The 230686-nt window shown below is 63.1% G+C and carries 191 protein-coding genes and 8 pseudogenes (2 of these 199 running past the window's edge); 103 read left to right on the forward strand and 96 right to left on the reverse strand.

What is annotated here, in order from left to right; all coding sequences use genetic code 11:
* Positions 1–1120, reverse strand: partial view of an aldehyde dehydrogenase family protein gene (locus LOY51_RS12925; RefSeq protein ID WP_258646478.1) — the 5' portion only. The gene continues 368 nt to the left of window position 1, outside the view; 1120 of the gene's 1488 nt are visible here — the first part of the coding sequence; its start codon is at positions 1118–1120; its stop codon lies off the left edge, out of view.
* Between the two features lie 339 nt (positions 1121–1459).
* Here LOY51_RS12925 and LOY51_RS12930 point away from each other — a divergent pair, with 339 nt between their 5' ends.
* From LOY51_RS12930 to feaR, 7 genes and pseudogenes are all read left to right on the forward strand, one after another.
* Positions 1460–2629: a p-hydroxyphenylacetate 3-hydroxylase oxygenase component gene (locus tag LOY51_RS12930; RefSeq protein ID WP_125858554.1), complete on the forward strand. Its 1170-nt coding sequence runs from the start codon at positions 1460–1462 to the stop codon at positions 2627–2629.
* A gap of 118 nt (positions 2630–2747) precedes the next feature.
* On the forward strand, positions 2748–3674 hold the full coding sequence (locus tag LOY51_RS12935; RefSeq protein WP_125464010.1) for a p-hydroxyphenylacetate 3-hydroxylase reductase component: 927 nt from the start codon (positions 2748–2750) through the stop codon (positions 3672–3674).
* 555 nt (positions 3675–4229) lie between these two features.
* Positions 4230–4445: pseudogene (locus tag LOY51_RS12940) on the forward strand (PAS domain-containing protein); the annotation flags it as partial.
* 99 nt (positions 4446–4544) lie between these two features.
* A pseudogene (locus LOY51_RS12945) lies at positions 4545–4733 on the forward strand (methyl-accepting chemotaxis protein); the annotation flags it as partial.
* 267 nt (positions 4734–5000) lie between these two features.
* Positions 5001–6500: an APC family permease gene (locus LOY51_RS12950; RefSeq protein WP_110993868.1), complete on the forward strand. Its 1500-nt coding sequence runs from the start codon at positions 5001–5003 to the stop codon at positions 6498–6500.
* A complete protein-coding gene (locus LOY51_RS12955) occupies positions 6481–7062 on the forward strand; it encodes a DUF3156 family protein (protein WP_125858557.1) in 582 nt (193 codons plus the stop codon). Before LOY51_RS12950 ends, LOY51_RS12955 begins: the two co-directional genes overlap by 20 nt.
* A 162-nt stretch (positions 7063–7224) precedes the next feature.
* Positions 7225–8190: a transcriptional regulator FeaR gene (gene feaR / locus LOY51_RS12960; protein WP_125858558.1), complete on the forward strand. Its 966-nt coding sequence runs from the start codon at positions 7225–7227 to the stop codon at positions 8188–8190.
* A gap of 95 nt (positions 8191–8285) precedes the next feature.
* Here the strand turns inward: feaR and LOY51_RS12965 are convergent, their stop codons facing one another.
* The 9 genes from LOY51_RS12965 to LOY51_RS13005 form a co-directional block, all read right to left on the reverse strand.
* Complete coding sequence (locus LOY51_RS12965) at positions 8286–8651, reverse strand: cupin domain-containing protein (protein WP_011534256.1); 366 nt, start codon at positions 8649–8651, stop codon at positions 8286–8288.
* Positions 8652–8680: 29 nt separating this feature from the next.
* Positions 8681–9979 carry an NAD(P)/FAD-dependent oxidoreductase gene (locus tag LOY51_RS12970; protein WP_110993864.1) on the reverse strand — a complete coding sequence of 433 codons (1299 nt, stop codon included), beginning with the start codon at positions 9977–9979 and terminating at the stop codon, positions 8681–8683.
* A 285-nt stretch (positions 9980–10264) separates the two neighbouring features.
* On the reverse strand, positions 10265–11068 hold the full coding sequence (gene hpaI / locus LOY51_RS12975; protein ID WP_125858559.1) for a 4-hydroxy-2-oxoheptanedioate aldolase: 804 nt from the start codon (positions 11066–11068) through the stop codon (positions 10265–10267).
* Between the two features lie 9 nt (positions 11069–11077).
* Positions 11078–11881 (reverse strand): 2-oxo-hept-4-ene-1,7-dioate hydratase, encoded by an 804-nt coding sequence (hpaH, locus tag LOY51_RS12980; protein WP_125858560.1) that lies wholly within the window; start codon positions 11879–11881, stop codon positions 11078–11080.
* Positions 11882–11889: 8 nt separating this feature from the next.
* Positions 11890–12300, reverse strand: coding sequence for a 5-carboxymethyl-2-hydroxymuconate Delta-isomerase (locus LOY51_RS12985; RefSeq protein ID WP_125858561.1), 411 nt, complete (start codon positions 12298–12300; stop codon positions 11890–11892).
* Between the two features lie 10 nt (positions 12301–12310).
* Complete coding sequence (hpaD, locus tag LOY51_RS12990; protein ID WP_125858562.1) at positions 12311–13234, reverse strand: 3,4-dihydroxyphenylacetate 2,3-dioxygenase; 924 nt, start codon at positions 13232–13234, stop codon at positions 12311–12313.
* A 154-nt stretch (positions 13235–13388) separates the two neighbouring features.
* Positions 13389–14849: a 5-carboxymethyl-2-hydroxymuconate semialdehyde dehydrogenase gene (gene hpaE / locus LOY51_RS12995; RefSeq protein ID WP_258646480.1), complete on the reverse strand. Its 1461-nt coding sequence runs from the start codon at positions 14847–14849 to the stop codon at positions 13389–13391.
* A 2-nt stretch (positions 14850–14851) separates the two neighbouring features.
* Positions 14852–15622: a fumarylacetoacetate hydrolase family protein gene (locus tag LOY51_RS13000; protein ID WP_125858563.1), complete on the reverse strand. Its 771-nt coding sequence runs from the start codon at positions 15620–15622 to the stop codon at positions 14852–14854.
* Positions 15619–16293, reverse strand: coding sequence for a fumarylacetoacetate hydrolase family protein (locus LOY51_RS13005; protein WP_258646481.1), 675 nt, complete (start codon positions 16291–16293; stop codon positions 15619–15621). Before LOY51_RS13005 ends, LOY51_RS13000 begins: the two co-directional genes overlap by 4 nt.
* A gap of 163 nt (positions 16294–16456) precedes the next feature.
* Here LOY51_RS13005 and hpaA point away from each other — a divergent pair, with 163 nt between their 5' ends.
* On the forward strand, positions 16457–17359 hold the full coding sequence (gene hpaA / locus LOY51_RS13010; protein WP_125858565.1) for a 4-hydroxyphenylacetate catabolism regulatory protein HpaA: 903 nt from the start codon (positions 16457–16459) through the stop codon (positions 17357–17359).
* A 175-nt stretch (positions 17360–17534) separates the two neighbouring features.
* Complete coding sequence (gene hpaR / locus LOY51_RS13015) at positions 17535–17957, forward strand: homoprotocatechuate degradation operon regulator HpaR (RefSeq protein WP_125858566.1); 423 nt, start codon at positions 17535–17537, stop codon at positions 17955–17957.
* Between the two features lie 383 nt (positions 17958–18340).
* On the opposite strand, the gene LOY51_RS13020 is transcribed toward hpaR, so the two are convergent.
* A complete protein-coding gene (locus LOY51_RS13020) occupies positions 18341–18934 on the reverse strand; it encodes a TetR/AcrR family transcriptional regulator (RefSeq protein ID WP_190306061.1) in 594 nt (197 codons plus the stop codon).
* Positions 18935–18939: 5 nt separating this feature from the next.
* Positions 18940–20139: a multidrug effflux MFS transporter gene (locus LOY51_RS13025; RefSeq protein WP_258646482.1), complete on the reverse strand. Its 1200-nt coding sequence runs from the start codon at positions 20137–20139 to the stop codon at positions 18940–18942.
* A 319-nt stretch (positions 20140–20458) separates the two neighbouring features.
* On the opposite strand from LOY51_RS13025, the gene LOY51_RS13030 reads away from it, so the two are divergent.
* On the forward strand, positions 20459–20650 hold the full coding sequence (locus LOY51_RS13030) for a con-10 family general stress protein (RefSeq protein WP_125464026.1): 192 nt from the start codon (positions 20459–20461) through the stop codon (positions 20648–20650).
* A 104-nt stretch (positions 20651–20754) separates the two neighbouring features.
* Here LOY51_RS13030 and LOY51_RS13035 read toward each other — a convergent pair whose 3' ends face one another.
* The 3 genes from LOY51_RS13035 to LOY51_RS13045 form a co-directional block, all read right to left on the reverse strand.
* Positions 20755–23103: an RHS repeat domain-containing protein gene (locus LOY51_RS13035; protein ID WP_258646483.1), complete on the reverse strand. Its 2349-nt coding sequence runs from the start codon at positions 23101–23103 to the stop codon at positions 20755–20757.
* Positions 23100–25802, reverse strand: coding sequence for an RHS repeat domain-containing protein (locus LOY51_RS13040; protein WP_258646485.1), 2703 nt, complete (start codon positions 25800–25802; stop codon positions 23100–23102). Before LOY51_RS13040 ends, LOY51_RS13035 begins: the two co-directional genes overlap by 4 nt.
* A gap of 1346 nt (positions 25803–27148) precedes the next feature.
* Complete coding sequence (locus LOY51_RS13045) at positions 27149–30055, reverse strand: hypothetical protein (RefSeq protein ID WP_258646487.1); 2907 nt, start codon at positions 30053–30055, stop codon at positions 27149–27151.
* Positions 30056–30417: 362 nt separating this feature from the next.
* On the opposite strand from LOY51_RS13045, the gene LOY51_RS13050 reads away from it, so the two are divergent.
* Positions 30418–30969 (forward strand): ATP-dependent Clp protease proteolytic subunit, encoded by a 552-nt coding sequence (locus tag LOY51_RS13050; RefSeq protein ID WP_125858574.1) that lies wholly within the window; start codon positions 30418–30420, stop codon positions 30967–30969.
* A 133-nt stretch (positions 30970–31102) separates the two neighbouring features.
* On the opposite strand, the gene paaZ is transcribed toward LOY51_RS13050, so the two are convergent.
* The 15 genes and pseudogenes from paaZ to paaF form a co-directional block, all read right to left on the reverse strand.
* The gene (gene paaZ / locus LOY51_RS13055) at positions 31103–33166 is read right to left on the reverse strand and encodes a phenylacetic acid degradation bifunctional protein PaaZ (protein ID WP_258646489.1); all 2064 of its coding nucleotides are present in this window, start codon (positions 33164–33166) and stop codon (positions 31103–31105) included.
* A gap of 36 nt (positions 33167–33202) precedes the next feature.
* The gene (locus LOY51_RS13060; RefSeq protein WP_125858576.1) at positions 33203–34435 is read right to left on the reverse strand and encodes an OprD family porin; all 1233 of its coding nucleotides are present in this window, start codon (positions 34433–34435) and stop codon (positions 33203–33205) included.
* Positions 34436–34471: 36 nt separating this feature from the next.
* Positions 34472–36040 (reverse strand): annotated as a pseudogene (locus LOY51_RS13065) (cation acetate symporter); the annotation flags it as partial.
* The gene (locus tag LOY51_RS13070) at positions 36031–36339 is read right to left on the reverse strand and encodes a DUF485 domain-containing protein (protein ID WP_110993846.1); all 309 of its coding nucleotides are present in this window, start codon (positions 36337–36339) and stop codon (positions 36031–36033) included. The pseudogene LOY51_RS13065 and the gene LOY51_RS13070, both read right to left, overlap by 10 nt.
* Positions 36340–36539: 200 nt before the next feature.
* Complete coding sequence (gene paaE, locus LOY51_RS13075) at positions 36540–37616, reverse strand: 1,2-phenylacetyl-CoA epoxidase subunit PaaE (protein WP_125858578.1); 1077 nt, start codon at positions 37614–37616, stop codon at positions 36540–36542.
* A gap of 15 nt (positions 37617–37631) precedes the next feature.
* Positions 37632–38156 (reverse strand): 1,2-phenylacetyl-CoA epoxidase subunit PaaD, encoded by a 525-nt coding sequence (gene paaD, locus LOY51_RS13080; protein ID WP_125858579.1) that lies wholly within the window; start codon positions 38154–38156, stop codon positions 37632–37634.
* The gene (gene paaC, locus LOY51_RS13085; protein WP_258646494.1) at positions 38143–38901 is read right to left on the reverse strand and encodes a 1,2-phenylacetyl-CoA epoxidase subunit PaaC; all 759 of its coding nucleotides are present in this window, start codon (positions 38899–38901) and stop codon (positions 38143–38145) included. Before paaC ends, paaD begins: the two co-directional genes overlap by 14 nt.
* Before the next feature lie 8 nt (positions 38902–38909).
* Positions 38910–39191 carry a 1,2-phenylacetyl-CoA epoxidase subunit PaaB gene (gene paaB / locus LOY51_RS13090; RefSeq protein ID WP_023631078.1) on the reverse strand — a complete coding sequence of 94 codons (282 nt, stop codon included), beginning with the start codon at positions 39189–39191 and terminating at the stop codon, positions 38910–38912.
* Between the two features lie 26 nt (positions 39192–39217).
* Complete coding sequence (gene paaA, locus LOY51_RS13095; RefSeq protein WP_125464038.1) at positions 39218–40207, reverse strand: 1,2-phenylacetyl-CoA epoxidase subunit PaaA; 990 nt, start codon at positions 40205–40207, stop codon at positions 39218–39220.
* Between the two features lie 267 nt (positions 40208–40474).
* On the reverse strand, positions 40475–41794 hold the full coding sequence (gene paaK, locus LOY51_RS13100) for a phenylacetate--CoA ligase PaaK (protein WP_110993880.1): 1320 nt from the start codon (positions 41792–41794) through the stop codon (positions 40475–40477).
* A gap of 94 nt (positions 41795–41888) precedes the next feature.
* Positions 41889–43109, reverse strand: coding sequence for a 3-oxoadipyl-CoA thiolase (pcaF, locus tag LOY51_RS13105; protein WP_258646497.1), 1221 nt, complete (start codon positions 43107–43109; stop codon positions 41889–41891).
* Positions 43102–43551, reverse strand: coding sequence for a hydroxyphenylacetyl-CoA thioesterase PaaI (gene paaI, locus LOY51_RS13110; protein WP_374046937.1), 450 nt, complete (start codon positions 43549–43551; stop codon positions 43102–43104). The genes pcaF and paaI overlap by 8 nt, the downstream gene beginning before the upstream one ends.
* Positions 43544–45061, reverse strand: coding sequence for a 3-hydroxyacyl-CoA dehydrogenase PaaH (paaH, locus tag LOY51_RS13115; RefSeq protein ID WP_258646498.1), 1518 nt, complete (start codon positions 45059–45061; stop codon positions 43544–43546). Before paaH ends, paaI begins: the two co-directional genes overlap by 8 nt.
* Positions 45062–45063: 2 nt before the next feature.
* Positions 45064–45858, reverse strand: coding sequence for a 2-(1,2-epoxy-1,2-dihydrophenyl)acetyl-CoA isomerase PaaG (gene paaG, locus LOY51_RS13120; protein ID WP_110993838.1), 795 nt, complete (start codon positions 45856–45858; stop codon positions 45064–45066).
* A 32-nt stretch (positions 45859–45890) separates the two neighbouring features.
* Entirely contained in the window at positions 45891–46664 is a 774-nt protein-coding gene (gene paaF / locus LOY51_RS13125) for a 2,3-dehydroadipyl-CoA hydratase PaaF (protein WP_258646500.1), read from the reverse strand.
* A 344-nt stretch (positions 46665–47008) separates the two neighbouring features.
* On the opposite strand from paaF, the gene paaY reads away from it, so the two are divergent.
* Both paaY and paaX read left to right on the forward strand, forming a co-directional pair.
* Positions 47009–47608: a phenylacetic acid degradation protein PaaY gene (gene paaY / locus LOY51_RS13130; RefSeq protein ID WP_125858585.1), complete on the forward strand. Its 600-nt coding sequence runs from the start codon at positions 47009–47011 to the stop codon at positions 47606–47608.
* A gap of 59 nt (positions 47609–47667) precedes the next feature.
* Positions 47668–48591 (forward strand): phenylacetic acid degradation operon negative regulatory protein PaaX, encoded by a 924-nt coding sequence (gene paaX, locus LOY51_RS13135; RefSeq protein WP_125464045.1) that lies wholly within the window; start codon positions 47668–47670, stop codon positions 48589–48591.
* Here paaX and LOY51_RS13140 read toward each other — a convergent pair whose 3' ends face one another.
* Complete coding sequence (locus tag LOY51_RS13140; RefSeq protein WP_125858586.1) at positions 48592–49089, reverse strand: DUF4019 domain-containing protein; 498 nt, start codon at positions 49087–49089, stop codon at positions 48592–48594.
* A gap of 201 nt (positions 49090–49290) precedes the next feature.
* On the opposite strand from LOY51_RS13140, the gene LOY51_RS13145 reads away from it, so the two are divergent.
* The 4 genes from LOY51_RS13145 (at position 49291) to LOY51_RS13160 (ending at position 52697) form a co-directional block, all read left to right on the forward strand.
* Positions 49291–50301: an aldo/keto reductase gene (locus LOY51_RS13145; protein ID WP_258646502.1), complete on the forward strand. Its 1011-nt coding sequence runs from the start codon at positions 49291–49293 to the stop codon at positions 50299–50301.
* 72 nt (positions 50302–50373) lie between these two features.
* Positions 50374–50784: an SRPBCC family protein gene (locus LOY51_RS13150; RefSeq protein WP_258646504.1), complete on the forward strand. Its 411-nt coding sequence runs from the start codon at positions 50374–50376 to the stop codon at positions 50782–50784.
* Positions 50785–50872: 88 nt separating this feature from the next.
* Complete coding sequence (locus LOY51_RS13155; RefSeq protein ID WP_258646506.1) at positions 50873–51769, forward strand: LysR family transcriptional regulator; 897 nt, start codon at positions 50873–50875, stop codon at positions 51767–51769.
* Between the two features lie 7 nt (positions 51770–51776).
* Positions 51777–52697, forward strand: coding sequence for a LysR family transcriptional regulator (locus LOY51_RS13160; RefSeq protein ID WP_125858590.1), 921 nt, complete (start codon positions 51777–51779; stop codon positions 52695–52697).
* A gap of 34 nt (positions 52698–52731) precedes the next feature.
* On the opposite strand, the gene LOY51_RS13165 is transcribed toward LOY51_RS13160, so the two are convergent.
* Positions 52732–54033 carry an MFS transporter gene (locus LOY51_RS13165; protein ID WP_258646508.1) on the reverse strand — a complete coding sequence of 434 codons (1302 nt, stop codon included), beginning with the start codon at positions 54031–54033 and terminating at the stop codon, positions 52732–52734.
* Between the two features lie 280 nt (positions 54034–54313).
* Between LOY51_RS13165 and LOY51_RS13170 the strand changes: the two genes are divergently transcribed.
* The 4 genes from LOY51_RS13170 (at position 54314) to LOY51_RS13185 (ending at position 58300) form a co-directional block, all read left to right on the forward strand.
* Positions 54314–55477, forward strand: a complete 1164-nt coding sequence (locus LOY51_RS13170; protein ID WP_258646510.1) for an iron-containing alcohol dehydrogenase — start codon at positions 54314–54316, stop codon at positions 55475–55477.
* A gap of 37 nt (positions 55478–55514) precedes the next feature.
* Positions 55515–55829: an NIPSNAP family protein gene (locus LOY51_RS13175; protein ID WP_125858593.1), complete on the forward strand. Its 315-nt coding sequence runs from the start codon at positions 55515–55517 to the stop codon at positions 55827–55829.
* Positions 55830–55857: 28 nt separating this feature from the next.
* The gene (locus tag LOY51_RS13180) at positions 55858–57432 is read left to right on the forward strand and encodes an aldehyde dehydrogenase (NADP(+)) (protein ID WP_258646513.1); all 1575 of its coding nucleotides are present in this window, start codon (positions 55858–55860) and stop codon (positions 57430–57432) included.
* Between the two features lie 82 nt (positions 57433–57514).
* Entirely contained in the window at positions 57515–58300 is a 786-nt protein-coding gene (locus LOY51_RS13185; RefSeq protein WP_258646514.1) for an SDR family oxidoreductase, read from the forward strand.
* A gap of 29 nt (positions 58301–58329) precedes the next feature.
* On the opposite strand, the gene LOY51_RS13190 is transcribed toward LOY51_RS13185, so the two are convergent.
* The 6 genes from LOY51_RS13190 to LOY51_RS13215 form a co-directional block, all read right to left on the reverse strand.
* Entirely contained in the window at positions 58330–59316 is a 987-nt protein-coding gene (locus tag LOY51_RS13190; protein ID WP_258646515.1) for a zinc-binding dehydrogenase, read from the reverse strand.
* 87 nt (positions 59317–59403) lie between these two features.
* Positions 59404–60201, reverse strand: coding sequence for an SDR family NAD(P)-dependent oxidoreductase (locus tag LOY51_RS13195; RefSeq protein WP_258646516.1), 798 nt, complete (start codon positions 60199–60201; stop codon positions 59404–59406).
* Between the two features lie 85 nt (positions 60202–60286).
* The gene (locus tag LOY51_RS13200) at positions 60287–61198 is read right to left on the reverse strand and encodes a LysR family transcriptional regulator (RefSeq protein WP_258646517.1); all 912 of its coding nucleotides are present in this window, start codon (positions 61196–61198) and stop codon (positions 60287–60289) included.
* Between the two features lie 76 nt (positions 61199–61274).
* Positions 61275–62444, reverse strand: a complete 1170-nt coding sequence (locus tag LOY51_RS13205; protein ID WP_258646518.1) for an MFS transporter — start codon at positions 62442–62444, stop codon at positions 61275–61277.
* Positions 62441–62566 (reverse strand): hypothetical protein, encoded by a 126-nt coding sequence (locus LOY51_RS13210; protein ID WP_258646519.1) that lies wholly within the window; start codon positions 62564–62566, stop codon positions 62441–62443. Before LOY51_RS13210 ends, LOY51_RS13205 begins: the two co-directional genes overlap by 4 nt.
* A 177-nt stretch (positions 62567–62743) precedes the next feature.
* Positions 62744–63682: a cyclase family protein gene (locus LOY51_RS13215; RefSeq protein WP_258646636.1), complete on the reverse strand. Its 939-nt coding sequence runs from the start codon at positions 63680–63682 to the stop codon at positions 62744–62746.
* Between the two features lie 628 nt (positions 63683–64310).
* On the opposite strand from LOY51_RS13215, the gene LOY51_RS13220 reads away from it, so the two are divergent.
* The 7 genes from LOY51_RS13220 to LOY51_RS13250 all read left to right on the forward strand — a co-directional run bounded on the left by LOY51_RS13220 (position 64311) and on the right by LOY51_RS13250 (position 74763).
* Positions 64311–64631: a hypothetical protein gene (locus LOY51_RS13220; protein WP_258646520.1), complete on the forward strand. Its 321-nt coding sequence runs from the start codon at positions 64311–64313 to the stop codon at positions 64629–64631.
* A gap of 181 nt (positions 64632–64812) precedes the next feature.
* Positions 64813–65963, forward strand: a protein-coding gene (locus LOY51_RS13225) for an IS3 family transposase (protein WP_258646522.1) whose coding sequence is annotated in 2 segments (ribosomal slippage) — positions 64813–65047 and positions 65047–65963 — 1152 coding nt in all. Because the reading frame shifts where the segments join, the coding sequence is not laid out codon by codon here.
* Between the two features lie 22 nt (positions 65964–65985).
* Positions 65986–68439 (forward strand): UvrD-helicase domain-containing protein, encoded by a 2454-nt coding sequence (locus LOY51_RS13230; RefSeq protein WP_258646523.1) that lies wholly within the window; start codon positions 65986–65988, stop codon positions 68437–68439.
* 168 nt (positions 68440–68607) lie between these two features.
* Entirely contained in the window at positions 68608–72414 is a 3807-nt protein-coding gene (locus LOY51_RS13235) for a YobI family P-loop NTPase (protein ID WP_258646525.1), read from the forward strand.
* Positions 72415–72497: 83 nt separating this feature from the next.
* Positions 72498–72707 carry a hypothetical protein gene (locus tag LOY51_RS13240; protein WP_258646526.1) on the forward strand — a complete coding sequence of 70 codons (210 nt, stop codon included), beginning with the start codon at positions 72498–72500 and terminating at the stop codon, positions 72705–72707.
* Positions 72708–73236: 529 nt separating this feature from the next.
* Positions 73237–73653: a hypothetical protein gene (locus LOY51_RS13245; protein WP_258646528.1), complete on the forward strand. Its 417-nt coding sequence runs from the start codon at positions 73237–73239 to the stop codon at positions 73651–73653.
* Positions 73654–73881: 228 nt separating this feature from the next.
* Entirely contained in the window at positions 73882–74763 is an 882-nt protein-coding gene (locus LOY51_RS13250) for a hypothetical protein (RefSeq protein WP_258646530.1), read from the forward strand.
* A 337-nt stretch (positions 74764–75100) separates the two neighbouring features.
* Here LOY51_RS13250 and LOY51_RS13255 read toward each other — a convergent pair whose 3' ends face one another.
* On the reverse strand, positions 75101–75916 hold the full coding sequence (locus tag LOY51_RS13255; RefSeq protein WP_258646531.1) for a hypothetical protein: 816 nt from the start codon (positions 75914–75916) through the stop codon (positions 75101–75103).
* Positions 75917–76271: 355 nt separating this feature from the next.
* Here LOY51_RS13255 and LOY51_RS13260 point away from each other — a divergent pair, with 355 nt between their 5' ends.
* The gene (locus tag LOY51_RS13260; RefSeq protein WP_258646533.1) at positions 76272–76517 is read left to right on the forward strand and encodes a hypothetical protein; all 246 of its coding nucleotides are present in this window, start codon (positions 76272–76274) and stop codon (positions 76515–76517) included.
* Positions 76518–76958: 441 nt separating this feature from the next.
* Positions 76959–77282, forward strand: a pseudogene (locus LOY51_RS13265) (GntR family transcriptional regulator); the annotation flags it as partial.
* 89 nt (positions 77283–77371) lie between these two features.
* Here the strand turns inward: LOY51_RS13265 and LOY51_RS13270 are convergent.
* Positions 77372–78310 (reverse strand): tyrosine-type recombinase/integrase, encoded by a 939-nt coding sequence (locus LOY51_RS13270; protein WP_258646535.1) that lies wholly within the window; start codon positions 78308–78310, stop codon positions 77372–77374.
* 208 nt (positions 78311–78518) lie between these two features.
* Here LOY51_RS13270 and LOY51_RS13275 point away from each other — a divergent pair, with 208 nt between their 5' ends.
* Positions 78519–79511, forward strand: a complete 993-nt coding sequence (locus tag LOY51_RS13275) for a DNA-binding protein (RefSeq protein WP_258646537.1) — start codon at positions 78519–78521, stop codon at positions 79509–79511.
* Between the two features lie 622 nt (positions 79512–80133).
* On the opposite strand, the gene LOY51_RS13280 is transcribed toward LOY51_RS13275, so the two are convergent.
* Positions 80134–80304, reverse strand: coding sequence for a hypothetical protein (locus LOY51_RS13280; RefSeq protein ID WP_258646538.1), 171 nt, complete (start codon positions 80302–80304; stop codon positions 80134–80136).
* Positions 80305–80827: 523 nt separating this feature from the next.
* Here LOY51_RS13280 and LOY51_RS13285 point away from each other — a divergent pair.
* The 4 genes and pseudogenes from LOY51_RS13285 to LOY51_RS13300 form a co-directional block, all read left to right on the forward strand.
* Positions 80828–82012, forward strand: coding sequence for an ABC-three component system protein (locus LOY51_RS13285; RefSeq protein ID WP_258646539.1), 1185 nt, complete (start codon positions 80828–80830; stop codon positions 82010–82012).
* 96 nt (positions 82013–82108) lie between these two features.
* The gene (locus LOY51_RS13290; RefSeq protein WP_258646540.1) at positions 82109–82621 is read left to right on the forward strand and encodes a three component ABC system middle component; all 513 of its coding nucleotides are present in this window, start codon (positions 82109–82111) and stop codon (positions 82619–82621) included.
* On the forward strand, positions 82621–84597 hold the full coding sequence (locus LOY51_RS13295) for a DUF3732 domain-containing protein (RefSeq protein WP_258646541.1): 1977 nt from the start codon (positions 82621–82623) through the stop codon (positions 84595–84597). The genes LOY51_RS13290 and LOY51_RS13295 overlap by 1 nt, the downstream gene beginning before the upstream one ends.
* A gap of 313 nt (positions 84598–84910) precedes the next feature.
* Positions 84911–85563 (forward strand): annotated as a pseudogene (locus LOY51_RS13300) (IS66 family transposase); the annotation flags it as partial.
* A 278-nt stretch (positions 85564–85841) separates the two neighbouring features.
* Here the strand turns inward: LOY51_RS13300 and LOY51_RS13305 are convergent.
* Complete coding sequence (locus LOY51_RS13305; RefSeq protein WP_258646542.1) at positions 85842–87521, reverse strand: UvrD-helicase domain-containing protein; 1680 nt, start codon at positions 87519–87521, stop codon at positions 85842–85844.
* Entirely contained in the window at positions 87518–89449 is a 1932-nt protein-coding gene (locus LOY51_RS13310) for an ATP-dependent nuclease (protein ID WP_258646543.1), read from the reverse strand. The genes LOY51_RS13305 and LOY51_RS13310 overlap by 4 nt, the downstream gene beginning before the upstream one ends.
* Positions 89450–89745: 296 nt before the next feature.
* Here LOY51_RS13310 and LOY51_RS13315 point away from each other — a divergent pair, with 296 nt between their 5' ends.
* From LOY51_RS13315 to LOY51_RS13325, 3 genes are all read left to right on the forward strand, one after another.
* Positions 89746–90174, forward strand: coding sequence for a LexA family protein (locus tag LOY51_RS13315; RefSeq protein ID WP_258646544.1), 429 nt, complete (start codon positions 89746–89748; stop codon positions 90172–90174).
* Complete coding sequence (gene umuC, locus LOY51_RS13320) at positions 90161–91441, forward strand: translesion error-prone DNA polymerase V subunit UmuC (RefSeq protein WP_309475592.1); 1281 nt, start codon at positions 90161–90163, stop codon at positions 91439–91441. The genes LOY51_RS13315 and umuC overlap by 14 nt, the downstream gene beginning before the upstream one ends.
* Before the next feature lie 372 nt (positions 91442–91813).
* The gene (locus LOY51_RS13325) at positions 91814–92506 is read left to right on the forward strand and encodes an ImmA/IrrE family metallo-endopeptidase (protein WP_258646545.1); all 693 of its coding nucleotides are present in this window, start codon (positions 91814–91816) and stop codon (positions 92504–92506) included.
* Between the two features lie 126 nt (positions 92507–92632).
* On the opposite strand, the gene LOY51_RS13330 is transcribed toward LOY51_RS13325, so the two are convergent.
* Both LOY51_RS13330 and LOY51_RS13335 read right to left on the reverse strand, forming a co-directional pair.
* Positions 92633–93001 (reverse strand): histone-like nucleoid-structuring protein, MvaT/MvaU family, encoded by a 369-nt coding sequence (locus LOY51_RS13330; RefSeq protein ID WP_258646547.1) that lies wholly within the window; start codon positions 92999–93001, stop codon positions 92633–92635.
* A gap of 168 nt (positions 93002–93169) precedes the next feature.
* Positions 93170–94051, reverse strand: a complete 882-nt coding sequence (locus LOY51_RS13335; protein ID WP_258646548.1) for an RNase H1/viroplasmin domain-containing protein — start codon at positions 94049–94051, stop codon at positions 93170–93172.
* Positions 94052–94316: 265 nt separating this feature from the next.
* Here LOY51_RS13335 and LOY51_RS13340 point away from each other — a divergent pair, with 265 nt between their 5' ends.
* The 8 genes and pseudogenes from LOY51_RS13340 to LOY51_RS13370 all read left to right on the forward strand — a co-directional run bounded on the left by LOY51_RS13340 (position 94317) and on the right by LOY51_RS13370 (position 104245).
* Entirely contained in the window at positions 94317–96701 is a 2385-nt protein-coding gene (locus LOY51_RS13340) for a type I restriction endonuclease (protein WP_258646551.1), read from the forward strand.
* 250 nt (positions 96702–96951) lie between these two features.
* A pseudogene (locus tag LOY51_RS27150) lies at positions 96952–97089 on the forward strand (transposase); the annotation flags it as partial.
* A 147-nt stretch (positions 97090–97236) separates the two neighbouring features.
* Positions 97237–98775: a hypothetical protein gene (locus tag LOY51_RS13345; RefSeq protein WP_258646553.1), complete on the forward strand. Its 1539-nt coding sequence runs from the start codon at positions 97237–97239 to the stop codon at positions 98773–98775.
* A gap of 355 nt (positions 98776–99130) precedes the next feature.
* Positions 99131–99349, forward strand: coding sequence for an MbcA/ParS/Xre antitoxin family protein (locus LOY51_RS13350; protein ID WP_258646555.1), 219 nt, complete (start codon positions 99131–99133; stop codon positions 99347–99349).
* 441 nt (positions 99350–99790) lie between these two features.
* Positions 99791–100606, forward strand: a complete 816-nt coding sequence (nfsA, locus tag LOY51_RS13355; RefSeq protein ID WP_258646556.1) for an oxygen-insensitive NADPH nitroreductase — start codon at positions 99791–99793, stop codon at positions 100604–100606.
* 135 nt (positions 100607–100741) lie between these two features.
* Complete coding sequence (locus LOY51_RS13360) at positions 100742–102079, forward strand: hypothetical protein (protein ID WP_258646557.1); 1338 nt, start codon at positions 100742–100744, stop codon at positions 102077–102079.
* A gap of 57 nt (positions 102080–102136) precedes the next feature.
* Positions 102137–103279 (forward strand): hypothetical protein, encoded by a 1143-nt coding sequence (locus tag LOY51_RS13365; protein ID WP_258646558.1) that lies wholly within the window; start codon positions 102137–102139, stop codon positions 103277–103279.
* A 48-nt stretch (positions 103280–103327) separates the two neighbouring features.
* Positions 103328–104245 (forward strand): hypothetical protein, encoded by a 918-nt coding sequence (locus tag LOY51_RS13370; protein WP_258646559.1) that lies wholly within the window; start codon positions 103328–103330, stop codon positions 104243–104245.
* A gap of 369 nt (positions 104246–104614) precedes the next feature.
* Here the strand turns inward: LOY51_RS13370 and LOY51_RS13375 are convergent, their stop codons facing one another.
* Both LOY51_RS13375 and LOY51_RS13380 read right to left on the reverse strand, forming a co-directional pair.
* Positions 104615–106498, reverse strand: a complete 1884-nt coding sequence (locus LOY51_RS13375) for a site-specific integrase (RefSeq protein WP_258646560.1) — start codon at positions 106496–106498, stop codon at positions 104615–104617.
* 108 nt (positions 106499–106606) lie between these two features.
* Positions 106607–107757 (reverse strand): IS3 family transposase gene (locus LOY51_RS13380; protein WP_258645820.1). Its coding sequence is split into 2 segments (ribosomal slippage): positions 106607–107523 and positions 107523–107757, totalling 1152 coding nucleotides; the frame shifts between segments, so codons are not numbered across the junction.
* A 1272-nt stretch (positions 107758–109029) separates the two neighbouring features.
* Here LOY51_RS13380 and LOY51_RS13385 point away from each other — a divergent pair.
* From LOY51_RS13385 to LOY51_RS13420, 8 genes are read left to right on the forward strand one after another with little or no spacing between them, the layout of a single operon-like run.
* Entirely contained in the window at positions 109030–109542 is a 513-nt protein-coding gene (locus tag LOY51_RS13385) for a hypothetical protein (RefSeq protein ID WP_125858603.1), read from the forward strand.
* A 40-nt stretch (positions 109543–109582) separates the two neighbouring features.
* Entirely contained in the window at positions 109583–110602 is a 1020-nt protein-coding gene (locus LOY51_RS13390; protein WP_125858604.1) for a beta-ketoacyl-ACP synthase 3, read from the forward strand.
* Positions 110602–111609, forward strand: coding sequence for an NAD-dependent epimerase/dehydratase family protein (locus tag LOY51_RS13395; RefSeq protein WP_125858605.1), 1008 nt, complete (start codon positions 110602–110604; stop codon positions 111607–111609). Before LOY51_RS13390 ends, LOY51_RS13395 begins: the two co-directional genes overlap by 1 nt.
* A complete protein-coding gene (locus LOY51_RS13400; RefSeq protein WP_125858606.1) occupies positions 111606–112460 on the forward strand; it encodes an MBL fold metallo-hydrolase in 855 nt (284 codons plus the stop codon). The genes LOY51_RS13395 and LOY51_RS13400 overlap by 4 nt, the downstream gene beginning before the upstream one ends.
* A complete protein-coding gene (locus tag LOY51_RS13405) occupies positions 112450–113808 on the forward strand; it encodes a F390 synthetase-related protein (RefSeq protein WP_258646561.1) in 1359 nt (452 codons plus the stop codon). Before LOY51_RS13400 ends, LOY51_RS13405 begins: the two co-directional genes overlap by 11 nt.
* Positions 113796–114950 carry an ATP-grasp domain-containing protein gene (locus LOY51_RS13410; RefSeq protein WP_258646562.1) on the forward strand — a complete coding sequence of 385 codons (1155 nt, stop codon included), beginning with the start codon at positions 113796–113798 and terminating at the stop codon, positions 114948–114950. Before LOY51_RS13405 ends, LOY51_RS13410 begins: the two co-directional genes overlap by 13 nt.
* On the forward strand, positions 114947–116086 hold the full coding sequence (locus tag LOY51_RS13415) for a hypothetical protein (protein ID WP_258646563.1): 1140 nt from the start codon (positions 114947–114949) through the stop codon (positions 116084–116086). Before LOY51_RS13410 ends, LOY51_RS13415 begins: the two co-directional genes overlap by 4 nt.
* The gene (locus LOY51_RS13420; protein WP_258646565.1) at positions 116083–117090 is read left to right on the forward strand and encodes a Rieske 2Fe-2S domain-containing protein; all 1008 of its coding nucleotides are present in this window, start codon (positions 116083–116085) and stop codon (positions 117088–117090) included. Before LOY51_RS13415 ends, LOY51_RS13420 begins: the two co-directional genes overlap by 4 nt.
* Before the next feature lie 196 nt (positions 117091–117286).
* Here the strand turns inward: LOY51_RS13420 and LOY51_RS13425 are convergent, their stop codons facing one another.
* The 5 genes from LOY51_RS13425 to LOY51_RS13445 all read right to left on the reverse strand — a co-directional run bounded on the left by LOY51_RS13425 (position 117287) and on the right by LOY51_RS13445 (position 120992).
* Positions 117287–117853, reverse strand: a complete 567-nt coding sequence (locus tag LOY51_RS13425) for an isochorismatase family protein (protein ID WP_258646567.1) — start codon at positions 117851–117853, stop codon at positions 117287–117289.
* 86 nt (positions 117854–117939) lie between these two features.
* The gene (locus LOY51_RS13430; protein WP_125858612.1) at positions 117940–118362 is read right to left on the reverse strand and encodes a PA0061/PA0062 family lipoprotein; all 423 of its coding nucleotides are present in this window, start codon (positions 118360–118362) and stop codon (positions 117940–117942) included.
* A gap of 10 nt (positions 118363–118372) precedes the next feature.
* Positions 118373–119347: a copper homeostasis membrane protein CopD gene (gene copD / locus LOY51_RS13435; protein WP_258646569.1), complete on the reverse strand. Its 975-nt coding sequence runs from the start codon at positions 119345–119347 to the stop codon at positions 118373–118375.
* A 3-nt stretch (positions 119348–119350) separates the two neighbouring features.
* Positions 119351–119734 carry a copper homeostasis periplasmic binding protein CopC gene (gene copC / locus LOY51_RS13440; RefSeq protein ID WP_258646571.1) on the reverse strand — a complete coding sequence of 128 codons (384 nt, stop codon included), beginning with the start codon at positions 119732–119734 and terminating at the stop codon, positions 119351–119353.
* Positions 119735–120377: 643 nt separating this feature from the next.
* Positions 120378–120992 carry a dTMP kinase gene (locus LOY51_RS13445; RefSeq protein WP_258646573.1) on the reverse strand — a complete coding sequence of 205 codons (615 nt, stop codon included), beginning with the start codon at positions 120990–120992 and terminating at the stop codon, positions 120378–120380.
* 211 nt (positions 120993–121203) lie between these two features.
* On the opposite strand from LOY51_RS13445, the gene LOY51_RS13450 reads away from it, so the two are divergent.
* Together LOY51_RS13450 and LOY51_RS13455 are read left to right on the forward strand one after the other, a co-directional pair.
* On the forward strand, positions 121204–121374 hold the full coding sequence (locus LOY51_RS13450) for a hypothetical protein (RefSeq protein ID WP_189654471.1): 171 nt from the start codon (positions 121204–121206) through the stop codon (positions 121372–121374).
* 143 nt (positions 121375–121517) lie between these two features.
* Entirely contained in the window at positions 121518–122804 is a 1287-nt protein-coding gene (locus LOY51_RS13455) for an OmpP1/FadL family transporter (RefSeq protein WP_125858616.1), read from the forward strand.
* Here the strand turns inward: LOY51_RS13455 and LOY51_RS13460 are convergent, their stop codons facing one another.
* The 12 genes from LOY51_RS13460 to LOY51_RS13515 all read right to left on the reverse strand — a co-directional run bounded on the left by LOY51_RS13460 (position 122805) and on the right by LOY51_RS13515 (position 139492).
* The gene (locus LOY51_RS13460) at positions 122805–125336 is read right to left on the reverse strand and encodes a fused MFS/spermidine synthase (RefSeq protein ID WP_258646638.1); all 2532 of its coding nucleotides are present in this window, start codon (positions 125334–125336) and stop codon (positions 122805–122807) included.
* 41 nt (positions 125337–125377) lie between these two features.
* Complete coding sequence (locus LOY51_RS13465; RefSeq protein ID WP_125858617.1) at positions 125378–126934, reverse strand: arylsulfatase; 1557 nt, start codon at positions 126932–126934, stop codon at positions 125378–125380.
* 104 nt (positions 126935–127038) lie between these two features.
* Positions 127039–128040 carry an HAD family hydrolase gene (locus tag LOY51_RS13470; protein WP_258646575.1) on the reverse strand — a complete coding sequence of 334 codons (1002 nt, stop codon included), beginning with the start codon at positions 128038–128040 and terminating at the stop codon, positions 127039–127041.
* 42 nt (positions 128041–128082) lie between these two features.
* A complete protein-coding gene (locus LOY51_RS13475; protein ID WP_258646576.1) occupies positions 128083–129366 on the reverse strand; it encodes a hypothetical protein in 1284 nt (427 codons plus the stop codon).
* The gene (locus tag LOY51_RS13480) at positions 129363–130961 is read right to left on the reverse strand and encodes a vWA domain-containing protein (protein WP_258646577.1); all 1599 of its coding nucleotides are present in this window, start codon (positions 130959–130961) and stop codon (positions 129363–129365) included. Before LOY51_RS13480 ends, LOY51_RS13475 begins: the two co-directional genes overlap by 4 nt.
* A gap of 2 nt (positions 130962–130963) precedes the next feature.
* Positions 130964–131947 carry a vWA domain-containing protein gene (locus LOY51_RS13485; protein WP_258646578.1) on the reverse strand — a complete coding sequence of 328 codons (984 nt, stop codon included), beginning with the start codon at positions 131945–131947 and terminating at the stop codon, positions 130964–130966.
* Positions 131934–132425, reverse strand: a complete 492-nt coding sequence (locus LOY51_RS13490; protein ID WP_258646579.1) for a DUF4381 domain-containing protein — start codon at positions 132423–132425, stop codon at positions 131934–131936. The genes LOY51_RS13485 and LOY51_RS13490 overlap by 14 nt, the downstream gene beginning before the upstream one ends.
* Positions 132422–133372 (reverse strand): DUF58 domain-containing protein, encoded by a 951-nt coding sequence (locus LOY51_RS13495; protein ID WP_258646580.1) that lies wholly within the window; start codon positions 133370–133372, stop codon positions 132422–132424. Before LOY51_RS13495 ends, LOY51_RS13490 begins: the two co-directional genes overlap by 4 nt.
* A 10-nt stretch (positions 133373–133382) precedes the next feature.
* On the reverse strand, positions 133383–134348 hold the full coding sequence (locus LOY51_RS13500) for an AAA family ATPase (RefSeq protein ID WP_258646581.1): 966 nt from the start codon (positions 134346–134348) through the stop codon (positions 133383–133385).
* Between the two features lie 75 nt (positions 134349–134423).
* A complete protein-coding gene (locus LOY51_RS13505; RefSeq protein WP_258646583.1) occupies positions 134424–136709 on the reverse strand; it encodes a tetratricopeptide repeat protein in 2286 nt (761 codons plus the stop codon).
* A 58-nt stretch (positions 136710–136767) separates the two neighbouring features.
* Positions 136768–138393, reverse strand: coding sequence for a mechanosensitive ion channel family protein (locus LOY51_RS13510; protein WP_258646585.1), 1626 nt, complete (start codon positions 138391–138393; stop codon positions 136768–136770).
* Positions 138394–138409: 16 nt separating this feature from the next.
* On the reverse strand, positions 138410–139492 hold the full coding sequence (locus LOY51_RS13515) for an AI-2E family transporter (RefSeq protein WP_125858627.1): 1083 nt from the start codon (positions 139490–139492) through the stop codon (positions 138410–138412).
* Between the two features lie 194 nt (positions 139493–139686).
* Here LOY51_RS13515 and wecB point away from each other — a divergent pair, with 194 nt between their 5' ends.
* The 11 genes and pseudogenes from wecB (at position 139687) to LOY51_RS13570 (ending at position 155074) form a co-directional block, all read left to right on the forward strand.
* A complete protein-coding gene (wecB, locus tag LOY51_RS13520) occupies positions 139687–140823 on the forward strand; it encodes a non-hydrolyzing UDP-N-acetylglucosamine 2-epimerase (RefSeq protein WP_309475593.1) in 1137 nt (378 codons plus the stop codon).
* Between the two features lie 299 nt (positions 140824–141122).
* On the forward strand, positions 141123–143303 hold the full coding sequence (locus tag LOY51_RS13525; protein ID WP_258646589.1) for a hypothetical protein: 2181 nt from the start codon (positions 141123–141125) through the stop codon (positions 143301–143303).
* Between the two features lie 16 nt (positions 143304–143319).
* Positions 143320–144966: pseudogene (locus tag LOY51_RS13530) on the forward strand (glycosyl transferase family protein); the annotation flags it as partial.
* Positions 144967–145043: 77 nt separating this feature from the next.
* Positions 145044–147824 carry an NfrA family protein gene (locus tag LOY51_RS13535; RefSeq protein WP_125858630.1) on the forward strand — a complete coding sequence of 927 codons (2781 nt, stop codon included), beginning with the start codon at positions 145044–145046 and terminating at the stop codon, positions 147822–147824.
* A gap of 11 nt (positions 147825–147835) precedes the next feature.
* Positions 147836–148831 carry an alginate O-acetyltransferase AlgX-related protein gene (locus LOY51_RS13540; protein WP_258646590.1) on the forward strand — a complete coding sequence of 332 codons (996 nt, stop codon included), beginning with the start codon at positions 147836–147838 and terminating at the stop codon, positions 148829–148831.
* 3 nt (positions 148832–148834) lie between these two features.
* Positions 148835–149962 carry an alginate O-acetyltransferase AlgX-related protein gene (locus tag LOY51_RS13545; RefSeq protein WP_258646591.1) on the forward strand — a complete coding sequence of 376 codons (1128 nt, stop codon included), beginning with the start codon at positions 148835–148837 and terminating at the stop codon, positions 149960–149962.
* Entirely contained in the window at positions 149952–151526 is a 1575-nt protein-coding gene (locus LOY51_RS13550; RefSeq protein WP_258646592.1) for an MBOAT family O-acyltransferase, read from the forward strand. The genes LOY51_RS13545 and LOY51_RS13550 overlap by 11 nt, the downstream gene beginning before the upstream one ends.
* Before the next feature lie 18 nt (positions 151527–151544).
* Entirely contained in the window at positions 151545–151778 is a 234-nt protein-coding gene (locus LOY51_RS13555; RefSeq protein ID WP_125464092.1) for an acyl carrier protein, read from the forward strand.
* A 33-nt stretch (positions 151779–151811) separates the two neighbouring features.
* Complete coding sequence (locus LOY51_RS13560) at positions 151812–153284, forward strand: AMP-binding protein (RefSeq protein ID WP_258646593.1); 1473 nt, start codon at positions 151812–151814, stop codon at positions 153282–153284.
* Complete coding sequence (locus LOY51_RS13565; RefSeq protein WP_125858634.1) at positions 153281–153940, forward strand: alginate O-acetyltransferase AlgF; 660 nt, start codon at positions 153281–153283, stop codon at positions 153938–153940. Before LOY51_RS13560 ends, LOY51_RS13565 begins: the two co-directional genes overlap by 4 nt.
* Positions 153941–155074 (forward strand): acyl-CoA dehydrogenase family protein, encoded by a 1134-nt coding sequence (locus LOY51_RS13570; RefSeq protein ID WP_258646640.1) that lies wholly within the window; start codon positions 153941–153943, stop codon positions 155072–155074. It abuts the gene before it with no gap.
* A gap of 1 nt (position 155075) precedes the next feature.
* Here the strand turns inward: LOY51_RS13570 and LOY51_RS13575 are convergent, their stop codons facing one another.
* Positions 155076–156047, reverse strand: coding sequence for a DUF4434 domain-containing protein (locus LOY51_RS13575; protein ID WP_309475596.1), 972 nt, complete (start codon positions 156045–156047; stop codon positions 155076–155078).
* 597 nt (positions 156048–156644) lie between these two features.
* Here LOY51_RS13575 and cprA point away from each other — a divergent pair.
* Positions 156645–157802, forward strand: a complete 1158-nt coding sequence (gene cprA / locus LOY51_RS13580) for a cationic peptide resistance protein CprA (RefSeq protein WP_258641627.1) — start codon at positions 156645–156647, stop codon at positions 157800–157802.
* A gap of 508 nt (positions 157803–158310) precedes the next feature.
* On the opposite strand, the gene LOY51_RS13585 is transcribed toward cprA, so the two are convergent.
* The 4 genes from LOY51_RS13585 to hflK (LOY51_RS13600) are packed head-to-tail and all read right to left on the reverse strand — an operon-like array spanning position 158311 to position 164234.
* Positions 158311–160245, reverse strand: a complete 1935-nt coding sequence (locus LOY51_RS13585; RefSeq protein ID WP_258641629.1) for a heavy metal translocating P-type ATPase — start codon at positions 160243–160245, stop codon at positions 158311–158313.
* Positions 160242–161261: a protease modulator HflK gene (gene hflK / locus LOY51_RS13590; protein WP_223811920.1), complete on the reverse strand. Its 1020-nt coding sequence runs from the start codon at positions 161259–161261 to the stop codon at positions 160242–160244. The genes LOY51_RS13585 and hflK (LOY51_RS13590) overlap by 4 nt, the downstream gene beginning before the upstream one ends.
* Positions 161254–162258 carry a protease modulator HflC gene (gene hflC / locus LOY51_RS13595; RefSeq protein ID WP_374046844.1) on the reverse strand — a complete coding sequence of 335 codons (1005 nt, stop codon included), beginning with the start codon at positions 162256–162258 and terminating at the stop codon, positions 161254–161256. Before hflC ends, hflK (LOY51_RS13590) begins: the two co-directional genes overlap by 8 nt.
* Complete coding sequence (hflK, locus tag LOY51_RS13600; RefSeq protein ID WP_258641632.1) at positions 162255–164234, reverse strand: protease modulator HflK; 1980 nt, start codon at positions 164232–164234, stop codon at positions 162255–162257. Before hflK (LOY51_RS13600) ends, hflC begins: the two co-directional genes overlap by 4 nt.
* A gap of 280 nt (positions 164235–164514) precedes the next feature.
* On the opposite strand from hflK (LOY51_RS13600), the gene pmrG reads away from it, so the two are divergent.
* Positions 164515–165198: a lipopolysaccharide core heptose(II)-phosphate phosphatase PmrG gene (gene pmrG / locus LOY51_RS13605; protein ID WP_125464102.1), complete on the forward strand. Its 684-nt coding sequence runs from the start codon at positions 164515–164517 to the stop codon at positions 165196–165198.
* Between the two features lie 2 nt (positions 165199–165200).
* On the forward strand, positions 165201–166031 hold the full coding sequence (locus tag LOY51_RS13610; RefSeq protein WP_125464103.1) for a phosphatase PAP2 family protein: 831 nt from the start codon (positions 165201–165203) through the stop codon (positions 166029–166031).
* Here the strand turns inward: LOY51_RS13610 and LOY51_RS13615 are convergent.
* Complete coding sequence (locus LOY51_RS13615) at positions 165982–166995, reverse strand: transporter (protein ID WP_125858644.1); 1014 nt, start codon at positions 166993–166995, stop codon at positions 165982–165984. The genes LOY51_RS13610 and LOY51_RS13615 overlap by 50 nt on opposite strands.
* 238 nt (positions 166996–167233) lie before the next feature.
* On the opposite strand from LOY51_RS13615, the gene LOY51_RS13620 reads away from it, so the two are divergent.
* The 3 genes from LOY51_RS13620 (at position 167234) to LOY51_RS13630 (ending at position 171584) form a co-directional block, all read left to right on the forward strand.
* On the forward strand, positions 167234–169366 hold the full coding sequence (locus tag LOY51_RS13620) for a TonB-dependent siderophore receptor (protein ID WP_258641634.1): 2133 nt from the start codon (positions 167234–167236) through the stop codon (positions 169364–169366).
* Positions 169367–169956: 590 nt separating this feature from the next.
* The gene (locus tag LOY51_RS13625; protein WP_258641636.1) at positions 169957–170487 is read left to right on the forward strand and encodes a hypothetical protein; all 531 of its coding nucleotides are present in this window, start codon (positions 169957–169959) and stop codon (positions 170485–170487) included.
* A gap of 128 nt (positions 170488–170615) precedes the next feature.
* On the forward strand, positions 170616–171584 hold the full coding sequence (locus tag LOY51_RS13630) for a ribonuclease Z (RefSeq protein ID WP_125858647.1): 969 nt from the start codon (positions 170616–170618) through the stop codon (positions 171582–171584).
* Between the two features lie 20 nt (positions 171585–171604).
* Here the strand turns inward: LOY51_RS13630 and ppk2 are convergent, their stop codons facing one another.
* Positions 171605–172423: a polyphosphate kinase 2 gene (ppk2, locus tag LOY51_RS13635; RefSeq protein WP_258641637.1), complete on the reverse strand. Its 819-nt coding sequence runs from the start codon at positions 172421–172423 to the stop codon at positions 171605–171607.
* 211 nt (positions 172424–172634) lie between these two features.
* Between ppk2 and LOY51_RS13640 the strand changes: the two genes are divergently transcribed.
* Together LOY51_RS13640 and LOY51_RS13645 are read left to right on the forward strand one after the other, a co-directional pair.
* Entirely contained in the window at positions 172635–173252 is a 618-nt protein-coding gene (locus tag LOY51_RS13640) for an SEN1982 family lipoprotein (RefSeq protein WP_125858649.1), read from the forward strand.
* Between the two features lie 124 nt (positions 173253–173376).
* Complete coding sequence (locus LOY51_RS13645; protein ID WP_125858650.1) at positions 173377–173595, forward strand: hypothetical protein; 219 nt, start codon at positions 173377–173379, stop codon at positions 173593–173595.
* A gap of 29 nt (positions 173596–173624) precedes the next feature.
* On the opposite strand, the gene LOY51_RS13650 is transcribed toward LOY51_RS13645, so the two are convergent.
* Entirely contained in the window at positions 173625–174500 is an 876-nt protein-coding gene (locus tag LOY51_RS13650; protein ID WP_125858651.1) for an AEC family transporter, read from the reverse strand.
* Between the two features lie 735 nt (positions 174501–175235).
* On the opposite strand from LOY51_RS13650, the gene LOY51_RS13655 reads away from it, so the two are divergent.
* On the forward strand, positions 175236–176513 hold the full coding sequence (locus LOY51_RS13655; RefSeq protein ID WP_125858652.1) for an MFS transporter: 1278 nt from the start codon (positions 175236–175238) through the stop codon (positions 176511–176513).
* A 75-nt stretch (positions 176514–176588) separates the two neighbouring features.
* Here the strand turns inward: LOY51_RS13655 and LOY51_RS13660 are convergent, their stop codons facing one another.
* Positions 176589–177551, reverse strand: coding sequence for a hypothetical protein (locus LOY51_RS13660; protein ID WP_258641638.1), 963 nt, complete (start codon positions 177549–177551; stop codon positions 176589–176591).
* A gap of 243 nt (positions 177552–177794) precedes the next feature.
* Here LOY51_RS13660 and LOY51_RS13665 point away from each other — a divergent pair, with 243 nt between their 5' ends.
* Entirely contained in the window at positions 177795–178124 is a 330-nt protein-coding gene (locus tag LOY51_RS13665) for a hypothetical protein (RefSeq protein ID WP_258641639.1), read from the forward strand.
* Between the two features lie 49 nt (positions 178125–178173).
* Positions 178174–178728, forward strand: a complete 555-nt coding sequence (locus LOY51_RS13670) for a YbhB/YbcL family Raf kinase inhibitor-like protein (protein WP_258641641.1) — start codon at positions 178174–178176, stop codon at positions 178726–178728.
* A 77-nt stretch (positions 178729–178805) separates the two neighbouring features.
* On the opposite strand, the gene LOY51_RS13675 is transcribed toward LOY51_RS13670, so the two are convergent.
* Positions 178806–179738: a LysR family transcriptional regulator gene (locus tag LOY51_RS13675; protein ID WP_125464115.1), complete on the reverse strand. Its 933-nt coding sequence runs from the start codon at positions 179736–179738 to the stop codon at positions 178806–178808.
* A gap of 113 nt (positions 179739–179851) precedes the next feature.
* Between LOY51_RS13675 and LOY51_RS13680 the strand changes: the two genes are divergently transcribed.
* On the forward strand, positions 179852–180112 hold the full coding sequence (locus LOY51_RS13680) for a DUF2790 domain-containing protein (protein ID WP_258641643.1): 261 nt from the start codon (positions 179852–179854) through the stop codon (positions 180110–180112).
* 117 nt (positions 180113–180229) lie between these two features.
* Positions 180230–181528 (forward strand): MFS transporter, encoded by a 1299-nt coding sequence (locus LOY51_RS13685; RefSeq protein WP_258641644.1) that lies wholly within the window; start codon positions 180230–180232, stop codon positions 181526–181528.
* Here the strand turns inward: LOY51_RS13685 and LOY51_RS13690 are convergent.
* A complete protein-coding gene (locus LOY51_RS13690) occupies positions 181525–182226 on the reverse strand; it encodes a tRNA (adenine(22)-N(1))-methyltransferase (protein WP_258641646.1) in 702 nt (233 codons plus the stop codon). The two genes, LOY51_RS13685 and LOY51_RS13690, sit on opposite strands and share 4 nt — an antisense overlap.
* 170 nt (positions 182227–182396) lie before the next feature.
* Here LOY51_RS13690 and LOY51_RS13695 point away from each other — a divergent pair, with 170 nt between their 5' ends.
* From LOY51_RS13695 to LOY51_RS13705, 3 genes are all read left to right on the forward strand, one after another.
* Positions 182397–182777: a RidA family protein gene (locus LOY51_RS13695; protein ID WP_258641647.1), complete on the forward strand. Its 381-nt coding sequence runs from the start codon at positions 182397–182399 to the stop codon at positions 182775–182777.
* 268 nt (positions 182778–183045) lie between these two features.
* Positions 183046–185046, forward strand: coding sequence for a peptidase U32 family protein (locus LOY51_RS13700; RefSeq protein WP_258641648.1), 2001 nt, complete (start codon positions 183046–183048; stop codon positions 185044–185046).
* 143 nt (positions 185047–185189) lie between these two features.
* Entirely contained in the window at positions 185190–185747 is a 558-nt protein-coding gene (locus tag LOY51_RS13705; protein ID WP_125858662.1) for a TetR/AcrR family transcriptional regulator, read from the forward strand.
* Between the two features lie 170 nt (positions 185748–185917).
* Here LOY51_RS13705 and LOY51_RS13710 read toward each other — a convergent pair whose 3' ends face one another.
* From LOY51_RS13710 to LOY51_RS13720, 3 genes are read right to left on the reverse strand one after another with little or no spacing between them, the layout of a single operon-like run.
* Positions 185918–187321 (reverse strand): efflux transporter outer membrane subunit, encoded by a 1404-nt coding sequence (locus LOY51_RS13710; protein WP_258641649.1) that lies wholly within the window; start codon positions 187319–187321, stop codon positions 185918–185920.
* Positions 187321–190452, reverse strand: a complete 3132-nt coding sequence (locus LOY51_RS13715; protein ID WP_125858664.1) for a multidrug efflux RND transporter permease subunit — start codon at positions 190450–190452, stop codon at positions 187321–187323. The genes LOY51_RS13710 and LOY51_RS13715 overlap by 1 nt, the downstream gene beginning before the upstream one ends.
* 15 nt (positions 190453–190467) lie before the next feature.
* Positions 190468–191610 carry a MexC family multidrug efflux RND transporter periplasmic adaptor subunit gene (locus LOY51_RS13720; RefSeq protein WP_125858665.1) on the reverse strand — a complete coding sequence of 381 codons (1143 nt, stop codon included), beginning with the start codon at positions 191608–191610 and terminating at the stop codon, positions 190468–190470.
* Between the two features lie 181 nt (positions 191611–191791).
* Here LOY51_RS13720 and LOY51_RS13725 point away from each other — a divergent pair, with 181 nt between their 5' ends.
* On the forward strand, positions 191792–193324 hold the full coding sequence (locus LOY51_RS13725) for an FAD-dependent oxidoreductase (RefSeq protein WP_125858666.1): 1533 nt from the start codon (positions 191792–191794) through the stop codon (positions 193322–193324).
* Between the two features lies 1 nt (position 193325).
* On the opposite strand, the gene LOY51_RS13730 is transcribed toward LOY51_RS13725, so the two are convergent.
* Positions 193326–193769 (reverse strand): anti-virulence regulator CigR family protein, encoded by a 444-nt coding sequence (locus tag LOY51_RS13730; protein WP_125858667.1) that lies wholly within the window; start codon positions 193767–193769, stop codon positions 193326–193328.
* Positions 193770–193915: 146 nt separating this feature from the next.
* On the opposite strand from LOY51_RS13730, the gene LOY51_RS13735 reads away from it, so the two are divergent.
* Positions 193916–194926: an aldo/keto reductase gene (locus tag LOY51_RS13735; protein WP_125858668.1), complete on the forward strand. Its 1011-nt coding sequence runs from the start codon at positions 193916–193918 to the stop codon at positions 194924–194926.
* A 21-nt stretch (positions 194927–194947) separates the two neighbouring features.
* Here LOY51_RS13735 and LOY51_RS13740 read toward each other — a convergent pair whose 3' ends face one another.
* The 12 genes from LOY51_RS13740 to LOY51_RS13795 all read right to left on the reverse strand — a co-directional run bounded on the left by LOY51_RS13740 (position 194948) and on the right by LOY51_RS13795 (position 208964).
* Positions 194948–196084, reverse strand: a complete 1137-nt coding sequence (locus LOY51_RS13740; RefSeq protein ID WP_258641650.1) for a glycerate kinase — start codon at positions 196082–196084, stop codon at positions 194948–194950.
* 196 nt (positions 196085–196280) lie between these two features.
* Positions 196281–197531 carry an OprD family porin gene (locus LOY51_RS13745; RefSeq protein WP_125858670.1) on the reverse strand — a complete coding sequence of 417 codons (1251 nt, stop codon included), beginning with the start codon at positions 197529–197531 and terminating at the stop codon, positions 196281–196283.
* 62 nt (positions 197532–197593) lie between these two features.
* The gene (locus LOY51_RS13750; RefSeq protein ID WP_258641651.1) at positions 197594–198796 is read right to left on the reverse strand and encodes a benzoate/H(+) symporter BenE family transporter; all 1203 of its coding nucleotides are present in this window, start codon (positions 198794–198796) and stop codon (positions 197594–197596) included.
* Between the two features lie 113 nt (positions 198797–198909).
* Positions 198910–199836 carry a catechol 1,2-dioxygenase gene (catA, locus tag LOY51_RS13755; RefSeq protein ID WP_125858672.1) on the reverse strand — a complete coding sequence of 309 codons (927 nt, stop codon included), beginning with the start codon at positions 199834–199836 and terminating at the stop codon, positions 198910–198912.
* 37 nt (positions 199837–199873) lie between these two features.
* Positions 199874–200164: a muconolactone Delta-isomerase gene (gene catC, locus LOY51_RS13760; protein ID WP_110994971.1), complete on the reverse strand. Its 291-nt coding sequence runs from the start codon at positions 200162–200164 to the stop codon at positions 199874–199876.
* Positions 200165–200296: 132 nt separating this feature from the next.
* Positions 200297–201421, reverse strand: a complete 1125-nt coding sequence (locus LOY51_RS13765) for a muconate cycloisomerase family protein (protein ID WP_125858673.1) — start codon at positions 201419–201421, stop codon at positions 200297–200299.
* A 29-nt stretch (positions 201422–201450) separates the two neighbouring features.
* Complete coding sequence (locus LOY51_RS13770; protein ID WP_125858674.1) at positions 201451–202773, reverse strand: MFS transporter; 1323 nt, start codon at positions 202771–202773, stop codon at positions 201451–201453.
* A gap of 56 nt (positions 202774–202829) precedes the next feature.
* Positions 202830–203591 carry a 1,6-dihydroxycyclohexa-2,4-diene-1-carboxylate dehydrogenase gene (locus LOY51_RS13775; RefSeq protein WP_125464136.1) on the reverse strand — a complete coding sequence of 254 codons (762 nt, stop codon included), beginning with the start codon at positions 203589–203591 and terminating at the stop codon, positions 202830–202832.
* Between the two features lie 179 nt (positions 203592–203770).
* Positions 203771–204781: a benzoate 1,2-dioxygenase electron transfer component BenC gene (benC, locus tag LOY51_RS13780; RefSeq protein WP_125858675.1), complete on the reverse strand. Its 1011-nt coding sequence runs from the start codon at positions 204779–204781 to the stop codon at positions 203771–203773.
* Between the two features lie 68 nt (positions 204782–204849).
* Positions 204850–205335, reverse strand: coding sequence for a benzoate 1,2-dioxygenase small subunit (benB, locus tag LOY51_RS13785; RefSeq protein WP_125858676.1), 486 nt, complete (start codon positions 205333–205335; stop codon positions 204850–204852).
* Positions 205332–206690, reverse strand: coding sequence for a benzoate 1,2-dioxygenase large subunit (gene benA, locus LOY51_RS13790; RefSeq protein ID WP_125464139.1), 1359 nt, complete (start codon positions 206688–206690; stop codon positions 205332–205334). Before benA ends, benB begins: the two co-directional genes overlap by 4 nt.
* A gap of 255 nt (positions 206691–206945) precedes the next feature.
* Positions 206946–208964, reverse strand: a complete 2019-nt coding sequence (locus LOY51_RS13795) for a hypothetical protein (RefSeq protein ID WP_258641652.1) — start codon at positions 208962–208964, stop codon at positions 206946–206948.
* A 643-nt stretch (positions 208965–209607) separates the two neighbouring features.
* Between LOY51_RS13795 and LOY51_RS13800 the strand changes: the two genes are divergently transcribed.
* The 12 genes from LOY51_RS13800 (at position 209608) to LOY51_RS13855 (ending at position 224444) form a co-directional block, all read left to right on the forward strand.
* Positions 209608–210669 carry a 3-deoxy-7-phosphoheptulonate synthase gene (locus LOY51_RS13800; protein WP_258641653.1) on the forward strand — a complete coding sequence of 354 codons (1062 nt, stop codon included), beginning with the start codon at positions 209608–209610 and terminating at the stop codon, positions 210667–210669.
* 84 nt (positions 210670–210753) lie between these two features.
* Positions 210754–211035, forward strand: a complete 282-nt coding sequence (locus tag LOY51_RS13805) for a peptidylprolyl isomerase (RefSeq protein ID WP_009686645.1) — start codon at positions 210754–210756, stop codon at positions 211033–211035.
* Between the two features lie 148 nt (positions 211036–211183).
* Positions 211184–212983, forward strand: coding sequence for an extracellular solute-binding protein (locus LOY51_RS13810; protein ID WP_258646647.1), 1800 nt, complete (start codon positions 211184–211186; stop codon positions 212981–212983).
* Positions 212980–214038, forward strand: a complete 1059-nt coding sequence (locus LOY51_RS13815) for a microcin C ABC transporter permease YejB (RefSeq protein ID WP_125858680.1) — start codon at positions 212980–212982, stop codon at positions 214036–214038. The genes LOY51_RS13810 and LOY51_RS13815 overlap by 4 nt, the downstream gene beginning before the upstream one ends.
* Complete coding sequence (locus LOY51_RS13820; protein ID WP_125464143.1) at positions 214038–215054, forward strand: ABC transporter permease; 1017 nt, start codon at positions 214038–214040, stop codon at positions 215052–215054. Before LOY51_RS13815 ends, LOY51_RS13820 begins: the two co-directional genes overlap by 1 nt.
* Positions 215055–215186: 132 nt before the next feature.
* Positions 215187–216575: a sigma-54 interaction domain-containing protein gene (locus LOY51_RS13825; protein WP_125858681.1), complete on the forward strand. Its 1389-nt coding sequence runs from the start codon at positions 215187–215189 to the stop codon at positions 216573–216575.
* A 250-nt stretch (positions 216576–216825) separates the two neighbouring features.
* Positions 216826–218217 (forward strand): GntP family permease, encoded by a 1392-nt coding sequence (locus LOY51_RS13830; protein ID WP_125858682.1) that lies wholly within the window; start codon positions 216826–216828, stop codon positions 218215–218217.
* 10 nt (positions 218218–218227) lie between these two features.
* Positions 218228–218998, forward strand: a complete 771-nt coding sequence (hbdH, locus tag LOY51_RS13835; RefSeq protein WP_125858683.1) for a 3-hydroxybutyrate dehydrogenase — start codon at positions 218228–218230, stop codon at positions 218996–218998.
* A gap of 55 nt (positions 218999–219053) precedes the next feature.
* A complete protein-coding gene (gene eco, locus LOY51_RS13840) occupies positions 219054–219533 on the forward strand; it encodes a serine protease inhibitor ecotin (protein ID WP_125858684.1) in 480 nt (159 codons plus the stop codon).
* 76 nt (positions 219534–219609) lie between these two features.
* Positions 219610–221568, forward strand: a complete 1959-nt coding sequence (locus LOY51_RS13845) for an acetoacetate--CoA ligase (protein WP_258641655.1) — start codon at positions 219610–219612, stop codon at positions 221566–221568.
* Positions 221569–221604: 36 nt separating this feature from the next.
* Positions 221605–221880, forward strand: coding sequence for a peptidylprolyl isomerase (locus LOY51_RS13850; RefSeq protein ID WP_110994954.1), 276 nt, complete (start codon positions 221605–221607; stop codon positions 221878–221880).
* A 131-nt stretch (positions 221881–222011) separates the two neighbouring features.
* Positions 222012–224444: an autotransporter family protein gene (locus tag LOY51_RS13855; RefSeq protein ID WP_125858686.1), complete on the forward strand. Its 2433-nt coding sequence runs from the start codon at positions 222012–222014 to the stop codon at positions 224442–224444.
* Here LOY51_RS13855 and LOY51_RS13860 read toward each other — a convergent pair.
* Positions 224441–225064, reverse strand: coding sequence for a LysE family translocator (locus tag LOY51_RS13860; RefSeq protein ID WP_125464150.1), 624 nt, complete (start codon positions 225062–225064; stop codon positions 224441–224443). The two genes, LOY51_RS13855 and LOY51_RS13860, sit on opposite strands and share 4 nt — an antisense overlap.
* A gap of 193 nt (positions 225065–225257) precedes the next feature.
* Here LOY51_RS13860 and LOY51_RS13865 point away from each other — a divergent pair, with 193 nt between their 5' ends.
* Complete coding sequence (locus LOY51_RS13865; protein WP_258641658.1) at positions 225258–226073, forward strand: helix-turn-helix transcriptional regulator; 816 nt, start codon at positions 225258–225260, stop codon at positions 226071–226073.
* Positions 226074–226135: 62 nt separating this feature from the next.
* A complete protein-coding gene (locus LOY51_RS13870; RefSeq protein WP_258641659.1) occupies positions 226136–226756 on the forward strand; it encodes a LysE family translocator in 621 nt (206 codons plus the stop codon).
* Positions 226757–226862: 106 nt separating this feature from the next.
* Here LOY51_RS13870 and LOY51_RS13875 read toward each other — a convergent pair.
* Positions 226863–227429: pseudogene (locus LOY51_RS13875) on the reverse strand (metallophosphoesterase); the annotation flags it as partial.
* Positions 227430–227504: 75 nt separating this feature from the next.
* Here LOY51_RS13875 and LOY51_RS13880 point away from each other — a divergent pair.
* Positions 227505–228017, forward strand: coding sequence for a DUF3016 domain-containing protein (locus LOY51_RS13880; RefSeq protein ID WP_125858689.1), 513 nt, complete (start codon positions 227505–227507; stop codon positions 228015–228017).
* 3 nt (positions 228018–228020) lie between these two features.
* Here the strand turns inward: LOY51_RS13880 and LOY51_RS13885 are convergent, their stop codons facing one another.
* The gene (locus LOY51_RS13885; RefSeq protein ID WP_258641661.1) at positions 228021–228530 is read right to left on the reverse strand and encodes a DUF2867 domain-containing protein; all 510 of its coding nucleotides are present in this window, start codon (positions 228528–228530) and stop codon (positions 228021–228023) included.
* 136 nt (positions 228531–228666) lie between these two features.
* Here LOY51_RS13885 and LOY51_RS13890 point away from each other — a divergent pair, with 136 nt between their 5' ends.
* Complete coding sequence (locus tag LOY51_RS13890; protein ID WP_258641662.1) at positions 228667–228909, forward strand: hypothetical protein; 243 nt, start codon at positions 228667–228669, stop codon at positions 228907–228909.
* 6 nt (positions 228910–228915) lie between these two features.
* Here LOY51_RS13890 and LOY51_RS13895 read toward each other — a convergent pair whose 3' ends face one another.
* Together LOY51_RS13895 and LOY51_RS13900 are read right to left on the reverse strand one after the other, a co-directional pair.
* The gene (locus tag LOY51_RS13895; RefSeq protein ID WP_258641664.1) at positions 228916–229419 is read right to left on the reverse strand and encodes a methylated-DNA--[protein]-cysteine S-methyltransferase; all 504 of its coding nucleotides are present in this window, start codon (positions 229417–229419) and stop codon (positions 228916–228918) included.
* Between the two features lie 94 nt (positions 229420–229513).
* Positions 229514–229870: a hypothetical protein gene (locus tag LOY51_RS13900; protein WP_125464157.1), complete on the reverse strand. Its 357-nt coding sequence runs from the start codon at positions 229868–229870 to the stop codon at positions 229514–229516.
* Positions 229871–230136: 266 nt separating this feature from the next.
* Between LOY51_RS13900 and LOY51_RS13905 the strand changes: the two genes are divergently transcribed.
* Positions 230137–230343, forward strand: a complete 207-nt coding sequence (locus LOY51_RS13905; RefSeq protein ID WP_125858693.1) for a hypothetical protein — start codon at positions 230137–230139, stop codon at positions 230341–230343.
* Between the two features lie 74 nt (positions 230344–230417).
* A protein-coding gene (locus tag LOY51_RS13910; protein ID WP_258641665.1) for a hypothetical protein crosses the window boundary here: on the forward strand, positions 230418–230686 show its 5' portion. Its footprint extends 148 nt past the window's final position; the window shows 269 of its 417 coding nt (coding positions 1–269); the start codon lies at positions 230418–230420; the stop codon falls past the right edge of the window.

Consider the following 230686-nt stretch of genomic DNA (forward strand, 5'->3'; position numbering starts at 1 on the left):
CGATACGCCCGCCGTGGATGACCTGGCTGCCTTCGGCGCGGGCGGTGGCGAACAGCTCGGCCAGTTTGAGCTGGTGTGGCTTGTTGGCGACCGGGCCGAACTGGGTGCTCTCATCCAGCGGCGAGCCGGTTTTCAGCTGCCCCAAACGGTGCGACAGCGCTTCGAGCATTGGCTCGATCCGCGAGCGATGGACAAAGAAGCGCTCGCCGGCTGCGCAGATCTGCCCGGAATGCAGGAAGCCCGCCTCGATGATGCCGTCCACCGCCTTGTCGATGCCGACATCGGGCAGGAACGCCACCGAGTTCTTGCCGCCCAGCTCCAGGGTTGCGCGGGTCAGCTTGGCGCCCATGGCTGCCTGGCCGACGGCGATGCCGGTCGGCACGGAACCGGTGAACGACACCTTGTCGGTGCCCGGGTGCTCGACCAGCGCCTTGCCCACCAGGCCGCCGCCGGTCAGCACGTTGAGCGCGCCCGCTGGCAGGCCAGCATCTGTAGCCAGTTCAGCGATACGCAGCAAGGTCAGCGGGGTGAACTCGCTGGGCTTGAGCACGATGCTGCAGCCGGTGGTCAGGGCCGAGGCGAGCTTCCAGATGGCGATCATGGTGGCGAAGTTCCACGGCACGATCCCCACCACCACGCCGACCGGCTCGCGCAGGGTGAAGGCGCTGTAGCGCTCGCCAGCGAACGAAGGCAGCGACGGGGTGATGGTCTGGCCGGTGATCTTGGTCGCCCAGCCGGCGTAGTAGCGCAAGAAGTGCGCGGCCTGTTCCACCTCGAAGGCACGGGCGATGTTGATCAGCTTGCCCGATTGCAGGGTTTCCAACTGGGCCAGCTCTTCGCGGTTGGCTTCGAGCAGATCAGCCAGCTTGAACAGCACCGCGGCGCGGGCGGCGGGGCTGGTGCGCGACCAGGCGTTGAAGCCTTGGCGGGCGGAGTCGACTGCCAGCTCGACATCGGCCTGGCAGGCGTCGGCCACTCCGGCGATGGCCTCGCCATTGGCCGGGTTGACCACCTTGATCCTGGCGCTGGACTGGCTGGCGATGGCCTGGCCGTGGATGTACAGGCCGTGGTGGCGTGCGAGGAACGCAGTAACTCTGGGGAGGAGGGGGATTTCGCTCATGCTTTGGGCTCCGCAAGACAGTGTTCAATCGCGGGGCAAGCCCGCTCCCACACAGCTTGGATTGCAACCTGAGCAGATGGCGTGGGAGCGGGCTTGCCCCGCGATGGGGACGTATTCATATCCCGAGCCTAACGCCAGCGTTCTCAGTGTTCTTGCCTACCCCTGCCACCCCCATGACCCTGCCTGCCAGCCACAAAGCCGCCCCATGAAAAATACAATCCGAGGTGCGGAAGTTGCATTTTCCAGTCCACCCCAGGCTCCCATACTGACCCGGCATTCATCAGCGAGCTGCCATCACCAGGCAGCGCTCGCCAGGGTCCAATAACAATGAGCCAGACCATGAAAAAGCCAAACTCCCTGCTCGAAGACCTCAAGCCCCTGCTGCCGGCCATCGCCGCCCGCGCCGACCAGGCCGAGCGTGAGCGTACCGTGCCCGCCGAAAACATTGCCCTGCTCAAAGGCATCGGCCTGCACCAGGCCTTCCTGCCCAAGCCCTACGGCGGCCTGGAAATCAGCTTGCCGCAGTTCGCCGAATGCATCGCCGCCCTGGCCGGCGCCTGCGCCAGCACCGCCTGGGCCATGAGCCTGCTGTGCACCCACAGCCACCAACTGGCGATGTTCCCCAAGCAACTGCAGGACGAAGTCTGGGGCGACAACCCGCACGCCACCGCCAGCAGCAGCATCGCCCCGTTCGGCCGCACCGAAGAGGTCGAGGGCGGCGTGCTGTTCAGCGGCGAGATGGGCTGGAGCAGCGGCTGTGATCATGCCGAGTGGGCGATCATGGGCTTTCGCCGCGCCAACCCGCAGGGCGGCCAGGACTACTGCTTCGCCGTGCTGCCGCGCGGCGACTACCAGATCCGCGATGACTGGTTTGCCGCCGGCATGCGTGCCAGTGGCAGCCGCACGCTGGTGGTCGAGCGCGCCTTCGTGCCCGAGCACCGCATCCAGAAGGCCAAGGACATGATGGAGGGCACTTCGGCGGGCTTTGGCCTGTACCCGGATAGCGCGATCTACTTCAACCCGTACCGCCCGTACTTCGCCAGTGGCTTCTCCACCGTCAGCCTGGGCATCGCCGAGCGCATGCTCGAAGCGTTCAAGGACAAGACCCGCAACCGCGTGCGGGCCTACACCGGCGCGGCGGTTGGCGCGGCCACCCCGGCGCTGATGCGCCTGGCCGAGTCCACCCACCAGGTCGCCGCGGCCCGTGCGCTGCTGGAGAAGAGCTGGGAGCAGATCGCCGACTTCAGCGCACGCCACCAATACCCGACCCGGACCGAGCTGGCCTACTGGCGCACCAACCAGGGCTATGCGGTCAAGCTGTGCATCCAGGCTGTGGACAGGCTGATGGAAGCTGCCGGTGGCGGCGCCTGGTTCGACAGCAGCGAGATGCAGCGGCTGTTCCGCGATGCGCACATGACCGGTGCCCATGCCTACACCGACTACGACGTCTGCGCGCAGATCCTCGGCCGCGAGCTGATGGGGCTGGAGCCGGATCCGGCGATGACCTGATCGACCGCGTCGCCCCCATCGCCGGCAAGCCGGCTCCCACAGAGTTGCGCTGTAGCTTGTGGGAGCTGGCTTGCCAGCGATGAGGCCCTCAGCCGAATAACAAGAACTGGAGCCTTGCATGTCCACCCCCTTCGATACCCGTGCCTTCCGCCGCGCCCTGGGCAACTTCGCCACCGGCGTCACCGTGATCACCGCCGCCGACGCCTCCGGCAACAAGGTCGGCGTCACTGCCAACAGCTTCAACTCGGTGTCCCTCGACCCGCCGCTGATTCTCTGGAGCATCGACAAACGCTCCAGCAGCCACGCCGTGTTCGACGCCGCCGAGCACTTCGCCGTCAACGTGCTGGCCGCTGACCAGATCGACCTGTCCAATACCTTCGCCCGCCCCAGTGACGACCGCTTTGCCGGTATCGATTACCAGGCAGGCGAGGGCGGTGCGCCCTTGCTGCCCGACTGCGCGGCACGCTTTCGCTGCCAGAAGTTCCAGCAGCTGGATGGCGGCGACCACTGGATCCTGGTCGGCAAGGTGCTGGCCTTCGACGACCTCGGCCGCTCGCCGCTGCTGTACCACCAGGGCGCCTATTCCATGGTCCTGCCGCACACGCGGATGACCCGCCGCGCAGAAGGCGCGCCGGCCAGCAGCCACTTCCAGGGCCGTTTGCAGCACAACCTGTACTACCTGATGACCCAGGCCCTGCGCGCCTACCAGGCCAGCTACCAGCCGCGCCAGCTGGCCACCGGCCTGCGCACCAGCGAGGCACGCATGCTGATGGTGCTGGAACACGACGCCGGGCTGGCCCAGGCCGAACTGCTGGGCGAAGTGGCGATGCCCGAACGCGAGGTGAGCGAGGCCATCGCCAACCTGACCCGCAAGGGGCTGGTCACCGACGACAACGGCCGGGTGTGCCTGACCGAGGCCGGGCGCATCGAGACCGAAGGGCTGTGGAGCATTGCCAAGGCCCAGCAGGACCAGGTGTTCGGTCAGTTCAGCGAGGAACAGCTGCAGACCTTCAAGACCGTGCTCAAGGCAATCATCAGCCGCTGAGCCCTGGCAGCCAAGGTCAAGCCAGCGGCAGGCCGGCGCAAGACGGCGGCCGCCGACTTGGGTTGAACTCGCGCTTTTGTTCGATGGTTCAAGGGGGCGTGAATGCTGTTTCGCAATGAACGTTGGGTGGCCACGCTGGCCGAGGCGCTGACCCGCTTTGGCCGTGGCGAGATTGCCGAAAGCCTGGTGCAGGTGCGCCGCCACCCGCCCTTGTTGCAGGCCCTGCAAACGCTGGAGCAGCAGCGCCAAGGCCAGGCGCGGGAGCTGCAAGCGCAGGCACAAGAGCTGCAGTTGTTGGGCGAAACGCTGGCCAGCCAGCAACGGCTGCACGCGCAGCAGCAAGCGGCACAACAGCAGTTGCAGGGCGAATGCGCGCTGCTGCGTGAACAACTGGATCAACAGCTGCAGGCCAGCGAAGGGCACCAGCGCCAGGCGCATTTCTGGAGCCTGCTGCAAACCACCTTGACCGAGGGCACCTGGGATATCGAGGTCGCCCAGGGCGACGTGCACCATCCGCACAGCCGCATGCGCCTGTCCGATGCCTTTCGCGCGGTGATGGGTTACGGCCCGAAGGAGCTGGCCGATGGTTGGGATGCCCAGGTCGGCATTACCCACCCTGACGACCTGGCGCAGATCATGGCCATCTTCGAGCGCGAGATCCTGGGCGTGCATGCCAGCGGGGAATACGTGTTCGAGTACCGCATGCGCCACAAGCAGCGTGGCTACATCTGGTGCCGCGAGCGCGGCCGTGCGGTGCGTGACCCGCAAGGGGTGCTGGTACGCGTGCTGGGCGCTGTGCGCGATATCAGCGACGAGCGCAATGCCCAGGCCAGCCACCAGCAGTTGCAGGCGCACAACGAGGCCACCTATGCCCGGATCGCCACCGCCGTGGGGGTGATCCGCAGTATTGCCGAACAGACCAACCTGCTGGCCCTGAACGCGGCCATAGAGGCCGCCAGGGCCGGAGAGGTGGGGCGTGGTTTCTCGGTGGTGGCCGACGAGGTGAAGAAACTCGCCGAAAGTACTCGCCAGGCCACCCAGCAGATCCAGGCGATGTTGCAGGGCTGAACTGGCAGCCAGCAACAAGCAGGGCGGCAGGCAGTGGCAAGACCGCTGTGGCGGGGAAAGTCAAAGTGATCGCGCTAGAACAGCAACATGGTGTTGCCTGCATCGCTGGCAAGCCAGCTCCCACAGGTGTTTTGCATGACCTCTGTGGGAGCCGGCTTGCCGGCGATGTGGTCGCAAGCCTTGCACCGCCGGATCGCCAGCACTTGCGGCGCGCCCGGCAAGCCGTCATCTTTCCCTCGTCCAGCCAGGGCCCACCCCATGACAATCAACAATAAGCTCACCGAGCACCTCAACCGCGGCAGCGTCGGCTTCCCCACCGCGCTGGCCAGCACCGTCGGCCTGATCATGGCAAGCCCCGTGATCCTCACCGCCACCATGGGCTTCGGCATCGGCGGCAGCGCCTTCGCCGTGGCCATGGTGATTGCCGCAGTGATGATGCTCGCGCAGTCGACCACCTTCGCCGAAGCGGCGGCGATCCTGCCGACCACCGGCTCCGTTTACGACTACATCAACTGCGGCCTGGGCCGCTTCTTCGCCATCACCGGCACCTTGTCGGCCTACCTGATCGTGCATGTGTTCGCCGGCACCGCCGAGACCATCCTCTCGGGGGTGATGGCGCTGGTGAACTTCGAGCACCTCAACACCCTTGCCGAATCCGCCGGCGGCTCCTGGCTGCTGGGGGTGGGCTTCGTCCTGGCGTTCGGCGTGCTCAACGCCTTTGGCGTGAGCGCCTTCGGCCGCGCCGAGGTGGTGCTGACCTTCGGCATGTGGACCACGCTGATGGTGTTCGGCGTACTCGGCCTGCTGGCGGCGCCGGCGGTGCAGTTGGAAGGGCCGTTCGGCGTATCGATGGTCGGCACCGACCTGATGACCATCCTCTCGCTGGTGGGCATGGCCATGTTCATGTTCGTCGGCTGCGAGTTCGTCACGCCGTTGGCCCCGGAGCTGCGCCGTTCGGCCTGGGTGATGCCCAAGGCCATGGCCCTGGGCCTGTTCGGCGTGGCCAGTTGCATGTTCATCTACGGCGCAGCGATGAAGCGCCAGGTGGAGAACGTGCTGCTCGACGCCGCCAGCGGCGTGCACCTGCTGGACACCCCCATGGCCATCCCGCGCTTCGCCGAGCAGGTGATGGGCGATATCGGCCCGGTGTGGCTGGGCATCGGCTTCTTGTTCGCCGGCGCGGCCACCATCAACACACTGATGGCCGGGGTGCCGCGGATTCTCTACGGCATGGCCGTGGATGGGGCGCTGCCCAAGGTGTTCACCTACCTGCACCCGCGCTTCAAGACGCCGCTGCTGTGCATCCTGGTGGTGGCGCTGATCCCGTGCCTGCACGCCTGGTACCTGGGCGGCAACACCGACAACATCCTGCACCTGGTGCTGGCGGCGGTGTGCGCCTGGAGCACGGCCTACCTGCTGGTGACGCTGTCGGTGGTGATCCTGCGCATTCGCCGCCCGGACCTGCCGCGCGCCTATCGCTCGCCGCTGTTCCCGCTGCCGCAGATTGTCTCCAGCATCGGCATCTTGCTGGGCATGTGGTTCATCACCCCGCCGGGCATGAACCCCGCCGATGTGTATGTGCCGTTTGCCGTGATGCTGGGCGCTACGGCGGCCTACGCGTTGTTCTGGACCCTCTGCGTGCAGAAGGTCAACCCGTTCCAGCCGGCGCGGGTCGAGGATGTGCTGGAGAAAGAGTTCGGCGCCGAACCTGGCCACTTCCACAGCGAGCAAGTGCAGCATGTCGGCAAGCTGGCTTGAACGCCTGACTGGCCCCCGCGCCCCGGCCGGCTACCGGCCGGGGGCGACCCTGGCGCGGCTGCAGCGCAACCTCGGTTTGGCGGAGTTGCAATCCGGGGCAGCTCCGCTCACCTTTACCTACCGGCAGGATGGCCCGGTGGTCGAGGTGCGCGAACGCACCGAAAGCCACCTGCTGATGCACCTGGTGATGTGCGAGTTCCGCCTGCGCCTGCCTGCCTCGGGGCAGGGCACGGTGCAGCTGGACATGCATCACCGCGGGGCATTGCGCCGCACTGGCCTGGCCTGTCGGCAGCGGGGTGGTGACAAGGCGTTGTTCGACCTTATGCAGGCGCGTATCGGCGGCGATAGTGCCTTGCAGGCAGCACTGATGCCGCTGGACTTCAAGCGCCTTAGCATTGGCTGCGAGGGTGGCCAGTGGCAGGTCACCCTGGAGCATATGGGGGCCAGTGAAGTGGTCAACCGGGTGCCCGCGTTCCGCCGCTATATCCCGCTCAGCGCTGATCAGCGCGGGTATCTCTGGCAGGCCTTCGAGGCGCTGCAGCATATCCTTCGCGAGTTTTGAAAGTGGGGGCGCTACGCGCCCCTATCGCAACCCATGCGCAACCCCAGACCCCCTTGGCATAAAACCTGCTCTCTACACCGGCCAACAGATGACAGTTGTGCGTCAATGGATAACATGTTAACAATTGACCCATAACAACAATGCCCGCGTGTGGAGGTTGCCATGCCCCAGCCCGTTTCCCACTGCAGCACCCAGCCCGAAGCCGACGGCCTGGACCGTTGGACCGCCGCCATGCAGCAGGTGTGCGGCCGTTTCCAGACCGAACTTGCGTTCAACCGAGCGCTGTTCATCGGCGAAATCGCCACCTTCAATCGTGCAGGCCTGGCCCTGGCCAACCTGCGCACCAATGCCGGCAATATCCGCCGTTTCGGCGACAACCCCGACCGTGACGACGACCAGCACTGTTTCCTGGTCAGCCAGCGCATGGGCTATTCGCGGATCACCCAGGGCGGTGTGAGCTTGCAGTTGTCACCCGGCGATCTGCTGTTGATGGACTCGGTCGGCCCGTGCGAGATCACGCCGTTCGGGCTGATCGAGCATGTCTCGCTGTCGCTGTCCCGCGAGCAGGTGCGCAAGCACGTGACCGGGCAAGGCGCCGCCTTCGGCAAGATCTCCTCGACCAACGCCTGCGGGCGCATGCTGCATTTGCTGATGGACCAGCTGTGCCGCGAAGAGGAAGACGCAGGCGGTGCGCAAGGCGATGCCCTGCAGTCGGCATTCATTTCCCTGCTGGAGCCCGGTTTCGAGCGTGGCGAGCACAATGCCGCCGCGTTGGGCGGCGTGAGTGGCAGCAACCTGCGCGGTTATGTGCAGAAGGTCATCGACGAGTCGCTGGGCCAGCCCGGCCTGACGCCGGCCAACCTGGCCGAGCGCCTGAGCATCTCGGTGCGGCATCTGTACCGGGTGTTCGAGGAGGAGGGCGACAGTGTCTGCCGCTATATCCAGCGTTCACGGCTCAAGCGTAGTGCCGATGACCTGTCCAACCCGTTCCTCAAGCGCGAGTCGATCACCTCGATCGCGTTCAAGTGGGGGTTCACCGATTCGGCGCATTTCAGCCGGGCGTTCAAGAAGCAGTTCGAGCAGTCGCCGAAGGACTTTCGGGCGATGGCCCTGATGGCGGGGCGCTAAAAGCATCGCCGGCAAGCTGGCTCCCACAGGGTTATGCGATTCCTGTGGGAGCCGGCTTGCCGGCGATTGGGCCGCAGGGCGGCCCCAAGGGTGGATCAGGCGACAGCGAGGTAATGCTTGACGAAGGTCTCGCTCAACACTTCCCACAACACCGGCGTGCCCTTGGTCACGAACCAGGCATCGCCTGCCTTGTAACGGGTCACCTGCCCGGTGGATTCATCAGTCAGCTGGATCTCCCCGGTCACGATCACGGCCTGTTCGCTGAACGGGTAGACCATGCGGAACTTGCCCTGGGTGGTACCGAAGTAAGCGCTGCTGACCGGGTCGGTCGGCGCGCCGTGGGTCATCTTGCCGTAGCACTTGACCTCGCCTTCGAGGATGGTCGAGCCCAGGTCGGCAACGGTGCCCCAGGCATCGAGTTCGGACAATTGCACACCCTGGCGGACGGCGGTAAGGGTCATGGTGGTTCTCCTGGTCAGTTCAAAAAGGCTCAACGGCGGCCGTTGAAGAAGCCCGACAGCTGATGCACGGTCTTGCCGGCGGTCAGCAGCAGTGGGCGAATGTGGTCCTTGCCGAGGATGCGCGCATGCTTGACCGAGCTGATCAGGTCGTAGCGGCTGGAGCCTTCGCTCATGCCTTCGGCGAGGATCTTGCAAATGATGTGGCTGGGGGTGACGCCAAAGCCCGAATAGCCCTGCACGTAGAAGGCGTTGGGGCGGTTGCTCAGGGTGCCGAGCTGCGGGAACAGGTTGGCGCTGGTGGCCATCGGGCCGCCCCAGGCGAGGTCGATGCGCACGTCCTTGAGGTACGGGAAGATCTTCAGCATCAGGTTGCGGTTCCACGCCTTGAGGTCTTTCGGGATGTGCTCCACGAAAGGCGTGGCGGCGCCGAACAGCAGGCGGTTCTCGCGAGTGACGCGGTAGTAGTCGATCACCGGGCGGATATCGCTGTAGGCGCCGCGGATCGGGCTGATTCGCTGGATCAGTTCATCCGACAGCGGTTCGGTCATCAGCTGGAAGGCGTAGGTGTTGACGGTGCGGGCGTGCAGCTCGGGTTCGAGCTTGTTGAGGAAGCTGTCGCAGGCCCACAGCAGTTTGCTGGCCTTGACCGAGCCACGGCCGGTGCGCACGGTGATGCGCTCACCGTAGTGCACTTCCAGCGCCGGGCTGTGCTCGAAGATCCGTGCGCCATGGCCCACCAGGGCCTGGGCTTCGCCGAGCAGCAGGTTGAGCGAATGCACGTGGCCGCCGCCCATGTGCAGCAGGGCGCTGCTGTAGGCGTCGGAGCCGATGATCTGCTTGACCTCGGAGCCGCCCAGGAAGCGGATCTCGTCCTTGCCGTTGATCGCCTTGAAGTCTTTCTCCCAGGCGCGCAGGGTCTTTTCCTGGCGGGCGTTGAAGCCCATGTAGCCGTAACCGTGGCAGAAGTCGGCGTCGATGGCGTAGCGGGCGATGCGGTCCTTGATGATGCCGGCGCCCAGCTCGCTGATCTCGAAGATCTCGCGCAGGCCCTGTTCGCCGACGCTGCTCTTGATCTTTTCCAGGTCGTGGCCGATGCCGGCCATGATCTGCCCGCCGTTGCGCCCGGTGCCGCCGAAGCCCAGGTAGCGGGCTTCGAGCACGACGACATTGGTGATGCCTTTTTCGGCCAGTTCCAGGGCCGTGTTGATGCCCGAGAAGCCGCCGCCGATCACTACCACATCGGCTTCGATGTCGGCTTCGAGGGTGGGGAAGCTGAGGTTGTATTTTTTGGTCGCGGTGTAATAGGTGGGCGTTTCGATGTTGATCATGGCGCAGCCTGGACAGTTGGAATTGTTAGGAAGCAGGGCTTGCACAAGCGCTGGCTGTGGCAGCTATTGGGCACCTAACGCGCGGTAGGTGTCTTGCCTGAGTGTGCCAGGGATTTGATTCTGTGTGACGGGGGGATGTGGCGGGCTTGAGACCGTATGTCGCCCGCAATGTGTATGCCGAAAGGGTTGCAGCGCTCTCAAGATCGAGCGCCGCGCGGGCGGCGCTCGATCTGATAGGCGCAGAACATCTATCGGCGAACCCTTTTGGGCTACCCCTTGCGAACGTCAGTAAACCCCGCCCTGGGAGGTCGTATTCACCACACCTTCCTTGAATGCCCCTGCCAACCGCTGCAACCCGCGCATCAGCACGGTGGTATCCACCCCTACAGCGACAAACGCGGCCCCCAGCTCGATATAGCGCCGCGCCAGTGTCTCGTCGGCACTGAGAATCCCCGCCGCCTTGCCGGCCCGGCCAATCCGCACGATGGCGTCTTCGATGGCCGCCTGCACCTCGGGATGCCCCGGATTGCCCCGGTGGCCCATGGCCGAGCTCAGGTCCGCCGGCCCGATGAACACCCCATCCACACCATCAACGGCGCAGATTTGGTCCAGGTTTGCCAACCCCTCGCGGTTCTCGATCTGCACCAGCAGGCACACCTGCTCGTCGGCCAGGTCCAGGTAACCGGGGATGCTGTTCCAGCGCGAAGCCCGGGCCAGCGCACTGCCCACACCGCGCACACCGTACGGCGGGTAGCGCACCGCACGCACCAGCTGGCGAGCCTGCTCGGCGCTTTCGACCATGGGCACCAGCAAGGTCTGGGCACCGATATCGAGCAACTGCTTGATCAGCGCGGTATCGCCGACCACCGGCCGCACCACCGGCTGGCCGGGGTAGGGCGCCACGGCCTGCAACTGGCCGAGCAGGCTGCGCAGGTCGTTGGGCGCGTGTTCGCCGTCGAGCAGCAGCCAGTCGAAACCGGCGTTGGCCGCCAGTTCCGCGCAATACGGGTCGGCCAGGCCGAGCCACAGGCCGATCTGCGCCTGGCCGCTGCGCAGGCGTTGCTTGAAGGTGTTGATGGGCATGTCCATGGGCGGTCCTCAGACGAAACGGCAGGCAATCGAGCCGAGCTGGTCGTAGTCGACATGGAAGGTGTCGCCGGGGCGGGCAGCCACCGGGCGGGTGAAGGAGCCACCAAGGATGATCTGCCCGGCCTCAAGGCCCACGTCATAGGCGGCCAGTTTGTTGGCCAGCCAGGCTACGCCCTTGGCCGGATGGTTGAGCACGGCGGCAGACACCCCGGATTCCTCGATCACGCCATTGCGATAGAGCACCGCCGGCACCTTGCGCAGGTCGATGTCGCCGGGCCGCACGGCGCGCCCGCCCATGACCACGCCGGCATTGGCGGCGTTGTCGGAGATGGTGTCGAACACCTTGCGGGTGGCGCCACTGTGCGGGTCGACCTGCTGGATCCGTGCGTCGATGATTTCCAGTGCCGGGATCACCCACTCGGTGGCGTCGAGCACATCGAACAGGCTGACGTTGGGGCCCTTGAGCGGCTTGCCGAGGATGAAGGCCAGCTCCACCTCGACCCGCGGCACGATGAAGCGCTCGAAGGGGATGTCGCTGCCTTCGTCGAACAGCATGTCATCGAGCAGCGCGCCGAAATCCGGTTCGGTGATGTTCGAGGAGACCTGCATGGCCCGTGAGGTCAGGCCGATCTTGTGGCCGACCAGCTTGCGACCGCTGGCGATCTTTTGCGCGACCCAGGCGCGCTGGATGGCGTAGGCGTCCTCGATGCTGATCGAGGGGTGCTCCAGGGAAAACTGACCGACCTGTTCGCGGCTGCGTTCAGCCTGGTCGAGGCGGGCGGCGGCTTGCTGGATGATGTGGGCGTCGAGCATTGAAGACCTCAGGAATTCCGGTTGAACAGGGGGTGCAGGCTGCTGTGCTTGGCGTCGTACACCTGGGCCTGGCTTTCGTCGATCTGCAGGGTCACGCCGACCGGGCGTTTTGCCAGCAGCGGGTCGAGGTGGTGGCGCAGCACGGCCAGCAGGTTGTCGCCGACCTGCTGGTGCACCGTGGCGCTGCGCCCGCTGCCCATGCGCAGGTTGGCGTAGACGAAGCCGTAGCTACCCTGGCCATCGGCGATCGCCGCGTGGGCGGCGGGGTAGGCCAGCACCCGGGTGCCGCCGGTGGGGAACACCTGGCGGGCGTTTTCGTCGCGTTGTTCGAGCATGCAGTCGGCCAGGGCGCGGCACAGCCCGGGCATGTCGGCGTCGGCTTCAATGTCCGGGCTGTAGAGCAGGACCAGATGGGGCATGGCGCGCTCCTTACAGGCGGCTGGTAGAGGTGACGGCGGCCGGGTTGGAGGCCTGGGCGGCGGGGATGGTGCTGCCATCCTGCGGGGTGACCGGGAAGATCGCGTTGATCTGGCCGGTGCCGGACGAGCCGAAGTAGGGCGTGACCACTTCGGCTTTACCGTCGTACTTCGACCAGCCCAGGGCGCCGAGCAGCATGGCGGTGTCGTGCATGAAGCCTTCGCCGTGGCCCTTGACCGCGTACTCCGGCAGCATCGCGCAGAAGTCGGCCCAGTCGCCGTCCTGCCACATCTGCACCACGCGATGGTCGAGGGTTTCCAGGAACGGGCTCCACACCTTGGTGGCAAAGTCCGGGGCCTGGCCGTTCTGGGCGAAACGGTGGGACAGCGAGCCGCTGGCGAGGAAGGCCACGGTGCCGTCGTAGTGGTCCTCGACCGCCTTGCGCATCGCCCAGCCCAGACGGGCGCTGTCGTTGAGGTAATGCGAGGTGCACAGCGCCGAGACCGAGACCACCTTGAAGTGCTGGTCGGTGTTCATGTAGCGCATCGGCACCAGGGTGCCGTACTCCGGGGCGAGCGTGGTGGCGTCGTGGGCCATGGTTTCCACGCCCAGGCGGTTGCATTCCTCGGCCAGGATGCGCCCGAGTTCCGGGTTGCCGGGGAAGCCGTAGTTCATGTTGGCGATGAAGTGCGGCAGCTCGTTGCTGGTGTACAGGCCTTCGAAGTGCGCTGCGCAGTTGATGTGGTAGTTGGCGTTGACCAGCCAGTGGGTGTCGAACACTACCAGGGTGTCGACGCCCAGTGCCCGGCAGCGCCGGCCGATTTCCAGGTGACCGTCGATGGCCGCCTGACGAAAGCCTTGGCGCGGGCCGGGCAGTTCAGACAGGTACATCGAGGGTACGTGGGTGATCTTGGCGGCGAGAGCGAGTTTGCCCATGGGAATCTCCTGCTGAAGGTTGTTGTTCTAGGTGTCCATGGCGAGGGCTGTGCCCTCGATTCGCGGGTAAACCCGCTCCCACAGGTCCAGCGCTGTGCCTGTGGGAGCGGGTTTACCCGCGAAGGGCTGCAAGGCAGCCCAGCGCTTTAAAGCGTTACACCCCCCAGCGCGGAATGTGGTGGCTGCCCATGGAAATACACACGTTCTTGATCTCGGCAAACACCTCGAAGCTGTACTGTCCCCCTTCGCGGCCAGTCCCGGAACCCTTCACCCCACCAAACGGCTGACGCAGGTCGCGCACGTTCTGGCTGTTGATGAACACCATACCGGCCTCGATGCCCCGGGCCAGACGATGTGCCTTGCCGATGTCCTGGGTCCAGATATACGAGGCCAGACCGTATTCGGTGTCGTTGGCCAGCTGCAGTGCCTCGGCCTCGTCCTTGAACGGGATCAGGCACGCCACCGGGCCGAAGATCTCCTCCTGGGCGATGCGCATGCGGTTGTTCACATCGGCGAACACCGTGGGCTGGATGAACTGCCCCTTGGCCAGGTGCGTCGGCAGGCCCGCCGGGCGCTCCAGGCCACCGGCCACCAGGCGCGCACCTTCCTCGATGCCGATGCGAATGTAGCCGCTGACCTTATCGTAGTGCTGCTGGGTGATCATCGAGCCGACCTGGGTTTTCGGGTCGGTCGGGTCGCCGACGATCAGGCGCCGGGCACGGGCAGCGAACTCGCTGACAAAGCGCGGATACACGCTCTCCTGGATGAAGATGCGGCTGCCGGCGGTGCAGCGCTCGCCGTTGAGCGAAAAGATGGTGAACAGCGCGGCGTCCAGGGCACGGTCCAGGTCGGCGTCTTCAAAGATCAGCACCGGCGACTTGCCGCCCAGTTCCATCGAGTACTTTTTAAGCCCCGCGGTCTGCATGATCTTCTTGCCGGTGGCGGTGCCCCCGGTGAAGGAGATGGCGCGCACGTCCGGGTGGCGCACCAGGGCATCGCCGGCGGTGGCGCCGTAGCCCTGGATCACGTTGAGCACACCGTTGGGGATACCGGCCTCGACTGCCAGGCGGCCCAGCTCGTTGGCGGTCAGCGGCGAAAGCTCGCTCATCTTCAACACCGCCGTGTTGCCCAGCGCCAGGCATGGCGCTGTCTTCCAGGTGGCGGTCATGAACGGCACATTCCACGGCGACACCAGCCCGCACACGCCTACCGGCTGGTACAGGGTGTAGTTGAGCATCTGGTCGTCGACCGGGTAGCTGTGGCCGTCCATGCGCGTGCACACTTCGGCGAAGAAGTCGAAGTTGTGCGAGGCGCGGGGGATCAGCACATTGCGGGTCTGGTGGATCGGCAGGCCGGTGTCGAGGGTTTCCAGCTCGGCCAGTTGCGGCACGTTCTGGTCGATCAGCTCGCCGAGCCGGCGCATCAGCCGGGCGCGCTCCTTGGTCGGGGTGTTGGCCCATTTCGGGAAGGCCTCTTTCGCCGCGGCCACGGCCTGGGCGACTTCCTCGGCGCCACCGCTGGCAACTTCGCCGATGGCTTCACCGGTGGCCGGGTTGTAGTTGATGAAGGTGTCACGGCTCTCGACTTCGCGGCCGTTGATCCAGTGCTTGATCATGTTCATGCCTCTTGGGTTTTACGGGCGAAGAACTCGGCTTCGCTGACGATACGGTTGACCAGGCGGCCGACGCCTTCCACTTCCACCACCACTTCATCGCCCGGCACCACGTCGGCCAGGCCTTCCGGCGTGCCGGTGGCGATCATGTCGCCGGGCTGCAGGGTCATGAAGCTGGAGAAGTATTCGATCAGGTAGGGGATGTCGAAGATCATGTCGGCGGTGCTGCCTTCCTGCTTCAGCTCGCCGTTGATCCAGGTGCGCAGCTTCAGGTTCGACGGGTCTGGCACATCGCTGGCATCGACGATCCACGGGCCGACCGGGGTGGTGGCGTCGCGGTTCTTCACCCGCAGGTTGGGCCGGTAGTAGTTCTCCAGGTAGTCGCGGATGGCGTAGTCGTTGCACACCGTATAGCCGGCCAGGTAGGCGAGGGCGTCCTCGCGCTTGACGTTGCGCGCCGGCTTGCCGATCACCGCCACCAGCTCGCACTCGTAGTGCATGTACTTGACGTTGTCCGGGCGCCAGGTGACCTGGTCGTGGCCGGTGTAGGTGCCGGGCGACTTGATGAACGCCAGCGGCTCGGTGGGCGGGGTGAAGGCCAGCTCGGCGGCGTGGTCGGCGTAGTTCAGGCCCAGGGCGAACATGCTGCCGGTGGCCGGTGGCAGCCAGGTCACCTGGTCTTGATGCACCAGGCGGCCATCGGCCAGGCGCAGGTGGTCGTCTTCGACCGTGACGGCGTGGACCTGGTCGTCGAACTGGATACGGGCGTGCTTCATGGGGCGAGTCCTTGTTCGGCGACGATGGGGTTGGTCAGCTGGCCGAGGCCGTCGATCTCGACGCTTACGCGGTCACCGGGCAGCACGTCGACGCGGCCTTCCGGGGTGCCGGTAATCAGTACGTCGCCGGCATGCAGGGTCATGAACTCGCTGATTTCAGCGATCAGCCGGGCCACGCTGCGCACGCAGTTGGCGGTGTTGTTGTGCTGGCGCAGTTCGCCGTTGACCCACAGGCGGATGCCCAGCGCGTCGGGGTTGCCCACCTGCGCCGCCGGTACCAGTTCCGGCCCCAGCGGGCAGAAGCCGTCACGGCACTTGGCCTTGACGGCGGGGCGGTAATAGCTGTCTTCGGGCAGGCTGAACTCGTTGACGATGGTGTAGCCGGCCACGTGCTCGAGGGCGTTCTCGACGGTTACCCGGCTGGCATCCTTGCCGATTACCACGCCCAGCGCCGGGCCGGGCTGCAGGCGTTCGACTCCCGCAGGGTAGGTAACTGCCTGGGCATGGCCATTACGGGTGTTGGGGGTCTTGATGAACAGCACCGGCTTGACCGGCGGCTGCTGGTACGGCGCTTTATGGAAGGACGCCAGGTGCTGCTGCAGCAGGCCCTGGTAGTTCAGGGCGACGCCGAACAGGCTGCCGGTGGCGACCTCGTGCAAGGCACGGCTCATGCTTTTCTCCTGCGGAAGGCGAAGCGCCCGGGGACGCTTCTTTGCGTTTTTGTTAATGTGTTAACGTTATAATTAAGATGTTAACAATCGTCAAGGCATTCCCCGCTCGCCGGGCAGTGCTACGATGCATCGCCCGGCCTGTTCCACCGGTACGAGAACAACAATGAAAGAACGACAGCCGATCCCCAACATCAACATCGGTCAGGTCTACGACCAGCGCTACAGCGACAGCGAGGTGCACTACGACCGGCTCGGTAACCTGGCCGGCTTTTTCGGTCGCAACATGCCGGTGCACCGCCATGACCGCTTCTTTCAGGTGCACTACGTGAAGACCGGCAGCGTGCGGGTGTACCTCGATGAACAGCGCTATCACGAGGCCGGGCCGATGTTCTTCCTCACCCCGCCGACCATCCCCCATGCCTTTGTCACCGAGGCCGACGCCGATGGCCATGTGCTGACCGTGCGCCAACAGCTGGTGTGGCAACTGCTGGAGGCCGAGCCCGGGCTGATCAGCGCGCCGCGCCTGCAACCTGCGTGCGTTGCCCTGGGGCATTTGCAAGGGCAGGCGCGCGAAGAGGCGCATCGGCTGGAGCAGTTGTTCGACCTGCTCGGCAGCGAGGTCGGCCAGGGCCAGGCGGGGCAGGGCACCGCCCTGCAGGACCTGGCGCGGCTGGTGATGATCAGCCTGCTGCGGCTGTGTGCCAACTCGCTGGAGGCGATGCCGGCGCGGCACGAGGACTTGCAGCTGTTTCACCGCTTCAACGAGCTGATCGAGCGCCATTACCTGGAGCATTGGGCGTTGCCGGCGTACGCCACGGCGCTGGGCGTGACCGAAGCGCGCCTGAATGACGTGTGCCGGCGCATCGCCGATCTGCCGTCCAAGCGCCTGGTGTTCGAGCGCCTGATGCAGGAGGCGCGGCGCCTGTTGCTGTATACGGGCGGTTCGGCCAACGAGATCTGCTACCAGTTGGGCTTCAAGGACCCGGCGTATTTCAGCCGGTTCTTCCAGCGCCATGCGCAGATGACGCCGGGGGAGTACCGCCAGCGGCAAATGGCGTTGCGGTGATAGGTGCATCGAATGACCTGCTCCATGCCTTGAGCGTCAAGCCAATCGTGCAATGACCCGGTTGCAGCGAGAATGGGCATTAGCCAGGAGCGCTGGTACTTTTCACAGGGACTGGACAGGCCGGGTGCAAATGTATTTCACTTCATTAATATCTTAATAAAACCAGCCGAGCCCGATGACCATCCCAAGACCCTCCCTGACCTTGACCCTGCTGCAGGCCCGTGAAGCGACCATGGCGTTCTTCCGCCCGGCCCTCAATGCCCATGACCTGACCGAACAGCAATGGCGAGTGATCCGCATCCTGCGCCAGCAGGGCGAGCTGGAGAGCCACCAGTTGGCGGACCTGGCGTGCATTCTCAAACCGAGCATGAGCGGCGTGCTCAAGCGCCTGGAGCGTGATGGGCTGGTGGGGCGGCGCAAGTCGCCGGAGGATCAGCGGCGGATCTTCATCAGCCTGACCGTGCGCGGGCAGCAGGCGTTCCTGGCGATGAGCGAGGAAATGGAGCGCAATTACCAGGAGATCCAGCGCCAGTTCGGGGCGGACAAGCTGGAGCAATTGATGGGGTTGCTCAATGAGTTGAAGAAGATTGAGCCTTGAGGTGGCGGGGGCGTTGGTGGGGCATGGTTTGAGTTTGTATGTGGGCCACCAGGTGCCCGCCACAACCCTTGCAGCGCTTATGAGATCGAGCGCCGCCCGCGCGGCGCTTCGCGGGTAAACCCGCTCCCACAGTCTGTTTCGGGCCAGTCTCTCCTGTGCCATCACCAGGTCCGCCTTGTTAGCACGACGCGGTTTCAGCGTGTGCGTTGCCGCCGCCCCACATGGCTCAAGACATGCACCAAGGCAGGCGCCGGTACTTTCACAGGAATAATTGGCCCGAAATAAACTGTGGGAGCGGGTTTACCCGCGAAGCGCCGCGCGGGCGGCGCTCGATCTCATAGGCGCTGCAAGGGTTGTGGCAGGCGCCTGGCGGCCCTCACCCCTCACCCCGCCAACCCCAACGAATCATCCAGAATCTTCAACAACGACGCCGCCCGCCGCGCATACACCGCCGGGTTCGCATACAGCAGCTCTACATGCAGGCTGTCGATGATCCCCAGATAAGCATCCCCATACAGCTCCAGCTTGTTGCCATCGCTGCGCGCCCAGGCATGCCGCTCGCGCAGGGCCTGGCAGAAGCCCAGGCGAATCTGCTCCAGATATGCCTCGAACCCGGTGGTCACGATCGAGCGTATCGGCGCCGGCGGCAGGAACGCACTGCGCAGCACGAAGCGCAAATTGGCCGAGCCGGCATACCTCTCGGCCAGGTGCAGCGGATGCCAGTGCCCCGGCGCCTCGCGGCCGGCGGCCTCATGGCCGAACCCGGCTTCGACATAGGCGGTCTCCTCGGCCAGGGCACGCTCGAACGCACACACGAACAACGCATCCTTGTTGGCGAAATGCGCATACAGCGAGGCTTTGCGCATGCCCGCCTGGGCCGCGATTTCGTTCAGCGACGAGCCGTCGTAGCCATGTTCGGCAAAATGCAGGACGGCGTGGTCGCAAATGCGCGCGGCGGAAGGGGTCAGGGCTTTCAAGGCGGTCACTCCGGGTTGACGCTGCAGTTCGAGGCGCTGATTGTCTTTGCCAGGGCGGTGCGGGTCAAACCCAGGATGACCACGGCGGCTGCGGCCAACAGCCAGGCCCAGGCCTGCGGGCCGAGGGTCGCCAGGTGCCCGGCCAAGGGTGTGGCGCTGGACGAGATCACCAGTTGCAGGGCACCGAGCAGCGCGGCGGTGGAGCCGACATCGCGGTGCTGCGAGGACATCGCCAGGGCCATCAGCGTGGCCTCGCAGATGCCCAGGCCGAACAGCGCCAGCACCACGCCGCCCAGCAGCACCGGCAAGCCGCCACCCACCACCGTCAGCAGTGCACCCGCACCCATGCACAGCGCGCCCCACCAGGCCACCCGGGCCACGCCGTGGCGCTTCACCCACAGGCCGGACCCTGCAGCGCCCAGCAGAATGGCTACGCCACAGGCGCCGAACAGCATGCCGAACTGCGTGCTGGTGAGGCCGAAATGCTGCTGGTACACGTAGGCAGAGCCGGCGATGTAGGCGAACAGGAAAAAGAACACCGCCGACAGTGCCAGTGCCGGGCGCAGGAAAGCACCGTCACGAGCGATGCGCGCATAAGTACGCATCACGCTACGCGGCGCCAGGCGCACACGCTGTGCCACGGGCAAGGTTTCACCCAGCACAAGGGCCGAGTTGAGCAGGGTCAACAGGCCGAGCCCAGCGAGCACCAGCATGATCGCCCGCCAGCCCCAGGCGGCATCCACCACGCCGCCCAGCGCCGGGGCGAGGATCGGTGCCAGGCCTTCGATGGTCATCAGCAGGGCGAAGATCTGTGCCGCCCGTGCACCCTCGGCGACGTCGCGCACCATGCTCATGATCACCACCAGGGTCAGCGCGCTGGCCAGGCCCTGGATCAGTCGTGCCAGCAGCAGCGCCTCCAGTGAGTTGGCCGCCGCCGCAGCCAGCGAGGTGACCGTGAACACCAGCAACCCCACCAGCAACGGCCGGCGCCGGCCCAGCGCATCCACCAGCGGGCCGAACAGCAGCTGGCCGGCGCCCATGGCCAACAGGAACACGGTCAGGGTCAGTTGCACCTGGGGATAGCCGGTGGCGAAGTCGCGAGCCATCTCCGGGAGGCTGGCCAGGTACATGTCGATGGCCGAAGGGCCGAGGGCGCCGATCAGGGCGAGGGAGGCGGCGAAGCGCAGGTTTGAGTGGGTGGGCATGACAGCGAAATCCATTGGACAAAAATAAACCTACCGACCGGTAGGTTGTGCAAAGGTTAAGCATATTCATGGGAGGGGTCAACAGATGTGTCGCGAGGCACGCGTTCCCTCGCTCTAGGCTCTGCACGAAAAGTTTTGTGGGAGCGGGCTTGCCCCGCGATTGGCTGAAACTGCTTGTGCACCAAATACACCGCCGTCGCTTGTTTAGCGCCACCGGTCCGATGAATCCGCAATAAACCGAATCCGCCGTTATTGCCGTACTCCCACACCATGTACGGCACGCAACCGTGCATCCCCAAGCCAAACGAGGTTGATGATCATGGCTAACAAAGACAATGACCGGATGGGCAAGGACAGCGACAAGATGGGCCACCAGGGCGGTAGCAAGAACCCAGGGAACTTCGCCAATGACCGCGATAAGGCTAGCGAAGCCGGGCGTAAAGGAGGGCAAAGCACCGGTGGAGATAACCGCCAGAGTAGCGAGTCGGGCCGCAAGGGCGGCCGCTCGTGAGTGAGGCCTAGCAGTGCCAGGGGACCTGGCACTGCGTTTTGAACACTACTCAACCGCAGCGCTACGCCTTGACGCCTCTCAACATCAAGCCGTGGCGCGTTGGGTCAGCGGAACTGCCGGCTAACCGGTGGATTGTCTCCAGCACCAGCATTTCGGCGTCTTTCGAACAGGGACGGAGCCCCAGATCGGCTGATGATCTCGGTTATTCGTTGCGACGGCCCGGTCTCGGCTCGCTGCGAGGCTGGCAGTGAGGCCCGATTGGCTTGGGCCGCTTGTTCCTCACGAGGACCGATCTGCCTGGACTGGCTATTGGTAGCAGCCACAGGGCCTTGTTGTGCCGTCTGGACAGGATCTTCTTGGGCTGGTTCCTTGGCAGGTGAAGCTACCCACTTTTCCACAGTAGTTAATGTCGATGTCACAGCTGAAGCGGGGGCACCCAAGGGTTTGAGCCAGGTCTCGGCGTTGTGAAGAGTTTGATATACGCCTTTGAACGATTTGAAAGCCTCGTAAGCCTTAGGCGCCGCACTAGCAAAGGAGGTGCCAGTTCCAACAAGACCTACGCCAAATTCCACATATCCAAGGATTTTTGCGGCCTTTGAGTCGGGATTCTTGGCCGTAATTGCTAGGCCGGCTATCTGGGTGCCTAATTTAATGAAACTGGCTCCTGCAGAAATCGCTCCCATTATGCCTACCGTCATTTTCACGGTGACGCCGAAGGCCACAGCAGCAGCGGCAACTGTCCCGCCTACGCCAAAACCTGCCGCAGTGGCCGCCGCACCAGCGGCGAAAGCGGCAGTGATTGCCGGCGCAAGGGGAGCAAGTGCTATGGCCACGGCGACCACTGCAAACCCTAGGGCAAGCCATTTAAACCAACTGTGCCCATCCGGGTCGAAGCGATTGACCGGGTCACCCGCGCAATAGCCGTAGGGGTTGAGCCCGCCGCGCCCGAAGGGGCTGGCGCTATCGGGAGCGAGGAAAATCATCAGCACTGGGTCATAGGGCCGGTAACCTGCCGCGATATACCAGCCCGTCAGCGGCTCACGGCGTTCGCCTGCAAACCCAAACGTGCAGGCGGCGCTCTGCGCTGGGCCCGCATCGGCCCCGTGGGCTGTGTAATGGTACTGGCGCAGTTCCTCATCAGCCTCCAGCCGCACACTGCCCTGGGCATCGCAGCCGAGCAGAGTGGCCCGGTGAACCCCAGCGGCCAATCGGTCGACCGCGAACAACTGGCCAGCATCGCCGATCAAGCGCAATTGTTCTTCACCGCGCAGTTCGTGGGTGAGGCGGTTGGCGCTGTGGAAACTGCGCGTAAGCTGGCCATCGATCCGGCGGTCGCACAAGTTGCCAGCCGGGTCATAACCGTAGGTGCAGGTCTGGCCCTGGTAGCTGACGCTCTGCAGGCGGTCTTGCCCATCCCAGGTCAGCACGCGGCCCAGGCTGTCACGCTCGAGGCGGCCGCGAGCGTCATAGGCCAGGTCGATCTGCCTGGGCCAGCTGGCATGGGTATGAGCAATGCGGGTGACCTGGGTTGGGTCGCTGCTGTTTTCGTACTCGAAGGTCGCGGTATCGCTGCTGTTGTCGGCGAAGGTCGAGACCACGTCGATATAGCAATCCAGTGCATCCAGGCGGAACACCTGCTTGACCACCAGGTTACCGAAGGGATCCTTCGGCGCCACCGCGGGGTCGGCCTCGTAGGTGTTCAAGCGGCCGTGGCGATCATAGGTGAAGCGCTCCTCACCCTGTACCGAGCCGTCGTCCCAGCGGCGGCTCTTGAGCTGGTCGAGGTCGGTGTAGGTCAGCGTCTGTACCTTGCGGCTGGACTGGCCCTCGACCACGGCGTCATAAGTACGGGTATGCTCACGGCCAAGGCCATCATAGGTCAGGGTCTGGGTCAGGCGGGTACCGCTGACCGTGTCACGGGTGGTGTAGGTGTGCGGGCGGGAGAAGGCGTCGTAGCCGATCTCGCTGGTGACGCTGCCGACGATGATCCGTTGCAGACGGCCGGCGCTGTCGAACGCACGCTGGTGGTCCACACCGGCGGCGTCTTCGAAGCCAAGCTGCAGGCCGCCGAGGCTGTAGCGCCAGGTGGTGACATGTTCCTGGCCATCGACCGTCCAGGTGTCGGTCTGCGGCTTGCCGGCAGCGGTGAAGGTCATCTGCTGTACGCCAAGCGGGCCACTGGCCGAGTTGGTGGTACCCAGCTTGTGGTCATAGCTGAAGCCATGGGCGCTTTCACCCGCAGGGATAATCTGTTCGACCAGGTTCTCCAACGCTTTGAGATAACGGAAATCCACACGCTTGCCATCAGCCAGGATGTTGTGGGTGGGCGGCAGCTGGCCGGCGGCATAGTGATATTCAGTGGTGCGGCCACCGCATTCGATGTTCAGAGGGCGGCCGAGGCCATCGAACTGCTGGCGACCTACGGTCACGGGTTGTGCATAGTTGTTCATCATGGGTTCTCCACGGTTTGCAAGGCCACCGATGCAGGGTGCTCGCTGTTGCTGTGCGGGGCGTAGGTCCATAGGGTCTTGCGGGCCTGTGAATCGCCGACTTCGAGGCGCTCGACGACACGAGAGAAAGCGTCGTAAGTGGTGTGGGTGCTGCTCCCCATGCCGACGGCGGGTACGACGCTCTGTTCGATGACACGGTCCAACCCATCGCGAAGTTGATAGGTTGTCCGCACCAATCGCCGCTTGCCGGGGTCGCCATCACCGTCGTCAAAGAGCTCGGTCTTCACTGGGCTGCCGCTGAGGTTCTTGTGCACGACCTCCAGGCTGCCTGCCTTGCCCTGGGCGGATTGCCACCGTTGCTCGGTCTGGGCGATCGGGTCGTGCAGGGTATGCGTGGTCACCCCATTGCCCGCAGTTACCTGCGCGACATTGCCCCAATGGTCGTAGGTGGTGGTACTGGACGGGCTGAACAGCGGTTGGCCGTCGGTTGCCCAGTCTGTATCGCTGCGTGAAACTTCTCGCCCCAGGGCGTCATGCTCGATGCTGCTCATGCAGCGAAAAGGTGCAGCCACGTGATCGAGGTCTTCGAGCTCTACCCGTACCGTACGGCCGGCGCCGTCGAGCCAGCTGCGCTTGCGCTGGCCTGTGGCGTCGCGTTCTTCAAGGCCGACGCTGGCCTTGAGAGAGACGCAGCCGTTGCTACCCGGCATGCGCGGGGCATGCTGCATGACGAAAGTGTCGCTGAGGTGGTAGCTGGCGGTGCGGGTCACTTCATACTCGGTGCCGCTGGCAATAATGCTGCGTACCACACGTCCGAGCCTGTCGTAGGCGTGGTCGGTATGCACGCCAGCGGCACTGGTCTCGCGCAGGGTCTGGCCGCTGGTCAATGAACGGGCGGTGCTGGTGCGCATGTGCTGGGTTTGATCCGTCTCGTCACCTTCGATAACCGTGGTGGTCAGCAGCGTCGCCACGCCATTCACGGGCTCGATGCTGTAGCTATGGCGAGTGGTGATCGGCTGCCCCGCCACGGTCTTGGTGGCGCTGGCCAAGCGGGCGTAGTGCTGGCCAACCGTATCGATGTAGGTGTTGCAGGTGCTTTCGATCACGGTCCCGGCAGTTTCGTCTTCCAGTTGCTCGCGCTCGACCAGTTGCAAAGCAGGGTCGCCTGGTATCAACGAAGGCAACGCAGCATAGGTGTAGCGGGTGACCATGACCGGCGCAGCGCCGCGCGCCGATATGGGTGGGGTAACCCTGCGCAGTTTCACGCGGCGCACCATGCCCAGGGCATCTTCAGGCGCGCTGCCGCGCTCGCCTTCGATCGGGTAGTACTCGTTGAACTCGATCACGCCATTGGCCTGGACCGACTCGAGCGGGTTGCCATAGCGGTCGAAGGTGGAAGTGGCGATCTCGCTGCGTTCACGTTTGACGGTATCGCCCTGCCACTCGATGAAGGTGGTGGTCACCTGGCGCGGGCACTGGCAGAACGCTGCCTGCTCTTCCCAGGATTTGTCGTAGTCGACGTGGTAGCTGGTGTCGACACGGGTTTCATGGTCGCCCGAGCGGCGGCGCTCGAGGGTTTGCAGGTGGTGGCGGTCCCAGTGACGCTGTACGGTCTGCTGGATCGAGCCACTCGAGTTGGTCAGGGTTTCGGTGACGGAATACTCGTAGCGCTCACGCAGCCTGTAGAGGTTGTCGCGGCCCGACTCCCATTGGAAGCCCAGCTGGCTGCCATAGCCGAGGTAGTTGTAGACACCATTCCAGGTGTAGCTATACGACAACGTGCCTGCCGCCTCACTGTCGGTATGCTCCCAGCGCAGCACACGTGGCAGGAAACCGATCGGCGCGCCGTTGGGCAAGCGATGCGAGCTCGCAGCGGTTTTGCTCCAGAACAGCGTGTCGGTGGCTCCGAGCGGGCCGCTGACATTCTTGGGGAATAGCAGCGACTGGCCGTTGCCGACATCTATAGCCTCATAGCTGAAGGTAAAGGGCGCTGCGATTTCAGGCAGGTGCAAGCTCGCCAGGCGGTTGTTCGCTTGACCGAAGACGTATACCGCTTCATCGGCAGTTCCCGGTGCAAGCAGCAACTTAGGTGAAGTACCGCTGCGATCGATCCGAGCCAGTACCCATTGGTTGTCGTCGGTGATCTCCCTGAGGTGGTTGACACCGTTGACCGAGCTCCACTTCAGGTGCAGCCGGCGGCCTGCATCGCTGCGCAGTTCATGCAGCACATAGGCGCCGCTGTTATTGACCCGCTTGAGGATCTCGATACGGCCGTCCTTGTGAGTGATCCGATAACTGCCATCGTCAGTACGTACTGCCCGCAGTGATTGCAGCTTGTAGTCGCGGAACGTCACCTCGCCGTCCACGACGGCTTGCACTGCGTACTGTTCGCCCGTGCCGAGGCGCAGAGCCTGGGCGCCTTGTGCCAGTGACAGTTCGCTGCACAGCAGCGACCAGCCCAGGCCAAAGCCCTGGTTGCGATGCGAACCTAGGCTGCTGAACGCCAGGGTGAAGGGCAGGGAAGGGCCGCCAAGGTTATTGGCGATACCCAGTTCGATGTTGAAGACCAGGTTGAACTGGCCCGTTCGCGGGTCGACCGCTGATTGCATGGCCGAGAGGAAGTTGCTGGCCTGTGTGTGGATGCCGCCCGTGTTGAGGGGCACTTCAGCTGTTTGGGACGTTTCATTGATGGGGTCAGACATTTTCTCTCTTCTGTAAAGCGAAGGGTGTGAGCAATCACTGCCGCGCTGATGCGGCACGCAATAAGTCACGCCTTTAAAAGTGAATGTAGGGTTAAAGTTATGATGCCGCGGCTTCTATAGTCAGCTGCCGCAGGCAAGGGTTTTTATTGCTTATTGGTGCCTATTGTATTTGATTGATTAAACATTTCTGCTGCGCGCTCTGCACGCTGCTTGCGCGATAAATTTAATGTCGCATCCATTAATTTGTCGCTGCAGTTAAACGATATTAGGTTTTTAGGGTTTGGCGCTGTGGGGACTTTCTGATGAGGCCGGGTGAATAGCCGCAGGTATTGCAGAGTTGACATGAGCATCAAATTAAGTAGTTTCCGTAACTCTAAATAGTTAGGCGCGGCAAAGTGCAAGCCACTCAATGGTCGGGGCCTGTGCGTTGAGATAATGGAAATGATTGCCAGTACTTAATGCACGGCTAGTGGAGGTGCATAGTATTTCCTTCGATCAACCTATGCGAATGTGCGGGAGAAGCCGTAATCCACTGGGTAGGTGTAAGTGGGGTTGACCGTAAGGCAATACTGGACTCCACGTCCTTCAGAAAGACGAAGCACGGTTCATGGTCGGTGTTCCAGTCCCAGGGCATGGTTTCGTCGAATAGGCCGAGCACTTAGAATGCATCATCATGCCGGTCGCACTGTAGGCAGCAAGCTTACGAACTCTTCGGGCGTGACTGTCCCACCCGTTTTGGGTTTGGCTGTCAGAGTGTTCATGATTTGCTGATTGCCACTGTTGTAGGCGCCATCGCTACTCGAAATCACTTCGAACGTGAATTCGCTTAGCCAGTCTGTGACGTTCTCAAGTTGCATACCCATGGTCTGTCTCCACTGATTGATAAACCAGAGACAGGGTAAAAGGTCCTACAGGATAAAACAGATGGGAAAATTTCCTGGTGATCCGGCCTGACTGCTCGGTGCGGCAGGCACACACTCTCCAGGTAGGCAAAAAACCATGCGTGGAAAGGTCCCGCGAGTCAATACAGGGCTGAGGGCGTCCGGCACATTACAATCGTACCAACAGCCGGTGGGGTCATGGGTAATGTTAGGCTCTGTAGGAAAAGCCTTGATACTCGGTGATGCTGCGTTGAAAACAGCCTCGGAATGCTCATTTACAACCCGTAATGTCGAGCGCGACTCCGACCACTCCTCGGCTGTTTTCGCCTTGCCTGACCTACGTCTCAGAACTTTGCATACAGACCCTCGTCGCTCAGGATGTTCGAGGGGGCGCACAAGCGCGGCAGGTTTATTGGTGGCGTATTGCACCTGCGCCACGGAATTGGCAACCCCTGCGAAGTACGATTAACGCCCCTTGAGAGAAATCGAATTGGTACCGCTGTTGCTGTAACCTGCAGGGCCGATAGTAAAGGGATGAACATTTCCATACTGGTCAATAAGATTGATGTCCAAGGAACGTGTGTATTCTGCGCCGTGGTCATTGTGGTCTTTCATTATCATTCGGCTGGCGTACATAACACCAGATTTTTTATTAACCGTCGCATAATAGAACCAAAAACCGTTATCACCAAAGTTTACAGACCTTTCCTTGTCGCGCTTAAAGTAAGTAGATCGGTTCGTTTTTCTGTCGCCAATATAGTCATAAACAAACACGTTGTCGTTGGGCGTACTGTAGACAATGTAATAAGGGTGAGCGGCATCGCTAAATTTGAATTCATACAGATCCACATCCCAGTCGCTACTGCCATCGAGGTCTATTCTTTTCCCATCTATCTGTCTGTCGGTAATTCGGTAGTTTTTTTGAGCGGGCATGATTACTGCCCGGCTGTTGGATTTTCCCGCCACCGTGCGCCCGCCTTCGGCAACTTGTGGGTCACAAGTGTGATAAACAGTATTGCCGATTTGCAGGCGTGCACCGACTTGCAGGTTTTCTGCTTTTTGGGTTTTGATCCAGAAACGAATGTTGTCCGCGGCAGGCCCGATACTGGTATCTGGCGCCAGTGTCGAAGGGTAGTAGCTAAACAGTTCATCGACCTCGCTGCGTTGCTGGCTGTAGTCATAGCCCAAGGTTTTCAGGTTGGCGAGATCCGCGTACCTGACGAGCGTGATCTGTTTAGCCAGCTCACCCAGGTCGATATTGGAACCCTGCTGATTGGTGGCTTGGATTTTGATATCGACATAGGTTTGCTGATAACCATTGTTATATAGCCGACACGGGGTGTCATGCTGGCCAAGGCCTACGCCCATGACCTGGAAATGGGTAATGTTGGCGACCGCCTGGTTGTTTGGCTGTTGCTGCTGGTTGTTGCTTAGCAACGTCAGACGAGGAAGCCGTTCGGCGCACTGATAGTCGCTGTTGAAACCGACCATTAGCTGATGACGGTTGCCGTAGAGGTCAAATGCAGTCAGCGCGCAGGGGCCGGTGTTTTGGCTGCCTGGGTTTCGGGGGATTTCATCGTCCGTTTGCACCACGAACACGATGGTTCCGGCCGGGCAATGTTCCAATTGGGCGACCCTGCGCGCGCGGAAACCCTGGCCTGGGTCGATGTTGTCGTTGTGGTGCACTGTCCTGCTGCCGGGGAGGGCAACACCGACATGCGCGGTCAGTTTGGGATGGGTGCCCAACAGCAGCATGCCCTGATCGGCTGGGGTGTCGAAGGTGGCGTAGGAAAACGCTACATGCGCGAGGCGTAGCTCATATTCATTGAGCACGCGGTGCGGGTTTGCACTGTGGCTCTTTGAGCACACAAGGCGCCAGTGGTAGTCCGATGTGCTGTAATGCGGAGGTTCAACCGCCTCCAGATTGACACTGCCTGCAGTCAGGCACTGCGATCCGGGCACGTCCGAGAACTGTTGAATGCTGCCCGACAGGTTCAGCGTGGTGGCACCTTCGGCGGTGGTTTGGATGTAGTAAGTCTTTTGTCGGCTGACGAGGCCGCTGGCCAGGCGTGGGGCGGAGGGTTCTTCCACCCAGGCTGGCAGGTAATGGAAGCGATCATCGCGCGCCGTGGAATACCACCAGTCGCTGGCATCGCCCTCTGAGCTCAATAGCGTCCAGGTGCCGTCTGGTTGTTCGATCACGAGCGCCGTCGAGTCCATCTGGGCCTGGGTAATGGTCTGACCCTGTGCGGCCAAGACGCTCAGGGTCACTTCGATCTGCTGAAGGCCATTGTTGTAAGCACGGCGGCTGCTGGAGCTGACGCTAATATCGAAACCGGCTAGCCAGGCGTCGGCAGGGAGCTGATTCTGGATGGTCAGTGCCAGGTGCGCGCGCCTGTACTCGGGGAGGCCTTCGTCTTCGAAGGCCACGGATATCTCGTGCACATTGCCGTTGTTGTCGAGGGCGCGCAGCTTGCAGGGCCGGTCGTATTGATGGTGCGGTTTGGCAGTGCTCAAGTCGTTGTCGCCCTGCACGACCACTACGATTGCTCCATTCGTGGAGGTAATGGCTTTATCTCTTCTGCGTATTCTGAAGTTTTGCGAAAACTCGAAGGACGGATGATATTTCACGCTCTGATTGTTGGGCAGTGCAAAACCCACGTTCGTGGCAAAGGCATCATCCTGATCGGCGGACTGCCACTTCAGCATCCCGTCGGTGTGCGTGACGTTGCCAATAGGGTCCAACAAATCGGCACTGACAAACGACCCTCGCCTTGGGCTGAGGCGATGTTCATTTATATAGCGCGCACCATCCTCCCAGTTGCCTTCGGACGCCGCCAGGTTCCACTGATAATCATCGGGGAACTGGAAGTCGGGTCGTCTGATCGAGCGCAAGGAGACGCTGGAGAGGAAGTTGTTTTCAGTGCGATAGTGGTTGCCGTCCTTGTCTGTAATCTGGGCATGGAGGACCAGCACGCGATTGGCTGCGGCACGGGTCTGGATGTAAATGGTCTTGCTCAACAACGGCGAAGGTTGGCTGGTAACACTGGATAGGCCGTTGCCTTGGTCATTCGTACGCTGTTGGGTTTGCCCATCATGAAAATCGAATCGTTCATCCAGGGTTGTTGTCCAGCCCCAGGTGACATCGTCATCCATCGTTGGAAGTACGCGGTAGCTGCCATCACCCAGTAGTTCGACGGGCACCAGCGTTTCCAGGTCGTCATCGGTGATCACAGCACCCTCACTGGCCTGCACCCTCATAACAACCATTATTTGCTGGTTGCCATTGTTGTAGGCGGCATCGCTGACAGCACCCAGTTCTATCTTGAAGGTACTGAGCCAATGAGAAGGGTCGTTGACAAGTGCTCGCATGACTTACTCCGGATCTCAACAAAGAGTGACCTGATCATAGGAGTCGATGCTTGGCCGCGCACCTGACAAAAATAACAGGTCGCCCACCTCATGCTGGACGCTAAGGCTGAAGGTATCTCACCTGCGAGCAATCAGATCTTCTACAGCCGGGAGCACTTCATTCCAGCAGGTAGGCGAGGGCGACATCCGCCATCAGCATACCGATCAGCCGTAGCCCGCCAGTACCTACCGTAGCGACCGGCAGCTAACGCGAAGGGTTTAGCGCAATTGACCGGCAGGGTCATGGAACTTTGCCCCTGCCTTGAGCCTCCACCGCTAGCAGGACATCGCGCAGGATCAGCCACCCAGCACGGGAGCCCCCTATGGCCAGGCACATCATCCATTACACCGGCCCCATCAACTCGTCCACCTGCGGCAACCTGATCAACACCTGCTCGCGCGCCCTGCAACAAGGCGCCGAGCTGCTGCAGTTGAACATCGCCACCATGGGTGGGGAGTGCAGTTATGGCTTCACCCTGTACAACTTCCTGCGCAGCCTGCCGGTGCCGGTGCATACCCACAACCTCGGCACGGTGGAGTCGATGGGCAACATCATCTTCCTTGCCGGCAGCCACCGTACCGCCTGTGCGCTGAGCAAGTTCCTGTTCCATCCGTTCCACTGGACCTTGCACGGCTCGGTGGATCATGCGCGCATGGCCGAGTACGCCATGAGCCTGGACTACGACCTGCGGCTGTATGAGCAGATTGTTGTCGAGCGCACCGAGGGCGCCAGCGAGGCACTGGATGTGCCGCGCTATCTGATGGCTTATCCACGCATCCTGGGGCCGGAAGAAGCATTGCGCTGCGGGCTGATCCAGGCCATCGACGACTTGCCGATGGCAGCGGACAGCACGCAGTGGAGTGTGCATGCGTGAGTTGGCGTCTGTCTGGATAAGGTGCATGGCGACAGGTTTGCAGCGCCCTCAAGATCGAGCGCCGCGCGGGCGGCGCTCGATCTGATAGGCGCTGCAAAACCACCGGCGAACACCTGGTGGCCTTCACCCACCCTCAAACCAAGCAACCCACCCGCTTCACCACCAACGTCAAAATGTCATAGCTCGCCACCAGCTCCCCATCCTGGTTGGTCACCTCCACATCCCAAGCCACCACCCCTTGCGGTTGCCCCTGTGGGCTGGTCTTGCCCTGGTCGATCTTGCGCTTGCAGGTCAACCGCGCCTGGATGGTGTCGCCAATCCCCACCGGCGTAATGAAACGCAGGGTATCCAGGCCATAGTTGGCCAGCACCGGCCCTTCACCTGGCGAAACGAACAGCCCGGCCGCCGCCGACAGCACGAAATAGCCGTGGGCGATGCGCTTGCCGAACTGCGACTGCTTCGCCGCGATCTCGTCGAAGTGCATGTAGAAATGATCACCTGACAGGCAGCCGAAGTTGACCAGGTCGGCCTCGGTCACCGTGCGGCGGTGGGTAAGCAACGATTCACCGATGCGCAGGTCATCGAAGTGGCGGCGGAACGGGTGCACCTCGGTTTCGATCACCTCGGCGCCGCGTACGTATTCGCCGGTCACCGCCATCAGCATGCTCGGCGAACCCTGTACCGCGGCGCGTTGCAGGTAGTGCTTGACCGCGCGCAGGCCACCCAGCTCTTCACCGCCGCCCGCGCGGCCCGGGCCGCCGTGCTTGAGCTGCGGCAGCGGCGAGCCGTGGCCGGTGGATTCCTTGGCCGCTTCGCTGTCGAGCACCAGCAGGCGCCCGTGCCAGGCAGCAGCGGCCGGGATGGCCTTGGCGGCCACCGTGCGATCGGCGGTTACCAGAGTCGCCACCAGGCTGCCCTTGCCACGGGCCGCCAGGGCCAGGGCTTCGTCGAGGTCGTCGTAGGCCATCAGCGTGCTGACCGGGCCGAACGCTTCGATATCGTGGGCGCCACCCTCGGCGTGCGGGGCGCGTGCCAGCAACAGGGTCGGGGCGAAGAACGCGCCTTCGGCCACGCCGTCACCCACCGGGGTGAAGCCATCGCTGGCGCCCAGCAGCTGGTCGCAGCTGTCCAGCAGCATGCGTACGCGCTCACCGACATCGCGCTGCTGCTCGTGGGAAGCCAGGGCGCCCATGCGCACGCCTTCGACCGACGGATCACCGACCACCACTTTGCGCAGCCGTTCGCGCAGACGAGTGGCCACGGCATCGATGTGCCTGGCGGGGACGATGGCGCGGCGGATCGCCGTGCATTTCTGCCCGGCCTTGGTGGTCATCTCCCGCGCCACTTCCTTGATGAACAGCTCGAATTCTTCGCTGTCGGGGCTCACGTCCGGGCCGAGGATGGCGCAGTTGAGCGAGTCGGCTTCGGCGTTGAACGGCACCGAATGGCGCACCAGGTTCGGCGTGACGCGCAGCTTGGCGGCGGTGTCGGCGGAGCCGGTGAAGGTCACCAGGTCCTGGCCCTGCAGGCGTTCGAGCAGATCGCCGGTGCTGCCGATCACCAGTTGCAGGCTGCCGGCCGGCAGCAGCCCGGACTCGTTCATCAGGCGCACCACGGCTTCGGTCAGATAGCTGGTGGAGGTGGCCGGCTTGACGATGCACGGCATGCCGGCGAGGAAGGTCGGGGCGAACTTCTCCAGCATCCCCCAGATCGGGAAGTTGAAGGCGTTGATGTGCACGGCCACGCCGGTGCGTGGCACCAGGATATGGCTGCCGGCGAAGTGGCCTTGCTTGCCCAGGGGGATCGCAGGGCCCTCATGCACCAGGTTGCCCGACGGCAGCTCGCGGCGGCCCATGCTCGAATAGGCGAACAGCGTTGCATTGCCGCCCTCGATATCGATCCAGCTGTCGGCGCGGGTGGCGCCTGAGTGGCGGGACAAGGCGTAGAGCTGTTCCTTGCGTTCGGCCAGGTACAGCGCCAGAGCTTTGAGGCGCGCGGCGCGTTGCTGGAAGTCCATGGCCAGCAGGGTTTGCAGGCCCTGGGCACGGGCGAAGTCGAGCGCTTCAGCGAAGTCCGGGCGTTCTTCGTGGCTGTAGGCCAGGACGTGGCCGTCGAGGGCGCTGCGCAAGGCCTGGGCGCCGTGCTGGCCGATCCAGCGGCCGGCGATGAAGCTTTGCAGGGTAGGGGCGGCGGACATGCTGTTCTCCATACTGTTCTGATAGACAGGGCGCGCTTACCAGAGCGCCAGGGTGTAGCCGATGATCAGGCGGTTCTCGTCCACGGCATTGGTCAGGCCATTGCCGGAACGGAAGGTAACGTTGCGCCAGCGCAGGCTGACGTCCTTGAGCGGGCCGCTCTGGATGACGTAGGTGATGTCGGTGTCGCGTTCACGCTCGCGGCCATTGCTGACGGTGGCGGTCTCGGCATGGCGGCCGTCGGTGTAGCGGGTCATGAAGCTCAGCCCGGGGATGCCCATGGCCACGAAGTCGTAGTCGTAGCGCAGCTGCCAGGAGTCGAGCCCGGCACGGGTGAAGGTGTTGTAGGTGACCAGGTTGACGGTGTACGGATCGCCGCCGTTGAGGAACGGGAACGCGCTGTCGCCGGACATCTGCTGCCAGGTGGCGGTGAATTTGTGCGCTTTCACGCCGAGGGTGAACATGGCGTTGAAGTTGCGGTTGTCGATGCGCCCGGCGCGCTCGGCGCCATCGCCGCGGCTGTCGAAGTAGCGCAGGTCGCTGCGCAGGCTCACACCCTCGGCCAGCGGTTGGGTGTGCAGCAGGCCGACATACTGCTGGCGGTAGATCTCTTCGAGCTTGGCGTAGTAGTAGCTGACGCTGGTCTGCGGGGTGAAGGCGTAGCTGCCGCCACCAAAGTCGAAGTGATCGCTGGTGGCGGCGCCATAGCCGATATCGTCGCGCCCGGAGGAATCACGCAGGTTGGCCTTGGTCAGGCGCCCGCCGTTGAAGGTCAGGCCGTCCAGCTCCTGGCTGGTCAGCAGGCCGCCCTGGAAAGTCGAGGCCAGCAGGCGGGTGTCGTTGTACACCACCACCGGCAGGATCGGCTGCAGGGTGCCCAGGCGCAGGGTGCTCTTGGACACCCGCAGCTTGCCGGTCAGGCCCAGCTCGCTGTAGTCGTCCACCGGTTCCTTGCTGTCGGGGCCGAACGGCAGCAGGCCGGTACCGCGCCGGTCGCGGCTGGAGTCGAGCTTGATGCCCAGTTGGCCCATGGCATCCACCCCGACGCCGACCGGGCCGTCGGTAAAGCCCGACTCGAAGCGAGCGGTAAAACCCTGGCCCCATTCCTCGGCCTTGTTCTGTGGCGCGTTGTCCTGGCGGAAGTCGCGGTTGATGTAGTGGTTGCGCAGCTCGACGCGCGCGTGGCTGTCGCCGATGAAGTCCGCCAGGGCCGGCAAGGGCAGGGCGAGTGTGGCCAGCCAGGCGGCCGAGGTGAGGCGTGTGCGGCTCATTGTTGTGGTCCCCGTCGTTCTTATTTTTATTTGTGGTCAGTGCTTGCTGGCGCCGGCGGCGCCGATACCGGTCATGGAGCGGATGAACTGCGCCAGGTAGCGGCCACGTTCGTCCTCGGCGCGTTGCGAGCTGTCGGTGACCGAGAAGGCCCAGGCGCCGAGGAACGCCAGCGACATGGAGAACAGCGCCGGGTTGCTGTAGGGGAACAGTGCGTGCTCGTTGTGCAGTACGTTGACCCACACCGCCGGGCCCAGCACCACCAGCACGATCGCCGAGACCAGCCCGGCCAGGCTGCCGCCCACCGCACCGCGGGTGGTCAGGCCTTTCCAGAACATCGACAGCAGCAGCACCGGGAAATTGACCGAGGCGGCCACCGCCAGTACCAGGCCGGAAAGGAACGCGATGTTCTGCGATTCGAACATCAGGCCCAGCAGCACCGCGAACAGGCCGATCACCAGGGTGGCGATACGCGACACGCGCATTTCCTGCTGCTCGCTGGCCTGGCCTTTGCGCATGACGCAGGCATACAGGTCGTGGGACACGGCCGAGGCACCGGACAATGCCAGGCCGGCAACCACGGCCAGGATGGTGGCGAAGGCCACTGCCGAGATGAAGCCGAGGAACAGGTTGCCGCCCACCGCCTGCGCCAGGTGCACCGCGACCATGTTGCCGCCGCCGATGATCGCGCCTGCGGCATCGCGGTAGGACGGTTCGGTGCCGACCATGACGATGGCGCCAAAGCCGATGACGATCAGCAGCAGGTAGAAGTAGCCGATGAAGCCGGTGGCGTAGAACACGCTCTTGCGCGCTTCCTTGGCGTCGCTGACGGTGAAGAAGCGCATCAGGATATGCGGCAGCCCGGCAGTGCCGAACATCATCCCCAGGCCCAGTGAAATCGCATCCACCGGATTGGACAGCAGCGCCCCCGGCGCCATGATCGCCTGGCCCTTGGCATGTACGGCCACGGCGCTGGCGAACATCGCCTCGGTGCTGAAACCGAAGTGCTTGAGCACCATGAAGGCCATGAAGCTGGTGCCCGACAGCAGCATCACTGCCTTGATGATCTGCACCCAGGTGGTGGCGAGCATGCCGCCGAAGGTCACGTACAGCACCATCAGCACGCCGACCAGCATCACTGCGTACAGGTAGCTGATGCCGAACAGCAGCTCGATCAGCTTGCCGGCGCCGACCATCTGCGCCACCAGGTACAGCAGCGCCACGGTCAGGGTGCCGAACGCCGAGGTGATGCGCACCGGGCCCTGGGCCAGGCGGTAGGAGACCACGTCGGCGAAGGTGTACTTGCCCAGGTTGCGCAGGCGCTCGGCGATCAGGAACAGGATGATCGGCCAGCCGGCCAGTACGCCCAGGGCGTAGAGCAGGCCGTCGTAGCCGTTCATGAACATCATCGCCGAGATGCCCAGGAAGGACGCGGCGCTGATCATGTCGCCGGCGATCGCCAGGCCGTTCTGCATGCCGCTGAGGCCACCGCCGGCGGTGTAGAAGTCACTGGCCGAGCGGGTGCGCAGCGCCGCCCAGCGGGTGACCAGCAGGGTGAAGCAGACGAACACCAGGAACATCGAGATGGCGGTCCAGTTCATCGTGCGCACTCCTGCTTGACCTTGTCGTTGAGTGGGTCGAGCACGGTGTTGGCGCGATGGGTGTAGATCCCGGTGAGGGCGAATGACAGCAGCACCATCAGCACCCCGACCAGCATGCCGACACTGGTCACCCCGCCGCTGAGGGACTGGCCGAGCACGCCAGGGGCGAAGGCCACCAGCAGGACGAAGCCGTAGTAGGCGGCGAGCATGGTCAAGGTCAGCGTGCCGTTGAGGCGGCGCTTGCGCTTGATCAACTGCTGGAAGTCGGGATGGTTGTTGATGCTCTCGAGGTGTTCGGGGGTCATGGCTGGCGTTCTCTCTGGTTGTTGTAATTGTTTTTTCAGGTCACGCGGGTGTTGCGGGTATCGGGGTTGGCTTCTTCGCGGGTAAACCCGCTCCCACAGGTTTGTCGGTGCCTTCAGGTTCAGCACTGATCTTTCGGTGCCTTCGGGGTCAGCACGAATCCTGTGGGAGCGGGTTTACCCGCCAAGCAGGCAACGCGGTGTCAAAGCTGGTCGAAATCGAGCACCACCTTGTCGCTCAAGGGGTAGGTCTGGCACGACAGCACGTAGCCGGCGGCCACTTCGTAGTCTTCCAGGGCATGGTTGCTGTCCATCTCCACCTCGCCCTCGATCACCTTGCACTTGCAGGTCGAGCACACCCCGGCCTTGCACGAGTAGGGCAGCTCGGCGCCGATGGCGTTGCCGGCATCGAGCACGCTGCGGGTGTTGCGCGGCAGGTCGAAGGCCAGGGCGCGGCCATCGCTGATCACCGTCACATGGCTGACCGCCGAATCCAGCTCACGCGCCGCCTCGCGGGCTTCGCGACGGGCTTCGCTGCCGGCGGCGGCGAACAGTTCGTAGTGGATGCGCGCGTTGTCCATGCCGTTGGCCCGCAGGCTGTCGCGCACGGTCTCGGTCATGGCCTGGGGGCCGCAGATGAACGCGGCGTCGAGCTGCTTCACATCCAGCCAGCGGGAGAACAGCTGGCCGCACTTGTCGGCGTCGATGCGGCCGTTGTACAGATCGACGTCCTGTTGCTCGCGGCTGAACACGAAGATCAGGTTGAGGCGGTCCAGGTATTGGTTCTTCAGGTCTTCCAGGCGGTCGCGGAACAGCGCGCTGTTGCTGGCGCGGTTGCCGTACAGCAGGGTGAAACGGCTGTGCGGCTCGCTGGCCAGCGTGGTGGCGACCAGCGAGAGGATCGGGGTGATGCCACTGCCGGCGGCGACGCCCAGGTAATGACCGTGGCGCGATGGGTCCAACGGCACGAAGAAGTTGCCCGATGGCGGCATCACCTCCAGTTGCTGGCCCGCCTTGAGCACTTCGTTGGCGAAAGCCGAGAAGCGCCCGCCGGGCACGCGCTTGACCGCCACGCGCAGCTCGCCATCCTGCACGGCGCTGCAGATTGAATAGGAGCGGCGCACTTCCTCGTCATCGAGATGGGTGCGCATGACCAGGTACTGGCCCTGGGTGAAACGGAACGCTTCCTGCAGATGTGCGGGCACGTCGAAGGCGATGGACACCGCGTCGCGGGTTTCCTGGCGCACTTGCTTGATGGTCAGGCTGTGAAACGGGCTCATGGCGTTCTCCACGGCTCAAAGGCATTTGAAATAGTCGAACGGCTCCAGGCACGCGCGGCAGCGGTACAGCGCCTTGCAGGCGGTGGAGCCGAACTGGCTGAGCAGTTCGGTATGGGCGCTGCCGCACTGCGGGCAGCACACGTTGGGCGTGCTGCCGCGCAGGCTGGCGCTGCCCGCGGGTGGGGCGATGCCATAGGCGCGCAGGCGCTCACGGCCTTGCGCACTGATCCAGTCGGTGCTCCAGGCCGGCATCAGCCGGCGCTCAAGTGCGGGCTCGGCGAAGCCGGCCTGCTCCAGGGCCTGGCGGATGTCGCCCTCGATCACCTCGGTGGCCGGGCAGCCGGAGTAGGTCGGGGTGACCACCAGGTGCAGGTGGCCGGCGCGCCAGTCGAGGTCGCGCACGATCCCCAGGTCGACCACGCTGACCACCGGCACTTCCGGGTCCATCACCTCGGCCAGCACCGCCCAGGCATGGGCCAGGTCACCGTGCTGCTGGGCCCGGGCGCCGCGATCGCCGGCGATCAGCTCACCAGGTTGCATCGGGGTAGGCTCGCGGCAGGAATTGCATCTCGGCCAGCAGCAGGCCCAGGTGTTCGGTGTGCAGGCCCTTGCGCCCGTCCAGGTAGAAGTGGCTGGCGGCCTTGGGCAGCGGCAGGTCGACCGAGGCGAAGATGGTCGTGACGGTGTTCAGCCAGTGCTGGGCGATGTGTGTCGGGTCGGCGGCGATACCGGCCTGGGCCAGCTGGACTTCGCCATCGTTGGCGACGCTCAATTCGACCGTGAAGCGCCACAGTGCCGGTATGGCTTCGAGCATGCGTCGGCGGCTCTCTTCAGTGCCGCCACCCAGGCGTTGCACCCATTCGCCGGAGCGGCGCAGGTGATAGGTGACTTCTTTCAGGGCCTTGGCGGCGATGCCAGCGATGCGTTCATCGCTGGAGGCCGTCAGCCCTTCAAGGGTGGCGTGGTGCCAGGCGTCGTAAAGGAACTGCTTGAGCATAGTGACGGCGTAGTCGCCGTTGGGTTGCTCGACCAGCAGCAGGTTGCGATAGGCGCGCTCGTCGCGGCGGTACGCCAGGGCATCGGCATCGCGGCCGTCATCGGCTAGTTCAGCGGCGTAGTCCAGCCAGTTGCGCGCCTGGCCCACCAGGTCGAGGCCGACGTTCATCAGCGCCAGTTCTTCTTCCAGCGCCGGGGCCTTGCCGCACCACTCGCACAGGCGCTGGCCCTGGACCAGGGCGCTGTCGCCGAGCAGCAGCAGGTATTGGATGAGTGCTTGCTTGTGCATGGCGGGCCTCACATGTGTCCGACTTCGGCGGGCAGCTCGTAGAAGCTGGCGTGGCGGTAGACCTTGTCGTCCGCCGGGGCGAACAGCGGGTCTTTCTCGTCGGGCGAGGAGGCGGTGATCAGCGCCGAGGGCACCACCCACAGGCTCACGCCCTCGCTGCGGCGGGTGTACAGCTCGCGGGCGTTCTCGATGGCCATGGCGGCGTCGGCGGCATGCACGCTGCCGACGTGCTTGTGGTTCAGGCCGTGCTTGCTGCGCACGAATACTTCGTAGAGGGTCCAGTCAGACATGCTCGATCTCCGCATCGATGGCCGCTTCAGGCGGCGTTCTTGTTCTGTTGTTTGCGTGCGTAGGCCACGGCGGCCTCGCGTACCCAGGCGCCGTCTTCGATGGCCTTGCGGCGGGTGGCGACGCGTTCCTGGTTGCACGGGCCGTTGCCCTTGATCACTTCGTAGAACTCGTCCCACTGGATTTCACCGAAGTCGTAGTGACCGCGTTCGGCGTTCCACTTGAGTTCAGGGTCGGGGGCGGTGCAGCCAAGCAGCTCCAGCTGCGGCACGGTCTGGTCGATGAAGCGCTGGCGCAGTTCGTCGTTGGTCTGGCGCTTGATCTTCCAGGCCATCGACTGGGCGCTGTTGGGCGAGTGTTCGTCGCTGGGGCCGAACATCATCAGTGCCGGCCACCACAAGCGATTGATGGCGTCCTGGACCATGTCGCGCTGGGCCTGGGTGCCGTGGCGCATCATGGTCAGCAGCAGCTCGTAGCCCTGGCGCTGGTGGAAGCTCTCTTCCTTGCAGATGCGCACCATGGCGCGGGAGTAGGGGCCGTAGGAGGTGCGCTGCAGCACCACCTGGTTGACGATCGCGGCGCCGTCCACCAGCCAGCCCACCGCGCCCATGTCGGCCCAGCTGAGGGTGGGGTAGTTGAAGATGCTCGAGTATTTGGCCTTGCCGCTGTGCAGCTTGGCGATCTCTTCGTCGCGGTCGGCGCCGAGGGTTTCCATGGCGCTGTACAGGTACAGGCCGTGGCCGGCTTCGTCCTGGATCTTGGCCATCAACTGCAGCTTGCGCTTGAGCGACGGGGCGCGGGTGACCCAATTGCCCTCGGGGAGCATGCCGACGATCTCGGAGTGGGCGTGCTGGGAAATCTGGCGGATAAGGGTCTGGCGGTAGGCGTCGGGCATCCAGTTCTTGGCTTCGATCTTTATCTCGGCGTCGATCTTTTCCTGGAAGGCGCGCTCTTCAGGCGACATCTCTTCCAGCGACTTGAGGCGTTTGACGCCGGTTTCTACGAGCTGTGCGTACATGTTCGGGCTCCCGGTGGTGGGCGGCTTGGGGCGTGGGGTATTTATAAGCGATACAAAACACAACATCAAACAGTATTTGATGTATCAAATAAGATTTGTGTATCGCATTGGAATCAGATCGCGGGGCAAGCCCGCTCCCACGCCATGGATTGCCCCAAGAAGCTGGATGCCAATCCAAACCTGTGGGAGCGGGCTTGCCCCGCGATGGCGTTTTTATGGCGAAAAAAAGCCCCGGACCATGCCGGGGCTCTAGGGACAGCTGCCGAGTCAGCTGGCCAAACGCTTGTCGTACACGTGGCAAGCCTTGCCCTCGGAACGCTTCAGCGCCCCGCACGGCTGCAGGTGCACCTGGGTGCTGATGCCGATATAGGTCTTGATCTGTTTCGCCAGCTCACCCACCACCTGCTTGCGCTGACCTTCATCCAGGTACTGGCTGTCAGCGCGCAATTCCACATGCACCTCGACGCTGTCGAGGTTGCCGTTGCGATACAGATGAATCTCATACAGCTCTGAAAGCTGTTTTATTTTCAGCACCTGCTCTTCGATCTGCGTGGGGAACACGTTGACCCCGCGGATGATCAGCATGTCGTCGCTGCGCCCGGTGATCTTGCCGATGCGCCGCATCGGCCGGGCGGTGCCAGGCAGCAGGCGGGTGAGGTCGCGGGTGCGGTAGCGCACCATCGGCAGCGCCTCCTTGCTCAACGAGGTGAACACCAGCTCGCCGAGCTGGCCGTCCGGCAGCACGGCGCCGGTCACCGGGTCGATGATCTCGGGGTAGAAGTGGTCTTCCCAGATGGTCGGGCCGTCCTTGGTCTCGATGCACTCCATGGCAACGCCCGGGCCCATGATTTCCGACAGGCCATAGATGTCCAGGGCGTCGATGCCCAGGCGCTGCTCGATGGAGCGGCGCAGTTCATCGGTCCAGGGCTCGGCGCCGAAGATGCCCAGGCGCAGCTTGAGGTCGTCGGGGGCAATGCCCTGGCGCTCGATCTCGTCGGCCAGGTTGAGCATGTACGACGGCGTGACCATGATGATGTCGGGCTGGAAGTCGCGGATCAGCTGCACCTGCTTTTCGGTCTGGCCGCCAGACATGGGGATCACCGTGCAGCCCAGGCGCTCGGCGCCGTAGTGGGCGCCGAGGCCGCCGGTGAACAGGCCGTAGCCGTAGGAGACATGCACCTTGTCGCCTTTGCGCCCGCCGGCGGCGCGGATCGAGCGCGCCACCACGTTGGCCCAGGTGTCGATGTCGTTCTGGGTGTAGCCGACCACGGTCGGCTTGCCGGTGGTGCCGCTGGACGCATGCAGGCGCACCACCTGGTCCTGGGGCACGGCGAACATGCCGTAGGGGTAGTTGTCGCGCAGGTCGTTCTTGCCGGTGAAGGGGAACTTGGCCAGGTCGTCCAGTGTGTGCAGGTCGTCCGGGTGGGCGCCGCAGGCGTCGAAACGCTGGCGGTACAAAGGAACGTTCTGGTAGGCGTGCAGCAGGCTCCAACGCAGGCGCTCCAGCTGGTGCTGGCGCAGCGCGTCGAGGCTGGCGGTTTCCATCGGGTCGAGCAGGGCGCGTTCGGCTTTGGCGTAGTGGTTCATGGTTTCACTCGAATTGTTCTTGTCGTGGGCCGGGGCCCTGAGTGTCATGGGGGCAGCATACTGCCCGCGTTGCATTGCGTCTCTGGGCGGCTGATCAGAGGCGCTCGATTACCAGGGCGATGCCTTGGCCCACGCCGATGCACATGGTGCACAGGGCGTAGCGGCCACCGCTGTGTTCAAGCTGGTGCAGAGCGGTGGTGACCAGCCGCGCACCGCTCATGCCCAGCGGGTGGCCCAGGGCGATGGCGCCGCCATTGGGGTTGACCCGAGGGTCGTCGTCGGCCAGGCCCAGTTCGCGCAACACGGCCAGGCCCTGGGCGGCGAAGGCTTCGTTGAGTTCGATGACGTCCATGTCGGCCAGCGCCAGCCCGGTCAGCTCCAGCACCTTGCGGGTCGCCGGCACTGGCCCGATGCCCATGATGCGCGGTTCGACCCCGGCCACCGCCAGCCCCAGTACCCGGCCGCGGGCCTTGAGGTTGTGCCGGCGGGCGGCCTCGGGGCTGGCCAGCAGCAGCGCGCAGGCGCCGTCGTTGACCCCGGAGGCATTGCCGGCGGTGACGCTGCCGCCCTCGCGGAACGGCGTACCCAGGCGCGCCAGTTGCTCGAGGGTGGTGTCGCCACGGGGGTGTTCGTCGTGTTCGATGGATTTGGCCGGGCCTTTGCGCTGGGGGATCTCGACCGGCACGATCTCCTCGGCCAGGCGACCGCTGGCCTGGGCGGCGGCGGCCTTGTGCTGGCTGCGCAGGGCAAAGGCGTCCTGGTCTGCACGGCTGATGCCGAACTGCTCGGCAACGTTCTCGGCGGTCTCGGGCATCGAGTCGATGCCGTATTGCGCTTGCATCAGTTTGTTGACGAATCGCCAGCCGATGGTGGTGTCGTACAGCTCGGCGCTGCGGCCGAAGGCCTGCTCGGATTTGCCCATCACGAACGGCGCCCGCGACATCGACTCGACCCCGCCGGCCAGCATCAGCCCGGCTTCGCCGCAACGCAGGGCGCGGGCGGCATTGCCGATGGCGTCCAGGCCCGAGCCGCACAGGCGGTTGAGGGTGGTGCCGGGCACGCTGATCGGCAACCCGGCCAGCAGGCTGGCCATGCGCGCGACGTTGCGGTTGTCCTCGCCGGCCTGGTTGGCGCAGCCGAGGATCACATCGTCGACCTGGCTCCAGTCCAGTTCGGGGTGGCGCGCCATCAGTGCCTTGAGCGGTACCGCGGCTAGGTCATCGGGGCGCACGCTGGACAGGGCGCCGCCGTAGCGGCCAATGGGGGTGCGCACCGCATCGATGATCAATGCGTAGGGCTGGCGGGTGTCAGTCATGGGTGTTCTCCGGTGCCAGCACGCTGCCGCGCACCTTGTAGGATTTGCCGTGGAACAGGGCGATCAGCTCGCCATGCTGGTTTTCGATGCGCACGTCGTAGTTGCCGGTGCGGCCTTTGCGGCTCAGTTCGGTCACGCTGGCGACGAGCTGGTCGCCACGTTTGGCCGGCGCGATGTAGTCGATGCTGCAACCCAAGGCCACGGTGGCTTCGTCATGGCTGTTGCAGGCGAAGGCAAAGGCCGAGTCGGCAAGGGCAAACAGAAAGCCGCCATGGCAGGTGCCGTGGCCCTGGATCATGTCGGCGCGCACGGTCATGGCCAGGCGCGCACTGCCGGGGCCGGCGTCGAGCAGCTCGATGCCCAGGCCTTGGCTGGCCGCGTCGCGGGCGAACATGGCCTCGGCGCAGGCACGCGCCAGGGCTTGGGGGGACAGATCAGGCATGCAGGCGGCCTCCTTGGGCGTGGGTGCGGCGTAGCAGCAGAGAAGGGCGGTAGCGTTCCTCGCCGTAGCTGCGTTGCAGGTTGTCGAGCACGCGCATGGTGTAGCCGACACCGAGGCTGTCGGCCCAGGCCAGCGGGCCACGGGGGTAATTGACCCCGGCGCGCATGGCCAGGTCGATGTCTTGCGGCGTGCCAACCCCTTGCAGCACGGCGTCGGCCGCTTCGTTGGCGAGCATGGCGACGGTGCGCAGCACCACCAGGCCGGGCAGGTCGGCAACGGCGCTGACCTCGAGCCCGGCGCTGCGCAGCAAGGCGATCGCCTGGTCGCGAGCCTCGGCGGTGCAGTTGGCGGCGTGACTGATGGCAAGGCGTGTAGCGCTGGCATAGTCCTGGGCCAGATCGAGCAGGACCAGGTTGCTCAGGCCGTCCTCGCGGGCACGCTGACTGGCCAGGCGACCGTCGGAAAGCGCCAGGGTGGCGTCGCCGACCCGCAGCAAGCCTGCGCCTGCGCGTTCGGTCACGCTGATACCTGCGCCGCGCAAGCGCTCCACCAGGGTGCGCAGCACGCCAAGGTCGCCCTCTGCCACGCAGCAATCCACATTCGCCTGGCTGGCCAGGGTGAGCGGTTGCGGCCTTTGGGCGCCCTCGGCATAGCTATAGAAGCCCTGCCCGGACTTGCGCCCCAGGCGCCCGGCATCCACCAGCGCCTTCTGCACCAGCGACGGCTGGAAGCGCAAGTCGCCATAGAAGGCCTCGAACACTGAGCAGGTCACGGCGTAGTTGACGTCATGCCCGATCAGGTCGGTGAGCTCGAAAGCGCCCATGCGAAAACCGCCGGCCTCGCGCAGCAGGGCGTCGAGGGTGGTGCAGTCGGCGGCGCCCTCCTGCAGCAGGCGCAGGCTTTCGGCATAGAAAGGGCGTGCCACGCGGTTGACGATGAAGCCCGGCGTAGATTGCGCGTGCACCGGCTCCTTGCCCCAGGCTTTGGCCGTTTCATACAAGGTGGCGGCAACGGCGGGATCGCTGGCCAGGCCTGAGACAATTTCCACCAGGGCCATCAACGGCGCCGGGTTGAAGAAGTGCATGCCGATCACTTGCTGTGGGCGCTTCAGGCCGGCGGCCAGGCTGGTGATCGACAGCGACGAGGTGTTGCTGGCGAGGATGCAGTCCTCGCCACACACGGCTTCGAGCTGGTGCAGCAGGCCTTGTTTGATCGACAGGTGCTCGACGATGGCTTCGATGACCAGGTGCGCGGGTGCGAGCGCATCGAGGGTTTCCACAGGCTGCAGGCGGGCGCTGATGGCTGCGCGCTCGGCGGCTGGCAGCTTGCCTTTTTCCACCAGGCGGCCGAGCTGCCGGTCGATGCCCTCAACGGCTTTCGCGGCTGCGCCTGGGCGGTTGTCGTAGAGGCGAACCGGGTGGCCGGCCTGGGCGGCTACCTGGGCAATCCCGGCGCCCATGGCACCGGCACCAATGACTGCCACCAGCGTGTTGCGGTCGAGTGCAGCCATGATCAACGCCCCTTGAACGCGGGGGCGCGCTTGTTCATGAAGGCGCTGACGCCTTCGCGGTAGTCCTCGCTGCGCCCGGCCAGGCGCTGCAGGTCGCGCTCCAGCTCCAGCTGCTGGTCAAAACGGTTGTCGTAGCTCTGGTTCAGTGCGCGCTTGATCAGGGCCAGGCCGTAGGTGGGCTGGGTCGCCAGCTGGCGGGCCAGGGTCAGGGCCTCGTCACGCAGGGCGGCATCGTCGACCACCCGATAGATCAGCCCCCACTGTTCGGCCTGTTCGGCGCTCAGGCGCTCGCCGAGCAATGCCAACGCCTTGGCCCGGGCCATGCCGACCAGGCGCGGCAGCAGCCAGGTGCCGCCGGAGTCGGGAACCAGGCCGATCTTGCAGAACGCCTGGATGAAGCTGGCCGAACGCGCTGCCAGCACCAGGTCGCAGGCCAGCGGCAGGTTGGCGCCGGCGCCGGCGGCCACGCCATTGACGGCACAGATCACCGGCAGCGGCAGGTCGCGCAGGCTGCGCACCAGGGGGTTGTAGAACTTTTCGATGGATTCGCCCAGGTCGGGCATCTCGGCGCCGGGGGCGACATTGCGATCGGACAGGTCCTGGCCTGCGCAGAAGCCGCGGCCTTCTCCGGTCAGCAGCAGTACCCGGGCGTGTTCGCTCTGGCGCACTTGCTTGAGGGCTTCGCGCACTTCCAGGTGCATGGCGCTGTTGAAGCTGTTCAGTTGCTCGGGCCGGTTGAGGCTGAGCAGGGCGACGCCGTCGTCGTCGATGGAAAACAGGATGTGCTGGAAAGGCATGCTGGAAGCGCTCCGTCGGTGGAGGGGAGGGGTCACTGGCCGAGGAAGCGGGCCGGGCGTTTTTCCTGGAAGGCGCGGATGCCTTCATTGCGGTCGGCAGTGCCGGCCAGCAGGGTGAAAGCGTGGCGCTCGAAGCGCAGGCCGGTGGCCAGGTCGGTGTCCTGGGCCTTGAGCAGCGCCTCCTTGGCCAGGCGCACGGCCAGCGGCGCCTTGGCGGCGATGGCGCGGGCCACCTGCAGGGCGCGCTCGACCGTCAGTTCAGGCTCGGTGACTTCGCTGACCAGGCCGGCCTGCAAGGCGTGGCGGGCGTCGATGGCCTCGCCGCTGAGCACCATCTGCATGGCCAGCGGCTTGCCCACTGCGCGCAGCAGGCGCTGGGTACCGCCGGCGCCGGGGATGATGCCGAGGTTGATTTCGGGTTGGCCGAAGCGTGCATCGCTGCCGGCAATGACGATATCGGCGCACATCACCAGTTCGCAGCCGCCACCCAGGGCGTAGCCGTTGACGGCGGCGATCAGTGGTTTGGAGAAGGCGGCGATGCGTTGCCAGTGGGATACGCGGGGGTCGTTGAGGATACCGACCAGGTCACGCTCGGCCATTTCGTTGACATCGGCGCCGGCGGCGAAGGCCTTGCGGCTGCCGGTGACGATCACGGCGCGGGTGTGTTCGTCGCGTTCTGCGGCGTCGAGTTCGGCGGCTAGCTCGGCCAGCAGCTCGGTGTTCAAGGCGTTGAGGGCTTGTGGGCGGTGCAGCGTGATCAGACGGACGCCGTCCGCTGGGGGCTGCACAAGGAGGTTGCTTGGCATGGTGGTACCTCAGGCTGCACGTTCGGCGCCAGCTTGAGCTGGCTTTTTCTTGGAGTTGTTGGCGGTGCTGGGGCAAGTATAGATTCAAAGCGATACCGTAATGCAACATATAAATTGAATGTATGTATCTAATTATGTTCTTGGCCTCGCTCGCTCGGTGCATCGCCGACAAGCCGGCCCTCACAGAGAATAGAGCCTGAAAGCTGGTGATTAGGCCTTTTGGAAGCTGCTTTGCCGGCAATGAATCGCAGCCATCAAAGCGATACACGCCTGGATGAATTGACTGAACCAATTGAAGTGATACAAGATCAGCTTGCCATCCGAATCACATTGAGAAACAACCTATGCCCAGCTACCGCCTCGACGGCCTGACCCCTGTGGTTCATCCCAGTGCTTATGTCCATCCCAGCGCAGTCCTTATCGGTGACGTGATCATCGGCCCCGATTGCTATGTCGGCCCGCTGGCCTCATTGCGCGGCGATTTCGGGCGTATCGTCCTGGAGCATGGCGCCAATCTGCAGGACACCTGCGTGATGCATGGCTTCCCCGGGGGCGACACGGTGGTGGAGCGCAATGGCCACGTCGGCCACGGCGCGGTGTTGCACGGTTGCCGGGTGGGCGAGGATGCCTTGGTGGGGATGAATGCGGTGGTGATGGATGGGGCGCATATCGCGCCGCGCTGCATCGTCGCCGCCACGGCCTTCGTCAAGGCCGGCTTCCAGTGCCCGGAGCAGAGCCTGGTGGTGGGGGCGCCGGCTGAGGTCAAGCGCTCGCTCAGCGACCAGGAGCTGGCCTGGAAGCAACGCGGCACTGCCCAGTACCACGCCCTGACCCGACGCTGCATGGCCTCGATGGTGGAGTGCCCGCCATTGAGCGAAGCAGAGGCGCAGCGCCCGCGCATGGGTGATTCAGGTTTCCGGCCCAAGGCCGAGGGCGGCGCATGAACCTTGCACGGCCACGGCAGGCAGGTATAGTCGAGGCTTTAGCCGCGCCGCGTCCCCTCATGAGCAGCCTTGCCCCCCTGAATCACCTGATCACCCGCTTCCAGGAGCAGACGCCGATTCGCGCCAGCTCGCTGATCATTACGCTTTATGGCGATGCCATCGAACCCCATGGCGGCACGGTCTGGCTGGGTAGCCTGATCAACCTGCTGGAGCCGATGGGCATCAATGAGCGGCTGATCCGTACCTCGATCTTTCGCCTGACCAAGGAAGGCTGGCTGACCGCCGAGAAGGTGGGTCGGCGCAGCTACTACAGCCTGACCGGCACCGGCCGTCGGCGATTCGAGAAAGCCTTCAAGCGTGTCTACAGCGCCAACTTGCCGGCCTGGAACGGCGCGTGGACGCTGGTGCTGCTGTCGCAGCTCGATGCCGCCAAGCGCAAAGCCGTGCGTGAAGAGCTGGAGTGGCAAGGTTTCGGCGCCATGGGCCCGAACCTGCTGGGCTGCCCACGCAGCGACCGTGCCGACCTTGCGGCGACACTGCGTGAGCTGGACGCCGAGGATGACAGCATCGTGTTCGAGACCCATGCCCAGGAAGTGCTGGCCTCCAAGGCCCTGCGCGCCCAGGTGCGCGAGAGCTGGAACATCGATGAACTCGGGCAGCATTACAGCGAGTTCATTCGCTTGTTCCGCCCCTTGTGGCAGGCGATGAAAGAGCTGGAGGCGCCCGATGCCGCAGACTGCTTCCTGGCCCGCACCTTGCTCATCCACGAGTACCGCCGCCTGCTGCTGCGCGATCCGCAACTGCCGGATGAGTTGCTGCCGGGCGACTGGGAAGGCCGAGCGGCTCGGCAACTGTGCCGCAACCTGTATCGGCTGGTGCAGGGCAGGGCAGAGGAATACCTTGCCACTGCGCTGGAGACCGCGGACGGGCCGCTGCCGGATGCCAACAGCAGCTATTACAAAAGGTTCGGTGGGTTGAGCTGACTAGAACAGCCGAATCCCTGCGGAAACCTCGACGGCTTTGCTGATGTTGTAGCCGACAACGCGCCATTGATCAGCTTCTTCGCTGAGCAGCACGGCCTCGGTGACGGTCATGTTTGCAAAGGTTGATTGGGTCTGGACGGCCGCGTAATGACCAGGCGGCGCATCCGGCAGTTGTTTGGTGAACGCCACCTGGTATTGATTACGCTGCTGCAGCTCGCCAAGCCCCATGCGTAATCCGCTGATGCCTTTGACCCAGTTTGGCTCGGTCGTAGCTGCCTTGAGGACTGAGCCTGCCGACGTCCAGGTCATGTCGGCTCTTCCCGCGTCCAGCAACAGCAGGAACTCGTTCGCCGTATCCGCTATCTGTTTCTGCTGTTGCGCAGAGCCAGGCTGGGAGAGCACTACCGCCGACGTATTCGTCGCGGGAGCGTTTGTATTGATGGAGACATCACAGCCTGCGAGCAACAGCAAACCGACCAGTAAAACACCATGCTTCATGCAAAAACCTCGAGAGTAGAGGGGGTCAGCGGGCTATTAAACCGAAAAGCGGGCGCGTTGGACACCCGCAAGGCCATACACAGCACATTGCTCAAAAGGTCTCAAGTCTGTCGAATTATGACTTGGACGATCTTGGTAGGGGCGCAATAGGATTGCCGCCATCGGAGTTCATAACCAACTCCCCTAATCAGGAAAATCCAGATGAACCTCAAATCCCTTATCGCCAATCCACTGGGCTTCGGCACCGCACCCCTGGGCAACATGTTCCGCAATGTGCCAGAGGCCGAGGTGCAAGCCACTGTCGACGCCGCCTGGAACAACGGTGTGCGCTACTTCGACACCGCGCCGTTCTACGGTGCCGGCCTCTCCGAATCGCGTCTGGGCAACGCCCTGGTCGGTCGTCCGCGTGACGAATACGTGCTCAGCACCAAGGTCGGCCGGATCATCCTCGACGAACTGGAAGACCCTACCAGCCTTGAGCTGGGCGAGAAGAGCGGCTTGTTCGAACACGGCAACCGCAACCGCATCGTCAACGACTACAGCGCCGACGCCACCTTGCGCTCCATCGAGGACAGCCTGCGTCGCCTGAAGACCGACCGCCTGGACATCGTCTGGATCCACGACATCGCCCAGGACTTCTATGGTGACGAGTGGCTGGAGCGTTTCGAAACCGCACGCAAAGGGGCTTTCCGAGTCCTCACCCGCCTGCGTGAAGAAGGCGTGATCAAGGCGTGGGGCCTGGGTGTGAACCGGGTCGAGCCGATCGAGCTGACCCTCGACCTGGACGAGCCGCGTCCAGACGGCTTCCTGCTCGCCGGTCGTTACTCGCTGCTGGATCACGATCGCGCCCTGCAACGTGTCATGCCGCAAGCCGTGGAGCAGGGCGTTGGCATCGTCGTCGGCGGGCCATACAGCTCTGGCGTCACTGCCGGTGGCGAGCACTTCGAATACCAGAAGGCCACCCAGGCGGTGCTGGAGAAGCTCGAACGCATTCGTGCGGTCGCCCGTGCCCACGGTGTCGACGTCAAGGCCGCCGCCCTGCAATTCGCCCTGGCCCACCCGGCCGTGGTCGCGGCAATCCCGGGTTCGACCCGTCCGCTGCACGCCAACGAAGACCATACAGCCTTGAGCGCTGTAATCCCCAGCGCGTTCTGGAATGACCTGCGTCAACAAGGCCTGATCAACGCCCTGGCGCCTGTTCCAACCGTTTGAACTGACTTTGCGGGGCCGCGTCGCGGCCCTGTCCTTAACGCATCATCGGGGTTGAACCCCAGGAGAAACATCATGGCTACTGCACAATCGTCCATCGACCTTGACATCAATGCCGACCGTGTCTGGCAACTGATTGGCGGCTTCGACGCACTGCCCGACTGGCTGCCGTTCATTCCGCAAAGCGCCCTGAGCGAAGGCGGTCGCGTGCGCACGCTCAAGAGCATCGACGGCGACACCATCATCGAGCGTCTGCTGGACTTCAACGAAGCCGGGCGCAGCTACAGCTACACCATCCTTCAAGGCCCGGCACCGGTTCGCGACTACCAGTCGACCCTGCGCGTGGTCTCGGCAGGCCAGGGGGCCCGCGTGGAATGGTCCGGCTCGTTCGTGCCGGTCGGTATCAGCGATGCCGAAGCGAGCGCGATGTTCGCCACTATCTACCAGGATGGCCTGGCTGCACTGAAGCAAGCACTGAAAGGTTGATGGTTGTTGGGGCCGCAAGGCGGCCCCAAGCCTGAGCAGCCCGCCCCGAGCCGTGTTTCCACGACCTTACTCATTTTCGAAGACTCATATGCTGGACTTCAGGCAACTCCGTTATTTCGTCGCCGTGGCTGAGTTGGAGCACGTGGGCAAGGCGGCGGAGCAACTGCACATCTCCCAGTCGCCGCTCAGTCGGCAGATTGCCCAGCTTGAGGAGCGCCTGGGGCTGCAGCTGTTCGAACGCAGCCAGCAACGGCTGCGCATCACCTCCGACGGTCGCACCTTCCTGTACGAGGCCAAGGCCCTGCTCAAACACGCCGAACGCCTGGAGTCACTCGGCCGCCGATTGGGCCGGGGCGAGACGGGCGGGCTGTGCATCGGCTACGTCAGCCACGCCATCCATGCCGGGGTATTGCCCAAGGCGTTGCGCCAGGTGCGTGAGGAACGGCCGGGCATCCATATCGCCCTGTACAACCTGACGGCCCAAGAGCAATTCGAGGGGTTGCGCCAGCGTAGCCTCGATATCGCACTGGTGTGCGAGCCGATACCGGCGGGGGATCTGGACCTGCTGGCAATACCGGTATTCCAGGACCCGCTCTATCTCGCGCTACCTATTGGGCATCCACTGGCAGACAAGGCGCAGATCGACCCAGCCGATCTTCATGAGCAGGACTGGATCATGGTCGACGGGCACGCGACCCCCAACCGTCGCGAGCGCTTCATGGCCCGTTGCGTGGAAGCAGGCTTTACCCCGCAGATCCGGCTGGAGGCCGCCGAACCGCTGAGTGCGCTGGGGCTGGTGTCCGCAGGCTTAGGCTTGGCGCTGATACAGCAGAGCATCGGCGGTGGCAGCACCCCTGAGGTGGTGCTGCGCGAGTTGCCGTGGTTACAGCAAAGCATCGGCCTCTGGGCAGCCTGGCACCGAGTTGACCTGCGACCGATAGTAGGCGAGTTTCGTCAGATCGTATTGGCTGGCGCAGAGTACTGAGGACCCTATGATTCCCTCCCTGGACAGTATTTTCGCCCGACTGCGTTTGCGTCAGTTGCGCCTGCTTATCGAGCTGGATCGCTGCGGCTCGCTGCACAAGGCCGCCGAGGCCATGGCCATCTCCCAACCTGGCGCGACCAAGGCCTTGCGTGAGGTCGAGGAGATCCTCGGCGTGCCGTTGTTCGTGCGCCAGCCCAGCGGCCTGATGGCCAACGACGCCGGGCGCTGCATGGTGCGCTATGCGCGGTTGATCCACAGCGATCTGGGGCATTTGCGCGACGAGATGCTGGGTATCGTGCAGGGGCAGGGCGGGCACCTGGCGGTGGGCAGCATCATGGGGGCCATGCCGATGCTGGTGGGGGCGCTGGGGCGGTTGCGGCGCAAGCAGGCGCAGTTGTCGGTGGAAATTGCCGAGAACACCAGCGCCAACCTGCTCGAACAACTGGACGAAGGGCGCCTGGACCTGGCGATCTGCCGTCCCGGTGTTGGGCGTAATACGTCCGACTACGTGTTCATGGAGTTGGCGCAGGAGCCGCTGGCGGTGGTGGCCCACCCGCAGCACCCGTTGGCCAGTGCGCAGGCCCTGGAAATCGGCGACCTGAGCCACTACCGGTGGATCGTCTACCCGGCCAACATGCCCATGCGCCAGGCCCTGGAGCGCGAGTTGAACGAGGCTGGCGTGGAAGTGCCGCGCTATCCGCTGGAGACTTCGTCCACCTTCGCAACTTTCATGTTGCTGGAGGAAGACCCGAGCCTGGTGGCGGTGATTCCCAGCGCGGTGGCGGCCTTTGCCGAGCAGCGTGGCCTGCTGGTGTCGCTTGCGGTGCGCTTGCGGGCGTTGAGCGAGCCGTTCGGGGTGGTACACCGGGTGGGCTCGCCACTGTCCCATGCGGCGCAACTGCTGGTCGAAGAGTTGCTCGCGCCCTGAGTGCAGAGGGGCCGCAAAGCGGCCCCAGGCACCGTCAGAACTGCCGCTCGCGGTAGTCGATCAGGCTCGAGAACAGGGCAATCAGCAGCGCCGCGACCACGAAGAAGATCAAGGCGAAGAAGTACTCGCCGGTGAACTGCACGATCAGGCCGATGATGATCGGCACCAGCACGCCCGCCATGTTGCCGCAGAAGTTCATGGTCCCGCCCAGCACGCCGGTGCGCGACGGGCCGCCGATGATCGCCGGCAGGCACCAGTACATGCCGCACCAACGAATGAAGAACATCGCCACGCACAGCAGGGTGATCACCGGGCCGGTGCTGGCGACGAAGGCCGCCGCGAGGATGCACGCCGCCGCGACCAGTGCCGAGCCACTGAACATCGAGCGCATCACCAGGTTCGGCGAGGCGCCGCTGCCGCGCCACTTGTCACCGATCCAGCCGCCGACCAGCTCGCCGATGAAACCGCACATGAAGATCAGGAAGGTCGCCCCGCCCATGGCCGAGATATCCAGGCCGTGGGCCTTGTGCAGGTAGCTGGGCATCCAGGTCAGCAGGCCGTAGAACACCGCGAGGATGCAGCTGTAGCCGGCGAACATGGCAAAGATCGAGCGGTCCTTGAGCAGCACGCGCAGGGGAATGCCGGCCTTGGCCGCGGCATGGGCGCTGGCGTTGCCTTCGGTGATGTGGCGCAGTTCGGCTTCGTTGACGCCCGGGTGCTCGCTGGGGTGGTTGCGGATGTATTTCCAGGCCAGGATGCCGGCCAGGATGGTGCCCACCCCGGCGACCACGAAGGCCAGGCGCCAGGAGCCGAGCCAGGCGATCAGCCCGGAGATGAGAATCGCGCCCAGGGCGCTGCCCAGCGGAGCACCGCCATCGACCAGCACCGCGCCGCGGCCGCGCTCGTTCGGGGTGAGCCAGGAGCCGTTGAGCTTGGCGCCTGCGGGCATGATCGGCGATTCGGCCACACCCAGGCCGATACGCGTGAACAGCAGCACCAGCCAGTGATGCGAGACCGCGCCCAAGGCCTGGAAGGCGCCCCAGGCGATGGTCGCGGCGCCGATGATGCCGCGGGTGTGGAAGCGGTCCAGCAACAGGCCGCCAGGGATCTGCATCAGTGCATACGACCAGAAGAACGCGCTGAGCATCAGCCCCTCCATGGCCGGTGTCAGGTTGAACTCCGGCGCGATCAACGGCAGGGCCACCGACAGCGAGGCGCGGTCGATGTAGTTGATCGCGGTGAGCAGCAACAGGATCAGGAAGATGCGCCAGCGCACCGTGGTCATGGGAGCGTTGGCGTCCAGCGCCAGGGCAGCCGGGGAGGAGGTCGTCTTCATCGCAGTGCTCATTCTTGTGATTATCGGGAGGCACGTCCTGCGCACCCTGTGCGCAGGCCGTGTGCGCCCCGATTGTTGGAGCCGCTGGCAAGCCCTGGGTAATGAAAAGAGCTGATCCAGGGATAACGCCTGCTTATCGATAAGCGTTGGTTATCCCTGGATCAGCTCTTTTCATTATCTGGCGCGTTTGCATCGCCCCTAGATTGCCCAGGCACGGCTCGCCGCCACTCACGGCGGGTTCAACAAGAACAACGCGGCTCCACGTGCCTGAGGATCTTTCATGAGCAACTTCCAGTTCCATTTCCCCACCATCACCCAGTGCGGCGAAGGCTTGGCCAACCAGGCCGGCGCGCTGCTTAAACCCCATGTGCAGGGCGCCTTGCTGGTGGTGACCGACCAGGGCCTGATCGACGCTGGCATCCTGGGCGGTTTCTTCGCCTCCCTGGAGCAGGCCGGCATCGACTACCACCTGTTCTCGGCGGTGCAGGCCAACCCCAGCACCGACGTCCTCGACGCTGCCGTGCGCCTGTTGCGTGAGCATGATTGCAAGGCGGTGATCGGCGTGGGTGGCGGCAGCAGCATCGATACCGCCAAGGGCGTGGCGGCGATGGCCACCAACCCGGGCAGCATCCTCGACTACGAAGGCTACGACCGACTGGTCAACCCGCCGCTGCCGATCTTCGCCATCCCGACCACCGCTGGCACCGGCAGCGAGTGCACCGCCTCGACGGTATTCACCAACAAGCAGACGTTGTTCAAGACCGTGATCATCAGCCCGCGGCTGTTCCCGCGCCTGGCCATCCTGGACCCTGCACTGACGCTGAACCTGCCGGCTTCGATCACCGCCGCCACCGGCATGGACGCATTGACCCATGCCATCGAGTCCTACGTATCGCGCCAGGCCAACCCGATCAGCCAGGCCATGGCCTTGCAGGCGATCCGCATGATCGCGGGCAGCCTGGAGAAGTGCTACTTCGTCGGCACCGACATGGCCGCCCGGGAGCAGATGCTGCTGGGTTCGTTCCTGGCTGGCGTGGCGTTCTCCCAGTCCAAACTGGGCAACGTGCACGCCATCTCCCACACCTTTGGTGGCGTGTTCAACATCCCCCACGGTATCGCCAACGCGGCGCTGCTGCCCTATGTGATCAAGTTCAACCTGCCGGCCTGCCCGGAACGATTCCGTGATATCGCCATCGCCATGGGCGCCGACATCACCGGCCTGAGCCTGGAGCAGGCTGCGGCCTGCACGGTGGAGCGCGTGGTGGCACTGAACCGTGCCATCGGCATCCCCGCGACCATCCGTGAGCTGGGCGTGGACCTGGAGTTCCTGGCGCAGATGGTCAGCGACTCCATGCGCAGCGGCAATGTGCGGGTCAACCCGCGCCTGACCACGGCCCGCGATGTCGAGCAACTGATCACCGACGCCTACCACGGCAACCTCTGAACCCCATTACCTAACGCCTGCCCAGGAGTCCCTATCCATGTTCTATGAAATGCGTACCTACACCCTGCACATCGGCAAGATGAAGGAGTACCTGGAACACTTCGAGAAAGAAGGTTTGCCGGTGATCTCGCGCTACGCGACGCTGGTTGGCTGGTGGTACACCGAGATCGGTGAGCTCAACCAGGTGGTGCACATCTGGGCCTATGAAAGCCTGGATGACCGCATCCGTCGCCGCGCCGCGCTCTACGAGGACCGCGACTGGCTCGAGCGCTTCATCCCCAAGGCCTTCCCCATGCTGATCCGCATGGAGTCCAAACTGCTGATGCCGGCGGCGTTCTCGCCGATCAAGTGATCCTGTTTTTCTTGCGAGCGAATTTTCCATGTCCGACGGATACAACTACATCGGCGGGCGCCGCAGCGGCCTGGGCGCGGTGTTGCTGAGCAGCATCGATGCCCACAGCGGCGAGCGCCTGCCCGGGTTCTTCTACCAGGCCACTGACACGGAAGTGGATGCCGCAGCACAGGCGGCGGCCACGGCTTACCCGGTTTACCGCGCCCTGGCGCCGGAGCACCGGGCGTGCTTCCTGGAGGCCATCGCCGACGAGCTGGACGCCCTGGGGGGCGACTTTATCGCCTTGGTCGGGTGCGAGACCGCCTTGCCGGCACCGCGTATCAATGGTGAGCGCGGGCGCACCAGCGGGCAGTTGCGCTTGTTCGCCCAGGTGCTGCGCAGGGGCGATTACCTGGGTGCGCGTATCGACCGCGCCTTGCCCCAGCGCCAGCCGCTGCCGCGCCCGGACCTGCGTCAGTGCCGCCTGGGCGTAGGCCCGGTGGCGGTGTTCGGGGCCAGTAATTTCCCGCTGGCGTTCTCCACCGCCGGCGGCGATACCGCCGCCGCGTTGGCCGCGGGTTGCCCGGTGGTGGTCAAGGCCCACAGCGGCCACATGGCCACGGCCCAGCAGGTGGCCGATGCCATCGAGCGCGCGGCCCGTCGTACGCAGATGCCGGCGGGTGTGTTCAACATGATCTTCGGCAGTGGCGTGGGCGAGCGCCTGGTGCGCCATCCGGCGATCCAGGCAGTGGGTTTTACCGGCTCGCTCAAGGGCGGCCGGGCCTTGTGTGACCTGGCGGCGGCGCGGCCCCAGCCGATCCCGGTGTTTGCCGAAATGAGCAGCATCAACCCGGTGCTGGTGCTGCCCGAGGCGCTGCGTCGGCGGGGTGAGGCCATCGCCCGCGAGCTGAGCGCGTCGGTCGTGCAAGGGGCAGGGCAGTTCTGCACCAACCCTGGCCTTGTGATTGGCCTGCGCTCCCCCGAATTCAGCGCGTTCGTCGAGGCCTTGCGCCTGCAATTGGACGACCAGCCGGCGCAGACCATGCTCAACCCCGGCACCCTGGCCAGCTACGCGGCAGGCTTGCGCGCCCTGGCAGCGCACCCGCAGGTTCAGCGCTTGAGTGCCACCAGTCATGACGGCCCTCAGGCCTGCGCGCAATTATTCAAGGCCGATGTGCAGTTGTTGCTGGAAGGTGACGAGCTGTTGCAGGAGGAGGTGTTCGGCCCGGCCACTGTAGTGGTGGAAGCAGCTGACCGTGAGGAACTGCACCGGGCCTTGGCCGGGCTGCGGGGGCAACTGACCGCTACCTTGATTGCTGAACCGGCCGAACTGCTCGAAGCCGGCGACCTGCTGGCACGGCTGGAGGAGAAGGTCGGACGGGTGCTGGTCAACGGTTACCCGACTGGGGTCGAGGTCAGTGATGCCATGGTTCATGGCGGCCCGTACCCGGCCACATCGGATGCCCGCGGCACCTCGGTGGGTACTCTGGCCATCGACCGCTTCCTGCGGCCGGTGTGCTACCAGAACTTGCCCGACGCACTGCTGCCCGATGCATTGAAGAATGCCAACCCATTGGGTATCAACCGCCTGGTGGATGGGGTGTTCAGCCGCGAGCTGTTGTAGCACCATCGGGGCAATTTCACTGGCCCTGTCCTTGTGACAGGGCCAGTGACCTATGCGCGATTCATTCACTAAGGAGCCGATCATGGATCTAGGTATCAAAGGCCGCTGGGCGATCGTCTGCGCCGCCAGCCAAGGGCTGGGCAAGGGCTGCGCCGAGGCCCTGGCGGGCGAAGGCGTCAACCTGGTGATCAATGCGCGTACCGCCACTACCCTGGAGCAGACGGCTGCCGAGTTGCGTAGCCGCTTCCCGGCAATCGAGGTGGGCACGGTCGTCGGTGACGTGGCCGAGCCTGCGGTCCGCCAGGCGCTGCTCAGTGCCTGCCCGCAGGTCGATATCCTGGTCAACAATGCAGGCGGCCCGCCGCCGGGGGATTTCCGTGACTGGGGCCGGGATGACTGGCTCAAGGCGCTGGACGCCAATATGCTCACGCCCATCGAACTGATCAAGGCCGTGGTGGATGGCATGGCAGAGCGTGGCTTTGGCCGGGTGGTGAACATCACCTCCGGCGCGGTCAAGGCGCCGATCGACATCCTGGGCCTGTCCAATGGCGCACGTAGCGGCCTGACCGGCTTCATCGCCGGGCTTGCCCGCCAGCAGCGCCTGGCCGGGCGCAATGTGACCTTGAACAACTTGTTGCCAGGCGCATTCGACACGGCACGCCTGCACAAGACCCTGCAGGCTGCGAGCCAGGCCAGCGGTGACCTGCAGGCGACGATTCAGGCACGCCGCCAGGCAATACCGGCGGCGCGGTTCGGCAATGCCGAAGAGTTTGGGGCGTATTGTGCGTTCCTCTGCAGTGCCCATGGGGGCTATATCACCGGGCAGAACCTGCTGATCGATGGCGGGGCCTATCCAGGGACCTTCTGAGCAACAGCATCCGGGTGCGCGGCAAGCGATCAATCCAGCCGCGTCACCCACTTGCCGGACGCGCTGCCGTCCTTGAGCTGGCGCAACGCCTGCGGCAGCGCTTCGAAGGCAAAGTCCCGGCGCTCCGGCGCCAGTAGCCGACCCTCGGCGACCATTTGCAGCAAACGCTCCCCCGCGACCTTCAACGCCTGACGATCGAGCAACCGGCCATGGGCATGGATGCTGTTGAGGGCTACTTCATGCAGTGAGATTGCTGTGCTGAAGGCGGCCAGCGGCGCGGTCTCCTGGCGGTCCTGGATGCACACCAGGTGGCCGTTGTAACCCAACAGGTGGGCCAGGCTTGCGGCATGCACACCGCTGACGGTGTCGAACAGCGCGTGCAGCGGGCGCTCGCCGAGGGCAGCCTGCAAGCGTGCCTGCCAGTCGCCGGCGCGATAGTCGAATACCTCGATCACGCCAATTTGCTTGAGGCGGGCATGATGTTTTTCGCCAGCAGTGGCCCACACCCGCAGACCGCGCTGGACGGCGAGCTGGGCGAGGTAGAAGCCCACTGCGCCGCCCGCACCGACCACCAGTACGTCGCCGGATGCACCGTTGGCGACCTTGGCCAGCGCTTGCCAGGCGGTAAGCGCGGGGCAAGGCACCGCGGCAGCGGCGCTGGCTTCGAGGTTGCCCGGGACCTGCATCACCAGATCGGCGTCGAGCAGGCAGTACTCGGCGAAGCTGCCATCGCGGGACAGCGACTGGTGATAGGCGAGGCGTGTCCCCAGTGGCAGGTCGACGCCTTCACCGACCGCGGCGACGATGCCGACGCCATCCACGCCCGGTACGGTGCCCTGGCGCCAGTCGGCATGGCCCCATTCACAGATTTTCCAGTCCACCGGGTTGAGGGCGATGGCGCGGTTGGCCACCAGCACTTGGCCTGGGCCGGGTTGCGGCAGGAGTTTGTCGATGAGCTGCAAACCGTCCAGGCCGGCGTCCGGGGTCCAGCCCCAGGCTCGATAGGTGTTGCGCATAAGGAATCCTCGTAAAAGTAGGAGGGCAGGGGTAGCCATCAATGACAAAGGGCCGCTGTGCGGCCCTTGTGTTCAAGCAAGCTGGCTTCAAATTGCGAGGCTGTCGACCACACCGCCGTCGACCCGCAGGGCGGCGCCGGTAGTGGCGGAGGAGTAGGGGGACGCAAGGTAGACCACCAGGTGGGCGACTTCGTCGACCTCGGCGGCGCGCTGGATGATCGAGCTCGGACGGGCGCTGCGCACGAAATGGTCAGCCTCTTCGCGGATGCTGCGGCCGGAGGCCTTGGCGGCGTCGGCCACCAGGTTGGCGACGCCGTCGGTCAGGGTCGGCCCGGGCAGTACTGCGTTGACGGTGACGCCGGTACCTGCCAGACGCTTGGCCAGGCCGTGAGAGACGGCGAGGTTGGCGGCCTTTGTCACGCCGTAATTGATCATGTCGGCCGGGATGGCAATGCCGGACTCGGACGAGATGAACAGGATCCGCCCCCAGCCTTTTTCGACCATGGCCGGTGCATAGTGTCGAGCCAGGCGCACACCGGACAGCACGTTGGTATCGTAGAAGCGACTCCACTCGCTGTCGGCTACCTCGAAGAAGTCGACGTCATCGTAGATGCCCAGGTTGTTGACCAGAATGTCGGCACTGGGATGGGCGTCGAACAGGGTCTGGGCGCCTTCGGCGGTGCCCAGGTCAGCAACGACACCGTGGACCTGACCACGCCCGCCTTGGGCGCGCAGTTCGGTGAGAGCGGCCTCCACCGATTTCTGGCTACGGCCGGCGATGACGACGTCGGCATGGGCACGGGCCAGGCCGCGAGCGATGGCCAGGCCAATACCGCCGGTCGAGCCGCTGATGATGGCGGTGCGTCCGCCGAGGTCGATGTTCATGGAATGGCTCCTGTGGGTGAGTTGCATCGATGAGGCCATGCTAGTGAGGCGCTAAAAGACTGTAAAAGACATAATCCGACTGGGTTCAGACCTTTTGGGTCTGTTCGGCCAGTGCCAACACCTGCTCGCGGAAAACTCCCACGATCGGCCGCAGGTCCACCTGGTGCCAGGCCGCCCACAGCCGCACGTAGGGCCTGAACCAGTCAAGCTGGCGCAACACCACGGTAGGGCCCGCGCTGGCCGCCAGGCTGCTCTGCACCATGGCCAGGCCCAGCCCTGCGGACACCAATCCGAGCACGCTCAGCGGGTCGGTCGCCTCCAGCGACAGGCGTGGGGTGAAGCCGGCGTCGGCGCATCGGGCGATGAAGTCATCGCGCTTGTTGACCTGGTCGGGCTGGCCGCCGGTGATGATCCACTCCTGTTCATGCAGGTCGGCGGGGGTGAGTTCGGCCTGGGTCGCCAGCGGGTGCTCGGCGGGAATCGCCAGCAGCATGGGGTCGTCCAGCACGGGCAGGGCAAGCAGATCGGGATCGTTGTCGGGCGCGGGCTCGCAGACCAGGGCGATGTCCAGGCTGCGTTGACGCAGGCCTTCGAACTGCTCGCCCGGTGTCATGTTGTAGAGGGCGATGTGGATCTGCGGGCGACTGCCACGGATGGCCCGCACAGCGCCGGGCAGCACGCCGGCATGGATGGCGTGGTTGACGTAGCCGATACACAGGCCGCCTTCCTCGCCGCGGCCCAGGCGTTTACCCAGCGACTCCAGACGTTCTGCGTGCTTGAGCAGGCCACGGGCTTCGGCCAGGAAGGCACGCCCGTCAGTGGTGAGGAACAGCCTTTGGTTGCGTCGCTCGAACAGGGCCAGGCCGAGGTGGTCCTCGAGCTGGGCGATCTGCCGGCTCAGCGGGGATTGGGAAATATGAAGCTGCTCCGCCGCGCGGCCGACGTTTTCACATTCGGCGACGGCGACGAAGTAGCGCAACTGACGTAGATCTTGCATGGAACCTCCAGGGGACTGCTCCACGTTTTACGAGGGCGGTCCCGATTTGGCCAGCCTCAGTGCACGCCAGGTGATGTTACGCAGCCTCGCCGATGGTGTTAGTGGCCTTGCCGCGCCCGCCAAGCCATACCAGCATCAGCCCGCCCGCTGCCAGCAGGCCACCGGCTACCGGTATTGCAGCATAGCCAAGGTCCAGGCTGATGACGCCACCACCCAGCGCCGCGCCCACCGCGTTGCCGAGGTTGAACGCGCCGACGTTGATCGAAGAAGCAAGGCCCGGCGCCTCGGCAGCGGCGGTCATCACGCGCATCTGCAGTGGCGGCACCACGGCGAAGGTGAACACGCCCCATACCAGCAAGGCCAGGGCGGCGCCGAGGTGGCTGCCCAGTACCAGCGGCATCAGCAGCATGATCAAGGCCAGAGTGCCGAGGAAGATCCGTGCCGAGCCGTCCAGCGACCAGTCGGCCAGGCGACCGCCAAGGCTGTTGCCGAGCGTGAAACCTACGCCGATCAGCACAAGGCCGAGCGTGATGAAGCTGTCCGAGGCGCCGGTCAGTTCGGCCAGCACGGGGGCTACGTAGGTGTAGAGGGTAAACATCGCACCGGCGCCGAGCACGGTGGTGGCCATTGCCAGCAGCACCTTCGGCCGGGCGATCACGGCGAGTTCGCGGCGCACATCGGGCACGCTGCCACGCTCGCCCTTGGGCAAGGCATACCACAAGGCGGCCATGGCGAGGATGCCGAGCAGCGCGGTGCCGGCGAAGGCCAGGCGCCAGCCGACCTGCTGGCCGATCCAGGTGGCGGCGGGCACGCCACCGATGTTGGCGATGGTCAGGCCCATGAACATGGTGGCGATGGCGCTGGCCTGTTTCTCACGTGGCACCACGCTGGCAGCCACCACCGCACCCAGGCCGAAAAAGGCACCGTGGTTGAGGCTGGTGATCAGGCGCGAGGCGAGCAGGGTGGCGTAGCCCGGCGCCAGGGCCGAGAGCAGGTTGCCGAGGGTGAAGATGGCCATCAGTGCGATCAGCGCACCGCGCTTGCCGAAGCGGCTGAACAGCAGGGTCATGATCGGGGCGCCCAGCATCACGCCAATGGCATAGGCCGTCACCAGCATGCCGGCGCTGGGGATGCTGACGTCCATGCCTTGGGCAATCACCGGCAGCAGGCCCATGGGGGTGAACTCGGTTGTGCCGATGCCGAAGGCGCCGATCGCCAGGGCGGTCAAGACGTGCCCGGGTTTCATTGCGCGGACTCCTGTGCGGCGAGCTTTATCAGCGGGCCTTGCATCCGGTGGCGGGTGAGGGCGGTGGCAGTGAAGAAGGTTTGTGAATGGGTGGGTAATGGGGACTGATCATGCAGGCTCATCGGATGGCCTCCGGCTGGCGTGTGGTGGGATCGCTTAGTGGGCGCAGTATCTCCACCTTGTGCGGATGGATTAAGTCATGACTGCGCCAATCACTTTTGACTTGAAGTCACGGATCAAGAGAGGCAAGCCCGCAGCGAGAGAGTCCGCAGCGGGCAGGGATCTTGGTGGTAGAGCGATCAGTGAATCGCAACCGGATTGATGTTGACTTGAGTGGAGCCAACATAAAGCGGTTGGCCGAGCACAAACAGAAACTCCCAAACCTTGTCGTGCACCAGTGCACGGCTGTCGATCAGTTCCAGGTTGTAGATGCCGCGCTTGGCGAGCATGTACTGGTTGACCGGGAACTCGTCCTGGCCATGCGGGTTCGGATAAACCTCTGAGGCCCAGGTGTCGCCGCCGAAAGCGACGATGCCCTGGTCTGCCAGCCACTGCGCCGCTTCCATGCCGATGCCGGGTTCCACTTCCAGGAACTGCTTGTTGTCCTTGCCGATCAGTTCCAGCCAACCGGTGTTGAACAGCACTACATCGCCTTTGCGCAGGGTAAGGCCTTGCTTCTTCAACACAGCCTGGATGTCGGCCACGCTGAACTCGGTGCCACCGGGCACGATGGCTTTGTTGTAATAAGCGGCCATGTCCAGCACCACGCCACGGGTCACGATCGGCGGCACTTTCTCGACCCCGAGCTTGGTGACGCCATCGACAGTCACAAAGTCGGCCGCTTTGTTGCCGTTGTAGTACAGGTTGTCGATACCGATGTGGCCGATCCCGTTGAGCTGGGTGCCAACGCCGGTCCAGGCGTTTACCAGTTCATCGTTGAAGGTGAACTTGTTCGGGCCCAGCGATTTGCCGGCTTGCTGCCCGACCTGCACGTTGTACAGACGGAAGCTGCGATGGCGGAATGCAGGAAGGTTCTTGTCCACGGGTACGGCCAGTGGGTATGTCTTGCCCGTCTTGACCAGACCGACCGCCTGTTTGACCACGTCCGGGGTCAACAAGTTGGCAGCGCCGATCTCGTCGTTTGGGCCGTAGGCAGAAGGGTACCAATCGGCTGCGGAGGCGGCCTGCATGGCAAGTGGTAGCAAGGCCGCCAGGGCGAATTTTGAAAAGGTTTTCATCGTGGTTCTCCAGTTGACGAAGGCCGTCAAGGCAAGTGCGAACAGTGCAAGGGGATGATGCGGTCCAGTGGACTAAGCAATGGTTCGCAGTTTGCGGCGTTTACATTTGCGAATTAAGCCCTGTAGAAGCCAAATTTATTTGCCTTGAAGTCAAGAATTAAGGCTGCGCTAGAAGAGATGCTCCAGACAGTAGTTATCAGCGGAGTATTTTCCCGGGGAGAGGGTTGGAGAGGGGGCAGATGTCTTCGGTCTGGACTTGTACAACTCCATATAGAGTAATTTCGAGCGCTGATTTCGCATCTTCGAGATTATTCGCCGCCATCTGCCCACTGCAATAAATAATGAAAATTCAGGTCTGGCCGCTATCTAACACTGAGGGAGCAAGGCAACTTTCTTGGCAATAAATATATATAACTCAACTAAATGGATATTTAGTATAGTTATTCTTTTTAATCATATTATAAGGGCAGGGTGCCAGGCTCATTTCTTCATTACCATGCGATTCGGACGCTGTTGCTACTAGCAACACCTCCACGCGCGGCTCACTTAAAAGGCGCTATCCGATGGATTACGAACCACTGCCCAGTACCTGGGTGACCGTGACCCGAGTCTTTACTGGCCCGCCATCATGAATTCGGCGCTGGCTTGTGAGCTTTTTCTCAAGTCGCTCCTGGTTGAGGCTGATCCTCGTTACCCCAGATCTGAATATGATCCTGAAGGGCATCTGCGACTGCGCCTGAGGCCACCTGGTAATGGGCACGGCCTGTTTGATCTGTACAACGCGATTCCTGCCGAGCTGGCCAGCCAGCTTCGTGCCATTTTGCAGAGCCTGGCACCTGGCTTCGAGTTGGAAAAATGGATAAGTACTGCCTCGAATCTGTTCGTCGGCACGCGGTATCCGTACGAAGCCGGTTCAGTACGCCGATCTAAGAGCCAACAGCGACCGTAATTTTCGCGCCCGCGAAAATCGCAGTGCGATCTGAGATCTGGAGTTCCACCGTGGAATTTTCACCGTGAAAACCTTGGCGCCGAGCAGTGTGCAGTGACTGGTTTCAGATCTGCTTGGTTGAATCGCCCCTGGTTTCGTAGACACCTCCAAGCCTCATAATGAGGCCCAAATAGGAGGTGCCATGAGTCGTCAGCGTTACCCCGAAGAATTCAAGATCGAAGCGGTCAAGCAAGTGACCGAAAAAGGCAAACCTGTCGCCGAGGTCGCCCAGCGCCTGGGCATGTCCGTGCACAGCCTTTACGCTTGGATCAAGGTCTACAGCAAGCCCCAAGAGCAGCGTCAGCAAGACAATGATCAGCAGGCTGAACTGCGCAAGCTACGCGCTGAACTCAAGCGGGTGACAGAAGAGCGAGACATCTTAAAGAAGGCCGCCGCGTACTTTGCCAAGGAGTGCGGCTGAAGTACGCCTTCATCAACAAGCACTCGACGGATTACCCAGTGCGTCGCCTTTGCCAAACCCTCAAGGTGCATCCCAGCGGCTACTACGCTTGGTTGGCCGAGCCTCAATCTGCCCGAGCCAAAGAAGATCAACGCCTGCTTGGCTTGATCAAGCAGGCCTGGTTAGAAAGCGGCGGCGTGTATGGCTATCGCAAGATTCACGATGACCTGCGAGAGCTAGGAGAGATCTGTGGGCGAAATCGAGTCGGTCGCTTGATGCAGGCAGAGGGGCTGCGTTCGCAAACGGGCTATCGCCGTCGTACTGGGTTTTATGGCGGAAAACCAACAGTGGCATCGCCCAACCATCTGGCCCGGCAGTTCAAGGTCAGTGAGCCGAATAAGGTCTGGGTGACCGATATCACCTACATCCGCACCTATGAAGGGTGGCTGTACCTGGCGGTAGTGCTGGATCTGTTCTCTCGCCAAGTCATTGGTTGGTCAATGAAGCCCAGGATGAGCAGCGACCTAGCCATCGACGCCATGCTGATGGCCGTGTGGCGACGCAAGCCACAGCAGCAAGTGATGATTCACTCAGACCAAGGCAGTCAGTTCAGTAGCTCAGATTGGCAAAGCTTCCTGAAGGCCAACAATGTGATCAGCAGCATGAGCCGACGGGGAAACTGCCACGACAATGCCGTAGCCGAGAGTTTTTTCCAGCTTTTGAAGCGGGAGCGAATCCGACGAAAGATCTACGCAACGCGTGACGAAGCCCGAAGTGATATTTTCGATTACATCGAGATGTTCTATAACCCCAAGCGTCGACACAGCAGTGCTATGCAGCTGTCTCCAGTAGAGTATGAGAAACGCTATTTCCTGAGCTTGGAGAGTGTCTAGGAAACCAGGGGCGATTCAGATCATGGCCTGGCTGAAAGAGGTTGATCAGGTCGTAGTAACTGCAGATGTCGAGCATCGATGGCTAACGCACGATATGCAGCAGGAGCTCCTTTCGAAAAGGGATGCCCTGGGGATCGACGCTGCGAAGCTCAAAGCCTTGTTCGATTCTCCTGTCATCCAGGCGGCGATGGGGGATAACAAGCCGCGAGTGCAAGGGCGGTTGCGGCAATGGTCTCAGGATTGGCCTGAGCAATGGAAAGCTCGAAACCAGGTTCACATGATCCGCGAGCTGGATGCATGTTCGCACCTGCTCGATCACGTCGAGTCCCGGGAGCTCAATGATGAGCAAGCAAAAGCCGTGGTCTGCTTTGACAACCGGGTTCAGCTTATTGCCTCCGCAGGCTCTGGCAAGACCTCAACGATGGTTGCCAAGGCGATTTACGCAGTTCATCGCGGTTTCGTAGCCCCATCCGAGATCATCATGCTGGCTTTCAACAAGGATGCCGCACAGGAGCTGCAGGAAAGGGGCGCCCAGTCACTCGCAAGGCTTGGCATGGCCGGAGTCACGATCAACGCACTGACGTTCCACTCCCTTGGCCTCAAAATCATCGGCGGCGCGACGGGCAAGAAGCCTAGTGTTCCCAAGTGGGCTATCAAGGCGGATCTTGCGCTGGAGAAGCTTGGGGTGATCGTCGACACGCTTAAGGACAGTTCAGATGAGTTCCGCACCAAGTGGGATCTTTTCCGCCTGGTCTTCGGGCGGGATCACTCCACCGCACCATTAAGAGATGTGGCGGAGGCTTTCGACCGAGGAGGGGAGGCTCGACTGATCACGCTCAATGGTGAGCATGTCGCAAGCCAGGAGGAGCGATTGATTGCCAACTGGTTGTTCTACAACGGCGTGGAGTACGTCTATGAGCGTCCCTACGAGCACGATACTGCAACCGCCGAGCACCGGCAGTACGTGCCCGACTTTTACTACCCACAGCTAAATCTCTATCACGAGCATTTCGCCTTCGACGCAGACGGCCAAGCGCCTGCACATTTTGAGAATTATGCGGAAGGCGCCGACTGGAAGCGGAAGACACATGCAACCTACGGCACCCAGCTGATCGAATCGACCTCCCATCAATTGCGAACGGGTGAGATCTTCGAGCACCTCTCACAAGAGCTGGCATCGCGTGGTGTTGTACTAGATCCAAACCCCGACCGCCCGATCCCTGATTCCGGCTTGGTGCCCCTGGATCACATTGACCTGGTGAAGGTGCTCCGAGCGTTCATTTCGCACTATAAGAGCAACAGCCTGACGGCGGACAACCTGCAAGAACGCTATGACGCTCTCCCGCTCAGCGTCTTCAAGTTCCGGTACAAGATGTTCCTGGAGCTCGCGATCCCGGTAATCGAAGGGTGGGATGCCGCCTTGAAAGCAGATGGCGGTATTGATTTTGAGGACATGATCAACATGGCTGCAGACTGCCTTGAGCGTGGGTACCAGTCGCCGTATCGCCTGGTCATGGCCGACGAGTACCAGGATGCATCACGCGCGCGGGCGCGACTCTGCCGGGCCTTGGTTCAGGAGCCCCACAGCCACTTGTTCGCTGTAGGTGATGACTGGCAGTCGATCAACCGATTCGCCGGCGCTGATGTCAGTGTCATGACAGGGTTCGTCGACTGGTACGGCCACGGTGAGGTATTCCGATTAGTGAAGACTTACAGATGTCCTCAGGGCATCTGCGATGCGTCCAGTCAGTTTGTGGTCAAAAATCCGGCTCAATTGCAGAAGACGGTGATTTCTGTGACGGAGCCTGTAGGCCCAGCTTTTCAGGCATTTCAATTATCCAGCAGGGATCAGGTTCGGGATGGCCTGCGACAGTACCTGGATGGCCTTTACAAGCAGCTCTCGACCGGTGTGATTCCTGGTGCCAGTGGGCGGCTGATATCGGTCTTCGTGCTTGGACGGTACAAGTCAGATGCGCAGTTCATCCCTGAAGGATGGGAGCAGCGCTATGGCAACCAGCTCGAAATCAGATTCAAAACCATCCACACCTCAAAAGGTGACCAGGCCGACTACGTTCTGATTCCTGGGATGATGGTTGGAGGGTTCCCGAGCCTGAAAGGTGACGATCCGGTCTTTGGTCTGGTCATGCCTGAAGGCGACACGTACCTGTATGGCGAGGAACGCCGACTTTTCTACGTGGCGTTGACGCGAGCGCGTAGGTCAGTCGCCATGTTTACCGTGACGGCCAGAAACTCCCCGTTCCTGACCGAACTGGTGAAGGACGGTGTGGTGATGGTTACGGACATCAAGGGTGAACCCATTCGGGAAGAACGATGCCCGGCCTGTCAACATGGTGTCGTGCTTCAGCGCACCGGCCAGTTCGGCGATTTCAAATCCTGCTCCGGCTTCCCTCGTTGCAAATACAAACCCGAAAAGCCCAGGCGCCAAGGCAGCCTGCAGAAAAAATTCACTCGATAGCGCTGAGGTGTAGGCAACAACCAGGCCTGCTCCTGGATAGCGCTAAGCCTTCAGATGTGGCATATAGCCGCTACTGAGGTGCGCCGCGGTCACATTGTGGCTACGTCGCATAAATATGAAAGCGAGTGCGGCAAGGCTGTACGGCAGGCCAGGAACCAGGATCAGGACATGCTAGGGAAAATCGTACGCGGCGCCAGCCGTTGTTGGTGGGCGCTCGTCGCCGGTGGACGGGCAACCCGGCGATCTTTCACGGCTTGGCGTAGTGAGGATGGACTCTTTTTCGAGCCGTTGACTCCGGTGCTTGTGGAAGACGACAGAGCGGCACGGTATGAGCGCGAACTCTTGCGAGCGCTACAGAACGATGAAGTGCTCAACATCGCAATCACCGGCGGCTATGGGGCAGGGAAGAGCAGCGTCCTGAAGACGTTTTTCGAACACCATCGCAGCTTCAAACACACTTTCGTATCGCTGGCCACGTTCACCAAGGCGAACGCGCCTACAGCTGTTTCGGTGAAGCCGCTTGATGAAGCGCCTGGGTCTCCAACGCCCGAATTAGCTTCGCCGGCACCGGTTGCGGGCGGTTCCGATACGACAGCCAGTGACGACCTGATCAACCGGATCGAAGAGACGATCGTCCAGCAGCTCCTTTACGCGGTACAAGCTAAGCAGCTACCCAAGACACGGCTCAAGCGCATTTCTCACGCGTCAACGCTGCGCGTTTGTTGGCGTACCCTGTGCGTCACAGTGATCGGATTCGCCGCATTGCGCCTGGCGGTACCGAAGTTGCAGACCCTCTCCGAGGTAGCAAAGGATTGGGCATTGAAAGGGCTGATGTGGCTGCCCGAACTCATCGCCCTTGGTGTCGTAGTGGCAGGCGGTGTGTGGGCCCTGTATTCAGGCTTGAAGCTTCTCTCGCTCTTCAGCATCGATGGCCTGACGCTCAAGGGGGGTAAGCTTGAGGCAACTCATCATGGTTCGGTACTGCACAAGAACATCGACGAAATCATTTACTGCTTCGAGCGCAGCGACATCGACGTCGTGGTGATCGAGGATCTGGATAGGTTCGACATCCAGGAGATCTTCTTCAGGCTGCGCGAGATCAACTTCATCATCCGCCAGTCTCCCCAGGTCAAGCGTCCTATCCATTTCATCTATGCGCTGCGGGATGAGATGTTCACCGTCACAGACAAGACAAAGTTTTTCGACCTGATCATTCCCATCATCCCTGTGGTGAACTCGGAAAACTCCCGTGAAAAACTGGTCGAGCTGCTGGGCCAACGACATATGGGTGGTCAGCCGCTGAATGCAGGCCTCACGCCCAAACTGATCGAGACCGTGGGGTATCACATCGACGAGATGCGGCTCATCAAGAACATCGTGAACGAGTTCGACATCTACGCAAACATTCTCGCGAATGACGGCTTGCCGCTTGATCCGAACAAGCTCTTTGCGATGGTGGCGTTGAGGAATCTTCATCCAGATGTGTACTCGGATCTACTCAAGCGCAAAGGTGTGGTCTACCAAGTCATAGAAGGCTATCCCGCATGGGTCAAAGCTGAAATCCGGCGTCACCAGGCTGCCATCGCTGAGTTGAAACAACGCCGAGAGGAGCGAGAGGCGGAAGTCGCCAGTGACATTGCGAGCCTTCGTGCATGTGTCTGGTTTGAGTTAATCCGCAAGGGATCCCTCCACCACGCCACTAACCTGTGGCTGGAAGACCGCACAGAGATCTCCTTGAGGGACTTTGTCTCAGACAGCGTCTTTGAACGCGTAGTCAGTCAGCGATCCGTCTATCCCTACGTGAATTCCAGATCGTTAGGATATGAGAAAGGTGAACCGCTCACCCCCAAGGCGGTTGTACAGGAGCTTTCATATCCAGAGCGTGTCAAAGGCCTTGAGGTATCCCTCGACGAGATTGATGACGAAATCAGCGTCATCCAAGCAAAAATCACCGGGCTTAAGACCATGCCGTTCCGGCAGGCGTGCAGCGGTAACTATGGAGAGTCATTTGGCACCTGGCTTCAAGGCTATGAGCTGATCACCTTCCTGCTTCGCCGAGGCAATCTGGACACCGATTACACTGACTACCTCGGCTTTTTCTACGAAGGCTCACTGACCCAGTCGGACAAAATGCTCACCATGGCCCTTGCTCGGGGCGAAACGCTTGACGTTGGTTCGCCTATCCGAAACCCCGAGCGCGTAGCGAGCAAGCTCGATTTCGACTCGATCGACAAGGGGAAAGGGCTGTTGGTGCATTTAGTGGCCGAGCTTGTTCGCCCCCGGCATGATGACGCCCAGTCCAGGGAAGAAAAGCTCTCGGTAATAATCAAGTGCAGCTTTCAGCACTTGGCGCGCCTGGCAGAGGTGGTCGAACTGCTGCCGGATGATGCGAAGACTGGGTTCATCAGGGCTCTGTTCAAACATCATCCCAACGTCATCAATGAGCTCGTCGCCTACGACAAGTCGAATCTGGTGCGCGAAGACTTGGTGATCATCGTGTTGGACAGTCTGATGGCTGACCAGGTCAAACAGCTTGAAGGGCGCAGCGACACGCTCTTCAAAACCATCAACGATCTGCGCGATGTTTCGAAGCTGATTCCCGGATTGGCCTCGAATCAGATGGGGTGGGCTTGGCTCAGAGCGAGGCCCGCGCAGTTCTGGAATGTCAGCGAAACATGCACCGTTGACGAGCTCAGAGCGCTGGTGGAGTGGGGGTGCCTGAAGCCTACATTGCGGATGTTGGAGCTGCTATGCAGCACCCTGGAGCCTGGCACCGAACCAGTCATGGTTTCGCATCATCAGCTTACCCAGTTAGAGCTCGTGGGCTTCGATCAACTCATCGGGCAATCTGCCTCCGAATACGTGTATGAGCTGCTGAGTCAGGAGGGCACCCTACCTGAAACGGAGAGCTCACTGGTTGATCTGTTTGCATTGGTGGACGGTACCAAAGACATGGAGACGCTTCAGCTAGCGGTCTTCAAACACACCGACTGCTTGATCACGGATCTTGAAAAGCTTCCTCATGCACTTTGGTTGCCGGCCCTGAAGTCTGAGCGCCTGTGCAACCTCGGGGATGCGGTTTGGACATTCTTCAATAGCGTCATCATAGGCACTGGAAACGCGTCGTCGTCCCAGGCAGAGCGACCAGATCTCGGTCAGTCTGCTGTTCCGAGCTTCTTGGATTTCGTCACGCGCCATTCAGCAAGCCTGGCCAAAGAACTTTGGAGCGGCGACAGAGATGAGGAATTGCAAACGTTCATCATCCAGCAAGAGCAGGTCACCAATGACACCCTGAAGGCCCTGTTCTCGCCGATCGTCCTGTCGCCTTCCGTGATGTTGAAGAGCACCGTCCCGACGAGCCGGTGGCACTGTTTCTCCAACGCCTCCTTCGTCCCATACAGCTCAGAAATCAGGCAGCTTTTCGCCCAGAATGATCCCGCCTTGGAGGCGCGTTATGTTGCCTACCATTGGCGGGACGCACGTGACACGCTCAGCCTTTCTAGCTTGCCCATTGGCTTGGTTACAGCCCTCAGCCGCTCAGGTGTTGCATCTTTGGTCGACACCATGACGATGTGGCAGGGCATCACCGCAGAGATGTTCAGCAGTTGGGAGGGCTCGGTTGTAGAGCTGGCCAACGCTTGCGTTCGCGCAAACAGGGAGCAAGCCACATTCCCGGGCAGCTACCTGCCTGTGATCCGGCATTGTCTTTCGGATGTCTCGTTGAGCCCTTCGCAGCGGACAGACATGGTCATCCAGGCGTTGCAGATGAATTGTGCTTGGACTGACGTGGCCCAGGTGCTCCCTCTGTTGGGAGAGGAGCATGTCGAGCTCGTTGGGAAGAAGCGTGCACACCTTCCGCCGTCCTCAGACGTAAGACGGCTGGTCGAGGCCCTGAAGCGTCGTGGGTTTGTAGGGGTTGTGAGGTATGAGGCCAAGCGTACGGTCGTTTTCAACAAACGAAGCCAAATGGCCTAACCTGAAATTGGCCTGGACGGGCGAACCGCAGATTTGGCTGCCGGCGCCGTTCAGGCATCAGGAGTAGAGAGCTGGAGCGGATCATGAAACGAGACTTTCTAAAGATCTACGTGGACAGCCAACCGCTATCTCAGCAAGCTGTGGATGCCCTTAGGCGATATCACGAGGCCATGACAGCCGAACTTCCAGCAGAGGAGATCGAGCGTTTGCGAACTGAAGCTGAGGCCCTTTTTCAGGCCGTATCTGATTACCAACTGAGGGCGATGGGTATGCCATCTCCGACACTGCAATGATGTTGCTCAGAAACCTGATTTTGAGATGCTACAGGGACGTAATAGGGTGAAGGGGATGGTGGTCTTGTTGGGCTTGAAAACGAGATGGCCAGCCCTCTGCCTGTCACTGCTTATGTCAGGGCACGCCGTTGCGGGCGGCGATGTTCACGTCAGGGGCTATTACAGGAGCAACGGCACCTACGTGCAGCCTCATTACCGCTCTGCGCCTGACGGTGTGTTTTCTAACAACTGGACTACGTTGGGCAACGTGAATCCATACACAGGTGAGGCTGGGCATCTGGCGGCTCCGCCTGCGCATAATGGGCAAGCCTCTGAGCAAGTGCCTGCTGATACCGACCGATCACCCACTCGTCCCGTGCGATCCGCTGCTCCCACGAATGCCCTAGTTGCACCCAAATCGTCTGTTTCTCCAACAGTGGGCAGTGAACGCTCACACTCCAGCACAACCGGATCCGTCGGTACTTCCAGTAGAACGGTCGTTGCAAAACCACATGAATCAACGAAATCTCGGACTCATGTGCAACCAGTAGTGCTGGGAAATTACCAAGTCGAAGCCTCCCAGCAAATCGCCAATCGGATTCGCGCACTCGGGTATACCGTTGATCCCAAGGGGATGTCGCTTTCCGACCTTCTTGATGTCGAGAGTCGACTACGGACTACCCAAAGGCTGAAAGCTCTGGGGTATGACGCCAACTGGAAAGCATCATCATTGAATACGATGCTGGACGTTGAATCACGCATCCTGGCCGCTCGCCGCTTGCGTTCGCTTGGGCACAACGTTGATTGGCAGCAGCGCACGTTGATGCAGATGATTGATGAAGAGTCGAGGATTACGAGCAGCCAGCGGCTTGCTCGAAAGGGGATTTTGATAGATTGGCGCCAGCATTCGCTGACCGATCTGCTGCGGCTCGAAATGAGTACTGCTGCTGCGAAGCCTGGGTACTGAACTGTAGTACAGCAGACCTTTTTCAGCTTAGTGCAACGACGAATCTGTCATGAGCAGATCGAAAAATTCGAAACTGAAGTGTTCGTCTCCCCAGCAAGAAATTTCGGATTTTTGTATTGACTCGCTTGCAGTTTTGTTCGGCTTTGCATCGGTTTAGATGAGGATAGCGGTTGATATTCTAAGCAGTAACTGCCAAAATTGAAATTTTTAATTTGCAGGCAAATAGATATGCCCCGCCATCTTGTTCTCGATCAAAACTATTTGCGTTTTGAAGGTTTGATTAATCTCATCGTAGCTGAGCCTGACGCAATATTTATTCTACCAGATGTGGCACTGATAGAAATGTGCAAAGGTGAAAGTTGGCGCCATGTGATGCGCTCATCATTGGCTGAAATATCAAAAATCCCTAATAAAGTAAAACTCTCTCTCTGTGTTGGTGAGGCGCTCCGAAAAGAGCTTGCTACCTTTAATAGCATCGAGGGGCTATTGTTACCAGGGGAATTCGATAGCTTTAAGGAAAGCTTGTTGATGGATGTAGCCGAAGGCAAGAGCTCTCCAATGGGCCTCGACTCCATCGCCGTATCTATTGAAAGCGCTCAGAAAGATTTTCGTAATGACGAGCTAAATCACGAAAAAAACCATGAAACATATCTCCAGCTAAATGCGTTGATTAAAAAGAGTCTTGGCGCCAAACTCATAAAGGCGCTGCGCAATCGTATGGTCTCTGAGGATGCGCGTCTTACCATCATCTGCGAAATCGCCCAAAAGCTTTTTCATGATTTTCTTCTGGCGAAAGGCCTATCGAAGCAGCGAGCATTTGCGTTTATTGGTCAAAAGCCTCTTTTGTACCGATTTTATATTTTGCGAGTACAACAGGACATCGAGTGGATTAGAGAGGGCGGATTAGAAAGCCAACCAGCAGCGAGGATTACAAATAACTTGATGGATCTGGATTACGTCCTTGTTGGATCGTTCTTTGACGCTCTACTATCACGAGATGGTCGAGTAGTGGATGCCGACCGAGATCTAAGAGACTGTCTGTCTATGGCAATATCTTCGCGCCTGGATCATCCATTGGATCTTGATCGATTCCTTTCGTCCGAAGAGTAATCAGGGCAGAGAGAGTGCAGCTCTAATGGGTTTCCCGTTTCGTTCAGAGTGACCCATTGAGCACTACAACACGGTCTATTCAACAACTAAGCGCCGGTTTCGAGTGACGGCGGAATAGTGCGACCCGGCTGGCCGGCGGATCGCTAGGCCGTGAAGTATTTCTAGAATTGCAGGCTCTGAGGCAGTGGTAAGAGGGCTGTGGCGCAAATGCGCCACATGGTTGAACTTACCTATCCCATATTGCAGTAAGCCAGCTACAACCTCATGGATATATTGTTATTCAGGGTTAGAGGCGCCTTTGACAATACTCGCTGCATTATATGGCTTTGGAGTGGCATTATCCAATGCTAGCGCCCGCATTCTCAACCTCACTTTCAAAAGCCAGGGTCAACTCCAGAGCCAGGTCATAGCCTTCCTCCGCGAGTTTCTCAATGGCCGTATGAGTATCGCGGTCAATGGTTAGCTGCGCAGGATTTCCATGAACGACCTGAGAGCGCACATCATAGAGCTCGTAAAACTTGCGAGCTTTACGACTACCCAAGTACTTTTTTACCAGCCGTTTGCAGGCCTTTGAAATCGATTCGCGCTTAGCATCGTCCAATAATTTTTTCAGCATGTCGCTGAGTTCCAGTGAGCACTTTATCTCCTGAATTTTTCCACCTAGAGCATCGAGAGCATCCACAACATTTTGCTCTACAACGCCTCTGGTACAGAGGATCTCTACTGCGGTCATCGACAAAATCAGCTTCGATCTAGCATGTGGTGCGGCTAAAGCCAGGCCTAGTACTGTCAGTGCTTCTAGTGTGCGCACGGTACCAAAGTTGAACTCAGAGTCGGGAAGGGTTATGTCACTCAGTGTTTTGAGATCGAGTGCCAATGGCGCCGGCACTGCCGCAGGCCAGTGAGTACGCCTAGACGTCTCATACACTTGGGGCTGATAGCTGATTGGTGTAAAATTGGCCTTTCTAAAAAAATCACCTATGGACAGAGTGGCCATTCGCTGGTCATCATTGAAAGAAATCCAGTCTTGATGTGGGACTTTTAGCTTTAACAAGGTAATTTTAAGCTTTACCATCATCCCGACCAATTCAAACTCGGCCTCTTTCTCGTCTGAGTAGCCGTCCGACGAGATGAGAAATATATCACTGGCCATTCGCTTAACCGTTACGCGTTTACTGCAGGATTCGAATATCTCCTGAGGGGTTGAAATGTCTAGGGCGTGATCGGTCAACTTAACCGCAAATGAATAGGTGTACACTCCGATCCCTCAAGGCCGTAAGTCTAAAGAATTCCATGTCGAACTGACATTCGGCGGATATATAACATGGTGCACCGAGTTTAGCCAGAGATACCGTCAGCGGACGGGAAGCTATGAGGATTAAGCTTAGTGATGGCGAGCGTACATTTTTAGATACGGTTACATACCAGTTGATACCGAGTAGCTGCCTGGCGAGACGTATGACCCTCTGCTAGCTTTTGGCCACAACCAACGTCCAGGAGTGGGCAAGATGCAGGCGCAGGTGGATATCCGTTCATGGCTTCTTAAGCAAAATGACTGGCTTAAGGAAGCAGCAGACCGGCTGCTGAAGAAGGGCGAAATTGATGCACTCGATGTCGCGGATCTCACCGCGCTGATCAAAACACCAGCCGGGAGTAAGCCGTCATCACATCGCGAGTTTACCGAGTTGAGTCATCGCCATACCGTCCAGGATGAGCTGAGGCTCATCCAGATTGGCGGGGTTGCGGGCATCTAGAACCTAGAGCCTCGCAGGCCTCTGGAGTTCGGCTCGCACAATCTCTCTGTTATCTATGGTCACAACGGATCAGGAAAATCCAGCTACACCCGCATCCTGAAAAAGCTTTCAGGAAAACCCAGAGCCGCTGAGCTCAAAACCAACGTCTTTAAAACGGCCCCTCCAGCGAGTAGGTGCCAGGTCACCTCTGAGCTGAACGGCCAACAAAGCGCGCACGAATGGCACGTTGGCCAGCCCCTGATCGAAGCGCTGCGCAATATCGACATTTTTGACAGCGACGAGGCGAGCCACTACCTGACAGCTGAAAGCGCTGCCACCTATATCCCGTCTGTCGTCGGCTTATTCGAAAAGCTCGCCGTCGTCGTAGAGCAGGTGAGGGAAGCCCTAACAACCGAGCAATCCAAGCTGGCTACAGCATTGCCCCAGATGCCAGCCATCTATGAGTATCACGACATCAACAGGCGACTCCATCAGACAATTATCGACGCGAGCGGCAATGAGGCGGTGGCGATGGCTCTCGCTAGGAACTCACAGATGCCTTTCGCGTCGGTGAGCGCCCTAGTTGTCGACCGTGAAAATCTGCACCAGGAGTATCGAAGATTCAATTTCGCGCACATGCAGCGCCATGATGCCGTGGAAGCCATGTTGCTGGGCCAAGGAGGAAGGGCAGAGTCAATTATGCGAGAGCATACGAATGTTACTTTACGCTATGCACGACTGATGACCATCGAACATGGAACAGGTCAGCGGTTGAGCCCTGGTTGACGAGCGTGATCGCCAGACCAAGGCTACGCGCATCAATGAGGAGAACGGGTGCGTGCAGTGAGACGCGCGTCTGCATAACCACCCGCTGTTCACCCCTCCAGCTTCCTGATGAGTCCGCAGAATTGCTGGGCCGGCTCCACATAGCGAAGCGCTGATTTCATATCGCTCCAGCCCACGTACTCCATGAGAGTCTTGATATCCCACCCTGAACTCGCTGCCCAGGTAGCGAATCCTCGCCGGATCGAGTGAGCACTGTAGATCTCGGAGGGCAAGCCACACCTATTCAAGGTGTCGCGGAGGAGAGGAATAAGGCTGTGGGCCGCGATCGGGCGATTGCTGATGTTGCCCCAGCGATCAATCCCCCTGAACACCCCGCCACGAGTGAGGCCAGCAGCTTCGATCCAGTTCAAGTACGCCTCGACCGGGCACAGCTTGCTCAGTGATGGTGTCTTGTACTCGCGGCCAGTGTTGTGTCGGTCTCCTTTGGAAGACCCCAGGTAGAACCTGATCCCTACGTATCGCTCCGCATGCGTATTCTCGATCGTGAGCCTAGCCAGTTCGTCCCCGCGGAATCCCCTCCAAAAGCCAATGGTGAGCAAAGCGATGTCGCGGGTCGCCTTGAGAAGGGCCGCCATGTTGCCGGCGGCTCTTGCCTGAACAGCCTCATCCTCTAGGTGCGCCACTGCTTTTTCGAGGTGCAATAACGCCAGAGGAGCTGCTTGCTTTTGCTGCACGGGGTGTACCGCCCGGATGCCCTTCAGCAACTGCCTGACTTTGGGGGCTTTGGTGGGGTCGGGGAAGCCGTTGCTTTGGTGCCAGTTCGCGAGCGCAGCCAGGCGTTGCTTGAGCGTGCTCAGCGCCAGCTGGTCGGCGTACTCCGCGATATAGCGCACAACGGACTCAGTGGTGGTAGGCAGGAAGCCGCCCCAGGTGACTTCGTAGTGGGAAAGGGCGGCCGCATAGCTCTTCGACGTGTTCTGGCGAACGCTCGCCTCCAAGTACCTATCTGCCTTGCTGACCTTATCCACCACGTCATTTCCTCGTTTTCAGTCTTCGGTGGCTAGCTCTGGCCATTTGTACCGCCTTCCAGGCCATTTTACCCCCGTTCTAAGAGCTGGCAAGCCATAACTCTTGATTATGTCTTGCCAATATTATAGGTAGGCAATGGCTTTTTACGTGATAAAGTGGCACGTAATTACATGAAACGTAAAACAGTACGAAATCGTAGGAGGGATCATGGCTAGAGGCGGTATTAACTTGGCGCTTGTGCGCAAAGCTCGTGAAGCGCTGATTGCCCGAGGCCAGAATACAAGCATCGACGCGATTCGGATAGAACTTGGAAATACCGGCTCAAAGACGACAATTCAGCGCTATTTGAAGGAAATAGAGACGCATGACCCTCGGCCATCCGCTTCTCCTTCGAGGCTAAGCGATGAGCTGACTGAGCTAGTGGGCAAGATGCTGGAGCGTTTGTTGGAGGAAGGTAACGAGGCGCTGGCGCATGAACGGGCCTCCTTTGATCTTGAGCGCCAAGCGATGAAGCAGGAGGTCGGTACACTTCAAAGTCAGCTAGACCAGGCGAAAGACGAGATCGCCACGCTGCAGTCAGCTATGCAAGCGCAGGATGAAGAGCTCAAAACGACTCACTCCTCGCTGCAGGCCGAGCTCACACGCAACGCCAGGCTCAGCCAGAGCTGCATTGATCTAGAGGTTCGAGTTGGTGAAAAGGATGCGCAGATCCAGTCCTTGGAGCAAAAGCATGCGCATGCCCGGGAGGCCCTCGAACACTATCGCGCTTCGGTCAAGGAGCAGCGAGACCAGGATCTGAGCCGCCATGAGTCCCAGGTCTATCAAATGCAGCAGGAGCTGACCGTCCTTCAGCAAACGCTCATGGTCAAGCAGGAGGAAATCTCCCGATTGATCCGGGATAACGAGCGTTTCATTGCCGAGAGTCGCCAACAGGCCAAAGAGAACTCGTACCATCGCGAGGCCCTCGAACGTCTACGGGGTGACCTGGGCATTGCCAATGCAGCTACTGCCCGTGCGGAAGGAGCCAAGGAACTGCTCGCTAGCCAGTTGGAAGCCAAATCTAAAGAGGCCGGTGACGCTCAGTCGGAGGTTGCAGCCGCGAAGCTGAGGGAGGAGGGTCTGGTACATAAGCTCGCCAGCGCAGAAGCAGAACTCGCAGCGTTGGGTTCATCGAGCGAAGCGGATGGCTCACAGGCTTAGTACTGATAGCCTTCAACCTTTAGTGCAACGTGAGTACATTTGTACTCCTTCGATTTTTCGTAGCTCATGATCCGAGCCTAGTGGTACCCGTCCGAAACCAGCGCCAGCCATACTCTCAAACTTCAGGCGTACGGGTACCTGCACATCGCCACCGCAGGTGCCATCTGCACAAAAATTTTTAGAGTGCAGGGTTGTATTTGCAAGCAAAGCGAAGGTGGCGGCGAAGCCGCCAAAAAGGCGATCTCCCTACAGGCCCCGTTCCTGCAACCTCATCGTGACATCATCCAGAGCAAGAACAAAACCGAAAAACACAAGCATATGGCGTCTCCAGAACCCTGTCAGTACGTCATTCCAGAGGGTGGCTTCGATCGCCGCTTTTTCTTTTGCTCTCAAATATTAAAAGCTCCGTCTCGCTCAAGATTTTTCAAGGGGGAGGGGTGGCACTTTATTTTTCTAGCGTGACGCGGATCACACTATTCACCCCGTAAGGCCCATTTTCCGCCAAGCGGATAGTGCTGGAGAACAGTTCAACCGTGATGCTGTTCGCCTGGGGCTGGGTCGCAAGATGAGTGCCCCGCTGGCCAGCCATAGACGGCGAGGAACCAGGGGAGGGTGACGCCAATCAGCTTTCGGATGCCATGCGATCTGATTCCCGCATAGCCTCCAAGAGGGCTTCGAGGCCATCTAGCAGGCGTTGATCTTCTCGTGCATCACCCGTATCCGGTTGGAACGTTTGGCAATGCCGCATCAAGGCATCAAAATCATTGCGGTTCAGGTCGAACTCAATAAACATCTAAATCCTCCAGGCTTCCACTTCAGCTACGGCCAGTATAAATGACTACCCGCCGCGACTTGCTTTCGAGCACAGCTTTCGCCCGACGGTTAGGAGCGGACAGGTTTGAACACGAGTGTAGAAACGGCTGTGTGGGCACGGGCTTTCGAGCGCTATGGCGCTGAACTTGGACGCATGCTCGACGCCGCGATCAGCAGCTATAAGAGAACGCCGGGCCTTGAATCGCCGTCTCGAAGCACTCCGCACCTTAATCCAGGTTGAAGGAGCATTAACCCTCATGGTGGAGGGCGAGGCTGCGACCATGGAGTACAAGTGTACTCCTGCTTTCAAGTAACCCTATGCGCTTGAGATTGCCGGTTTATCCAGCGTCCCAAGTGCGTTAACATCCTGCGCAATGATGGCAATATAGAATCTCTGTGGCGGCCTCGCCCTCGCATGGATTCTGCGTGCACGCATACAGAGGTTCCGCCGAGCTTTACCTTATGTACAGCCGGTGCGAGCTCTAATAGCAGAGCAGGGATGAATGAATGTGATTGGCTCGGAATCAAACCCAGTACCAACTCAGGCCCCTCAACTTAAGTCCAGCCGGCCGGGGTCTTTCTTGGGATTCTCCCTGCAGTCCACCCGGATGTGCCTGCACCTGTGCGACGCCCCACAGGGCTCTTACGTTGCACTGGAGGTCTTTGATGATACGGATGTCCACCATGCCGACGGTTCTGGCTTACTTGAGCAGGCCAAAAGCGGCTTGGTTACCAACCCCATCAGCAATTTTTCTGTCGACTTATGGAAGACCTTCGCCAATTGGATCGATGTCATTGAGGCGGGCCTGATCGACTTGAGCAAAACCCGCTTCCGCCTGTACGTCCTGCAGAAGAAAGACGGCGAGTTTGCCAACCATCTCCACTTCGCCCACACGAGGGGGCTAGTTGATCGAGTCGTGCAGGACATCCGCGATGCCTATGAGGCGGAAAAGCCCGAGCAGTGCAAACCCTACATTGAAAAATTTCTCGCCTACGATGAAGCGAAGCGGGCTGACCTTGTCATGGCCTTCGAGCTGGAAACAGGAAATGACGATCTGATTGGCAGGATTTCGAATCACTTCGCGCTCACCGTTCCAGATGACAGGCTTGAAGACGCCTGCAACGTTGCCATTGGCTGGGTCAAAAACAACTCCGATGCACTAATCGCTGCAAGGCAGTACCCTGCGCTGTCGCGAAACACTTTCAAAGACTACATGTCGACGTTCGTTAGTCGAAGCACCCTGAACCTCCTGAAGACCTATACCGTTCCTGCGCCTTCCGATGACGTAATCGAGGAGTGCCGCCCCTTGGCTTTGACATTGCTTCGTCAGCTAGACCTTATTGACAAGGCAGGGGATGGGTTCGAAGCAGTATCAGATTTCTTGCAGTCCAAAACGAACAAGGTTCGATGGGGCGAGAAAGGCCTAGTGTGCGACCAGGATTTCGAGGCATTCCGCAAAACTCTATTCAACAAATGGGAGCTTCTGAATAAGAAGACAAACATGACCTATCCCAGCGCTTCAGAACTGGATAAAGGACAGCTGTTGAAAATGGAGTGCATGGATATATCCGAGCCTCTAGATGGCACCGAATCCCCAAGGTTCTTCGTGCGCGGAACCTATCAGGAGTTCGCCAACGTGAAGAAGATTGGCTGGCATCCTCGCTACCTGGATCTGCTCGAAGATTGATGAAAGCTTCTGGAACCCGTCAATAAATACTATAACCGCTGGCCGCCCGGCTCCATCTGGAGGCATGCGGCTTGGCTTTGAAACAGGTTGGCCAGGATGGAAACCCCTGAATTCAAAATGTCTCCTCGGATCAACGACGAGATTTACTTGGTGCAAAATCCTGCCCTTGGGGCGGTTCTTATGTGGGAGTTCGTCAAAGGGTATAAACGGCAATGCACGGGCGCAGGCCCATCGCTACCGTTCCTGTTTCTCGTATTGCCGATCATCTTCAGTGAGCCTCTACGGACGATCATTGGCAAGACCAATTCAACCTCAGGGTTACGGCTCTTCGCCGCCAAGTTCTCCAAGGAGCAGGAGTTATTGCTATCCATCCAGCGCCGCATGCTGGCGCTGAGACGAACATCGCTTAGCAGCGTGAGCATCGCACTGGACAGTGGCCTGTTAACTCTCGACTGCACCACTGCAGTCGTCAATTACAGCACCAAGCGATACCCGCCCAACATCCCTGACACGGTAAGAGAGCTAGGCAAACACGCAGACAAGCTTGGTGGTTGGTGTGGAGCGCTTTCCATCCAGGAAGTCCAGACCGCCCTACGGATAGGTTTTTGATGAAACTGCAAATTGAAAAACTGATTTTGTGGCCAAAAAATGGTCGCCAGTACCGTGAAGTGAAATTTACACCAGGTGCTGTGAACGTCATCAGCGGCTCGTCTAAGGCGGGCAAGTCAGCGGTCATTCCTATTATCGACTACTGCCTCGCTTCAGAGAAATGTGCGATTCCTGTGGGCACGATCAGGAACACTTGTGCATGGTTTGGACTGCTGGTTGACACGGATGAGGGCATGAAGCTGTTCGCGAGATCCGAGCCGGGCCGCCAGCGCTCCACCGATGATATGTTCGTGCTAGAGGGGCAGAGCATTGCTATCCCAGCCAGGATCGAACGAAAAAACTCCAACCGCAACATCGTTAAAGAGATCCTGAATCGACTGTCAGGCCTGCCGAACATCGGTTTCGGTGAAGATGTCAAATTCGGATTCAAGAACCGGCCAAGCTTCCGAGACTTGATGGCGTTCACCTTTCAGCCGCAGAACATCGTCGCCAATCCGGATGTCCTTTTCTATAAGGCAGACACGACCGGCCACCGGGAAAAACTGAAGGACATCTTTCCCTTCATTCTAGGTGCTGTCACGCCCCAGACACTGCTGGCGTCTTGGGAAATGAAGGATCTGGAGCGCAGACAAAAGCAGCTTCGGTCGGAAATCAAGACACTGGCCGACGCGTCAGCTCGGCTCCGGGGAGAAGCCAATAGCTGGTACTTCCGAGCGCGTGAATATGGCCTGGTTGGCATCGACTCGGTGCTTTCCGAGGAATGGCCTGTTGCCGTCGAACAGCTCGCCGCAATTTTGATGAAAACCTCAAGGGATGCTCAACCAAAACTAGAGACCATCCAGGCCTCGATCACCACGATTGGAGAGCTCAAGACCAGGGAAGAAATTATTGCCGCGAATCTATTTGCAGGTCGCCAGAAGCTAAATCAGCTGAGCGGACTGCAGAAAGATGCTGACGCCTACGTTTCTGCCCTAGAAACCATGAAGGATCGCCTGTCTCTCTCGACATGGCTCAAGGGCTTGGTGAAAAAAGAAAATGTGACACCTATCGGTGCACTCGTGTCCCCAACCCTGTCGGCATCGGTTGAGCTGGACGCGCTATGCGAGGCCCTCAGCAGCATCGAAGACAGTGCGCGCGTCGCACCGGTAGTTCCCGTATCGATCGAGAGCGAAATGCTACGGCTCCGAAACGCGATGAACGAGGACTCAGATGAACTTGATGCCATCCGCAAAGAAATCAGAGCGATTGAGTTGGTCGACGCGCAAGCCAAAGGACAAGCGTTACGCGAAGCAGACATTGACCGATACCTGGGAAGGCTTGAAGAGGCAGTCAAAAACTACAAAGAGGCTCAATTCGATAGCACCTTAGCCGGCGAGTTGGAGAAGGTGGACAAGCGTATGGCGGAGCTTGCGCCACTCGTATCCGTGGATTTGATCAGAGCGAACACCCGTAAAATCCTGGATTCCTTGAGTGCTTATTGCGCGAAAATCACCCCGTCTCTTGATGCTGAGTGGAAGGACGCAAGGATTGGGCTGTCGATCACGGACTTGGCCATCAAGGTGCGCCATGATGGCCGTGATGACTTCCTTTGGGAGATTGGTAGTGGTGCGAACTGGCTCGCCTACCATGTGGCCATGCTCCTCGCGCTGCAGAAGCTATTCATGGCCAAGAAATCGGTCGAGCACCCAGTCCCGCATTTCCTAGTATTCGACCAGCCCAGTCAGGTCTACTTCCCGGTAAAACGTGCCGCGCAGGTCGAAGAAGAGCATGAGCTCAATGATGAAGACCGGATCGCGGTTCGTAAGGTTTTCAAAGCTTTCGCAGATGCTGTCAACTCTTCCGAAGGACGGTTGCAAATCATTGTGCTCGACCATGCTGACGATGGTGTTTGGGGCAAGATTCCAGGAGTAGTTCCGACCGAAGAATGGCGAGACACCAAGCTGGTGCCTGATTGGTTCAGCCTTCCGTCTGAGTAAAACCTCGGACGCTATACGCGACGCCTTGCAGGCGGGCTGTGCAGGCTCAACTCGCTTGCAAAGCCTCCTCAAGCGCCTCCAAAGTAAGCGTCCGGCAACCACACCTTTCTGAAGCTACTGCCGAAGGCCGTGGTGTCCACCTAAACTAAGTGGACACCAGTTCTGGCCCTTCAAGCGGATTTCTCATGACCCCTCAGCGTCATACCTCTTCAAAGCCCAGGCCATTCAGGAGTGCGCCGAGCCTGGCGCCTCCATCGCAAATATCGGCTTGGGCTACAGCCTCAATGCCCACCTTTTTCACAAGTGGATGACGCCGTTGCCGCCCCAGTTCCCACGTACCGTCATTCGTCACGAGCCGGAGAACACCGAATGTGCATGCGGCTGCCAACTCCAGCGCATTGTCGAAGACGTCAGCGAGAAACTGGATTACACGCCGGGCGTTTTCACCGTAAAGCAGCACGTGCGTGGAAGGTGGGCCTGCCGCCAGTGCGAAACACTGATCCAGGCGTGCCCACCTAAGTGATCGATAAGGGCATACCCAGTGCCTGGCTGCTTGCACATGTGATGGTGGCCAAGTTCTCCGACCACTTGCCGTTGTACCGGCAAGAAAAGATCTTTGGCCGATCAGGCTTCGCCATCCCGCGCTCAACAATGGCTCAGTGGGTAGGGCCAACCGGCGTGCAGCTCCAGCCCTTGGTGGGCGCCGGGCGAGAAGAAAATGCACCGCGCCTATGTCTGGTCTTACTGCACCTGCGCCAGAAATTAGCGGTGCCTGTTGCAGAGAAACTGCACGAGTGGATGCTGGCTCAGCGAGAGCTGGTGCCCGGGGGCTCAGCCACTGCCAAGGCACTGGATTACAGCTTAAAACGTTGGGTGGCGCTGACGCGCTACATGCATCATGGTGCTGTACCCATCGACAACAATTCTGTCGAAAACACGATCAGGCCATGGGCGCTCGGTCGCTCCAGGCGGGCACGCTGGCATGGAGTAGTAGCCGCCAGCCGGAAGTCGCCTACATCTAAATCTCCAGGCGGGCCGATGCTGATTTTTCAGCGGGCCAACGGCATAGGGCGAGGGGGAAGTTGTCCACGTGTAGGTCTGATCTGAGGCGAGCATCGGGTGGGGACAAGCCAATCAAGATGGGGTCACTGGACGCTTACTGCCTTGCGTCAGCCACACCGCTCTGTACGCCATTCCGAATCCACCTTTTAGTTGAGGGCGGCGCATCTTAGCCATGACGTACATCACTGCTCGTTTTGCGAATGCGGTAGTCGCCCAGTGAGATGCCTTGTCACATGGGAAACGAACTCAGCATGCGGGCTGCGATTCTCCGTCCAGCGACCTGCGTTCTTGGGTTTAGGTCGGTAATCTGCCGTTGTGATCAACAGTCGTGCCTTGGCTCGTGAGACACCCACGAAATAGACGCAACGCTCCTCCGCGAGCTTGCCCCAGAACGCCTGGGTCTCCACGCCGAGAATGATGACCGTGTGAAATTCAAGCCCTTTACTCTTGTGGATCGTAAGAAAACGTACCGCCTGGTCGTCAGAAAGCCGAGCGAGTGCACCGGGAATAGTCTTCTCGGTAGCGAGCAACGCATCGACCCGATTTCTGATGTCGCGAACGACTTCATGCAACCGTGGCTTCGACTCGTAGTCTCCTGAGAGTGCAGTCAGAGTTGGATATCCTACGTCCCTCAGGAAGCTGCTTGTCAGTGTCCACCAGTCCTCATACGGGGAGGATGTCTTGCAAGCGGCCCTAACCTGACGTACATGACTGCGGTAGGTCGTTTCAAACAACCTATGGAGGTGGTCACGACTGGCCTCTTCGTAGGGTGTGAACAAGTCCATCAGACGTGCCCATGCATCCGATTGGCCTTTTCCATAAAGGCAGGTGAGGTAGTCGATCACCAGCCGCGCTGCCGGCTCTTTCAGCAAGTCCTGTAACTCGCTGTCGTTCCTGGATGCGATCCCATGGTTGCCGAGTTCAGCCATCAGCGCCGAGCCATAGTCCTCTACCTGGCGCGGCATGAGTACCGCGATTTCACGTGGTGGCACTCCCGCTTTAATCCAATGGCGAATGCTGTCAGCCAATACCTTCGCTTCTTGAGAGGAGTGCTGGAAATGAGCAGCCAAGATCTCTCCCTCATCGCCCGAGATCAGCTCCGCCGGCGTTACTGCCGCTGGATCAATTTCTCGGATGATTTCATTCTGAACACGCAGCAGATTGGGCTTTGATCGAAAGTTCGCGTAGAGGTGGAGGGGAAGGGCATTGAACTCAGTCGCGTATGTTTTGAAGATACCCTCCAGCGCTCCGGCCCACCCCATGATCATTTGCTTACGATCCCCGACCGCGGTGAGGTAGATCCCTTTGTCGAAAAAGAGCAGCTTGATGAGTTCGTATTGATCTGCAGTGCAGTCTTGGAACTCGTCCAGGAAAACATGCGCATAGGTTTTGCGAATTGCGTTTCGTGCGACTTCGCTACGGTGAATGATCTTGATGGCGAGGGGCAGCAGTTGCTTGAAAGTGATCTGCTTGCCCGGGATGGCCTCGGTACCGATAGAGTAATCCGGGCTCAAGCCTTCCTCTGCAAGAACGGGGAGGAATTTATCGATGATCCGTTTCGCGAAGCCATGGAATGTCACACTGTCGAATCGCGATGCGAAGCTCCAGCCACAGCGAAGCTGAATCCTCTCTTGCAGGTTACGGCTGGCATCTGTCTTGAACGACACCGCCAGGATTCGCTTGGGGAACCGGCAGCTATTGGTTCGGAGAAGATAATCAGCACGCTGCGCGAGCACTTCGGTCTTGCCAGCACCAGGCCCCGCAGTGAGAAGGATCGACCGATCAAGCTCGCGAACTACGCTCCATGCATTTTTTTCCAGGCGCACACCGGGAGACGGAACCCATTGATCATGAGAAATCACTCGGGCGATTCCTCAAGCTTGGCTTTGACCCTGTCCGCCAACCGATTCAGTGACGGTGGCAGCGAGGCCAACAGCTCCGCGTCAGTGAGCTTGCCCAGGGCATCCAAATGAGCTGCTGGCTTACTGCTTAGCTTGAACAGACTGTGATAGGCCGAGAAAAGCTGCTGCTCATCAGGAGCATACTGACCTGGGTTGAAGTGACACTTGCCGAGTACAGCTAAATGATCGTGCTGTGTCGGAGGTGATAGCACAGCAACGAAGGCATCGGGAAATGCTTTGAGCATCGCGAAATCAAGGTCTAGGGGCTCCGAGAAAAAGACGTCTCTGTTCTCTAACTCCTCGAACAAGCTGCTTCGGGTTTCGCTGCCATTGTCGAACCAGTGGTGTGTTCTTACAGGCCGCTCAGCATCATCCCAGGAATGATAGGCCCACCCATCAGGGATGCTACGTGCGGGATCGAATAGGTCAAGCTGCTTACGAACATAGTTTACGCGCCCCCAGCCGCCTTGATGACGACCCACATCAAGGTCGAGCAGGGTGATGTGAGGTGTACCTAGCGCGTTCAATAGCCGCCAGAAATGATTTACGTGGCGACCGCCCAGAGGAGCAATGGCAACTGCGTATTCGTCGACAGGTGCCCCCTTGGCTTGAAGGATACGAGGCAACACGATTTCTTCACTGTCGCCTTCACCAAGCACCACCAGGCGGGCGAAATAGAGTTCGGGAAACGCCTGTACGGCCTCCCTAACGAACTTGTACGCGTCACTACGCTTGTCGGGCAGCACAATGGTGGATACGTTCGTTTCTCGCTTGGCATTCAGACGCAGGTACCTAATTTGGTCAGGCTCCACCCGCCTCAGCATCGAGGGGGCCTGAGTCGCAATCAATGCTTGAGCGTCTACCCCAACGGAGGATTTCAAGGAGCTCACGATCCGTCCGAGATAATGCGGAGACAAGCTGTTCTCGGGTTCCTCAACCGCCAGAATCGTATAGGCGGACGGCTTCAGTTTGAGCGGATCAAAGGAGGTGTTCTTTCCTGATCTGACCTCGCGGCCAATGCTGAGAGACGTAAGCACCAGCGAGAGGTATAGCATCGACTTTTGGCCATCACTCAGCCTTGCGTAATCCACGTGGCTCTCACCGTGCCCAGGAGTAAAGGAAATCGAAAGGTGCCGCAGGATGGCCTCGATTTCAGAGTTCGCGAAGGTGAGGGATGGATTCGCGAAGAAGTCGCCCTTGTGAAGACGTTGCCATGCGCCGCTAAGGCTAGCGCTCAAGGTTTTGATCGACTCGTTTTCCGACAAGCACTCTGTGATTTGCTCAGTGAGTTGCTTGATTGAGTCCCGGTCATCACTCCAATTGACGGCACGAAGGAGGCGGCCTAATAGGGCGCTGGCGCCATATGCAACATGGTCTGCGGGATCCCGGCGTGCCGGTAGATAGTGCACGTGTATCTCGTCCCGTTCACGCTTCGCAACTGGTTTTAGCGTAGTGGGTTGCCCATACTCGTCCATGCGGGTCACGTAGAGTAAACGCTCTTCTACCTCGCCATCAGGGTGCAAAACGCCTTCCAGGCGATAGCGAATGCGGGGAACACCATCAGCCGTCTGCAGGGTCATCTGCGAGAAGAAAGGCGGTACCGTATCGTCGTCCTCATCATCCAGCGTTTCGTCGAACGTGAAATCCGCTTCGATCCAAAGCGAGCGTTGAGCAGGTACCTCCTGCTCGGTTAACGGAACATGGAAATCTGCTCGACGGAGGCGACGCAGACCTGGTTCGAAGCCAAACATCCGTGCCAAAGCCTGCAGTGTCGCCGTCTTCCCTGCACCATTGGGCCCTAAAAGGTATGTGACGCCCTCGAAGGTGATCTCCGTAACTTCCTGGCCAAATGACTGAAAACCGCTTACCCGCAGACTGCAAAGCTTCATGTAGTGATTCCTTTCGGTTCCTCCTAATGGTTCGCTCTGACTCACGAAAACTGGGGTGAGGAGGTGGCACCGTGCCGCTACAAGATACGACATGCAATGCGTGGGTGACTAGGCAAGGCTCAGCCTTGAAGGAATCGGGCCAATACCTGCTTGCCCAGCTCTGCTGCTGCTACCAAATCCAGCATTGCCATGAGGCTCATCCGTAGTGATCCGATCATCTAGTCCTAGCAAGATAGATTGACCAAGGGTTGGCAAAACGCTTGACTGTACATATATCCAGTATGGCGCTTTTTTTCATGATTACTATTCTCGGCTCCCTCGATCCCAGCCCCACAGAGCTTTCCCTGTATTCATTCAGGGTGCCTGCCGGTTTCCCTTCACCGGCAGCTGATCACGTCGAAAAGCGTATTTCTCTCGACGAGCTTTTGGACGTGCGTGCGCCTCACATCTACCTGGTGCGCGTGGAAGGGGACTCGATGATTGGGGCCGGGATTTACCCGGGCGACCTTGTTCTGGTTGATCGCTCCGCACCACCTGAGCCGGGTCACATTGTGATCGCAGCTGTAAACTGTGAGCCTCTTTGCAAGCGTCTCGCGCGTGAAGGTAGCCAGGTCGTGTTGCGCTCAGAGAACCCGCGTTACCCCTCCAGATATCTTCTTGAAGGTGAAGAGATTGAGATCTGGGGCGTCGTGACCTACAGCGTGCGCAGCCATGCCAAGCTGTGATCGCATATTCGCGCTGATTGACTGCAACAGCTTTTACGCCAGCTGTGAGCGTGTGTTTCAGCTCAACCTACGGCACAAACCCGTCGTCGTCTTGAGCAACAATGACGGCTGCGTGATCGCCCGGTCTGCTGATGCCAAGCCCTGGATCAAAATGGGTGAGCCCTTTTTTCAGATCAAGGACAAGCTTCGGAAGCACGGCATAGTGGCCTGCTCCTCTAATTACGAGCTCTATGGCGATATGTCGGAACGGGTCATGACTGTCATTGAGTCAATGGTGCCGGCATCCGAGGTCTATAGCATCGACGAAGCCTTTGCCGAATTGACAGGAATGCCCGGTGATTTGGAACTCCTTGGCAGACAGATCCGGGCAGAGGTGTACCGGCGCACCGGCATTCCCGTTGGTGTCGGCATCGCGTCAACGAAGACCCTGGCGAAGCTCGCTAATCATGCTGCGAAAAAATGGCAGAGTCATACAGGTGGCGTCGTCGACCTGCGCGATCAAACGAAACGCGACTGGGTACTGAAGAAATGCGATGCACCTGATGTCTGGGGGATTGGCAGGCGCATGTCGGTTCATCTTGAGGCGATGGGCATCCGTACTGCCTGGGAGCTGGCACATACCGATGCATGGATACTCAGGAAAAAATTCAGCGTAGTAGTGGAGAAAACGGCCCGAGAACTGGCAGGCACCACCTGCTTGGAGCTGGACGAGCCAAGCCCGCCGAAGAAAGAAATCTGCTGCAGTCGGATGTTCGGCCAATGCCTGGCCGACCTGGCGCCAATCCGAGAGGCGGTCTCCACATACGCCTCACGCGCGGCTGAAAAGTTGAGGGCCCAGCAGTCCCTTTGCAAGCGCATCCGGGTCAGTATTCGCACCGGCATGTTTAACCCCGACGAAGCCAAGTACGCGAGTGGCGTCTTGGTTGAATTGCCTTACCCTACTGATGACACTCGGATGCTCACCAAAGCGGCCCTGAAGGGCGTAGAGCAGATTTATCGTGAGGGTTATCGGTACAGCAAAGCAAAGGTGCTGCTACTTGACCTGAGTCAGCGAGGGGAGATCACAGGTGACCTCTTCGCAGCCTCCCAGCCTGCCGTAAGCGAAAAGCTCATGGGTGTTTTGGATACCGTAAATGCCCGGTGGGGGCGCGGCACCATGCGCTTGGCGAGCGTGCCTGTCGATCCATGCTGGGGGATGCGGCGGGAGATGATGAGCCAGAGTTTCACCACCAATCTGAATGAGCTTTGGACTGTTTACTGCAAGTGAACATTGTCGGGCCACATTGAGCGCTAGCGATAGCCGCCACAGGCTTACCTAAGCTCTGGCGTGCTCCGCTGGCCAAGGCGCTGCCGCACAATGCAGAAGCCGACGGTGGAGTGATGGGCGTTGACACACCTGGCTATCATGGCAAGGGCAACAGCGAGCGGTGTGCTGTAAGGTTACCAGACAACTTTCGTTGCCAGTGGAGCATTCTTGGTGATCTCAACCGCGCTGAGTTCGATGACAGCGCGCCGTTATCTGAGACCCTGGGCTTATCTACCGCTCATCGGCAAAACCTATATATTGGGTTAAGCGTACATTGAAAGCACTACATATTGGGCTAGATTGTGCTTGAGAGCCTACATCTGGTGTTTTGCGATGAATGAAGCCCATATCGAGAAAGCAGCGACCGATCTGCTCATGCAGATTTACCGTGATCGCCGTTACCTGTGGCCGGATCAACATATTCCGCCGATGATGATGCGCAGCCCTAGGATTGCTGCCATGGTCTGCGGCTACGACTACCATGAGCATCCCACCCTGGGAGACACCCAGTTCAATCGGCACACAACCGGTACTCGTATCGCGGGCCTGATCGACCGTCAATCGAACAAGATCGCCGTCGCGAGTGAGTTTGGTGACAAAGTCCAGCTCTTCACCGGCGCGCATGAGATAGGCCATCTTGTGCTCCACGAAGACACTGTCATGCACCGCGACCGCGCTTTTGACGGCAGTCCTCTGCAAGCACCACGTGCACCTGCAGAGAGACAAGCCGATCGCTTCGCCGCCTGCTTCCTCATGCCTCAAAAACTGGTGAGGGAACGGTTCGAGTTCATGTTCTGCTGCAAGGGCCAATTGCGCTTCAGCGACGTGATTGCCTATCACCTCGACCCCAACAATCCGGATCGGCTTCTCTACTCCCCGAAAGAGTCGGGAGAGCGCGAGCTGGCGCTGGCGCGATGCACCCGATTTAACAACCAGCACCTGGTGTCACTGGCCCAGCAATTCGGTGTCTCGGATTCGGCGATGGCCATCCGGCTCAAGGAGCTGGAATTGGTGCGGTGGCCTTAGAGCGGGCAGGGCTTTGGTACGGTGAGTGTCGATGGCTTGAGTAGCGCTTGGGGGCATCCATCGATCATTTTAGAAGCCACAAAAAGGGGCCCTCGCAAGGGCCCCGTTTCTTTAAATCAGGAGGATTTACTGAGCCAACCAGCTCTCGACTTCCTCGGCACCATACTGGCTTTTCCACTCTTTTAGAGTCTTGTGATTACCACCCTTGGTCTCCACGAATTCTCCCGAATGAGGGTTTTTGTAAACCTTGAGCTGGCGCGGCTTGCGGGTACTCTTTTCAGCTGCAACGGCTGGAGCACGTCGGGTAGCGGCTTGCGGGTCAAGAATGGCCACGATATTGCGCAGGCTGTAACCGTACTCATTGAGCAGATCACGAAGCTTTCTTTCAAACTCGATTTCACGCTTCAGACCATCATCGTTTTTGAGGGACTCAAGTTCGGCGAGCTGAGCTGCTAATTGTTGCTCAAGGGCACGGAATTCTGCGAGTCTGGACATTCGACACTCCTGTATGTTGTCGGTCGAGTATAGGTGGTGGGCTCTAAGCCATCAATCTTGAGCGCCAGACCTTGGTGTTGAGGTTATCCGTGAGGGTTGGGCGTACGATGCGCCAGCCGGAGCTTGCCACCATCAGGAAGGAAGTACTCCGCCCCACCAATTTGATGGTCAAGGCAGGCGATCGATCGCGGTGGCGTAATCGAAATCGATGCTGGTGCCGCTGACTAAGTTGGCTTGCAGTCGCGGGCCTTCTTCAGTCGCTATCGCATAGAAGCTGAGAGCTTCGAAGTCGGCATGGGTGGCAGCCCAGAGGAGAGCTAGATACTCCTTGACTTGCGAATTCGACACCAGCCCTGGCGCTTTGAGGCTCAAGTGATCCTTCACGCGACGCTTCAAATGTTCACGGGACGGCAGAAGGTGAGCGCCTAGATAGAAGGGGCCATCGCCAATGGGGGCCGTCAACGGGACTGCCGGCGCATGGTACAGCTGGTGTATCTCTCGGTGCTCCAGCGTCCGGTTGTACAGTGTTAGCCCCCTCTGGACGTAGAGCTTGTACAGCCTGCTCTTGGCGTCCAACGCAGCCTCTTTGGAGTTGACACGTTCAACTACCCGGAACACTGGCTTAATCCCTTGGGCCAGGAGTTCAGCAATTTTCACGCAGACACCTTTGCGTTTTCGACTGACGGAACCTAGGTAGTGGGCTTCACGGCGCTCAAGGTCTATAGTTTCGCCGACGTAGAAGGGCTCATTGGTCTCAGGGTGGCAGATGGTGAAGACGATATGCTGAGCCGGTGCAATGCCTTCTAGCGATGCCTGGATCGCCTCCGGCACGACGTCGTTTGTTTCAAAATGAATGACAGGGGAGGCGTGACGTGCGCCTTCAGGTACCCTCTGCCGGTACCACTCCAAGGCAAGCTCCAAGGTCGCGAAAGACTCGTGTTCAGCACCTGAACCGCCTTGTGTTGCTTGTGCAGCACCACCTTCCCATGTACTAAAAATCCCAGCGGGCTTGCCGGACACGACTGCGTAGTAGCGGGTTCTCTTGGCCATCCTTGGTCGTCTCGCAGCGTCACCGGAATTCCATTCTATCCCAAGCACCCACGCATTGAGGTGATGGGGTTGATAGTTTTGAACGCTAGGTAAATCAGGAGCACCATCTGGAAGCCAGTGCGCAGTGCTTTTAGGGCGATTAGGGGCAGACCAACAAGCAGCGACTCGCGTATCAGCCGTATTATTGTCAACAAGCCGTCCTTGCGTCTTACCCATGAAGCTTTTTGACACGCAAGGTTATCTATCAAAGGAATGCCAATCTGCAATGAGCATCAAGAAACTGACTACAGAGCCTACTGAGGCGGATTTCGAGGCGCGTATCCGGGTTGCGATTAGCCATGCATTTCCTTGGCTTGCACCTGGCGCGATAAAGCACCAGACAAAATTCTCTGTACGCCTCGGACGCAAAAGCGTTGACGTTGAATCCCGACCGAATGAGGCTCGGGCGGACATCATCCTCTATAGCGACACCCGTCCTTTGGCCGTCTTGGAGCTGAAGCGTAACGGAGTGGCCCTCTCAACCGCAGATGAGGAGCAGGGGCTGTGCTATGCCAAGTTAATGAGTCCATTTGCCCCTCTAACGGTGATCAGCAACGGTGATGAAACTCGGGTTCTGAATACACTCACTGGCGTAGCATGGGCTCCAGATACCACAGACGAGAAGACGCTTGCCAACCTATTCAGCAACGTCGGAAAAATTGCGACCTCTCAGGTTACGGAAGCAGTGACAACATTGCTTGGTGGGGACTCAAAGGCTTGGGTTAGCGCTCTCAACGCTGTAACTCGTGAACAGCTTGCAGAGCTCACTGGCGATCTTGCTGACGCCCAACTGCCTTTTGGGCGCGAATTCTTAATTTCGCGCCAAGCAACAGACGAGTGCCTCGACCTACTGAAAAAAGGGCATCGACTCGTTGTGCTATCTGGCGCCCCTCTCAGTGGCAAGAGCAATGTGCTGCGCGAAATTTGCCAAAAAGTTGAGACTGAATACGCGATGGCGGTACTTTTTGTCGAGGCAGATCACGGCGGCGGGATAATTCAACGCATCGCTGACGCGCTGGACAAATCCCTTGATTGGTCGATAAGTCGTGATGAAACACGTCGCTGGCTGCGCAAGCGCTCTGAGAGCCCAGGCGCAAATCTTGTAGTGCTTGTCGACAATGTGCCCAGCGGAGATCATGTGCTTCGCAAGGAAATAGAAGACCTCACTTCAAACTACTTCGGCGCGAGAGTTCAAGTCGTCTTGGCTCTCCATGAAAACGCGGCGGAGGCCATGCAAGCCTCCCAGAACTGGCTCACACAGTCTCCCCTTGGGCGCGCTGCTGTTTCAGTCACAGTGGGGGCGCTTGCCGATGTAGAGTTCGAATCTGCCCAAGAAGCTTTCCGTGGTATCGGCATGGTATTCGCTCTAGGTGCGAAGCACTCCACAGAGCTTCGTGAGCCATGGGTGTTGCGAGCATTAGCAAGCATGGCAGCCGCCCATCGCTCGCAAACTGAGCTCATTGAAGATGGGCAGTACTTGCAGATACCGCCCATGGTTGGCGTTGATGTGATTAATCATGCGAGGTCGCGCTTCCTCAACTCCGAGTTGACCAGGCTTTACCAGTGCATGGCGACTGCAGTAATGACTGATGCGAGAGACGCATCGCGTGATCCCTCGCTACTTCTGTCATCGATCCACACGTTCATGGTGCGTCGTAAGACACTGACTCAAATCATGCACCATCTAGACGTAGAAAAACTCATACAACTGGGATTTATCCGAGAGTTCAGACACTCCACGGGAGTTCAAATGCTCTATGTGAGACTCCCGGAGCTAGTGGCGAGTGAGCTGGCGTTGTTGGTCGCAGATTCGCTGTCAGAGTTAGACCCTGACCAGCCCAAACTTTACCTCGGCGAAATAGAGTTTTACGCAAGCCTGTTGCCTATGGGAGATATTATCGTCGCCCAAGCCATATTCGATGCGGCAACTAAAAAACCTGATATTATCGGCGAGATTGTGGACATCGTACTTCAAAATCCGATTCAGCAGGTACCGGTATTGGGCGTTAAGTTCGCGATGATCATGCCGGATGGAAAGCATGGAACTTTGACGATATCCGAAGACGGTTGCGTTATGCTTACGCGTGATGGAAAAACTCGACGACTGAAAGGTATTGATCCAAGTGAAGTCAGTTGCACTTACAGCAACCTCTACGCTTGGATTGTGCTGGCACAAATTGTGTACCATTACATGCACACCCTCGATGAGGAGGTTGAGGCGCCTGAAGTACATTCAACGCTACTTGAAGTCTGCAAAGCACCTGCTCCACTTCGCAAGCCCAACCTGGATTACGCGTCATTCGGTATTCAAACGTTGGAAACGCCGACAGGTGTGAGCTTGACGCTTCCTGGCCAGGGGTTTCTTGATTCTGCGACCTATGCATTGCTGTTAATGTTCAGCAGAAGATCGCTTCAAGCTGGCGCCTGGATCGACATCGCTGCGGATAGCGGCTGCGTGCATTTATTGAACAGGATTATCACTGCACTGGTTGAGCTAACTCATACGACAGATACTGCTTCTGCTGAGTGGGCATACGACACGCTGCATACAAGGCTCTATCCAGCCTTGAAGCAATGGCTTGGGGCGAACGGTATGCCTTCAACTGAATAGGCTTGGCACATTCTGTTTGTGCCTGGTGAATCGGGTCGAAATGTACAGCGTCACTCCGACTCAAAAATGATCATCAGAATCGTGAGCAGGGTAGGGTGGCTTAGTCTTCGGTTCCGACCATAGAGACGTCTGACGGGACTGGCTCGCGGCATAGGGGTAAGCGTCCGGCGAACTCACCTTCCGAACTCCAGCTTTAAGGGCGATGGTGTCCGCGTATTTTTAAGCGGACGCGATCACCCTTATTGCCAGGATTTCCAGGCGCCAACGAAGCTCTTATCCGAAACCGTTCAAAGCCCAGATCGTTCAGGAATGCCTGCAACCTGGCGCATCCATTTCCAGTGCCGCCATCAACCCCGGCATCAATGCCAACGTCATACCTAAATGGATGCCGCTCTATCGACATGCGCCTTCCCGGACGCTTACCTTGTTCGGAGTTTCTGGTTACGCTTGTTGGATCCGCTTCGCCTACCCTCCAAACCCGCTTGGGAGGCGTAGCATCAGGTTCATGTGTCCTTCAGGTGCTAGGAGTGCCGATATGCCCGGGAAAACACCGTGGGAAGCTGCGATTGAGGTTGAGCCGAAAACCGACTCTGAGCGTTACCTGAGCCAGCTTGCGCGTCGTGCGTTCTTGAGCCTCTGGTGCTACAGCAATGTTCATACTGACGAGGGAAAAACCTCGCCAACCGGCGATGGCAAGGAGCTCTGTGATTTACTCGTGGTTTTTGGAAACCACATCCTGATTTTCTCGGACAAGGAGTGCGTGTACACCGACCACGCTGACCCTTTGGTGGCTTGGGGCCGATGGTACAAGCGAGCGGTAGACAAATCGGTGAGCCAGCTGCTGGGCGCTGAGAAATTCATTCGTGAGCACCCCGATCGACTCTACCTGGACAAGCAGTGCAACGTGCCTTTCCCGTTCCGTTTGCCGGACATGAAACAGGCGACCATTCACCGCATCGCGGTGACCCGTGGCTCATACGATGCGGGTGTCGCCAATTGGAAGGGTAAGAGCAGCGGTAGTCTGGTGATCAACACCGTGCTTGAGGGCAAAGCCGACCACCTTAAGATGCCGTTCACAATTGGCTGGCCTGCCGGAAGAGATCGTTTCGTTCATGTGCTGGATGAGTTGACCCTGGACGTGCTGTTGGGTGAGCTCGACACCATTGCTGACCTAGTCGCCTATTTTTCGGAAAAGGAGCGTTTCTTCAACAGCGCCAAGTACATCAGCGCGCCGGGTGAAGAAGAGCTTATTGCGCTCTATCAGACCACTGTGCGGAATAATAAGCACGCGCTGCCGCACGTCTCGAACGTTCCGTCTGGACGGAGCATGATCATGTTGCCGGAGGGGGAGTGGGAGGCTTTCAATGCTAGCTCCCAGCGTGCCTCACGAAATGCTGCAAACCAACAAAGCTACATGTGGGATCAAATCATTGAGTATCAGTCGACTTTCATCAGGTCTGCTAAGTCGGTGGCGGTGCTTGGTGGTGGTTACACCGTGGATCAGCAAGAAGAGCTTGTCAGAGCCATGGCAAGTGAAACCCGCTTTGGTCGACGCATGCTGGCAGCGGCGTTAACCGGCGTCCTACATCATCCTGTCGTTGCGAGTGCGCAGTTTACCCGCAGAGCTCGAAGTCTCTCGGTGCCTGATCGGCATTACGTTTTCACCGTCATGGGGCGTGACGTAACTAGCGACTATGGGGAGTACCGGAAAAACAGAGCACTTGTCCTTAAAGCCTATTGCCATGGCGTAAGGTTAAAGCACCCTGATGCGAAGGAAGTAATCGGCATCGCCATTGAACCCATGACGTCTGACGCCTCATCGCAGGATGTTCTTTACATGGAGTTTCTTGGGCCACCGACTCCTGAACAACTGGCCTCTGCTCGTGAGGATTGTGATCGCATAGGCATAATGCAAGATTCCGCGATGAGTGAAATCGCATATCCGGCGCAGGAATTTCCAGGGCATGGGCTGATGAAGGATTACGAACGGTCTAATGGGCCTGCTAATCGCGCTGAGCGCCGAGCACAGGCGAGCGCTCAGCGTCGAAGCGGCGGCGGGAAACGAGGGCATTGATGCTCTGCAGAGTTGAGATCATGTAGAAATCGCCGTCCAAGCCGCTGTTCTCATCAATTTTTGGTTTTTTTGGCGCACCAGGCAGCGGCAGCTGCTTCAGCAGGCGAATGAGGTTGTGTAACTGCTGCGACAACAGTGGATGCTGGCCTGAATGAGGCAAGGTGAGTTGGGCGGACGCTTACGCATAGGGCTGGCGTTGAGTGGCGCTAGGTTCTATGAAATCCTTAAAGCAGGAGGCTAGCTTAGCAACGATGCCTAGAGTTTAAGAGATCGTGCCCAGGCCATTGACCTCCTTTTGGCTTTGGCACAGCAAGATACCCGGCCTGTATATCGCCAAAGCGGAGCGAGCCATAAGATGAGCACCTTGTCCCTCGATCAACACGACCGCTACCTGGAAATACTCGACGCAGCGAAAAGGCTGTATAGCGGCGATTTTGATGCAGCCACGCGCTGGATGTCGCGTCCGCTGCAAGCGTTTGGCGGCAAAGCTCCTGCCGCCATGATCACAACCAGGCTGGAAACAGACATGGTCATCGAGTTTATCAGGCGCTTGGAGCATGGGTTTGTTGCGTGAGTTGCCCCAAACAATGCCCTTTACCTGGAAAGTTCGTCAGTGGCCAGGGCGGGGGCCAGAGGTGCCGCACTTCAAAACCCAAATGTTGAGCTCTGGGGGAGCGAGCCTCGTACGTATTCGGCTGAACAACCCACTGCCTATGATCGGGATCTAAAAACTAAGGTTTACTTTAGATTTTGCGGTTTTTGTCACGGCTGGCTAGAGAATCTAAGCTATAGCTTAGTTTTTACCCGGCTGCAGCAAGGCGATGTCCCACAGGATTTGGTGGGCTTCGCGGTCTGTTAGTAGTGTTGGTGCCAAACGAAAGCTACCTGTGTGTTTTGGGGCTTTGGGCCTGCTCGTACCTGGCCTGGGTCGGCAGCATGGTAAATGAAACCTGGCGTTCTGGGCGTGTGACACCGGCATCGATTTGATAGCCTTCGGCCTTTTTGGAAGACGATCATGACAGCCCACTCAAAGCTCACCGCTCGCTACGGCACGCCTGACATTTCACCGCTCACTCAATGCAATGAAATCGTCGAGCAACTCCTCGATCACCGGAGCGTCCGCGCTTTCACAGACCAGCCTCTGCCTGAGGGTACCATCGAGACTTTGGTCGCAGCTGCTCAGTCTGCGTCTACGTCCTCAAACCTGCAGTTGTGGAGTGTCGTCGCTGTTCAAGATAGCGATCGTAAAAAGCGCCTGTCCGCCCTGGCCGGCAATCAGGCATACATCCATCAAGCGCCGCTCTTCCTTGTCTGGCTTGCAGACCTGTCTCGGGTTTCGCGTATCGCGGAACAGCAGGACATAGAACTGGAAGCATTGCCTTACCTGGAAAGCTTGCTGCTGGGCACCATTGACGCAGCGCTCGCCGCCCAGAACGCCGTCGTTGCATTGGAATCGCTGGGACTTGGGAGCGTGTACATCGGTGGCATCCGGAACGACATCGAAGGCGTTGCCAAAGAGCTGGCGCTGCCGGCCCAAGTCTATCCCGTCTTCGGCCTGTGCGTCGGCTATCCATCCCCTGACAGACCTGCGAAGGTTAAGCCGCGGCTGCCCCAGGAGGCAGTGCTGCATCACGAAACCTACTCGGCCGCCGACGAGGAGGGGGTTCTCGCGGACTACGATGAGCGCCTGGGTGCGTTCTATGAGCGCGAAGCGATGAAAGCTTCGGGCTGGGCAGAGCAAGTGGTCAGCAGGCTGCGGAGCGTGTCGAGCCTGCATGGGCGTGACGAGCTGCTGGGGCAGCTGGCGCGCATGGGCTTTGGGCTGCGTTAATACTCAATCCTCGAAGGTTTGCTGAACCATTTAGCTGAAATGACGCTCGCGAGGGCTGGCCTAAACCCAGCCCCCAAGCGCAGTGGACGAGAGCGGGCCGGCGCATATTTTGACTGTAGAGAAGGATCTTCCTGAATGACCAAAGCTCATGGCGTCGACGTTGAAGCATATCTAAGAGGGGAAATGGTACTGCATTTCCGCAGTATCACCTTGACTCAACGGCACGCTGCCAACCCCATCGTTTTCAAAGGGTCGGGTCATGTCCACCTTGATAAGGGCCGTCTAAGGTACGTTGTCTACCACACCTGTGTCGGTGATGAAGCAAACCGACACATGGCAATGAGCTTGTCGGGCCAGGCGGGGGAGCTGATCAACCTGGACTCTCTTTTCGATTTTGAAGGGCAGGATTTGAATGGCAAGATCTGGACGGCCGAGGGGGTTGATACCTCTGGCGGCAACTTCCGTTCTGAATTCTGCGTGGTCGAAGGCTCTATAGAGTTCCTCAGCTCTCAACACCCGTTTAGCGGAAGCGCCCCGAATACACTTCACCAGATCTATTTTCACGACCATCACTTCCCAGCACCCCAGCTGCATGTTGCGCCTGGACTGGAATTCCTCTGCGGGGAATCTACGGTCACTATCAACAGGGATGAATCAGGATGCGATGTGTCGGTGCTGGACGGCCATCTGAGTGACGAGTTTTGCCGAGCAATCAGCAAGGCACTGAACGTGTTGAGCGGCGTTCGCCTGCAGCTAGGCGTTACCGAGAAGATCTGTCAGGGCGTCTCCACCGTTCAGCTGTATTCAAGGGACGTCCAGTTAAGCAACCAACAGCTTCCTCCACCGGTTGAAATTCCCTTCAGATGCGCCTCGGACTTTTTCGGGCAGATCTTCAATCTCCTTGTCGAATTTCTTGAGCAAGACGGGGTGGTGTACTACGACAACTGGAACAAGCTGAATAGGGCTTGGCAAGCAGGCATTGAGTCGGCCGCACTCAACGTGAGCGTTTGTATCGAGGGTGTCCTCAAGACCTATTTCGGAGCGCTTGGGACGGACAAAGGTTTTGCCGAACTGACCAAGCTCGCCATCCCTGCGGTCATGGAGCTAGGAATAGATCAACGGGTAAAAGACCTACTCCGTTCATGCCTTGGCGGCGCCGGCAACTTCAAGCCCAAAAACGCCCTTCGTACCCTGACAAAGTCCGGCAAAATCAGCCCTGAGCTTGGAGGAAAGTGGAACAAGCTCAGAAGCGAGACGGCCCATGCGGTGGTTGCAGGCGAAGCGCGTGAGGATTGGCAACGAATGGCAGATCTCACTTTTGCCAACATAAAATTGTTCTACGAAATTCTTTTCGCGATCACTGGCTACACAGGTGAACGGATCGACTACGAGAGCCGCGGATTCCCTTCTGCTTCGCCTTCGACAAGGCATCACGAGACGCCCTGTGCGGAGGAAGGCATCAGACCCAGTTGATCATTCCTCGGTGGGCTAAGATCATTCAGCCCATGGCCAAGTGAAGGGAGGATGGTTATGGCAGTCGTGTTCTTTCTGCCTTGGGTAGCGGCTGCTGAAGAGCTGCGGATCGCTGACATGTGCTTGATGCCTTACGAACGTGGGCGGCTGCCTGGCGAGCTTCTGGGCATCCCTCAGGCAGCTTTCGACGGTGTCTTGGGCAACTACGGCGACCGGGGATTCGGTTCTCAGCCCTCTCATCCAGTCCATCAGGCAGCACTTGTCATCTGGAACGATGACACACCTGGCATGGAGGTTTCGGACGCTCAGATCCAGCAGCGCTTGGTGCAGAGTTCCTATCTTGCGTTCTCAGCGTTGGCAGATCGATCGCTATGCTCAGCGTTCGAGTACTACAACGCCGATACACTCCAGGTCGTCGCGCAGCGATTTGATATCGCCTCACCGGCTCACTCCTGTATGACCACCCGCCGGCGTGACGGTGGAACGCAAAACATGCTGGCGGGGAGTGGAGGGCTCAAATTCATTCGGCCGTACCACGTCAACAATCGCGCGGGTATCTCGATCGACACGCCACTGCTCGAAGCACTGCTTAAGCTAACTGACGGGGAACTAAAGGAACGCATAGACGAGGCGATCGTGTCCTTTCTCAGGGCCAACACCGATGCCCCATCCATGGATGAGCGATCCGAGCTGATCCTGATGAGGGTTGCCATAGACACGTTGCTCAACGTCCCACATGACAAAGCTGCCTTCCGCAGGGCCATCAACGAACACTTCGATGAGGTACCGAACCCGCCCATCTGGCATAAAGGGAGTCTGGACGAATCTTGGTGGCGCGAGCACTGGGACAAAAACGTAAATCGCCCGCTCGACGCCTGGGTTCATGATTTCTGTGCCGCTCGCAACGCCGCAGCTCATGGCCCCGCAAATGGAGAGAAGGGAAGCATCTGGCCTCGCCATAACCACCTCATTTTCTCCACTTGGTTATTGCCCCTGATCGTCAAAAAACTGCTTGTCCAAGCGGCGCTTTACGAGTTCAGCGCCGAGGACAAGGTCGCCCGGGCGGGCTTCGAAGTGTTTCTGGCCCACGATCTCCTGGCAGCCACCGACGAGCATGAAAACAAGGTCTGGTGGCAGGTAGCTGAATCCGCGCTTTTCCTGCCACTCTTCGCAGAGCGATTACGCCAAGCCTGTGAGTGAGCGCTACATCAGGGTCGATTCAGCCGGTTTGAGGAGAGTTCACGAAATATGGATTTTGAGGGTGGCGAATCTGACGGGGTCGAGCCTATTGAACAGACTCCGGACAACCGATTGAGAGTGGTGGTGACAAGCGGAGATCTCGGCCGCACAGAAGTACGGCGCAGGCTGGTTGAAAACCGAATGCGCGTCTTATTTGATAAGGTGGAAGTGGAGGATACGTTCAGCTTCTTCAAAAAAATATCCGGGAATGGCCATCGATCTCGCTGGGAACAAGTGATCCCGCCGGTAATCGGCAAATTCGATCTGAAGCCTAGTGCTTTTCTCACGAAAGCCAGAGCCATGAGGCCCGAAAAGCCGGACGCAAACGTGTCTGCTTTTGCAAACTGGGTGTATAGCCTATACGGTCGACCTGGTGAGGATGACGATGCTTTGAAACGGGGGCTGGAATCCGAAAAAATAATTTTCGAGTTCTGTCAGAACAGTCATGTAGGCCCTAAGGAAGTATGGACAATCGCTTCGCCCTTGATGTTAAGCAGGCGCCCGGACGGCTGGAAGCTAGTGCATCAGGGCATCCATCTGAACGAAAAAAATGTTCCCTATTTTGAGCTGGGGGAACTGAAAGTTAGAGGAGAGCCCTTGAGAGCATCTCCGGACTTGCTTTTTCGCAACTCTCAGACCGGCCATGTGCTTATCGTTGAGATTAAGCTATCCAGGCAGTCTATCCCATCGAATCTATGGCCAAACATCTGGGCGCAGTTGTGGTGTTACTCCCAAATCCCCATGGTTAGACAGGCACCGTCAGTGACCGTCACCGGTGAGGTATGGGCTGAGGGCTCGCTCAGGCCATATCGACGCTCGCCTTCGATACCTGCGATCTACCTGCGCGCGATGGCTCGCCGCGACCCGCGCGATGCTGCATACGATCGGTTTTTTCGCGAGCTGTTTGAAATCTACCGTGGTGGTTAGTTTCTAGTGCAGGGCTTACTCGATAGACCGCTTGCGGCCGATAGCTCTCATCCGCGAAGGGCAGCTATGGGGCGTTAGCAGCCTTTCGCGAATGACCGTTAGGTCTAGGTCGCGGAAGCACTTCAAGTCTAAGAGGAGGCGCTGGCTTTGAATCCAAAAATTGGCGTTAAGCGCAGGTTGGCTTCAGTGAGTAAGGGGATCAAGGCTGAGTAGCAGGGGCCATTCCCACCCCCCGATGACGACAGAGGTACTGAGCGCCGGCGGCGCCGGCCAAATGCAGAACTCCTCACGTCGCCTTGTCCTAACTGACCTCAAACCTTGCCCTAGTTGCCCGTAGGGTACCGCCTGTGTTAATGGGGGAGAACCTGATTACATGAAGTGTAAAGCTTCCTTGAATCGATACTCCGAAGGTTTACAAGAGTTCGCTAAAATTCTGATGGTGATGCTGCGTACCGTCGCTGTAAAGTGAGCGCTTTCACCACTGCACTGCATGTCCTCTGCTGCAGCTCGGCAGACCTCAACAAGCAATTTTGAGACCCAGCTATCAGAAACCGCCACCCCAATTACCCTGCCAGAAAACAATGGGCATCCATCGATGGGTGACACATTATTTTTCTGAAGATACAGCTTGTAAGGAAGCAATACCTCCTGTACATAGCCGGAGCTAACAGAGAGTTGTCTATGGGTTCCTTTTTTACCAGGCAGACATGCACTCCATGCACCATTGCTTTCATAAAAGCAGTCGAATCTGAGAAGGTTTCCGGCCAGCTTTATATCAGATCGCGACAGTCGCAGCTCGTTAATTGTATATATTACAAATAACATTCTAGTTAATTTAAGCCCTTTTAACAGAATGAAAGCGCCATTAATTACTATTTGGAATGCCGCTTCACTTGCACCTTGCTGAAGCTTAGGGCTTGCTTGCCTTCTGTGGCTATAATGAACAAAAGAGTCAAGATTAATTAGAGGATTACAATCAATGACTTGCTTAGACAAAAGAAAATCAAAAAAACTACGGGCAACACTAAATTGTCCGGCTGAATTCTCAATTGAAGAGTGATATGAAAAATCTTTCAGATTTTCTCTGCAGCCACCGGGAATCCAAAACGGACGCCAATTCAAATTTGTTGTTGTGAGAGCGCCGCCTCTACTGCAAGAGCCTGCTCTAATTTTAATAAAGCGTCGCTCATAGGAAGTCCTGATCCAATCTTTCGGTGGCGCCTTGCAAAACTCATTAAACTCATGAAGATCAATCTCATCAAGTTCATATATCGGCTTGAATTTTATTATATAAGTCCAAAGCAGAAGTCGTTCAATATATTTCCTATATGCTTCATAAGTATTTCGATTCCTGAAACCATACAGGTATTCTTTCGCGTGCTGGTAGGCCTCTCGCGGCTTAGCAGCCTCCGGAAAGGAAGCTAGATAAACCAGGGTATCGGGATGTTCATCTACGTTCCCATCGCTGCGCATCAATTCGAGATAATCGGCGAAGAGGGGCCTTGGAAGCTCATCAAAATCAGGAGACAATTCCGAAATCGCTGGAAGTCGGGATCTTTTAGGCTGAGGCGCGTCAGAATGCAGCCATAGCTTGTACGCATCTTGAAGACTTTGCACCTTTGCTCGCGAGACACCATTGGTTTCCATGTAACGTAGAGCCTCACGAACTGCACTCCTTGTGATTGTCACCAGTGTGCGTCGAGTTACCTGACCGCTGCCCCTCATATTTGAGACTATTGGGTGTGAAGCTTGAAGCTGAGGATCTATTCCCTGGAAATCACATAGTCTCAAAAAATATCGTTGCATGAACCCGTCCGGAATGGTTATGTCGCCTGAGTCAAGCGTTAGTAGCCAGGTGCGTTCATGCCGGACAAAGTCACCTAAAGTGATGACGTATCCCTCAGAGTCAAAAAAATCTGAGCAGGCAACATTCAAATAAGCCTGCGCAGCGACTACAAATACCGTACGCTCGTGCCTTGCGGGATTCACGACTGCTAACCTTTCAGCAGCAGATAAAACTTCCGCCCAGTGACTGGATGCCATAGCTAATTCAACTGGAGGAATATCCGCATCAGCCTTTGAGACTTGAGAGATCAGCTCCGCAAATGGATTTCGCAGGGAATTGGATGCTTTGACTAAATATGCAAAAAAGGCCGAACACTCAGTTAGAGTTTTGTAGAGGCTCGAAGGCTCAGCGGGCAGACGCCCCTTGGCAAATGGTCGCCATTTTGGGTTCGGAGTGATGGTCTTCAACCCTAAATTAGAAACCTCATTTCTGAACCGCAAAGGAGATTTTTCACAAAGCCATGAATCTGGTGGCTGCTGTATAAACCAAATAAATTCTGAATCGCCCCTGGTTTCCTAGACACTCTCCAAGCTCAGGAAATAGCGTTTCTCATACTCTACTGGAGACAGCTGCATAGCACTGCTGTGTCGACGCTTGGGGTTATAGAACATCTCGATGTAATCGAAAATATCACTTCGGGCTTCGTCACGCGTTGCGTAGATCTTTCGTCGGATTCGCTCCCGCTTCAAAAGCTGGAAAAAGCTCTCGGCTACGGCATTGTCGTGGCAGTTTCCCCGTCGGCTCATGCTGCTGATCACATTGTTGGCCTTCAGGAAGCTTTGCCAATCTGAGCTACTGAACTGACTGCCTTGGTCTGAGTGAATCATCACTTGCTGCTGTGGCTTGCGTCGCCACACGGCCATCAGCATGGCGTCGATGGCTAGGTCGCTGCTCATCCTGGGCTTCATTGACCAACCAATGACTTGGCGAGAGAACAGATCCAGCACTACCGCCAGGTACAGCCACCCTTCATAGGTGCGGATGTAGGTGATATCGGTCACCCAGACCTTATTCGGCTCACAGACCTTGAACTGCCGGGCCAGATGGTTGGGCGATGCCACTGTTGGTTTTCCGCCATAAAACCCAGGACGACGGCGATAGCCCGTTTGCGAACGCAGCCCCTCTGCCTGCATCAAGCGACCGACTCGATTTCGCCCACAGATCTCTCCTAGCTCTCGCAGGTCATCGTGAATCTTGCGATAGCCATACACGCCGCCGCTTTCTAACCAGGCCCGCTTGATCAAGCCAAGCAGGCGCTGATCTTCTTTGGCTCGGGCAGATTGAGGCTCGGCCAACCAAGCGTAGTAGCCGCTGGGATGCACCTTGAGGGTTTGGCAAAGGCGACGCACTGGGTAATCCGTCGAGTGCTTGTTGATGAAGGCGTACTTCAGCCGCACTCCTTGGCAAAGTACGCGGCGGCCTTCTTTAAGATGTCTCGCTCTTCTGTCACCCGCTTGAGTTCAGCGCGTAGCTTGCGCAGTTCAGCCTGCTGATCATTGTCTTGCTGACGCTGCTCTTGGGGCTTGCTGTAGACCTTGATCCAAGCGTAAAGGCTGTGCACGGACATGCCCAGGCGCTGGGCGACCTCGGCGACAGGTTTGCCTTTTTCGGTCACTTGCTTGACCGCTTCGATCTTGAATTCTTCGGGGTAACGCTGACGACTCATGGCACCTCCTATTTGGGCCTCATTATGAGGCTTGGAGGTGTCTACGAAACCAGGGGCGATTCAGGCATTATCTCTGCGGTGCACAGCATAGGCATTTCAGATCCTGCTAAAGCGTCGGAACTGCCTCAGACCACGTTAGCATTTCTTACCGCACCATTTCAAATTGCAGCCTGTGTGACAGTCAGTACTATTGGAGTCACATCAGCATAACCCAACGACTAGGAGACTAGTGTCGGCTGTAACACCAGCGGGCGCACCCGTGGACAGCTTAGCGGCAGCCTGCCGTGCGAAATCACCATGGGCAAGCAGATGCACCGCTGGCTGGGCAACGAGGCCGATGAATTCATCGGTACCTCGGGTGATGTGGCCAACGGATGGCATCTATGCAGATTTCATTGGTTACGGGTCATCAATGGTGAGCTAGAGACTGTACGCAAACCATGAATGGCTAAGAGCATCATGCGGTAGCGTAATTTGCGAATCAGCACTCTCGTGATCCGGAGAGCGTATTTCCCTGTAGACGGCACCATGGGGCAAGATAGCCAAAAAATGCGTGACTCGTTGACGTGCAATTTGTGCGTAAAGCGTATTGGAGGCTTGGGAACCCCCAAAAAAGCGCATCTATAGATGGGTACCGCGCGTGGCTAGAAGCGCATCTTTAGCTGGGTATTCGTTGGTTCAGGTTGGGAAAAGCGCTGTCGATCTTGAGACTGACACTAACAAATGCATGCTCAAGCCATTGATTCGTAAGAGGCGCACAATTAGGTAGGCAAAGGCGCATCTTTACGGGGGCCTGACAAACCCACGCCCCGGCAGCTCCATACGAAGATGCGCATAATGTATATTATGTTAAATAGTGTATTTGTAATGCTGCCGCCCAACGGTTAACCGCTCCCTGAGTACCCGGAAGTCTTAATGCGAAACTGAACACTGTAATTGGCTGAAACCGGGAATTTCTTCCCAATTTCGTAAAATTACTGCACCTTGGCTATGACCGGGAGTGGCCGTCGGTAATCATTAGAAATGAGTGTGACGTCTGCGGTAGTTCTACGCGCATGCCCGCAGGCTGTTACTAGTGACGCAAGAGCGACGCGTTCAACGCCTGTTCAGTGTTTTGAGCAAAAACCACGACCAGCGGTAGTGAACCTACTACTTTCGTGGGCTTGACCGGCCAGCCCCGCGCACCGCCACACAACGCCGTGCTGCTCGCCAGGGCGGCAAATCCGGTATGCTGCCGCCCTCACCGAACACGGACATCGGCCAGCCTGCACCATGGAACTGCATTTCAGCGTGACCCCCGCCCACACCGAAACCCGCCTGGCCGCAAAACTGGCCCTGGAGACGCGCAAGCATGACGCGCTGATCGCGCGGGTCGAGACCTGGCAGAACCGCCAGCGCGCCTGGCTTCGACGGCTATTTCCGTTCCTCGCGCGCCTGTTGGCCCCACGCGAACCGCGCAAGCCCTTGCAACGCTTGAACCACCGCCTGATCGCATTCCAATTGCGCCAGGCCCTCAAGGCCAGCGAAGGGGATTACTGCCTGGCCTTCGACGATCAGGGCTTGAGCTTGAGCCGCGCCAAGGGCGCCAAAGCCAAGCTGGCCTGGGGGCAGGTCACCCACCTGCGCGAAACCCCGGACTTCTACGCCGTAAGCTGCGCCCGGCTGGAGCGCAAAGGCAAGGCCTTGTACATCGCCCGGCACAGCGAGCTGATGCCGCAAGCGCTTTACCAGCAAGGCTTGCAGGCGTTTCTGAGCCAATGCCCGGTGCCGCCGACAAGCCGCTGAATGCTCCACCCACCCCCGACGCACCACTGACGGAACACCCATGCACGTTTCAGCTCCCTCCCCCCGCCCCGCCCGCGCACTGGCCATTCTCGGCACCGGTCACAGCCTGCCGTCACGGGTGCTCACCAGTGCCGAACTGGACACCCCGCTGGGCCTGGCGCCCGGCAGCGTGGCGCGGATCAGCGGGGTGCACCAACGCCATGTCGCCGGCCCCGCCGACAACGCCGCAAGCCTGGGCGCGAGTGCCGCGCACCAGGCCCTGCAGGCAGCCGGCGTAGGGCTGGACGAGCTGGACCTGATCGTCTGTGCCAACGCCACCCAGGACCAGGGCATGCCGTGCAACGCCGCCTTGCTGCAGCGTGAACTGGGCCTGGGGCACAGCGGCATACCGGCGCTGGACATCAACGCCAGTTGCCTGGGTTTCATTGCCGCGCTCGACACCTTGTCGTGGCCGATCCAGGCCGGGCAGTACCGGCGGGTGCTGCTGGTGTGCGCCGATATCGCCTCGTGCGGGCTCGACTGGCAGCAGGTGGAGGTCAGCGGCATCTTTGGCGACGGCGCAGCGGCCGCGGTGCTGGGCCCGGGGGACGGCGGCGGCAAGGTGCTTGCTTCACGCCTGAAGACCTACGCCGAAGGCGCCGAGCTGTGCCAGATACCGGCCGGCGGTTCGCGCTTTCACCCAAGGCGCATCGACCAGCCGTTCGAGCCGCTGACCAGTTTCAGCATGCACGGCAAGCGGGTGTTCCGCCTGGCTGCGCAGCACCTGCCGGCGCTGCTGGACGACCTGCTGGCCCAGGCCGGGCTTGGCCTTGCGCAGATCGACTGGGTCATCCCCCACCAGGCCAGCCAGCAGGCCATGACGCATGCGGCCAGGCGCCTGGGGGTGGCCCCGGGCAAAGTCATCGATATCTTTGCCCGGCATGGCAACCAGGTGGCGGCCTCGCTGCCCACTGCACTGGACATCGCCGTGCGCGACGGGCGCATCCAGCGCGGGCAACGGTTGATGCTGATCGGCACCGGCGCGGGCTTGTCCCTCGGCGGTGCGATCCTGGAGTTCTGATGAAAGTCCTGGTTACCGGTGGCACCGGGTTCATTGGCCGGCATCTGGTCTGGCACCTGGCCGCCCAGGGTTGGCAGGTGCTGTTCAGCGGGCGCAACGCCCAGGCCGCTGCCGAGGTCATCGACCACAGCCCCGCGCAGGTGAGCTGGCTGGCATTGGCCCACGGCAGCGCCCAGACGGCGGGCCAACTGACCGAGGCCAGCCAAGGCTGCGACGCCATCGTGCACTGCGCGGCGCTGTCCTCGCCGTGGGGCTCGGCGCAAGCGTTTCGCGACGCCAACCTCGAGGCAACCGCCGAGGTGATCCAGGCCTGCCAGGCCAACGGTATCGCCCGGCTGGTGCACCTTTCCACGCCGAGCCTGTACTTCGACTACCGCGACCGCCTGGGCATCCGCGAAGACCAGCCGTTGCCAGCGCCGGTCAACCAGTATGCGCGCACCAAGGCGCAGGCCGAGGCCCTGCTGGCCCTGGCCGAGCTGCCGGCATGCGTGATCCTGCGGCCACGGGCGGTGTTCGGGCCGTGGGACGCAACGCTGATGCCGCGCCTGCTGCGGGTGATGCGCCGCGGGGCGATACCGCTGATGCGCGGCGGCCAGGCGCAACTGGACCTGACTTGCGTCGACAACCTGGTGCATGCGGTATGGCTGGCACTCACCCGCCCCCTGCCGCGCCCGCTGTGCGTGTACAACCTGAGCAACGGCACGCCGCTGCCGTTCAACGCGCTGCTTGCACAGATGGCCGAACAGTTCCAGCTGCCGCTGCGCACCCGCAGGCTGCCCTGGCCGCTGGTGCACGGCGTGGCCCACCTGCTGGAGCTCAAGGCGCGCCTGGGCGATGGCCGCGAACCGTTGATCACCCGCTACGGCGCCGGGGTACTGGCCTTCAGCCAGACTCTGGACATCGGCGCCATCGAGCGCGAGCTGGGTTACCGCCAGGTGCTCAGCCAGGCCGAGGGCATCGCCCGCTATGCCCAGTGGTGGCGGGCCCGGCAAGGTGGCGCGCAATGAGCCGCAGCGTGCAGTTGCGCATTCTGCGCGCCGGCTGGTGCCAGCACCTGGCGTGCATGGCCGACCGCGGCGGGCGCCTGGCGCCGGCGCAGTTCCCGGCGCTGTGCGGGCTGATCCGCCACCCCGAGCACGGCTGGATTCTCTACGACACCGGCTACGCCGAGCATTTCTTCCACGCTACCCGCCAGTTGCCCGAGCGCCTGTACCGCAGCGCAGTGCCGGTGCAACTGCCAGCGGCGCAACAGCTTTCGGCGCAGTTGCATGCCTTGGGGCTGAGTGTTGCGGATATCCGCTACGTGATCATTTCGCATTTTCACGCCGACCACATCGCCGGGCTGCGCGACTTCAGCAATGCCCGCTTCATTGCCCTGGAGGCCGACTACCGGCACCTCGAAGGCCTGCGCGGGCAGCGCTGGCGCGCCACCCTGGGCGGCCACCTGCCCGGGCTGCTGCCAGAGGATTTCAGTGCCCGCCTGCAACTGGCCGATGCCAGTGCGCGCTGCACGCTGCCGGGCTGGATGGCACCGTTCGAGCACGGCCTGGACCTGTTCGGTGACGCCAGCCTGATCGGCGTGCCGCTGCCGGGGCACAGCGCCGGGCAGCTGGGGTTGTTCATCCCCGACGCCCAGGGCCGGCCGGCGTTCCTGGTGGCCGATGCCTGCTGGTCGGCCCCGGCCTGCCGCGCCGGGCGCCTGCCGGCGGCGCCGGCGCTGTGGTTCGCCAGCGCCGAGCGCCGGCAGTACACCCGCACCTACCACGCTTTGGGCCAACTGCTGTGCCGGGAACCGGCGCTGGCGGTGCTGCCGTCCCATTGCACCCAGGCCTGGGAGGCCTTCATTAATGAGCGGTGAACGCCTGATGGGCACCTTGCGCAGCCTCGGCGCCTTCATCGTCAGCCGCTATGCCCTGCGCTTTCGCCGGCGTGACCGGCTGGAAGCCTGGCAGGCCCGATGCCTGGCCGGCTTCATGGCCAGGGTGATGCCCCGCAGCCAGCGCTTCGAGGGGGTTCGCCACGCCAACCTGCAGGCCTTGCCGCTGATGGACAAAAGCACCCTGATGGGCGATTTCGCCGGGTTCAACACCCGCGCCCTGAGCCTCGAGCAGGTGCTGCCGGTGGCCCTTGAAGCGGAACGCTCGCGCGACTTCAGCCCGACCCTGGGCGATATCACCGTGGGCCTTTCCAGCGGCACTTCGGGGGCGCAGGGGGTGTTTCTGATCAGCAGCGAGGAACGCCAGCGCTGGGCCGGCATTCTTCTGGCCCGCACCCTGCCGCGGGCATTGCTGCCACGGCTACTGTGCCCGTGGCTGGCACCGTTGCGGGTGGCGTTCTTCCTGCGCGCCAACAGCCGCCTGTACACCACCCTGGCCAGCCGGCGCATCGACTTCGCCTTCCACGACCTCACCCTGGGCCTTGAGGCTTCGCTGGCGCGCCTGGCGCAACACAACCCCGACGTGCTGGTGGCGCCGGCCACGGTGTTGCGCGGGCTGGCCCAGGCCGCCTTGGCCGGGCGCCTGGCGCTGGCCCCCGGGCACATCCTGTCGGTGGCCGAAGTGCTGGAAAGCCCCGACGCCGACCTGGTCGAGCAAGCCTTCGGCCGGCGCCCACAGCAGATCTACCAGGCCAGCGAGGGTTTTCTCGGCTACACCTGCGAGGCCGGCACGCTGCACCTGAACGAAAGCCACCTGCACATCGAACCGCAATGGCTGGACGCTGCGCGCACTCGCTTTCAGCCGATCATCACCGACTTCTCCCGGCGCACCCAACTGATCGTGCGCTACCGCCTCAACGACATCCTGCGGGTTGCCAATGCACCCTGCCGTTGTGGCCGCGCCGAGCGGGCCATCGCCGCCGTGGAAGGCCGCGCCGACGAGGTGCTCTGGCTGCCGCGCAGTGACGGCCGGCAACTGGCGCCGCTGTACCCCGATGTGCTGCGCCGCAGCCTGCTGATGCTGGGGCCGGCGCTTGAGGAGTACCAGGTTCGCCAGCACGGGCTCGACTGGCAGGTGGATGTGCTCGGCGCAGGCGACCACACCCAGCTTTGCCAACGCCTGGCCACAGCCCTGGCCGAGCTTTGCCAGGCCCATGGCCTGCAGCCGCCACGCCTGAGCTTCGGCCACTGGCAGGCGCCCCCACCTCACAGCAAGCGCCGCCGCCTGCTGATGCTGCAACTGCCCGAGGGTTTGCCATGCGTGTATTGATTCTGGGGGCACGCGCACCGGCGTGCCTGGAGTGGGCCCGCGCCTTTGCCGAGGCCGGCTGGTCGGTCAACGTGGCAGACTCGCTGGCCCAGCCACTGAGCCGCTTCAGCCACGCGGTCGAGCACTTCGTGCGCCTGCCCGAGCCCCGCCAAGACCCCGAGGCGTGGCTTGAGGCGCTGGCCGATGTGGTGCACAAGCGGCACATCGACCTGTTGCTGCCCACCTGTGAAGAGGTGTTCTACCTGGCCCACGGCCTGGAGCGCCTGCGCCCGCTGTGCCGGGTGTTCACCAGCGACTTCGCGCTGCTGCACCGCCTGCACCACAAGGGCGACTTCGCCGCCATGACCCAGGGCTGGGCGGTGGCCGCACCGCCCAGCCGCGTGCTGCACGACGTCCAGGCACTGCAGGCGCTGGCCGGCGAGCGCGACAGCCTGGTGTTCAAGCCGGCCTACTCGCGCTTCGCCTCGCACACGCTGATTCGCCCGGGCACTGCGCAGCTGGCCCGGCTCAAGCCCAGCGCCCAGGCGCCCTGGGTGGCCCAGCAGTTCGTCGCCGGGCAGGAATACTGCAGCTTCAGCGTGCTGGTGGGCGGCAAGCTTACCGCCCACGCCAGTTACCAGCCGCGCTACCGGGTCGGGCGCGGGTCGGGCATCTATTTTCACAGCTGCGCACCGGCGCCAATCGCCGCCTTCGTCGAGCAGTTCGGCCAGGCCACCGGCTACACCGGGCAAGTGGGCTTCGATTTCATCGAGGACCAGCAAGGCCGTTTCCATGTGCTCGAATGCAACCCCAGGGCCACCAGCGGCGTGCACCTGTTCGACGACCAGCGCCGGCAACTGGTGGCGGCGCTGGATGCACCCCAGGCGCCAACCCTGCACGCCACCCTGCAACCGCGCATGATCGCCCTGGCGATGCTGCTGCTGGCTGCGCCGCGGCGGGCGCTCAAGCCTGGCTTCTGGCACGACTACCGCCAGGCCCGGGATGTGATCGTGCAGGGCGCCGACCGTGGCCCGCTGACGGCCCAGGTGCTGAGCCTGGCCGAGATCATCGGCCGCGCCGCGAGCCGGCGCTGCGGCCTGCTGGCCGCCTCCACCGCCGATATCGAGTGGAACGGCCAGCCGCTCGGGGCGCCGCGCCCATGAAGCTGTTGATGCCTGAGCAATTGGCGCAACAGCCGCCCACGCCCGACGACAGCAGCGCCCGGCAGTACGTGCGCAGCTGCGCCGGTGGCGCATTGATCGGCAATGTCAGCACCGCCCTGGCGCTGCTCGATACCGGCAGCCAGCAGTTCCCGGTGAGCATCAACCACGGCAACGACCCGGCAGGCAACTGCTACGTGGTGTCGCCGCAGACCGCCTACAGCGGCTATGCCCGCGAAGAGCTGCAGCGCCTGCGCCGCCCGTGGCTGGCCTGGCCGCTCAAATACCTGACCCAAGCTGTCGACAAGCTGCTGAGCGCGGCGAAGGTAGACCGGCTGGTGCAGGTGAACAACTGGCTGCTGTCCACCAACCTGTACCCACCGGACTGGGACGGCGCCGACCTGCCGGCGATCACCGCGCTGCTGCGGCGCACCTTCCCCGACCATGGCTTTGGCTTTCGTTCGCTGAACGACTTCAGCAACCCCGCCCTGCGCCTGCGCCTGCAAAAGCTGGGCTACCTGGCCATCCCCAGCCGCCAGGTGTACCTGTTCGACGGCCGGGCCGGCGACCAGTCGGCCTTCCTGCGCCACCACAACACCCGCCTGGACGCCACCTTGCTGCGCCGCAGCCCGTATACCGTGGTGCCGGGCGAAGCCTTGGCCGACGCCGACTTCACGCGCATCGAGCAGCTTTACAACCTGCTGTACCTGGCAAAATACAGCACCCTCAACCCGCACTACAGCGCAGCCTGGCTGCAACGCGGGCACCGTGAAGGCTGGTTGCAGCTGCGCGCCCTGCGCAGCCCCGAGGGGCGCATCGACGGCGCCCTGGGCTGGTTCGCCAACAGCGCGCTGCTGAGCACGCCGATCGTCGGCTACGACACCGCCCTGCCCCTGCGCGCCGGCCTGTACCGGCAGCTGACCCGGCTGTGCCTGCAAGAGGCGGTTAACCGCCGCCAGGTGCTCAACTTCAGCTCTGGCGCCGCGGCGTTCAAACGCCTGCGTGGCGGCCAGCCGCAGATCGAGTACAGCCTGGTGTACGTGGCCCACCTGCCGTTCGGCCGGCGCCTGGTGTGGCGGGTACTGGCGGTGCTGCTGCAACGCCTCGGCGTGCCCCTGATGAGGAAGCTCAAACTGTGAACATTCAAGCAGGCTGGTGGCCCGTCGCCCTGAGCCGGCAACTGCGCCGCCAGCCCCTGGCCTGCACCCTGCATGGCGTGCCGCTGGTGCTGTTTCGAGGCGCCACCGGCGCCCCTGCGGTGCTGCCCGACCGCTGCCCGCACCGCTTCGCCGCACTGAGCGCCGGCCGCGTGTGTGACGGGCAGATCCAGTGCCCCTACCACGGTTGGCGCTTCGACCCGCAAGGCCGCTTAAGCCACCTGCCCGGGCGTGAGCAGCAGGCCTGCAGCCAGCCGTTGCTGCAAGCCCTGCACAGCTGTGAAGCCCACGGGCTGGTGTGGGCGAGCCTTGACGCCGAGCCCCCGGCAGCAGCGCCGGTGGCGCCCGCCGAGCAGGCCCAGGCGCTGGACCTGTTCTGGATGAGCGACCAGGTGCGCTGCACCTTGCAGGACGCCGCCGAGAACTTCCTCGACGGCTTTCACACCCCGTTCGTGCATGCCGGCTGGATTCGCCACGACCGCAAACGTCAGCGCATCAGCACCTGGGTGCACCGGCTGGAGGATGGCGTCGAGGCGCAGTACAGCGATGAAAGTACCCAGTCAGGGCTGATTTCGCGCCTGCTCGAAGGCGAGCGCGGCTTGAGCATGGGCCGTTTCCGTTTACCGGGGCTGGCCGAAATCGAGTACCGCGACCGCCAGGGGCGTCTGAACCTGCTGGTCAGCGCCTGGCTGAGCCCCGCCGCCGAGGGCGAACTGCGGCTGTTCGCGCGCATCGCCACCGCCCGTGGGCGGGCCCCGGCCTGGCTCAAGCGCGGGGTGCTGCAGGCGCTGTTCAAGGTGATCCTCAAGCAGGACCGGGCGATTCTGGAAAACCTCAGCGCCAACCGCCAGCGCTTCACCGCGCTGGCGCTGCGCCAGGCACCGCTGGACAGCCCCCAGGATTTGCTTGGGCCGTGGATCAGGCAGTTGCTCGAGCATGGCGAGCTGCAAGGGTTCGAAGAGCGGCGTGAGACGTTCTTGCTGTAACGGTGTGGCAACTTGAAGTCTGGCGCGCTCCCTGTAGGAGCGGCCTCGTGCCGCGAAAGGGCCGCAAAGCGGCCCCGGCAATCCGATCACAGCGAGCGACGTGCCAACAAAAAAACACCTGAAAAATCAGTATGTTACGCATTATCCCTTTTAAGGAATGCTGACATATGATTTCCATGCAACCCGATGTCAGGTTTCACAACGTGAACTGCGCAACCACTTCATCCGACGACATCACATCGGCATATTCCCCCCCGAGTATCGCCAAAGTCAGCTCATGAACGGTTGTAGCGTCCCAGCGCTTTCCATTCGGCCCGACAACGGGCACGGCTGTCGTGGCGTCTGACGGAAGAATAATGCTGTACCCCAGTGCTTTTCCCGCGCGGACGGTGGCGTCCATGCTGTTATGAATGACAACCCCCGTCAGCACCAAACGCTTTACCCGCATCTTGCCAAGCGTGGCGTCGAGCTCGGTACCGATGAATGCGCAGTTTTCCTGTTTGATAATGACCGCTTCACCCTCGATCGGAGCAACCTCTTGCTTGATGCCATTCCACGGGCCATTTACGTAATAGCTGGATGTTGGCGTCCGCTCGTCGTGCTTAACGTGCACAACAGGCCAGCCTTTTGACCGCCAGAGCGCGAGCAGTCGCTGGATCACTGCCAGATACCCAGGATTGCTTTTGCCGTCCCAGTTCGGGCGATCAATGGCATCTTGTACGTCAAGGATCACAAGGGGCACAGCGCTGGATAGGTCCTTCATCCGATTTCAGTTCCTTTGGCTGACGATCAGGCCGAGTGTGCTGCAACAAGGTTCCGCCAGCAATGCCCAGCACCCACGGCTCATGCTCACATCAGGCAATAAAACTCACTGACCTCTGCAACGACTTTCCCTGCGCCGTCATACAACCGTGCCTCCGGGTTCAAGGCAATCGAGCGAGCCTCGAGCACATAGCGTTGTCCCGCTGTGAAATGGCCGTAATTGATGGTCAGGTAGCATTCGCGTACCGAAGGCCCGCCCATCATGCTCATGCCGCCACCGCCGCTGGTTTCATAGTCGAACTTCACCATCAGCTCGTGGCTGCCGGGCGTAACCTGGAAAAAACGTCCGTCTTCAAGGCGTTGCTTGTCCAGGCGCTCGGCCAGTAACACTCTGTCGTTGGGAAACGGTATAGACAAGTCGACCCAGGCCATCTCTGGGTTGGCGGTTGGCATCGGCGTCTGGCAGCCCGCAATAACACTGGCTGCGACGAGCAAGATCATCCTGCGCATGATCAGCACCTCAAGGGGCCATATGATCAGCATAGCGTCCTACAGCCATTTCTATCCCGCGCTCATTCTCAGGGCTCAAAGTGCCCAGCCATGCAACCAGGGCAACAATGACGATGGCCATTGAAAGCTCGAATGCCAGGCTTCGACGCAAGGCACTCACCGCAACCGAATACTCGCCATTTCGAACCGAACGCTCCAGCAGCGGGCTCAAATGAAAACGATTGAGGGCAGCCAGCGCGATCATTGCGCCAAACAACAGGACCTTCATAAACAGCAAAGCACCATAGGTACTGAGCACGACGCCATCGATACGTGGGCCAACAATAAAGAGGTAATTGATTGCTCCAGTGAGCCCGATGACAACCACGATCACGGCGCCGACCGATTCAAAGCCAGTCAATACCCGGGCAAGAAGCCGCGCCTCATGTTCGCCTTTCAGTGATTTGCAGCGAAGCAACAAAGCGAACGCCGCCAACGCCCCTAGCCAGGCGCCCGCAGCCAGCAGATGGAGAACATCGCCGATGAGCTGCCAATAGCCACGACTCCCCTCGCCCATCGCCCCATGGCCGGTCCACGCCAGGCTGGCCAGTGCAACGGCTCCGGCCACAGTGACGACCCACAAGCTGGCGGTCGCAAAGCGCTTGTATTGCGAGATGCCGACAATAGCGACAAGCAGTGCGGCAATGCGGACCTGCCAGCTCAGGCCTACATCGGTGCCCATGAGAATCATCTGGAAAAAATGGTGATGCAGCTCCATGAAGCCCGACACACCGCTCATGGATTTCGCCAGAACACCCAGCGCGACCAGGGATAGCGCTATACCCAAGAGCGACGTGCAATACAGCAGCGACTCAAAGCGCAAGACCGTGCCCGACGCCCTCTCCTTCCCCCTCAGGCCATACAAGCCAAAAAGCGCCAAGCCAAATAGCATCATCAAGTCGAGATAAAGCGCGAAACGAATCGCGACAGTCAGCAAGTCGCCCATGGATCATTTCACTTTGAAGGAAAAACTGCCGGTAATCGGGTGAGTGTCCGAAGAAACAGCGCGCCATTCGACCTTGTAAGTGCCCGTGGTCAAGGGCGCTGCAGGCGTGATGATCATGGTCTTCGGATCACTGCCCCCGGCGACGGCTGCCTGTACTCCCATGGGTGAATTTGGCATTCCCGGCATGTCGGTCATGATCAGTTTTGCCCCCGAGAACTGAGTCGTAAGTTGCTCGGAAAAATGTAGCGCGATGGACGAAGGTGCCACGCCATCCGCACCTTCCGCCGGAGTGGATGAAAGGAGCCTGGGGTGCGCCTGGGCAACGGCGCTCAGGAACAACCCGGCGGTCAGCGCAAGTGTTGCAGCGATGGGTTTATGGAAAGGCATGCAAGGCTCCTCACAGCAAGCGCTGTCAGTTCGAGTTTTTTAGGGAGTGGATATCGTGTCCGTGAAAGCGCTGAATCAGCGTCACAGTGCAGGTGCACGATGTCACAGGCGCCAGGATCGTGCGATTACATTTCAGTCAGCTTGAAAGGGGTCTGGCGCCGCTGTTTACGGGTATGAGCGCGCTTGCCGCCATTCATATCAATTACGTAATAAATTGATAACCATCATCAGAAACCACCGCGAAGTGCTGTGGTGGTTTGGCTGATTATTCAAATTGGGTAATGGCCACCAGGAGCATGCCGATGGTTTTGCAGCGCCCTCAAGATCGAGCGCCGCCCGCGCGGCGCTTCGCGGGTGAACCCGCTCCCACATCTGTTTCGGGCCAGTCTCTTCTGTGCCATTACCTAGTCCGCCTTGTTGGTACGACGCGGTTTCAGTGTGGGCGTTGCCGCTGCCCCACATGACTCAAGACATGGACCAAGACAGGCCCTGGTACTCTCACAGGAATAATTGGCCCGAAATAAACTGTGGGAGCGGCGGTTCGCCGCTGCGATTTACCCGCGAAGCGCCGCGCGGGCGGCGCTCGATCTCATAGGCGCTGAACATCCATCGCCATGCACCTAGCCGCCAGATACGTAATAAATTAGCGTACTAGTACGCTACGAATTTCAGCAACCACCTGCGCCGTCGCCGCTTCGATCGTGCCTTCGTTACGGCACAACACCCAGCCGTTTTCTTCGACCGCCCGCTCGAACGCCTGGGTACAGGCAACTTGCTCTTCCAGTTTATGAATCACCGTACTGCCCAGCCCACGTGTGCGTGCCGCCGCCCTCGCCCATGAAACTTCGGGGTCGGTGACAACCCCGACATGCAGGTCCGGCACACGCACGTTGCGCTCCATGTTCAACCACAGAATCTCGGCAAACGGGACTGTCCGGCGAAACGCGGCATCGGAGGGGTACCAGCGATCGATCAGGATGATGCTGCCCGGCGGCTGCTTGGGCAGCACGTGCTGCGAAATCCAGGCCCGGCTATCCGCCAGGCGCGCGCAAACCTGCAACTCCAACTCCTGGCTGGGATGCCTGACGAGCCTGTTGACCAAGGCCATCGTTTCACCCCTGAAGGGGTCGCTTTTCTTCTCGCAAAGGCGGATCACCTTGTAGCCGTCGGCCCTGAGCGCTTGTGTAATGGCCTCCAGCAGCGTGGTTTTGCCGGTGCCCTTGGGCCCGTCCAAAGAAACAAATAGCGAACGATTCATACTTCACATAACGATTGATTGGAGGGGGTGGCGCAGCTGCGCCGATACTAAAGCCAATCGCCAGTGGCGGCTAAACAATATGGGCATAAGTGCCGTAGCTGCGATGAGTGCCATTTTGCAGACGTTGTTTGCAGATATGCCCGCTGCATCAAAGCGTCTTGCACGCTATGTTGGTGACCCTATTCGAACCCAACCGCCATGGAGGGCTGTCATGGTGATGTTCTGCCGCCTCAGTTTGCTGATCCTGGTCGCCGGCACGCTGCTGGGCGATATCGTGATCGCCAGCGTCGGGCTACTGGCCCTCTGCGCGGCTGCCGTCTACCACAACATCCAGCAGGACACCCCGCAAGAAGAGCCTCAAGAGCCCGGCTTCACGGCGTAACACCGCAACCGCCGAACACATTGCATCGGCGGATCGCCCCAACGCCGTCTAGGCTGGATACGTCAGGGCGGGCGCAACCGCGTCAACCAGGTTGCGCAGGCAGTGCCCTCGACTCCGTCCCCAGCCCTGTCAGGACCACGACCATGAGACGACGTCGGTTACTGCCCCTGCTCACCTTGTGCTGCACCACCGCCACCACCGGCACTGCCCTGGCCGGTGGCATCCTCATTTACGAAGCCGGCCAGGAAGGCAACGGCTTGGCCAACGCCGGCGCCGCCGCACTGGCCAGCGACCCCAGTGTGCTGATGAGCAACCCCGCCGCCCTCACCCAGCTCAAGGGCACCCAGGTCAGCGCCAATGCCCAGGTCATCCTCGGCAATATCCGTTTTTCCCGTGACAGCGCCAACCAGTTCGACGGCAACGAAGGCGGCAACGCCCTGCAGTACCTGCCCGGCGCCAGCCTGTTCGTCAGCCACCAGCTCGACGAGCGCGCGACCCTTGGCTTCGGCATGTACGGCAACTTCGGCCTGGCGCTGGACTATGACGATGACTGGGCCGGCCGCTATTTCACCCAGGAAGCGGCGGTGATCGGGGTGTCGTTCCAGCCCACCCTCGCCTACAAGCTCACCGACGACCTGTCGCTGGGCATCGGCCCGCGCATCCTGTACGGCTACTACCGCACCGAGATGGCCATCAACAACAATCTGCTGGGCCTGGCCGATCGGCCGGACGGCCAGCTGGAATACCAGGACACCGACGTCGGCGTGGGCGTGAACCTGGGCCTGCACTATCGGCTCTCCCCCGCTACCCAGCTGGGCCTGGCCTACACCAGCAAGGTGAAGCTCGAATTCAAGGACAAGCCCCACGTGACCGACGTCAGCAACCCCTTGCTCAATATCGCCTTGCGCCGCCTCGACGTGAGCGAACTGGAACTGGACATGAACGTGCCGCAGACCGTGCTGCTGAGCATCGCCCATGACCTGGACCCGCAGTGGAAGCTGTTGGCCAGCCTCGGCTGGCAGGACTGGAGCGAATTCGGCGATATCGGCGTGGAGGTGGACAGCGATGCCGTCGGCAATGTCAGCCGCAGCGTCGATCGCAAATACAAGGACACCTGGCACGCCTCCCTCGGCACCCAGTACCAGGCCACCCCGCGCCTGCGCTGGAGCGCCGGGGTCGGCTACGACAGCTCGGCGGTGGACGACAGCGACCGCACCGTCGACAACCCCATGGGCGCCACCTGGCGCCTGGCCACGGGCGTCAACTACCAGTTGCGCGACGGCCTGGACCTGCACCTGGCCTACACCCTGATCTGGATGGGCGACATGGACGTCGAGCAGACCAAGGCCCGCTCGGGCGACAGTCTCTCCGGCAGCTACCGCAACGCCGCCCTGCACATCGTCGGCGGTGGCGCCACCTGGCGCTTCTGATCAAGGCTGCGGGCTGCCGAGGAACCAACGGAAATAGGGGTTGGCGCCATCGCTGCGGACCAGCGCCCCGGCCTCTCGCGCCCAGGCCTGACGGTTGCCGTTGTAGGCGTGCAGGCTCAGGCTGTAGAAGCGTTGCAAGGTCAGCCACTGATCGTTCACCGCCCCGGCAAAGCCGGGGGCGGCACCCTGCAGCGGCGGTGCCTGGCGCAACGCCAGCAAGGCCGGCAACACCCGGGTGATCTCCCGTGGCCGTACCCACGGCGCATATTCGATACGCGGCTGATCGTCGGTCACCGCTGCTGCGTCGCCGGCGTAACGGGCCAGCCCTGCCCGGTCGGTGATCCAGGTGGCCAACAGCGCCTGGGGCGAGTCGATGCCGACTTCGGCCAGTGTCGAGGCCACGGAAGGTAGGGAAAATCGCTGGATGATCCGTGGCACGTCCAGTTGCAGCGGCTGCAACGAGCCGATCAGCAACATTTCGTGGAATTCCGTGGTCCACAGCGAGGCGTGGGGGAACACCTCGATGAAGCTGCGCACCAGCGCGCGGGTGTCCTCATCGTTCTGGGTCGGCAGCGGCAGCCATTGCGCCAACAATCCACCGGGTTGCAGGCGGCTGGCGGCCAACTGGTAGAAATCGCGCGAATAAAGGTTGACCACACCGGCCGCCGAAGGCGGTGGCGGTTCCAGGGTGACCAGGTCGTAGCGTTCATTGCTGCGCAGCAACTCGCGGCGGCCATCGCGCAGGCGGATGTCCAGGCGTGGGTCCTGCACGGCATCGTAGTTGCCCTTGAACAACGGGGCGGCGGCCAGTACTTCGGGCAATAGTTCGGCCACCACCGGTCGTTCCAGCCCCGGGTAACGCAGCATCGCGCCGGCGGTGATGCCGGTGCCGAAGCCGATCACCAGCGCCGAACGCGGCTCGCCAGCGTGAATCAGCAACGGCAACAGCGCCTGCAGGCGCATGTAGCGCAGCGATGGCATGGCATCGCCGGTATTGGACACGCCCTGGATGTACAGGCGGCTGAAGCCCTGCCCCTGGCGGGTCTGCTTGACCACCGCGACAGTGCCGCCCTTGCCTTCGCGGTAAAAAGTCAGCTGGCCGTTGCGTGCACCAGGCAGCAGCTCGGCCAGGCGTTGCGCCGGCGTCAGCACGCCCACCGCCACGCAGGCAATGGCCACCATCAGCACCATGGCCTTGGCCGGCCGCCCCACGGCGTTGCCACGCCATGCCGCAATCAACCCCACCAGCGCCGCGAGGCCGGCCAGCAGGGCCAGGGTGCGCACCAGGCCCACAGCCGGTATCAGCACGAAGCCGGTCAAGCCCACGCCCAGGATGCCGCCCAGGGTGTTGAGCGCCACCACCGTGCCGACATCCCGGCCAACCCGCCGGCCATCCACCGCCAGGCGCACCGCCAGCGGGAACGCCGCGCCCAGCAGCACGGTGGGCAGCAGCACCATACTCATGGCCGCCACCGCAAAGCGTGCGCACATGCCGGCCAGCTCATTGCCGGTAGCCTGCAGCACCAGCAGCTCAGCCTGGGTCTGAACCAGCACCAGCCAGCGCCCGAGCCCGGCCAGCTGCAGCAGCGCCAGCAGCCCGGCACTGGCGATCAGCACCGCGAACAGCCCCCAGGGGTCGCGCAAACGGTCGGCCCGCCTGGCATACAGCGCGCTGCCGGCCGCCAGGCCGCACAGGTAGGTGGCCAGCACCAGCGCAAAGGCATGGGCGCGGGTACTCATGAACTGCACGATCGACTGGCTCCACACCACCTCGTAACCCAGCGCCACCCCGCCGGCGATGCAGTACAACGCAATTGCCAGGCGCGCCTGGGCGCTTCGCGGCGCCTGTTCGTTGGCCTGAGCGTTACGTGGCAGCTGGTCATTGCGCCGAAGGACCCAGGCGCCCAGCCCAGCCAACAGGTTCATCGAAGCTGCGGCCAGGGCACTGCCGGTCACTCCGAGGTGCGGTAGCAATACAAAGGCGCCAAGCAAGGTACCGGCAATGGCCCCGGCGGTATTGGCGGCGTACAGCCGCCCGCTGGCCTGGGCCTGCTGGCCGGGCGCGGGGGCCATGGCGCGCACCAGTACCGGCAGGGTGCCGCCCATCAACAGTGCAGGCACCCCCACCAGGGCAAACGGCAGCCACCAGGCCAGCCAGCCGATACTGGCTTCCATCCGAGCGAACCACCCGGCCGAAGCTCCAAGGGCCAGCGTGCTGGCCACCCCGAGCACCGCGACCGCCACCTCCAGCAGCGCATACAAGCGCACCGGCCGGGCCAGCTGGTCGGCCCAGCGCCCGAACAACCAGCCGCCCAGGGCCAAGCCTGCGAAAAAGGCGCTGATACCGGTGGTCACGGCGTGCACCTCCACGCCGACCACCAGTGACAGCTGCTTGATCCATAGCACCTGGTAAACCAGCGCCGCGCCGCCAGACAGCAGCAACAAGGCAGCAGGCAAACGCAGGGCCAAACCCACCGCTGCCACACGATCGCAGCCAGCCGTGGGCAGGCTTGGCCTTGCGGGTGAAACCATCATCGCTGCCTTAGCGAGGTCGCGCCTCGCGGTTCACAGGGTCATTTGCCTTTCATCTTCTCTTCGATCTTCTTGTTCACATCGTCCTGGATCTGGTCGATGCTGAAGCTCGCCGGGCGCTGGCTGGGCGGGTAGTCGACGAAGGTCTGCAGGAACCGCGCGGCTTTCTGCGTGCCCTGGAAGAACAGGTAGTCGTTCTTCGTCAGCCAGTCGTAATACTGGTCAGACACGATATCGGCCCGCTCGTAGGGGTCCATGCGCAGGTTGAACAGCTTGGGCGCCCGCAAACAGGTGAACGGCTCGCTCCACACCGGGAAACCACCCGGCGCGCGCTGCTCGCAGTAGACAACCTTCCAGTCGTTGAAGCGCATGGCCACCAGTTGCGCGTCGTCGTTGAAATAGTAGAACTCGGTGCGTGCGCTCTTGTCGGTCTTGCCGGTCAGGTAATCGAGCTGGTTGTAACCGTCCAGGTGCACCTTGAAGTTCTTGCCGCCCACGTCGGCGCCCTTGAGCAGGCGGTCCTTGATATCGACGTCACCGGCAACCGCCAGCAAGGTCGGGAACCAGTCGAGCCCGGAGAACATCTGGGTGCTCACCGAGTCGGCCTTGATCTTGCCCGGCCAGCGCACCATGGCCGGCACACGATAGGCGCCCTCCCAGTTGGAGTTCTTCTCGTTGCGGAACGGCGTGGTCGCCGCATCCGGCCACGACCACTGGTTCGGGCCGTTGTCGGTGGTGTAGACGACAATGGTGTTGTCGGCGATCTTCAGGTCATCCAGTGCCTTGAGCAGCTTGCCGACATCGCCGTCGTGCTCGAGCATGCCGTCGGCGTATTCATTGCCGATCATGCCGCTCTGGTTACGCATCGACTCGCGCACATGGGTAAAGGCATGCATGCGCGTGGTGTTCATCCACACGAAGAACGGCTTGTCGGCCTTGGCCTGCTTCTCGATGAAATTGATCGCGGCCTGGGTGGTCTCGTCGTCGATGGTCTCCATGCGTTTGCTGGTCAGCGCGCCGGTGTCCTCGATCTTGCCGTCGGCACTGGACTTGATCACCCCGCGCGGGGTGGTGGCCTTGAGGAATTCCGGGTCGTCCTTGGGCCAGTAAGGCCGTTCCGGCTCCTCTTCGGCGTTGAGGTGGTACAGGTTACCGAAGAACTCGTCGAAACCATGGTTGGTGGGCAGGTACTCATCGCGATCGCCCAGGTGGTTCTTGCCGAACTGGCCGGTGGCGTAGCCTTGCGCCTTGAGCGCCTGGGCGATGGTCACATCGCGCGCCTGCAGGCCCACCGGCACCCCCGGCATGCCCACCTTGGACAGGCCGGTGCGCTTGGCCACCTGCCCGGTGATGAAGGTCGAGCGCCCGGCGGTGCAGCTGTTCTCGGCGTAGTAGTCGGTGAACAGCATGCCCTCCTTGGCGATGCGGTCGATGTTGGGCGTCTGATAGCCGACCACGCCCTTGGAATAGGCACTGATGTTGGTCTGGCCGATGTCATCGCCGAAGATCACCAGGATGTTCGGCTTTTCCGCCGCCCCGGCCAAGGTGGCTGTCGTCGCCAGGGCGACAGCGGACCACCAGGTTGTACTGGACTTCATGACGTTGCTCTCCGTTCACGTTGCTGTCGCAAGTCCGCGACTGCGTGCACGAAGGATTCCGACTGCTGGCTGGGTCCCAGTGCCCTGCGGTTCCGGTGTGGCATTCACTCCTTGTCGAAGGGATAGACACGGCGCCAGTCGCGGGCCACGTCCACCACGGTCCAACCCTGCCGGTTGGCGATATCCAGCGCCTTGTCCAGGCGCCCTACACTGCTTTGCCGGTCATACGCCCATTCGCGTTTGGCGTCGGTATGGTGCACCAGCCCGGCAAAACGCCGGCCCGGCCCGGCCAGGGTCCATTGCAGCATCTGCAGGTCGCCGTCAGAGTTGCCGAAGGCCAGTACCGGCCGCCGGCCGATCACCGCCTCGATGCTCACCGGCTTGCCCGGGCCATCGTCGTTATGCAGCAACTTGGGCAGGCGCTGGATGCTGAGTTGGCCGTCCTTGTCCTGGTACTCGGCGGCCAGGGTGGTGCCGATCACCTGTTCGGGGGGAATGCCGTAGACCTCTTCGGCGAAAGCGCGCATGAACGCCACTTCGCCGCCCGAGACGATGTAGGTGCGAAAACCTTTGTCACGCAGGTAACCGAGCAGTTCCAGCATCGGCTGGAACACCATCTCGGTATAAGGCTTGCCGGTCTTGGGGTGTTTGGCACTGGCCAGCCAGCTGCGGCTGCGGGCCAGGAATTGCTCGGTGCTGATGCCCGAGTGGGTGGCCGCGACAATCTTCAGCAGCCCGTCCATGCCCTGCTCCGCCAGCGCCTTGTGGTCGTTGTCCAGCACCGCCTTGAACGGCTGCTGGGTTTTCCATTGCGGATGCTCGGGCGCCAGGCGTCGCACTTCGTCCATGGAGAACAGCACTTCGAAGTACAGCGGTTGCTCACTCCAGAGGGTGCCGTCATTGTCGAACACGGCAATCCGCTCGGCGGGCGCCACATAATCCTTGCTGCCTTGATCGGTGACGGCCTCGACGAACGCCACGATGGCCTGGCGCGAGGGGCCGTCGCGCCAGGACGGCAAAGGCTCTGCCGCCAGCACCAGGCATGGCAGCAACAGCAACAGGCAAAGCACGCTGCGCAGGGCATGGGCGGCTGGGCGCGGCTGCATGTGGGGCTCCTTGCCATGGGCGGATGACGCGGTGAGTCCGGTTCAGCGGTTCAGAGGCTTCAGACCGCTGCGCTGTGGTTCGCTCGGATGCTGCGCAGGTGGTGTGCGCGGCAAGGCAATCGGCGCTTGTTCAGGCGCCGCCGACACCCCGAAACGGGACCTGAAAGAGGCTAGCAAACGATTCTTTATCGCGTCGGGAATTTGCGCCCGACCACACAGCAATCCGGGCTGGCCACTGCTGCGGCGCACCCACAGATACAGCGCATCCAGCTTCGGCGGCTGCGCCGCGCATTGTGCGCGAGCCTGGCGCCAGGCATAGCCCGGTGAGTCGAGCCAGGCCTGCTGGCGTCGGGCTTGCCAACGCCGCAAGCGCTGCCACAGCGCCTGCCACCGGGCGCGCAGGCCCCATGCCAGAGCACCTGCGCCAAGCACCGCGGCCACCAGCAGCAGCCAGTGCCCACCGAACCGAAGCCGGGCCTGATGCCCCATGGCCCGCAGGTCGTCGTTGATGGAGAACGGTGCCTGATACGCGCCTGCGATGGCCTCCAACGCTACCGCCGGCACCTGCGTCTGGTGTACCTCGCCGCTCGTCGCATCGCGCCACTGGTAGGTGATCTCAGGCAACTGGTAGCGCCCGGCGGCGCCGATCACATAAGTCACCGTATCCTCGCGTTCGCCACCCAAGGTCCCGCCGCGGCCGTCGCTCAACGGCTTGACCCCCGGCGTCTGCACGTAGCGCTTGAGCCCGGCGACCTCGGCCAGCTCAGGGGCGTGCAACAGCATCGCCTGCGCCCCCGGGGCAACGATGCGCAAGCGCCGGGTCACAGTGTCGCCCGCCCGCAGTGGCGTATGCGAGCGCTCCACCTGCTGGGTGAAGGTCAATTGCGCTGCCACCGGCTGTGCGCTGTCGGGGTTGCCACTGCCGCCCTTGGCCTCGAACGCCAGTGGCTGGCTGCTGACAGTGAGCGGCCCGCTGGCTGGCCCGGGCTGCACCTGGAACGCCAGGGCCGGGATGTCGAAGTGCCGGGCCGCCTGTGGGGTGATGCGATAGCTGTAGCGCAGGCCGAAGAAGCGCTTGCCGTCGATGTCCTGGTTCAGGTGCTGGGCCTCGCCAGTGGGCGGGCTGACCACGGCGCCCGGCAGGTCGAGCGCCGGCAGTACCGGTGCATCGGTGAACCAGGTATCGACCAGCAGGTCGATCTCCAGGCTGACCGTGCCGCCGACCATGATCGCGCCCTCCGGCACCAGGCGCTGCGCCACGCGCACCTCGGGGTCGGCCGCCAGCGCTGGCAGATACAGTAGCCACAGGGTCAGCAGGAGCTTCATGGCGTGCCCTCCTCGCCCGGCCGGCGCGCGGCCTGCTGGATCTGGAACTTGCGCTTGAGGAACCGCCCCGGCGAGGTAGCCAGGTTGTCCAGCCACAGCTGGTCGGAGGCGGCCTTGGCGGTGTGCTGCTGTTGCGCCTTGCCGCCCTGCAACGGGGTCTGGTCTTCGATCACCTTGTCGGGCTTTGCGCCGGTGCTCTTCTGTTGTTGGTCCTGGTAGTCCTTGAGCAGGGCCTGGGCCAGCGCCAGGTTGGCGGCCGCTTCGGGGAATGCCGGTTGCAACCGCAGCGCCTGCTGGTAGGCGGCAATCGCCTGGGCAAACTGGAACAGCCGCACATGGCTGTTGCCCTGGTAGAAGTACGCCGGCGCGCTGTCCAGCGGCGCCAGGCTGGCCAGCGCAGCCTTGTAGTCCGACGCTTCATAGGCCGCCACACCTTTCCAGTAAGGGTCATGGAAATGCTCGGCAGCCTGGGCATAGTGCCCCTGTTCATAGGCCCAGCGGCCCTGCTGGTCAGCGCTGAAAAAGGCGTCGGCCAGTGCGCCCGCCCACACCTGCCCGGGTGCGGCGCCCAACACACACAGCACGGCAAGGCCGGCCAGCCAGTTCACCCGCCACCCTTTGCGCAGGCCGCCCAGGGCCAGCAACAGCAACGGCCAGCACAGCCAGTAGCCGGCATCCTTCCAGTGCAGCGTGGCACTGTCGCCCGTCACGGCCTGGTAGTGCTGGCGGGCGTGCAGTTCGATCCAGTCCAGGTCGTCGTCGTTCAAGGTCAAGCTGCCCAGCGGCGCATCGGCGGCCTCGGCCAGGCCTTGCAGGCCCTGCTTGTCGAAACGGCCCTGCACGGCATTGCCCCCGGCATCCAGGCGTGGCATGCCCTTGGCATCGTGCAGCACCCCGGTGTCTTGGCTGCCCACCGCCAGCACTAGCACCTGTAGGTCGCTGTCGGCCAAGCGCTGGCCGAGCGCATCAAACTGATCGGCGTCGGCGCCATCGGTGAACAACACCAGGGTGCCGGGGCTGCGTTCGGCGTCGAGCAGCCTTCGGGCGATGTCCACCACACCCAGCACGTCCTTGCCGGGCTTAGCGATCAGGTCGCTGGCCAGGGCCTGGATGAAGCTGTCGAGCAAGGCCGGGTCGTCGGTGGCCGGCAGCACCAGGTGGGCGCTGCCGGCATAGGCGATCAGCGCGGTCCGGGCCCCGGCCCGGCGTTGCACCAGATCATGCAAGGTGTGGCGCGCGGCGCCCAGGCGGCTGGGGGGCACATCGTCGGCGTCCATCGAGGGCGACAGGTCCACGGCCAGGATCAGCGGCGCGCGATTGTCGAGAAACGCCGGGATGTCCTGCTGCCAGGTGGGCCCGGCCGCCGCCAGCGCGCCGACTACCAGCAACGCCGCCAGCAGGTGCACCGGGCGCAGGCGCCGGTCGTCGCGCGGGCGGATCAGCAGGTGCTCGACCAGGTGCGGGGCGATGATGCCGCGCAGTTGCCGCTTGAGGTCGCGCCGACGCCGCCACAGCAGCGGCAGGCCGAGGCCTGGCAGCACCAGCAACAGCCACCAGGGGCGCAAGAAGTGCAAGGCGCCGAGGTCGATGTCCATGCTCAGGGCTCCTTGGCTGCGGCGGCTCGGGCGCCCAGTAGCGCCAGGCCCTGGCCGAGCAGCAGCACGGCCAGGGCTGCGCCCAGGGGCCAGACGAACAGGTCGCGCCGCGGTTGGTGGCTGAGGGTGGTGACGTCATGCGGGGTGATCTGGTCGAGCGTGGCATACACCTGCTGCAGCGCCGTGCGGTCATCGGCGCGGAAGAACCGGCCGCCGGTGGTCTGCGCGATCACCTGCAAGGTATGCAGGTCGACCTTGTCCTCGCCGGTGGCCGCCGGGTCGCCGATGCCGATGGCATGCACCACGATGCCGTGCTCGCGGGCCAGCCGCGCGGCATGCTCGGGGGTGATGGCGCTGCCGGTGTCGTTGCCGTCGGTAAGCAGGATCAGCACCTTTTCCTGCTCCTTGGCCGCTTCCAGCAACTTGATGGTCAGGCCGATGGCGTCGCCCAGGGCCGTATTGGGCCCGGCCATGCCGACCCCGGCCTCGTCCAGCAACAACTGCAGGCTGGCGTGGTCGAGGGTCAGCGGCGCCTGGGGGTAGGCGCCGCTGCCGAACAGGATCAGGCCGATGCGGTCGCCCTCGCGCCGGGCGATGAAATCGCGCACTACCGCCTTCACAGCAGTCAAACGGTCACTGCGCTGGCCATCTGCACCGCTGTAGTCCTTGGCCTGCATGGATTGGGAGATATCGATGGCCAGCATCAGGTCGCGGCTGGGTTGCACATGGCGGATCGGCTGCTCGACCAGCACCGGGCGCGCACAGGCGACCAGCAGCAACACCCAGGCCAGCTCATTGAGCAGCAGTTGCCAGCCACCGGCGTTGACTGTGCTGCTGCCGGGGCCTTGGCCGAGGGCCTGGCGCAGGGCGGTGAAGAACGGCACGCGCAGCGCGCTGCGGGCTTCGTGGTAGGGCCTGAGCCAGCGGTAAGCCAGCCATGCCAGCGGCAACAGCAGGAATACCCAGGGGTAGTCAAAGCGCCACATGGTGCGCCTCGATCCACTGCCGGGTGACATCAAACAGGCGTTGCACGCTGGCGTCGTCCAGCGCGGCAAGCTGTGCATCCGGGGCGTAGGCCAGCAGTTGCAGTTGCGCCGCGAAGGTCGCCGGCAGCGGTTGCCGGGCGTGAGTGGCCAAAAATTGCTGCCAGGCCTGGCCGCCGAGCGTGCCAACGGCAGGTGCCCCGGGCATCGACAGGGCCACCCGTTTGAGCAGCTCGGGCAGTTCGCGCAAGGCCATCAGTCGTTGCTCTGCCGCAGCCGCCGCCAACTGGTCCAGGCGCAGCAATGCCTCGCGCCGGTAGCGATCACGTCGCCAGCGCCAGCAGCGCAGCACCGCCCCGGTCAGCAGGCCGGCCAGCAGCAGCCCCAGCAACAGCCCCCAGCCCCAGGTCTGCGGTAGGTAGCTGAACGGCGGCGCGCCCGGCGCCAGCTCTTGTAGCTGGTCGACCGCAGGCCCGCTCATCGCGCCCGCTCCGCCAGCCGCCCGAGCTCCTTGCGCAGTTGCTCCAGGCTGTCATCGCCAGTGCTGATCATCAGCAACGGCACCTGGCTGCGGCGTAACAGTTCGGCGACCTCGCGCAGGCGCCCGGCCAGGTAATCGCCCAGTGGCCGGCGAACCTGGCTGCGGCCTATGTCCATAGCCACCTGCATGGCGCCCTGGGTCACGGTGAGCCGACCCTTGTCCGGCAGTTGCAGGGCGATGGGGTCATACACCTGCAGCGCGATCACATCGTTGTGCTGGCGTAACTGGCGCAGCAGCGCCAGGGTCTGTTCGCCGACCCCAGCAAAGTCGCTGATCACGCACACTAGGTGATCGTGCCCGGCGGCGCCGATGCAGGTACGCAGCAACGCGTCCAGGCGCCCGTCATCCGCCAGCGCCGCGCCGTGCGCCGACAACCGGTGATTGGCCCGCACCACCGCCGCGCACAAGGCCTGCACCCGGGCGCGGCTGCGCAGCGGGCGCAGGTGTTCGACACCGGCCTCGCCGAGCACCATGGCACCGACGCGGTCGCCGGCCTGCAGCGCCATCCACGCACACACGGCCGCCAGCTGGGCGGCGGTCACCGACTTGAAGTAGCGCTGCGAGCCAAAGAACATGCTCATGCGCTGGTCCACCAGCAACAAGGTCGGCCGATCGCGCTCCTCGCTGAAGGTCCGCACGAAAGGTTTGCCGTAGCGCAGCGAGGCGCGCCAGTCGAGGTGGCGCAGGTCGTCGCCGGGCACGTAGTGGCGCAGCTCGTCGAAGCTCAACCCGCGCCCGCGCAGGCGTGAGGCGTGGTTGCCGGACAAGATGCTCGACAGCGGCTGCCGGGCGACGAAGCTCAGGCCCCGGGCACGCGATTCCAGGGCCATCAACTCGGCCAGCGAGGCGTAGGCGAAGCCATCAGGCGTGCGGCGGGCGGTGGGCATGGCGGCACCCTCAGGCCGGTATGGCGACCTTGTCCAACAGCCGGTCGATCACCTGGTCGGCCCCTACCCCATCGGTGATGGCGTCATAGGACAGTTGCAGGCGATGGCGCAACACCGGGTGCACGGCGGCGCGCACATCGTCCGGCGAGACGAAATCCTGCCCGTTGAGCCAGGCATGTGCCCGCGCCACCCGGTCCAGGCTGATGCCGCCACGGGGGCTGGCGCCGATGCTGATCCAGCGCCCCAGTTCGGCATCGCGTTCTGCCGGGTGGCGCGTGGCGTTGACCAGGGCGACCAGGTAGTTGTCGATCGCCGGTGCCACGTGCACCTTGGCCACTTCGCGGCGCGCCGCGAAAATCACCTCCTGGGCCAGGCGCAGCGGTTCGCCCGTACTGGCCTGGTCCTCGGCGCGCACCAGCCGCAACACCTGGGCCTCGTCGGCGGGCGCGGGGTAATCGAGCTGCAGCTTCATCAGGAAGCGGTCCATCTGCGCTTCGGGCAAGGGGTAGGTGCCCTCTTGCTCGATGGGGTTCTGGGTCGCCAGCACCATGAACAGGCCGGGCATCGGGTAACACTGGCCGGCCACGGTGATCTGCCGCTCTTCCATGGCTTCTAGCAACGCCGCCTGCACCTTGGCCGGCGCACGGTTGATCTCGTCGGCGAGGATCACGTTGCCGAACAGCGGCCCCGGCTGGAAGCTGATGCGGTTGCCCTCGGCGGTCTGCTGCAGGATCTCGCCACCGGTGATGTCCGAGGGCAGCAGGTCGGGGGTGAACTGGATGCGCCGCATCTGCGCGTCCAGGTGGCTGGCCAGGGCCTTGACCGTACGGGTCTTGGCCAACCCCGGCAGGCTTTCCAGCAGCACATGGCCGTTGGCGAGCAGCGCCAGGATCACCTGGTGAATGGTGTCGGCCTGGCCGAGTACCTGCTCGGCGACCGACGCTTGCAGTGCTTTGACCTGCTCATGAGTGTCCACATGCCCGCTCCCTGTCCTCGTTTGCGGTCAAGCAACTGTAGTTGCCGTGCCGGTTGACGCAAGATCCCGAAACATTTACTGCGTTTGCCGCCAGTAAGGCTCGATGGCCTGCAGGCGCGGATCGTCCGGCGCCGCCTCGCGCATGCGCTGCACGTAGCCGAAGGCGGCTTCGCGTTCGCCGGCCAGGGCATGCAGGTAGATCAACGAGTACAGCAGGTCGGCGTCGTCCGGCGACTGCGTAAGGCCGCTGCGCAATGCCTGCAAGGCTTCGTCGCGGCGGTTCAGGCGCGACAGCAGCAGGCCCTGGTTGTAGCGGATACGCGCATTGCCCGGCAGCGCTGTGGCGGCTTGGCCCATCCATTCCAGGCCCTCCTCGTTGCGGCCATGCTCGACCAGCAGCAGGGCCAGCATGTACGCCAGGTTGCCACGGTCGGTCGGCGGCATCTTGTCCAATGCCGCACCCTCGCGTAGCAGCGCTTCGGCTTCTGCGGGGCGGTTGGCAGCGCTGGCCAGGGTCACCAGGTTGACCCGCGCCGGGACGAAATACGGGTCCATGCGCAGGGCTTGCCGGTAGTGCGCCATCGCCTCCTCGTCACGCCCCTGGCGCGCTAGCAGCACCGCCAGGTTCAAGCGCCCGCCCGGCAGGTCGGCATTGCCGCGCAGGCGCTGCTCATAGTCGCCAAGCTGGGCCTTGAAACTGGCCTGCTGGGCCTCGGGCAACTGCGCCGGCGCGATATCGGCCATGGCCCGTACGGTTTCATCGCGCACCGCCAGGCGCGGATCTGCCAGTAACGGCAGCAAAGGCTTGAGCCGCTCCTCGGCGGGCAGGCTGCTGAACCCTGCCACGGCATAGGCGCGGATCAACGGGTCGGCGTCCTGCAGGGCCCAGCGCAGGTTGCTGACGGCGCCTGGCCCCAGGTCCGCCAGCTGGTCGGCGGCGGTGGCGCGGACGATGGCCGGGTTGGCCTTGTCGGCCAGCAGGTAGCCCAGGCGGCTCATGGCTGTGCCCGGGTCTTCACGCACGCCTTGCAGCGCCTGCCCGTAATGGGCCGGTCGTTGCGGCGTGCCGTACCACTGGTCGATGGCGCTGGCGGCCCAGGCAGCCGCGCGGTCCGTGTGGCAGGCCGTGCAGGCGTCCGGGCTGCCGGTCTGGGCGGCGAGGTCCGGGCGCGGTATGCGCAGGCTGTGGTCGCGGCGCGGGTCGACCACCATGTAGGTCTTGCTCGGCATATGGCAGCTCACGCACTGCGCGCCAGGCGAGCCTGCGGCGTGATGGTGGTGCGCCGGGCTGTCGTAGTCCTTGGCCTGCAAACCGGCGAAGCGCGCGGTGTTGGGCTGGGTGTTGTGGCACTGCAGGCACAGGCCGTTGCCTTCTATGCGCACTTTGCTGGTGTGCGGGTTGTGGCAATCGGTACAGCCGACCCCGGCGGCGTACATCCGGCTTTGGCTGAACGAGCCGAACTCGTAGACCTCGCCGTCGATCTGCCCGTCTGCATGATAAAGGCCGCTGCGCAGGGTGGCGGGCAGGCTCTGGTCAAGCTGCGGATGGCCGGGCGTCTGGCCGTTGCCCAGGGTTTGCCGACGGCTGTGGCAAAACGCGCACTGCTCGACCTGGCCCTTGCTGCCGAGCGCCTTGTAATCGACCACCAGCCCTTTACCCGGCTGATTGCCGGCGGGCGTTGCACTGGCCCAGTCGACATGCGCCTGGCCGGGGCCATGGCAGCCCTGGCAGCCCACGGTCGGCTCCTGCCAGGTGCTGGCGAAGCTGTCCTGCTGGTCGTTGTAGTGCTTGAGCAGCCGGGTGGAATGGCAGTCGGCGCACATGGCGTTCCAGTTCTGGTAGCGGCCGGTCCAGTGCAGCGGGTCGTCGGGGCTGAAGCGCTGGCCGGGGTACAGGGAGAACCAGCGTTGCCCGCCCTGGGCCTGGGTTCGGCTGTCCCAGGCGATGGTCAGGGCCTGCAAGCGCCCACGGGACAGCGCCACCAGATACTGCTGCAATGGCTGGTGGCCAAAGGTATAGAGGATGCGCAGGTCCGCAGGCTTGCCGTCCTCGCCCTCGATGTTGACGTAATAGCCATCACCCTTGCGGAAAAACCGCGCTTTGACGCCATCCTGGTCGAAGCGCGTGTCGTCGAAGTTGCCCAGTACATTGCCCGCCTTGGCCTCGCGCAGCGCCCAGGCATGGTCCGAATGCTGCCACTGCCCGGCCTGTTCGGCATGGCAGCCCTGGCAACTCTCAGGCTTGGCGTAGCCTTCGCGGTCCTTGGCCGCTGTCGGCAACGGGTCACCTGCGGCGCTGCCTGTGGCAAGCAGTGCAAGTATCAGCACGCCCCTTCTCAGTCCTTCTGCCAGCCATTCCATCGCCCAGCTCCATGATCAGGTCCAGTCACCCTTTGCGGGCGTCGGCAAACCGCTTGCGTCACTCGTTCGCCTCGTTGGGCCTGGCCGCCGGCGCGCTGTACCACTGCTCCTTGGGCACCACCTTCTCCTGCGCGGGGTCCCCCAGGTAGTGCGGCGACATGATCTGCACGCCGAACTCGTTGAACACATCCTGGATATTGGCGTGCAACAGGGTCAGCAGCTCGGCCCGCGGCCGTGGCTCGCTGGGCACAGCCTGGGCCACCAGGCGGTATTCGGGATAGAAGTCCGACAAAGCGGTCTGGAACACTTGCGGGCGGGGTGAGTCGAGCACCCCTTCGGTGCGCCGCGCCGCCTCCAGCAGCATCGCCTCGACCTGGCGCCAGGGCGTGTCGTAGCCAATCGTCACCGTGGTATCGACCACATAGCCCTGCCCTTGCACCACTCGCGAGTAGTTCTTGGTCACCGCGCCGGTAATCATCGAGTTGGGCAGTGTCAGCACCTCGCCCAGCCCAGTGCGAATGGTGGTGGTGAACATGCCCAGCTCGGTCACCGTGCCCTCGTGCTCGCCAATGCGCACGTACTCGCCGGGGCGCAGGGTGCGGGTATAGGTGAGGATGAGCCCCGCAGCGGCCTGGCCGACCACACTGGTGGCGCCCAGCGAGATCATCAGGCCGATCAGCACCGACAAGCCCTTGAACGCTTCGGTGTCGGCGCCCGGCAGGTACGGGTAGGCCATGGCCAGGGCGAACAGCCAGATCGCCAGCGAGGTCAGGCGGGTGGTGGGTTGCAGGGTTTCCTGGGTCAGCCAGCTGATCGAGCCCGGCCGGGCCAGGCGCTCGAGCAGGCGCTTGCTGAAGGCGCTGATGCCACGGGCGATGAAGAAGATCAGCAAAGCGATCAGCAACCCCGGGATGGCGTCGATGATGCCGGTCAGCACATGCCGCAGCAGCCCCAGCAGGTACAGGTTCAGGCTTTCGCCCCAGGGCCGGGTGTAGGGGAAACGCTGCAGGACGAAGCTCAGCCATTCGTAGGTCAGCAACAGCACCAGGGTCCAGCGCACCAGGGCCAGCAGGCGCCGCAACAGCGGGTACAGGTTGCTGGAATCGACCAGCTGCGTGTGGCCGATGCGCAAGGCACTGGCATGTTTGCGCACGCGCTTGGGCAGCCAGGACAAGGCCTTGTGGTGCAGCCATGCGCAGAGCTTGACCAGCAGGATGTACACCAGCGTGGCGGCGGCACTGAGCCCGGCGGCGGTCAGCAGAAAACGCGGGCTGCGGGCCTGCTGCGCCTCGTCGACCACCTGGCGCAGGCGTTGTGCGGCGGCCTCGGCGCCCTGCCGGGTGTCGAGGTCGGTGCCGACCAGGTCCCTGGGCGAGACGATGAAGGCGCGGCGGTCACCCAGCAGCACCAGGAAGCTGTCCTGGACGGTGTCCAGGCTGACCCTACTGTCCACGCCTTCATCCAGCCGTTCATTGATCACCGCCTCGGCACGCCGGGCCCGAGCGGCAGGCGCTTCGCCGAGCACGGTGGCATGGAACACCATGATGCTGCGGTTGGCGACCTTGAGTTCGGCAGGCTCGGCCGCCGCCACGCTGGCCTGCTCGCTGGCCTGGCTGGCCAGGCTGGCCAGGCTGATGAGCAGCAGCGCGAGCAGGCAGCACCCTGCGACGATTCGCTTAGCCATGGGCTCCCTCGCTCGATCACGCGTTGCCAACGGCCGGCCCCTGCTCCACCCACTGCCAGAACAGCATGTAGCCGATGGCCAGGATCACCGGGCCGATGAACAAGCCGATGATGCCTTCGGCGACCATGCCCCCCAGCGCTCCGATCAGCACCACCGGCATCGGCACATTGACCCCGCGCCCCAGCAACAGGGGCTTGAGCACGTTGTCGACCATGCCGGCCAGCACGCTGTACACGGCAAACACCACGGCGCCGACACTGGCGCCTTCGGTAAAGAACACAAAGGCCACCACCGGCAGCGTGATCAGCAACACCGGTAACTGCATGATCCCCAGCAGCAGCACCAGAATGGCCAGCAGGCCGGCGCCGGGGATGCCCATGAACACGAAACCGAGCCCCACCAGCAGCATCTGGATGAAGGCGATGCCGACCACGCCCTGGGCCACCGCGCGAATGGTCGCGGTGCACAGCTCGGCAATCAGCGGGCCGCGTTCGGCGCCGGAGATGCGCGTGGCGATTTGCACCGCGCTGCGCTCACCGTTGTCGCCAAAGGCCATGACCACGCCCGACAGGATCAACGCGCCGATGAACAGCAAGAAGCCGGTGCCGACCCCGGCCAGCTTGCCCAGCACCACCATGCCGATGCCTTTGAGGTGCGGGGTGACGCTCTGGATCAGGCTGGTGGCATCGGTGGCCGCCTGTTGCCAGAAGCCGTACAGCGGCGGCCCCACCAGCGGCCAGGTGGCCACCACCGGGTTGGCCTGCGGCACATGCCAGGCCCCGCTCTTGAACAGCTCCATCGCCGCGGACACCGACGCTGCGATGGAGTCGCCCAGCAGGTAGATCGGCACCATCAGGATCAGCAGCGTGACCAGGATGATCAGGCTGGCCGCATGCCCGCTTTTCAAGCCAAGCCTGGCGCGCAAACGCCCATGCAGCGGGTAGAAGGTGATGGCCAGGATCACCGCCCAGAGCATCAGGCTCAGGAACGGACGGAACACCGCGAAGCAGGTGACCACCAGCGCAGCCACCAGGCCTGCGCGTATCAGCACGTCCAGCAACGCCCGGGACAGCTTGAGCTCGTTAGGCAAAGGCAACATCGGCCACCTCCTGGTCAGTGGCGGGGCAACGCCCGCCACGGGTATCCAGCAGCCTAGTACGGCACCGGCAAGTCGCAAACGGCGACAGGCCAAAGGAAAAATTGCGCCCCGTGGCATCAGATCAATGCACTGCAATATCAATCCGGTATCATCCGCGCCATTCAACCGTTCGTTTAACAGTGGAGTCGTGCGTGATGAAAGTTCTGACGTTGTTCGGCACCCGCCCAGAAGCCATCAAGATGGCGCCTTTGGTCAAGGTCCTGGCCCGGACCGAGGGTGTCGAAAGCATCGTCTGCAGCACCGGCCAGCACCGGCAGATGCTCGACCAGGTACTGCAGCTGTTTGCCGTGCCGGTCGACCACGACCTCGATGTGATGGTCCCGGGGCAAACCCTCAATGGCCTGTTCGCCCGCCTGATGACCCGCATCGACGCCCTGCTCGACGAACTCAAGCCTGATTGCGTGCTGGTGCACGGCGACACCACCACCGCCGCCGCCTGCAGCATGGCGGCGTTCCACCGCGGCATCGCCATCGGCCATGTCGAGGCCGGCCTGCGCACCGGCGACCTGGCCCAACCCTTCCCCGAGGAAATGAACCGCCGCGTGGTGGACGTGATGGCCCGCTGGCTGTTCGCCCCCACCGTCACTTCGCGCAACAACCTGTTGCAGGAGAACCTGCAGGGGCAGATCCACATTACCGGCAACACCGTGATCGACGCGCTGGACCTGATCCTGCAGAAGCTCGACCGCGAACCCGAGATCGGCGAAGGCTTCGCCAGCCGCTACCCGTGGCTCGACGCCAGCCGCCGGCTGATCCTGGTCACCGGCCACCGCCGGGAGAACTTCGGCGACGGTTTCCGGCAGATCTGCCAGGCCCTGGGCGAGCTGGCCAAGCGCGACGATGTGCAGATCGTCTACCCAGTGCATCTCAACCCGCAGGTGCGCGATGTGGTCATGACGGTGTTGGGCGACAACCCCAACGTGCAGTTGATCGACCCGCTGGACTACCTGGAGTTCGTTTGGTTCATGCAGCGCGCCCACCTGGTACTGACCGACTCCGGCGGCGTGCAGGAAGAGGCACCACACCTGGGCAAGCCAGTGCTGGTCATGCGCAACACCACCGAGCGCCCGGAAGCCGTGGCCGCCGGCACGGTCAAGCTGGTGGGCACCGACAGTGCGCGGATCGTCCAGGCGGTGCAGGCCATGCTGGATGATCACGCGCTCTATGCCCAGGTAGCGCGCAGCGTCAACCCGTATGGCGACGGCAACGCCAGCGAGCGCATCGTCAATGCCCTGCTGGGGCGCCCGTTCACACCCTTCCAGGTGCGCTGAAGGTGCATAAGCGTCAATAAAACGGCGACGTCATTTGCTCTGACGTCGCCGGTCGAAATTTCTTACAAAAAAGCATCAAAATATTGACATGGGCACTTTGATATTAGAGAGTACGACCCCGATGTCTTGACGAAGTGGCATCGCCCTCGAACGACCGTTTGACAGCGTTCGCTTCCCCAATCGTCACTGATTACCCGAATAGCCACGCGAAGACCTGCGCCTTAAAACGCCTGTCGGCGCACACGTTTGCACGCCCGCTGTGCGCTGCCAACGCCACTGAACCTTCAAGGACTAGATCGTTGAGTAACACGACTCGCCGCTTGCAGTTCGCCGTTCTGGGCACTGCCCTTACCTCCCCGATCCTCGCCCATGCCACCCCTGCCAGCGATGCCTTGCAAGCGCTGATGGCCCAGGATTGGGTGTCCCGCAGCGTTTCGCTCAAGGACCTGGGCATCACCAACCCAGTGGTGCTCGACCAGGCCGACAACCGCCAGGCGTTCTTCCTGCCGGTTCCCAAGGGCGTGGCGATCAGCGATGCGCAGATCGAGCTCAAGGGCCAGTTCATCAAGGGTGAAGAGCAGCCAGCCACCCTGCGCCTGGCCGTCGATGGTCAGCCCCGCGTGGCCGAGCGCGTCAACCGCGCCGAAGGCGACCTCAGCCGCAGCCTGGCAGTGGACAGCGGCAAGCACGCCAGTGGCTTCGTCAATTTCAGCCTGGACTGGAGCTCGCCGGTTTCGGAGGACTTCTGCGCCCCGCCACGGGCCACCGCCAACGTGCTGACCTTGTCGCCACAGACGCGTCTGAGCTACCGCTACTCGATGTCGGCCCTGGGCAGCCTGGCTGAAGCCTGGAGCAGCCTGCCGGGTGAACCTGTGATTCTGGTAGCGGGCGGTGCGCTCGAACGCAACAGCTTCGACAGCGCCTGGCGCCTGGGCGTGGCCCTGGAGCGCAGCGCCCGCCGCGCCCAGGTACGTGCCTTGCCGCAAGTCGGCGACAGCCTGTCGCTGGCCGGCATCGAAGTGCCAGCGGCCCTGGCTAAAGTCCCGGCCTTCGCCGCCCTGACCGGCCAGGCCAGCCACACCCTGGCCAGCCCGGCCGAGCTGGGTGCCCTGCTGCTGCTCGATGCCCCGGCGATCCACGCCGACCTGGCCATCGTTGACAGCGCGCTGGTGGCACAGCTCAACGCTGCCCTGGACGCCCTGGCGCAACAGCTGCAGGACGACCAGGCCGCCCTCGCCGCCCTGGCGCAATGGCGCAAGCAGAAGGCCAGCCTGGCCACAGGCGCCCTGCCCAGCCAGCAACTGCAACTGCTCAGCCTGGGCCGCCAGGCCTTGGTGGCCGTGGCTGCCGATGGCGGCGCCAAGGCCGCCGGCGTGTTCGACGCAAACTGGCGCAATGTGCTGGTGTCGCGCGAGGCGCAGGTCAAGGAAGTGGGTGACGCGCTGCGCAACGAACACGGGCATCTGCGCCTGAGCGCCCTGGGCGGTAACTTCGGCACCTTCGATGTGGTCAGCCGTGGCGAGTGGACTGCCACCTTCCCGCTCAGCGCCGTGTCGACCAACGGCCGCATGCCGGGGGAACTCAACCTCGACCTCGCCGCCGCGCCGGGCGCCTCGCCTACCCCGCCGGTCGCCTCGGTGATTTGGAACAACGTGCTGCTCAACGCCGCGCAACTGGATGCCGATGGCAGCCCCGAGCGGTTGAAGGCGCGCATCCCGGGCTACGCCCTGGGCGTCACCAACACCGTGCAGGTGCGCTTCCAGCGTCAGCCAAGCTCGCCAAATTGCGCCGAGATCCCACAGGCCTACCCGGTCAACGTGCTGCCCAGCAGCTACCTGAGCTCGGCCGACGCCGAACCCGACGGGACCTTCATCGGCCTGCTGCCGCTGCTGGCCGGCAAACCCCAGGTGATCGTCGACCAGACCGTCCTGCAAACGCCGGTGGCCAGCCTGGGCAAACTGATCCGTCTGGCCAGCGCTGCCTCGCTGTCGCCGGTCAACGCCGAGCTGGTGCTGGCCGACGGCAAGGCAGAGGTCGCGCCGTCGCGGCCGTTCCTGGCCGTGGACGTGCAACTGCCCGGCGCCAAGCCGCTGCTGGGCGTCGCCGAGCTGCAGCGCCTGCAGGCCCAGGGCAACCAGCAACTGGCCCTCGACCTGCAGGGGCCGCAAGGCCTGGGCACCTTGTCGGTGGTCGACTCCAGCGGCCAGCACGGCGTGCTCTGGAACAGCCTGGGCAACCCGGCCATGGTGCCGCAGGTACCCTTCCTGCTGACCCAGGGCAATGCCGTGGTGATTGGCGAGCAAGGCCCGTTGACCTGGGTCGACACCACCGACCCGGAACTCAACCTGGCCGGCACGCCGTTCCACCAGTGGCGCAAGCAACTGGTGTGGGCGTTGCCCACCCTGTCCGGCATCGTCCTCTTGCTGGTGCTGCTGGGTGTAATCGCCCGCCGGCTGCGTCTGAAGCACAAAGGCAAGTAGGCCGGGGTAAGCACGCATGTTCTCACTCTATTGGCCGTACCTGCTGGCGGAGTATTACCGGGGGCTGGAGATCGTCACCGCCGTCGTCGGTGTGCTGATCCTGCTGTCCAGCCTCGATGACCTGTTCATCGATACCTGGTACTGGGTGCGCCAGACGTACCGCAAGCTGCTGATCCGTCGCAAGCGCTACCAGGCGCTGACGGTGGAGCAACTGCGCGCCAAGCCCGAGCAGCCGCTGGCGATCATGATCCCGGCGTGGCTGGAGTACGACGTGATCGCGCCGATGCTGGAGAACATGGTCGGCTCGCTGGACTACAAGAACTACTACATCTTCGTCGGCACCTACTGCAACGACCAGCGCACCATCGACGAGGTGGAGCGCATGCGCCGGCGTTACAAGCAGTTGATCCGGGTCGAAGTGCCCCATGACGGCCCGACCTGCAAGGCCGACTGCCTGAACTGGATCATCCAGGCGATCTTCGCCCAGGACGCGCGCATGCCCGAGCCCTTCGCCGGGATGATCCTGCACGACAGCGAAGACGTGCTGCACCGCCTGGAGCTGCACTACTTCAACTACCTGCTGCCGCGCATCGACTTCATCCAGTTGCCGGTCACCTCCCTGGAGCGTGACTGGTACGAACTGGTGGCCGGCACCTACATGGACGAGTTCGCCGAATGGCACACCAAGGACCTGGTGGTGCGCGAGAGCATGTCGCGCATGGTGCCGTCGGCCGGTGTCGGCACCTGCTTCTCGCGCAAGGCGCTGCTGGAGCTGTCGGCCGAGACCAACAACCAGCCGTTCAACACCGATACCCTCACCGAGGACTACGACATCGGCGCACGCCTGGCGCGGCGCGGCATGAAGCAGATCTTCGGCAAGTTCCCGGTGGACTACGTGGCCAAGCGCACCACCTGGTTCGGCAACGGCAAGGAAAAGCTGGTGGCCGTGCACATGCCCCTGGGCGTGCGTGAGTATTTCCCCGACACCTTCCGCACCGCCTACCGGCAAAAGGCCCGCTGGACCCTGGGCATCGGCCTGCAAGGCTGGAGCCAGGTGGGCTGGGAAGGCTCGCTGGCGACCAAGTACCTGCTGTTCCGCGACCGCAAGGGCCTGATCACCTCGTTCGTCGCCATCCTCGCCTACGTGTTGCTGTTCCAGCACCTGATCTTCCTGGGGATCAGCGCCACAGGCCACTGGAAGGTGTTCTTCCCGTCGGTGTTCTCGCCCAACAGCCTGCTGCTCGACCTGATGTGGGCCAACACCCTGGCCCTGAGCCTGCGTATCCTGCAGCGCGCGTACTTCGTCGGCCGCCTGTATGGCTGGGAGCACGCCCTGCTGTCGGGGCCGCGGATGATCATCGGCAACTTCATCAATGCCATGGCCGCGGCACGCGCCTGGCGCCTGTACCTGGGCTACCTGTTCCTGGGCAAGAAGCTGGTCTGGGACAAGACGATGCACGACTTCCCCTCGGCCGACCAGTTGCACCAGCAGCGCCTGCGCCTTGGCGAGCTGCTGCTGTCGTGGCGCGCCATCGACGACGATATCCTGGCCCAGGCCCTCAAGGCCCAGGCCGAAGAACACAAGCCGCTGGGGCAGATCCTGCTCGAGCACGGCTACCTGGATGCGGACACGCTCAACGAAGCCATCCTGTTCCAACAGGAAAACGGCGAGCCCGCAGCGTCCTTCCCCGAAACCAAGCCCGCTACGGCGGCGAACAAGACCCAGGCTGCCGCACTGACATGACCCCTGCTCGCCCCGCCATCCTGTTGTTCGGTGCCTGGCTTGCCTGCGCCAACCTGCCCACCGCCCTGGCCGCCGAGGTGCCGCTTGAAGGCGTGGCCTGGGAACAGGCCGACCAGGCCTTTCGCAGCTACCAGTCGGGGCGCTACCGCGATGCCCTGCAACAGGTGGATGCCGCCCTCAAGCTGCGCCCGGACGTGGCTCGGCTGAACCTGCTCAAGGTCTACACCCTGCAGAAGCTCGGCCGCCGTAACGAAGCCCGCCAGGCGGCGCAAAGCGCGCTCAAGCGCGGCGTGCGCGACCCCGGCCTGCAGGCGGCGGTGACCAACCTGCAACAAAATGCCCCGGCCGCCAGCGGCCCGGCCCCTTCGGCGGCTTACCAGCGTGGCTTCCCGCTGGCGACCAAGGCCTATGCGGCCTACAACGCCGGCGACATGGCCGCCGCCGAGCGCGATGGCGAGCGGGCGTTCCGTACCGACCCAAGCCAAGGTGCCTGGGCCCTGCTCTGGCTCGACAGCCTGGAGGCGCAGCAACGCTGGGCCGAGGCCGCCACCGCCGCCGGCACCGCGATCAGCCTGGGCGCACCCAACACCAGCGACCTGGAAGCCCGCCGCCAGACCTTGAACCGGCGCATGGCCGTGCGCCCGGCCGAGCAGGCCTATCAGGCGCTGATCGCCAACCGCCCCGGCGATGCCGTGCCGCTGGCCCGTGAAGCCGTGCGCCTGGCGCCGGACATCGCCAGCCACCGCCTGCTGCTGGTGACCGTGCTGCTGCTGGACAACCAGCCCGCCGCCGCCGAGCAGGCCGCCAACCAAGCCCTCGAAGCCGATGACGAAAGCACCGTGATGCTGGTGATGCGCGGCTACCTGCGCCAGTACCAGGGCAACGCCCAGGCGGCCGACAGCGACTTCGACAGCGCCCTGGCCCAGGACTGGCTCGACGAGGAACAACTGCGCAACGTGCGCCTGATCGCCATCGACGCGGCCCTGGCCGGCGGTGACAAGGCCCGCGCCACGGCCCTGCTGGCGCCCATGGACGCCACTGACGAGGCCGTAGCCAAACGCCAGCAGACCCTGGCCGACGCGCGCACCCCGGCCACCGCGCTGAACCTGAGCACCTACCCGGCGCCGCGCCAGTCGTGCCAGGACACCCCCTACGGCACCCAGTGCGAACTGCTGCCCGCCGATGCCGGCGGCGCCGCCGGCCCGGCCAGCGAGGCCTACGCCGCCTATGCGCGCCAGGACTACCAGGTAGCGATCGAGCAGGCGCGCAAGGCCGTCGAACAGGACCCGGACAACCTCGAGTTCCAGCGCCTGCTCACCACCGCCCTGGCCGCTGGCAACCCGCAGCAGGCCGCCGAAGCCGAGCAGCGCCTGAGCGACGCCATCGCCCGTACCCCAAGCGACGCCGAGCTGCTGATGCAGCGCGGCTACCTGCGCATGCGCACGGCCCAGCCCGCCCGCGCCCGTGAGGACTTCCGCGCCGCCCGCGACACCGGCAAGGCGCCGAAGACCGTGGTGCTCGACGAGGCCTATGCGCTGTCGGCCATGGGTGAAAAACCGGCCGCCGTTCGCCAGCTCAAGCACGCCATCGACATGGACGATGCCGGCACCCTGCAGCTGGATGAACAGCAGCGCCACAACACCCGCAGCGCCATCACCGCCTATGACCGCGAATGGGGTGCCACCGTGACCGCCAGCTACCGCGGCGCGCGCCCGAGCACCACCATCGCCAACGCCGGGCAAAGCTCGGCCGGCGACTCGATCTTCAGCACCGCCGAACTGTACTGGCGGCCCAGCCAGTTCAATGACCAGAACGGCGTGCTGGAGCTGTATGGGCGGATGAGCAATACCCTGTGGGATGAAGGTGGCCGCTTCAAATCGGCAGGTGCAATCGACCCTTGCAGCCACCAGGCGCTGGACGACAACGGCTCGACCGATTCGAAGTCGGTCAGTGGCTTCCCCAGCACCATTGCGTCCCTGGGCATGCGTTATTCGCTTTCCGATACCGGCTTCACGTTCGGCCTCGAACGGCGCTTCCTGATCGGCTCGGCGACCCGCGAAGGCACAGCGAACCCCGGCAAGAACAGCGTGCGCTGTGAATTTCAACAAACCGTTCAGGAAGCCAACACACTGAACCAGGACCCGGCAGCACGTATCAACGGTGCCTTGATGACTTACAAACTCAAGGACGACAGCGCCGGCGGCTGGCTAGCCTATGCAACCTACGGTTTCTACCGTGGCACCGAACTGCGCATGGAGCGCAGTTGGTGGACCGTGGATGCTTATTCGCAACTGGGTTATTCGCTGGAAGACAACGCCGCGAAGTACACGCTGTACGACGTTGACAACGAAGGCTCGCGTACCCGAGCACTGGGCACGGCCGATGGCCAACTACTGCGCAAACAGCTGTTCCTCAGCAACGAGGTTCGCCTGGGGCGCAGCTTCCGGCTGACCGAAATTTCGCCAAACCTGGTGCTCTTCCCGCATGTGGTTGGCGCTGCCGACTGGATCTGGCAGAAAGACGAAGTGACCGACCTCAAGGGCAAAAGCGGCCTGCTGGCCGATATCGACAGCGGCAAATACTCCATGACCCGCGACCAGAGCTCCTGGTCCATGGCCGCCGGCCCTGGCGTCGCCCTGCGCTACTACTTCCGTGAAGACCATTACCATACGCCCCGCTCCTACCTGGACTGGACGGCCCAATACCGCTTCGCCATCGGCGGCGGTGCCTCCGATCGGGCCGAGGGCCTGTTCATGAACCTGACTCTGTCGTATTGAGGACCCCCGCCATGCTGCCGTCTTCTGTGCTCACCCGCTCTTTCAAAGGCCTCGCCGCCAGCCTGCTGGCCGCAAGCATCGGCTTTGCCATGCCCGCCGCCCAGGCCGATGACTCGTCGATCGTGCTGCGTGGCAACGACGGCTGGCTGTTCCCTGGCTGGGGCAGCCTCACCGAGGTCGACAGCCGCGGCATCGAAGCCTCCACCGCGCTGATCAAGGACGCCCAGCAGGCCCTGGCCGCGCGCGGCGTGCAGTTGCAGGTGCTGGTGCTGCCCGACAAGACCCGCTTCTACCAGGACAAGCTGCCCGCCGGCAAAGCCCTGAGCCCTGCCGTGCAGCAGCGCTACCAGACCATCCTGGCCAGCCTGCGCAAAGCCGGCATCAGCGCCATCGACGACGAGGCCGTGCTGCGCCAGCTCAAGGACGGCGGCAAGGACGTGTTCTACCGCACCGACCAGCACTGGACCCAGGCCGCCGCCGACGCCACGGCGCAAGCCACCGCCGAGCAGGCCCGCCGCGATGTGCCGGCGCTCAAGGGCACTGCCGGCAGTGGCATGCAGCTGGGCAGCGAGTTCAAGGAGCGCCGCTACGGCGACCTGGCCGAGCGCTTCCTCACCCTCGAGCAACGCAAGCAGACCGGCCGCGAAACCTTCACCGTACGCCGTCAGGCCGCGGCCAACGGCCTGCTCGACGACGCCCCGGCGCCGCTGCACGTGACCGGCCACAGCATGGTGCAGCCGTACTTCGGCTTCCCGCAAAAACTGTCCAACAGCATCGACCGCCCAGTGTCGGTGAACTGGAAGCCCGGCAACGTCGGCCAGTGGATCATGCTGCTGGAGTACCTGGAGTCGGCCGACTTCAAGCGCAACCCGCCGCAAGTTCTGGTGTGGCAGATGTTCGAGCCCACCTACGCCCAGGGCCCCCAGGCCAGCGGCCTGTGGGACAACGCCTCGATCATGAGCGCCGAGAGCTGGCGCCAGCGCCTGCGCGCCGCTGCCGGAAAGTGAGCCATGGCTGAACAGGCGACCCCCGTCACCCCTTCCCACCGTGGCTACACCGCCGCGGTGATCGGCCTGTTGCTGCTGGCCCAGGCCTGTGGCCTGTGGCTGCTGTTCAACAGCAAGCTCGATGCCGCGCAGCTGCAGCCGGCGGCCTGGTTCGACGGCGAGGCCGGCAAGGCCCTGGGTGATGCGTTGCAACCCGAACTGCAAAAAAACGCCGACACCCTGAGCGCGGCGGTGCGCTATCGCCTGCTCGGCGACCTGGGCGACCAAGTGGTACAGGGTTGCCCGGGCTGGCTGTTCTACCGCGACGGCCTGCGCGCCCAGGCCGGTGTAAAAGGTGCCTATGAAGCGCGCCTGCGGCTGATGCAGCACTGGGTCGGGCAACTGCGCAGCCAGGGCCTGCAGGTGCTGTTGGTGGCCGTGCCGGACAAATCCCGTATCGAAAGCCAGGCCCTCTGCGGCCTGCAACAGTCGCCGCAACTGCAGGCGCGCCTGGGCCAGTGGCAAGCCAGCCTGGCCAGCCAGGGCGTGCCCTATGCCGACCTCGGGGCGGCCTTGGCCCACGGCCCGCAAACCCCGCCACAATTCTTCCGCACCGATGTGCATCTCAATGCCGACGGTGCCCAGCGCGCCGCCGATGCCGTGGCCGCCAGCGCCCTGGCGCTGCTCGATGGCAAGCGCGACCAGCTGTTCACCAGCTCCCAGGTTGGCGCGGCGCAACCGCGCATGGGTGACCTGATCGTACTGGCGGGCCTTGAGCACGCCGCCAGCGCCTGGCGCCCGGCCGTGGAAGACGAACACCCGCAGCAGATCCAGGTGCAGCGCAGTGGCGGCCTGCTCGACGACACCCCGCCGGTGCAGGTGCTGCTGGCGGGCAGTTCCAACGGCCGGCGCAGCGCCTTTGCCGAACGCCTGGGCCGCAACCTTGGCCAGCAGGTGTGGAACCAGAGCCTGGACGGCGGCCAGTTCAGCGGTGCGCTGCTGGCCGCGCTGGGCAAGCGCGAGCGCTGGCCGGCCAGCCTCAAGCTGGTGATCTGGGAATTCTCCGAAAGCGCCCTGTCGCTGCCATTGACCGCCGACGAGCGCGCCGTGCTGGCAACGCTACCTGAACCGCAGGCCGACCATGCTCTTTAACTCCTATCTGTTCCTGCTGCTGTTCCTGCCGCTGACCCTGGCCGCCCACTACCTGATCGCCGCCCGCAGCCTGCGCGGCGCCGCGCTGTGGCTGTGCGTGACCTCGATCGTGTTCTACGGTTGGTGGAACCCGCAGTTCGTGCTGCTGCTGATCGGCTCGATCGCCTTCAACTATCTGGTCAGCCTGGCCATCCTCGGCACGGCCGGGCGCTCACGCCTGCAATTGCTGATCACCACGGCCGGGGTCGGCGCCGACATTGCGCTGCTGTTCCACTACAAGTACTTCGTCACCCTGGTGAACTTCGCCCAGGACTGGGGCCTGGCCGGCACCCGCCTGGACGACATCATCCTGCCCCTGGGCATTTCGTTCTTCACCTTCACCCAGATCGGCTTCTTGCTCGACTGCCGCGCCGGCATCGTCAAGGAACGCAGCCTGCTCAGCTACGTGCTGTTCGTGACCTTCTTCCCGCACCTGATCGCCGGGCCGATCCTGCACCACAAGGAAATGATGCCGCAGTTCGCCCAGCCGGATAACTACCGGTTCCGCGCCGAAAACTTGAGCGTTGGCGGCATGCTGTTCGTCATCGGTCTGGCCAAGAAGGTGCTGCTGGCCGACCCGATCGCCCCCTATGCCGACGCCGGCTTCGCCGACCCTGGCAGCCTCGGGTTCTGGGCGGCGTGGGGCACCGGCATCGCCTACGCACTGCAGCTGTACTTCGACTTCTCCGGCTATTCGGACATGGCCCTGGGCCTGGCCAAGATGTTCGGCATTCGCTTCCCGCTGAACTTCAATTCGCCGTACAAAGCCAGCAACATCATCGATTTCTGGGCCCGCTGGCACATGACCCTGACCCGCTACCTGACCGCCTACCTGTATTACCCGGTGGCCATGGCGGTGTCGGAGTGGCGCGGCAAGCGCGGGCTGCCGGTCGGCACCCAGGGCGCGGCAACGCCAGGCGGCTTCGCCGCGGCGATCATCCTGCCGACCACCTTCACCATGGGCCTGGCCGGCATCTGGCACGGCGCCGGCCTGCAATTCTTGATCTTCGGCCTGCTGCATGCCGCCTATCTGTCGATCAACCATGCCTGGCGCATCTTCGTGGTCGGGCGCAACAACAAGGCCACGCAGCACCCGCTGAAAGTGGCGGGCTACGTGCTGCTGACCTTCGCTGCGGTGATCGTTGCCCAGGCTTTCTTCCGCGCCGAGTCCACCCATGATGCCGTGCTGCTGATCGAGGGCATGTTCGGCCTGCGTGGCCTGGGCAGCCTGCCCGAGGTCCTGTACCCGGCCGGTATTGCCTGGGGTGACGCCTGGCGCCTACTGGTGGGCCGCCACCTGGAGACGCTGCACGTACTGGCAGTGCTGGCCGTGGCCTGGTTCCTGCCCAATTCGCAACAGATCATGGGCGGCTTCTCGCCGTCGCTGGCCCGCGCGCAGCTCGACGGCCCGGCCGCGCTGCGCTGGGCGCCGACCCTCAAATGGCTGCTGATCATGGCGCTGCTGCTGGCGCTGTGCCTGATGAACCTGCACAAGGAAGCACGCTTCCTGTACTTCCAATTCTGAATCCATGGAGTGATTGACATGAGCGAACAAGCCCTCAAGCAACAACTGGCCGAAATCATCGAAAACGTGGTCGGCACCCCGGTGGCCCACGACGACCTGCTGATCGAGTCCGGCCTGGTCGATTCGATGACCGCGGTGGACATCGTCATGGCGGTGAAGAATGCGTTCGGCGTCAAAGTGCCGGCCACCGAGATCGACGAGCACCTGGAGTCGCTCGACGCCCTCGCCGCCTTCGTTCAGAACAACCGCTGAGCCTGCACAGGCCACTGCCCAGGAGAGTGCCGGATGCACTTCGATTTCGACCGCTGTGAGTTCGCCGACTGCCACCAGGGCGCCGACGCCCCTGCCCTGCGCGACGCCCATCGGGTACTGGACTGGGCCGGCCTGCAGCTGGCCGTCGAGGCCTGGGCCCTGCGTGCCCGCGCGCAGGGCGTATTGCCCGGCACCGCGCTGGTCCTCAGCGGCCACAAGCAGATCGAATTCGTCGTGGCCATGCTCGGCTGCCTGCGCCTGGGCGTGACCTATGTGCCGCTGGACAGCATCAACCCGCCGCAACGCTTGCAGCGCATCATCGAGCTGGTGGGCGCCGGCTATTGCTACGACGCCGAACAGGACCAGTTCCGCGCAGGCGTTGCCTGCGCCACAGCGCTGGCCGAGGCGGGCCTGGCCTACGTCATGTTCACCTCCGGCAGCACCGGCGACCCCAAGGGCGTGCAGATCGGCCGCGACAGCCTGGCGCTGTTCGCCGGCTGGATCCGCGACTGCCTGGCCCTGGGCGAACGACCGCGGTTCATGAACCAGATGCTGTTCAGCTTCGACTTCTCGCTGTTCGACCTGTGCGGGGCGTTGGCCCTGGGTGGCCAGTGCGTGCTGTGCCCGCGCGAGGTGATCGGCGACCCCGAGGGTTTTGTCGACTACCTGGCCGACAGCCAGGTACAGGTATGGGCCTCGACGCCGTCCTTCGTCCGTCAGCAGTTGCTCAACGACGCCTTCGACGCTTGCCACCTGCCCGCCTTGCGGGTGTTCGTGTTCGGTGCCGAGTCGCTGACCCCGACCCTGGCCAACCAGCTGTGGGAGCGCTTCCCCGAGGCGCGGATCATCAACTCCTACGGGCCGACCGAAGCCACCTGCTCGACCACCTGGATCGAAATCCTGCCGCCGCTGGAAAACACTGGCCAGCCGCTGTCCATCGGCCGGGCCAAGCCCTATGCCGAGCTGTTCCTCGACGACGGCGAGCTGTGCATTGCCGGTGACCACGTGATGCGTGGCTACCTCAATCGCTCGGACCTGAGCGAGGCCGTGCTGTTCCAGCACAACGGCAAGCGCGCCTACCGCAGCGGCGACCTGGCCGAGATCGACGCGCAAGGCCGGGTGTTCTTCCATGGTCGGCGCGACGACCAGATCAAGCTCAATGGCTACCGCATCGAGCTGGGCGAAGTGGACGCCGGGCTGGCCAGCCTGCCTGGGGTCGACAGCGCCGCCACCATTGCCCTGCGCCGCCCCGACGGTGCGCTGGTGCGCATGGTTGGCTTCATCGAAACCCCCGGGCACCTGCCGGCGGCCACCCTGGGCCCGTTGCCCGAAGCCCTGGCCGACTGGAAACAGCGGCTGGCAGGCAGCCTGCCGCCCTATATGATCCCGTCCGAACTGCTGGCCTGCGGCCGCTTCCCCGGCACCCTGTCCGACAAGGTCGACCGCAAGCGCCTGGCCGAGCTGTACCAGCAAGCCCGGGTAAAACGCCCCAAGGAGACTGTATGAAAGCCCTCGCCGTGCTCACAGGCGCCCTGCTGCTGAGCAGCGCACTGCCCACCGTCGCCCAGGCCGAGGGCAAGCTGGCGCAGCTGTATGCGCCGCGTCCACCGGCTGGCTCGGCGTTCGTTCGCGTGCTGCAGCCCGCGGCTGGCGGCGTGCAGGTGCAAGTCGGGCATAACCCGGCGCAGCAACTGGCGGCCGGCCAGCTGGCCAGCAGCTACAACGTGGTCAAGGGCGGCGAGCCGTTCACCGTGCTGATTGCCGGCAAGAGCGCCGGCACCCTCAGCGTGGCCGCCGACAGCTACCAGAGCCTGGTGCTGCACGATGGCAAGCTGCTGGTGCTGGACGACAGCGCCGCCAGCGACGATGCCCTGAAGGCCGAGCTGCGCTTCTACAACCTGGCCAGCGACTGCCCTGCCGGCCAGCTGCAGGTGCAGGCCGGCCCTACCCTGTTCGCCGACGTGCCTCGGCAGACCAGCCAGGCGCGGGCGATCAACCCGGTGAGCGCCACCTTGACCGCCGGCTGCGGCGCGGCCCAGGCCAAGCCTCTGCCCTTGCCGCAGCTGCAGCCAGGCGACCACTACGCGCTGTTCCTCACCGGCAGCGCCGCACAACCGGTGCTGCGCGGCGAGCTCAGCAGCACCGCACCCTACACCCGGTAAATTGCCATGCGCCCACTCTTTCGTGACGATCACCTGCTGTTTCGCGACCAGGTCCGGCGGTTTGTCGAGGAACGCATACTGCCCCACTACGCCGACTGGGAACGTGAGGGCATAACGCCCACCGCGCTCTGGCGCGACGCCGGTGCCCAAGGCCTGCTGTGCCCGGCGCTGCCCGACCCCTATGGCGCCGGTGGCGACTTCGGCCATGCCGTGGTGGTGATCGAGGAGCTGGCCCGGGCCAACTGCCTGGGTATCGGCTTTTCGATCCATTCCGACATGGTCGCGCCCTACCTGTACAACCTCGGCACCCCGGCACAGCAAGACCGCTGGTTGCCGGCCATGGCCGCCGGCGAACTGATCGGCGCCATCGCCATGACCGAACCCGGCGCCGGCAGCGACCTCAAGGCCATACGCTGTCGCGCCCGGCGTGACGGCGAGCACTATGTGCTCAATGGCCAGAAGACCTTCATCACCAACGGCGTCAACGCCGGCCTGATCATCGTGGTCGCCAGCACCGAGCCCGACCTGGGCGCCCGCGGCCTGTCGCTGTTCTGTGTCGAGGCGGGCCTGGCTGGCCTGAGCAAGGGCCCGGCCATGGCCAAGATCGGCCAGCATGCCCAGGACACCTGCGAGCTGTTCTTCGACGAGCTGCGCGTACCCGCCGACTGCCTGCTGGGCGAGGAAAACGCAGGCTTCGAGTACCTGGGCCGCGAGCTTGCCCGCGAGCGCCTGGCCATTGCCCTGCGCGCCGCCGCCCATGCCGAGGGCATGCTCGAGCAGACCCTGGCCTACACCCGCGAACGCAAGGTATTCGGCAAGCGGGTCAGCGACCACCAGCACAACCGCTTCATCCTCGCCGATGCCCGTTCGCGGCTGACCATGTTGCGGGTGTTCCTCGACGACTGCGCACGGCAGCTGATCGAGGGCAGCCTGGACCCGGTGGTGGCGGCCATGGCCAAGCTCAATGCCAGCGAAATCCAGGGGCAGATCCTCGACCAGCTGCTGCAACTGCACGGTGGTTATGGCTACAGCAGCGAGTACGGCATCGGCCGTGCCTGGGCCGATGCCCGGGCGCTGCGGATCTTCGGTGGCACCAGCGAAATCATGCGCGAGATCATCGGGCGCAGCCTCTGATTCAGCCGCGCAGCCAATCCTCACGCAGCCTGCGGGCGCGCGGGTCATCCCCCAGCGCCCACGGGTCGAGGGCAAACGCCACGACCTGCTCGGCGCCCGTGGTACGGGCCCACTCCAACTGCCGCTGTACCCGGGCGTAATCCGCCGAGCGGGCCTTGAAGTCGGTGCCGTCGTTCTTTTCCGACGGCAACTGCTCGAACAACTCCACGACCACATCGAATGGCACCTTGCGCCGGCGCAGCTCCAGCAGCAGTGGCTCGATGGCCTGCAGGTTGGCCCAGCCGGCCACACCGACACCATCCTGCACCACCGGCCGCAGCGCGGTGGTATCGAGCAGCGTGCGCCATAGCTGCAGCAGCGAACCCTCGGTGGGCAGCACGCTGTGGTAGGTGGAAATCGACGGGATACGGTCGCTGTGCTGCCGGGTGCTGGCAGACATCGCAGCCAACCAGCCGGCCAGGCGCTGCTGGCTGTCGGCGCTGGCCCAGTGGTACTGCTCCAGCTCGTAGGGGATGTACCAGCCGGCAAAGGCGCGGTGCTGCGGCCAGGGCGCAGCAGCCATGTAGCCCTGCGCCTCGCCCAGGGCCTTGGCGAAGAACTGCGCCTGCCCCTGCGCGTCTGCCGACAGCGCCTGCCACCAGGCGTTGTCGAACGGCAGCCCGACTTGTACCTGCATGCCCTCGTCATGGGCGATGTCGAAGACGTTGCGCAGCATGTCCTCGGGGATCATCCACGGCGATTGCCCGCCGATCAGCCCGACCCACTGCAGCGTCACCGTGCGGCAGCCCATGTCGGCCATGGCCGCCAGGCGCTGGCGCCATTGCTGCGGGTTGAGGTCGGCGTGGCTCTTCCACAGTTGCAGGAAGCTGCCCTGCAGGCCGCTGGAGCGTGTGCAGCCCGGCAGGCTGGCGAGGATGGGTGCGGTGGCCAGCAGGCACAGCAGGCTGCGGCGGCTGAGGGTGGGAGCGGAAATGGTGAGGTCCTTTTCGTAACGTGGTGCTGGAACGCAGCAGCCTACCTTAAATCGTCACCGATGGCTGGCGCTGTGATGCGGGTCAAGACGTCTATGCGCTTGTGCGGGTTTGCGTGATTGAACAGCCACGGTGTGGCGTCATCCCGCGCAGAGCACATTTGTACTCCCTACGCGTGAGCGGTCGTCGATTTCGCCAAACTGCCAATACCCGGACCACTGCATTAGCACATATACAAATTAACTACCTGAACAAAACCTGAAGCCTTTCAAACTTAAACAAAATTACATGTTCATTCATGAAAGCTTACGGTCTTTCACACTTATTAAAATTGTTTCACACAAACACGCACATCACTCTCATCTGCGTGATTGAAAAGTCAAACCTCGGCATGGACAATAGCCGCCAGCACGCTGCGCGCCATGCCCTGCAAGACTTTCGGCAGCCTGCTCTTTTTTCGCCGATTATTCAGGCCCGCTTTTAAAGTTGACCGAACAGCCCGCCAAACTGACGCGCCAACTTATTACTTACGCCGTATTCACATTACGTTGACATTGCATCACTTCAAATGCGCGTCACTCTATCCCCCGAGGTAAACCATGAACGCACTTAACCACGGTGAAGTCTTCACCGCCGCCGATTCGGGCGAGCACATCCTGTTGACCGGCGCCACGGGTTTCCTCGGTGGGTCGGTCGCCGCCCAACTGATTGCCGATGGCCAAGGCCCCACCCTCGCCTTCCTGGTACGCGGTGACACACCCGCGCAAGGCCTCGAACGCCTGCGCGCCAACCTGCGCCAGCATGGCGTCAGCCAGGCCGACTGCCTGGCCCTGGAAGAATCGCAGATCCTTTGTGGCGACTTGCTCGACACCTCCTGGCTGGCCAGGCAAACCCCGCGCCTGATGCAGTTCGACCGGGTGATCAACTGCGCCGCCGTGGCCTCGTTCTCGAAGAACCCGACCATCTGGCCGGTCAATGTCGAGGGCACCTACGCCTTCGCCGACGTGCTCAGCCGCTCCGCGCGCCTGAAACGCTTCCTGCATGTAGGCACGGCGATGAGCTGCGGCCCGCAGCGCGAGTCGCCGATCAGCGAGTCGTGGGAGTTCCCCGAGGCCGAGCAGCAACTGGTGGACTACACCGCCTCGAAGGCCGAGATCGAGCGGCGCATGCGCGAAGAACTGCCAGGCCTGCCGCTGGTGGTGGCGCGCCCGTCCATCGTGGTCGGCCACAGCAGCCTCGGCTGCCAGGCGTCGGGCAGCATCTTCTGGGTGTTCCGCATGGGCTTTGCGCTGGAGAGTTTCACCTGCGGGCTCGACGAGCAGATCGACGTGGTCCCGGTGGACTACTGCGCCGAGGCGCTGATCGGCCTGGCACGCAAGCCCCAGCTCAACCACGACCTGTACCACATCTCCGCCGGCCACAGCTCGGCCTGCACCTTCGCCGAGATCGACCAGGCGTTTGCCCAGGCCAACGGTGCCGAACCGGTTGGCGAGCGTTATCGCAAGGTCGATGTGGATGACCTCAAGTCCCTGGCTGGCAGCTTCGCCACGCGTATCGGCCCGGCCAACCCGCGCCTGGTGCTGCGCGCGCTGCGCTTGTACAGCGGTTTCGCTGATCTGAACTACCTGTTCGACAACAGCCGGTTGCTGGAAGAAGGCATCGCTGTGCCGCCGCGCTTCACTGATTACCTGGACGTGTGCGTCAGGTCGTCCAATGGGGTGAGCATTGCCACCCAGATGCAGGCGGATTTCAAGTAACCCGTCATTCTGCTCCGTCACACGCGCTTGCCCGGGCCAGGGTTGAACCTGCTCCGGGCTTTTTTATGGGGTTGGGGTTGGGGTTGGGGTTGGGGGAAGGCTGCCAGGTGCCTGGCGGGAGATTGGGTGAAGGCCACCAGGTGCCTGGCGGTGTTTTTGCAGCGCCCTCAAGATCGAGCGCCGCCCGCGCGGCGCTTCGCGGGTAAACCCGCTCCCACAGTTTGTTTCCGGCCAGTCTTTCCTGTGCCATCACCTGGTCCGCCTTGTTGGTACGACTCGGTTTCAGTGTGGGCGTTGCCGCCGCCCCACATGACTCAAGGCATGCACCAAGGCAGGCGCCGGTACTTTCACAGGAATAATTGGCCCGAAACAAACGGTGGGAGCGGGTTTACCCGCGAAGCGCCGCGCGGGCGGCGCTCGATCTTGAGGGCGCTGCAAAATCACCGGTGAACACCTGGTGGCCCTCACCCAATCTCCCGCCAGGCACCTGGTGGCCTTCCCCCAATCTTCACTCCACCCCCCTCTCGTCATACCGCAACAACCGCCCAGCATTCCCCAGCACCAACAAAGTACTGAAGTTGTGCAACACCGCCGCAATCATCGCCCCAGCCGCCCCCAACAACCCAAACGCGGCCGCCGCGATGATCCCCAGGGTCCAGCCCAGCCCGATCAGCACATTCCATTGCAGGGTACGCCGGCACAAGCGGCTCAGCCGAATACAGGTACCCAGCCGGCGCAGGTCGGGGTTGATCAGCACGATATCGGCCGCAGCCATGGCGATATCGCTGCCGCCCACGCCCATGGCCACACCGACCACCCCCGCCTTCAGCGCCAGGGAATCGTTGATGCCATCGCCCACCACCAGCGGCCGGAAACCAGCCTGCAGCTCCTGGTTGACGTGGTGCAGCTTGTCATGCGGCAACGCCTGGGCAACCACACTGCCGATCCCGGTTTGCCCGGCGACCGCATCGGCCACACTCTGCCGGTCGCCGGTCAGCAGCAGTTGCCGCCCCAACCCCAACTCGCGCAGTTGCGTCATGGCCTCGGCGGCTTCGGCGCGCAGGTTGTCGGCCAGCAGCAGCCAGGCCACGAAGTGGCCATCCAGGGCCAACCCGGCAATCGGCCCGTCATGGGCCGGCACTGCGGGCATGGCGATACCCAGTTGCTGGAACAGCTCCGGGCGCCCCAACGCGGCGTCGCCATCAGCGGTGCGGGCCAATACGCCGAACCCCTGGCGTTCGCGCAGATCGCTCAGGGCCAGCAGCCGATCATGGCTGACCAGCCCGGCCAAGGCGCGGCTGACCGGGTGGCTGCTGGCAGTGCCGAGGCTCGCCGCCAGGCGTTTGACCTTATCCTCAGGCCACGCCGATGCACTGCACAGTATCCGCTGCAGATGCAGGCTGCCGTGGGTGAGCGTGCCGGTCTTGTCGATCACCAGCGAGGTCAGGTCGGCAAGCTCCTCAAGAAACGCCGAGCCGCGGATCAGGATGCCGTGCCGCGCGGCAACGGCAATCCCGGCCACGGCAGTGGCCGGCGCCGACAGCACCAGCGCACAGGGGCAGGCGGCCACCAGAACGGCGAGCATGGCCTGGGCATCGGCGGTGATGAACCAGGTGGCAGCGGCGATCAGCAATACCAGCAGCAGATAACGCCCGGCATAACGTTCCAGCAAACGGGTGATTGGCGGTTTGGCCTGCTCGGCGCGCTGCATCAGGGCGATGACCTTGCCCAGTGTGGAATCGTCGCCGACGCGGGTGACTTCGATGCGCAACAGGCCATCGAGGTTGATCGCACCACCATGCACCGCCGCGCCAGCCTGCACATCCTGAGGGACGCCCTCACCGGTGATCGGCGCGGTGTCCAGGCTGGCATGGCCCTCCAGCACCCGGCCATCGGCCGGTATCCTGTCGCCGGCACGCACTTCGACCTGATCGCCCGGCACCAGGCTGGCATTGTCGACCTCGCGAACCTGGCCATCGGCGCCGATCAGACGCGCCTGGCTGCGGGTCAGCCGCCCCAGGGCCTCGATCGCCTCTTGCGAGCCGAGCACGCTGCGCTCTTCCAGCACATGGCCGAAGATCATGATGACCGGCAGCAGCGCGGCAGTGGCTAGGTCTCCGGTGGCCCAGGCGCCGAGCATGGCCAGGCCGATCAGTTGGTCGGTGATGCCATGCAGGCTCGGCTGGCGCAGGCTGAACCAGGCCGAGCGCAGCACCGGCACCGCCACCAGCAGCGAGGCGCAGCCCAGCAATAGCTGCGCCACGGTCTCCTGGGCCGGGGCCAGCCAACGCCAGGCCAGGCCCAACCCGAGCAGGCCGAGGGCGAGCATGGCCAGGGTCAGCTGGCGGGCGGCCTGGCGACGCTCGTCGCTGGACAACAGCCCTGCCGTTAGATGTACATGGCCGTGGTGGTGATGGTGATGGCCGTGGTGGTGAGTACTCATGGTTTCGGGCCTTCCAGGATCATGCGCCCGGCATCGCCGGGGTCGACGGTGGTCACGCTGCCCGCGTGGGACAGAATGGCGGGAACGCGCTCGCGGTACAGGCGCAGCAGCAGGTCCGGGCTCTGCTGACCGCCCAGGCCGACGATGGTCGCCGTGCTGGCCTGGGCGCCGGACACGCGCTCACGCCCCTCGGCCTCGGCCACCTGCTGGGTGTGGTCAGCAGCCTGGGTGGCCTGCTGCAACTGCCGCGCGGCGTCGTTGCGCGCGCTGGCGATCGCCTGCTCCGCCTGCTGGCTGGCGGTGAGCACGGCATTGAAGGCGTTAACAGCCGCCAAGGGCAGTGAGGACTGCACATCCACCCGCACCACCTCGATGCCCAGCTCGCCGCCGGCCGCCTTGAGCGCCGCCAGGCGCTGGTTGATGCCCTGCTGCAGGTCGCCCCGCAAGCGCTCACGGCGCTCGGCAACGCCGCTGTCGGCGCCGACCAGTTCGGGGCGGGCCACCAGGATCGCGTCCATGTCGCGAGAGGCGCAGACCTGCACCGCGCTGCGCTCGACCAGGCGCTCCAGCGCTGGCAGCACATGCTCGCCCTGACGGGTGAAGGCATAAGGCTCGTTGACTGTGTAGAACACCCGCACGTCCAGTTGCACCATGCCCGCGTCACCGCTGAGCAGGTAGCCCGAGCCCGCCGTGGCATCGCCGGCCAGCTTGCCGTCCAGGTCGGCCTTGCGCGCCAGCTCCGAGCGCAGCAGCAGCTCGATCCGGCGCTCGCTTATCCGGTCGGCCGACGGCAGCATCAGCACCTGCTCGAACGGCCGCGGCCAGGCCAGCAGCAAACCGGCGTTCTGGACCCGTGACTCGGCGCCCAGGCGCAGCACCACCGCACGGTTCTCCGGGCCTATTTCGCGAACATTGCCGAACAGCCAGCCCAGCGCCGCCAGCAGGGTGACCGCATACAGTGCGATAAAACCGACGCCGCCGGCCTGCAGCCAGGCGCTACCTCGCGGGTTAGTCATGGGCATGCCCCGCCGGCAGTGCCGGGCCGTCCACCAGCACGCGGAACGGCGCCGCGTCGGTGCGCAGCACCAGGCGAGTGTTGGGCGTCACCAACGTGCCGAGGGTGTCGAGCGAGCGCAGCAGCCGGTACAGCTCAGGGGCACCGGCATAGGCCTTGGCGTAGGTCTGTGCCGCCTCGACCTGGGCCTGGGCCTGGATTTGCGCGGCCTTGACGCTGGCGTCGGCCTCGAGGATGCGGGCGTCGCGCTCGGCCGCCGAGCGAATTTCGGCCGCCTTGCGCTTGCCTTCGGCGGTGCGCTCGGTGGCGATGGTCTCGCGCTCGGCACGCATGCGGTCGACGGTGGCCTCGAGGGTCACCTTGGGCAGGGTCAGCCGCTCGATGCCCACCTGCACCACCTTGATGCCGTAGGTGTGCGCCAGTTGGTCGGCGATCTGCTGCTGCAAACGCTGTTCGAAGGCATCGATACGTACGCGGCTGGCGTCCACGTTCACCAGGTCGGCCAGCTCGAAGCCACTGGCACTGGTTTCCAGTGCCGAGCCCACCAGGGTGCGGATCTGCCGCGCCGCTTCGTCGGGCTGGTTCTGCACGGCGCGCATGAAGCGCTGGATGCTCTGCGGGTCGGCCGCCACCTGCCAGGCGATATAGGCCTGCACGATGATCCGCAGGCCATCGCGGGTACCGACGTCCTGCAGGCCGCTGGAGGTGGTGCGCAGGCGCAGGTCGACCGGCACCGCCGCTTCGAACGGCACCGGCCAGCGCCAGGCAAGGCCCGGTTCCAGCAGCACCCGCGAGGGGTTGCCGAAACGGGTGATGACGGTGGCCTCGCCGACCCGGACCTGCACCAGGCTGGCAGTCGCGGCGAGCAGCAGCACCAGCAGCGCGGCGATCAACATTCGGCGCCGGACGGGGCCGACCGGCGCCTGGTCAGCAGGTGAATGGTCATGGTCATGGTCGCAGCCATGGTGGTCGTGGGCGGCATGGGTGCTCTGGCTCACTTGGCGTGCTCCTGGTTGCGGCTACTGGAGGTTGATACCGCTGGGTCCACCGGCAGTGCATAGCTGCGCAGGTCCAGGGTCGGCGCCTGGGCTGCGCCCAGGCGGTGGTCGATGATCAGGCTGTGGGCACCGGCCAGCCCTTGGCTCAGTCGGCTCAAGTACTGTTCCAGGACGAAGGCCTGGCCAGCACCGGCCCAGGCCGCCTGTTCGGCATCGAACACCAGCGCCGCGGCCTGGGCCTTGGCCCGGGTTTCATGGGCGCCGGCGCTGGCCGAGTCGGCGGCCAGGCTGGCGGCTTGGCGGGCAAGGCTGGCCTGCTGTGCGGCCTGGCCACGATCACGGGCGATCAAGGCATCGGCATTGATCTGCGCGGCCTGCACGCCGTGGTAGGCATTGGCCGCACCGGCAGGCGGATGGATCGCCTCGATCGCCGTGGCCAGGATCTCCACCCCGCTGTCGAGCCGATCGAGATCGGCCTGCACCGCCCTGCCGATATCCTGGCCCAGGGCTTCGCGCGCTTCGCCCAGCACGCCGTCGAGCGAGCGCCCGGCAAAGTCGTGTACCAGCACCCGGTTGGCGACGCTGCGCAGCAACTGCTCGATATCGCTGCTGTGGTAGGTGGCGGCCAGCGCCGCAGCGTCACTCAGGCCGATGCGATAGATGAAGCGCACGTCCATGTTGACGATCTGGAAGCTCTGCGCGCCGCCATCGCTGCCCGCGATCACCTGGGCGTTCTCGCTGAGGTGGGTGGCATCCCACAAGCGGTTGGCGCCCACGGGCGCAGGCCCCTCGGCAGCGGCCAGAGGCTCGGCGGCGGCAGCGTCGCCGGTGCTGGCCAACTCGTGCAGCGTACCGTTGTCCACCCGCACGACCTTGCCGAGCGGCCAGGGCAGCCCCAGGTGCAACCCGGGTTGATAGACCTGCACCGGGTTGCCGAAGCGTTCATACACGCCGCGCCCGTCCATGGGCACTTCGACCACCCCGGTGAGCAGCCAGCCGGCCAGGCCGACCAGTGCCAGCACCGGCAACAAGGCGCGACGCATGAAGCCGAAGGCCCAAATTTGCTGCAGGTCGATGCCCAGGCGCTGGTGCAACTCGCCCTGCAGGTAGGCCAGCGGTCGTGGCGGCCATTGCAACGCTCCGGCCACCAGACTGCGCGCCAGCCACTGTGGTTCGCGGCGTGGATGGCGCGGGCTGAACACCGCCAGGACGGCCCGCAACATCAACTCGATGGCCAGCAGGCCAGGCAGCAGGCCGATCAGCACCGCCAGGCGTGCCGGCCACAGCCGCTCGCCGTCGGCGAACGCCAGGCAAGCAATAGACAGCACCAGCACAGCGATCAGCAGCCGCAACTGTGCCGCCAGCGCCGCAGCTTCGGGCCATGCATTGCCGTCGCTGCTGGCCAGATGGCGCTCGACGACTACCAGCCCGAAAGCCAGCAACGCCCATGTACCCACCGTCACCCAGCTCGCCTGGCTGGCCAGGGTGGCAGCCGGAAGATCGAACCGCCAATGCGCCTGCACCAGCAGCAACGCCAGCAGTGCCAGGCCGAACAGCCACAGTGCGTCGCCGCCAATGCGCTGCAACTGCCTAAGGCACAGCGCGCCCAGCCGCTCGAGCCAGCGCTCGTAAGGGCTGAGCAGTTCCGGGTCGCCCTCCTCCTGGCCGGCTTTGCGCAAGAACGCCAGCTGCGCGCAGGGCTGGCCGATGGCGGCGGCACGCCAGCCGGCAACGTCCCAGGCCGCCTGGCTGCTGGCGGCCACCAGCAACCAGGCGGCGGCATTGATGCTCAGCAAGGGCGCCCAATATGAAGCGGGCGCGAACAACCCGACGAAGAATGCCAGCCCGCCCAGCAAGACAGCCGCCACCGCCGCGCTGTAAACCAGCAGCCTCAGGCGGCGTGCCTGCGTGAGTGCTTGCTGGAAGCGCGCAATCCCCTGCAGGTCCAGGCCAGGGCTATCCAGGTTGACGCTCATGAAGACTCCAAAGACTCAAGGGTGCATGGCCGCAAGGTGGTCACCCGCCCGGCATGCTGTGGCAGATTCAAGGCATGGTTAATTTCGTTATGTTATAGCAACGCCAGTGAAAAAATTGTGAGGAAATATTTCATCGATTTCATCGAGCAGAGCGCCCCTCGCATTTTTTTCACATCCGCCTCACCGTCTCCCGACATTCGCCTGCATAAAGTGCCGCCACTCGCGATGCCTGTGTCCCAGTGCCGCTGCATCCAACATTGCTCACCCTCGGAGTGACTGCATGCTGCAAGGCACCCTCGTCAAACCCTCATCCCTGAAGCCGCCCCGGCGCTTTCGGCTCTCCCCCAGGGCATTGCTTGCCGGTCTGTGCGTGGCGTTGACCCTGACTGCGGGCGTGTCTTTTGCCTCTCGCACCCAGGTACGCGACCTCGGCAGCGAGCGACAAATGAGCCGCAGCGGTACCTATGCAGCCTGGGCCAAGGGCTCGACCATCGTCCTGGTGCGTCACGCCGAACGCTGCGACCGCTCCCATGCCGCCTGCCTGAGCGACCCCGCCGGCATCACCGAGGACGGCAGCCGCGCCGCTGTCGGTGTGGGCCTTGGGCTCGAGCGGCTGGGGCTGCAGGACAGCGATATCCTGGCCAGCCCCGAGGTGCGTACCCGGCAGACGGCAGGCTTCATGTTCGGCAAGAACATCACCACCCAGGACTGGCTGGCTCGTTGCGATGCGACCTTCGCCAGCGCGGTGTTCGACCACAAGCGGCCCGGCCATAACCTGGTGCTGGTGACCCACAGTGGCTGCATCGACCAGCTCGAGCGGCAACTGGGCGTAGCTGGCGGCGAACGCAGCAGCGGTTATGCAAGTGCCTTGTTCCTGTCGCTCGACAGTGCCGGCAAACCACAGCTTCTTGGCCAGATGAACGCCACCCAGTGGCGCAACCTGGCCCCTGGCAAAGGGGTGTGACCATGCAGCTTTCCATGCGCACGCGCTTCTACCTCAACAACCTGGCCTTCCCGCTGTTGCTGGCGGTGCTGGTGTTCGTGCTGTTCGACCTGACCGAGCTGGACCGCTGGATCAGCAACCTGCTGCTGGATGCCAACGGGCAGTTCGTCTTCGCGCACAACGCGCTGTTCGAGAAACTCACCCACAAGTGGCCGCGAATCCTGCCGGACTGGACGGGTGAACTGGCGGTGATCGGGGTGCTGCTGTCGCTGCTGTGGCCGCTGGCCTCGCGCTCGGCCCGTGCCACCGGCTTGCTGGAGGCGGTGCGCATCGCCCCGGTGATGCGCTGGAGCACCCGCTATCGCCGCGACCTGTGGTTCGTGGTGGTCGCGTTCGGCCTGTGCACCATGGTCATCCACTACCTCAAGAGCCACACCGGGGTGTACTGCCCGGTGGAAACCACGCTGTATGGCGGCACCGAGGCGCGCTACGAATGGTTCGACCAGTTCAACGGGCTGGACCGCGCTGGCCCCGGCCGTTGCTGGCCCGGCGGGCACGCCTCCAGCGGCTTCACCCTGCTGGCGCTGTACTTCATCGCCCTGCGCCATCGCTGGGTGCATGCGCGCAAGTTGCTGGTGGCGATCCTGCTGGTGGGCATGTTCTACGGCACCACCCGGGTGCTGCAGGGCTGGCACTACATGTCACATACCTTCTGGGCCGGCATTTTCGTCTGGCTGACCAGTTGGAGCACCGCGCTGCTGTTCTATGGCCGCCCGGCCTTGCAGGCAGCGCCGCAGGCAAGGCTCAGTAATCGCCCCGCTTGCGAAACGCCCAGCGCCCTGCAATCAACGTAAAGGTCACCACCAGCGCCACCAGTACCCAGAAGCCGTGGGGGTCGTCCGACAGCGGCACGCCCCCGACGTTCATGCCGAAAAAGCCGGCGATGATATTGATCGGCAGTGCCAGCACGGTGACCACGGTAAGGGTGAACAGGGTGCGGTTGTTCTCTTCGGTGAGCTTGGCGGCAATCTCTTCTTGCAGCAGCTTGATCCGCTCGACCAGGCTGGTGAGGTCGCTGATGATCACCGAAAACTCTTCAGTAGAGGCCCGCAACTGGCGGATATCCTCTTCGTGCAACCATTCGGGCGGGCGGTTCAGCAGCCGCAGCAGCGAGCCCGGCTCCAGTGCCAGCAGGCGCTGCAGGCGTACCAGCACGCGGCGCAGGCTGCCCAGCTCGGCGCGGTTGTCGCTCAGGCGCAGCGACAGCAACTGGTCCTCGATGCGGTCGATCTTCAAGGTGGTTTCGCGCAGCACCCGGGTCAGCAGGTCGCCCTGATCGCGCACCAGGTGCACCAGCAACTCCACCGTCGAACCGAACCCCTCGCCGCGCTTTACCGATGAGCGCAGCTCGTCCACCGAGTGCAGCGGCTGCAAGCGTGCGCTGACCAGCAAGCGGCTGCGTGCACAGGCCCACAAGGTGGAAACGTCGGACGACATCACGCCATAGCTGAACACCAGGTCGTTGACCACCGCCAGCAAGGCACTGTCGGTGTGCTCGATACGCGTGGAGCGCGACCCTTCGCGCAGGGTTTCGAAAAAGGTTTCGGGCAGGTCCAGGTGGCTCTTCATCCAGCGCTCGCAGGCGGCGTGGGCAAGGTTCAGGTGCAGCCAGAGGAACTGCTCGTCGGCTGGCGCCTGCAAATGTGCCATGGCCTGTGCCGAGTCGAGCTCGCGGCCGGGCTGGCCCGGGCGGAACAGGTACGCATAGAGCAAGCCGTGCAGGTCGGTTTCGGGGTTTTGCGGATTGGCGGGGAGCATGCGGCGGGGCGACCTCGGCGAGTCCCGATTCAGAGAGGGTCATATTAGGTAACGTCACATGACAGTCACGTGACGTTTTCGCTGAAGGCCTCGGCTGTTGCAGCCGACGCCCATGGACCTGGCACGCTCGTCACAACTGGCATTCGGTATGCCAAAATTTCTGGTAATGGGAATTGTTACCAGATAATATCGCGACGCTTTAACACCCCTCCCGTGCCCCTTTCCAGGACCTGAACCCATGCGTTACAGGATTGTGTCGCTGTGCCTGCTCCACGCCGCTCCGATGTTCAGCTGGGCCGCGCCAGCGCCGCTCGAAACCAGCACCGGCATTCAGCTTGAAGCCGTGAACATCAATGCCGATGCCGCCGACTACGAGCGGGCCGACGGCCCGGTCGAAGGTTACCGCGCCACCCGTTCGGCCAGCGCCACCCGCACCGACACTGCCCTGCACGAAACCCCACAGTCGGTCAGCGTGGTGCCCAAGGATGTGCTGGAAGACACCGGCGCCACCCGCCTGCAGGACGCCCTCGACTACGCCGGCGGCATTGGCCGGGCCAACAACTTCGGCGGTCAGGGCCTGACCACCTTCACCGTGCGCGGCTTCACCACAGGAGAGTTCTACCGCAACGGCTTCCCGATCAACCGCGGCTACCCCAATGCCCCGGACGCCAACACCGTCGAGCGCCTGGAAGTGCTGCGCGGCCCCGCCACCGCCCTGTACGGCCGTGGCGACCCCGGCGGCACCTTCAACGTGGTCAGCAAGCAACCCTTGCCCGAATCCAAGGTCACCCTGGGCAGCCAGTTCGATGACCAAGGCATGCACCGCGCAACCCTCGACGCCACCGGCCCGTTGAGCCAGGACGGTAGCCTGGCCTACCGCCTGAATGTGCTTGGCGAGGGCGGCGAGAGCTTCCGTGACGACGTCCAGAGCGAGCGTTACGACGTCGCCCCGGTACTCAGCTGGCAGGTCAACGACAGCACCAAAATCGTCTTCGAGGGCGATTTCATGCGTAACAACCACCCCCTCGACCGTGGCCTGACCCGCTACGGCACCCAGACCGGCAGCGCCTCGCGCGACACCTACATCTGGGAAAAAGGCAGCGACAACCTGCTGCACAACGACAACAACATGGCCCAACTGCGCTTCGAGCACCTGCTCAACGACAACTGGACCCTGGCCGGCGGCATGCAGTGGCTCGACGGCACCCTGCAGGGCAACGCCGTGGAGGCCAACAAGGCACCGGCCGACGGCCACACCCTGCAGCGCAACTTCAACTACCGCAAGCTGGAGTGGACCGACCGTGACTACCAGCTCAACCTCACCGGCCACTTCGACACCGGCGCGTTCAGCCACACCCTGCTGACCGGCATCGAGTACGAAGACTATGACTACCGCTCGATCATCCAGCGCTCGTCGGCCACCGACGGCACCTACCCGATCGATATCTACCACCCGGTGCTGGGCCAGCCGCGCCCTGCCCTGACCCGCACCACCACCCACGACCAGGAAAACCTCAAGACCTGGGCCTGGTTCGTCCAGGACCAGGTGGCCCTGACCGAGCGCCTGAAGGCACTGGCGGGTGTGCGCCTGGAGCGCTTCGAGCATGACTACGACAATTACCTGCCGGGCGCCAAGGGCTGGCAGGCGGCCGACAATGCCGTCACCCCGCGTTTCGGCCTGCTCTACGACCTGACCGACACGGTTGCCGTCTACGCCAACACGGCGCGCTCGTTCAAGCCCAATACCGGTGCCAGCCGCCAGGGCGACGGCTTCGATCCGGAAAAAGGCAAGTCGTACGAACTGGGGATGAAGTGGGAGGCATTGGAGCGCCAGTTGAGCGTCGACGCGGCGATCTACCACATCGTCAAGGAGAACGTGCTGACCCGCGACCCGGCCGACCCCAACTACAGCCTGGCCGCCGGCGAAGTGCGCAGCCGCGGCCTGGACCTCAACGTGGCCGGCAACATCACCCCTGAGTGGCGGGTGATCGGCGGTTATGCCTATGTCGATGCCGAAGTGACCAAGGACAACCGCCTGCCCAGCGGCACGCGCCTGGCCAACATCCCGCGCAACAGTTTCAGCCTGCTCAATACCTACGAGTTCCAGGACGGACTGGCCAAAGGACTGGGGCTCGGTGTGGGGCTCAAGTATGTGGATGACCGCAATGGCCAGACCGAGGCGGTGACTTATACCATGGAGCAGTACAGCGTGGTTGACCTGTTGAGCTACTACAAGGTCAACGAGCATGTGCGCCTGAACCTGGATGTGAAGAACGTGTTCAACAAGGGGTATGACGAAGGGGCGTTCAATACCTATGCGTATCCAGGTGCGCCGCGCACGGTGCAGGCTGGGGTTGCTTACACCTTCTAAGAGCTTTGCGGTTGGGCGAGCAGGTGTCCGCCGCAAGAGTTGCAGCGCCTATCAGATCGAGCGCCGCCCGCGCGGCGCATCGCTGGCAAGCCAGCTCCCACATCTGTTTCGGGCCAGTCACTCCTGTGATTTCACCACTGTCCGCCTTGTTGGTTCGACTCGGTATTAGAAGTGGGCACCGCTGGCGCCTCGCCCGACTTGAGACATGCACCAAGGCGGGCAGCGGTACTTCCACAGACATAACTGGCCCGAAACAGATGTGGGAGCTGGCTTGCCAGCGATGCGCCGCGCGGGCGGCGCTCGATCTTGAGAGCGCTGCAAAGCTGTCGCCAAGCACCTGCCGGCCCCCACTCGGTATCAGTCAGAAACCCTCGAACCACCATCCCTGACAACCGGTACTTGTAACTGCGTATTACAAACTACGCTCAACTATCAAAGCGGCAATCGCCGCGCCACGGGCCATCGGCCTTCGAAGGATCGTGCTCCAGGACCCTGCCAGACGACTGGCGGGCCGCCACCCCGGCGGCCGAGGTCCACCGGCTGTGGCCTTCCCTGCAAGCAAACGCAGGCAACGCTGAGCGGAGATCACTATGCAGTTGAAAAAAATCGTGTGGATGCTGGCCATCGGCGGCGTGCTCTCGGCATCGTCCGTGCTGCTGCCGGACAACCTGGGCGCATTTTCCAGCGCCATGGCGAAGGACGGTGGAGGCGGAGGCGGAGGTGGTGGCGGCCATGGCGGGGGTGGTGGCGGTGGAGGCCATGGAGGTGGCGGAGGCGGAGGCGGAGGCGGCCACGGCGGAGGGGGTAGCGGTGGCGGTGGGCATGGCGGCAGTGGCGGTGGCCACGGCAGCGGTAGTGGCGGTGGCAGCGGTGGCTCAGGCCATGGCGGCTCGGCAGGCGGCCATGGCGCCGACGATGGCGGTAACCACGATGCCGGAGGCCTGCATGGTGTCGGCCACGGTGCCGATGACGGGGCCAACCATGATGCCGGCGAAGCCCATGGTGTCGGCCACGGCGCGGACGACGGGGCCAACCATGACGCCGGCGAAGCCCACGGTGTCGGCCACGGTGCCGACGACGGCGCCAATCACGATGTCGGTGACGACCGCGGCGGCACCTGACGCCTGGCACTCTCCGCACAGGTGTCTGTCCGGCACCTGTGCGGCTTCTCCCGCCAAGCCTGGCATGCTAGCCTCCCCGCGCCCCGCGCCTGCGGGGAAGGAAAGCCGTCATGTCAAGGAGTCAGGCAATGGACCTGCAGTTTCTGGGCACCTCCTCCGGTGTGCCCACCAAGGCCCGCAACGTCAGCGCCACCGCTGTCATCGAATCCACCGGCCACGGTTGGTATCTGGTCGATTGCGGCGAGGGTACCCAGCACCAGTTGCTGCACAGCCCGCTTTCCATGCGGGACCTGCGCGGGATTTTCATCACCCACGTGCATGGCGACCACTGCTTCGGCCTGCCCGGCCTGCTGGCCAGCGCCGGCATGAGCGGGCGCCAGGAGCCATTGCCGCTGGTCCTGCCCGACGCCCTGCTTGGCTGGGTGCGCCAGAGCCTGGCGGTGAGCGAGACCTTCCTGCCGTTCGAATTGCAGCTGCAGGCGCTGGAAACCTTCAAAGGCTTCAGCGCCGGCAATGTCGAGGTGAGCACGATCGAGCTGTCGCACCGCGTGCCCTCCTGGGGCTACGTGTTCGATGAGCGCGACCCCGCACCGCGGCTGGATACCGCCCGCCTGAAGGCCGACGGTATCCCGGCCGGGCCGCTTTGGGGGCAACTGGCCCATGGCCTGGCCGTCACCCATGAGGGCCGCACCCTCGAGCCTCGTGATTACCTGCAACCCACGCGCGCCCCGCAACGGATCATCGTCTGCGGTGACAACGACCGCCCCGAACTGCTTGCCGAACTGGCCCAGGGCGTCGATGTGCTGGTACACGAAGCCACCTTCACCCAGCCGGTGGTCGAGCGCAGCCAGACCACTTTCGGCCACAGCACCGCAGCGCAGGTGGCGCGTTTTGCCAACGCCGCGGGTGTGAAGAACCTGGTGCTGACCCACTTCAGTGCCCGTTACCAGCCCACGGCCAACGGCCGTGGCAACTCGATCGCCGAAGTGCGCGAGGAAGCAATGGCGCATTACAGCGGCCACCTGACCCTGGCGCAGGACCTGCAGCGCTATCACCTCGGGCGTGACGGCCGGCTCGAAGCGCTGGACAAGGCCTGAGGCCAGCCCAGGCCCCTGCTTCAGTAGCGCTCGCCGACCATCTTGAACGGGTAAGGCTGCGACTTGTACTTGCCGATCTTGCCGCGCTTGGGCAGCTCGATCTTCTGCTTGTGGCTGAGGTCCTTGTACGGGACCTGCTGCAGCAGGTGACTGATGATGTTCAGCCGCGCCTTGCGCTTGTCCTCGGAGCGGGCCATGAACCACGGTGCCCAGGACGAGTCGGAGGCGGCGAACATGTCGTCGCGGGCGCGGGTGTACTCGTCCCAACGGTTGTACGACTTGAGGTCCATGGGTGACAGCTTCCACAGCTTGCGCCCGTCGTCGATGCGGTCCTGCAGGCGGCGGGTCTGCTCTTCGGCGCTGACCTCCAGCCAGTACTTGAGCAGGATGATCCCCGACTCGACCATCATCCGCTCGAACATCGGCACCACGGTCAGGAACTTGTGTGACTGTTCATCCGTGCAAAAGCCCATTACCCGCTCGACACCGGCGCGGTTGTACCAGCTGCGGTCGAAGATCACCACTTCACCGGCGGCCGGCAAATGGGTGAGGTAGCGCTGGGCGTAGATCTGGGTCTTCTCGCGTTCGGTCGGCGCCGGCAGCGCCACTACGCGGAACACCCGGGGGCTGACGCGCTCGGTGATGGCCTTGATGGTGCCGCCCTTGCCGGCGCCATCGCGGCCTTCGAAGATGATGCACACCTTGAGGCCCTTCTCCACCACCCACTGCTGCAGTTTGACCAGCTCCACGTGCAGCTTCTTCAGTTCGCTCTCATAGTCTTTGCGCCCGAGCTTCCCGGTGTCGTTACCTTTGTTTTTCTTGCCCGCAACCTTGGCCATCGTCTGCTCCCCTGTGCCAACCGCTGAATGCCGCGGCGCTGCCGTGGCGGATCAGAGCAGTATGGATGAGCCTCGGCGATTTGCCGGGCGGGCTGCCGGCATGTCCACTTGCCACGATTGCGGCCGCTCTGGCCCGCGGGTTTTAATCCTGTCGCCGCTGGCCCTGGCCGGCGCTAGACCTGCATTTTGGCAATTCAAGGAAGCCCCCACGATGGACAGGAAGCTCGTACCGCTGGCCCTGCTGGCGACCCTGCTCGGCTGCTCGGACGACCGGCAAGCCACCGAGGCCAGCCTGCGTCAGGCCGCGCAAACCTGGCTCGACAGCCAGTACCCGCATTGTTTCGTGATCAGCAGCTTCCCTACCCGCACCCGCGATTTCGACGTGGACGGCAACAACAAAGCGTTGCATGCCCTGGCTCAGGTCGGTGTGGTCAGCGAGAAAGAGATTGCCCGCACTGAAGTGCCTGCCCGCCTGTGGCAACCGGCACGCACCGACATCTATTACGCCTACGCGCTGACCGATGAAGGCCGCAAGTACTACAAGGCCGACGCAGGTGACAGCAAGATCGGCGGGTTGTGCTTCGGCAAGGCCCAGGTCACCACCATCGAGCAGTTCACTGAGCCGACCGAACAGGCTGGCAGGACGGTATCGAGGGTGACCTACCGCTACAGGGTCAGCGAGCTTCCTGAATGGGCTGGCGATGCGTCGGTGCAAGCCAGCGTGAAAGGCCTGGGCAAGGCGTTCAACAGCAGTCGCCAGCCGCTTGAGGCAACTGCCAGCATGGCTTTGACCGAGCAAGGCTGGGTGCAACAGCAGTTGCCCAATTGAGGGCCGCCGCGAACGGCCGCGCGCTTGAGCCTTGTGTTAATCCTGAGAAAATCCGCAGTCGCCATCCTTGCCCCGCCCCGGCCGCTGCGCGGCCGGTTTTCCGGTTCAACGATGGAGTCACACCATGAAATCCCTGTCTTTCGCCCTCGCCCTGCTGGCCGCGACCTCGGCCACTTCAGCCTTCGCCGAAGGCGGCGCCGAGCGTCTGCAAGCGCGCAACGAGCAGTTGGCGCAACAACGTCAGCAGCAGGCCGAGGCAGTCGCCAAACGCGATGCCCATGTCCAGTCGCAGGCGCAAGCGCCGCGCCAGGGCGATGCACTCAATAGCAAGCCTTGCAGCTGATGCCCGCGAGGGCCGGCAATGCCCGGCCCTCACAACCACCAGGCCAGCACTGCAGGCAACCACACGAACGACAACAGCGTCGAGCACATCACCAGGTTGGCCACCTGCTCGGGTTCGCGGTTGGCCCGCACTGCCAACAGGTAGTTGAACACCGCCACCGGCATCGACGACTGCACCACCAGCACCGCCCGCTCCAGGCTCTGAAGCCCCAGCGCGGTACCCACCGCCCAGCCCACTACCGCCCCCAGCACGATACGCAACCCACCCAGCACCAGGCCGCTGCCGATGTGCTGCGGGCGAATGCTGGCCAGGGAAACGCCGAGGGTCAGCAGCATCAACGGGATGGTCATGCCGCCCAGCAGGTCGGCGGTGTTGGCCAGCCAGCGCGGCAGTTCGACATCGAAGAAGATCAGCGGCATGGCGCCGGCCAGGCTGATCACGATTGGGTTGCGCAACAGCGCCTTGAACGAGGCGGCGCCACCGGAAATGGCGATGCCCAGGGTGAACTGGAAGATCGACAAGGTGAGGAAGAACGCCACCGCCAGGGCCAGGCCGTGCTCGCCGAAGGCGTACAGGCTGATCGGCAGGCCCATGTTGCCGGTGTTGGGGAACATGAAAGCCGGCATCAGCACGCGCCAGTGCCGGCCACTGAGGCGGCATACCAGGTAGCCGGTCAGCGCCATGCCCAGCATGCACAGCACGCAGGCCAGGGCCATGCTGGTGAAGGCGGCGGGATCGAGTTGGGTGCGGTTGAGCGTGGACAGCACCAGCGCGGGCGTGCCGACGGTCATGACCACCCGCGCAATGAACTCGGTCGGGTAGTCCAGCCCACGGCGGGCCCAGGTGTAGCCGATACCGGCGACGATGAACACGGGGGCCAGGACGGCGAACAACGAGGCCAGCATTGTGTAGGATCTCCCTGAAAACCTGCCGCGCATTATGCGTATTTATGCCTCCAAGTGGCATCGCCGTGCGCCACGGCTGGCAACCTTGGCCTGACCGGTTCGTGTGGGAGCAACTGTCTTATGTTGTCAGTGCTGGCCTCATCGCTGGCAAGCCAGCTCCCACAGGTACGATGCGGCGCGGTTCATGTGGGAGCGGGTTTACCCGCGAAGCGCCGCGGGCGGCGCTCGATCTCATAGGCGCTGCAGCCCTGCCGGCGTACGCCTCGGGGTCCACCGGAGATCGCATCAGCACCTCCTGGTGCTCGCCTTAAATTCATCGTCGGGGCGAAAATTGAGCGTGATCATCAATAGTTAAAGTAAATTCTAGAATAAATATTTGTTTAGATTCAGATATTTAACAATTGTTATTAATGCTGATTGTCCGATATGTTTTCTGAGGCAGACGGGTACTGTGCAGATACTCGTCGGCCTGCGGCCTCTCGTCGCAGCCAACGCCCTCTTGGCAAATCCGCCACAGCCCGTAAAATCCCGCCTCCTTTTCGCCCGTCGCCCATTCGGTGGCAACCGCCCGCAAGGACAGCGTCCGCGCCTCTCGCCACATCGCGCATGTGCCACAGGCTCAACCGCCCCCGCCCGGCCTCCCCTTGAGGTCCAGCGGTTGACCCTTGCCCAGGTCGCATTCCGTGCACGCAGCGCAAAAGGCGCAGCTTGGCTTATTCCAACCTTGAGGTACGTATGTCTCCGCGTTTGCTGGCGATGGCGCTGGCACCCCTGCTCGGCCTGTTCATCATTGCCCTGGGCAATGGCTTCATGTCTTCCCTGACCACCCTGCGCCTGGACGCCGCAGGCGAATCGGCGACCACCATTGGCGTGGTGTCCTCGGCCTACTTCATCGGCCTGACCCTCGGCGCAATCGTCAACGACCGGTTGATCCTGCGCATCGGCCATATCCGCGCCTACAGCAGCTTCGCCGCGCTGATCGGCGCGACCATCCTGCTGCAGGGCCTGTTCTACGACACCACCTGGTGGTCGATCCTGCGCCTGCTCAACGGCTGGGCTGCGGTGGGGGTATTCCTGGTGATCGAAAGCTGGCTGCTGCTGGCCGGTGACGCCAAGATCCGTGGCCGCCTGCTGGCGCTGTACATGATCGCCTTCTATGGCGCCGGGGTGATCGCCCAGGCGGCCCTGGGCGAGATCACCAGTTGGGGCGACACCGCGCCGTTCATGCTGGCCGGCATGCTCGCCACCCTGTCGGTGCTGCCGATCGTGATCCTGCCGCGGGTGTCGCCGTTGCTCGACCAGGTCGAGCCGCTCAAACCACGCCAGCTGCTGGGCGTGGCGCCTACCGGGTTGGTCGGTTGCTTCGGCTCCGGCGTGGCGATTGCCGGCATCTATGCCCTGCTGCCGCTGTACCTGCAGCGGGTCGGGCTGGACGTGGGCGAGGTCGGCGAAATGATGGCCTGGGTGATTCTCGGCGCCATGTTGCTGCAATACCCGGTGGGGCGCTGGTCCGACCGCAAGGACCGTCAGGATGTGCTGATCGCCCTGGCGGCGATGTGCACCGTGCTGTCGCTGCTGATCGTGGTGCTGCCGGTGGACACCGTGCTGCTGCCCGCCCTGCTGTTCCTGCTCGGTGGCGGGGTGTTCGCGCTCTACCCGGTGGCGGTCAGCAGCGCTGCCGACCGCGCGCCGGCTGATGCCCTGGTGCCGATGATCCAGGGCCTGCTGCTGATCAACTCGCTGGGCTCGGCCATGGCGCCGCTGACCATTTCGCCGATGATGACCTCGTACGGCGAAGTCGGGCTGTTCTGGGCATTCGCCGCAATCAACCTGGCGATGGTCGGCTTCTTCCTCTGGCGCCGCGGCAAGCGTCCGAAACCTGAGCACCCGGCGCCGTTCACGGCGGCCACTACCTTCTCGCCGACCGGCGCCGAACTGCGGGTGACCGAGGACCTGATGCATGCCGCCCAGGAGCACCCGCCATTGAAGAATGATAACGCCGAGATGATTTAGTGTGTTATGCCACTGATGAGCGTCTAGTGACTGTTGCAGTGATAACACCAATGCAATCTCAGCATTAGACCCTCATCAGATACCGGAAGCCAAATTTTTTATGGCGTGGCGAATTTCGTCATGTTGCGACGCAGGAATAGACGGATTGATGAAGTAATTCATCGCCCTGATCGAAACAGGCAGCAGCTCTTCGTCGTGCTCAAATACCAAATCGACAGAGCACTGAAATAACACCCCTAGGCAATGCTTCGACATTTTTTCAACTTCGTGATCCCCCAGCTCGCCATAAAAGACTGACTCAATCTGCAATGAGACAAACGAAGAAATAATTTTCTCGAAGTTCTTATCCTTAGTTGCGTGCTGCAAAATACCACCTGCAGCCAACTTATTTCTCTCCTCCAGCTTTGCATAGACCCCTAAAAATTCAGAAAATACGGACTGGGCAAAATTCCAAATCTTTTGATGGTCCACCAAGGCAGATAAATCAAGCGCAACAAATCCGTAGGATGCCAGCTTTTTTTCGACACGCTCATCGAGCTGCTTTAGTCCTTTGCTCAAGTTCGGTCGCAACCCTTTTATTCCATGCAGATACTTACACTCCACCGCTAGTTCTTCATTAACGATTACGTCGCAGATAGTTGTCATATCCAGGTTTACGGTGGCCTTTTCGGACGGCAAAAATCTAAGCGCCATTGAAAGCTCGAAGAACGTGTCGTTGTACTCTTGTCCTTTCTCCTGAAGGTCACTTGCCCCTTCAAGCAACTTCATCAGATCCGCATCCTTTATCTTTATATTTTCAGGCCGCGGAAACAGTCGATTTAACAGATTATAGCGCGTTACAATGGACGCCAGCATGGCTGCATCCTGGTTTGGCAAGCTGGATATCTCTTTGAGCTGCCGCTCATAAAAACCCAACTTCGTATTGCGCACATTTGTATTGGACCCGTGCTTGACAAGCAGCCTCTGAAATTCGTCAAGCAGTCGAGCGAAATCTTCAGCAACTTCGACAAAGCTTTTTCGACCGTAAACAAAACTCATAACCACCTCTTTCCCTGTAATTAATATTCCTTGCTGAACCATGCCACTGTGGCTCGCATCATGGCAAGGAAAAATAATATAGTTACGATTTCACAAAACTGTCAATTCGATGGTGCCCCTTTTCACCCCGATGATGGCCGGAGACTGATGAGCGACCGTTACACGGCCGTTCGTCGACCTCGATGCACTTCTTGAAATCGAAAAAGCCAAAGCATCTACAACCTAGCCGATAGGAGAATCACCATGGCTCGCACTCGCTCGCTCACTCTCATGCTGGCCTTTTGTTTAGCGATCGCCTCTGCTTCCAGTTTCGCCGCTTCCACTACCTACGGCAGCGGAACCGAGCCACAGAAGGTCGAGCACTCCACAGGCGATCAGCCCAGAGGCTCCACCGCCGGTGATGGCAGCAGTGTCAACAACCCCGGTGGCGGCAAGGGCAACGACAGCAGCGACACCGGTACCAACGCCGATGCGGCCGACGGTGCTGCCGGTGGCTCGAACAGTACCGGCGAGGCTACCGGCAGCGGTGCCGGGCACACCGGCGGCACCGCCGAGGACCAGGACAGCCATTGACGGGCCTTGGCTACACTGCTGAACGACGCCCCTGCCCTGGAGACCTGGCATGAACCTCAGGTACTGGTTGCTGCTTGCCTTGCTGCCCACGGGGGCATTCGCCGCCTCGGTCAACTACAGCCCCGCCCTGGACATCAGTTCGGCGTCGTTCACCGACGGTGGGGTGATCGCGCTGCAGCAGGTGGGCGCGGACCCTGCCTGTGGCAGTGGCGAGGAAAAGTCACCGCAGGTGAGCTGGACCAACCTGCCGCAGGGCACCCGCTCGCTGGTACTGGTGATGTTCGACCCCGATGGTGGCAAGGGGCTGGGGGTGGTGCACTGGCTGGCCTACAACATCGACCCGGCCTCCGGTGGCCTGGAGGAAGGTGCTGGCGGCCAGAGTAGCCCGGTGGCCGCGCTGGGCCTCAACTCCCGTGGTGCCATGGCCTATCGCGGGCCTTGCCCACCGGCGGGCGACAATCCCCATCACTATGTGCTGACCCTGATCGCCACTGATCTTGCCCCTGGCAGCCTGCCCGGGGAGCTGAACCATCAAGGGTTGCTGAAGGCGCTGCAAGGCCATGCGCTGGGGGCGCAGAGCCTGGTGGGGCGTTACGGGCATTGATCTGACGCAGTCATCGCGGGGCAAGCCCGCTCCCACGGATTGCGTGGGAGCGGGCTTGCCCCGCGATGGCCCTCCGCCTACCGCCAATACTGCGCCTCATCCACCACCCGCTGGTGCTCGGCGAACAGCAATGGCAGTTGCTCCTTGAGGTAATCGATCCAGGTCCGCACCTTGGCATCCAGGTAATGCCGCGACGGGTAGATCGCATAGATCTCACGCTGGCGCAGCCGATACGGCGCCAGCAACCGGCACAGGCGCCCTTCCTGCATGGCCTGGCTGGCCGAGTAGTACGGCAGCAACCCCACCCCCATGCCCAGCTCGGTGGCCTTGACCATCGCGTCGGCGACATTGGTGAGGAAGGTGTCCTGGGGCGCGATGACGCAGCTTTCCGGTGCCTTGCCGAAGGTCCAGTCCTCTTCGAACAGCGGATCGACGGTGCGCAGGCAGGTGTGCGCGTGCAAGTCCTGCGGCTGTTTGGGCACGCCGTGCCGGGCCAGGTAATCCGGCGAGGCACAGAGAATGCTGTGGATGCTGCCCAGCGGGATGGCGATCAGCTGCGAATCGGGCAAGCCCTGGCCAATGGCGATCACCACATCGTGCCCCTCGGCCAGCGGGTCGGGGTTGCGCTGCGACAAGGTCAACTCCATCACCACTTCCGGGCAGGAGGCGTTGTAGCGCGCCACCAGCGGCATCATCAACAGGCCCAGGCCATGGGTGCAGTGCAAGCGCAGCCGGCCGCGGGGCGTGAGGTGGGCGCCACGGGCCTCGTCCATGGCCTCTTCGGTGAGCAGCATGATCTGCCGCGAGCGCTCGAGAAAACGCTCGCCCGCCTCGCTCATGCGCAGGCGCCGGGTGGTGCGGTGCAGCAGGCGGGTCTGCAGCTGGTTTTCCAGCTCCGCGACAATCCGCGACACCTGCGCCGCCGAGATGTCCAGGGCGTTGGCGGCGGCAGCGAAACTGCCGCACTCCACTACCCGGGCAAAGGTGCGCATCGCATGCAGCATGTCCATGAGGTGGGCTCTCATTCATACATGAAAGGCAGGAATCTATCACGGGTTAACCCATTTATTGTGAAACACCAATGAATGGATCATGGACACATCCCGCAAACGAGGAGCCTGTCATGAAACGTTCGATCGCTGTTGTCGCCCTGTCCGCCACCCTCGCCTCGTTCGGCGCCTTCGCCGACAGCGCCACCCAGCTGCCCGTGAGCAGCAGCTACGAATACGGCATGCCGATGGACGTGGCCAAGGTCATCTCGATCACCCCGGCCAGCAACGCCGCCGATTGCCAGGTGGGCACCGCGCACATGGTCTACGTCGACCATCAGGGCCAGACCCACCAGGTCGACTACCGCGAAATGGGCAATTGCTCGCAGCAGTGACGCCTGCGCAAACGGCCGGGAAAAATACCAGCCGTCTTGCCCAAAGTGCATTTGCCCACCTGCCTTGCCGCCCCATGATCGTCCGGAACAACTACAAGAACGTTCCGGAAGCCGATCATGATCGAAACCGCTGCTGCCCTGCCCGCCCATTCGCCGGCCGCCACCCATGCACGCATCACCTGGCGGCTGATGCCGCTGCTGCTGGTGTGCTACCTGTTCGCCCACCTCGACCGCATCAACATCGGCTTCGCCAAGATGCAGATGAGCGCCGACCTGGGCTTTTCCGACACTGTGTACGGCCTGGGCGCCGGCCTGTTCTTCGTGGCCTACGCGCTGTTCGGCGTGCCCAGCAACCTGGCCCTGGACCGGGTTGGCCCACGCCGCTGGATCGCCACGCTGATGGTGGTCTGGGGCCTGCTGTCCACCGGCATGCTGTGGGTGCAGGACGCAGCCGGCTTCTATACCTTGCGCTTTTTGCTCGGCGTGGCCGAAGCGGGCTTCTTCCCCGGTATCCTGGTGGTGCTCAACCGCTGGTACCCGGCCAGGCGCCGGGCCCAGGTGACCGCGCTGTTCGCCATCGCCGTGCCCTTGGCCGGGGTGGTCGGCGGGCCGCTGTCCGGCGGCATCCTGCAAGCCTTCCATGACCACGGCGGCCTGCGCGGCTGGCAGTGGATGTTCCTGATCGAAGGTTTGCCCGTGGTGCTGCTGGGGCTGGTGGTGCTCAAGTGGCTGCCGGACAGCTTCGAGCAGGTCAGCTGGCTCAGCGCCGAACAGAAACGCGCCCTGCGCGAAGAACTGGACGGCGAAGAACAGCGCAAACCGGTCAGTTCGCTGACGGGCCTGCTGGGCAATGCCCAGGTGTGGCTGCTGGTGGCCGTGTATTTTGCGGTGATGCTGGCGGTGAACACCCTGGCGTTCTGGATGCCTAGCCTGATCCATGGCGCCGGGATCGGCAGCGATGGCCAGGTCGGCCTGCTCAGCGCCGTGCCTTACCTGGCCGGCTGTCTGTTCATGCTCGGTTGCGGGCGCTCGTCGGACCGCCATCGGGAGCGCCGCTGGCACCTGTGCGTGCCGCTGCTGATGGCCGCCGCCGGTATCGCCGTGGCCGGGTTGGCACCGGGCAATGCGTTGCTGGTGATGAGTGGCCTGGTAGTGGCCGGCATGGGCGCCAGTGCCGCGCTGCCGATGTTCTGGCAACTGCCCCCGGCGTTCCTGGCGGGCAGCACCCAGGCGGCGGGGATCGCCATGATCAGTTCGTTCGGCAGTATCGCCTCGTTTCTCGCGCCCTACCTGATCGGCTGGATGCGCGACACCGCCAACAGCCCTGGCCTGGCGCTGCAAGTGCTGGCGGTGGCCATTGTGTTCGGGGGCCTGCTGGTGCTTAAAGTGCCGGCCAGCGTGGCCAACCCGCGTTAGGCGGCGGCGAGCATCTCGCTGATCCAGCGGGCCTGACGGGCGATGTCCTGCACCTTGTCCTCGGGCACCGGCTGGCGGGCACGCTCGAAATTGTCGAGCGTCTGCTGCTTCTGGCGCAGCATGCGCTGCCACTTGAACAGGAACGCCGGGCTGCGCTGTTCCATCAGCAGCGGGCCGAAGTACAGCTGTTCGGCGCTGTAGGCGACCCCCTCGCAGCGCTCGGCAACGATGATTTCGTAATCGAAGCGGTTCTCCCGCAACACTTCTTCGCAATGGATGCGGTAGTCGTTGTCCATCAGCCACTGGCGCAGCGGCTGCTCGCCGCCGTTGGGCTGCAGCACCAGGCGCTCCTTGCCGCTCAAGCGTTGCTTGCCGGTCTCGAGGATGTCGCGGATGGTCTCGCCGCCCATGCCGCAGATGCTCACGGCAGTGATCCCATCTTGCGGCTCGATGGCCGCCAGGCCGCTGGCCAGGCGCACGGTGGCCTGTGCCTCCAGGCCGTTTTCGCGCACGGTGCGCTGCGCGGCCTGGAAGGGCGTCAGCGCCACTTCGCCAGCCACTGCCGCGGCAATCGCGCCACGGCGCAGCAGCGCCACCGGCAGGTAGCCATGGTCCGAGCCGATGTCAGCCAGCCGTGCCCCGGCCGGGATATGCGCCGCCACCCGCTCGAGGCGCGTGGACAAAGTGTGTTGATTCAACGGTTGCCTCTTTGATCACCCAGGGCCCGGCGCCTGCGGCCGGGTCGGGGCGCGATTCTGCCGTGGGCCGCCGCGCTTATCAAATCGGCGCGACCACGGCCACGGCTCGACCCGCCCCTGGCGCTCGCGTAGGCTTGCGGGCTTTCCACCCGTGCAAGGCAGAACACTCCATGGTAAACGACGGCATCATCTTTACCCCGGACCCGGACGCCGATTCCATCTCGTCCGACGTGGCCGAGTACAACGGCGTGCTGGTCAGCACCCAGATCCCTACCCGCGCCGACGGCAGCCTTGAGCTGGGCGACATCACCACTCAAAGCGAATGCACCCTGCAGGCGCTTAAAGTGGCCCTGGAGCGCGCCGGCAGCTCGATGGACCGGGTGCTGCACCTGACCATCTACCTCACCGACATGGCCGACCGCCCGGCGTTCAACGAGGTGTACCAGCGCTTCTTCAGCAAGCCGTGGCCGGTGCGCGCGGCGGTTGGCGTGGCCTCGCTGGCGGTAGAAGGCATGAAAGTCGAAGTGACGGCGATGGCGGCAAAGGGCTGAGCCCTGTCGCACGCCCCTTGTAGGAGCGGCCTTGTGTCGCGAAAGGGCTGCACAGCAGCCCCGGCAATCTTGAGGTGTCACTCAGATCCTGGGGCCGCTTCGCAGCCCTTTCGCGGCACGAGGCCGCTCCTACAACGGACGTACAAGCCCAGCGAGCGAGAGGCTGCGCAGCAACCCTTCCCGCCCCATCCAGCAGCCCGGGGATGCCACCACCCCATTTCACCGCTACAATGCCCGCCTTACCGTGACAGCCCGAACCTATAACGACATGTCCCTTCCAAAGCACCACCTGGAACTGCTCAGCCCTGCCCGTGACGTGAGCATCGCCCGCGAGGCGATTCTGCACGGCGCTGACGCCATCTATATCGGCGGCCCGAGCTTCGGCGCGCGCCACAACGCCTGCAACGAGGTCAGCGAGATCGCCGACCTGGTGGAGTTCGCCCGGCGCTACCACGCGCGGGTGTTCACCACCATCAACACCATCCTCCACGACAACGAGCTGGAGCCGGCGCGCAAGCTGATCCATCAGCTGTATGACGCCGGGGTCGATGCGCTGATCGTGCAGGACCTGGGGGTGATGGAGCTGGATATCCCGCCGATCGAGCTGCACGCCAGCACCCAGACCGACATCCGCACCCTGGCCCGGGCCAAGTTCCTCGACCAGGCCGGTTTCTCGCAGCTGGTACTGGCCCGTGAGCTGAACCTGCAGGAAATCCGCGCAATCGCCGCCGAAACCGACGCGGCCATCGAGTTCTTCATCCACGGCGCACTGTGCGTGGCCTTCTCCGGCCAGTGCAACATCTCCCACGCCCAGACCGGGCGCAGCGCCAACCGTGGCGACTGCTCCCAGGCCTGCCGCCTGCCGTACACCCTCAAGGACGACCAGGGCCGTGTGGTCGCCTTCGAGAAGCACCTGCTGTCGATGAAGGACAACAACCAGACCGCCAACCTGGCCGACCTGGTGGATGCCGGCGTGCGCTCGTTCAAGATCGAGGGCCGTTACAAGGACGTGGGCTATGTGAAGAACATCACCGCCCACTACCGCAAAGAGCTGGACGCCATCCTCGAAGGCCGCCCGCAGCTGGCCCGCGCCTCCAGCGGGCGCACCGAGCACTTCTTCGTGCCCGACCCGGACAAGACCTTCCACCGCGGCAGCACCGACTACTTCGTCAGCGACCGCAAGATCGACATCGGCGCCTTCGACTCGCCGACCTTCACCGGCCTGCCGGTGGGCGTGGTGGAGAAAGTCGGCAAGCGCGACTTGCAGGTAGTGACCGAGGTCCCCCTGAGCAACGGCGACGGCCTCAATGTGCTGGTCAAGCGTGAGGTGGTGGGTTTCCGCGCCAACATCGCCGAACTCAAGAGCGAGTCCGAAGACGACGGCCAGAAGCGCTACCGCTACCGCGTCGAGCCCAACGAGATGCCCGAGGGCCTGTACAAGCTGCGCCCCAACCACCCGCTGTCGCGCAACCTCGACCACAACTGGCAACAAGCCCTGCAGCGCACCTCGGCCGAGCGCCGGGTGGGCGTCGAGTGGCACGCGGTGCTGCGCGAGCAGCGCCTGATGCTGACCCTCAGCAGCGAGGAAGGCGTGAGCGTGCAGGTGGCCCTGGATGGCCCGTTCGGCGCCGCCAACAAGCCGCAACAGGCGCTTGACCAGTTGCACGACCTGCTCGGCCAGCTCGGCACCACCATGTACCACGCCAACGCCATCGAGCTGGACGCGCCGCAGGCGTACTTCATACCCAACTCGCAGCTCAAGGCCCTGCGCCGCGAAGCCATCGAGGCGCTGACCGAGGCGCGGGTCAAGGCCCACCCCCGTGGCGCTCGCAAGGCCGAGACCACGCCAGCGCCGGTGTACCCCGAGTCGCACCTGTCGTTCCTGGCCAACGTCTACAACCAGAAGGCCCGCGACTTCTACCACCGCCATGGCGTGCAACTGATCGACGCCGCCTACGAGGCCCATGAAGAGCACGGCGAAGTGCCGGTGATGATCACCAAGCACTGCCTGCGCTTCTCCTTCAACCTGTGCCCCAAGCAGGCCAAGGGCGTCACCGGCGTGCGTACCAAGGTCGCACCGATGCAGCTGATTCAGGGCGATGAAGTACTCACCCTGAAGTTCGACTGCAAGCCGTGCGAGATGCATGTGATCGGCAAGATGAAGAGCCATATCATCGACCTGCCCACCCCAGGCAGCGCCGTGGCCCAGGTGGTCGGGCACATCAGCCCGGAAGACCTGCTCAAGACCATCCCGCGCGCGCCGCACTGATCGTTCTGCGCTGCGACCACTTCGCGGGTTTCTCCGCGAAGTGGTCGCAAAGATCCATAAAAGTCTCAAAAGAGACCTTTATTCTTGATCCTTCTTTTGTTTTCTGCACAATGCCAAGCATGCGAACCACGCGAGGCAACCCGATGCAACCCACCCCTCACGACGAACGCCTGCTCAAGGCCTTGGCCAACGCCATGGTGGTCCACCCCCGGGCGACCCTTAAGGAGCTGGCCGAAACCGCCGGCGTCAGCAAGGCCACCCTGCACCGCTTCTGCGGCACCCGCGACAACCTGATCGAGATGCTGGAGAACCATGGCGAGCAGGTGCTCAACCAGGTCATCCGCGACGCCGACCTCACGCAGGTCGAGCCGCTGCCTGGGCTGCGCCACCTGATCGCCGAGCACCTCAAGCACCGCGAGATGCTGGCCTTCCTGATGTTCCAGTACCGCCCCGATACCTTGCTGGGCGACAGCGAGGATCGTCGCTGGCATGCCTATACCCAGGCCATGGACGCATTCTTCCTGCGCGCCCAGCAATTGGGGGCGCTGCGCATCGATATCAGCGCGGCGGTGTTCACCGAGATGTTCCTGAGCATGATCTTCAGCATGGTCGACGCCGAGCGCCGCGGTCGGGCGGCCAGTGCCACCTCGGCGCTGACCCTGGAGCAGTTGTTCATCCACGGGGCCCAGGCGCCGGCCTGAAGACCGCAACGCCTTCATCGCCGGCAAGCCGGCTCCCACAGGGGAGCGATGGGCCTTGTGGGAGCCGGCTTGCCGGCGAAAGGGCCATCCCATCCACTGCAAAAAAAAGGCCCCTGGGCACGGGTCCCAGGGGCCAGAGGGTTGGATAACCCAACCAAAGGAGTCATTGCCTAGCCCTTCATCGGCCACCCGCCACCGAGGGCGCGGAACAGGTCGACCAGGGCCAGCTGGCGCTGGGTGCTGGCCTGGATATAGGCCGCCTCGTTGACGAAGTTGTTACGCTGCGCGTCCAGGTAGCGCAGATGGTTATCCACACCACCCTCATAACGCGCCTTGGCCAAGGCCTCGCTCGCCCGGCTGGTATCGACCAGCGCCCGACGCGCGGCTTCCTCGCGGCGTAGCGTGTCGGTGGCGGCCAGTGCATCGGCCACCTCACGGAATGCGGCCTGGATCGTGCCCTCGTAGGCCGCCACCGCCGAATCCTTGCGCGCCTCGGCCAGGCTCAGGCCGGCGCGGTTGCGGCCGGCATCGAACAATGGCAGCGACAGCTGCGGCATGAAGCTCCAGCTGCGCGAACCGCCGTCGAACAACCCGGACATCTGCGCGCTGGAGGTGCCGAAGCTGCCGGTCAGGCTGATGCGCGGGAAGAACGCCGCCCGCGCCGCACCGATATCGGCGTTGCGTGAAAGCAAGCGGTGCTCGGCGGCGAGGATGTCCGGGCGGCGCTCGATCAGCGCCGACGGCAGGCCAGGGGTGATGTCCTGCAGCACCATCGGCTGGTTCGGGCGCTCACCTGGGATCAGCTTGGCCGCCTGCGCGTCGCCCAGCAGCAGCACCAGGGCGTTATAGGCCTGGCGTTGCTGACGCAGCGTGGCTTCGAGGTCGGCCCGGGACTGCTCGACCAGCCCCAATGCCTCCTGGTGGTCCAGCGCGGTGGCGGTGCCGGCGCTGCGGCGCTGGCCGACCAGGGCCAGCGAATCCTCGCGGCTGGCGAGGGTCTGGCGAGTCAGCGCCAGGCTGCGCTCGGCACCATCCAGGGTCAGGTAGGCCTGGCTGACTTCGGCGATCAAGGCAATGTGCGCGGCACGGCCGACCTCCTCGCTGGCCAGGTACTGCTCCAGCGCCGCATCGCTCAGGCTCTTGACCCGGCCGAACAGGTCCAGCTCGTACTCCGGCAGCGCCAGCCCCACCTGATAGGTGCTGCTGACGCCCTCACGGCCATTGCTCGACAGCCCCGCCGGCAGATGCTGGCGATTGCCCGATGCAGCGGCATTCAAGCCGGGCACCCGGTCGGCGCGCTGGATACGGTATTGCGCGCGGGCCTGCTCGATGTCGAGCAGGGTCTGACGCAACGAACGGTTGTTGCCCAACGCGGCGCCCACCAGCTGACGCAGCACCGGGTCGACGATGAATGCCTGCCATTCAAGCTGATCCACCACCGGGCCTTGATGCCCGGCAGCGTCGCCCCACTGCGCCGGCACCGGCGCCTCGGGGCGCTCATAGGTCGGCGCCAGGGAGCAGCCCGCCAGGGTCAAGGCCAGGACCAACGGAAGAACACGAGTACCCATGAACATCACTTGGCCACCTCGACAGCCTGTGGCACAGCCGCAGGCTTGCGCTTGAGCAACGACAGCACCCAGACGAAACAGATCGGCACGAACACCACCCCCAGCAGCGTCGCGCTGAGCATGCCGCCGATCACCCCGGTGCCAATGGCCCGCTGGCTGGCCGCACCGGCACCGGTGGCGATGGCCAGCGGCACCACGCCGAGGATGAAAGCCATGGAGGTCATCACGATCGGGCGGAAACGCAGGCGCGCGGCCTCGATGGCGGCGTCACGCAGGCTATAACCTTTCTCCCACAGCTCCTTGGCGAACTCGACGATGAGGATGGCGTTCTTCGCCGCCAGGCCGATGATGGTGATCAGGCCGACCTTGAAGTACACGTCGTTGGGCATGCCGGTGACCATCACCGCCAGCACCGCACCGAGGGCGCCGATCGGCACGATCAGCATCACCGTCAGCGGAATCGCCCAGCTTTCGTACAGCGCCACCAGCAACAGGAACACCACCAGGATGGCCAGGGCGAACAGGCTGCCGGCCTGGCCGCTGGAGACTTTTTCCTGGTACGAAAGCCCCGTCCAGGCATAGCCGATGCCGGGCGGCAGCTCACTGACCAAGCGCTCCATTTCAGCCATGGCCTGACCGGTGCTGTGGCCCGGCGCCGCGTCACCGGCGATACGGATCGATGGGTAGCCGTTGTAGCGCACCAGTTGCACCGGTCCTTCTTCCCAGCGCGTGGTGACGAAGGCGCTGAACGGCACCTGCTCACCGCTGGCGTTGGGTGCATACAGGCGCAGCACGCTTTCCGGGGTCATGCGCTCGCCTTGTTCGGCCTGCACCACCACGCGCTGCTGGCGCCCGGCATTGGTGAAGTCGTTGATCACCGCCGAACCGAAGGCGGTGGCCAGGGTACTGTTGATGGTCTCGAAGCTCACGCCCAGGGCGCGGGCCTGCTCACGGTCGATCTGCACCCGCAGCTGCGGCGACTCCGCCAGGCCCTCCATCATCGCGTACAGAATCACCGGGTTGCCGTTGGCACCGGCCAGCAACTGGTCGCGGGCGGCCAGCAGCGCTTCGCGGCCCAGGCCGCCCCGGTCCATCAGGCGCAGGGCGAAGCCACCGGCATTGCCCAGGCCGTCGATCGGCGGTGGGTTCACGGCGGTGAGGGTGCCGTCGCCATGGGCGGCGAAGCGCGCGTTGATGGCGTCGATCTCGGCCGCCGCGGATTGGTCCGCGCCGCGCAACGACCAGTCCTTGAAGGTCGGGAAGGCCAGTGCGGCATTGTCCCCCATGCCCGAAAAGCTGAAACCGCTGACCACGAACGCCGAGGCCACCGCCTCGCGGGACATCAGGAACTGCTCCAGGGCTTGGCCGGTGGCATCCGTACGTACCCGGCTGGCGCCCGGCGGCAGTTGCACGTCGACGATGGCGTAGCCTTGGTCTTCGACTGGCACGAAGGACTCCGGCAGGCGCAGGTAAAAATAACCGAGCATGGCCAGGATGCCGGCGTACACCAGCATGTAGCGCCCGGCACGCTGAACCAGCGCGCTGTTCAGCGCCGAGTAGCGATCGGTAAGACGCGCGAAGCTGCGGTTGAAGGCGCCGAAGAAGCCGCGTTTTTCATGGTGGCCCTGGGGCACCGGCTTGAGCAGCGTGGCGCACAGCGCCGGGGTGAAGGTCAGGGCCAGGAAGCCCGAGAACAGGATCGACACCGCCAGCGACAGCGAGAACTGCTGGTAGATCACCCCCACCGAGCCGGACATGAACGCCAGCGGCATGAACACTGCCGACAGCACCAGGGTGATACCGATGATCGCACCGGACACCTGCCCCATGGCCTTGATGGTCGCCTGCACGGGCGACAGCCCCTCTTCGGCCATCAACCGCTCGACGTTCTCCACCACCACGATGGCGTCGTCCACCAGGATGCCGATGGCCAGCACCATGCCGAACATGGTCATCATGTTCACCGAGAAGCCGAGCAGCTTCATCACCATCAGCGTGCCCAGCAGGCACACGGGCACCACGATCGAGGGGATCAGGGTATAGCGGATGTTCTGCAGGAACAGGAACATCACCAGGAACACCAGCACCATGGCTTCGATCAAGGTATGGATGACTTTCTCGATGGCCACGTCGACGAACCGCGAGGTGTCGTAAGGCACCGAGTACTCGACGCCTTCAGGGAAGAACGCGGACAGTTCGGCCAGCCGCGCCTTGACCAGCTCGGCGGTTTTCAGGGCGTTGGCGCCCGGCGCCAGCTGCACCGCGCCGGCCACTGCCGGCTTGCCGTCCAGGCGCGAACCGAAGTTGTAGCTTTCCATGCCGACTTCCAGGCGCGCCACGTCGGCCAGGCGCACCAGCGAGCCGTCTGGGTTGGCGCGCAGAACCACCTGGCCGAACGCCTCAGGGTTGTCCAAGGTGCCTTGCACGGCCAGGGTCGCGGTCAGTTCCTGCTCGCTGGCGCCTGGCGCGCTGCCGAAGCTGCCGGCCGGCACTTGCACGTTCTGGCCACGGATGGCGTTGCCGACATCGTCGATGCTCAGGCCGTAGCCCACCAGCTTCTGTGGGTCGACCCACACGCGCATGGCCGCTTCCGAGGAGAAGAACTGCAGCTTGCCCACGCCCGGCACCCGGCGCAGTTCGTTGTTGATGTTGCGTGCGGCGTAATCGCCCAGGGCGGTGGTGTCGGCCTTTTCGAAGCCTTGCTGGTAGTTGAGCGCATAGATCAGCAGAAAGCCCGCGCTGCTCTGCTCCACCTGCAGCCCTTGGGTCAGCACCGCCTGGGGCATACGTGCCTCGGCCTTCTTCAGGCGGTTCTGCACATCGACCTGGGCCAGCTCGGGATTGGTCCCAGGCTCGAAGGTCACCACCACCTCGGCCACGCCGTTGGAGTTGTTGGTGGACTCGAAGTACAACAGGTTCTTGGCACCGTTGAGGGACTCTTCGATGACGCTGGTCACCGACTCCACCAGCACCTTGGCCGATGCGCCCGGATAGGTGGCGGTGACCGTGATCTGCGGCGGGGCGACGTTGGGGTACTGGGCCACCGGCAACAGCGGGATCACCAGCAGCCCGGCCAGGGAGATGAACAGCGCCACGACCCAGGCGAAGTTCGGCCGATTGATGAAGAACTTGGACATTTCGCTACCCTCGCCTCAATGCGCTGCGGCTTGCTGTGCCTGGGCCGGGCTGACCGGCATGCCAGGGGCCAGGCCTGCCGGGCTGCCGACGATCACCTGGTCGCCTTCGCGCAACCCTTCGGTGATCTGCCAACGTGCGCCCTGCATCACCCCGGTGCGCACGGCGCGGGCTTCGGCCAGGTTGCCGGTGCCCACCACCATCACCCGTGCTTCGCCGTCGCTGCCGCGCTGCACGGCGCGTTGCGGCACCAGGATGGCCTGCCGGTCGGTGCCCTGTGGGGTGCGCACCCGCACGTACATGCCTGGCAGGAGCGTCCCGTCGGCGTTATCGAAGCGCCCGCGCAGGGTGACCTGGCCGGTGCTCCGGTCGACTTCGACGTCGGTGAACATCAGGGTGCCCTGGCGCTGGTAGTCGGTGCCTTCGACCTGGGCCATAAGCGCCGTGTCGTCGCCACCGGCCAGCGCGCCGTCCTGCAGTGCCTGGCGCAGGCGCAGGGCATCGGCGGCGGACTGGGTGAAGTCGACGTAGATCGGGTCGAGCTGCTGGATCCGCGCCATCAGCGTGGCGTCGCCCTGCCCCACCAGCGCACCTTCGGTGGCCAGTGCGCGACCGATACGGCCGGAGATCGGCGCCGTGACCGTGGCATAGCCGAGGTTCAGCCGCGCCGTCTGGACATCTGCCTGAGCTGAACGTACCGCGGCTTGGGCGCTGCGCAACGTGGCGTTGGCGCTGTCGAAGTCCTGGCGGCTGACGGCTTCGATCTTCACCAGCGGCTCATAGCGCTTGACCCGTGCCTGGGCTTCCTGCTGCACCGCCTGGGCCCGCGCGAGATCGCCATTGGCGCGAGCCAGGGCAGCCTGGAACGGCGCCGGGTCAATCTGGAACAGCACATCGCCGGCCTTGACGTCGGCACCCTCTTCGAATCGCTTGTGCAGCACGATACCGGCCACCCGGGCCCGCACTTGCGCCACCCGCATCGGTTCGACCCGGCCCGGCAGGGTCGAAGCCAGGCTCAGCGGCTCGCTGGCCACTGTCACCAGTTCCACCGGGAATGCTGCAGGCGCAGCGGCCTGCGGTTCACCCGCCGAGTCACACCCGGCCAGCGCCACGGCCACCGCCAGCCAACTGGCCACCCCAATTGCACGCAAGTTGCTCATCACATCACCCGAGCTTTTGATTGAAAACGGCGCGAATGGTACTCAGGCATACTGAATGAGTCAATTTAGTCTCATTTGATATTCATGTGAATAATTGTAAGCACCTGCCCGGTCGTCGGCTTGCCGCATACCCCACCCAAGCAAGGCGTCAAATGATTACCAAGCCCTGCGGAGAACGCCCATGCCCCTGCACCCCGTGGCCACCCTCGCCCAACTCGATCAACAGCGCCCCCTGCGCGTTCAGGCCGGGGCCGAAGAGGTGATCCTGGTTCGCCATGGCGACCAGGTGCGCGCCTACCAGGGCAACTGCCCCCATGAAGGCGCGCCGCTCGATGAAGGCGTGGTATGCGGCGGCCTGCTGGTTTGCCCTTGGCACAAGGCTGCATTCGCCGTGGATGAAGGCGCGGTGTGCGAACCGCCCGCGCTGACGGGCCTGCGCCGCTACCCCGTGCAGATCAAGGGCGAGCAGGTCTGGGTCGATGATCAAGCCCTGCCCCTGGCGGCAACGCCCCGCCACAGCGATGCACGGGTGTTCGTGGTGGTCGGTGCCGGCGCTGCCGGTTCAGCGGCCGTGGCCACTCTGCTCGACCATGGCTTCGGCGGGCGCCTGGTCTGGGTCGATCAGGAACAGCCCAGCGCCTACGATCGCACCGCCCTGAGCAAATTCGTCATCGCCGGGCAGATGCCGCCGGACGAGGTACCGACGCTGCTGGAGCCCGACGTGCTGCGCCAGAAGCCGTTGCAGCGCCTGCACGCCAAGGTGCGCAGCCTGAACGTGGCCGGCCGTGAAATCGTCCTCGCCGATGGCCAGCGCCTGAAGTACGACGCGGCCCTGCTGGCCACCGGCGGCAAGCCCAAGCGCCCCGAACTGCCCGGCGTGCAATTGCCTGGCATCTGCGTGCTGCGCTCGCGCGAGGACGCCGCGCGCCTGCTCGACCTGGCCGAACCCGGCCAGCCGGTGGTGATCGTCGGTGATGGCTTCATCGGCCTGGAAGCGGCTTCGGCACTGCGCAAGTACGGCCTGCAGGTGCATGTGGTGACCCGCCATGCGGTGCCGCTGGCGAAACAGCTGGGCGAACGCATTGGCCTCAGCCTGCGCGAGCTGCACGAGCGCAAGGGTGTGGTGTTCCATGGCCCCACCGAAGTGGCCGCCTTCGAAGGCGGTGAGCGGGTCGAGGCAGTGCTCCTCGCCAACGGCGAGCGCCTGGCCACACCACTGGTGCTGCTGGGCACGGGCATCACGCCGGCTACCGGGTGCCTCCAGGGCCTGCAACTGGGCGAAGACCGCTCGGTGCAGGTCGACGCCCATCTGCAGGCCGCCGAAGGCCTGTGGGCGGCCGGCGATATCGCCACCTTCCCCCTCGCCGGGCGCCCGGTGCGCATCGAGCACTGGCGCCTGGCCCAGCAACAGGGGGTGATCGCTGCCGCCAACATGCTCGGCGAGCGGCGCCGCTACGATGATGTGCCGTTCTTCTGGACCTACCAGCATGGGCGCACCCTCGAGGTGCTCGGGCATGGCCGCCAGTGGAACCGCATCGAGTATGTCGGTGAGCCCGAGCACGGCGATTTCATCGCCCTGCAATGCATCGACGACCAGGTCGAGGCGGTGATCGCCAAGGGCTATGCGCGGGCCATGGCGGTGCTGTCGCAACGGATGAAACGGCCGTTGTCCAGCCGCGAGGCGCGGGAGCTGATAGATGCCTGGCCAGACTGACTCAGTCCAGCGCGCCGTGCAGCACCTCATAGATAAGGCCAGTGGCAGCCGCCACCAGGATCAGGTCGGTCCCCGCCTGGAGCCAGTCATAGCCATCGTAATGGGGTAGTTGGCCCAGCAGCCTGCCGTCAAGTTTCTTGGCTATGCCCGGGGGCAGCGGCTTGCCGCGGGCGAGGTTTTTCTGGATGCCTGGCGGCAAAGGCGCCGCAGGTGCCCAGTAGTCATGGTAGCGGTCAAGGGTGATCCGCACCCCGCCGACATCCACCTGGGGACCGCCGTGGTAGGCATTGCCAGCTTTGTCGGGCTTGCCCTTGCCTGCTTTATCGTGCTGCTGGCCATGGGCGTTGCCCTTGCCCTGGCCATTGCCGGGGTCCGCCAGCAGCAGCGGCGAAGTGCCGAGCATGGCGAGGCTGGTGACGATGGCGATGATCTGCTGCGACTTCATGGGCCTGCTCCCTGGTAATCGATTGGCGCACGGTCAAGCATCGATCAACCGGCGCACCAGGGCAAGGCTGGCACCTGCACCTTTCAAAGTGCCCGGGTTCTGTGTAAAAACACCTGACCCTCATCGCACGCAAAGGATTCCCGGCAATGATCTACCGCCCCCTCGGCCACAGTGGCCTGCAAGTCTCGGCCCTCACCCTCGGCAGCATGATGTTCGGTGAGCAGACCAGCACCGAAGACGCCCTGCGCATCATCGACAAGGCCTGGGACCAGGGCATCAACTTCGTCGACACCGCCGATGTGTACAACGGCGGGCGTTCCGAGGAGATCGTCGGCGAGGCGGTGGCGCGCAACCGCCAGGAGTGGATCGTCGCCTCCAAGGCCGGCTACGGCCCGGTGGATGGCCTGCCCAACCGCAGCGGGCTGTCGCGCAAGCACCTGTTCAACGCCATCGAAGCCACGCTCACGCGCATGGGCACCGACTACCTGGACATCTACTACCTGCACCGCGAAGACCACAGCGTGCCATTGGAAGAGACCGTGCGGGCGATTGGCGACCTGCTGGCGCAAGGCAAGATCCGCTACTGGGGCGTGTCCAACTTCCGCGGCTGGCGCATCGCCGAGATCTGCAACGTCGCCGACCAGCTCGGCGTGGCCAAGCCGGTGGTCAGCCAGCCGCTGTACAACATCGTCAACCGCCAGGCCGAGCCTGAGCAGCTGACCGCAGCGGCCTACCATGGCCTGGGCGTGGTGCCGTTCAGTCCGCTGGCCCGTGGCGTGCTCAGCGGCAAGTATGCCCCGGGCTCGGTGCCGGACGCCGGCAGCCGCGCCGGGCGCCAGGACAAGCGGATCATGGAAGTGGAATGGCGCCAGGAGTCGCTGGGCATCGCGCAGAAGATCCACGCCTACACCGAGGCCAAGGGCGTGGGCATCGTCGAGTTCGCGATTGCCTGGGTGCTGAACAACCGCCTGGTCAGCTCGGCCATCGTCGGCCCGCGCACCGAGGCGCAGTGGGACACCTACGCCGGTGCCCTGGAGGTGAAGGTCACCGCCGAAGACGAAGCCTTCATCGACTCGCTGGTAACCCCGGGCCATGCCTCCACGCCCGGCTTCAACGATGTGGCGCACTTTGTCAGCGGGCGCCTGCCGCGCGCCTGAGTGCTGCCTGGGTGGCGCGGCTCAGCGCCGCGCCACTTGCCACAGCCGTGCAATGTCCGCTGCCCGTGCCTTGAGCAGATTGCCCGCGTCGGCACAGGCCTGCTCCAGGCTCATCGGCCCGCTGGCCAGGGCAAACGCGGCGTCGATGCCGTGCGCATACAGTTGCTCATAGCCCGCGCCCAAAGTACCCGCCAGCACCACAACGGGCACGCCGTGGCGTTTGGCGACCCGCGCGACGCCCATGGGGGTCTTGCCGCGCAGGGTCTGCGCATCGAAACGCCCCTCGCCGGTGATCACCAGGTCGGCGCCCTGCACCAGCGTATCCAGCTGTGCCAGCTCAGCCACCACCTCGACCCCAGGGCGAAACTGCGCGCCCATGAAGGCCTTGGCCGCAAAGCCCATGCCACCGGCCGCGCCGCTGCCCGGCTGATCGCGTACATCCTTGCCCAGCAACTGCGCGCAATGGTCGGCGAAATGGCCCAGTGCCTGGTCCAGCACCTGCACCTGTTCGGGGCTGGCGCCCTTCTGCGGGCCGAAGATCGCCGAAGCGCCATTGGCGCCGCACAGCGGGTTGTCGACATCGGCAGCGACCTCTACCTGTACTTGCGCCAGGCGTGGGTCGAGGCCGCTGGCGTCGATGCGGGCCAGTTGCGCCAGGGCCAGGCCGCCTTCGGCCAGCGGTTGGCCTTGTGCATCCAGCAGGCGCAGGCCAAGGGCGCGCAGCATGCCGCTGCCGCCGTCGTTGGTGGCGCTGCCGCCGATGGCCAGGACAATGCGCCGGGCGCCGGCCGCCAAGGCAGCGGCGACCAGCTCGCCAGTGCCCCAGGTGCTGCTGCGGCAGGCATCGCGCTGGGCGCTGGGAATCAGCTGGATACCGCTGGCCTGGGCCATCTCGATCACGGCAGTACGGCTCTCGGGCAGCCAGCCCCAGGCAGCTTCCACGCTCGCCCCCAATGGCCCACGCACCTGCTGGCGGCGCTGTTCGCCATGGCTGGCGGCGACGATGGCCTCCATGGTGCCTTCGCCGCCATCCGCCATTGGGCACTCGACCAGGGTAGCCTGCGGCCACACCTGGGCCAGGCCGCTGGCGATGGCGCGGGCGACACCGGCAGCGTCGAGGCTGTCCTTGAACGAATCGGGGGCGATGACGACTTTCATGGGGCTACTCCTGTGCTGATGCCTCGCATGCTGACAGTTGTGTGATGGGGGGGCCTCTGTCGGATGCACAAAAGTGGGGGGTGGGTGTTTGGGCGGATGACTGGTCAAGCAGGATTGGGTGATGGCCACCAGGTGCATGGCGATGGTTTTGCAGCGCCGGTGAGATCGAGCGCCATGCACCTAGCCGCCCTCAATCTCAGAACAACTGCCAGGTGTAAACCAGGATCAACCGGTTCTCATCGATATCACTGCGATAGTTGGACCGCGCCATGGCATTGCGCACCCTAATCCCCAACCCCTTGAGCACCCCGCTCTGCACCGCATACCCTAGGTCGATATCCCGCTCGCGGTCGCGCCCCTCGAACCCCTTGCCAGTATCGACGTTGTCGCCGGTGATATAGCGCACCGTGGCCGTCAACCCCGGGATACCCATGGCCGCGAAGTTGTAGTCGTAGCGCAGCTGATACGAGCGCTCGTCGGTATAGGCGAACTCGTAGGTCGGCACTTCGTTGCCCAGCGGGCTGATGTTGGCGAACACCCGCGGGAACGGGCTGTCGCCGTACATGGCCTGGTAACCGGCGCCGAAGCTATGCCCCCCACGCTTGGCGGTGAACATCGAAAAGAATGCCTGGTTGTCGATATCACCCAGCAGCGCATCGCCATCCTCGCGGGCCGTGAAGTAGCCCAGGTTGGCACTGAGTACCCAGTCCCCCACCGGTTTGCTGTGCTTGAAGCCGACGAAACTCTGCTGGTAGATATCTTCCAGCTGCCCGTGCCACAGGCTCAGGCTGCTCAGGTTGGCATTGAACGCGTAGTCGCCACCGACATAGTTGAACGCATCGCTCTCGGCCTGGCGCATGGGCACATGGCCGAGCATGGCGTTGAGCTTGCCGTCGCCGGCTTCATTGCGCAGGTGGGTGGAACTGAGGTGGCCGGCCTGCACGGTCAACCCGTCGATTTCACTGGAGCTCAGGCTCAGGCCCTGGTAGGTCGGCGGCAGCAGCCGGATATCGCTGAAGGTCAGCACCGGCAGGTTGGGCTGCAGTTCGCCTGCACGCAGTTCGGTCTTTGACAGCCGCGCCTTGAACGTGGGCGCGATGCGGCTGTACTCACTGGCGGCGCGACCATCGTCGTGCACCGGCAGCAGGCCGGTGTTGACCCGGTCGGGGCTGCTGTCCAGACGGATGCCGAGCAGGCCCAGAGCATCCACGCCAAAACCGACGGTGCCCGGCGTATAGCCGGACTTGAAATCGAGGATGAAGCCTTGGGCCCACTCCTCGGCCCTGGACTGCGGGTTGGCGCCGACGATGTCCGAGTAATCACGGCTGAAGTAATAGTTGCGGGCGCTGAGGCTGGCCTTGGCGTCCTCGAAAAAGCCGCCGTCGGCAGCCCACAGTGGTTGGCTGAGCAGGCTCAGGCCGATGGCGACGCAAGGGGTGTGGTTCATTCCGAAGCTCTCTGATCTTGTTGTTATGTGATAAAGCGCAGAACCAGAACGTGATGGGTGGCTCAGGACTCCTGTTCAGCAGTGGCGGCGCGCAGCCGTGGCCGGCGCAGGCTGACCAGCGCGTGGGCGAGCAGGCCGAACAGCAGCCCCCAGAACGCCGCCGACAGCCCAAGGAAAGTCACGCCCGAAGCGCTGACCAGGAAGGTGAACAGCCCGGCATCGCGCTCGCCGGGCTCGGCCAGGCTGCGCGCCAGGGCCTCGCTGATCGCGCCGTACAGGGCCAGGCCTGCAAGCACGGCGATCAACGCGGCGGGAAACGCAGCGAACAGCGACATCAAGGTGGCCCCGGCAATACCCAGCAGCAGGTACAGCGCACTGCCCGCCACTGCCGCCACGTAGCGTCTGCGCGGGTCTTCGTGGGCCTCGCGGCCGGTGCACAGGCTGGCGGTGACCGCCGCCAGGTTCAGCCCGTGGCAACCGAACGGCGCCAACAGCAGGCCGCCCAGGGCACTGGCACTGATCAGTGGGCTGGCCTCTGTGCGGTAGCCGGCATTGCGCAGCACCGCCATGCCGGGCATGAACTGCCCGGTCAGCGCCACCAGTACCAGCGGCAACGCCAGGCTGAAGGTCGCGGCCAGGCTGAATTGCGGCGTGGTCCATTGCGGCGTGGCCAGGGCCAGCACCAGTTCGCTGCCGCGAAATTCGCCGCTGGCCACGGTTACCAGGGCGCCCACGGTCAAGACCGCCGCCACCGCATAGCGCGGCTGCACCCGGCGCATCAGCACGTAGCTGACGAACATCGCCAGCAGCAATACCAGCTGCACCGGCAAGGCGCGGAACACCTCGATGCCGAAGCTGAACAGGATCCCGGCCTGCATGCCGGCGGCGATGGAACCGGGCAGCCGGGCGATCAGGCGGTCGAAGGCGCCACTGATGCCGATCAGCAGCAGCACCGTATTGGCCATCAGGTAGGCGCCGATCGCCTGCTCCAGGCCAATGTGCGGCAAGGCGGTGACCAGTAACGCCGAGCCCGGTATCGACCAGGCGATCACCACCGGTACCCGGTAGCGCAGGCTTAGCAGGCCGCCCAGCACAGCGCTGCCCATGGATACCGCCCACACCCAGGAGGACAGCTGGCCGTGGGACAGGCCGGCGGCTTCGGCGGCGTGGAAAATGATCACCAGCGGGCCGGCATAGGAAATCAGCGTGGCGATGCAGCCGGCCACGACGGCGGACAGGGAGCAATCCTTGAACAGGGTTTTCATGACACCTCTCGCATCGGCAACGGATGGCAAGGGCTTCGCCCTTGATCGCTGGCAAGCCAGCTCCCACAGAGATCAGCGCCCCCTGTGGGAGCCGGCTTGCCGGCGATTGGCCCTCAGCCCTCTTGCAACGCCCGCGGCCGCCCGCTGCGCTGTTCGGCGTCGCTGTCATGGGCCTTCTGCAGCTGGAAATCGAACTGCATTTCGGCATAACGCCCCGCCCCTCCCCGCGCCCCGTCCTCGCGGAAGGTGATCTCCCCCACCAACCCATCCCGGGTGGCATAGGCGAAGTCGTCCCACAGGTACTTGTCGCCGGCCAGGTTGATCTGCGTGGTCAGGTGCCGATGGCCCGGCGCCGAGATGAAGAAGTGGATGTGCGCCGGGCGCTGGCCGTGGCGGCCGAGCAGGTCCAGGCACTCCTGGGTCGGCCCCTGGGGGTCGCAGCCATAGCCGGACGGCACGATGGAGCGCGCGCGGTAGCGGCCCTCGGCGTCGGTGACGATGCGTCGGCGCAGGTTGTATTCGGACTGGCTCTGATCGAAGAACGAATAGGTGCCGCGGGTGTTGGCATGCCACAGGTCCACCGTGGCCCCGGCCAGCGGCTGGCCATCGGGGCCGCGCACCTGGCCTTCGAGGTACATCACCGTGGCCTCGCCCTCCTCGCTGCCATCGTCCATGCGCACCACGGCCTGGGCCAGCGGTGCACCGGCCACGTACAGCGGGCCTTCGATGGTGCGCGGGGTGCCGCCGGTCAGGCCGACCTCGGCATCCTTGGCGTCCTGCAGCAGGTCGAGGAAGTGCTCGATGCCAAGCCCGGCCACCAGCAGCCCGGCTTCGCCGCGACCGCCCAGGCGGTTGAGGTAGTCGACGGCGAGCCAGAATTCGTCCTCGCTGACCTCCAGGTCCTCGATCAGCCGCGCGGTGTCCTGCAACACGCGCTGGACGATGCGCTTGAGGCGCGGGCTGCCCTCGTCATTGCCAAAGCCTGCGGCTTGTTCGAAGAATTTCTGCACATCAGGGGTGTGGGCGATCTTCACGGTCATGCTCAGGTACCTCGTGTTGTTCTTGTCGTTGGGGGTTTCAGCGGTCGTCGCTGTGGACCGACGAGGGGTGGCGGCACAGGCCGGCGACCTCGATGTCCATGTAGGGGAACAGCGGCAGCTGCATCAGGGTGTCGTGCAGCGCCTCGACGCTGGGCACGTCGAACACGCTGTAGTTGGCGTAGTGCCCGGCGATGCGCCACAGGTGGCGCCAGGTGCCGTCGCGCTGCAGGCGCTGGGCCAGCTGCTTTTCGTCGGCCTTGAGTTGCGCGGCCTTGGCCGGGTCCATGTCGACCGGCAGCTTTACGGTCATCTTTACGTGGAACAGCATGGTGTTCTCCTTACGTCAGTCGTTGCTGCTGTGGGAGCGGGCTTGCCCCGCGAACACGGGCGAAGCCCGTGCCATCCACCGCGGTGCCTGCTTCGCGGGGCAAGCCCGCTCCCACAGGGATTGGGTGTTGCTTCAGCTACGGCGGGCGAAGCGTGCGAGCTGCGCCTCGTCCAGGGTCAGGCCCAGGCCTGGGGTGCTTGGGACGTGCAACTGGAAGTCGCGGTACACCGGCGGCTGGTTGACGATCTCTTCGGTCAGCAGCAGCGGACCGAACAACTCGGTGCCCCAGGTCAGCTGGCGAATGGTCAGGAAGGCATGGGCCGAGGCCAGGGTGCCCACGCTGCCTTCGAGCATGGTCCCGCCGTACAGGGCGATACCGGCCGCTTCGGCGATCTGCGCGGTGCGCAGCACGGCGCGCGGGCCACCGTTCTTGGCGATTTTCAGGGCGAAGATGCTCGCCGCGCCGTCGGCGGCCAGGCTGAAGGCGTCCTCGACGCTTTCGATGGACTCGTCGGCCATGATCGGCGCCGGGCTGCGCTGGTTCAGGCGGACCTGCCCGCCACGGTTGATGCGCGAGATCGGCTGTTCGATCAGGTCGATGCCGTTGTCGCCCAGCACCTGGCAGGCGCGGATGGCCTGGGACTCGTCCCAGTACTGGTTGACGTCGACACGCACGCTGGCGCGCTCGCCCAGCTCGCGCTTGATCGCCACCACGTGCTTGAGGTCCTGGGCCAGCGGGTTGGCGCCGATCTTCAGCTTGAACACCCGGTGCCGGCGAATTTCCAGCATGTGCTCGGCCTCGGCGATATCGCGGGCGGTGTCGCCACTGGCCAGGGTCCAGGCCACTTCCAGGCTGTCGCGCACGCGGCCACCGAGCAGCTCGCTGACCGGCAGGCCCAGGCGCTTGCCCTGAGCGTCGAGCAAGGCGCTCTCGATACCGGACTTGGCGAAGGTGTTGCCCTTGGCCAGCTTGTCCAGCTTGAGCATGGCCGCGTTGATGTTGTCGGCGGCCATGCCGACCAGCGCCGGCGCCAGGTAGGCGTCGATATTGGCCTTGATGCCTTCCGGGCTTTCGTAGCCGTAGGCCAGGCCACCGATGGTGGTGGCTTCGCCGATGCCTTGCACACCGTCGCTGCAGCGCAGGCGCAGGATCACCAGGGTCTGCTGCTGCAGGGTGTGCATGGCCAGCTTGTGCGGGCGGATGGTCGGCAGGTCGACGATGATCGCCTCCAGCCGGTCGATGGTCGGGCTTGTCATGCCAAGGCTCCAGTTCAGTCAGTAAAGGGTCAGGCCGTCGCCGCCAGGGCCTGGCGCCGGCCACTGGCCAGGTGCACGGCCATGGCCAGGGCGGCGATCGCGCCGGGGATGGCGAAGGCGATGAAATTGAGTTGCAGCGGCAGGTTGATGCCCATCAGCGCGCCACCGAGCAGCGGGCCGACGATGGCGCCGTTGCGGCCGATGCCGGAGGCCCAGCCCAGGCCGGTGGAACGCACCGACAGGCCGTACAACTGGGCGGCGCCGGCGTACAGCAGGATCTGCGTGCCGATGGTGGTGGCGCCGGCGATGAAGATCAGCAGGTACAGCACCGGCATCGGGCTGTTGACCCCCAGCAGGCTGATCGACAGCGCGGCGGCGATGAAGAACGCCACCTTGACCTTGACCAGGTTGTAGCGGTCGCCCAGCCAGCCGCCGAGGATCGCCCCGGCCATGCCGCCGAAGTTGAGCACCAGCAGGAACGACAGGCTCGAACCCAGGCTGTAGCCGGCGTTGGCCATGAGTTTCGGCAGCCATGAGCTCAGTGCGTAGACCATCAGCAGGCAGCAGAAGAACGCCAGCCACAGGGCCAGGGTGCGGATGGCCAGGCCGTTGCGGAACAGTTCCAGCACCGAGGCGCCCTGCCCTTTCTTGTCCACGGCCTGCAGTTGATCATCGGCTTGCACGTCGCACTGCGGGTCAAGGCGTTTGAGCAGTTTGCGTGCCTCTGCCATGCGGCCCTGGCGCACCAGGAAGCCGATGGACTCGGGCAGGTAGTAGAGGATCACCGGCAGCAACAGCAGCGGCACGGCGGCGGCGAAGAACATCGACTCCCAACCGAAACGCGGCAACAGGAAGATGCCGACCCCGGCCGAAAGCATGCCACCCAGCGAGTAGCCACTGAACATGATCGCCACCAGGGTGCTGCGCAGGCGCTTGGGGGCGTATTCGTTCATCAGCGCCACGGCGTTGGGCATCAGCCCACCGCAACCTAGCCCGGCAAAGAAGCGATACAGGCCGAACTCGCTGGGGCTGCTGGCGAAGCCGTTGAGGATGGTGGCCCCGGAGAACAGCGCGAAGCAGATGGCGATGCCCTTCTTGCGCCCGATGCGGTCGGCCAGGCTGCCAAACAGCAAGGCGCCGAACATCATGCCGAACAGCGCGTAGCTGCCCAGGGCGCCGGCCTGCAGCGGGGTCAGGCCCCATTCTTTCATGAGGGTCGGCAGGACCACGCCGTAGATGAACAGGTCGTAGCCGTCGAAGATCAGCAGCAGGCCGCACCAGGCCATGACCATCCAGTGGAAGGGGCTGAAGCGGGCGTTGTCGATGATCGGGTGCACGTCGAGTGTTCGCATGGCATCTGTCTCTTTTGTTTTTGTTGTGTGAAGAGAAAACCTTGCCGGGGCGGCCGTCAGCCGAGGTCGCCACCGCCCACCGGCAGGGTTACGCCGGTGATGTACGAGGCCTCGTCAGAGGCCAGGAAGAGGATTGCGCCGACCTGTTCGTCGAGGCTGCCGTAGCGCTTCATCAAGCTGCTGGATACGGTCTGGTCGACGATCTGCTGGTACCAGCCTTTCTCCTGCGTGCTCTGCTCGGCCTGGTTGCGCGGGATGCGCCGGGGCGGTGCCTCGGTGCCGCCGGGGGCAGTGGCATTGACGCGGATGCCGCGCTCGGCGGTTTCGAAGGCCAGGCACGCGGTGAGCGCGTTGACGCCGCCCTTGGCCGCGCCGTAGGGCACGCGGTTGACGCCACGGGTGGCGATGGACGAAACGTTGACGATGGCGCCGCTGCCGCGTTCGAGCATGTAGGGCAAGGCGGCGTGGCAGCACCACAGGGTGGGGAACAGCGAGCGCCGCACTTCGGCCTCGATCTGCTGCACCTCGTAGTGTTCGAACGGCTTGGCCCAGATGGTGCCGCCGACGTTGTTGATGAGGATGTCGAGGCGGCCGAAGGTTTCCACGGCGCGGGCCATGACCGTGGCACAGTCGGCGTGTTGCTCGAGGTCCGCGGTGAGGGTCAGCATGCCCTCGCCGGCCAGCTCATGGACCAGCTCGGAGCGGTCCACCGCCACCACCTGCGCGCCTTCGGCCTTGAGCCGCCAGCACACGGCGCGGCCGATGCCTTGGGCGGCGCCGGTGACCAGGGCGACTTTGTTGTGGAATCGGTTGTTCATGTCGATCTCCTTGTGGGAGCTGGCTTGCCAGCGATGAGGCCGGAACAGCCAGCCAAGATTGCTGGGCGAGGGCTTCGCCCTCGATCGCTGGCAAGCCAGCTCCCACATCGGCTCTGCCCGCCATCGCAATAAAAAGAGGCCACCCTCACCCGCACGATGCGGGCAGCCCCGTAAAAGCCTCAGGCTGCCGCGGCGAACTTCTCGTAGTAGAAGTTGGCCGGGGTAATGCCCTGTTCGCGGATGTACTGGCTGACCGCCTCGACCATCGGCGGCGGGCCGCACAGGTACACATCCACATCGCCTTCGTTGAGGTGGCGTGGCTCGATGTGCTGGGTCACGTAGCCCTTCTGCGGGTACTGGCTGTCGGGGTTGGCCACGCAGGCGCTGTAGGTGAAGTTGGGGATGCGCGCGGCCAGGGCCTGCAGGCGGTCCAGCTCGACCAGGTCGAAGTCGTTGGTCACGCCGTAGATCAGGTGCAGTGGGTGCTCGCTGCCCTGCTCGGCGATCTTCTCCAGCATGGCGGTGAATGGCGCGAGGCCCGTGCCGCCGGCCAGCAGCAGCAAGGGGCGCTGGATCGGCCGCAGGTAGAAACTACCCAGCGGCCCGGCCAGGCTCATGCTGTCGCCAGCCTTGGCCAAACCGGTGAGGAAGCTGCTCATCAGCCCGCCCGGCACGTTGCGGATCAGGAAGCTGACTTCGCCGTCCTTGGGCAGCGAGCTGAACGAATAGGCGCGGCTCTGCTCGCTGCCCGGCACCTTGAGGTTGACGTACTGCCCCGGCAGGAACGCCAGGCGGTTCAGTGCCTCGCCCTTGATCGACAAGGCGATGGTGCTGGCCGACAGCTGGCGCACAGCGCTGATGGCCGCCTCGAAGCTGGCCTGCTCGGTCTTGCACAGCTGCGACGAGGCCGGGATGCGCACCACGCAGTCGCTTTCGGCGCGCATCTGGCAGGTGAGCACGTAGCCCTGGGCGATTTCTTCCGCGCTCAGGGCGTCCTCGATGAAGTTGTCGCCCAGGTCGTAACGGCCCGATTCGGCCTTGCATTTACAGGTGCCGCAGGCGCCGTCACGGCAATCCAGCGGAATGTTGATGCCCTGGCGGTAGGCGGCATCGGCCACGGTCTCATGGCCGTCGGCCTCGATGAAGCGGGTGACCCCGTCTTCGAAATTCAGTGCGATCTGGTAGCTCATGGTGCACCTCACGGGCGAGCCTGGCCGCGGCGCGCCGAGAGGCACACCGACAGGCTCGGCCTGGTGGATCAGATGTGGTAGATGTCGATGACCTGACGGACGTAGTCGTTCTTCAGCACCACCTTCTTGTGCCTGATCAGCGGCTGCTCGCCGCGCAGGTCGAGGGTGTAGAAGCTGGTGCCGAAGTAGCTGTCGGTGGTCTTGTAGCGAAAGCTCAGGGTGTGCCAGTTGAAGCGCACCTGGCAGTTGCCCTCGCCCTGCTCGACGATCTCGATGTTGCTGATGTTGTGCGAGGTGCGGGTGTCCGGCACGGTGGCGCTGGAGCGCTCGGTCTTGATGCGGAATACCCGGTCCTCGAGGCCGCCACGGTTGCCGTACCAGATCAGCGAGATCTCGCTCTGCGGGTCTTCGGTCAGGCTGTCGTCATCGTCCCAGGACGGCATCCAGAACGTCGCATCGCTGCTGTACAGCTCCAGCCATTGGTCCCACTGGGCATCGTCCAGGTAGCGCGCTTCGCGGTAGAGGAAGTCGCGCACGGTGTCATGCAGGCTCATTGCACGGCCTCCACGGGGATCAGTTGCTGTTCGTCTTTCAACGCCTGGATCATGGTGTCCTGCCAGTACTTGTGCTGCAGTACGAACAAGCCTTCGTCCTCGGTGCGCACACCCGACAGCAGCGGTTTGAGTTCGATCTCCTTCGCCGCTTCGTCGGCACCTTCGACCCAGTGCTGCGCGCCGCGCGACATGTCGTTCCAGCCGGTGCCGCCGCCGTAGCCGGTCTGGCAGGAGCGGAACTCTTCCAGGTCATCCGGGGTGGCCATGCCACTGACGTTGAAGAAGTCCTCGTACTGGCGGATGCGCTTGGCCCGAGCATCGGCGCTCTCGCCCTTCGGCGCGATGCAGTAGATGGTGATCTCGGTCTTGTTCACCGAAATTGGCCGGGCGATACGGATCTGCGAGCTGAACTGGTCCATCAGGTACACGTTCGGGTACAGGCACAGGTTGCGCGAATTCTCGATCATCCAGTCGGCGCGGGCCTGGCCGAAATCGGCGGCCAGCTGGTCGCGGCGCTCGTAAGCCGGGCGATCCTCGGGGTTGGCCCAACGGGTCCACAGCAGCAGGTGGCCGTGGTCGAATGAGTAGAAGCCGCCACCCTGCTTGGCCCAGGCGCCGGCGCTCATGGTCTTGATCTCGTCGCCCGCTTCGCGCTGCTTGCGCTGGTTCTGGGTGGCGGCGTAGTTCCAGTGCACGGAGCTGACGTGGTAGCCGTCGGCGCCGTTTTCGGCGGTGAGCTTCCAGTTGCCTTCGTAGATGTAGGAGCTGGCGCCGCGCAGCACTTCCAGGCCCTCAGGGGACTGGTCGACGATCATGTCGATGATCTTCGCCGACTCGCCCAGGTGCTCGACCAAGGGTTTCACGTCGGCGTTCAGGCTGCCGAACAGGAAGCCGCGGTACGATTCGAAACGCGCCACCTTGGTCAGGTCGTGGGAGCCGTCGCAGTTGAAGTTGTCGGGGTAGCCGGCGTTGCTCGGGTCCTTGACCTTGAGCAGCTTGCCGCTGTTGTTGAAGGTCCAGCCGTGGAACGGGCAGGTGTAGCTGGACCGGTTACCGCGCTTGTGCCGGCAGAGCATGGCGCCGCGGTGACTGCAAGCATTGAGGAAGGCGTTGAGCACCCCGTCCTTGTTGCGCGCGATGAAGATCGGCTGGCGCCCCATGGTCAGGGTGAGGAAGTCGTTGTTTTCAGGGATCTGGCTTTCGTGGGCCAGGTAGATCCAGTTGCCCTCGAAGATGTGCTTCATCTCCAGGTCGAACAGGCGTGGGTCGGTGAACATTTCACGCTTGCAACGATAGACGCCCTTCTCCCGGTCATCTTCGAGCATGGCATTGAGGTAGTCGAATCCCAGGGACATGGCCAGGGCCTCCATTGTTATTGTTCAGGCCGGGTCAGGTTATGCCCTGGGTGGGGGCGCAGATATCCAGATCGTGCAAAATGCTATCCGTTTTGTGCAAAGCCTGTTGCGGGGTACCTTTTTTGTCGAGCCGCATCGGGCCAGTGAACTCACGCTCGCTTTTTGTAGGTTGTCTACGAATGCTCCGCGGTCGCCAGTCCTGCTTGCGACCGCGGAGTTCAACAATCGGAACCATACCGGGTGATGACGAAGTGGCTATTTGATGACGGTGAATGTCAAGGGCATGGAGGCTTTCCCAGGGCGATGATCTATATAATAGATGTATCTGACAGTGAATGTCGCCGGAAACTGATAGTTATTGAACTGGTCAGATATGCACACAGCCGTATCCCCGGGAGCCTTGTCGGCCACTGTTTCTTTATGAAAGAGCATGGGAGGGCCGTTCGGAGTGATGACTTCTACCTTGTATCTGTAAGGCCGCACGATGTCTATGACTATGTCTATGTCTTTGCCTGTATCTTTATCTTTTACTTTGACTTTCTCTTTGGGCTCGTCGAGGGTAATCACGACTTGACGCGTAGCGTTACTGCCACGCAGATCAACAACGTTATCCTTCGAGAGTGGACTCACTGTCGGAGCGGAAATGATCTGATGGCGTTCGCCGACATTCAGGCGAATTTCCCCACCTTGTTCTGTGTCATAGTGGTGGGATTTCAACTTGACATCCAAGTAGCCACCATCAAAATTCTTAAACTTCTCCCCTATTTCTTTATCTTCATCGTTAAAAACAAATGTCATTGGCTCTGCCGGATTGACCACTTGACCGGGTAGGCAAAGCCAATCTTTAAATTTTTTCCCTTCTTTCGTGCGAGCATGCAAGAGCACATACACTGTTTCGCCGGGTTGATGGCTTCGGTCCGGCGGGATGGTCACATGCAAACTGTCGATATCTGAAGCGATTTTCCATTCGATGAGGTTGCAGGCTGAGGTCAAGTCTTCTAATTGTTTTTTAGCTGTCCCCTGCAGCGCCGTCACGTTTTCTACCTTTTGCTCCAACTCAGCTTTCTTCTGCAGCAACGTATCAAATGAAGGATGCTCAAATTGTGCCTCATGCACTATTGGCGCTTTCATTACCATTTCATAAGAAATTCTCTTTTCGGCGACTTCGGAATAAGACGTTTTTACCCCATCGCGTTCAATGATATACATCGCCTGCAGCAGGCTACCAGACGGCGGCTTGCGCAAATCCGGGCCCAGTCTGAAGGTCAATTCCGCTGCCTCTGCTGTCACGGTCTGGGATCCAAGGGACCTGATGGTGGTTGCCACCATGTCGGTCGCCAATCCGTTGACCTTCAACATGACACTGACTTTGTCGCCCTCTTTCAGCTTTTCGCGCGGCACCGTAACCCATCCTTCGTTGAAGTCATTCTCTGGGTCGACGAACTCAGGCGCCACCAGTAGGTCAAGGCCAAGCTTGACCTGCACCGTCACTACAGGTGACAAACCGCGAGAGACATTGCCCATTCCATTGATCGCACAGTAAGACACCTTCAGCTCGTCATCTTGTGCAGCGATGAGCGTCAGCGCATCCACACCTATCTTGATCTCTGGGATGTACCATCCGCCCTCTGCCAACGCATCGATTCGCTGGACACCCACGAACAGGCACACTTTGTCACCCGGAGAGGTATTGGCCCAAGCCGGGATGGTCACCTGCACATTACTGGTGGCCTGTTCGAGGCGGATGCCCCCCTCAGCAGGCAGACTGACGATCGGCGCGGCCAATGCGTGGGGCGTTATTCGCTTGCCATCTTCGACATAGGCTTTGAATACGTCATCACCCGGGTGCGAGAGCCAAGCTGATGCTCTGAGGGTAATCGATTGATGCTCCGTTGCCTCGCCAACGCGCTGCAAGTGCGACGCAAACAGACCGCCTTTGCTATCGAGGGACGACTCGCTGACCTCGAATTCGATGCATTGCCCGATCTCGTCTTCGGTCACCGTGTGATTCACAGGTAACCCATTGCACCTGACCCGAAGACGGTCCCCTGCTCGCATGTTTTTGTAAGGCTGGACAATGGCCACCATCATGACGCCATTGACCATCGCCCACTGGTCATCGATGCCGAAGTCGACATCCTTGTAGGGAAAACGCGCGCCCTTGATGAAGGGGGGGCGCAGTTCACTGTTCTCCTGATTGGGGTAGCGCTCGTCGAGGTAAGCGTTGAATCTATCTAGGGTCGGCCTCAGCGCTGCAAGTTCTGTCCATTTCATGTTCGATCTCCTGGGGGGGGTTGCCTCCATTCCAACAACGCGCTCGGCCATCGACAACTGACAAAATTGATAGTCTCAACCCAACGGTAGTCGGGGGCATCCATGGGCTCATCACCGCCATAGCGAAAACCCATTGAATCGCTAGGCAAAGGTGCAGTAAGCTCGGGCTCATTCACTGGAGAGCAACATGTCGAAACATTCCTGCAACCACGCCAACCACACCGGTCGCCCTGCGCACCGCGTGCTGGCCGTTGCCGGTCGTAACGCCGTTGCACCCTTTTATTTTGGTTATTGGTTTAGCTGACAGGCGCCGATAACCCACCCGGCGCCCACTCTCGAGGGGCCGCCGAACATGAGAATACTCAAACCCCCGGTCGGCTTCCCGACCGGGGGTTTTGCTTTTCCGGGCTTTCAAAAACATCGATTCATCTTGAGGACAGATTCATGAACTACGCCACTTACTACTACCCAAGCACCTATGCATGGCGATTTAGCCAATCCCGTTCGGGCCAGCCTGCCGCCTCCGTTCGGTCGATTTCCGGTGGCAATGCCGAACAACTATCTAATTTGACGACCAGTCGAACACCTCTATAGGGCCGACCGCGCGGGCCAGAACCCGCCGTCCGCCCAGGGAAAAAAAGCCATGCACGCCTCGAACCTCGCCCTGCCCCTGACCCAACCGCAAGCGGCCAACGCCACTGTCAGCAAGCGCTTGCCCAGCCCGCACCTGCTCAAGCAGCAAATGCCGCTGTCGACCGAACTCACCCAGCAAGTCCATGCCCATCGCCAGGCGATCCGCGCCATCCTTGAAGGCCGCGACGAACGCCTGCTGGTGATCGTCGGCCCGTGCTCGATCCATGACCCGCGCGCGGCGCTGGAATACGCCGACCGCCTGGCGGCGCTCAACCATGAAGTCGGCGACAAGCTGCTGCTGGTGATGCGCGCCTACGTTGAAAAACCCCGCACCACGGTGGGCTGGAAAGGCCTGGCCTACGATCCGCACCTCGATGGCAGCGACGACATGCACGCCGGCATCGCCCTGTCCCGTGGCTTGATGCTGAGCATGATCGAGCGCGGCATGCCGATCGCCACCGAGCTGCTGCAACCCATGGCCGCTGGCTACTTCGACGACCTGCTGGGCTGGGCGGCCATTGGCGCGCGCACCACCGAGTCGCAGATCCACCGTGAGATGGTCAGTGGCCTGGAGCTGCCGGTGGGCTTCAAGAACGGCACCGATGGCGGCATCGCCATTGCCTGCGACGCCATGCGCAGCGCCGCGCATCCGCACCGCCACTTCGGCATGGACGCCCAGGGCTACCCGGCGATCATCGAGAGCCTCGGCAACCCGGACACCCACCTGGTGCTGCGCGGTGGCCACAAGGGCCCGAACTACGATGCCCACAGCGTGGCCCAGGCGCGCCAGGGCCTGGCCAAGGCGGGCCTGGCGCCACGCATCATGGTCGATTGCAGCCATGCCAACAGCGGCAAGGACCCAATGCGTCAGCCCGCGGTGTTCGAAGATGTGCTGCAGCAACGCCTGAACGGCGACCGCTCGCTGGTGGGGGTGATGATCGAGGGCCATCTGTTCGACGGTTGCCAGGCTTTGGGCGCTGGTGCCCTGAAGTACGGCGTATCGATCACCGACGGCTGCCTGGGCTGGAGCGCGACCGAGAGCATGCTGCGCGAAGCGGCCAAACGTTTGTAGGAATCAGTCGGCAAGCCTTGCGAGACAGGGCCTAGACAAGTGCGCTAGGCTTGCCCTCTTTCACCCCCCTAGGAGCAGTTCCCCATGGCCCGAGCCACCGCCCGTCACATCCTGGTTGCCTCTGAAGACAAGTGCAACGAACTCAAAGCACAGATCGAAGCCGGCGCCGACTTCGCCGAAATCGCCAAGGCCAACTCCACCTGCCCATCCAGCCGCCAGGGCGGTGACCTGGGCTCGTTCGGCCCGGGCCAGATGGTCAAGGAATTCGACACCGTGGTGTTCAGCGCCCCGGTCAACACCGTGCAAGGCCCGGTGAAGACCCAGTTCGGCTACCACCTGCTGGAAGTGACCAGCCGCCAGGACTGAGGCGTTCTTGATCGCCCGCCCCTGCGCTGAACCTGTGGGAGCGGGCTTGCCCGCGAATGCGTCCGCCCAGACAACAACGTTGCTCGAACTGACGCATTCGCGGGCAAGCCCGCTCCCACAGGTACTGTGTTGCATCGCCCTGGCGTGCATGGCCTGTTTCGCCCAGGCCGCCCCCACCCACGCCCTCACCGTCTACGGTGAAGCCCCCCGCTACCCCGCCAGTTTCCAGCACTTCGCCTACGTAAACCCGGACGCCCCCAAAGGCGGCAGCCTGCGCCGTTCGGCCCTGGAGATCGGCCAGTTCGACCACATCCTGCCGTTCATCGACAAGGGCATTGGCGTGAGCCAGGTCGAAGGCTGGCTGTACGCGCCGCTGGCCATTCGCGCCTTCGACGAGCCCTACACGGTCTATGGCCTGATCGCCCAGCGCCTGGAGCGCGGCCCCGACGACGCCTGGCTGCGCCTGTACCTCGACCCCCGCGCCACCTTCGCCGACGGCAAGCCGGTGCGCGCCGAGGATGTGCGTTTCACCTTCGATCTGCTGATGAGCAAGGGCAGCCTCAATTACCGCACGCGTTTCGCCGAAGTGGCCGGGGTGACAGTCGAAGGCCCGCGGCAGATACGCTTCGACTTCAAGCAGCCGCACGGACGCACCCTGGCGCTGGACCTGGCCAGCCTGCCCGTGCTGCCCGAACATGACTGGCAGCAGCGCGACTTCGCCAATGGTGCCGGTTTCGACAAGCCCGTGGGCAGCGGCCCGTACCGCATCAGCCGGATCGACAACGGCCGCAGCATCACCTTCGAACGCAATGCCGACTGGTGGGCCAAAGACCTGCCGGTGGCCCGTGGCCTGTACAACTTCCAGCGCCTGCGCATCGAGTACTTCGGCGACACCGAGGTGGCGCGCCAGGTGCTCAAGGGCGGCGGCTACGACTACAACCGCGAGTTCTCCGCCACCGCCTTCACCCTCGGCTACAACGGCGCCCAGCTCGACGACGGCCGCCTGCAACGCGCCCACCTGGGCCCGGCCAAGCCGCAAGTGGCCCAGGGTTTCGTGTTCAACCTGGCCAGGCCGCAGTTCCAGGATCGCCGGGTGCGCCAGGCCCTGGGCATGCTCTGGGACTTCGAGTGGAGCAACCGGCAGATGATGCGCAATCTGTACATCCGCCAGCAGAGCCTGTTCTCCAACACCGTGCTGGCAGCCCGCGCGCTGCCGGACGCGGACGAACTCAAGCTGCTTGAGCCGCTGCGCGGCCAGGTGCCCGACGAAGTGTTCAGCCAGGTGTTCAGCGCCCCGGTCACCGACGGCACCGGGATCATCCGCCCGCAGCAGTTGCAAGCCCTGGCCCTGCTCCAGGCCGCCGGCTGGCGCCCCGAAGGCGATCGCCTGGTCAACGCCCAGGGCGAACCGCTGAGCTTCACCTTCCTCAACGGCCAGTCGGGCATGGAGCGCCTGCTGCTGCCGTGGAAGCGCAACCTGGCGCAGATCGGCATCGAGCTGAACATCCGCAACGTCGACGCCGCGCAGTACGTCAACCGCCTGATGGCCCGCGACTACGACATGGTCGTCACCGGCTATCCGGTGACCCTGTCGCCGGGCAGCGAGCTGTACAACTATTTCGGCTCCGCCGCGGCCAACGACCCCGGTTCGAACAACCTGATGGTGCTCAAGGACCCGGCGGTGGACCACCTGCTCGACGGGCTGGTGCGCGCCAGCAGCCAGCCCGACATGCTGCGCCACGCCCATGCCCTGGACCGGGTGCTGCAATGGAACTACTACTGGATCCCCAACTACTACCCGCCGGGCAGCTCGACGGTCTGGTGGAATCGCTTCGGCCTGCCCAAGGTGCAAGCCACCTATGACGAAGGCCTGGACACCTGGTGGGAGGTCAGCCCGACGGCGCTGACCAGCGAACAGATGGCCGAACGGCTCGGGAAACAGCCATGACCAGCTACATCCTGCGCCGCCTGCTGCTGATCATCCCCACGTTGCTGGCGATCCTGCTGGTCAACTTCGCCATCGTCCAGGCCGCCCCCGGCGGCCCGGTGGAGCAGGCCGTGGCGCGACTCCAGGGCCTCGGCGGCGGCGCCCCCGGTGCACGGGCCGAGGCAGTGCACGGCGAGTCCCGCGCCACCCGTGGCCTGGACCCCAAGCTGATCGAGGAGATCAAGCGCCAGTACGGCTTCGACAAGTCCGCCCCCGAACGACTGTGGCTGATGCTCGGCCAGTACGCCCGGCTGGACTTCGGCCAGAGCTTCTTCCGCGGCGCCAAGGTCACCGACCTGATCCTGGAGAAACTGCCGGTGACGCTCTCGCTGGGTTTCTGGGCGACGCTGATCACCTACCTGGTGTCGATCCCGCTGGGCATCCGCAAGGCGGTGCGCCATGGCAGCCGCTTCGATGCCTGGAGCAGCGCGCTGATCGTGGTCGGCTATGCCCTGCCCTCGTTCCTGTTCGCCCTGCTGCTGATCGTGCTGTTTGCCGGTGGCACTTCGCTCAACTGGTTCCCGGTGCGCGGGCTGGTGTCGGATGACTTCGACCAGCTCAGCCTGCTGGGCAAGCTGGCCGATTACTTCTGGCACCTGGTGCTGCCGGTCGGCGCCCTGGTGATCGGCGGTTTCGCCACCTTGACCCTGCTGACCAAGAACGCCTTCCTCGACGAAATCTCCCGGCAGTACGTGGTCACCGCCCGGGCCAAGGGCCTAAGCGAACGCCGGGTGCTGTACGGCCATGTGCTGCGCAACGCCATGCTGCTGGTGGTGGCCGGGCTGCCGCAGGCGCTGATCACGGTGTTCTTCGCCGGCTCCCTGCTGATCGAGGTGATCTTTTCCCTCGATGGCCTGGGCCGCATGAGCTACGAGGCGGCGGTGTCGCGGGACTACCCGGTGGTGTTCGGCACGCTGTTCATCTTCACCCTGGCCGGGCTACTGATCCGCTTGATCGGCGACCTCTGCTACACGGCGCTCGACCCGCGCATCGACTTCGACGCGAGGGGCCGCTGATGCTCTCGCCCATCGCTCGACGCCGCCTGAAGCGCTTTCGCGCCAACCGCCTAGGCTGGGTCTCGCTGTGGCTGTTCGCCGGCCTGTTGATACTCAGCCTCGGCGCGGAGCTGGTGGCCAACGACAAGCCACTGCTGCTGTCCTACAAGGGCCAGCTGTATACCCCCGCGCTCAAGCGCTATACCGAGCAGCAATTCGGCGGCCAGTTGCCGTTCCAGCCCGACTACCGCAGCCAGTACGTGCGCCAACTGATCGAGGGCCAAGGCGGCTGGATGCTGTTCGCGCCCATCCCGTTCAGCGCCGACACCCCTAACTACGACCTGCAGGTACCCACCCCCAGCCCGCCCAGCGCGGTCAATTGGCTGGGCACCGATGATCAAGGGCGCGACGTGCTGGCGCGGGTGCTGTACGGCACGCGGGTGTCGCTGCTGTTCGCCTTTGCCCTGACCGTGCTCAGCGTGCTGATCGGCGTCACTGCAGGCGCCTTGCAGGGGTATCACGGGGGCTGGGTCGACCTGCTCGGGCAGCGCTTGCTGGAGGTGTGGTCGGGGTTGCCGGTGCTTTACCTGCTGATCATCCTCTCGGGTTTCGTCGAGCCGGACTTCTGGTGGCTGCTGGGGATCATGGCGCTGTTTTCGTGGCTGGCGCTGGTCGATGTGGTGCGCGCCGAGTTCCTGCGCGGGCGCAACCTGGAGTACGTCAAGGCAGCCCGCGCGCTGGGGCTGCCGGACAGCCAGGTGATGCTGCGGCATATCCTGCCCAACGCCATGAACGCCACCCTCACCTACGTACCCTTCATGCTCACCGGGGCGATCACTACCCTTACCGCGCTGGATTTCCTCGGTTTTGGCATGCCCGCGGGCAGTGCGTCACTGGGCGAGCTGGTGACCCAGGGCAAGCAGCACCTGGAGGCGCCGTGGTTGGGCTTTACCGCGTTCTTTGCCCTGGCGCTGATCCTGTCGTTGCTGGTGTTCATCGGCGATGCGCTGCGCGAGGCGTTCGATCCACGCAGGTAGATATGCCTGTACCAGCTCTATCGCGGGGCAAGCCCGCTCCCACAGGGATAGCGCCAGGTATTTAAGATGCTCCAACGTGGGAGCGGGCTTGCCCCGCGATAGGGCCTTCTGATTCAAGCGGATACTGCAAACATGCACGACAACCTCAAGGACTACCCCCAGGTCCGCCAACTGGCCATCCGTTCGCTGTTCGAGATCATCGAGCAGTCCAGCGAAGGCACGGTGATCGTCGACCGCCAGGCGCGCATCGTCTGGATGAACGAGCGCTATGCCCGGCGCTTCGGCCTGGCCGACGCCGCCAGCGCCATCGGCCAGCCTTGCGAGGCGGTGATCCCCGGCAGCTTGATGCGCGAGGTGGTGAGCAACGGCAAGCCGATCCTGCTGGACATGCTCGACACCCCCAACGAGCCGCTGGTGGTGATGCGCCTGCCGATCCACGACGACCAGGGCGCGCTGATCGGCGCCATCGGCTTTGCCCTGTTCGACGAGTTGCGCAGCCTGTCACCCTTGCTCAAGCGTTATTCGAGCATGCAGCAAGAGCTGGCCAGCACCCGCTCGCAACTGCGCGCGCGCCAGGCGCGCTACAGCTTCGCCCAGTTCGTCGGCAGCAGCGCCGCGTGCCTTGAGGCCAAGCGCCGCGGGCGGCGCGGCGCGACCAGTGACTCGCCGGTGCTGCTGCTGGGCGAAACCGGCACCGGCAAGGAGCTGCTGGCTCACGCCATCCACGCCGCCTCGGCGCGGGCGCACAAGGCATTCGTCAGCATCAACAGCGCGGCCATCCCCGAGACCCTGCTGGAGGCCGAGTTCTTCGGCACCGCCCCCGGCGCCTTCACCGGTGCCGAGCGCAAGGGCCGCAGCGGCAAGCTGCAACTGGCCGAAGGCGGGACGCTGTTCCTCGACGAAATCGGCGACATGCCACTGGCGCTGCAAAGCAAGCTGCTGCGGGTACTGCAAGAGAAGGAATACGAGCCGGTGGGCTCCAACCAGATGCTGCGCAGCGACGTGCGCATCATCGCCGCCACCTCCATCGACCTGCAGGCGGCCATGGCCCGTGGGGCATTCCGTGCCGACCTGTACTACCGGCTGAACGTGCTGCCGATCGAGGTGCCGCCGTTGCGCGAGCGGCTGGAGGACCTGCCGGCACTGTGCGAGGCGATCCTGGCCGAGCTGGGCAGCCAGTACGAGCTGGAGCCCGAGGCCCAGGCGCTGCTGGGGCGCCATGGCTGGCCGGGGAACATTCGTGAATTGCGTAACGTGCTGGAACGCGCAACCTTGCTGGCGGACCAGCCGCGCTTGAGTGTGCAGGACTTGATCGGAGCGTTGGGGCCGTTGAGCCCGGTGGCCACGGCCGCGCCGGTGCTGGACTATCGCCAGGCGTGCGCGCAGTTCGAGCGCGGGTTGATTGTCGATGCCTTGGCCCGCAGCGCCTGGAATGTGCCGGAGGCAGCGCGGGCTCTGGGGTTGGGGCGGTCTACCTTGTACAAGAAGATGGTGGCGCTGGGTATAGAATCTCAACAATGAGACCAATATCTCAACATAGAGATCGTGGGAGCGGGCTTGCCCCGCGATGACGCAAGCCGCATAGAATCAATAAGTTCCTGCGAAGGCCATCGCGGGGCAAGCCCGCTCCCACGCAACCGCGTCTCAAAATAGAGACTGACGATTTAATTCATTCAATTTTCTGCATATATATCAATGACTTAATAAACTGGCACGATTCCCGCTATCCGCATTTCCAACCATAAAAACAACAGTTGGAGATCCCCCCACGATGACCGTGCTCATCGCCCTCGCTGCCCTGGCCCTGCTGATGGTGGCCGCCTATCGCGGTTACAGCGTGATCCTGTTCGCGCCCATCGCCGCCCTTGGCGCCGTGCTGCTCACCGACCCTGCCGCCGTGGCGCCCGCCTTCACCGGAGTGTTCATGGAGAAGATGGTCGGCTTCATCAAGCTGTATTTCCCGGTGTTCCTGCTGGGCGCGGTGTTCGGCAAACTGATCGAGCTGTCAGGGTTCTCGCGCTCGATCGTCGCCGCTGCCATCCGCCTGCTCGGCACGCGCCAGGCGATGCTGGTGATCGTGCTGGTCTGCGCCCTGCTCACCTACGGCGGCGTGTCGCTGTTCGTGGTGGTGTTCGCGGTGTACCCGTTCGCCGCCGAGATGTTCAGGCAAAGCGACATCCCCAAGCGACTGATCCCGGCAACCATTGCCCTGGGTGCGTTCTCGTTCACCATGGACGCCCTGCCCGGCACCCCGCAGATCCAGAACATCATCCCCAGCACCTTCTTCAACACCACCGCCTGGGCCGCGCCATGGCTGGGCCTGATCGGCACGCTGTTCGTGTTCAGCGCCGGCATGCTCTACCTGCAACGCCAGCGCAACAGGGCCCAGCGCAAGGGTGAAGGCTATGGCAGCAACCTGCGCAACGAACCGGAGACCGCCGACGACATCAGCCTGCCCAACCCGTGGCTGGCGTTGTCGCCGTTGCTGCTGGTGGGGGTGATGAACCTGCTGTTCACCCACTGGATCCCGCAGTGGTACGGCGCCAGCCATACCCTGCAACTGCCGGGCATGGCCGCACCGGTGCAGAGCGACGTGGCCAAGCTCACGGCGATCTGGGCCGTGCAGGCGGCCTTGCTGGTGGGCATCCTGATGGTGCTGGTGTGCGCCTTCGGCACCATTCGCCAACGCCTGGCCGATGGCACTAAAAGCGCGGTCGGCGGTGCCCTGCTGGCGGCCATGAACACCGCCTCGGAATACGGTTTTGGCGCGGTGATCGCATCGCTGCCGGGCTTTTTGGTGCTGGCCGACGCCCTGCGCGGGATCCCCAACCCGCTGGTCAACGAAGCCATCACCGTGACCCTGCTGGCCGGCATCACCGGCTCTGCGTCGGGTGGCATGAGCATCGCCCTGGCGGCCATGAGCGACAGCTTCATCGCCGCCGCCAACGCCGCCAATATCCCGCTGGAAGTGCTGCACCGGGTGGCTGCCATGGCCAGCGGCGGCATGGACACCCTGCCGCACAACGGCGCGGTGATCACCCTGCTGGCGGTGACCGGGCTGACCCACCGCGAAGCGTACAAGGACATTTTCGGTATTACCCTGATCAAGACCCTGGCCGTGTTCGTGGTCATCGCCACGTTCTACGCCACCGGCATCGTCTAAGGAGAACTGCATGACGCTCAAAGGCAAGACCGCACTGGTCACCGGCTCCACCAGCGGTATCGGGCTGGGCATCGCCCAGGTACTGGCAGAGGCCGGCGCGAATATCCTGCTCAACGGCTTTGGCGACCCGGCAGCGGCCATCGCCCAAATCAGGCAGCACGGGGTGAAGGTTGCCCACCACCCGGCCGACCTGTCCGATGTGGCACAGATCGAGCAGATGTTCGCCTTCGCCGAGCGCGAGTTCGGTGCGCTCGACATCCTGGTCAACAACGCCGGCATCCAGCACGTGGCGCCGGTGGAGCAGTTCCCGGTCGAGGCCTGGGACAAGATCATCGCGCTGAACCTGTCGGCGGTGTTCCATGGCAGCCGCCTGGTGCTGCCGGGCATGCGCGCGCGGGGTTGGGGGCGGATCATCAACATTGCCTCGGTGCACGGCCTGGTGGGTTCCACCGGCAAGGCCGCCTATGTGGCCGCCAAGCACGGCGTGGTCGGGCTGACCAAGGTGATCGGCCTGGAAACCGCCACCAGCAACGTCACCTGCAATGCCATCTGCCCCGGCTGGGTGCTGACCCCGCTGGTACAGAAACAGATCGACGAGCGTGCCGCCAATGGCGGCGATCCACAGCAGGCGCAGCACGATCTGTTGGCCGAGAAACAGCCTTCGCTGGCCTTCGTCACACCCCGTCACCTTGGTGAGCTGGTATTGTTCCTGTGCAGCGAGGCCGGCAGCCAGGTTCGCGGCGCCGCCTGGAACGTCGATGGCGGCTGGCTCGCCCAGTGAGGGCGGGCGTTGAGCCTGGCACGGTCTTGCATTCGTTTATCTGCAAGGAGGCCTTATGCGCCAAGCTCGACTCACCGCGTTACTGTCCCTGACCCTGGCTGCCGCCGCCCCGGCGATGGCAGCCAGCCTGAAGGACGTCGCGCCCTACCCCGAGGCGGAAAAAGGCTTTACCCGGCAGGTGATCCACCTGCCGGCCCAGGCCGATGAATCGGCCTACCAGCTGGAAATCCTCGCCGGCAAAACGCTGAAGGTGGACTGCAACCGCCAGCGCCTTGGCGGCAAGCTCGAAGAGCACACCCTGCAAGGCTGGGGCTACAACTACTACCGCCTGGACAAGGTCAGCGGCCCGGCCAGCACCTTGATGGCCTGCCCGGACAACAAAAAAACCGACGCCTTCGTACCCGTTGTCGGTGAAGGCTTCATGCTGCGCTACAACAGCAAGCTACCGGTGGTGGTCTACGTGCCCAAGGGTGTCGAAGTGCGCTACCGGGTATGGTCGGCCTCGCCGGACGTACAAACGGCTAAAGTGGAGTAACCGCCAGCGTCGGCAAGCCCGCTTTCGCGGCGGGCTTGCCCCACGACAAAGCCATCACTGCAGCGAGGGTTGCGGCATGAACGACATACTCTGGCGCCCCTCCACCTCGCAGATCGAAGCCAGCCGCATGGAGGCCTTTCGCCGCAGGGTCAACCTGCGTTTCAACCGCCAGCTCGACGACTATGCCGCCTTGCACCGCTGGAGCATCGAGCACCGCGCAGCGTTCTGGCAGACGCTCAGTGAATACTTCCACGTGCGCTGGCATACACCCGCAAGCCAGGTGCTGATCGAGGGCCCGCACCTGCGCGATGCCCGCTGGTTCGTCGGCGCTACCCTGAACTTCGCCGAACAACTGTTGCAACGCCGCGATGATCGCCCCGCCGTGGTCGCCGTGCGTGAGGACGGCAGCCGCCACAGCCTGACCCACAACCAGTTGGCCGCCCAGGTGGCCGGGATGCAATGGGCCTTGCGCCAGGCCGGCATCGTGTCGGGCGACCGCATTGGCGCGGTGATGCCCAATACCTGGGAAACCCTTGTAGCCATGCTCGCCGCCAGCAGCCTTGGGGCGGTGTGGTCCAGTTGCTCTCCGGAGTTCGGTACCCACGGCATCATCGACCGCTTCGGGCAGATTGCGCCGAAACTGCTGATTGCCTGCGCGGGCTATACCTACGCCGGCAAAACCGTGGACCAGGTCGACAAGATCAACCAGGTCGTCGCCCAACTGCCGCAACTTCAACACCTGCTGGTGGTGCCCTACACCCGGGCGCAGACCCGCAGCGAAGAGTTCAGCGGGCCCCAGGTCACCCTGTGGGATGATTTCTTCCAGCCCGGCGGCAGCCCCACCTTCGTCGCCCTGCCCTTCGATCACCCGCTGTACATCCTCTACTCCAGCGGCACCACCGGTGTGCCCAAGTGCATCGTCCACCGGGCCGGCGGCGTACTGCTGCAACACCTCAAGGAGCACGGCCTGCACAATGACCTGAAAGCCGACGACGTGCTGTTCTACTACACCACCTGTGGCTGGATGATGTGGAACTGGCTGGTCTCGGGCCTCGCGGTGGGCGCCACTCTGGTGCTGTATGACGGATCGCCCTTGCACCCGGGCCCGGAGCGGCTGCTCGACCTGATCGACAGTGAAGGCATCCACGCCTTCGGCACCAGCCCCAAGTACCTCGCAACCCTGGAGCAGGCCGGTGTCGAGCCGATGAAAAGCCACCGCCTCGATACCCTGAGGCTCCTGTTGTCCACCGGCTCGGCGCTGTCGCCGCACAGTTACGACTTCGTCTATGCCAAGTTCAAGGCCGATGTGTGCCTGGCCTCGATGTCCGGCGGCACCGACATCGTCTCCTGCTTCGTTCTCGGCAACCCGCTGCTGCCGGTACGCCGTGGCCTGATCGCCGGTCCCGGCCTGGGCATGGCGGTGCAGGTGTGGAATGCGCAGAGGCAGCCGGTGATCGACGAGAAAGGCGAGCTGGTGTGTACCCAGGCATTCCCGTCGATGCCCCTGGGGTTCTGGGGTGACGACGATGGCAGCCGCTACCACGACGCCTACTTCAGCCAGTTCGACGGGGCCTGGTGCCAGGGCGATTACGCCGAGCAGCGCGCCGGCGGCGGCCTGGTGATCCACGGCCGCTCGGATGCGGTGCTCAACCCCGGTGGCGTGCGCATTGGCACGGCCGAGATCTATCGGCAAGTGGACAAGGTCGAGCAGGTGCTGGAATGCGTGGCCATCGGCCAGGACTGGCACAACGATGTGCGCGTGGTGCTGTTCGTGCGCCTGCGCGATGGCCTGCAGCTGGACGACGCCTTGCGCCAGCACATCCGCGAGGTCATCCGCCGGTACACCAGCCCGCGCCACGTCCCGGCGGTGATCGCCCAGGTGAGCGACATCCCGCGTACCCTCAGCGGCAAGCTGGTGGAACTGGCGATCCGCAATGTGGTGCATGGGCTGCCTGTCAACAACACCGATGCCCTGGCCAACCCCGAGGCACTGGCGCAGTTCCGTGACCGCGCTGAACTGCGCGATCAGGCATAATGGCGGCCTTTTTCGCCCCGAAGCACAGGTATCCCCATGAAAGCCCAAGCCCGCCATATCCTGGTTAAGACCGCTGACGAAGCCGAGAAGCTCAAGCAGCGCATCGCCAATGGCGAAGCCTTCGACGTGCTTGCGAAAAAATTCTCCACCTGCCCTTCCGGCAAGCGTGGCGGCGATCTGGGCGAAATACGCCCCGGGCAACTGGTCGGCGCCATCGACCAGGTGATCTTCAAGAAGCCCTTGCGGGTGGTGCACGGGCCGATCAAAAGCAAGTTCGGCTACCACCTGGTGCAGACGTTCTACCGCGACTGAGCCGATGGCGGCCCTTGGCCACCTGACAGTTTTGCCAGTTGCGTCCCTCCTCCTGAACGCAGTACATCGCGGGTAATCCCGCACATCGCGCTTGCGCCGTGCGGGCTCTGTGCACAACGGAGGCCCAGGCGATGCACATGCGGCTGTTGCTGGCACTGGCGCCCTTGCCCCTGTTGCTGCTTGCCCAGGCCCAGGCAGCCTGCAGCTTCAACCCTGGGCCAGGCAATGACAGCTATGTCTGCGACAGCGGCAGCGCCGCTTCGCTGCTCGACACCGGTGGCAACAACAGCCTGCTGCTACCCGCCGGCGGCAGCGGCACCATCAGCGGCAACGTGACCTTCGGTGCCGGCCAGGACGCCATCGACATGGCCTCGGGCGTAATCGGCGGCGACGTCAATCAGGGCGCCGGCATCGATACCTTCACCATGAGCGGCGGCATCATCGAGGGCGACCTCAATCAGGGCGATGGCCTGGACCGCTTCCAGATGACCGGCGGCTGGATCAAGGGCAGTTTCGACAGCGGTGACTTCGCCCAGATGGACGGCGGGCGTATCGGCAATGTCAACATGCGCCTGGACGAGAACACCTTCATCCTGCGCGCTGGCAGCATCGACCGGAATATCGTCACCGGCTTCGACAAGGACCATGTGGAGGTTTTCGGCGGCAGCGTGGGCGGCAATATCAGCGTCAGCGGGGGCGATGACCAGGTGCTGATCCACGGCGGCCAGATTGCGGGCAGCGTGCTGATGAGCACCGGCAACGACCGGTTCAGCTGGACCGGCGGGCGGATCGGCACGCGGGTGGACATGGGGCCTGGCAACGACACGGCGCAGCTCCAGGGACTGGCCAGTGACGCCCTGGTCATCCCGCTCGACGGCGGCAATGGCAGCGATACCTTGACCTTGCTCGCCAGCCAGGCCAAAGGTGGCGCCCGCTACCTCAACTGGGAGCGGATCGAGCTTGCCGACGGCAGCCGCCTCGAGCTCGACGACACGCTGCTGCTCGGGGATGCCGGCAGTGCCACCGGTACCCTGCAAATTGCTGCCGGCAGCACCCTGGCCTCGCGCCAAGGCACGGTCTCGGCCTTCGCCAGCAGCCAGCGCGTGGGGCTGAACAACGCCGGCACGATTGACTTGAGCACAGGCAACGACGGCGCAGGCCGGCTACTGGTGATCGGCGACTACAACGGCGACAACGGTGTACTGCGCCTGAACAGCGTGCTCGGCCAGGACGGCGCCGCCTCGGACCGGCTGGTGATCAGCCAGGGTGGCATCAGTGGCTCGACCGGGCTTTTGGTCAGCAACCTCGGTGGCACGGGCGCGGCCACCCAGGGCAATGGCATCCAGGTGATCGAGGCACGCGAAGGCGCCAGCGGCAATGCCAATGCCTTCATCCAGACCCAGACCCTGTCGGCCGGCGCCTACGACTATCGCCTGTTCAAGGGCGGCATCAGCGCCGGCAGCGAGAACAACTGGTACCTGCGCTCGACCCTGGTCGCGCCCCCCGCCCCGGCGCCTGGCGTGGAGCCGCTAAGCACGCCGCCGGTAGCCGCGCCCGCCCCTGGCCAGGCCGAGTTGCCCGCCCCGGTGGCCGGGCGGGTCATCCCCCTGTACCGCCCGGAAGTGGCGGTTTACGCAGCCGCACCGCGCGGCGCCGCGATCATCGTGCGCCAGGCCCTGGGCACCTTCCATCAGCGCCAGGGTGATCAGCGGTGGCTCGACGCCGCGGCCACGCCGCCTGCGAGCTGGGGCCAGGCCTACGGCAGCGCCCTTCGCCAGCAATGGAGCGGCACTGTGAGCCCGACCCTGGACGCTGACCTTTACGGCTTCAAGGTGGGCCAGGACCTCTATGCCCGGGCCACGGACGACGGCCACCGCCAGCACGCCGGCCTGTACCTGGGCCATGCTCGCCTGGACGGCGATGTCCGCGGTTTCGCCCTGGGCCGCGAAGACAGCCCGGTGGGCAACCTTGAACTGCAGGGCAACAGCCTGGGCGCCTACTTGACCTGGGTGGGGCCGGCCCAGGGCTATGTGGACGTGGTGCTGCAGTACACCCACTTCGATGGCCGTGCCCGCTCCGACCGTGGCGACAGTCTCGACCTCGATGGCCACGCCTGGGCCGCCTCACTAGAAGGCGGCTACCCCTTGGCGCTGACCGCGCAGTGGACCCTGGAGCCCCAAGCTCAGCTGATCGCCCAGCGGGTGAGCCTGGACAGCGCCCGCGACCGGGCGTCGCGGGTCAGCCATGACGCCCAGGTGGAATGGCTCGGGCGCCTTGGCTTGCGCCTGGAGGGGATGTTTCCTGCCACCGAGAAGGTGCTGCTGCAGCCCTTTGCCCAGGTCAGCCTGTGGCATGCCGACGGCGGCGCCGACACCTTGACCTTCAACGGCGTGGACCGCATAGACACCGACTACCGCTACACCGCGCTACAACTCGAAGGCGGGCTGGCGGCACGCCTGGGTTCGGCGCTGAGCCTGCATGCAGGCCTGCAATACAGCACCAACCTGGACAGCCGCCAGCAGCAGGCCAGCGGTGTGAACCTGGGCCTGCGCTGGCAGTTCTAACGCCGCGCCGCCAGCAACCCAAGCCCCGCGCAACCCAGCAGCGAAGCACTGACCCGGTTGAACACGCGCCGTGGCCCTGGGCGTTCGAACCAGCGCTGCAGGTAAGCGCCGAGCCCGGCATAGATGGCGATGGCCGCCCACTCAAGCAGCAGGAACAGCACACCCAGCTGCAGGAACTGCTCGCTGACCGGCATGTTGCCGCCCACCGTCACGAACTGCGGCAGGAAGGCGGTGAAGATAAGAATCGCCTTAGGATTGCCGGCAGCCACCCAAAACTCCTGGCGCGCCAGCTTCCAGGTGCCATGCGGCTGCTCGCCCGCCACCCGCGCCTCGCCCACCGGCGCGCGCCAAAGCTGCCAGGCGATATAGAACAGGTAACCGGCGCCGAGCACCTTGATCGCCAGGAACAGGTATTCACTGGTATGCAGCACCACCGCCAGGCCCATGGCCGCCAGCGCGATCATGCCGCTGAACGCCAGCAGCCGGCCGGCCCCGGCCACGCAGGCAATGCGCAGGCCATAGCGGCTGGCATTGTGCAGAGACAACAGGTTGTTGGGCCCCGGCGCCATGTTCAGGGCGAAACAGGCGGGGATAAACAGCAGCAGGCTCGACAGGTCCATTCTTGTTCTCCTTCAAGGACCGCAGCAGGGTCGCGCCCGGCCTGCCCGCACGTCAAGCACAGTGATACGGCGAATGGCCGGAACAGTCAGCAGTGAGTAGACTGCCTGCTCCCACACAATGAACTTGCACGCCCGCTCCTACAGAAAAGCTGCGCAAGACAGTTGCTTCCATGTGACAACCAGGTGGCCTGCCATGCCCTTCCCCCGCAGTGAAATCTGGCATGACCCGGCGCTGCCCTTCGTCGAAAGCCGTCGCGCCTGCCATAGCCGCGCCTGTTACAAAGCACACAGCCACCCGAGCTTCTCCATCGGCGCGGTGGATGTCGGCTACAGCCACTTCACCGGCGCCGGCCAAGGTGTGGTGCGGCTGACGCCCGGCACTCTGGTGCTGGTGCCGGCGCAACGGGTGCATGCCTGCAACCCCGAACCCGGCAAGGCCTGGAGCTACCAGATGCTGCACCTGGACGCCGACTGGCTGCGCTGCCTGCGCCTGGAGTCCGGTGTGGCGGCAGGTGAGCCGCTGGCGCCGGCGCGCATCACCCGCTCGCCAGCGCTGTACCGGCAGTTCTGCGCGTTGAACGACCTGCTGTTCTCGAAGGTTTCGCCACTGGAGAAGGAAGCGGCGCTGGTGGCATTCATCGGTGACCATGACTTCAGCACCCTGCCCACCTTGCCACCGGCTCCGGCGCTGGCCCCTTCGAAGCTGGGTGAGCTGGTCGCCTGCCTCGACGAGCAGGGTTTGGCCGAACTCAGCCTCGACCGCCTGGCCCGGCAGGCCGGGCTGGGTCGCTATCAACTGATCCGCGCGTTCGCCGCGGCCACCGGGATGACCCCGCACAGCTACCTGCTCAATGCCCGGGTCAACCAGGCGCGGTTGCTGCTGCGCCAGGGCTGTGCGCTGGCGGAGGTCGCCTATCGGCTGGGGTTCGCCGACCAGAGCCACTTCCAGCGGGTGTTCAAGGCCCACGCCGGGGTGACGCCCGGGGCCTACCGCGGCGGCTTGCAATAATCTTCAATACGCCCGGCCGGCACCTGCACAGACTGTGGTTTTCCCACACGGAAACCCGCTTGATGGAACAGTTCCTGCTCGTCGCCACCGCCCATTTTCTTGCCCTGCTCTCGCCTGGCCCGGACTTTTTCCTGGTGGCCCGCACCTCGGCCAACGCAGGTTGGCGGGTAGCCAGTGGCGCCTGCCTGGGCGTCGCCCTGGCCAACGGCGTGTTCATCGGCGCAGCGTTCGCCGGGGTGGCGGTGCTGCACGCGGGCAGCGCGATGTTCGTGGCCCTGCAACTGGCCGGTTGCGCCTACCTGCTGTACATAGGTGTTTTGTTCTTGCGCCATGCCGGGCACAGCAGTTTGACACCTGCCGCAACCACCACCGGGCAGGCGGCCAGGGGTTGGCTGGGCAGTTTGGGCATGGGCTTCGCCTCAGGCATCCTCAACCCGAAGAACGCGCTGTTCTACGCCAGCCTGGCGAGCATGATCGGCAGCAGCAGCGTCGTGCTGAAAGGGCTGTACGCCGGCTGGATGTTCACTGCGGTGCTGGCCTGGGACCTGCTGGTGGCGCTGGCTATTGGCAATCGTCGGGTACTGCGCCGCTTTGCCCAAGCCCTGCCCTGGCTGGAGCGGGCCTCTGGGGTGATGCTGATGGCCCTTGCCGTCGGTGTGCTGGTTCATCTGGCGTGGGGCTGACCACCTCAAGCGTGGCGAGGTCCAGCAAGCTGAAGCAGCCACTGCTCCAACCGCCGGTATCCAGGTGCCAGACATTGCCCAGCACCTTGACCTTGAGCACCGGCGTATGCCCGACCAGCAGCGCGCGCAGCCCTTCGACCCTGGCGTCGTCGCCTTCCTTCAGGCGCCGCCGTGACCATTGGCACACTTCACGTATGCGCGGATCGTCGTCATCCAACAGGCTCGCGCGTAAATCTTCCCAGTGCGCGAAGGGGCTGTCGGCGTGCAGCAGGCCGATCGGTCCGTCATGGCTCTGCACTTCCAGGGCGATAGGCATTTCAAGGAAGGCATCGACAAAAGGCCGCTGCTGATCCTCTGGCAAGTCGAGGAACCAGCCACCGCCCGCCGCGCGGTACATGTCCAGGTCAAGCCGGCCACCGCGCAGGTGATTGATCGCCAGGCTTTCGTGGTTGCCCTGCACCGCGTGGAACCAGGGCTGGCTCAGCCAGTCGAGTGCCTGCGCACTGTGCGGCCCGCGGTCGACCAGGTCGCCGACACTGAACAGGCGGTCGACCGCCGGGTTGAAGCCGACGCCATCCAGGCACTGTTGCAAGCGCTGGAAGTGCCCGTGGATATCACCCACGGCCAGGTCGCGCCCGCGGGTATTGACGGCTATCCGCCTGAAGCGGCTCATTGCATCGTTCCTCTGCTACGGCCTCGGCACCGGCGTAAAATGGTCAGGCAAGCTACCCACACCCGGAGGTGCATCATGCGTACCACCCTGGCCTGTGCCGTACTGATGGTGCTGGCATTTGACAGCATGGCACAGGGCTCCCCGACCGCCCAGGTCGAGGTGCGTTTCGATCACCCGGAAAACTTCCGCGATGCAAGCCTCGACAGCCAAGGTTATGAGCGTGGCGCCGACCCGCAGGTGATCAAGGCGTTGACCGAACATTTGCGCAAGCTCGGCCAGCGTTACCTGCAACCTGGCCAGCAACTGGTGATCGACATCCGCGACATCGACCTGGCCGGGCGTTACGAGCCCTGGCACAGCCAGGCCTACGATGTGCGCTTCATGCGGGAAATCACCTGGCCGAGCATCGACCTCAGCTACACCCTGAGCCAGCCCGGCCAGCCCGCACGCCAGGCGGCGGAGCACCTCAGCGACAAGATGTACCTGAGCCGCCCGGGGCGCCAAGGCAGCAGCGACCGCCTGTTTGCCGAGAAGGCCATGCTCAGCGACTGGTTCCGCCAACGCTTTGCCCCGCCGCCGCACGCCTGAGCCTCAGCCGCGCAGGCGGCGCAGGGCGATCGGTGCAATCAGCCGGTGAAACGGCGCCACCGGCAACATGTACAGCCGGCCCAGCAGGTTGTGGGTGCGCACTACGGTGCTCACCAGCACCTGGCACTGACCGTCGGCGGCCGGGCGGCGGCTCAGCGCAATGTACACATCCAGGTGGCGGTCGCGGTCAACCAGCAGCACTTCGTCCTCGGTATTGGCCAGCAAGGTGAAGATGCCCACGCGCTCGCCGGGCTGGTAGCTGGCGGCTGGGCGTGTGGGGTCGATGGCCGTGAGCCGGCCCAGGTCCTTGAGGCCGACCAGCGCCACCAGGCGGTTGCGCAGCACCATCAGCGCATCGATCCAGCCGGGCATGCCGGCCATCAGCCGCAGGAACAGCGCCATGGCTGGTTGTGCCGGTTGCGCCAGGCTGATCGCCCGGCAATGGCGGAACCCAGCCTGGGCGGCGTGGGCGCTGATCAACGAGTCACTTGGAATGGTCGCGGTGTAAGTCATCAGAGTCTTCCGTCCTTGGAATCAGCACCTTCGTGCTGGCGAAGGCGATCTGCCCGATAGTATCCTGCGCGCCCGAACCGACGCCAAGGATGGATGCATTCGTGAACACCTACGCCACGCCCGAAATACCCGCGGCATGAAATACCTGTTACTGACGCTGGCCAGCTATGCCACCAGCTACTACCTGGTGGGGCTGCTGATCCAGGGCGGGCTGGCAAACATCGCCGAAGACCTGCGTCATCGCCCGGACGCACCGCCGCCAGGCCAGTACCTGCGCGAAGTCGAGCAGCATGCCCGGCGCGCCCACCGCCACTACACCCTGTTCAGCGGCAGCCTGTTGGCCCTGTTGCTGGCGTTGCTGTGTGCCTGGCTGAGTTGACGGCGGTTACTGGAAATCCAGCGCCAGGCTCTGGCGCCCTTCCAGTGCCAACAGGTACTGCTTGGCCGGCAAGCCCCCGGCGAAGCCAGTCAGGCTCCCCGAAGCGCCAATTACCCGATGGCACGGGGCGATGATCGAGATCGGGTTACGCCCGTTGGCCGCCCCCACCGCCCGCACTGCGTCGGGGTTGCCGATCTGCCGGGCGATATCGCTGTAACTGCGGGTCTCGCCGAAGGGGATGCTCAGCAACGCCGCCCACACCTGGCGCTGGAATTCGGTGCCGGCAAAATCCAGCGCCAGGTCGAAGGTGCGGCGGTTGCCTGCGAAGTATTCACCGAGCTGGCGGGCCGTTTCGCGCAACACCGGGTGCTGGTCGTCGCGCTGCAGTTCGCCCAGGCGCACCCGGTTGGCCCGTTCCTGCTCCCACAGCACTGCGGCCAGGCACGCACCACGGGCCACCAGCGTCAGCGTGCCGACGGGCGTGTGCATCAAGGTAAAGGCGCAGGGCATGGCAGGCTCCGGTCAGGTAACAGTCTGCGCACTCTACCCAGCGCACCGCTTGTGCGCATCCGCTTTCTTGCCATGCCCCTGGGCCAGCCCGGTCCTAGGTCCGCGCGCACATCTGGGCGGCATCGAGCAAACGCCCATGGTCATACCAGGCATCACGCTGGTAGGCGGAGTATTGATGCTGCCCGCCGGAGCCTGTGACCTTGACCAGGCCATCGGCCTTGCTCGGGTCGGTGCTCTCGACGAACAGCTCGAGGGCGTCCTGGTTCTGCACCGTATAGGTTTTCGCCGTGTCGGGCAGTTCGGATTTCACGCAGCGCAGGTAGTCCGGCGGGCTTTTCGCGGTCGAGCCAAAGGTATTGTCGTGACTGGCGCGCAGGTCAGGGTCATGGGCACAACCTGCCAGCAGCAACCCGGCGGCCAGCGCCACCAGCGGTTTCATCGAGCGCTTCATACAACCTCCGATCACCCCATCAGGAAACCCTGGACAGTGACGGACAGCAACCACCCTTTTTAATAGTCAGCTTACGATTGGAAAGGTTAGCCCCGCCCCTACCGGGCTGTTATGCCGGTTTGCTATGGGCGCCAGACGCTGCGTGCATGTCGCCGACGCGGCTAAACCCGCTGGTCGGGCATGGACCACACTGTGCGCAAACAGGCGCCTACTGGTGCTCGGGCCTTGTCACCCGACGTTGAACACGCCAATCGAGGTGTGCCGCCATGAAGCGCATCAACAAGCTCATCCAGCAGCGCCGTCATCAACTGCACGTGCACCTGCCGCCGAGTGGACTGGAAGCCACCCCTTTTACACCTGCGGTCAGCGTATGCGCGCGATGGTTGCCAAGCCTGGACACCGAAATTCAGCCGAGGACGCCGCCGCACACCGGCGTCATGACCTTGCGTACCGCGACTTTGGCCAGATCGTAGCTGGATGCCCCGGTACCTGGCCGCTACAGTGCGGGACGCTGGCAGCGGCCAGATCACTGACAAGGAGGTTACCTATGTTGTCGAAGCTTTTGGTGACGGTGGGTATCGTCTTCTACGCGGTCGTGGTGCCGATCCTTGAAATCAACGATACCCACGTGTTCAACCAGGCCTGGGCGCCACACGCCCGGCTGCACGAGACCTGGCAGCTGTTCACCAATACCGCGCTGGGTGCCTTCAGCGTGTGGCTGGTCTGGGGCAGGAACGATCTGCAGCTGGCGAGCCTGCTGACCCTGTTCGTCACGGGCGGTTTCCTGCTGGCCTATTGGTTGCGGGACGGCTACGG

This window comes from Pseudomonas sichuanensis (assembly GCF_024749065.1).
GTDB lineage: Bacteria > Pseudomonadota > Gammaproteobacteria > Pseudomonadales > Pseudomonadaceae > Aquipseudomonas > Aquipseudomonas sichuanensis.

Bases quoted from the DNA above. Each gene is read 5' to 3' on its own strand.
- LOY51_RS12930 (WP_125858554.1), top strand. From the start codon at position 1,460: ATGAAAAAGCCAAACTCCCTGCTCGAAGACCTCAAGCCCCTGCTGCCG.
- LOY51_RS12935 (WP_125464010.1), top strand. From the start codon at position 2,748: ATGTCCACCCCCTTCGATACCCGTGCCTTCCGCCGCGCCCTGGGCAAC.
- LOY51_RS12950 (WP_110993868.1), top strand. From the start codon at position 5,001: ATGACAATCAACAATAAGCTCACCGAGCACCTCAACCGCGGCAGCGTC.
- LOY51_RS12955 (WP_125858557.1), top strand. From the start codon at position 6,481: ATGTCGGCAAGCTGGCTTGAACGCCTGACTGGCCCCCGCGCCCCGGCC.
- feaR (WP_125858558.1), top strand. From the start codon at position 7,225: ATGCCCCAGCCCGTTTCCCACTGCAGCACCCAGCCCGAAGCCGACGGC.
- LOY51_RS12965 (WP_011534256.1), bottom strand. From the start codon at position 8,651: ATGACCCTTACCGCCGTCCGCCAGGGTGTGCAATTGTCCGAACTCGAT.
- LOY51_RS12970 (WP_110993864.1), bottom strand. From the start codon at position 9,979: ATGATCAACATCGAAACGCCCACCTATTACACCGCGACCAAAAAATAC.
- hpaI (WP_125858559.1), bottom strand. From the start codon at position 11,068: ATGGACATGCCCATCAACACCTTCAAGCAACGCCTGCGCAGCGGCCAG.
- hpaH (WP_125858560.1), bottom strand. From the start codon at position 11,881: ATGCTCGACGCCCACATCATCCAGCAAGCCGCCGCCCGCCTCGACCAG.
- LOY51_RS12985 (WP_125858561.1), bottom strand. From the start codon at position 12,300: ATGCCCCATCTGGTCCTGCTCTACAGCCCGGACATTGAAGCCGACGCC.
- hpaD (WP_125858562.1), bottom strand. From the start codon at position 13,234: ATGGGCAAACTCGCTCTCGCCGCCAAGATCACCCACGTACCCTCGATG.
- hpaE (WP_258646480.1), bottom strand. From the start codon at position 14,849: ATGATCAAGCACTGGATCAACGGCCGCGAAGTCGAGAGCCGTGACACC.
- LOY51_RS13000 (WP_125858563.1), bottom strand. From the start codon at position 15,622: ATGAAGCACGCCCGTATCCAGTTCGACGACCAGGTCCACGCCGTCACG.
- LOY51_RS13005 (WP_258646481.1), bottom strand. From the start codon at position 16,293: ATGAGCCGTGCCTTGCACGAGGTCGCCACCGGCAGCCTGTTCGGCGTC.
- hpaA (WP_125858565.1), top strand. From the start codon at position 16,457: ATGAAAGAACGACAGCCGATCCCCAACATCAACATCGGTCAGGTCTAC.
- hpaR (WP_125858566.1), top strand. From the start codon at position 17,535: ATGACCATCCCAAGACCCTCCCTGACCTTGACCCTGCTGCAGGCCCGT.
- LOY51_RS13025 (WP_258646482.1), bottom strand. From the start codon at position 20,139: ATGCCCACCCACTCAAACCTGCGCTTCGCCGCCTCCCTCGCCCTGATC.
- LOY51_RS13030 (WP_125464026.1), top strand. From the start codon at position 20,459: ATGGCTAACAAAGACAATGACCGGATGGGCAAGGACAGCGACAAGATG.
- LOY51_RS13035 (WP_258646483.1), bottom strand. From the start codon at position 23,103: ATGATGAACAACTATGCACAACCCGTGACCGTAGGTCGCCAGCAGTTC.
- LOY51_RS13040 (WP_258646485.1), bottom strand. From the start codon at position 25,802: ATGTCTGACCCCATCAATGAAACGTCCCAAACAGCTGAAGTGCCCCTC.
- LOY51_RS13045 (WP_258646487.1), bottom strand. From the start codon at position 30,055: ATGCGAGCACTTGTCAACGACCCTTCTCATTGGCTCAGTACCTTCAAG.
- LOY51_RS13050 (WP_125858574.1), top strand. From the start codon at position 30,418: ATGGCCAGGCACATCATCCATTACACCGGCCCCATCAACTCGTCCACC.
- paaZ (WP_258646489.1), bottom strand. From the start codon at position 33,166: ATGTCCGCCGCCCCTACCCTGCAAAGCTTCATCGCCGGCCGCTGGATC.
- LOY51_RS13060 (WP_125858576.1), bottom strand. From the start codon at position 34,435: ATGAGCCGCACACGCCTCACCTCGGCCGCCTGGCTGGCCACACTCGCC.
- LOY51_RS13070 (WP_110993846.1), bottom strand. From the start codon at position 36,339: ATGACCCCCGAACACCTCGAGAGCATCAACAACCATCCCGACTTCCAG.
- paaE (WP_125858578.1), bottom strand. From the start codon at position 37,616: ATGAGCCCGTTTCACAGCCTGACCATCAAGCAAGTGCGCCAGGAAACC.
- paaD (WP_125858579.1), bottom strand. From the start codon at position 38,156: ATGCAACCTGGTGAGCTGATCGCCGGCGATCGCGGCGCCCGGGCCCAG.
- paaC (WP_258646494.1), bottom strand. From the start codon at position 38,901: ATGCACAAGCAAGCACTCATCCAATACCTGCTGCTGCTCGGCGACAGC.
- paaB (WP_023631078.1), bottom strand. From the start codon at position 39,191: ATGTCTGACTGGACCCTCTACGAAGTATTCGTGCGCAGCAAGCACGGC.
- paaA (WP_125464038.1), bottom strand. From the start codon at position 40,207: ATGTACGCACAGCTCGTAGAAACCGGCGTCAAACGCCTCAAGTCGCTG.
- paaK (WP_110993880.1), bottom strand. From the start codon at position 41,794: ATGAACCACTACGCCAAAGCCGAACGCGCCCTGCTCGACCCGATGGAA.
- pcaF (WP_258646497.1), bottom strand. From the start codon at position 43,109: ATGACTGACACCCGCCAGCCCTACGCATTGATCATCGATGCGGTGCGC.
- paaI (WP_374046937.1), bottom strand. From the start codon at position 43,551: ATGCCTGATCTGTCCCCCCAAGCCCTGGCGCGTGCCTGCGCCGAGGCC.
- paaH (WP_258646498.1), bottom strand. From the start codon at position 45,061: ATGGCTGCACTCGACCGCAACACGCTGGTGGCAGTCATTGGTGCCGGT.
- paaG (WP_110993838.1), bottom strand. From the start codon at position 45,858: ATGCCTTTCCAGCACATCCTGTTTTCCATCGACGACGACGGCGTCGCC.
- paaF (WP_258646500.1), bottom strand. From the start codon at position 46,664: ATGCCAAGCAACCTCCTTGTGCAGCCCCCAGCGGACGGCGTCCGTCTG.
- paaY (WP_125858585.1), top strand. From the start codon at position 47,009: ATGCCCAGCTACCGCCTCGACGGCCTGACCCCTGTGGTTCATCCCAGT.
- paaX (WP_125464045.1), top strand. From the start codon at position 47,668: ATGAGCAGCCTTGCCCCCCTGAATCACCTGATCACCCGCTTCCAGGAG.
- LOY51_RS13140 (WP_125858586.1), bottom strand. From the start codon at position 49,089: ATGAAGCATGGTGTTTTACTGGTCGGTTTGCTGTTGCTCGCAGGCTGT.
- LOY51_RS13145 (WP_258646502.1), top strand. From the start codon at position 49,291: ATGAACCTCAAATCCCTTATCGCCAATCCACTGGGCTTCGGCACCGCA.
- LOY51_RS13150 (WP_258646504.1), top strand. From the start codon at position 50,374: ATGGCTACTGCACAATCGTCCATCGACCTTGACATCAATGCCGACCGT.
- LOY51_RS13155 (WP_258646506.1), top strand. From the start codon at position 50,873: ATGCTGGACTTCAGGCAACTCCGTTATTTCGTCGCCGTGGCTGAGTTG.
- LOY51_RS13160 (WP_125858590.1), top strand. From the start codon at position 51,777: ATGATTCCCTCCCTGGACAGTATTTTCGCCCGACTGCGTTTGCGTCAG.
- LOY51_RS13165 (WP_258646508.1), bottom strand. From the start codon at position 54,033: ATGAAGACGACCTCCTCCCCGGCTGCCCTGGCGCTGGACGCCAACGCT.
- LOY51_RS13170 (WP_258646510.1), top strand. From the start codon at position 54,314: ATGAGCAACTTCCAGTTCCATTTCCCCACCATCACCCAGTGCGGCGAA.
- LOY51_RS13175 (WP_125858593.1), top strand. From the start codon at position 55,515: ATGTTCTATGAAATGCGTACCTACACCCTGCACATCGGCAAGATGAAG.
- LOY51_RS13180 (WP_258646513.1), top strand. From the start codon at position 55,858: ATGTCCGACGGATACAACTACATCGGCGGGCGCCGCAGCGGCCTGGGC.
- LOY51_RS13185 (WP_258646514.1), top strand. From the start codon at position 57,515: ATGGATCTAGGTATCAAAGGCCGCTGGGCGATCGTCTGCGCCGCCAGC.
- LOY51_RS13190 (WP_258646515.1), bottom strand. From the start codon at position 59,316: ATGCGCAACACCTATCGAGCCTGGGGCTGGACCCCGGACGCCGGCCTG.
- LOY51_RS13195 (WP_258646516.1), bottom strand. From the start codon at position 60,201: ATGAACATCGACCTCGGCGGACGCACCGCCATCATCAGCGGCTCGACC.
- LOY51_RS13200 (WP_258646517.1), bottom strand. From the start codon at position 61,198: ATGCAAGATCTACGTCAGTTGCGCTACTTCGTCGCCGTCGCCGAATGT.
- LOY51_RS13205 (WP_258646518.1), bottom strand. From the start codon at position 62,444: ATGAAACCCGGGCACGTCTTGACCGCCCTGGCGATCGGCGCCTTCGGC.
- LOY51_RS13210 (WP_258646519.1), bottom strand. From the start codon at position 62,566: ATGAGCCTGCATGATCAGTCCCCATTACCCACCCATTCACAAACCTTC.
- LOY51_RS13215 (WP_258646636.1), bottom strand. From the start codon at position 63,682: ATGAAAACCTTTTCAAAATTCGCCCTGGCGGCCTTGCTACCACTTGCC.
- LOY51_RS13220 (WP_258646520.1), top strand. From the start codon at position 64,311: ATGAATTCGGCGCTGGCTTGTGAGCTTTTTCTCAAGTCGCTCCTGGTT.
- LOY51_RS13230 (WP_258646523.1), top strand. From the start codon at position 65,986: ATGGCCTGGCTGAAAGAGGTTGATCAGGTCGTAGTAACTGCAGATGTC.
- LOY51_RS13235 (WP_258646525.1), top strand. From the start codon at position 68,608: ATGCTAGGGAAAATCGTACGCGGCGCCAGCCGTTGTTGGTGGGCGCTC.
- LOY51_RS13240 (WP_258646526.1), top strand. From the start codon at position 72,498: ATGAAACGAGACTTTCTAAAGATCTACGTGGACAGCCAACCGCTATCT.
- LOY51_RS13250 (WP_258646530.1), top strand. From the start codon at position 73,882: ATGCCCCGCCATCTTGTTCTCGATCAAAACTATTTGCGTTTTGAAGGT.
- LOY51_RS13255 (WP_258646531.1), bottom strand. From the start codon at position 75,916: ATGGCCAGTGATATATTTCTCATCTCGTCGGACGGCTACTCAGACGAG.
- LOY51_RS13260 (WP_258646533.1), top strand. From the start codon at position 76,272: ATGCAGGCGCAGGTGGATATCCGTTCATGGCTTCTTAAGCAAAATGAC.
- LOY51_RS13275 (WP_258646537.1), top strand. From the start codon at position 78,519: ATGGCTAGAGGCGGTATTAACTTGGCGCTTGTGCGCAAAGCTCGTGAA.
- LOY51_RS13280 (WP_258646538.1), bottom strand. From the start codon at position 80,304: ATGTTTATTGAGTTCGACCTGAACCGCAATGATTTTGATGCCTTGATG.
- LOY51_RS13285 (WP_258646539.1), top strand. From the start codon at position 80,828: ATGAATGTGATTGGCTCGGAATCAAACCCAGTACCAACTCAGGCCCCT.
- LOY51_RS13290 (WP_258646540.1), top strand. From the start codon at position 82,109: ATGGAAACCCCTGAATTCAAAATGTCTCCTCGGATCAACGACGAGATT.
- LOY51_RS13295 (WP_258646541.1), top strand. From the start codon at position 82,621: ATGAAACTGCAAATTGAAAAACTGATTTTGTGGCCAAAAAATGGTCGC.
- LOY51_RS13310 (WP_258646543.1), bottom strand. From the start codon at position 89,449: ATGAAGCTTTGCAGTCTGCGGGTAAGCGGTTTTCAGTCATTTGGCCAG.
- LOY51_RS13315 (WP_258646544.1), top strand. From the start codon at position 89,746: ATGATTACTATTCTCGGCTCCCTCGATCCCAGCCCCACAGAGCTTTCC.
- umuC (WP_309475592.1), top strand. From the start codon at position 90,161: ATGCCAAGCTGTGATCGCATATTCGCGCTGATTGACTGCAACAGCTTT.
- LOY51_RS13325 (WP_258646545.1), top strand. From the start codon at position 91,814: ATGAATGAAGCCCATATCGAGAAAGCAGCGACCGATCTGCTCATGCAG.
- LOY51_RS13330 (WP_258646547.1), bottom strand. From the start codon at position 93,001: ATGTCCAGACTCGCAGAATTCCGTGCCCTTGAGCAACAATTAGCAGCT.
- LOY51_RS13335 (WP_258646548.1), bottom strand. From the start codon at position 94,051: ATGGCCAAGAGAACCCGCTACTACGCAGTCGTGTCCGGCAAGCCCGCT.
- LOY51_RS13340 (WP_258646551.1), top strand. From the start codon at position 94,317: ATGAGCATCAAGAAACTGACTACAGAGCCTACTGAGGCGGATTTCGAG.
- LOY51_RS13345 (WP_258646553.1), top strand. From the start codon at position 97,237: ATGCCCGGGAAAACACCGTGGGAAGCTGCGATTGAGGTTGAGCCGAAA.
- LOY51_RS13350 (WP_258646555.1), top strand. From the start codon at position 99,131: ATGAGCACCTTGTCCCTCGATCAACACGACCGCTACCTGGAAATACTC.
- nfsA (WP_258646556.1), top strand. From the start codon at position 99,791: ATGACAGCCCACTCAAAGCTCACCGCTCGCTACGGCACGCCTGACATT.
- LOY51_RS13360 (WP_258646557.1), top strand. From the start codon at position 100,742: ATGACCAAAGCTCATGGCGTCGACGTTGAAGCATATCTAAGAGGGGAA.
- LOY51_RS13365 (WP_258646558.1), top strand. From the start codon at position 102,137: ATGGCAGTCGTGTTCTTTCTGCCTTGGGTAGCGGCTGCTGAAGAGCTG.
- LOY51_RS13370 (WP_258646559.1), top strand. From the start codon at position 103,328: ATGGATTTTGAGGGTGGCGAATCTGACGGGGTCGAGCCTATTGAACAG.
- LOY51_RS13385 (WP_125858603.1), top strand. From the start codon at position 109,030: ATGGAACTGCATTTCAGCGTGACCCCCGCCCACACCGAAACCCGCCTG.
- LOY51_RS13390 (WP_125858604.1), top strand. From the start codon at position 109,583: ATGCACGTTTCAGCTCCCTCCCCCCGCCCCGCCCGCGCACTGGCCATT.
- LOY51_RS13395 (WP_125858605.1), top strand. From the start codon at position 110,602: ATGAAAGTCCTGGTTACCGGTGGCACCGGGTTCATTGGCCGGCATCTG.
- LOY51_RS13400 (WP_125858606.1), top strand. From the start codon at position 111,606: ATGAGCCGCAGCGTGCAGTTGCGCATTCTGCGCGCCGGCTGGTGCCAG.
- LOY51_RS13405 (WP_258646561.1), top strand. From the start codon at position 112,450: ATGAGCGGTGAACGCCTGATGGGCACCTTGCGCAGCCTCGGCGCCTTC.
- LOY51_RS13410 (WP_258646562.1), top strand. From the start codon at position 113,796: ATGCGTGTATTGATTCTGGGGGCACGCGCACCGGCGTGCCTGGAGTGG.
- LOY51_RS13415 (WP_258646563.1), top strand. From the start codon at position 114,947: ATGAAGCTGTTGATGCCTGAGCAATTGGCGCAACAGCCGCCCACGCCC.
- LOY51_RS13425 (WP_258646567.1), bottom strand. From the start codon at position 117,853: ATGAAGGACCTATCCAGCGCTGTGCCCCTTGTGATCCTTGACGTACAA.
- LOY51_RS13430 (WP_125858612.1), bottom strand. From the start codon at position 118,362: ATGCGCAGGATGATCTTGCTCGTCGCAGCCAGTGTTATTGCGGGCTGC.
- copD (WP_258646569.1), bottom strand. From the start codon at position 119,347: ATGGGCGACTTGCTGACTGTCGCGATTCGTTTCGCGCTTTATCTCGAC.
- copC (WP_258646571.1), bottom strand. From the start codon at position 119,734: ATGCCTTTCCATAAACCCATCGCTGCAACACTTGCGCTGACCGCCGGG.
- LOY51_RS13445 (WP_258646573.1), bottom strand. From the start codon at position 120,992: ATGAATCGTTCGCTATTTGTTTCTTTGGACGGGCCCAAGGGCACCGGC.
- LOY51_RS13450 (WP_189654471.1), top strand. From the start codon at position 121,204: ATGGTGATGTTCTGCCGCCTCAGTTTGCTGATCCTGGTCGCCGGCACG.
- LOY51_RS13455 (WP_125858616.1), top strand. From the start codon at position 121,518: ATGAGACGACGTCGGTTACTGCCCCTGCTCACCTTGTGCTGCACCACC.
- LOY51_RS13460 (WP_258646638.1), bottom strand. From the start codon at position 125,336: ATGGTTTCACCCGCAAGGCCAAGCCTGCCCACGGCTGGCTGCGATCGT.
- LOY51_RS13465 (WP_125858617.1), bottom strand. From the start codon at position 126,934: ATGAAGTCCAGTACAACCTGGTGGTCCGCTGTCGCCCTGGCGACGACA.
- LOY51_RS13470 (WP_258646575.1), bottom strand. From the start codon at position 128,040: ATGCAGCCGCGCCCAGCCGCCCATGCCCTGCGCAGCGTGCTTTGCCTG.
- LOY51_RS13475 (WP_258646576.1), bottom strand. From the start codon at position 129,366: ATGAAGCTCCTGCTGACCCTGTGGCTACTGTATCTGCCAGCGCTGGCG.
- LOY51_RS13480 (WP_258646577.1), bottom strand. From the start codon at position 130,961: ATGGACATCGACCTCGGCGCCTTGCACTTCTTGCGCCCCTGGTGGCTG.
- LOY51_RS13485 (WP_258646578.1), bottom strand. From the start codon at position 131,947: ATGTGGCGCTTTGACTACCCCTGGGTATTCCTGCTGTTGCCGCTGGCA.
- LOY51_RS13490 (WP_258646579.1), bottom strand. From the start codon at position 132,425: ATGAGCGGGCCTGCGGTCGACCAGCTACAAGAGCTGGCGCCGGGCGCG.
- LOY51_RS13495 (WP_258646580.1), bottom strand. From the start codon at position 133,372: ATGCCCACCGCCCGCCGCACGCCTGATGGCTTCGCCTACGCCTCGCTG.
- LOY51_RS13505 (WP_258646583.1), bottom strand. From the start codon at position 136,709: ATGGAATGGCTGGCAGAAGGACTGAGAAGGGGCGTGCTGATACTTGCA.
- LOY51_RS13510 (WP_258646585.1), bottom strand. From the start codon at position 138,393: ATGGCTAAGCGAATCGTCGCAGGGTGCTGCCTGCTCGCGCTGCTGCTC.
- LOY51_RS13515 (WP_125858627.1), bottom strand. From the start codon at position 139,492: ATGTTGCCTTTGCCTAACGAGCTCAAGCTGTCCCGGGCGTTGCTGGAC.
- wecB (WP_309475593.1), top strand. From the start codon at position 139,687: ATGAAAGTTCTGACGTTGTTCGGCACCCGCCCAGAAGCCATCAAGATG.
- LOY51_RS13535 (WP_125858630.1), top strand. From the start codon at position 145,044: ATGACCCCTGCTCGCCCCGCCATCCTGTTGTTCGGTGCCTGGCTTGCC.
- LOY51_RS13540 (WP_258646590.1), top strand. From the start codon at position 147,836: ATGCTGCCGTCTTCTGTGCTCACCCGCTCTTTCAAAGGCCTCGCCGCC.
- LOY51_RS13545 (WP_258646591.1), top strand. From the start codon at position 148,835: ATGGCTGAACAGGCGACCCCCGTCACCCCTTCCCACCGTGGCTACACC.
- LOY51_RS13550 (WP_258646592.1), top strand. From the start codon at position 149,952: ATGCTCTTTAACTCCTATCTGTTCCTGCTGCTGTTCCTGCCGCTGACC.
- LOY51_RS13555 (WP_125464092.1), top strand. From the start codon at position 151,545: ATGAGCGAACAAGCCCTCAAGCAACAACTGGCCGAAATCATCGAAAAC.
- LOY51_RS13560 (WP_258646593.1), top strand. From the start codon at position 151,812: ATGCACTTCGATTTCGACCGCTGTGAGTTCGCCGACTGCCACCAGGGC.
- LOY51_RS13565 (WP_125858634.1), top strand. From the start codon at position 153,281: ATGAAAGCCCTCGCCGTGCTCACAGGCGCCCTGCTGCTGAGCAGCGCA.
- cprA (WP_258641627.1), top strand. From the start codon at position 156,645: ATGAACGCACTTAACCACGGTGAAGTCTTCACCGCCGCCGATTCGGGC.
- LOY51_RS13585 (WP_258641629.1), bottom strand. From the start codon at position 160,245: ATGAGTACTCACCACCACGGCCATCACCATCACCACCACGGCCATGTA.
- hflK (WP_223811920.1), bottom strand. From the start codon at position 161,261: ATGACTAACCCGCGAGGTAGCGCCTGGCTGCAGGCCGGCGGCGTCGGT.
- hflK (WP_258641632.1), bottom strand. From the start codon at position 164,234: ATGAGCGTCAACCTGGATAGCCCTGGCCTGGACCTGCAGGGGATTGCG.
- pmrG (WP_125464102.1), top strand. From the start codon at position 164,515: ATGCTGCAAGGCACCCTCGTCAAACCCTCATCCCTGAAGCCGCCCCGG.
- LOY51_RS13610 (WP_125464103.1), top strand. From the start codon at position 165,201: ATGCAGCTTTCCATGCGCACGCGCTTCTACCTCAACAACCTGGCCTTC.
- LOY51_RS13615 (WP_125858644.1), bottom strand. From the start codon at position 166,995: ATGCTCCCCGCCAATCCGCAAAACCCCGAAACCGACCTGCACGGCTTG.
- LOY51_RS13620 (WP_258641634.1), top strand. From the start codon at position 167,234: ATGCGTTACAGGATTGTGTCGCTGTGCCTGCTCCACGCCGCTCCGATG.
- LOY51_RS13625 (WP_258641636.1), top strand. From the start codon at position 169,957: ATGCAGTTGAAAAAAATCGTGTGGATGCTGGCCATCGGCGGCGTGCTC.
- LOY51_RS13630 (WP_125858647.1), top strand. From the start codon at position 170,616: ATGGACCTGCAGTTTCTGGGCACCTCCTCCGGTGTGCCCACCAAGGCC.
- ppk2 (WP_258641637.1), bottom strand. From the start codon at position 172,423: ATGGCCAAGGTTGCGGGCAAGAAAAACAAAGGTAACGACACCGGGAAG.
- LOY51_RS13640 (WP_125858649.1), top strand. From the start codon at position 172,635: ATGGACAGGAAGCTCGTACCGCTGGCCCTGCTGGCGACCCTGCTCGGC.
- LOY51_RS13645 (WP_125858650.1), top strand. From the start codon at position 173,377: ATGAAATCCCTGTCTTTCGCCCTCGCCCTGCTGGCCGCGACCTCGGCC.
- LOY51_RS13650 (WP_125858651.1), bottom strand. From the start codon at position 174,500: ATGCTGGCCTCGTTGTTCGCCGTCCTGGCCCCCGTGTTCATCGTCGCC.
- LOY51_RS13655 (WP_125858652.1), top strand. From the start codon at position 175,236: ATGTCTCCGCGTTTGCTGGCGATGGCGCTGGCACCCCTGCTCGGCCTG.
- LOY51_RS13660 (WP_258641638.1), bottom strand. From the start codon at position 177,551: ATGAGTTTTGTTTACGGTCGAAAAAGCTTTGTCGAAGTTGCTGAAGAT.
- LOY51_RS13665 (WP_258641639.1), top strand. From the start codon at position 177,795: ATGGCTCGCACTCGCTCGCTCACTCTCATGCTGGCCTTTTGTTTAGCG.
- LOY51_RS13670 (WP_258641641.1), top strand. From the start codon at position 178,174: ATGAACCTCAGGTACTGGTTGCTGCTTGCCTTGCTGCCCACGGGGGCA.
- LOY51_RS13675 (WP_125464115.1), bottom strand. From the start codon at position 179,738: ATGGACATGCTGCATGCGATGCGCACCTTTGCCCGGGTAGTGGAGTGC.
- LOY51_RS13680 (WP_258641643.1), top strand. From the start codon at position 179,852: ATGAAACGTTCGATCGCTGTTGTCGCCCTGTCCGCCACCCTCGCCTCG.
- LOY51_RS13685 (WP_258641644.1), top strand. From the start codon at position 180,230: ATGATCGAAACCGCTGCTGCCCTGCCCGCCCATTCGCCGGCCGCCACC.
- LOY51_RS13695 (WP_258641647.1), top strand. From the start codon at position 182,397: ATGGTAAACGACGGCATCATCTTTACCCCGGACCCGGACGCCGATTCC.
- LOY51_RS13700 (WP_258641648.1), top strand. From the start codon at position 183,046: ATGTCCCTTCCAAAGCACCACCTGGAACTGCTCAGCCCTGCCCGTGAC.
- LOY51_RS13705 (WP_125858662.1), top strand. From the start codon at position 185,190: ATGCAACCCACCCCTCACGACGAACGCCTGCTCAAGGCCTTGGCCAAC.
- LOY51_RS13710 (WP_258641649.1), bottom strand. From the start codon at position 187,321: ATGTTCATGGGTACTCGTGTTCTTCCGTTGGTCCTGGCCTTGACCCTG.
- LOY51_RS13715 (WP_125858664.1), bottom strand. From the start codon at position 190,452: ATGTCCAAGTTCTTCATCAATCGGCCGAACTTCGCCTGGGTCGTGGCG.
- LOY51_RS13720 (WP_125858665.1), bottom strand. From the start codon at position 191,610: ATGAGCAACTTGCGTGCAATTGGGGTGGCCAGTTGGCTGGCGGTGGCC.
- LOY51_RS13725 (WP_125858666.1), top strand. From the start codon at position 191,792: ATGCCCCTGCACCCCGTGGCCACCCTCGCCCAACTCGATCAACAGCGC.
- LOY51_RS13730 (WP_125858667.1), bottom strand. From the start codon at position 193,769: ATGAAGTCGCAGCAGATCATCGCCATCGTCACCAGCCTCGCCATGCTC.
- LOY51_RS13735 (WP_125858668.1), top strand. From the start codon at position 193,916: ATGATCTACCGCCCCCTCGGCCACAGTGGCCTGCAAGTCTCGGCCCTC.
- LOY51_RS13740 (WP_258641650.1), bottom strand. From the start codon at position 196,084: ATGAAAGTCGTCATCGCCCCCGATTCGTTCAAGGACAGCCTCGACGCT.
- LOY51_RS13745 (WP_125858670.1), bottom strand. From the start codon at position 197,531: ATGAACCACACCCCTTGCGTCGCCATCGGCCTGAGCCTGCTCAGCCAA.
- LOY51_RS13750 (WP_258641651.1), bottom strand. From the start codon at position 198,796: ATGAAAACCCTGTTCAAGGATTGCTCCCTGTCCGCCGTCGTGGCCGGC.
- catA (WP_125858672.1), bottom strand. From the start codon at position 199,836: ATGACCGTGAAGATCGCCCACACCCCTGATGTGCAGAAATTCTTCGAA.
- catC (WP_110994971.1), bottom strand. From the start codon at position 200,164: ATGCTGTTCCACGTAAAGATGACCGTAAAGCTGCCGGTCGACATGGAC.
- LOY51_RS13765 (WP_125858673.1), bottom strand. From the start codon at position 201,421: ATGACAAGCCCGACCATCGACCGGCTGGAGGCGATCATCGTCGACCTG.
- LOY51_RS13770 (WP_125858674.1), bottom strand. From the start codon at position 202,773: ATGCGAACACTCGACGTGCACCCGATCATCGACAACGCCCGCTTCAGC.
- LOY51_RS13775 (WP_125464136.1), bottom strand. From the start codon at position 203,591: ATGAACAACCGATTCCACAACAAAGTCGCCCTGGTCACCGGCGCCGCC.
- benC (WP_125858675.1), bottom strand. From the start codon at position 204,781: ATGAGCTACCAGATCGCACTGAATTTCGAAGACGGGGTCACCCGCTTC.
- benB (WP_125858676.1), bottom strand. From the start codon at position 205,335: ATGAGCCTGCATGACACCGTGCGCGACTTCCTCTACCGCGAAGCGCGC.
- benA (WP_125464139.1), bottom strand. From the start codon at position 206,690: ATGTCCCTGGGATTCGACTACCTCAATGCCATGCTCGAAGATGACCGG.
- LOY51_RS13795 (WP_258641652.1), bottom strand. From the start codon at position 208,964: ATGAAATGGACAGAACTTGCAGCGCTGAGGCCGACCCTAGATAGATTC.
- LOY51_RS13800 (WP_258641653.1), top strand. From the start codon at position 209,608: ATGCACGCCTCGAACCTCGCCCTGCCCCTGACCCAACCGCAAGCGGCC.
- LOY51_RS13805 (WP_009686645.1), top strand. From the start codon at position 210,754: ATGGCCCGAGCCACCGCCCGTCACATCCTGGTTGCCTCTGAAGACAAG.
- LOY51_RS13810 (WP_258646647.1), top strand. From the start codon at position 211,184: ATGGCCTGTTTCGCCCAGGCCGCCCCCACCCACGCCCTCACCGTCTAC.
- LOY51_RS13815 (WP_125858680.1), top strand. From the start codon at position 212,980: ATGACCAGCTACATCCTGCGCCGCCTGCTGCTGATCATCCCCACGTTG.
- LOY51_RS13820 (WP_125464143.1), top strand. From the start codon at position 214,038: ATGCTCTCGCCCATCGCTCGACGCCGCCTGAAGCGCTTTCGCGCCAAC.
- LOY51_RS13825 (WP_125858681.1), top strand. From the start codon at position 215,187: ATGCACGACAACCTCAAGGACTACCCCCAGGTCCGCCAACTGGCCATC.
- LOY51_RS13830 (WP_125858682.1), top strand. From the start codon at position 216,826: ATGACCGTGCTCATCGCCCTCGCTGCCCTGGCCCTGCTGATGGTGGCC.
- hbdH (WP_125858683.1), top strand. From the start codon at position 218,228: ATGACGCTCAAAGGCAAGACCGCACTGGTCACCGGCTCCACCAGCGGT.
- eco (WP_125858684.1), top strand. From the start codon at position 219,054: ATGCGCCAAGCTCGACTCACCGCGTTACTGTCCCTGACCCTGGCTGCC.
- LOY51_RS13845 (WP_258641655.1), top strand. From the start codon at position 219,610: ATGAACGACATACTCTGGCGCCCCTCCACCTCGCAGATCGAAGCCAGC.
- LOY51_RS13850 (WP_110994954.1), top strand. From the start codon at position 221,605: ATGAAAGCCCAAGCCCGCCATATCCTGGTTAAGACCGCTGACGAAGCC.
- LOY51_RS13855 (WP_125858686.1), top strand. From the start codon at position 222,012: ATGCACATGCGGCTGTTGCTGGCACTGGCGCCCTTGCCCCTGTTGCTG.
- LOY51_RS13860 (WP_125464150.1), bottom strand. From the start codon at position 225,064: ATGGACCTGTCGAGCCTGCTGCTGTTTATCCCCGCCTGTTTCGCCCTG.
- LOY51_RS13865 (WP_258641658.1), top strand. From the start codon at position 225,258: ATGCCCTTCCCCCGCAGTGAAATCTGGCATGACCCGGCGCTGCCCTTC.
- LOY51_RS13870 (WP_258641659.1), top strand. From the start codon at position 226,136: ATGGAACAGTTCCTGCTCGTCGCCACCGCCCATTTTCTTGCCCTGCTC.
- LOY51_RS13880 (WP_125858689.1), top strand. From the start codon at position 227,505: ATGCGTACCACCCTGGCCTGTGCCGTACTGATGGTGCTGGCATTTGAC.
- LOY51_RS13885 (WP_258641661.1), bottom strand. From the start codon at position 228,530: ATGACTTACACCGCGACCATTCCAAGTGACTCGTTGATCAGCGCCCAC.
- LOY51_RS13890 (WP_258641662.1), top strand. From the start codon at position 228,667: ATGAAATACCTGTTACTGACGCTGGCCAGCTATGCCACCAGCTACTAC.
- LOY51_RS13895 (WP_258641664.1), bottom strand. From the start codon at position 229,419: ATGCCCTGCGCCTTTACCTTGATGCACACGCCCGTCGGCACGCTGACG.
- LOY51_RS13900 (WP_125464157.1), bottom strand. From the start codon at position 229,870: ATGAAGCGCTCGATGAAACCGCTGGTGGCGCTGGCCGCCGGGTTGCTG.
- LOY51_RS13905 (WP_125858693.1), top strand. From the start codon at position 230,137: ATGAAGCGCATCAACAAGCTCATCCAGCAGCGCCGTCATCAACTGCAC.